Genomic DNA, 230,686 nt, shown 5'->3' with positions numbered 1-230,686 from the left:
GTATCCATCGTGTCGGTTTCACGGCGCGCGTCATGGCCGCATTGCGGGCAGGAGACATGACGCCAGGTGGGGTGCCGGTCCAGCGGGTTGCCGGGCACATCGAAAGTCACGTCGTCCGGCAGCTTGACCGGCAGGTCCTTTTTCGGAACCGGCACCACACCGCAGACTTCGCAATGGATGACCGGGATCGGGCAACCCCAATAACGCTGGCGGGAAATGCCCCAGTCGCGCAGGCGGAAATTGACCTTGCGCTCGGCCTGCGGCGTGTTGCCCAGCGTCTGCGCAGAAAGTTTCTGCGCCATTGCCTCAAAGGCGTCAGCCGTCTTCATGCCGTTCAGGAAGCCGGAATTGATCATTACGCCGTCATCGGTGAAGGCGGTATCATCGATGGTGAAGTTTGCAGCATCGGGGCCCTCAGGGGCGACGACGGCCACGACGGGCAGGTCATATTTACGGGCGAAATCCAGATCGCGCTGGTCACCCGACGGGCAGCCGAAGATCGCGCCTGTGCCATAGTCCATCAGCACGAAATTGGCGACATAGACCGGCAGTTCCCAGCTGGGATCCAGCGGGTGCACGACCTTGACGCCGGTATCGATGCCCTTCTTTTCAGCCGTTTCGAGCGCTGCGAGCGAGGTGCCATGGCGGCGGCATTCGTCGCAGAACTCGGCAATCGCCGGATTGTTCGCGGACAGTTCTCTCGCCAGCGGATGGTCGGCGGCGATTGCCAGGAAGGATGCGCCGAACAGCGTGTCCGGTCGCGTCGTATAGACGGTGATGTCGGAGAAACCTTCCGGCACTGTCCCGGCAACCGTCTGCCAACGCAGTGACAGGCCTTCGGAGCGGCCGATCCAGTTCTTCTGCATCAGGCGCACTTTTTCCGGCCATTGGTCGAGCGTATCCAGCTCGTCCAGCAGGTCCTGGCTGAAATCGGTGATGCGGAAGAACCATTGCGTCAACTCGCGCTGCTCGACCAGCGCGCCGGAGCGCCAGCCGCGACCGTCGATCACCTGCTCATTGGCCAGAACCGTATGGTCGACCGGGTCCCAGTTGACCTTGGACTGCTTGCGATAAACCAGACCCTTTTCCATGAAATCGACGAACAGCGCCTGCTGGCGGTGGTAATATTCCACGTCGCAGGTGGCGAATTCGCGGGTCCAGTCCAGCGACAGGCCCATGGATTTCAGCTGACCGCGCATGGTGGCGATGTTCTGGTAGGTCCAGTCCTTCGGGTGAACCTTGTTCTGCATGGCGGCGTTTTCGGCAGGCATGCCGAAGGCGTCCCAGCCCATCGGGTGCAGGACGTTGAAACCGCGGGCGCGCTTGTAGCGGGCGACCACGTCGCCCATAGCATAGTTGCGAACGTGGCCCATGTGGATGCGTCCCGACGGATAGGGAAACATCTCCAGAACGTAATATTTCTCGCGCGGATCGCTGTTGTCGGTCACGAAAACCTTGTCTTCGTTCCATTTCTGCTGCCAGCGCGGCTCGGCGTCGCGAGGATTGTAACGTTCGATGGCCATTGTTTAGAATTCCGGGTATCGAGGGGAAAAATTTGCGCTGACCTTCACCATGAAACGACCGGGGCGTCAAGTTTGGCGGGGCATTCGGGCGTTCAATCTTGGCCAGCGTGCCTCAAATGGTGCTAAACCCGCTTGGCATCAAGGCAATCGGCGTCTAGTTAGCGTTGCGAATGGTTCAAATGAAGGTCTTGTGATGGAAATCGAAGCACGTCTTGAGGATGTCAGGCAGCGCATTGCCGATGTTGCGGAAAAATCCGGACGCAAGGCGGCGGATGTTGCCCTCGTCGCGGTCTCGAAGACCTTCGACGCGGAGGCGATCCAGCCGGTCATAGATGCGGGCCAGCGCCTGTTCGGCGAGAACCGCGTGCAGGAAGCGCAGGGCAAGTGGCCGGCGCTTAAAGAGGAGACGCCTGATATCGAGTTGCATCTGATTGGCCCGCTACAGTCCAACAAGGCGGCGGATGCCGTGGCGCTGTTTGATGTGGTGCAGAGCGTCGACCGGGAGAAGATCGCCCGCGCGCTTGCCGAGGAATGCGGCAAACAGGGTCGCAGCCTTCGTTTTTATGTGCAGGTCAATACCGGGCTTGAGCCGCAAAAGGCGGGTATCGATCCGCGTGAGACAGTTGCATTCGTCGCCTTTTGTCGGGATGAGCTGAAATTGCAGGTCGAAGGACTGATGTGCATTCCGCCGGCGGATGAAAATCCGGGTCCGCATTTTGCGCTTCTGGCGAAGCTTGCCAAACAATGTGGGCTTGAGAAGCTTTCCATGGGCATGTCGGGCGATTTCGAAACTGCCGTGGAATTCGGCGCAACGAGTGTCCGTGTAGGCTCGGCGATCTTTGGTACGCGATAAGGCTGCAAATAAAAAACCCGGCGCTGAGGCCGGGTTTTCAAACTCTAAAAGACGTTCGATCAGTAGTGATCGTCCTCGTCTTCGTCCTTCTGCGTAGACTTCAGCGAGCTGAGCTTCTTGAAGACCGCATCGGCGTCGATCTGCTCGTCTTCCTCGCGCTGGAAGCTGTAGTCCAGGCCTTCCGTCGCCGTTGCCGGCTGCAGCGTATTGTCGAGTTCTTCCGCGGTCGGAAGCGGACGGCCGCGCGATGCGCGTTCGACCTCGAGGTCGAGATCGATCTGGCTGCAGAGGCCGAGCGTCACCGGGTCCATCGGCGTCAGGTTGGCCGAGTTCCAGTGGGTACGGTCGCGAATCTGCTCGATGGTGGATTTCGTGGTGCCGACGAGACGCGAAATCTGCGCATCCTTCAGTTCCGGGTGGTTGCGAACGAGCCAGAGAATGGCGTTCGGACGGTCCTGACGCTTGGAAACCGGGGTGTAGCGCGGGCCGCGGCGCTTGGATTCCGGTACGCGGACCTTCGGCTCGGAAAGCTTGAGCTTGTGGTTGGGGTTGGCTTCGGCGCGGGCGATCTCGTCGCGGGAGAGCTGTCCGGTTGCAATCGGATCGAGACCCTTGATGCCCTGTGCGGCTTCACCGTCGGCAATCGCCTTGACTTCAAGCGGATGCAGTTTGCAGAACGTGGCGATCTGATCGAACGACAGCGCGGTGTTGTCAACCAGCCATACAGCCGTAGCCTTTGGCATGAGCAATTGTTGAGCCATAGATACAGTCCTTCTGTCCGTCCGCGCCGGTGTCGCGGGCCGTGGGTATCAACCACTAATTTCCGGGATATGGGGGCTCTATAGCCGCATTGCATCAGAATTGCAATTCTTTGCGAAACAAATGACCTTTGTCTAATTGCCGTGCGGATTTGAACTGCTATGAATTCAACACATGCCTGAGGTGGGAGTCTCGGGCCACGTCAGAAGCCATATCGGTTCCAGGAGGAGTTCATGTCTGCCAAAATCTACCCGGTTCTCAAATCGGCGAAGGCCCGCACGCTCATCGACAATGAGCGTTACCAGAAATGGTATCAGGAGAGCGTCGAGGATCCGGAAAAGTTCTGGGACAAGCACGGCCGGCGGATCGACTGGTTCAAGCCCTATACCAAGGTCAAGAACACGTCTTTCAAGGGCAGGGTGCCGATCAAGTGGTTCGAGGACGGCCTGACGAACGTTTCCTATAACTGTATCGACCGGCATCTGAAGACGCATGGCGAGCGCACGGCGATCATCTGGGAAGGCGACAACCCCTATATCGATAAGAAGATCACCTATAACCAGCTCTATGACTATGTCTGCCGTCTGGCGAATGTGCTGAAGAAGCACGGTGTCAAGAAGGGCGACCGCGTCACCATCTATATGCCGATGATACCCGAAGCGGCTTACGCGATGCTCGCCTGCGCCCGCATCGGCGCCATCCATTCCGTCGTGTTCGGCGGGTTCTCGCCGGAAGCGCTGGCGGGCCGCATCGTCGATTGCCAGTCCACCTTCGTCATCACCTGCGATGAGGGCGTGCGCGGCGGCAAGCCGATCCCGCTCAAGGAAAATACCGACAAGGCGATCGATATCGCCGCCAAACAATATGTCATCGTCAACAAGGTTCTGGTGGTGCGCCGCACCGGCGGCAAGACCGGCTGGGCGCCCGGCCGCGATATCTGGTACCATCAGGAAATCGCCACCGTGAAGCCGGATTGCCCGCCGGTGAAGATGCGGGCGGAAGACCCGCTATTCATCCTCTATACGTCCGGCTCCACCGGCAAGCCGAAAGGCGTGTTGCACACAACGGGCGGCTACCTCGTCTATACGTCGATGACGCATGAATATGTCTTCGACTACAAGGACGGTGAGGTTTTCTGGTGTACGGCCGATGTCGGCTGGGTCACCGGCCATTCCTATATCGTCTATGGGCCGCTTGCGAACTGCGCGACGACGCTGATGTTCGAAGGCGTTCCCAATTTCCCGGATCAGGGCCGCTTCTGGGAAGTCATCGACAAGCACAAGGTCAATATCTTTTACACCGCGCCGACGGCGCTCAGATCGCTGATGGGGGCGGGCGACCAGTTCGTCCAGCGCTCCTCGCGCGAGAGCCTGCGGCTTCTCGGCACGGTCGGCGAGCCGATCAATCCGGAAGCATGGGAGTGGTATTACCATGTGGTCGGTGAGGACAAGAGCCCGATCGTCGACACCTGGTGGCAGACGGAAACCGGCGGCATTCTCATCTCGCCGCTGCCGGGCGCGACCGATCTGAAACCCGGTTCGGCCACAAGGCCGTTCTTCGGCGTGCAGCCGCAGCTTGTCGATGCCGAGGGCAATGTGCTGGAAGGACCTGCTGACGGCAATCTCTGCATCATCGATAGCTGGCCGGGCCAGTCGCGCTCCGTCTATGGCGATCATCAGCGCTTTGTCGATACGTATTTCTCGACCTACAAGGGCAAGTACTTCACCGGAGACGGTTGCCGGCGTGACGAGGACGGCTATTACTGGATCACCGGCCGCGTCGATGACGTGCTGAACGTTTCCGGTCACCGCCTTGGCACGGCCGAGGTGGAATCGGCGCTGGTGTCTCATCACCTCGTTTCGGAAGCGGCCGTGGTGGGTTATCCGCATGCCATCAAGGGCCAGGGCATTTATTGTTATGTCACGCTGATGGCGGGCCAGAATGGCGACTATGCGCTGCGCGAAGAGCTGGTGAAGCACGTGCGCAACGAGATCGGACCGGTTGCGACACCTGACAAGATCCAGTTCGCGCCGGGCCTGCCCAAGACCCGCTCCGGCAAGATCATGCGGCGCATCCTGCGCAAGATCGCCGAGGACGATTTTGGTGCGCTGGGGGATACGTCGACGCTCGCCGATCCGGCAGTGGTCGAAGACCTTATCGCCAACCGGCAGAACCGCACCGCGTCCTGATCTTCTGGGAAGGCTACTTCGGCAGCCTTTTTCCATCTGCGATTTTCACAAACAAAAACACCCGGAGGCGGAACCTCCGGGTGTTTTCAATTGTATCCGGTAAGGATTACTGGCCGCGGATCTTCTTCAGGTCCGCCAGAACGGCGTCGACGACGTCTGCGCCGATTTCAGCCTTGTGCTTTTCGTAGACGACCATCGACTTTTCGCGGATACGGGTCTGCTCTTCTGCAGACAGCGTGTTCACTTCGAGGCCGGCAGCCTTGATCTTCTCCAGCGACTTCTGGTTCAGTTCGCGGATGACCTTGCGCTCTTCGTCGCGGCCGACGACTGCGCATTCACGCAGGGCGGCCTGTTCTTCGGGCGTGTAGCTGTCGAAGATCGGCTTGGAGAAGAGGAAGAGGAACGGCGTATAGGCGTGGTTCGTCTCGGTGATGTATTTCTGCACCTCGTAGAACTTCGAGGTGTCGATCGTCACATAGGGGTTTTCCTGCGCGTCGATCGCGTTGGTTTCCAGCGCCGAGAAGACTTCGCCGAAGGCCATCGGCGTTGCATTGGCGCCGAGGTTCTGGAAGGTGTCGAGGAAGATGTTGTTCTGCATCACGCGAACCTTGAGGCCGGAGAAATCTTCCCACTTGTTCACGGCATGCTTGGAGTTCGACAGGTTGCGGAAGCCGTTTTCCCAGTAGGCCAGGTTTACGAGGCCCTGTTCTTCCAGCTTCTTGTTCATCATGTCGCCGAAGGCGCCGTCCATGACGGCATCGGCTTCCTTGGCGTTGGCGAAGAGGAACGGCAGGTCGAAGACGCCGAGCGACGGGATGAGACCGACGAGGGGCGAGGACGACGTTACGACGGCTTCCTGAACGCCGGAGCGCAGGGCCTGGGTTGCCTGAAGGTCGCCGCCGAGAGCGCCGCCCCAGAATGCCGTCAGCTTCAGCTTGCCGCCGGACTTGTCGTCGAGGCAGGCCTGCATGGCCTTGATGCCGTTGCCGACCGGATGATCCTGGTTGATGCCGTTCGAAACGCGGATATTGCGGCTGTTGAATTCGGCCATTGCCGGAGCTGCGGCGCCAACGGCGAATGCGATTGCCGTGGTGGTCAGAAGAAGCTTTCTCATAATATCCTCCCTTGGATTGTGTTCGAGAAGCGGTTGCGGATTAACGAAGATACTGCAGCGGTACGAGGACGATGTCCGGGAAAATCACCAGCAGCGCCAGGACGATGGTTTCGGCAACGAGGAACGGCCAGACGCCGATCGTGACCTTGCCGAGCGGGATGCGGCCGACGCCGCTGACCACGTTGAGAACCACGCCGACCGGAGGGGTAATCAGGCCGATGGCGTTGTTGATGATGAAGAGAACGCCGAAATAGACCGGGTCGATGCCCGCCTGCTTGATGATGGGCATCAGAACAGGCGTGAGGATCAGGATGGTCGGCGTCAGGTCGAGCGCGGTGCCGACGATGAAGACCAGCACCATGATGACGACCATCAGCAGCATCGGACGATCAATCAGCGGCTCGATATAGCTTGCGACTTCGTTCGGAATGTTCGCTGCCGTGATGAGCCATGCGGAGACGAGCGCTGCGCAGACGAGGAACATGATGATCGAGGTGCTCTTGGCGGCGCGCAGAAGCACGTGGAAGAGATCCGCCGGCTTCAGTTCGCGGTAGATCACCATGCCGACGAAAAGCGCGTAAGCGGCGGCCACGACGGCGGCTTCCGTCGGCGTCATGATGCCGGCCTTGATGCCGCCCAGAATGATGACGGGCATGCCGAGCGCCCAGCCGGCACGCGCGGTGGCGACGAGACGTTCCTTGGCGGTGGTTTTCGGCAGCGGCTTGATGTTGTCCTTGCGCACCACGATCAGCCAGGCGACGATCAGCGAAATGCCCATCAGAATGCCGGGAACGATACCTGCAAGGAACAGCTGGGTGATCGAGACGTTGGCGGCGACACCGAAAACGATGAAGGCCATGGACGGCGGAATGACCGGGGCGATGATGCCGCCTGCGGCGATGAGGCCACCGGAACGCGGAATATTGTACCCGGCCTTCGCCATCATCGGGATGAGGATTGCGGCGAGAGCTGCGGTATCAGCTGCTGCCGAGCCGGAGATGCTGGCCATGATGATGGCTGCGACGATGGCAACGATGCCGAGGCCGCCCCTGATATGGCCGACGCAGGCAATGGCGAAATCAATGATGCGGCGCGACAGGCCGCCGGAATTCATCAGTTCGCCAGCCAGAATGAAGAAGGGAATGGCGAGCAGCGTGAAGGTGTCTGCGCCCGAAATCATGTTCTGGGCGATGATCGCGGTGTTGAACATGCCCATGTACCACATGAGCACGACGCCGCAGAACATCAGCGAGAAAGCGACGGGAACGCCAATCGCCATGGCTCCCAGCAGAGAGCCGATAAAAACGAGAAGTGTCATGGTATCAGCGCTCCGAAAGCTGTTCGATCGTCAGGTTCTCGCCCGCGAACTGGGCGATTTCGTCTTCCGTGACGCGACCCGTCAAAAGACGGTACAGGCGTTCCAGCGCGATGATGAACATCAGGCCGCCGGTGAACATGCCGACGCCATAGACCCAGATCATCGACAGCTTGGTAACCGGTGCATGCATGCTGGCATTGATGCCGGACTGCTTCCAGGTGCCCCAGAAGAAGATGGCGGAACAGGCCAGAATGATGATGTTCGACGCGATCATGCAGACGATGCGGGCGCGACGGGAGAGAAACATCACGAGCGTTTCGATGCCCATGTGGCTGTTCTCACGGAAGGTCAGCACGGCGCCGATGAAGGTCAGCCACACGAAGAAATAACGCGACAGTTCTTCCGAGACGTTGATGCCGGAATTCATCGTATAACGCATGACGACGTTGACGAAGACCATGATCGACATGCCGGCGAGCAGCAGGACGAGAATGATTTCGAGAATCCGGTAAAAGAGATTGATGGTCTTTTGCATTTTCCCCTCCCGAAGAAATATCTAGAGCAGCCCTCGTTTCGCCAGGTTGCGCATCAGGGCCGCGGTGCCGAATGTCCATTCCGGGCATTCGTCGGTCGTGGTGACCCAGTTGATCAGCTTACCGAGCTTGGGCGTGGAGATTTCGACACGGTCACCCTTTGAGTGGGTGAAGCCGAGGCCTGGGCCATGGCGATCCTTCACCGGCGCGAACATCGTGCCAAGGAAAAAGACGGCGCCGTCAGGATATTGATGGTTGCGGTTCAAGAGCTGCGAAGCGAGGTTTTCCGGCGTGCGGCTGATCGCCTCCATGGGGCTGACGCCCGTCATGGTGAAACCGTCTTCGCCCTCGACCAGAAGCGATATCTGCGACTTCTTCACATCTTCAATGGTGAAGTTGCCGTCGAACAGGCGGATAAAGGGACCGATTGCGCAGGATGCATTGTTGTCCTTCGCCTTGCTGAGCAGCAGGGCGGAGCGGCCTTCAAAGTCGCGCAGGTTGACGTCGTTGCCAAGCGTCGCGCCGACGATGCGGCCATCGGAGGTGATGGCCAGCACCACTTCCGGCTCCGGGTTGTTCCACTGCGATTTCGGATGAACGCCGATCAGCGCGCCGCAGCCGACGGAAGCCATGGCCTGCGCTTTGGAGAATATCTCCGCATCCGGCCCGATACCCACTTCCAGATATTGCGACCAGAGGCCCATTTCCTGGAGCAGTTTCTTCACTTCGGCAGCTTTTTCGGAACCGGCCTCAAGTCCCTTGAGATTGTCACCGAGAACCGGCGCCAGCCTTCCGCGAATTTCCTGCGCACGCAGCGGATCGCCCTTGGCCTGTTCCTCGATCACGCGTTCCAGCATGCTGTCGGCAAAGGTGACGCCGGCGGCCTTCACGGCCTGAATGTCGTTGGGAGCAAGGAGTTCGCCGGCGGAACCATCCAGAAAAGCTTCCAGTGCGCCGAGTGCGACGAAAGTGCCGGTGTCGGCGAGCCGCTCAACCAGATCCGTCTTTTCCAGAAGTTCGGACATGGTTGGGGAAATCGAAGTGAGGTCATAAAGCACGCCGCCCTTCAGCAGGACGGGGCAGGGGCCGCCTTCGCTTTTCGACCAGACGCGGCCGACGAGCAGCGCGTTTTCGAAATCTTCAGGCAAAATTGCGGTAGCGTCGATGGACCTTGTACCGGTCATATAGTCCTCCCCTTCAGCATCCGACAGGCCGCCTCCTGCGGTCTTATTGTCTGGATGTCTGACAACTTAATCCCATTCTTCTTAGTATGACTTTTGCTACGAGTCTAGCGGCCTCGCCGACAAAATTATCGTGTTTCGCGTCTCAATTCCCGGAAAGTCGTAAACCTGTCGTATAGCTTACCGGCGTGTTCATTTCTGCTCAGAAGATATCCAGTTCGAGATTGACCCGGCTGGCTGCGCCGATCAGGTGCTTGCGCATGGCGTTCTTGGCGGCAGTGGCATCGGCCTTCTCGACGGCTTCGTAGATTGCCACATGTTCGGCGATCGTCACCTCGAGAATTTCACCAAAAACCGCACGCGAAAAAGCAATGTTGATGGCGGAGCTGATGCGTTCCGCGATGAAGCCGAGGAACATCAGGAAATATTCGTTCTCAGTCGCTTCCGCGAGAATGCGATGGAAGTCGAGATCGGCGGCAACGCCTTCCGTCGACCAATCATCGGCGGTTTTCATCTTTTCCAGAGCTGCCGCCAGCCGCGTCAGCTGCTGCGGGCTGCGGTGCAATGCGGCCAGCCCCGCCGCCTCTATTTCCAGCGGCATGCGAAGCTGGAAAAGATCGCGAAAATTTTCCGGATCGTTCAGCCGCGACCGTTCGATGCGGATGGACAGTCTTTGCCGGGGATCTGTGACGAATGCGCCCACGCCCTGCCGGGTTTCGACAAAGCCCTCGTTGCGCAATTGTGCGATCGCTTCGCGGATGACCGAACGGCTGACGCCGAAGGTTTTCGCCAGAACATGTTCGGTCGGAAGCCTGTCACCCGGTCCGAGCTTCGAATCATTGATTTCGCGCGCAATCTCCGCGGCGATCCGGCCGGGCAAATGGTCGTTGCGATGTATCTGATTGAACTCCAGCGTCATGGTTGCTCCCGTTCCACAGAAACGATTGGTTCGTTTTCCCGCGGCAGGCGACTTCCTCCTTCGCCGTCAGCGGGGTTTCAAAGGCGGCGTTTTCGGCCGCCTTTGCCGTTCCTCGATTAGCTATCCGGTTGCAGGGTTATCTGGCAACCGGGATTCATCCGCAAATCAGGGTCGAAGGTGTTTTTCAGGCCGGTGATCATCCGGCGCTGTACGTCGGATAGCCGGCTTTCGAAATCGGAGCGTTTCAGGCGGCCGATGCCGTGCTCGGCGCTGATGCTGCCGACGTAACGGTCGAGGACCTCGTTGACGAGTGTCTTGGACTTGTAGATGAAGGCGTCGCGCTCTTCCGGCGTCGAACCGTTCGGCGGCAGCACGTTGAGGTGGACGTTGCCGTCCCCGACATGGCCGTAGGAAACCGCCAGGCATTCGGGCAGTTTTTCCGCCAGTTCCGCCTCGGCTTCGGCCACGAAAGCCGCGAGTTTCGACAAAGGTACGGAAATGTCGGTACGCATATGCGCACCCCGCAGCGCCTGGCCTTCGTTCATGCCTTCGCGGAACAGCCAGAGCGATTGCGCCTGCGCGCGTGAGGAGGCGATGACGCCGTCCAGCACCAGGCCGTCTTCCATGACGCCCTCGAGGAAGCGTCCCATCAGGTCGGCGGTATCGACCAGCCCCGAGCCGGAAATTTCCATCAGCACATAGGCAGGATAATCGCCGGCGATCGGCATCTTGAGGTCGGGTATGGCTTCGATCGCCAGCGTGAAGGCAACGGGCGGCATGAATTCGAAGGCGGACATCAGGTCGCAGCATTCGCGGCGTGCGCGTCGGTAGAGCTTGATGGCATCGTCAAGCGAATTGAGGCCGAGCAGTGCCGTTTCGACATGTTCGGGATTGGGGTAAAGCTTGACAGCAACGGCGGTAATGATGCCGAGTGTTCCCTCCGCGCCGATGAAAAGTTGCTTCAGATCGATGCCGCGATTGTCCTTGCGCAGCGTCGACAGCCCGTTCCAGATGGTGCCATCGGGCAGGACCACTTCCAGACCCAGCACCAGTTCGCGCGTCATGCCGTAGCGCAGGACATTGATGCCGCCGGCATTGGTGGAGACGTTGCCGCCGATGCGGCAGCTGCCCTGCGCGCCGAGCGACAACGGGAAGAACATGCCCTTGTCCTCAACCGCATCCTTGAACTCCGAGAGAATGCAGCCGGCTTCCACGACGGCGGAAAAATCGTCGCTATCTATGGTGCGGATGGCGTTCATGCGCTCGAGGCTCAATACGACCTGATGCATGGGAGCATCGGGAATGCCACCGAGTACCAGTCCGGTATTGCCGCCCTGGGGGATGATGGCGAGGCCGAGTTCTGCGCAGGCGCGAACGGTGTCGGAGACTTCCTTGGTCGACCGGGGGCGGATGACGGCCACGGCCGAGCTGGTGACATCGCCGTGCCAGTCGCGGCAATAGCGCAGCATGTCTTCCTGCGATGTCAGCAGCAAAGCCTCGCCGAGCCTGTTCTTCAACGAGAACCGCAATTCCTCGATATCGGTTTCGCTCACGATCGTCATTCCACCCTCTCCGTCCAATCCGCCCTAAATTTCCGGACAGGGCTGTTTCGCCCTTGCTTTTGCCGGTTTGTGAAAAAATACTATTTTCAATCCGATCATATAAGGTTATCAGACAACCTTACAAGCTAATTTATCGGTCGACTGGCCGATGGTGTTTTTTCGGTCTCGGGAGAATGGCCGGGACAAAGAGGAGGAAGACATGCATATCGCAATCATCGGCGCCGCAGGCATGGTTGGCCGCAAGCTGACGCAGCGTCTCGTCAAGGATGGATCGCTTGGCGGCAAGCCAATCGACAAGTTCACGCTCATCGACGTGTTCCAGCCTGAAGCGCCCGCCGGTTTTCCCGGTAAGGTCGATGCGCGTGCCGCCGATCTCTCCGCGCCGGGTGAGGCCGAAAAGCTGGTGGAAGCCCGCCCCGATGCCATTTTTCACCTCGCCGCCATCGTCTCCGGCGAAGCCGAGCTCGATTTCGACAAGGGTTACCGCATCAACCTCGACGGCACGCGTTATCTCTTCGACGCCATCCGCATTGCCAATGGTAAGGACGGCTACAAGCCGCGCGTGGTCTTCACGTCGTCTATCGCCGTCTTCGGTGCGCCGCTCCCCTATCCGATCCCGGATGAATTCCACACCACGCCTTTGACCAGCTATGGCACGCAGAAGGCGATCTGCGAATTGCTGCTGTCCGATTACAGCCGACGCGGTTTCTTTGACGGCATCGGCATTCGCCTGCCGACCATCTGCATTCGTCCCGGCAAGCCGAATGCGGCCGCCTCCGGCTTCTTCTCCAATATTCTGCGCGAGCCGCTGGTCGGGCAGGAAGCGGTTCTGCCGGTTCCGGAAAGCATTCGTCACTGGCATGCCTCGCCGCGTTCCGCCGTCGGTTTCCTTATCCATGGCGCAACGATCGACGTCGAAAAGGTCGGCCCGCGCCGCAACCTGTCGATGCCCGGCCTCAGCGCCACCGTCGGCGAACAGATCGAGGCGTTACGCAAGGTCGCGGGCGAAAAGGCCGTTGCCCTCATTCGCCGCGAGCCGAACGAGATGATCATGCGCATGTGCGAAGGCTGGGCGCCGGGTTTCGAAGCCAAGCGCGCCCGCGAACTGGGCTTTACGGCTGAAAGCTCGTTCGAAGAGATCATTCAGGTTCATATCGAGGACGAGCTGGGAGGTTCGCTGAAATGAGTGTCCACCGGGAGGAGAAGAAGCAGTCTGTCGCCTTTATCGGCACTGGCCTGATGGGCGGGCCGATGGCCCGGCGTCTGCTGGGCGCCGGCTTTTCGGTCACGGTCTGGAACCGCAGCGTCGATAAGGCCGAGGCGCTGGTTGCCGATGGCGCGGTTGTCGCGGCATCGCCGGCGGAAGCCGCCAAGGGCGCCGATATCGTCATCACCATGCTGAGCGACGGAAAGGCGGTAGGCGAGGTGCTGTTTGCGGCCGGCGTCGCCGAAGCGCTGAAAAAGGGGGCGGTCGTCATCGACAGCAGCTCAATTGCGCCGCCGATTGCGCGGGAACATTCCTCCCGGCTTGAGGCGCTGGGCATTCATCATGTCGACGCGCCGGTTTCCGGCGGTGTGCCGGGCGCGACTGCCGGTACGCTTGCGATCATGGCGGGTGGCGATGAGGCGCTGATCGCGGGTCTTGCGGATGTTTTCGCACCGATGGGCCGCCTCACCTACGTCGGTCGCTCGGGGGCCGGCCAGCTCTGCAAGCTTGCCAATCAGCAGATCGTCGCCATCACCATCGGCGCGGTTGCCGAGGCGATGATGTTGGTGGAGGCGGGTGGCGCATCCCGCGAAGGGTTCCGCAACGCCATTCGCGGCGGTTTTGCCGAAAGCCGAATCCTGGAACTGCATGGCGAGCGCATGGTGAAGCGCAATTTCGTGCCGGGCGGTCCCTCCAAGTTCCAGCTCAAGGATCTGAATGGCGTGCTGGCGACGGCGAAGGATCTGTCTCTCAACCTGCCGCTTACCCAGCAGGTGACGCGGGAGTTCGACGACTTCGTTGGTGACGGCGGTGCCGATATCGATCATAGCGGCATCCTGCTCTACCTCGAAAAACTCAATAATCGGGAACAGGGCTGAGGCAGGCTTATGAGCGACGAGAAGACACCGATGCGCCGCCTGCGGTCGCAGGACTGGTTCGACAATCCCGACCATCTCGACATGACGGCGCTCTATCTCGAGCGCTTCATGAATTACGGTGTGGCGCCGGAAGAGCTTCGTTCCGGCAAGCCGGTCATCGGCATCGCCCAGAGCGGCAGCGACCTGACGCCCTGCAACCGCGTCCATGTGGAACTGGTCAAGCGGGTGCGGGACGGCATCCGCGATGCGGGCGGCATTCCCATCGAGTTTCCGACCCATCCGATGTTCGAAAACTGCAAGCGCCCGACGGCGGCGCTCGACCGTAATCTTGCCTATCTCAGCCTCGTGGAAGTGCTTTACGGTTATCCGCTCGACGGCGTCGTTCTGACCACGGGTTGCGACAAGACCACGCCCTCGGCACTGATGGCGGCAAGCACGGTCGATATTCCGGCCATCGTGCTTTCCGGCGGGCCGATGCTCGACGGTTACCATGATGGTGATCTGGTCGGTTCCGGCACGGTCATCTGGCGCATGCGCCGCAAATATGGTGCGGGCGAAATCACCCGCGAGGAATTCTTGCAGGCGGCGCTGGAATCTGCGCCTTCCGTCGGCCATTGCAACACTATGGGCACCGCGTCCACCATGAATGCCATGGCGGAGGCGCTCGGTATGTCGCTCACCGGCTGCGGTGCGATCCCGGCCGCTTACCGCGAGCGCGGCCAGATGGCCTATCGCACCGGCCGCCGCGCCGTCGAACTGGTTGTCGAGAACATCAAGCCTTCCGACATCATGACACGCGAGGCGTTTTTGAACGCGATCCGCGTCAATTCGGCAATCGGCGGCTCCACCAATGCCCAGCCGCATCTGGCGGCGATGGCGAAACATGCGGGCGTTGAGCTTCGCGAGGAGGACTGGCAGGTCCACGGTTACGACATTCCGCTCATCGCCAATGTCCAGCCGGCCGGCAAATGGCTGGGTGAGAAATATCACCGCGCCGGCGGCACGCCCGCCATCATGTGGGAGCTTCTCAAGGCGGGTAAGCTCGACGGAAACTGTCCGACTGTAACCGGCAAGACCATGGCGGAAAACCTGGAAGGCCGGGAATCCACCGACCGTGACGTGATCCTGCCTTATGACAAGCCGCTGAAGGAACGGGCCGGTTTCCTCGTTCTCAAGGGTAATCTGTTCGATTTCGCCATCATGAAGACGAGCGTGATTTCGGCGGAATTCCGCCAGCGTTATCTGAGCGAGCCGGGCCGCGAGGGCATTTTCGAAGGCAAATGCGTGGTGTTCGATGGTTCGGAGGACTATCACGCCCGCATCAACGATCCGTCCCTCGATATTGATGAGCGCACCATTCTTGTCATTCGCGGTGCGGGGCCGCTCGGCTGGCCGGGTTCGGCTGAGGTCGTCAACATGCAGCCGCCGGATGCGCTGTTGAAAAAGGGCATTACCAGCCTGCCGACGATTGGTGACGGCCGGCAGTCGGGAACGGCGGACAGCCCGTCCATCCTCAACGCCTCGCCGGAAAGTGCCGCAGGCGGTGGGCTGGCATGGCTCCGCACGGGCGATGTCATCCGCATCGATTTCAATGAGGGCGAGTGCAATGCGCTGGTGCCGGATGACGAGCTTGCCGCCCGCAAGGCTGACGGCATTCCCGCTGTTCCCGCGGATGCGACGCCATGGCAGCGCATCTACCGCCAGTCGGTGACCCAGCTTTCCGATGGCGCGGTTCTGGAAGGGGCCGCGGATTTCCGCCGGATCGCCGAGAAGATGCCCCGGCACAATCATTGATCACGTAGGACAAAAATCCCCGGCCATGTCCGGGGATTTTTCTTTTCCGGGCGGTTTCGCAATTGGTTGCGACCTCTTAATGTACCCGCAAATCCGCATCACAGGGGCAGGACATGACAGATATTTCGATGATAGAAGCCGCGCGTGGGCGCATCGGCAACCATGCGGTTCGCACACCGCTTCTTTCATCGCCTTTTCTGGACGAAATTGCCGGGCGAAAGCTGTTCGTGAAGGCTGAATGCCTGCAAAGAACGGGTTCCTTCAAGTTTCGCGGCGGCTGGTCGGCCGTCTCCGGCCTTCCGGCGGAGGTGCGCGCCAAGGGCGTGATCGCCTTTTCCTCCGGCAACCATGCGCAGGGCGTGGCGCTTGCCGCCCGGCTGCACAATGTCCCTGCCGTCATCATCATGCCGTCGGATGCGCCGAAGATCAAAATCGACAATACCCGGGCCTTTGGCGCGGAGGTGGTGCTTTATGACCGTGCTAACGAAGATCGCGATGCGATCGGAGATCGCATTTCGCGCGAGCGTGGGCTGACGTTGATCAGGCCCTATGACGAACCCCTGGTCATTGCCGGGCAGGGAACGGTGGGGCTGGAGATTGCCGAACAAGGTGCGGAGCTGGGCATCGGCGCGGCCGAGGTTCTGGTGCCCTGCGGTGGTGGCGGCCTCACCTCCGGCATCTCCCTGGCACTCGCAGCAAAAGCGCCGAACTACAAGGTCAGGACGTCGGAACCGGAGCGCTTCGACGATGTGGCGCGCTCCCTTGCTGCGGGTAAGATCGAGCGTAACGCCACGACCTCGGGCTCGATCTGCGACGCGATCGTCACGCCGCAGCCCGGCAACATTACTTTCCCCATCATGGCCGGGCTCTGCGGAAAAGGCATTGCCGTGACCGAGGAGGAAGCGCTGCGGGCTATGGTTCTCGCCTTCAACCGGCTGAAGATCGTGGTCGAACCCGGTGGCGCGGTGGCGCTGGCGGCGGCGCTGTTTCATGGCAACGAACTGGAAAGCGAAACGGTGATCGCAGTCGCTTCCGGCGGCAATGTCGATCCGGAGATCATGGCCGCCGCGCTGTCCCGTTTCGGCTGAGATCAGGCCTCGAGCCGTGCCGCGACCTCATCGGCAATCGCCAGCGAGGCGGTGAGGCCGGGGCTTTCTATGCCGAAAAGATTGACGAGGCCGGCAACGCCGTGTGTTTCCGGCCCATCGATGCGGAAGTCCATGGCCGGTTCGTCCGGGCCGGAAATCTTCGGCCGGATACCGGAATAAGTCGGGATCAGCGCGTCATCGGGAAGGCCCGGCCAATAGCGCCGTATCGCATCGCCAAAACCCTCCATGCGTCGGGGATCGACGGCATAGTCGATGGTGTCCACCCACTCCACATCCGGTCCGAAACGGGCCTGGCCGGCGAGATCGAGGGTGAGATGCACCCCGAGGCCATGGGTGTGCGGCGCGGGGTAGATCAGCCGTGAAAAGGGCGACTTGCCGGCCAGAGAAAAATAACTGCCCTTGGCGAAACGCGCCTGCGGGATCCCATCCTCCGGCAATCCTTCGATCTTTCTCGCCACCATGGGTGCTACAAGCCCGGCGGCGTTGATGAGCAGCCGGCATGTCAGGCTGGTGGGCTCCGCTCCCCCGACATGAACGCGGAAACCATTGCCCATCGCCTCCGCCTTTTCGAAGGGTGCTTTCAGGGCAAGGGCCGCGCCATGATCCTGCGCGTCTCCAAGCAGCGCCAGCATATAGCCGTGGCTATCGATGATACCGGTCGAGGGCGATATCAGGGCTGCGACGCAGGCGAGCGCGGGTTCGAGCAGGCGCGCCTGTCGCGCATCGATCAGCTCAAGGTCGTTGCAACTGTTAGCTCTGCCTTTTTCGCGCAGGGTGGCGAGCATGGCGACCTCTTCATCGCTCGTGGCGACGATGAGCTTGCCGCAGCGGCGATGTGAAACGCCGTGGCTTTGACAGAAGGCATAGAGCCGCTCCTTGCCCTCCACGCAAAGTAGGGCCTTGAGGCTTCCGGCCGGATAATAGAGCCCTGCGTGGATGACTTCGCTGTTGCGGGAGGAGGTGGCAGAGCCGAATTCCTTCCCGCTTTCGAGGATGATGACGGAGAGACCACGCATCGCCAGTTCACGCGCTGTCGCGAGCCCTATCACCCCGGCTCCGATGATGATGGCGTCGATATCCGTCATGGTCTTTTCCGTGCCCGCCACTGGTTTTGAACGGAAATGCCCTCCACCGCGTTGATCCTGCGCAATGGGTAGATTGATGCTTGCCGGTGGGCAAGTTGCAATCGGTATTTTTCCCGATGCGCCACTCTTATGGAATTTTATCTCTACTGAAACAGTGGGGAATAAAGCTATTCTATAAGTGAAATAAGCAATGCCCGCTTTGAAGGGCCGAGCAGGAAGGGAGTGTACAATGTCTTATTCCAAGGCAGGAAAAGTAAAAGACTTTGTCTCGCAGCCCCAGTCGCCGCGCAACTGGAAAGATTCGGTTCATGCGGCTCTTGTCGGCGTCTGTGTGGCTTTTGTCGCCGCCGTCATCTTCGGTCTCGTTCCCTGATCCTCCCGATTTTCTCATCAGGTAATTTGAGAACAAAAGGCCGGTCGCTCCTCCGACCGGCCTTTTTCATGCCCATTCACGCCTTCAGGTAATCTTCCGCCAGATCGACCCAGAATGCGGTTCCGATTGGCAGGATATCGTCGTTGAAATCGAATTTCGGATGGTGCAGCGGCGGGTCGTTATCGGTGCGCGCGGTGCCGAGGAAGAAATAACAGCCGGGCCGTTTCTCCAGCATATAGGCGAAGTCTTCCGCACCCATCGATGGGCGCTGCATCTCGGCCACCTTTTCAGGTCCGGCAAAACGCCGGGCGAGATTGGCGACATAATCCGTTTCCGCCTTGTGGTTGACGGTTGCATTGTAACCGCGCTCGTAATCGATGGTGACGCTCATGCCGTAGCTGGCCGCCTGGCCTTCGGCTATTGCCCGGATGCGCTTTTCCAGCTCGTCGCGCACGCCCGGATCGAAGGAGCGGATGGTCAGCAGCATTTCCGCCGTTTCGGGAATGACGTTGCTGGCAGCACCGGCATGGAACGCGCCAACCGTGACGACCGCCGACAATTGCGGATGGATGTTGCGGGACACCACCGTTTGCAGCGCCATGATGATGCTTGCGCCGGCAACGATGGGGTCGGCCGCATCCTGCGGTTCGGCGCCGTGGCCGCCATATCCGTTGACCGTGATCTTGCACTCGTCGACGGCGGCAAGGATCGGCCCGTCGCGCAGCACGAATTGCCCGAAGGGCACACCGGGATCGTTATGCAGGGCAAAAACAGCATCGCAGGGAAAACGTTCGAACAGCCCGTCCTCGATCATGATGCGGGCGCCGCCGAAATTCTCTTCCGCCGGCTGGAAGATAAGATGCAGGATTCCGTCGAAATTTTTGCGCTCCGCAATGATCTTCGCCGCACCAAGCAGCATGGCGGTGTGGCCGTCATGGCCGCAGGCATGCATCACGCCCTGATTGGCGCTCGCATAGTCCGCCCCCGTCTCTTCGTGGATCGGCAGGGCGTCGATATCGGCGCGAATTCCGAGCGTGCGGGTGCTGTCGCCATTGCGAAGTGTGGCGACGACCCCGGTTCCGGCCAGCCCCCGCGTGACCTCATAGCCCATTGCCGCCAACTGTTCGGCGATAAAATCCGATGTCTTGAACTCCGAAAGGCCGATTTCGGGGTTGCGGTGCAGATGGCGGCGAATGGCCACCACATCCGGCATATGGTTGGCAAAGGATGCGAGGTTTGCGGTCTGTCTGGTCATTTTTAAAGTCCCGGGTTCGGCCGTTTTTTCCGGCGCCTTTTGCAAATGACATAGCAGCATATGCAGCCATGCGTAAGGGGCGTAGCCTGCCCGGAAATGCCCCGAAATTCAGCGCTTGCATCGTGCCGCGACAGGTGGCATGGAACTATTGACGTCCTGAGGCATTAGCTTCTTTCGGATGTAGCGCGGGCTTCTCGGTTCGTGTTGCCCTTCAGGTTGTCAACGGGGGATTATCGGACGTTGCGCGAACAATTTTCGCCATCGGGGAGGGTGCGTAATCCGGTCGGAACGGCATTGCCGGGCCGAACGACGCCATTTTCTTCCCCTCATCGAAAACGCCCTGTGCGCGCCGATCTCCAGCTTCGCAGATATTCCGGAATAATGACGCTGCAGCATGACGCGCCTGCGAATATTCCGCACTTGACGATCCGTTCCATGCAGCGTCCGGTCCGGTTCACCGAAGGTTCAGGATAAGTCATAAATATAGCGTGGCCCGATTTTCGTGCGTGTTCCCGCCACGGACGAAATGCCGGTCAAGTCGAACAAGTTTCCATAAAGTTCAGAATACGAGCCCGATGTCATTTCATATTACCCCGACCGCTGCCGCCCGTGATTCCGAGACGAAGCAGATCGATCACAACGATTCGATCCGCGCGTCCTATATGACGGTGGAGGAACTGCATGATGCGGGCGCCGCGCTTTCGCGCGATGGCGCCGACAGTCTTCCCGGCTTCATGGAGTTCGATTTCTTCGAGCGTCATCGTGAGAACGAGAAGGAAATCCTCAGGGTCTATCGCACCACGGCCGTCGATGCGGAAAATGGCGCGACGATAACGCCCGCGGCGGAATGGCTGCTCGACAACCACTACGTCATCGAAGAGGCGATCCAGGAAGTCCGTCGCGATTTTCCGCGCAAGTTCTATCGCCAGCTGCCGACGATGACGGTGGGCGGCGTAACGATCCCGCGGGTCATGGCGCTCGGCTGGCTTTATGTCGCCCATACCCACAGCACGGTTTCGCGCGAAAACATGACGGCGCTGGTGGATGGCTACCAGACGTCGAAGACGCTGCAGATCGGCGAATTGTGGGCTTTGCCGTCGATCATCCGTTTTGTCCTCATCGAAAATCTCCGCCGTATCTCCATCCGTGTGGAGCGTTCGCGCCGCATGCGCCAGAAGGCAAATGAGGTCGTCGATGAAATCATCCGTCTGAACGATGCGGAAGCCTCGGCAGCGCTTCTCAAGCAGGTCGATTCGCTGGTCGACGACCCAACTTTTGCGACGCAGTTCCTTTATCGTCTGAGGAACGGTTCGCAGACCTCCGGTTTTGCCGTTGCCTGGCTCGAAGAGCGTCTTCACGCTGCCGGCACCGATGCCGAAAACGTCATGATGTCGGAGCATAACCGCCTGGCATCCGGCAATGTGACGATGGGCAACATCGTCAAGAGCCTGCGCGAGATTGACGATACTGAATGGTCGGTGTGGTTCGAGGAAGTCAGCCATATCGACAAGGTTCTGCGCGAAGAGACCGACTACGAGGTTCTCGATTTCGGTTCGCGCAACACCTATCGCAATACGATCGAACTTCTGGCGCGCCGTTCTCCCAAGACCGAAGTCGAGGTTGCGCGCGCCGCTGTCGAAATGGCGCGTTCGGAGACGCCGGCCGGTGCGGATGAAACCCATCGCGTCAATGTCGGCTCCGTGCTTGTCGGCCAGCGCCGCTTCGAGCTTGAAAAGGCTTTGGGTTACCGGCCGCTGGTGTCGCAGCGTATCGTGCGCTCGATGCGCAAGTTCAACTGGCTGGCAATCGCCGCGCCGGTGCTGCTGATCACTGCGCTCGCCATGCTCGCTGTCGGCTGGTTCCTGGCGCAGGCCGGCATGCCCTGGTATGTCGTGACCGCCTTCCTGCTGATGTTTGCATTGCCGGCCTCCGAAGGCGCGACCGGCCTCTTCAACACCCTCGTCACCTTCTTCGTGAAACCGTTCCGGCTGGTCGGATACGAGTTCAAGAACGGCATTCCGCAGGATGCCCGCACATTGGTCGCCGTGCCCTGCATGTTGACCAGCCGCGACAGCGTCGACGAAATGATGCGCAATATCGAGGTGCATTATCTCGCCAATCCGCATGGCGAGATTTACTTCTCGCTGGTGAGCGACTGGCGCGATGCGCAGTATGAACAGTCTGACGACGACCTCGAGATTCTCGATTATGCCAAGCGCGAGCTTGCGGCGCTGAACAGCCGTTATGCCTTTGACGGCAAGACGCGCTTTTACCTGCTGCACCGCCGCCGCATCTACAATTCGGCCGAAGGCTGCTGGATGGGCTGGGAGCGCAAGCGCGGCAAGCTGCATGAGCTGAACATGCTGCTGCGCGGCGACAAGGACACGACCTTCCTCGGCGGTGCGAACGTCGTGCCGGAGGGCGTGAAATACGTCATGACGCTGGATGCCGATACGCGCCTGATGCGCGATGCGGTGACCAAGCTCGTGGGCAAGATGCACCACCCGATCAACCGTCCGGTGATCGATCCGGTATCCGGACGGGTTGTCGAAGGCTACGGCCTGCTGCAGCCGCGCGTAACACCTTCGCTGACGACCGGCAAGGATGCCTCCGTCTTCCAGCGGGTCTTCTCGATCAACCGCGGTATCGATCCTTACGTCTTTACCGTTTCCGACGTCTATCAGGACCTGACCTCCGAAGGCACATTCACCGGCAAGGGTCTTTACGATGTGGATGCCTTCGAGGCGGCGCTGAAGGGACGTATCGAAGAAAACTCCATCCTCAGCCACGATCTTCTCGAAGGCTCCTTTGCGCGTTGCGCGCTGGTGACTGATGTGGAACTGGTGGAAGACTTCCCGACCCGCTATGAAGTGGAAGTGTCGCGCCAGCATCGCTGGGCGCGTGGCGACTGGCAGCTTCTGCCCTTTATCCTTGATCGTGCCCGTGGCGTTACCGCCATCGGTCGCTGGAAGATGGTCGACAATCTGCGCCGCTCGCTGACGCCGATCGCCTGGTTCTTCGCCTCGATCCTCGGCTGGTATTTCATGGATCCGCTCGGTGCGCTGATCTGGCAGATCCTGCTGATCTTCTCGCTCTTCGTCGCGCCCACGCTTTCCCTGCTGTCCGGCCTCGTGCCGCGCTCCACCGATATCGTGCCGCAGGCGCATTTCCATACCATCTGGTCGGAAATCCGCGCCACCAATGCACAGGTTGCGCTGCGCATCGTCTTCATCGCCGATGCCGCCTGCATGATGACGGATGCGATTGCCCGTTCGCTCTACCGCCTGCTCGTCAGCCACAAGCTGATGCTGGAATGGCGTACCGCCGCCAGCATGCAATCGAGCGCGCAGGGCAGCATCGTCGATTATTATCGCCAGATGTGGCATGCGCCCGTGGTGGCGATGCTCGGCCTGCTGTTTGCGGCGCTGCCGGGCGATAACGCCTTCCTGATCGGCATTCCCTTCACGCTGCTTTGGGTTCTGTCGCCTGCCGTTGCCTGGTATGTCAGCCAGTCGGCTGAAACCGAAGACCGGCTGTTCGTTTCGGAACACGTTTCCTTCGAGCTTCGCAAGATTGCGCGCCGCACCTGGCGTTATTACGAGGCCTTTGTCACGCCGCAGGAAAACCACCTGCCGCCGGACAATTTCCAGGAAACGCCGGAGCCGATCGTCGCCTCGCGTACTTCGCCCACCAATATCGGCGTCTATCTGCTGTCCATCATTTCGGCACGCCAGTTCGGCTGGATCAGCTTTGCCGATACGTTGGAGCGGATCGAGAATACGATCCAGACCGTCGAGAAGATGGAGAAACATCGCGGCCATCTCTACAACTGGTATCACACTGACACCTTGCAGACGCTTGGACCGCGCTATGTTTCGGCCGTGGACAGCGGCAATCTCGCCGGTCACCTGATTGCGGTTTCGTCCGCCTGCCGCGATTGGGCGGAAGCCCCTTCCGCCCATCTTCAGGGCAATCTCGACGGTATCGGCGACGTTGCCGGTATCCTGCGCGAAACGCTGAAGGCGCTGCCCGACAACCGCAAGAACCTGCGCCCGCTGCATCGCCGTCTTGAAGAGCGCATCATCGGCTTCTCGAACGCGCTCGCCTCCGTCAAGCGCGAGCATGAATTTGCGTCGATCCGCGTCATCAATCTGGCGGTGCTCGCACGCGACATCCAGAAACTTGCTACCAATGTCGACCACGAAGTGAAATCGGCGCAGAGCGCGGAAGTGACGCGCTGGGCGCAATTGCTGGTGGAATGCTGCGAGTCGCATATTTCCGACAGCGCCATCGACCTCACCAATATGGAGCCGCTGCGCCAGCGCCTTGCCTCGCTGCGCGACCGTAGCCGCAACCTTGCCTTCTCGATGGACTTCACGTTCCTCTACCGCAAGGATCGCCGTCTTCTGTCGATTGGCTATCGCGTCGAAAGCAAGGAGCTGGATGAGGCCTGCTACGACCTTCTGGCTTCCGAATGCCGTCTGACCAGCCTGTTTGCCATTGCCAAGGGCGATCTGCCGACCGAGCACTGGTATCGTCTCGGCCGTCAGGTCGTGCCGATCGGTGCGCAGGGCGCGTTGGTGTCGTGGTCGGGTTCGATGTTCGAATATCTGATGCCGCCGCTTGTCATGCAGGAGCGTCAGGGTGGCATTCTCAACCAGACCAACAATCTGATCGTCAAGGAACAGATGAACCATGGCCGTCGTCTCGGCACGCCATGGGGCATTTCCGAAGCGGCGTTCAACGCCCGCGATCACAACATGAATTACCAGTACACCAACTTCGGTGTGCCGACCCTTGGCCTCAAGCGTGGCCTTGGCCAGAATGCGGTGATCGCGCCCTACGCGTCTATTCTCGCCAGCCAGTACGATCCTGATGGCGCGCTTGAGAACCTCGACAAGCTGCGCAAGCTTGGCGCTCTCGGCCAGTACGGTTTCCATGACGCGGTGGATTTCACGCCGACACGGGTGCCGGATGGCAAAGTCTGCGCAGTGGTCTACAACTATTATGCCCACCATCACGGTATGTCGATTGCGGCTGTCGCCAACGTCGCCTTTGATGGCGTGCTGCGCGAACTGTTCCACTCCGATCCGGTGATCGAGGCGGCTGAGCTGCTGCTGCAGGAAAAGGCACCGCGCGAAGTTCCGGTCATGAGCGCCAAATACGAGCCGGAAACACCCGGCAAGGAACAGGCAGACCTGTTGCGTGCAGAAGTGCGCTCCATCGCCGATCCGGCGGTGCGCGACCGCGAAGTGGTGTTCCTCTCGAACGGCCATTATTCGACGATGCTCACCTCCACGGGTGCAGGCTATTCGAAGTGGAACGGTCAGGCGATTTCCCGCTGGAAGGCCGATCCGACAGAGGATCGCTGGGGCACCTTCATCTTCCTGCGCGACACCACCAATGGACAATGGTGGAGTGCGACGGCGGAGCCGCGCGTCATCGAAGGTGAAAAGACCAAGACGATCTTCACCGACGACAAGGCCGAGTTCCACAAGACAACAGGCGATCTGCAGAGCGTCGTTGAATGCATCGTCGCCACCGAGCATGATGCCGAAGGCCGCCGTATCACGCTGCTGAACGTCGGTTCCGAGGATCGCTATATTGAAGTGACCTCCTATATGGAGCCGGTCATCGCGTCTGAAGATGATGACAATGCCCACCCGCTGTTCTCGCGCATGTTCGTGCAGACGGAAATTGGCCGGCGTGGCGATGTTATCCGTGCCTGGCGCAACCGTCGCAGCCCGAACGAACCCGGCACCGTCATCGCGCACCTTGCCGCTGACAATGCCGGCCCGTCGCGCCCGACGGAATTCGAGACGGATCGCGCCAAGTTCATTGGTCGCGGTCGATCGCTGCGCGAAGCCGCTGCCTTTGATATGGGAGCGACGCTTTCCAGCACGGATGGTTTCACGCTCGATCCTATCCTGTCGCTGCGCCGCACGGTGCGCGTGCCGGCGGGCAAGAAGGTGAGCGTGATCTTCTGGACGATTGCCGCGCCGAGCCGCGAGGAAGTCGATAAGGCAATAGACCGTTATCGTCATCCGGACGCCTTCGCGCATGAACTGGTGCATGCCTGGACGCGTACGCAGGTGCAGATGCGCCATGTGGGCGTTACCTCGCAGCAGGCGGCCGCCTTCCAGCATCTCGGCCGTTATCTGACCTATCCGGACATGCATCTGCGTGCGGATTCGGAAACGCTGAAAACGGGCCTTGCCTCGCAGCGCGCCTTGTGGCCGCTTGCGATTTCGGGTGATTTCCCGATCTTCAGCCTGCGCATCAACGACGATATGGACATGGATATCGCCCGTGAGGCGCTGAGCGCCCATGAATATCTGCGTTCACGCGGTGTGATCTTCGATCTCGTCATCGTCAACGAACGGGCTGCCTCCTATGCGCAGGACATGCAGCATGCGCTCGATCATATTTCCGAGGCGCAGCGCCGCATCAATCCTGCCGATGGCGGTCGTCCGCACGTCTTCTCGGTGCGCCGCGACCTGATGGATGAAGAGACCTGGAGCGCGCTTCTCGCCGCTTCCCGCGTCGTTCTCCACGTGCGCAATGGCAAGATCGTCGATCAGATCAACCGCGCTGTATCGCTGTTTGCCGCCCATCGTGGTCCAGACGGTACGAGTGACGCTGCGCAGGCCCGTTTGCCTGTGCCGACCTTCCCCATCGCGGAGCCGGTCGAGGATGCGGGCGATCTCGATTTCTGGAACGGTTTTGGCGGCTTCGCCAAGGGCGGCCAGGAATATGTCGTGCGCCTCAATGGCGGGCAGTCGACGCCGCATCCGTGGATCAACGTTGTCTCGAATGAGAGTTTCGGTTTCCACATTTCGGCCGAAGGCGCCGGTTTCAGCTGGAGCCGCAACTCGCGCGACTATCAGCTGACGCCATGGAGCAACGATCCGGTCATCAACCGGCCGGGTGAGGCTTTCTATGTCGCCGATGTGGAGACAGGAAAGCTCTATACGCCGTGTGCCGCGCTGTCGCGTGATCCCGAAGCCATGTTTGAAACCCGTCATGGCCTCGGATATTCCGTGCTGACCGGTGTAGCGGATACGCTCGAAGTCGAGCTGACGCAGACCGTGGACCGTGAAAAACCGGTCAAGCTCTCGCAGGTCATCGTTCGCAACAAGGGTTCGAAAAGCCGCCGGCTGAAGGTTTATGCCTATGTGGAATGGGTGCTCGGCAATAACGGCCAGAAATCCGCGCCGTTCATTCTGAGCAGGCACGATGCCGGTAACAATGCGATCTTCGCGTCGAACCCCTACAGCATCGACTATAGCGCCCGCACCGCTTTCCTGACGCTCGACAGCGAGGCGAGCGGCTTCACCACCAGCCGTCGGGAATTCATCGGCCGCTTCGGGTCGGCGCAGGCGCCGCAGGGCATCGTGTCCGGGGCCGCACTCAGCGGCAGCACGGAGGTCGACGGCGATCCCTGTGCTGCGCTGATGCAGGAAATCCACCTGAAGCCCGGTGAAGAACGGCACATGACCTTCATTCTCGGCGATGCCGACAATGCGGAAGAGGCCGAAGCGCTGGTGAAGGACGTTCGCAAGGCGGACTTCCAGACGGTGCTGGATGAGAGCAAGGCGTTCTGGACGGGCTTTACCGGTCAGTTGCAGGTTTCCACGCCCGATTCCGGCTTCAACCACATGGTCAACAACTGGCTGCCCTATCAGGCGCTGGCATGCCGCATTCTGGCGCGTACCGCCTTCTACCAGTCGAGCGGCGCCTTCGGTTTCCGCGACCAGCTTCAGGATACGCTGGCCTTCCTGCTCTACCAGCCGGATCTCGCCCGCAAGCAGATTCTGCGCGCGGCCGGTCGTCAGTTCCCGGAAGGCGATGTGCAGCACTGGTGGCTGCCGCTGACGGGCGCCGGTGTTCGCACCACCATTTCGGACGATGTGGTCTGGCTCGCTTATGCGATCAACCAATATGTCTCGGCCACGGGTGATGTCGCCATCCTCGATGAAAGCATCCCCTTCCTGAAGGGCGCGGCGTTGATGCCCGGCCAGCATGACGCCTTCTTCCAGCCGGAAACCAGCGACAGATCCGCCACGCTTTACGAGCATGCGGCGCTGGCGCTCGATCTTGCCATTCATCGCACCGGCGAAAATGGTCTGCCGCTGATCCTCGGCGGCGACTGGAACGACGGCATGAACCGTGTCGGTATCGGCGGCAAGGGCACCAGCGTCTGGCTCGGCTGGTTCCTGTCCGGAGCGTTGCGCGATTTCATCGAGATTGCGGAAAAGCGTGGCGATACCGACCGTGTCGGCAAATGGGCGGCGCACCGGGAAAAGCTGCGCAATGCGCTGGAAACAGCGGGTTGGGATGGCAGCTATTACCGGCGTGGTTATTTCGACGACGGCACGCCGCTCGGTTCCGCCGAAAGCGAGGAATGCCGGATCGATTCGCTCGGCCAGAGCTGGAGCGTTCTCTCCGGCGAAGGTGAGGAAGGCCGTTCGCGGCAGGCAATGGATGCCGTCATGGAGCATCTGGTCGATGAAAAGACCGGCATTATCCGACTGTTCACGCCGCCCTTCTCGCGTGCGCCGCATGACCCGGGTTACATCAAGGGATATCCGCCGGGTGTACGCGAAAACGGCGGACAATATACCCATGCGGCGACCTGGGTGGTTCTCGCCCTTGCGAAGCAGGGTAGGGCGCAGGAGGCATGGAACTGCTTCAAGCTGCTCAACCCCGTCAATCATGCGCTCGATGCGGCAGCGTCGGAAACCTATCGGGTCGAACCCTATGTGGTGACTGCGGATGTCTACGGTGAAGGCGCTTATGCGGGCCGTGGCGGCTGGAGCTGGTACACGGGTTCCGCCGGCTGGCTCTACCGCGCCGCCGTCGAGGGTATTCTCGGCATCACCCGCACCGACGGCAAGCTGCATATTTCGCCGTCGCTGCCGGAGGACTGGAGCGGCTTCTCGGTGAAGATCACGCTAGACGGTAAGGCCAGGGATATCGTCGTAAGCCGCAAGGCCGACACGGCGGAAGTCTCCGTTTCCGTCGATGGTAAGGCCCTGTCGGCAGATGACCGGGTGATCCCCTTCGACTGAGACGATCAGGTCTCCCTTCGCTCTTAAACTCAGGCTCCCGTGGTAACGCGGGGGCCTGAATTTTTATGAGACTACCCTGGCCTCCGACTCAGTCTATGGGTCGGATCATGGCACGGAAGCCCGGGCCTCCTTCGCAGCATCGGCTGGAAGGTCCTGCCGCACCGAGATAGGGTCATATTGGCGAAGGTTGTGATGGCGCGGTGCCGGATCGTCCGGTGCGGACTGTCTCGTCAATCTTTTCGAGAAAAGCAGTAGTCGCGAATAGTCGGTCGATCGGAAGGGAGTTATCTTGCAATTCAGCGCATCTTTCACAGAGCTTGCATTGTTGGCGTTGCTCGCCATTCTTTCACTGGCGTTGTCCTGCTGGTTGGCGCGCTACCCCCGGAAAACGAGTGTCGGAATAATGCTTGGCGTATTGCTTGGAGTTTTCCTGACCAATCTCGCAGCAGGTATTGTCGCCTTTCTGGGAAATCTCCTCCCCTTCGGGCAGATCGATTTCTGGCTGGCGAGTTCCTTGACCGGAATTCTCCGATAGGTGACCTGTGATCTGGCGGGCCGTCGGGAAGCGCACAAAGAAAAAGGGCGGACAACACGCTGTCCGCCCTGTCTTCATTCCGTCAGCCAAGCCTTCAGGAGGCAATGGCCTTGGGCCGTGGCTGCTGGTTTTCGTCTTCCGTCAGCAGGCCGCTGGTGCGCAGCAGCGAGGTAAAGCGTCCGCCGCGCTGGCTCAGCTCATCGAAGGTGCCCTTTTCGATGATCCGGCCCTGATCAAGGAAGAGGACAAGATCGGCATCGCGGACCGTGGAAAGGCGGTGGGCGATGATGAAGGTCGTACGGTTCTTTCTCAGTGCGTCGACAGCGGCCTTCACCCGGGCTTCCGTTTCCACGTCCAGCGCACTGGTCGCTTCGTCGAGAACCAGAATGGGAGCGTTCTTCAGGATGGCGCGTGCAATGGCGATGCGCTGACGCTCGCCGCCGGACAGGCGGTTGCCGCGTTCACCCACCTGGGTCAGGTAGCCGTTGATGCGACTATCGATGAAATCCGTCGCCGCTGCGGCTGCCGCTGCTTCCACCACTTCCGCATCGGTGGCCGATTCACGGCCGAGGCGGATGTTTTCGCGAATGGAGCGGTTCAGCAGGCCGGCATCCTGAAACACGGTGGCGATGGAGTTGCGGAGCGAATTTTTCGTCACCGTCGAAATATCGGTCCCATCGATCAGGATCTGGCCGGAATCGGGATCGTAGACCCGCTGCAGGAGATTGATGAGCGTGGTCTTGCCGGCCCCTGTCGGTCCGACGATCGCGACTGTCTCGCCGGCCCTGGCCGTGAACGAAACGTCGTGAACGCCCTGCTTGGTGTTGGCGAAACCGAAATTGATGTTGCGGAACTCCACCGTGCCGGAGACATTCGACAATTCGCGCGCATCGCCCGGTTCTTCCCGTTCCTTGACGGAATCTTCCAGCACGAAGAAATCCTCGAGCTTGGCGCGGGCTTCGAAAATCTGCGTCACGAATTGGCGCATCTGGTCCAGACGGCCGATCAGGAGATTGGCGAAACCGATGAAGGCGATGACATCGCCAACGCGCAACTCGCCGTTCTTCACCAGCACGGTACCGATGACGAGGATGATCATCATCGATACGGTGGAGGCCGTGCGGTTAAGAGCACTGGCGAAGGCCCACCAGTCGAGCACCGGATATTGCGCGCTCAGCAGTTTTTCGGTGAAAGATTTCAGCGCTTTCGTTTCGGCCTCGATGCGGTTGTAGCTGTGCAGCACCGACACGTTGCTGATGGAATCGCTGACATGGGCAAAAACGCTGTGATAGTGTTCTTCAACCGAAGCCTGACCGTCCTTGGTGCGGCCCATCACCCACTTGCCGATGAACCAGTAGACGATGCCGAGGCCGATCAGCACGAAGCTGAGGCGCAGGTCCATGGACATGGCGGTCGGCACAAGCAGCACCAGTGCGACGAAGGTGGCCAGATGCGTGCGCATGAATTCGAGCCAGAGGCCGAACAGCGTTTCGCTGGCGCGCAGCAGCGTGTGCAGGGCATTGGATGTGCCGCGCTGATGGTGCCAGGAAAGCGGCATCGAGATGATGCGCCCGAAGGCTTCCGTCAGCAGCGAAGCGCGCCGGCCATGGGCCAGACGGTCTGCCTCGCGGGCGACGGCCACATAAGCGACGGTGTTAAAGACACCGAAACCCGCCCAAAGAATGAGAATCGGCGTGACGTTGGTGCCGGAAGAGATGGCGTCGATGATCCGGCCGAACAGCACCGGTTCGGCGATGGTGATCGCTGCAAGAATGACGTTGGCGATGACGACCACCGTCACCCGCCATTTATGTACGGTCAGATAGCGCAGAGCGCGTGTGTAAACCTGAAACAAGGTCAAATTTTCAATCCAGTCCGAGCGTCTTTTTCGAGCGGTTGTTTGTTCGGCCTCAAGGCAAGTTATTTTAGCAAGGTTGCATGAGACGGCGAAATTTGTGTAATTATCGCTCTTTCTGTCTGAATGGCGGCTTAACAGATTGACCGCGCGTGCGAACCGAAAAAAACCAAACCCGATGTTTCCCCGGGCCTGCCGTCACAAGATTTCGCATCTTCGTTTCAGGGATTGCTAACGACGATATGTTCAATCTCAACCGACCGGCGCCCGAGTAACATGACGTCATCGCGGGACCACGTCCTTCGTGTCATTCCCTTCAAGCCAAGCTCCGGACCACGTGTCTTTATGCATGATATTCTTCACTTCATCTCTGCGTGTTACCAGGCGGGAAGCGCCGACCGCGTTCGTTCCGAATTTGCAACGCTCATTCGCGAATACGGTTTCGAATATTTTCTCGTCAGCAGGCGGATGACCGGGGAGCTCGCCTCCACCGGACACATCCTTGCGCAACATCTGCCCGAAGGCTGGCTGGAGGTCTACAGGGCCAAGAAATACAATCTCGTCGATCCTGTCCGCAAGGTGATCGGCATGGTGCACAAGCCGTTTCAGTGGAAGGAAGCGCTGGAGGGCCTGCCGCGTGCGATGCATCGCAAAAGGGCGAGCGTCTTTTTCCACGATGCCCGCCGGTACGGTCTGCAGGGCGGTTATGCCTTTCCCGTTCACGGCCGTGCGGGCTTCATCGGTGCGGTCTTCATTGGCGGCCAGGATCGGCAATTGCCCTCTTTGCAGGTGGAACTGCTCGATGCGGCCACGCGTGCCGTGTTCTGGCGCCTGCTCGATCTTTCCGGGCAGGCCCATGGCTTCAGCAATGCCCCTGACGTTTCCGCTCTCGAGCTTACGAGGCGAGAAATGGAGGTGCTGACGCTGATGGCGGACGGTATGACTTCCACCGAAATTGGACGCCAACTATCGATCTCCAACCACACGGTGGACTGGTATATCAACGGAATTCAGCGCCGTTTCAGCGCCAAGAACCGGCAGCATACCGTAGCACTTGCTTTTCGTCATGGTTTGCTGAGCTAGCGCAAACAGGACAATTCTCGCCGGAATTGCCCTTTCCAAGACCGGGTTTTGCTGCTTAATTCCGCAGTGCAGCAGAAATTTTGTTTTGGCGTGTGGGGAGACCGTCTTGAAAATATCGAAAATACTTGTTGCCAACCGATCCGAAATTGCGATCCGTGTTTTCCGGGCAGCGAACGAGCTTGGGATTAAAACCGTTGCGATTTGGGCGGAAGAGGACAAGCTGTCTTTGCACCGCTTCAAGGCGGACGAATCCTATCAGGTCGGCAGGGGGCCGCATCTCGCCAAGGATATGGGGCCGATCGAGAGCTATCTTTCGATCGAGGAGGTCATTCGCGTAGCCAAGCTCTCCGGAGCGGACGCGATCCATCCCGGTTACGGCCTTCTGTCTGAAAGCCCTGAATTCGTGGAGGCCTGCAATAAGGCTGGCATCACCTTCATCGGGCCGACGGCGGATACGATGCGCCAGCTCGGCAACAAGGTGGCTGCGCGCAATCTGGCGATCTCGGTCAACGTCCCCGTTGTTCCCGCTACCGATCCGCTGCCGGACGATATCGCCGAGGTGGAGCGCATGGCCGAGGAAATCGGCTATCCCGTCATGCTGAAAGCCTCCTGGGGCGGCGGCGGACGCGGCATGCGCGCCATCCGCAGACGAGAAGATCTGGCCCGTGAGGTGACGGAGGCCAAGCGCGAGGCGAAGGCCGCCTTCGGCAAGGATGAGGTCTATCTCGAAAAGCTGGTCGAGCGTGCTCGCCACGTCGAAAGCCAGATTCTCGGCGATACGCATGGCAATGTCGTGCATCTGTTCGAGCGTGATTGTTCGATCCAGCGCCGCAATCAAAAGGTGGTCGAGCGTGCGCCCGCGCCCTATCTCACCGAAGCGCAGCGCCAGGAACTTGCGGCCTACTCCCTGAAGATCGCCGCCGCCACCAGCTATATCGGCGCAGGCACGGTCGAATATCTGATGGATGCCGACACCGGCAAATTCTACTTCATCGAGGTCAATCCGCGCATCCAGGTGGAGCATACCGTCACCGAAGTCGTGACTGGTATCGATATCGTCAAGGCGCAGATCCATATTCTCGAAGGGGCTGCGATCGGCACCGCGGAATCCGGCGTGCCGCGCCAGGAGGATATCCGTCTCAACGGCCACGCGCTGCAGTGCCGTATCACGACGGAAGACCCGGAACATAATTTCATTCCGGATTACGGTCGTATCACCGCCTATCGTTCCGCCTCTGGCTTCGGAATCCGTCTGGATGGCGGTACTTCCTATACCGGCGCTGTCATCACCCGCTATTACGATCCGCTGCTCGTCAAGGTAACGGCCTGGGCGCCGCAACCGGATGAGGCGATCAACCGCATGGACCGCGCGCTGCGCGAATTCCGTATCCGCGGCGTGGCAACGAACCTCACCTTCCTCGAAGCCATCATCGGTCACGACAGTTTCCGCAACAATACCTATACGACCCGCTTCATCGATTCGACGCCGGAACTGTTTGCGCAGGTCAAGCGTCAGGACCGCGCCACCAAGCTTCTGACCTATCTTGCCGACGTGACCGTCAACGGCCACCCGGAAACCAAGGGTCGCGCCAGGCCGTCCGAAAAGGCGGCAAAGCCCGTCGTGCCTTATATCGATGCGCCGACGCCCGATGGCACCAAGCAGTTGCTGGACAAGCTTGGTCCGAAGGGCTTTGCGGACTGGATGCGCAATGAAAAACGCGTTCTGGTTACCGACACGACCATGCGCGACGGGCACCAGTCGCTGCTGGCCACCCGCGTTCGCACCCATGATATTGCCCGCGTCGCCAACGTTTACGCCAAGGCGCTGCCGCAGCTTCTCTCGCTGGAATGCTGGGGCGGGGCGACCTTCGACGTTTCCATGCGCTTCCTGACGGAGGACCCGTGGGAGCGTCTTGCCCTGATCCGTGAAGGCGCGCCGAACCTGCTGCTGCAGATGCTTCTGCGCGGCGCGAACGGCGTGGGATACAAGAATTATCCGGACAATGTCGTCAAATATTTCGTCCGCCAGGCCGCAAGGGGCGGGGTCGATCTTTTCCGCGTCTTCGACTGCCTGAACTGGGTGGAGAATATGCGTGTCTCGATGGATGCGATTGCCGAGGAGAACAAGCTCTGCGAGGCGACCATCTGCTATACCGGCGATCTGTTGAATTCGGCGCGTCCGAAATACGATCTCAAATATTATACCAACCTTGCCGCCGAGCTTGAAAAGGCCGGCGCTCATATCATCGCCGTGAAGGACATGGCGGGTCTGTTGAAACCGGCCGCCGCCAGGGTTCTGTTCAAGGCGCTGCGTGAGGCGACCGGCCTGCCGATCCACTTCCACACCCACGATACCTCGGGCATTTCCGCCGCGACTGTTCTTGCGGCCGTGGATGCCGGCGTCGACGCCGTCGATGCCGCAATGGATGCCTTCTCCGGCAATACGTCGCAGCCATGCCTTGGCTCGATTGTGGAGGCGTTGGCGGGGTCGGAACGCGATACGGGTCTCGATACCGAATGGATCCGCCGCATTTCCTTCTACTGGGAGGCTGTGCGCAACCAGTATGCCGCCTTCGAGAGCGATCTCAAGGGACCGGCCTCGGAAGTTTATCTGCACGAAATGCCGGGCGGCCAGTTCACCAACCTCAAGGAACAGGCGCGTTCGCTGGGTCTCGAAAGCCGCTGGCACGAGGTGGCGCAGGCCTATGCCGACGCCAACCGGATGTTCGGCGATATCGTCAAGGTGACGCCGTCCTCCAAGGTCGTCGGCGACATGGCGCTGATGATGGTCAGCCAGGATCTGACGGTGGCCGACGTTGAAAACCCCGATCGTGAAGTGTCTTTCCCGGAATCGGTGGTGTCGATGCTGAAGGGCGATCTTGGACAGTCGCCAGGCGGCTGGCCGGCAGCCCTGCAGAAAAAGGCGCTGAAGGGCGAAGCGCCCTATACGGTTCGTCCGGGTTCGCTGCTGGAAGATGCAGATCTCGATGCCGAACGGAAGGTGATCGAGACCAAGCTGGAGCGCAAGGTCGACGATTTCGAGTTCGCGTCCTATCTGATGTATCCGAAGGTTTTCACGGATTTCGCGCTGACAGCCGAGACCTATGGCCCGGTTTCGGTGCTGCCCACCCATGCCTATTTCTACGGCATGGAGGATGGCGAGGAACTGTTTGCCGATATCGAACGCGGCAAAACGCTTGTCATCGTCAATCAAGCCTCGTCCGGCACGGATGACAAGGGCATGGTGACGGTGTTCTTCGAGATCAACGGCCAGCCGCGCCGCATCAAGGTGCCGGATCGTGCCCATGGCGCTTCCGGCTCCGCCGTGCGCCGCAAGGCCGAACCCGGCAATACCGTCCATATCGGCGCGCCGATGCCGGGCGTGATCAGCCGCGTCTTCGTCAATCAGGGCCAGGAGGTCAAGGCCGGCGACGTGCTGCTCTCCATCGAGGCGATGAAGATGGAAACCGCGCTTCACGCCGAACGCGACGGCAAGATCGCAGAAGTTCTGGTGCGCCCCGGCGACCAGATCGATGCGAAGGATCTGTTGGTCGCTTACGGGGAATAAAGCCCTATCCGATCATTGATGAGTGTCAGACGCCCGCCTCTCCCGGCGGGCGTTTTTTGTTGCGCAGCCGTAAAAACTCGAATATGCATGTTCGTGCACGTTTATTCCGGTTTATGCATGAGTTCCGATGAGCGATCATTTTGTCAGCGAGCGGCAGGCGCTCATCCTTGCGCAGTTGCGGCAAAGCGGCCGGGTACTGGCGCAGGATCTTGCGCAGAATTTCGGCGTTTCCGAAGACACCGTGCGCCGCGACCTGCGTGAGATGGCAGCCCGGGGAGAATGCCTGCGGGTTTATGGCGGGGCGTTGCTTTCCGACAGCAAAACGGTGCCGCTGAAGACGCGCATTGCCGAGGATGCTGACCGCAAGGCACTGCTGGCGCGCGCCGTTGTTCCGCTTCTCGAGCCGGGCATGGTCGTCTTCATCGATGCGGGCTCCACCAATCTCGCCATTGCAAGGGCGCTTCCCGCCGGGCTCAACCTGACGGTGGTGACGAATACGCCCGCCATTGCCGCCGAACTGACAGGGCGGGCCGATATCGATCTGGTGCTGATCGGCGGCAAGGTCGATCCGGCCGTAGGTGCTGCGATTGACGCCATGGCGCTTCGGCAGCTCGAACTGATGCGGCCCGATCTCTGCATTCTCGGTGTCTGCGGCGTTGCGGCCGAGACGGGTCTGTCAGCGGATGTTTTCGAGGATGCGGTGTTCAAGCGGCTCGCCTGCAGCGCCAGCCAGCGGATTGTCGCCGCCATCACCACGGAAAAGCTCGGCCACAGGGCAGCTTTCCATGTGCATGATTTTTCTCCACCTCTTTCCCTCGTGCTGGAACAGGATGCCGACCGCGCATTCGTCGAGGCGCTGTCGGCAAAGGGCGTACAGGTTTATTGCGGCGATGATGACGTCGCTCAGTTTTCTCATGGTCAAGTCTGAAGGATATTGCCGATGAATGGCCCCACGACATTTTCGCGGACAGGCATACGCTCGTCCTATCTGACTCGGCACAGGCTGGGCGTTTCCCTGCTGTTTTTGATGAACGGTTTCATGATGGGATCATGGGCGCCCAAGATTCCGGAATTTGCGGCGCGCCTGTCCCTCAGTGAGAGCGCGCTCGGCCTGATCATTCTGGTCTTCGGCATCGGCTCGCTGGTTTTCATGCCGATTGCCGGTTCGCAGATCGCCCGTTTCGGCTCGCGTACGGTGAGCCTTGTCACGGCGGCGATCTTTTTGCCGACTCTGCTTTTCATTTCCTGGGCAGGCACGGTGTGGGCCGGGGTGATTGCGGTGTTCTTGTTCGGCGGGCTGACGGGGGCCATGGATGTCGCCATGAACGCCAATGCGGTAGCGGTGGAACGGGATATGCGCCGCGCCATCATGTCGTCGTGCCACGCCTTCTGGAGCCTTGGCGGCCTGATCGGCGCCGGTCTTGGCGGTTATCTCATCACGGCCATCGGCGTGCAGGGACATGCCATTGCGCTAACCGTCATCGCACTCGTGCTGCTGGTCATCGCGTGGCCGCGCGTCCTTGCGGATCGTCCGCATCCGGAGGAGGAACGCCCGAAAGGCGGCCTGCCGCTGACGCCGCTGCCATGGATTATCGGCCTGATGGCGTTGTTCTCGATGATTCCGGAAGGCGCTATCCTCGACTGGGGCGCGCTTTATCTGCGCAATGAACTCGGTGCTTCGGTATCGCAGTCCGGTTTCGCCTTCGCGGCCTTCTCCCTGACCATGGCGGCCATGCGTTTTGCCGGCGATCTGGTGCGTGACCGCTTCGGCGCCGTGACGACCCTGCGCTTCTGTTCGGCCATGTCGATCATCGGTCTCCTGATTGCCGGTCTTGCGGGAAATTCCACTATTGCGATCATCGGCTTCGCGATTGCCGGCATCGGCATTTCCAACATGGTGCCGATTGCCTTTTCCGCCGCCGGCAACATGCCGGGACTGGCGCCCGGCATTGGTCTCTCGGTGGTCACCACCATGGGTTATTCCGGTATTCTGGTGGCGCCATCGGCCATCGGCTTTATTGCCGAACATACCGGCCTTGCCAGCGTCTTCCTGTTCCTGCCGCTGCTGCATGTGGTGGTCCTGCTGCTTTCGCGGCTCGCCCGCCATGCGGATGGCGCGGGCAAGGAATAGGCGTCTCGAATTTTGCCATGATTGCGGTAAAGTAGAAGCTCTCATGCGTTGGGTGTTGACAAGCAGGCTTGCCTGTTTCACCTCAATTGCCAGACCTTGCCGCAAGCTCCAGAGACCGCCATGACGTCACATGCCGATTACGATCCCAAGCCCCGCCGCGCATCCGTCGCCGTAGACGTGGGCGGTGTCATCGTCGGTGGCGGCGCGCCCGTCGTTGTGCAATCGATGACCAACACCGATACGGCGGATATCGACGCCACCGTGCAACAGGTGGCGGCGTTGTTCCGGGCCGGTTCGGAAATCGTGCGCATCACCGTCGACCGCGACGAGAGTGCGGCCGCCGTGCCGAAAATCCGCGAGCGGTTGCTGCGGCTTGGGCTTGATGTGCCGCTTGTCGGTGATTTCCATTATATCGGCCACAAGCTTCTGGCCGATCATCCGGCCTGCGCCGAAGCGCTGGCGAAATACCGCATCAATCCGGGCAATGTCGGTTTCAAGGACAAGAAGGACAAGCAGTTCGGCGAGATCGTGGAAATGGCGATCCGCTACGACAAACCGGTGCGAATCGGCGTCAACTGGGGGTCGCTCGATCAGGAACTTCTGACGACGCTGATGGACAAGAACAAGGAGCAGGGTTTCCCTCTCTCCGCCCGGCAGGTCACGCGTGAGGCCATCGTTCAGTCGGCGCTGATTTCCGCCGAGCTTGCCGAAGAGATCGGTCTGCCGCGCAACCGCATCATCCTTTCGGCCAAGGTCAGCCAGGTGCAGGACCTGATCGCCGTTTATTCCATGCTGTCGGAACGCTCCGATCACGCCCTGCATCTCGGCCTCACCGAAGCGGGCATGGGCTCCAAGGGCATCGTCGCCTCGTCCGCCGCCATGGGTTATGTGCTGCAGCATGGCATCGGCGATACGATCCGTGTCTCGCTGACGCCGGAGCCGAATGGCGACCGCACCCGCGAAGTGCAGGTAGCGCAGGAATTGCTGCAGGTCATGGGTTTCCGCCAGTTCATTCCGGTCGTTGCGGCATGTCCCGGCTGCGGGCGCACCACGTCCACCGTTTTTCAGGAGCTGGCCCAGAACATCCAAAGCGACATTCGCAAGAACATGCCGGTCTGGCGGGAAAAATATCCCGGCGTCGAGGCGCTGAATGTCGCCGTCATGGGCTGCATCGTAAACGGTCCCGGCGAAAGCAAACATGCCGATATCGGCATTTCGCTGCCCGGCACCGGCGAAAGCCCCGCCGCGCCCGTTTTCATCGACGGTGAAAAGGCGCTGACCCTGCGTGGTCCCAATATCGCCGCCGATTTTGAAGCGCTTGTGATCGACTACATCGAAAAGCGTTTTGGCCGGAAAGATGCGGCGGAGTAAAGAGTACCGTGAAAAGGCCGGAATTCCACTGTCATACCTCCTGAACCTCTCGGAGCATCAAAACACATGATCAAAAAAATCGCGATCGTTGCCCTTTGCGGGACCTATCTTTCCGCCTGCACCACCACCGATCCCTATACGGGTGAGCAGAAGATGTCGAACACGGCGGGCGGCGCCGGCATCGGCGCCGTGGTCGGTGCTCTGGGTGGTCTGGCTGTCGGCGGTTCGCCGACCGGTCGCCGTAATGCCGCGCTTATCGGCGCGGGCATCGGCGCGCTCGCCGGCGGCGCCATCGGCAATTACATGGATGGCCAGGAAGCCGAGCTTCGCGCCCAGCTTCAGGGAACCGGCGTTTCGGTTACCCGCCGTGGCGACAGCATCGTTCTCAACATGCCGTCGAACATCACCTTCGCGACGGACCAGGATCAGGTCATCCCGCCATTCTATCAAACGCTTGATTCCGTTGGCATCGTGCTGAACAAGTTTAACCGCACGCTGATCGACATCAACGGTCACACCGATTCCACCGGTAGCCCGGGTTACAATCAGGGTCTTTCGGAGCGTCGTGCCGCATCGGTCGCCAATTATCTCGGCGCGCGCGGCGTCGACCAGCGCCGTATTTCGACGCTTGGTTTCGGCGCATCGCAGCCGATCGCATCGAATGCAACGCCGGATGGCCGCGCTCAGAACCGTCGCGTCGAAGTGCTGATTTCGCCGCTCAAGGGCTGATTGGGTGATGAAAAGCTGAGTGGAAGCCGCTCAGCTTTTTCGTTCAGCGATGAATCTGGCGGCCGCGACGAGAATCGCGGCCTTTTCGCCATAAGGGGCCAGCAGTTCGCTGGCTTCAGCCACTTGCTCCCGCAGCTGGCTGCGCGCCCAGTCCTCGCCGCGCAGCGCCACAAGCGTTCCCTTGCCGCGCGCGGCGTCCTTGCCGGTTGCCTTGCCCATGGTGGCGGCATCGGCCGTCAAATCCAGAAGGTCGTCGGCAAGCTGGAAGGCGAGGCCGATCTTTTCGCCGAAGAGACGCAGCCTTTGCCTTTCGGAAACATCGCTGCCAGCGATGATTGCGCCCGCTTCGCAGGCAAAACGCAGCAGGGCACCGGTTTTCATAGCCTGCAATGTAATGACGCCGGCTTCATCAGGTGCTTTCTTTTCCGCAGCGAGATCGAGGGCCTGGCCGCCGGCCATGCCGCCGATGCCCGCGGCGCGGGCAAGCGAAAGTACGAGCGCGGCCTTGCGCTCGGCTGCGAGCGGATTTTCGTCCGATGCGATGATATCGAAGGCAAGCGTCAGCAGGCTGTCGCCGGCGAGAATAGCGGTCGCCTCATCGAATTTTCGATGCACGGTCGGCTGGCCGCGGCGCAGGTCGTCATCGTCCATGGCCGGCAGATCGTCATGCACAAGCGAATAACAATGGAGGCATTCCAGTGCCGCGCCGACATAAAGGGCGGCTTCGGCATTCCCGCCCGCTAGGGCGGCACTTTCGATGACGAGGAAGGGCCGCAGGCGTTTACCGCCGTTCAACACGCCATGGCGCATGGCGTCGAGCAGGTTTTGCGGGCGCGTGATCTCATCCGCGCGGGCTTCGCCGGAAAGCAGGCGGCCAAGCAGGGCTTCGGTTTTAGCCGCGTTTTCGCGCAGCTTGGTTTCGAAATTTGTCATCGCAGCGTCCATGCCGCGCTCTTTGGCATGCCGCGCGAATGCAGGCAAACCTTTTCGTGATTCCAGCGGTGCAACTATTTGAGCGGACTCGCCTTGAAGGCGGCAATGGACTATGAAAGGCTTCAATTGGTGCGGGGCTTTGACGAATATTGAGCAGTACGCCTGAAAGCGACGCAGATTACGCCGTACTGGCGGAAGACCGGAGCAGTCCGAAGGTGGATTTTCGCACGTTGGCAAAGCGTATCGTCATAACCTTGCTGGCTTTGCTGATCCTGCCCTATCTGCTGATTCCGGTTTATGCGCTGCCGTTTATCCGGCCGGTCTCGACGCTGATGCTCGCCGATCTGGTGACCCTGCAGGGATATGACCGGCGCTGGGTGCCGCTTGAGGATATTTCGCCGCGCCTCGTGCAATCCGTGATGATGTCCGAGGACGGGCAATTCTGTTTCCATGGCGGCGTGGACTGGAACCAGATGCAGTCCGTGGTCAGCAATGCGCTCGACGGGGCTGCGACGCGTGGCGCCAGCACCATTCCGATGCAGACGGCAAAGAACCTGTTTTTATGGAACGGCCGCTCGTTTTTGCGCAAAGGGCTGGAACTGCCGCTGGCGATTGCCGCCGATTTCGTCTGGTCCAAAAAACGGATGATGGAGATTTATCTCAACGTTGCCGAATGGGGACCGGGCATTTATGGAATCGAGGCTGCCGCCCAGCACCATTTCAAGGTGCCGGCCGCAAAACTCAGCTCCCGTCAGGCGGCGCTGCTGGCTGTGTCCTTACCCAATCCAATCGACCGCGTCGCCAGCAAGCCGGGACGCGGGCTGCAACGGCTTGCCGGCCTCATCGAACGGCGCGCCCGCGCTTCCGGCGGCTATGTCGGCTGCGTGCTGGATTGATCCCGGCGCGCCGCGTCAGCCTTTCTTGAAAATATAGTCTGTCTCCTGACGCAGGGTTTCACCCGGCCGCAGGATGGCGTGCGGGAAATCTGCGTGGTTGACGGCGTCCGGCCAAATCTGCGTTTCCAGGCAGAAACCGGCAAAGGGGCCATAGTGACGGCCATCGAGGCCGGGAACCGGGACATCCAGTTTGAAGGCCGAATAAAACTGCACACCGGGTTCGGTGGTGTGAACCTCAAGGGCGATATCGGAGGCCGGCGAATAGGCGCGGGCGACCTTGCGTTTTGCGCGGCGCTCGGGCGACAGGCAGAAATTATGGTCGTAGAGAACCTGCTCGCCATTCTCCTTGCGCCGCATCGGTGTAGGGTGGCGCAGGTCGAAGACGGTACCTTCGACGGAGCGGATTTCGCCCGTCGGTATCTGCTTGTCGTTGGTGGGCAGGTAAAAATCAGCCGCGATGTTGATCTCATGCCCAAGCGCGGTGTCTGCGCCATCGAGATTGAAATAGGAATGCTGGCAGACATTGGCGATGGTCGGCTTGTCGGTCATCGTTTCATAGACCACCGCAAGCACGCCGCCGTCGAGGATGGTATAGGTGGCCGTGACCGTGCAATTGCCAGGATAACCGGCGCGGCCATCGGGATCGATGATCTGCAGAACCGCATGGCTTTCGCCATGTTCCATCAGCATCCAGTTGCGCTTGCCCATGCCGTCGCTGCCGCCATGCAGATGGGTTACGCCTTTTTCATTGAGCTCCAGCTGGTAGTCATGCCCGTCGATGGAGAATTTGCCGTCGCCGATGCGGTTGGCATTGCGGCCGGGGGTGGCGCCGAAATAGGAGGAATATTTGTAGTCCTCGAACTTGTCGAAGCCGAGAACGAGCGGTGGCTGGTGGCCTTCAAGGCGCAGATCCTGAATGACGGCGCCCCAGGTGATGACCTTGGCCGTCAGCCCGCCTTTCGAGATGGTGACGCGTTCGACTTTTTCGCCGGTCGCCGTGAAACCGAAATTCTCCCGAGCCGCCGCGTCGCTCATCGTCATTCTCCCTGATGTTGCGAATTGCCGGGCGGACGTTGCGTCATTTCCCGGCAATTCGCAATCCGCAATTTACGCGGCGAGTTTGCCAATGGATTCGAGATCATAAGGTGTCGTCTGGTATATCTCGTTGATCCAGTTGCCGAAAAACAGATGGGCATGGCTGCGCCAGCGGTTGAGCGGGGCAAGCTCCGGGTCGTTGTGCGGAAAATAATCATGCGGCAGCTTGATGGGCACGCCGGCATTCGCGTCACGGAAATACTCGTCCGAAAGCGATGTCGAATCATATTCGACATGGTTGAACATATAGAGCCTGTTGCCCTCTTTCTCATGCACCAGACAAACGCCCATTTCCTCGGATTCCATCAGGATTTCGAGTTTCGGATGTTTTTCGATATCGGCGCGGCGTACTTCCGTCCAGCGCGAGACGGGAACCTGGAAATCATCCGAAAAGCCGTTCAGATAGATCGATGAGGGGCAGAGATTGCGGTGACGATAGACCCCGAAAGCCTTTTCCTTCAACTCGTGCTTCGGCACGCCATGGAAATGATAGATGGCGGCCATCGCGCCCCAGCAGACATTCAGCGTCGAATGGACATTGGTCTGCGTCCATTCGAAAATCTTCTGCATTTCGTTCCAGTAGGTCACGTCTTCATAGGCCAGTGTCTCCACGGGCGCGCCGGTAATAATGAAACCGTCAAACTTGCGGTGGCGCACTTCTTCCCACGTCTCGTAGAAGGACAGAAGATGTTCTTCCGGCGTGTTCTTGGCGCGATGGCCGCCGATCCGCACCAGCGACAGCTCTACCTGCAGCGGCGATGCGCCGACGAGGCGCGCCATCTGGATTTCCGTCTTGATCTTGTTCGGCATGAGGTTGAGAAGCCCGATCTGGAGCGGGCGGATATCCTGCCGGATGGCCGCCGTTTCGGTCATGACCCGCACGCCCTCATGAACGAGGGTCTCAAAAGCGGGAAGCGTATCGGGAATCTTGATCGGCATGTCGAACTCTCTTTTCCGGATCACGTAAAGAACGTTGCGAAAACAAAAAAACCGGCAGCGAAATCGCGACCGGTCCCAGGAAATTGCCTTTTTCCTCGACCCTTTAGCGACTTCTTTAAAGTGGCTGCAAGCCGGTCGGCAAATCACCACTGAGGCGTTTCATAATCCCGAAGCCGGCGAAAATCAATATAGGCCGATTTCATCGGGTTTCCGCTTTCCATTTTTGGCCGAGGTGCGATAAGGCAGGGCATGGATAAAGAGCGCTTCACCATTCTGCTTGGCGGCGATGTCACGGTGACCGATCGTCTGAAAGAGGCGGTCGCGGATAGCCGTGTGATTGCGGCCGACGGCGGCATGCGCCATGCCGGGCCGCTTGGCCTTGCGCCGGAGTTGTGGGTCGGGGATTTCGATTCCGCCAGCAAAGACTTGCTGGAGGCCTGGCCCGATGTGGCGCGGCAGCCATACCCGGCCGCAAAGGCGGTGACGGATGGCGAGATCGCGGTATCGGAAGCTCTCTCCCGTGGCGCGCATTCGCTGGTGCTTGTCGGTGCGCTTGGAGGCGCGAGAAGCGATCATGCGCTACAGCATCTCCTTTACGCGGTGGCGCTCGCCGAACATGGTATCGACGTTACGCTGACCTCCGGTGAAGAAGAGGCGCGGCCGCTGCTTGCCGGTTCGCTGGATATCGATTTGCCGCCTGCTTCGCTGTTTTCGGTTGCCGGATTTACCGCCCTTGAGGGGCTCGATATCGGCAATGTGCGTTATCCGCTCACGGATTTCGCGCTTGCTTTCGGTTCGTCCCGCACTATTTCCAATGTCGCGAATGGCGGCCCCGTGCATTTCTCGCTGAAAAGCGGAAAAGCCATCGTGCTCGCCCGCCCCTATGATCTGACCGGAGCCTGACGCCTTGGCACCCCCAATTTTGAAACTCGATGACATCAAGCTGACCTTCGGCGTGACCCCGCTGCTCGATGGCGCCAATCTACAGGTGGAACCGGGCGACCGCATCTGCCTCGTCGGGCGCAACGGTTCCGGCAAGTCCACCCTGATGAAGATCGCCGCGGGTTTGGTCGAGGCGCAGTCGGGCGAGGTTTTCCGGCATCCGGCCGCCACCATCCGTTATCTGGAACAGGCCCCGGATTTTGCCGGTTACGACACGGTTCAGGCCTATGCCGAAGCGGGGCTTGGACCGGGTGACGATCCCTATCGCGTCACCTATCTTCTTGAGCATCTTGGTCTCACCGGGCAGGAACATCCGGCGAGCCTTTCCGGCGGTGAAGCGCGACGTGCGGCCCTTGCCCGCGTCATGGCGCCGGAACCCGATATCCTGATGCTGGACGAACCGACCAACCATCTCGATCTGCCCACCATCGAATGGCTTGAAAGCGAGCTGCAGCAGACGCGCAGCGCGCTAGTGCTGATTTCGCATGACCGGCGTTTTCTCGAAAAGGTCTCGACCTCGACCGTCTGGCTGGATCGTGGCCAGTCCCGTCGTCTCAATCGCGGTTTTGCCCATTTCGAGGAATGGCGCGACAAGGTGCTGGAAGAGGAGGAGCTGGAACAGCACAAGCTCGGCAAGGCCATCGAGCGTGAAGAACACTGGATGCGCTATGGCGTGACCGCAAGGCGCAAGCGCAACATGCGCCGTGTCGGCGAGCTTCAGGCCATGCGTGCGGAATATCGCGGCCATAAGGGACCTCAGGGCACGGTGCAGGCGACCGTTACCGAAGGACGTGAATCCGGCAAGCTGGTCATCGAGGCCGAGGCCATCACCAAGGCTTACGGCGAGCGCGTGATCGTCGCGCCGTTTTCGCTGCGCGTCCATCGCGGTGATTGCATCGGTTTCGTCGGCCCGAATGGCGCCGGTAAAACCACGCTTCTGAAGATGCTCACCGGCCAGCTGGAGCCCGATAGCGGCACGGTGAAGCTCGGCACCAATCTGGAGATCGCGACGCTCGACCAGAAACGCGAGGATCTCAATCCCAACGATACGCTCGCGCATTATCTGACCGATGGCCGTGGTGAAAATCTGCTGGTCAACGGCGAATTGAAGCATGTGACGGGTTATATGAAGGATTTCCTGTTCCAGCCGGAACAGGCCCGCACGCCGATCCGCAACCTTTCCGGCGGCGAGCGCGCGCGCCTTATTCTGGCGCGCATTCTGGCGCGGCCGACCAATCTTCTGATCCTCGACGAGCCGACCAACGATCTGGATATCGAAACGCTCGATCTGCTGCAGGAAATCGTTGCGGGCTTTTCCGGCACCGTTATCCTCGTGAGCCACGATCGCGATTTCCTCGACCGCACCGTCACCTCCACCATCGCGCCCGTCAATCCGGATGAGCCGGACGGACGATGGATCGAATATGCCGGTGGCTATTCGGACATGATGGCGCAGCGCAAGGGTGCGGCGGAAGAAAAACGCAAGGCTGAGAAACAGGAAAAGGCGAAGGCCGCGCCTGCGGCATCTGCATCGCAGGATCCTTCAAAGGCCAAGGGCAAGCTTTCCTTCAAGCAGAAATTCGCGCTCGAAAATCTCCCGAAGGAGATGGAAAAGGCGCAAGGCGAAATCGCAAAACGCGAGCAGCGCATGGCCGATCCGGAACTTTTCACAAAGGACCCGGCGGCCTTCAACACGCTGGCGCAGGAAATGTCGAAGCTGCGCGACAGGCTGGAGGCCATGGAAGAAGAATGGCTGGAACTGGAGATGCTGCGCGAGGAACTGGAGGGCTGAAGGCAACCAGTTCCCCGCTTGACCGATCCTCCTTCAGCCTTTGACAGAAAAGCAGAATTGCCGTTCTATGCCGGCGTTCGTTTGGAGGAGTTGTGAAAATGCGCATGATTTTCGTCAATCTGCCGGTCAAGAATATCGAGACATCAAGAAGCTTCTTCACGGCTCTCGGTTTCAGCTTCAACCCGGAATATTCGGATGACCGCACGCTCTGCATGATCGTGGAAGAGAATATCTTCGTGATGCTTCTCCAGGAGGGACGTTTCCGCGATTTCATCAACGGCGACATTGCCGATGCGACGCGAACCACCGAGGTTCTGACCTGTCTTTCCGCCGGAAGCAGGGAGGAAATCGACCGGATGATCGCGACGGCGCTTGCCTCCGGCGGCAGCGGCTGGAAGCCCGTTCAGGACCATGGCTTCATGTATGCCGGCAGCTTTCAGGATCCCGACGGGCATGTCTGGGAACTGGTGCATATGACGGAACAGGGCTGACCTTGGCCATCTTGCCAATCGGGGACGGCGGGACTACACCATCATCTTGATCTAACGGGGTGTCTTTTGCGCTTTAGTGCAAAAGGCTGAGAGGCTTGCCAACCCGAAGAACCTGATCCGGTTCATACCGGCGGAGGGATTAGACGGCTTTAACGCAGGCGGCTATTTCCCTATCGTTTTTTTGAGGAGATACCCGTGCGCCGTCGTCTTTTCCTGAATTCCCTCATTGCCGCCTCGCTGTTTCTGCCCGGTCTTGCCGTCGCACAGGATAAACAGGAACTGACCGTCTACACCTATGAGAGCTTCGTTTCCGAATGGGGTCCCGGACCCAAGGTGAAGGAGGCCTTCGAGAAGGTTTGTAATTGCACGGTCAATTTCGTCGGCGTGGCCGATGGCGTGGCGCTGCTCAATCGTCTGAAGCTTGAAGGGGCGGGGTCCAAGGCGGATGTCGTGCTTGGCCTCGACACCAATCTTGTCGCGGAAGCAAAACAGACTGGTCTGTTCGATGTCAGCGGCATCGATGCATCGGCGGCGAAGGTGCCGGGCGGCTACACGGACGATGTTTTCATTCCGTATGATTACGGTCATTTCGCTGTCATCTATGATACGCAGACGGTGAAAAGCCCGCCCACGAGCCTGAAAGACCTCGTGGAAGGCGACCCCTCGCAGAAAATCGTCATTCAGGATCCGCGCACCTCCACGCCGGGGCTTGGCCTGCTGCTATGGGTGAAATCGGTTTACGGCGATAAGGCCCCGGAGGCCTGGGAAAAGCTCAGGAAGCGCATTCTCACCGTTACGCCGGGCTGGTCGGAATCCTATGGCCTCTTCACCAAGGGTGAGGTGCCGATGGTGCTCTCCTACACCACCTCGCCCGCCTATCACATGGTCGCTGAAAAAACGGATCGCTATCAGGCCGCCGCCTTTTCCGAAGGGCATTACATCCAGATCGAGGTTTCCGGTCTCCTCAAAAGCGCGCCGCACAAGGATCTGGCAAAGCAGTTCCTCGCTTTCACGCTGACATCCGGTTTTCAGGATGCCATTCCGGAAAATAACTGGATGATGCCGGTTGCGGCGACCTCGAAGCCCTTGCCGGAGGCGTTTTCAAAACTCGTCGTGCCGCAGAAGACTTTCCTGATGAATCCGCAAGAGGTGGCGAAGAACCGCAAGGCATGGATCGATGAATGGCTTGCCGCCATGAGCATGAATTGAGGAAGAGGCACACCCGCGCATGATGCTGCGTCGCGATTACCGGCGGTCGATCATTTTCGGAACGGCGGCTTTTGCCGCCGTTTTCCTGTTCATGGCGCTCGCGGTTGCGGCTCTCCTGTCTTTTGATGCCGGTGCGTCCGCTGCCGGCATCATGGATGCCTATACGCTGCGCATCCTGCGTTTCACGCTTTATCAGGCAACGCTTTCCACCCTTCTTTCCATTGTTCTCGGCCTGCCGGTGGCGCTGGCGCTTTGTCGTCGGCGCGAGTTTCCGGGAAGGATCTGGATCATCAGGCTGATGGCGGTGCCGATGGGTCTGCCGGTGATCGTCGGCGCCTTCGGTATCATCACCATCTGGGGCAGGCAGGGCGTTTTGAATTCGGCCCTCGTTTTTGCCGGGGCGAATGAGCCTTTCAGCATTTACGGCCTGTCCGGCATTCTTATTGCCCATGTGTTTTTCAATCTGCCGCTTTCGGTGCGGCTGATGCTGGCCGGGCTGGAGCGCATTCCGGGCGAATATTGGCGCATGGCGGCCAGCCTCGGCATGGGGCCGGTTTCGATTTTCCGTTTTATCGAATGGCCGGCGGTCGCGCGTCTCGTTCCCGGCATTGCCGGGCTTGTCTTCATGCTGTGCGCCACCAGTTTCACGCTCGTTCTTCTGTTGGGCGGCGGGCCGGCGGCAACGACGCTGGAGGTGGCGATCTATCAGGCGTTGCGGTTCGATTTCGATCCGCAGCGGGCGATTGCGCTTTCGGTTTTGCAGATTGGCCTCACCGCAATCCTGCTCGGCCTTCTTGCCTTTTTGCCGTCGCCCGAAGCGGAAATTCCCTCGCTTGGTCGTTCCCTTCACCGTTTCGACGGAAAGGGCATCGGTGCCCGCCTCTGGGATGGCGCGGCAATCGTGTTCGCTGTTCTGCTGATCGGCCTGCCGCTTGTCGCCATCGCCGTCTCGGGTTTGAGGGCCGATCTGCCGCGTCTTCTGTCCGCGCCTATTTTCCTGCGCGCGGCGGCGACCAGTCTTGCAATCGCTGCACTCTCCGCAGCCCTTGTCGTGCTTTGCTGCATGGCGATCATCGGCGCACGCCAGGCGATAGGCTCCAGACGGCAGGCGGGGCAACCCCTGCGCTTCCTCTCCGCCATGCTGGGGGCAGGGTCTTCGCTGGTGCTTTTGGTGCCGCCTGTCGTATTGGGAAGCGGGTGGTTCCTGTTATTGCGGGTTTTCGGCGATGTCAGCTTCTATGCGCCCGTCCTCGTGGCGCTTATCAACATGCTCATGGCTTTGCCGCTTGCCATGCGCGTGCTGGAGCCGGCTTGCACCAGTCATTTTTTGCGCACCGGCCGGCTTTCCGCCAGTCTCGGGCTTCAGGGCCTGACGCGGCTGCGGTTCGCCGATCTTCCGGTTCTGTGGCGGCCGCTGGCCATGGCGTTTTCCTTCGCCATGGCCCTGTCTCTCGGCGATTTAGGCGCGGTTGCCCTGTTCGGATCGGAAAGTTTCATCACCCTGCCATGGCTGGTTTACAGCAATATGGGCAGCTATCGTACCGATGACGCCGCCGGTTATGCCTTCCTTCTCGGTGTCGTCTGCCTGCTGCTTGCCGCAGGCGGTGTTGCACGGCAATCCCAATCAGCAAGGGCGAGCATATGACAGGCGATGATTTTGCCGTTGAACTGGACAAGGTCAGGCTGCGGCTTGGAACACAGGATTTCGACCTCGATTGCACATTCCCAAAGAGCCGGATAACCGCCGTCGTCGGCGCGTCCGGTTCGGGCAAGTCGACGCTTCTCAACCTCGTCGCCGGTTTCGAGGCGCCGGATTCCGGCCGCGTGATGATCGGCGGGCAGGACATGACGGCGCTCGATCCTTCGGAACGACCGGTCTCATCGATCTTTCAGGATAATAATCTGTTTGCGCATCTCGATATCTTCACCAATGTCGCTCTCGGTGTCAGCCCCGGGCTGAAATTGCGGCTGGAAGACCGGGAACGGATTGAAATGGCGCTTGCACGTGTCGGTCTGGCGGGTTTCAACAAACGTTTACCGGGCACGCTTTCCGGCGGAGAAAGGCAGAGGGCGGCGCTGGCGCGTGCGCTGGTCAGGAAAAAACCGGTCATGCTGCTCGACGAGCCTTTTGCCGCACTCGATCCGGGACTGCGGGCGGGCATGACCTCCCTGCTTCTCGACTTGCATGGAGAAACAAAAAACACGGTGATTATTGTTACCCACCATCCCGAAGACATAAAGAAGCTGGCGCAGCAGGTGGTTTTTCTTGATCGCGGCCGGGTTGTCTATACCGGCCCGACCGCAGATTTCTTCGCCACACAAAATGTGAAGGCGGTGGACAGTTTTCTGAACGGGTGATCGCCTTATTTTCGACGTGTGCCGCTGGCAATCGCTTTAGATGACTTCAATGGCGCTAATTTGCACTTGCCAGTTTCAAGTTGTTGCCCGAGAAAAGATGGGAATTATTGCGTTCTTCAGGAATAATCCGGACTTGATGGATCGTTTTTACCGTTTCGGCATTCATCGCCCGTTGGGGCGAATCTGTTATTCTGGTCTGCAATTAACGGATGATCAGGAACGTTAGGGGCAGGCATAGAGAATGAGAAATAGCATGACTGCACAGTGGAGGCTCTTCTCCCGTTCAGGCCTTCGCCGTTCGGGCAGGATGGCTGCAGCCTGTTGTGTGCTGACCGCGTCTGCGGTGTTCCTGTCGTCGTGCCAGTCTCTCTTCAGCCCGGCCTACCAGTCCACGCTGCGCCCGTCGGATAATCCGCAGACCGTGGAAGAGGTGCAGAAGAATGATCCCCGCGCCCAGATGGGCGCGCGCGAGCATCCGCGCATCGTGGCGAGTTATGGCGGTGAATATCGTGACGCCAAGACGGAGCGGCTTGTTGCGCGCATTGCCGGTGCGCTGACGGCCGTTTCAGAAAACCCGCAACAGTCTTACCGCATCACCATCCTCAACTCGCCGGCCATCAACGCCTTTGCGCTGCCGGGCGGATATCTTTACGTGACGCGCGGGCTTCTGGCGCTTGCCAACGATGCTTCTGAAGTGGCCGCCGTGCTTTCGCATGAGATGGGCCACGTCACCGCCAACCATGGCATCGAACGCCAGCGCCGCGAAGAGGCGGAGGTGATTGCCAGCCGCGTGGTTGCCGAGGTGCTGTCGAGCGATCTTGCCGGCAAGCAGGCGCTTGCGCGCGGCAAGCTGCGGCTCGCGGCCTTTTCGCGCCAGCAGGAATTGCAGGCGGATGTGATCGGCGTGCGGATGCTGGGTGAGGCCGGTTACGACCCCTTTGCCTCGCCGCGTTTTCTGGATTCCATGGCGGCCTATGCGCGGTTCTCTTCGGCTGACCCCGAAAACGACCAGAGCCTCGACTTCCTTTCCAGCCACCCCAACACGCCGCAGCGCATCGAGCTTGCGCGCCGTCATGCCCGCGCCTTCGGTCAGGACGGTCAGGTCGGGGATCGTGGTCGCGACTGGTTTCTGGATGGCATAGACGGCCTGCTTTATGGCGATAGCCCGCAGGAAGGTTATGTCCGCGGCCAGACATTCCTGCACGGAACGCTCGGCATTCGTTTTGATGTGCCGGAAGGTTTCGTCATCGACAACAAGGTCGAGGCCGTTCTGGCGACGGGACCGGGCGATATGGCCATCCGTTTCGACGGCGTCGCCGATCCGAAACAGACAAGCCTTGCCAATTACCTGACCAGCGGCTGGGTTGCCGGCCTGTTGCCGGAAACCGTCAAGGAAACCCAGATCAATGGTCTGGAGGCTGCGACAGCCCGGGCAAGTGCGGATAAATGGGACTTCGACGTGACCGTCATTCGTGTCGGCCAGCAGATATTCCGTTTCCTGACCGCCGTGCCGAAGGGCAATACGCAGCTCGATTCCATCGCCAATACATTGCGCACCAGCTTCCGCAAGATGACGCCGCAGGAAATCGCCTCGCTGAAGCCGCTCAGGGTGCGGGTGGTGACGGTGAAGCCCGGTGAAACCGTGGCGACAATGGCGGCGCGGATGATGGGAACCGACCGGAAGCTCGACATGTTCCGCATGATCAACGCAATGAGCGCCACGGCCACCATTCAGCCGGGTCAGCGGGTGAAGATCATTTCGGAATGAGCTGACGGCCTCTCATTCACCGGTTACCTGAGACAGGTAGGCGTGAACGAGCGCAATCATTTCCCGTCTGACTTTGGATGACTGCAACTCTCCGCGGCGGGCGGCATTGTGAATGATGCCGTCAATGGCATCGGATACGGTCAGCGCCGCGGTTCTGCTTTCGCCCTTTGTGCCGGCTGTCATATGTGCCGCGATCGCTGCAGCATAAAGGCCGAGATATTCCTGTTCGAAAACGTTGTTGGGATCGTTCGTCCCTTCGTGGCTGGGTGCATCGTCCAGAAGGACCTTGTGAAGACCGGGATGGATGCTGTGGACCCCGATCATGCCGGTTACGAGCTCTTCCACGAATGTCGCAAGCGATTGCCGCTTTTGCGAGACGCTCTTCATGACGGAGAGACAGTCTTCGAGGTGACGATGGCGCACCGCTTCCACGATTGAAATCTTGTCCGGGAAATATTGATAGAGCGAGCCGATGCTGACGCCGGCCGTTTCGGCGACCCTGTTCGTGGTAAAACCCGCCCAGCCATGATCGCTCAAAATGCGAGCCGCCGCGTGAATGACGGCATCGACCGTGGCGCGGGAACGCTCCTGACGAGGCTCCTTGCGCATCTCGGTCTTCCGCTTTGCAATGCGAGTAGACAAGATACCCTCTATGGCGAAAATATAAACATAGTGCTCACATTTTTCAGATGTAAAGGATATTGTGATGAGGGATCTGCTCAGGAGCCTGCTCGGCTATCACCAATGGGCGAACAGGGACTTGTTCGAGAAGCTGAAACACCTCGATCCCGTCCAAAATGCATCCGAACGGCACACGGCAATCCGGCTGATCAATCACTATTACGTCGTCGCGAGGATTTTTTCGGGTCACCTCACCGGAACGGCACATGGCTTTCTCTCGGATAATACCGAGGCAGCGCCGCAGCTGGATGATCTTGCGAAGGATGTCGCCACGCTCGATGGCTGGTATCTCGATTATATCGAGAAAACATCGCCGGCATCGCTTGGCGAATTTGTCGCCTTCACCTTCACGGATGGGGACAAGGGTTACATGTCCCGCGCTGAGATGATTTCACATATGGTCCTGCATGCGGGCATTCACAGAGGCGAGGTAGCGCGTATCTTGAGCCAGCTCTCCATCACGCCGCCCTGGGATACTTTCGCCGTGTTTCTGCACGGCACGCAGCCGCAGCGGCGTTTGCAGGGGCTATAATAAAAAGCCACCCCCCCCCTGTGGGTACGGGTGGCTTTCCTGAAACGATGGCCTCAGGAGCTTATTGCCACTCACGTACGTCGACGAAATGACCAGCAATCGCCGCCGCCGCCGCCATGGCGGGGGAGACGAGGTGGGTGCGGCTCTTATAGCCCTGGCGGCCCTCGAAATTGCGGTTCGAGGTGGAAGCGCAGCGTTCGCCGGGTTTCAGGCGGTCGTCATTCATGGCAAGGCACATGGAGCAGCCTGGCTCGCGCCATTCGAAACCGGCTTCGAGGAAAATCTTGTCCAGACCTTCCTTTTCCGCCTGTTCCTTCACGAGACCGGAGCCGGGGACGATCATGGCCGAAACGGTGGGAGCGACTTTGCGGCCGTCAACGATCTTCGCCGCCGCGCGCAAATCCTCGATGCGGCCATTGGTGCAGGAGCCGATGAAGACGCGGTCGATGGCGATATCGGTGATGCGGGTACCGGGCTTCAGGCCCATGTAGTCAAGCGCACGCCACTTGGAGGCGCGCTTGTTTTCTTCCTCGATATCATCGGGATTGGGAACAATGCCTTCAACGGAGGTCACGTCTTCCGGAGACGAACCCCAGGAGACGATGGGCGGCAGGTTGGCCGCATCCAGCACCACGACCTTGTCATAATGGGCGCCTTCGTCGGATTTCAGCGTTTTCCAATAGGAGATGGCCTGTTCCAGCGTTTCGCCCTTCGGCGAGCGCGGCTTGTCCTTGATGTAATCGAAGGTGGTTTCGTCAGGTGCGATAAGACCCGCACGGGCGCCGCCCTCAATGGTCATGTTGCAGACCGTCATGCGGCCTTCCATGGAGAGCGAACGGATCGCCTCGCCGGCAAATTCGATCACGTGGCCGGTGCCGCCAGCCGTGCCGATCTCGCCGATAATGGCGAGGATGATATCCTTGGCGGTAACGCCATCGGGGATTTTGCCGTCGACGCGCACCAGCATGTTCTTGGCTTTCTTCTGGATCAACGTCTGGGTCGCCAGAACGTGCTCCACTTCCGAGGTGCCGATGCCATGCGCCAGTGCGCCAAAGGCGCCGTGGGTCGAGGTGTGGCTGTCACCGCACACGATCGTCATGCCCGGCAGGGTGAAACCCTGTTCAGGGCCAACGATGTGAACGATGCCCTGGCGCTTGTCGCGCTCGGAATAATACTCGACGCCGAAATCCTTGGCGTTCTGCGCGAGCGCTTCCACCTGGATGCGGCTTTCCTCGTTCTTGATGCCTTCCAGCCGGTCGGCCGTGGTCGGAACGTTATGGTCGACGACGGCCAGCGTGCGGGCAGGCGAGTGCACTGGCCGGCCGGCCATGCGCAGGCCTTCGAAGGCCTGCGGGCTCGTCACCTCATGGACGAGGTGACGGTCGATGTAGAGAAGACAGGTTCCGTCCGGGTCACGATTGACGACGTGGTCGTCCCAGATCTTGTCATATAAGGTGCGGGGTGCGCTCATGGCTCTATGCCTTGTCATGGAAAAGGGTAATCAGGGTTCAGAAAGGCGTGGACAGCGGTGCTGTCAGGCGAGCCTAAGTCGGCTGGTGAGCGCCCCGGAAACGCGCGCAAAGAACCGTGCCGGCAGACGCTTGTGGTCCTGCAGCACATAAACATTCTGCGCGAGACATCCGAATTTAGATCCCATGGCAGCCTTCATAGCAGATCGCCGGTTTTACGGCAATATGAATGCGTACAGCACGGAATGCGGCGGCTCGGCATTTTCTATATGCGCTGCATCACGACTGAAGGCCCGCAACGGGCCTGTCCTGCTGGGGTTCTCCAATGGTCATGATGCAATGCAACTTGCGTATTTTGCGATGCACATATAGATGGGTTCCCTTATCATTTGCGTTTCGACGAGAAATCGAAGGGAGGGAAAAGCATATGGTATCCGAAAAAGCCCTTATCTCGAAGATCACCTGGCGGCTGATGCCGTTTCTTGGCCTTCTCTATCTCATCGCCTATATCGACCGCCAGAATGTCAGCTATGCCAAGCTGCAGATGGTGGATGCGCTGAGCCTCAGCGAATATGCCTACGGTCTTGGCGCTTCGCTGTTCTTCATTGGTTACTTCATCTTCGAAGTGCCGAGCAACCTGTTCCTCAACCGTTTCGGCGCCAGCAAATGGTTTGCCCGCATTCTGGTTTCCTGGGGCGCCGTCACCATCGCGCTTGCCTACACGCAGAACGCCACGATGTTTTATATCCTGCGCTTCCTGCTCGGGCTTTGCGAAGCGGGTTTCTTCCCCGGCGTGCTCTTCCTGATGACGCTCTGGTTCCCGCGGGATTATCGCGGCCGCATGATCGGCCTGTTCATGATTTTCAGCGCGCTTGCCAATGCCATCGGCGCGCCGCTCGGCGGCATGCTGCTCGATCTGGATGGTTTCCTCGGTTATGCGGGATGGGAGTGGGTATTCCTCGCCACGGGTATCCCGGCCGTCATCGCCGGCATCGTCACCTTCTTTTATCTCGACGACACTCCGGAAAAGGCGAAGTTTCTGACGCAGGATGAGAAAAACTGGCTGAAGAACCGGCTGGCCGAAGAAAACAAGGGCATGGAAGAGCATGCGGAGGACGGCTTCAAGGCGCTGGTCAATCCGCGCGTGCTGTTCATGGCGCTCTGCTATGTCGGCTTTCCGCTGGCGGCCTATGGTCTCAGCTACTGGCTTCCGACCATCGTGAAGAGCTTCGGCGTTTCCAACACCGCCAATGGCTTCATTAACATCATCCCCTGGGTGATCGTGGCCATCGCGCTGTTCGTTGTGCCCCTGGCCGCCGACAAGGCAAAGAACAAGACGCCCTATATCGTCGGTCCTGCCTTCATCGGCGCCTTTTGCCTGTTGATGTCGGCATTGCTGAGCGATCCGGTCTTGCAGTTCGCCTTCCTTTGCATCGCCGCCGCAGGCATCTTTGCCGGCCAGCCGGTGTTCTGGAGCCTGCCCGGCCGCTTCCTCAAGGGAGCAGGTGCGGCCGCCGGCATCGCCGCGATCAATTCCGTCGGCAATCTGGGTGGTTTCGTGGCGCAGAACGTGGTGCCCTGGATCAAGGATCAGACCGGCAGCACCATTGCGCCGATGTTCTTCCTTGCTTTCTGCCTGGCGCTTGCCGGGGTGCTGGTCATCATCGCAACCCGCAGAATGGGCAATCAGGTTAAGGCTGCCTGATTTTGGAAAATAGCGACGGCTGCCATAAGCGCCGGCGGTCGCATATGTAAAAAATTCGTGGCCCGGATGTTTCCGGGCCACGATCATTTTAAGCGACAAATAATGAAATTCTCTTCGAGAGAATTACGCGGTGAACCAGTCGCTACCGGTCAGGTGAACACCGGCGACAACGATCTTTTCGCCCTTGTGCTCGCCAGTGACGTTGTAGGTGAGGACGGTGTCGCTATCGATCGTCGAAACCGCCCAGTTATCGATTACCGTGCCGACCAGCTTGAGCTTGTCCACGGCGGCGTTGAAGCCTTCAATGCTGTCGGTGGCGATGCTCTTGGCCATGTCGCCGAGATTGAAGACAAAGGTATCGGCGCCACCACTTGCCTTTATGTGGTCGATGCCCTTGCCGCCGGTGACGAGCGATGAAGCGAGGTTCACACCGCTCAGGTCGATAGAGTCGTTACCCGCGCCGGCGTCGATCTTGACGGAGGTGAAGCTGCCGTCGGTGACGCCAGCGCCACCGTTCACGACGTTGGTACCGGCAGCAACGCCGCCGTCGAACGCCGTGCCCGCCTTGACCACGATGGTGTCGTTGCCGGCGCCAGTGTCGATGTTGAAGGCGTTTACCCAAGCCTTGTCGTTCGATACGACCGAGACCGAGACCGTGTCGTTGCCCGCGCCGGTCGAGATGTTGCCACGCTTGGCATTGAGAACTTCCACGGTGGACGAACCGGTGCCGCCGAGATGAACATCGACCTGAACGAAATCCTTGAAGATAAGGTTTTCAGAAGTGTCGGACTGGGCGAGAGCGTTCTTTACGGAATTCCATGCCGACGATACGTCAAATTTGAAGCCGTTCGAGCTGGGGTCATAGCCAACATCGACCGTGCCGCCCGCGCCGGTGCCGGGAACCGATACCGCGCCGACATTGACCACGCCGGAGTCGAGCGAAGAACCGTTTTTGACCTGTGCTGTGGATTCGGTGAGGAGCTTGTAAGCTTCCTGATCGACCAGGTTGGTGAGCGAAGATACCGAAGCAGCGCCACCATTACCAAAAGTTACTTTTAACGCCATTTTACACTCCCATAAATTTTTGAGAAATCGATGAATTGAAATTAAATTTATAATAAATATTGCGGGTGATATTTAATACGTAAAAAATGATAATACAATATAAGAAATTGTTTTTTTGAATAAAGTGCGTCTTTAACGTGTTGTGAAAATTCCTTTCGAAAAATTATGCAATGGAAACTGTTTATTCCTGTACGAAGGTCTTTTTGAGCCTGTCCTGGAATGGTTTCACAAAATAAGAAAGAACACTCCTTTCGCTGGTTTGTATGAATACTTCGGCCGGCATGCCGGGATATAATTTCCCGCCGGGCAGATGACCCATTCCGGCCTTGTCGGGTTTGATGCGCAGCGCGTAATAAGATGTGCCAGTTCGGGAATCTGTCTGCAGATCGGGGGCGACGACAGCAACTTGCGCGCTCAAATCCGGCGTCGTGCTTTGATTGAATGCCGTGAAACGAATGGTAACCGGCTGCCCGACGTAAATCTGATCGATGTCTCGTGGGGTTATATTGGCCTCGATGGCAAGCTCATCCTGCTCCGGCACCACCAGCATCAGCACTTCACCCGGTTGAATGACGCCGTTTATATTGTGCACCGAGAGCTGGTAGATGCGACCGGCAATCGGCGAGCGGATGTCGAGGCGATCCAGTTGATCGCGCGTTGCCGCCAGCCGCTCTTCATATTCCGCGACGGTTGCTTCGATCGATGTCAAGTCTTTCGTGACTTCCGATTTGCGGTCTTCATCGAGCTGGAGCAATTGCAGGTCCAGTTCGCTAAGCTTGCCCACCGTCTGTGCCCGGGCGGCAATATATTGACCCTGCTGACCTTCGAGATTGGAGAGCTGGCGCTTGAGGAGATTGAGGCGCTGAAGCGTGACAAGCCCTTTTTTGAAGAGCTCGTCCGTTTTGGAAACATCTTCCTTTACAATCGCAAGCTCATTGTCCGTTGCCTCCACCTGCACCTCGAGGCCGCGTGCCTCGTCGGCAAGCTGATCCTTGCGTGTTCCCAGCTGCTTTTTCATGCCGATCAAGGCGTTGCGACGGCTGTCGAAAAGGTTCTGTTCGCTGTCGATAAAGGTCTTGGCCGCTTTCGAACTTGTCAGTGCCGCCAGATCTTCCTCCACGGTGAAATACGGCGCCTCAGCAATTTCCGCACGCAGACGAGCCCGACGCGAATAAAGCTGCGCAAGCGTATTTTCGACGATGGAGAGGTTCGCCTGCACGACGGTGGCGCTTAGCCGCAACAGGACCTGACCGGCCTCGACCCTGTCGCCTTCGGCAACATTGATCTCGCTGACGATGCCGCCGGAAAGATGCTGGATTTTCTTGGAGTTGCCTTCAACGACAACCCGGCCCGTGGCCACCACCGCGCCGGCAAGCTTTGCAAAAGCCGCCCAGCCGCCCAATCCGACCAGAAGGCCAAGGGCGAGAACGACCACTGCGGTCGAGTGCTTGAGAATGGACGCATTCGTCATAGCGGGTTTTTCCGCCTCAACCATTTTCGCTCACCCGGTTTTCAATCTTGCGCGGTTCTTCCTCCTCAGGCACCTGGCGGATATTCTGCCGCAGGATTTGCGCGAGCACCTCCTCCTTGGTGCCAAAGCGCAGCATCCGGCCGTTGCTCATCACCATCACCAGATTGACGCTTTCGATGGCGCTGGGGCGATGGGCAATGACGACGACAATGCCGCCGCGCGCCCTGATGTCGCCAATGGCATTGCGCAGGGCCGCTTCGCCTTCGCTGTCCAGATTGGAGTTCGGCTCATCGAGAAGGACGAAGAAGGGTTCGCCAAACAGTGCACGGGCAAGGCCGATGCGCTGTTTCTGCCCGCCCGATAAAGCCTCGCCACGGTCGCCAATATAGGTATCGTAACCGTTGGGCAGGTTGAGGATCAGCTCATGCACCTGCGCGGCCTTGGCTGCGGCGACAACCGCTTCCGCTGTCGCATCGCGGTCGAAGCGTGCGATATTCTGCGCCACGGTCCCCGGCATCAGCTCCACCTGCTGGGGCATGTAGCCGATGGATTTGCCGAGAAACTCGAAATCCCACTGATTGAGCGCGGCCCCGTCGAAACGGACGGAACCGCGTTCATAAGGCCAGATGCCGGTCATCAAGCGTGCCAGCGTGGATTTGCCCGAGGCGCTTGGGCCGATGATGCCGAGACCGTCGCCTGCGTTCAGCGTGAAGGAAATATCGGCGACCGTATCGCGTGCGCCGTTTGGTGGCCCACCGGTTACCCGGTCAACCGCGACGGTAAATTGCGGGCGGGGCAGGGAGAGCGGCGGCGAGGGTTCGGGCACCAGTTCCAGAAACTCGTTGACGCGTTTCCAGCCCTGCCTTGCGGTCATGAAGCTGCGCCAGTTTGCAATCGCATGTTCGACAGGGCCGAGCGCCTTTGCCGAGAGGATCGAGCCTGCGATGATGCTGCCCGCCGATGCATTGCCGTCGATGACAAGCACGGCGCCGATGGCCATGACGCCGGATTGCAGCAGCAGCCGGAATGTTCGCGACATGGCGCCGAGCATGCCGGCCGTATCGGATGTCGACAGGGTGACGGTGCGGTATCTGGAATGTAGTTCGTCCCACATGGACGTCACCGCCCCCATCATGCCCATGGTCTTGATGGATTCGATGTTGCGCTGGCTGCTGCCGACGAGGACGTTTCTTTGGCCTCGCGCGGTATAAGCCTGCTTTGTCGCCCGTTCTGTCAGCCAGTTCGTAAGAAGCGTCAGCACGATGAGAACTACGGCTCCGCCGAGCACAGCGAACCCGATCCACGGATGCAGGGCAAAACAGATCAGCAGATAGATGGGCAGCCAGGGAATGTCGAAAAAGGCGGCCGGGCCTGGTCCTGAGAGGAACTGACGGATCTGATCGAGATCGCCGACGATCTGCAGCCCATCGGTCTTTCCCGAGGCAAGGAGCGGGGCGCTGATCGACGCCCTGAAAAGCTTCTGATTGAGCGCGTCGTCCATATTGTCCGAAATGCGCGCCAATATACGGCCTCGCAGCGCGTCGAACCCCATAAGGAACGCGTAGAGAACGATCAGGAGAACGACCAGTGCCACAAGGGATGGAATGCTCTTGCTTGGCAAAATGCGGTCGTAAACTTCCAGCATGAAAAGCGAGCCGGAAAGATTAAGAATGTTCATCAACGCGCTGGCGAGACCAACGGCGAAAAAAGCGGACTTATTTTTTGTTAAAAAAGAATTAAATAAAAACATAATAACACCTGAAACGGCAAGAAAATCGCACAATAAATGCAATTAGGCAATGCTGTTCGAGGATGGGCTAAAACATTCGAGCTAGAAATCAGCTAGGCATTTGTTGCCGCTCGAAATCTGCCGCATCTTTCCGCAAAGGAAATGACTGAGAGAGCTTGGGTATTTTCTGGCCAGCCAATGCTCGTCAATCGCGGCTTTCAAGCCGCATGCATGCCTTGCTACGTGATGTCGACGCAACAAAAAAGGCGGCCCGAAGACCGCCTTTTGATCAATCCATCGAAATGGAAATCTTATTCCGCTGCGGTTTCAGCAGCCTTTGCTGCTTCTTCCGCTGCCTTGGCTTCTGCGGCTTCGGCTGCTGCCTTCTCGGCGGCGAGAGCCTGTGCTGCTGCTACCTTTTCGGCTTCCAGACGTGCCTTTTCGTCGGCAAGCGCCTGACGCTCGGACTCGTTCAGCTTGCGGGCGCGCGTACCGGTGTTCTCAACGATACGGGCAGCCTTGCCGCGACGGTCGCGCAGGTAGTAGAGCTTTGCGCGGCGAACCTTACCGCGGCGAACGACTTCAACGCCTTCGACCAGCGGGGAGTAGATCGGGAATACGCGCTCGACGCCTTCGCCGTAGGAAATCTTGCGAACGGTGAAGCTTTCGGAAAGACCGCCGCCGGAACGGGCGATGCAAACGCCTTCGTAAGCCTGAACGCGGGTACGGTTACCTTCGGTAACGCGCACGTTGACGCGCAGGGTGTCGCCCGGGGAAAACTCGGGCAGGGTGCGCTTTGCTTCGATCTTGGCGGCCTGTTCGGCTTCCAGCTGCTGAATGATGTTGGTCATGTTAACCTCTGATTTCTTCTGAAACAGCCAGAGCGCTCAACGGTTCGTCTGTCGGTCAATGCCTTCAGACCATGCCTTTCGGCAGGAGCGGGTTCGCCATTCTTTGCTTTCGGTTGGGATATTTCCCATTTCCACGCGGGCACATACACGAGGATGCGCCGTTTGTCATCCCTTTCATGACAATATTTTATCAATTACGCGCCGCGTTCCGGCAGTTGCGAAGCGGCGCGCTGGCGGATATGGCATGGGAACCTTGGGAGGGGCCATGTCAATTTTCATCGTTCTCATGCTGTTTACGACCGGCTTTCTGTCGGGTGTCGTCAATGCGATTGCCGGTGGCGGCACCTTCCTGACCTTCGGGGCGATGACGCTGGCCGGCCTGCCACCCATCGTCGCCAACGCCACGTCAGCCATCGTGCAGTTTCCGGGCTACATCACCTCCGTGATCGCCTATGGGCCGGAAATTCGCGCCCATTGGCGCGAGGCGATCCTTCTGTCGGGCGTTTCAGTCGTCGGCGGGCTGGCCGGATCGCTTCTGCTTTTGTCGCTCGACAATCCTTCCTTCCGCCAGCTCGTGCCATGGCTGCTTCTTGCTGCCACCGCCGTTTTCGCTGCCGGCCCGTGGCTGCGGCCGAAGGCGAGCGCCGAACGTTCGCCCGGCAATCTGCCGAGCCTCGTCTTTCAGGGTCTCGCTTCCGTCTATGGCGGGTTTTTCGGTGCCGGCATGGGCATCATGATGCTGGCCATCCTCGGAATAACCTCGGGCGGCAGCTATCATCATCTGAACGCGCTGAAGAACCTCTTGTCAGTCGTGATCGCCGTCATCGCAATCACGATCTTCGTCAGCGGTGGCGTCGTTTCCTGGTGGGCGGCGCTCATCATGTTCCCTGCGGCCGCACTTGGCGGCTATGTGGGCGTGCACACGGCACGGCGGGTGCCGCAATGGATCATCCGCTGGCTGGTGATTGCGGTCGGGCTGGTGCTGACCGCCTATTACTTCGTTTCGGCCTGAGCCTTTACCAGAAGGTCCGGGCGTCTTTCCTGCGTCAGCTTCAGCGCCTGTTCATGACGCCACCTGTCGATGACAGCGTGGTTGCCGGAGGTGAGAACGGCTGGGATATCACGGCCTTCCCAGACCTGCGGGCGGGTATAGTGCGGATGTTCCAGCAGTCCGCCCTCGAAGCTCTCATGCACACCGGAAAGATCGTTGCCCATGACGCCCGGCAGGATGCGGACGACGGCATCAAGAAGCGTCAGCGCCGCCGGCTCACCGCCGGAGAGGATGTAATCGCCGATCGACACTTCCTCCAGCCCGCGCGCCTCTATCACCCGCTGGTCGACGCCTTCGAAACGGCCGCAGACGATGATCGCGCCTTCTCCGGCCGCCAGTTCACGCACACGGTTTTGCGACAGCGGTTTGCCACGTGGGCTCATAAGGAGGCGGGGCCGTGTATCGCCATCTGAAACATGGTCGATGGCCGCCGCCAGAACGTCGGGCTTTAGCACCATGCCGGCGCCGCCGCCTGCCGGTGTGTCATCGACGCTTCTGTGTCTGTCAGTAGCAAATTCGCGGATCTGTACGGCGTCCAGCGACCATTGCCCCCGCTCCAGCGCCTTGCCCGCCAGCGAATATCCGAGATGCCCGGGAAACATTTCCGGGTAGAGCGTCAGAACGGTAGCCTTGAAGGTCATTGTTTATTTCTTGCCGAAAGGCGATACGCCGGTTTCGTCCTTGTCGTCGGGATTGTCGATCAAGCCGGCGGCCATCGGATCGATGAGAATACGACCGGCTTCGAGATCGATTTCCAGCACGGCTGCTTCCGAAAAGGGAATGAGGGCAGGGCGACGGCCCGCGCCCTTCAGCTCCAGAAGATCACCCGCGCCGAAATCATAGACGGCGCTGACGGCGCCATAACTTTTGCCTTCCGCATCGACGGCTTCCAGCCCTTCGAGATCGGCATAATAAAACTCGTCATCGTCAAGCTCGTCGTCGGGCAGATTGTCGCGCTCGATGAACAGCTCCAGCCCATTCAGGCTTTCCGCCGCATTTCGGTCGTTGATGCCCCTGAAACGAACGACGACGACGTTCTTGCCCTCGCGCACTTCCAGAATTTCGAAAACGCGGCCATCGGCAGTGACGAGATTGCCATAGTCGCCAAGCGCCATCGGATCGGCCGTATAGGTGCTGACACGGACTTCGCCGCGCAGGCCCTGCGCGCCGCCGATCTTTGCCATGAGTACCGGGTTTTCCAGCTTTGCCATCGGGCCGTCCGTCTTCTGGTGTTGGTTGCGTCAGCTTTAAGGTTTGTTGACGCCAAAATAAACAAAAAACGGGCGGCATGGAAAACCACACCGCCCGTTCTTCAAAAGTTTCCGTGCAGATTATTCTGCAGCAGAGGCTTCCGCAGCAGCAGCGGCTGCATCTTCAGCCTTCTGCTTCTTTTCAGCAACGCGCTCCAGGGCGCGCTTGCCCGGCTTTGCCTTTTCCGGGTTGCTGCGAGCGGCGCGCTCGGCAAGGCCGGCTTCTGCGAGGAAGCGCAGAACGCGGTCGGTCGGCTGTGCGCCCTTGGCGATCCATTCCTTGATGAGGTCAGCCTTCAGCTCAACGCGCTGCGGGTTGTCCTTGCCGAGCATCGGGTTCCAGGAACCGACCTTCTCGAGGAAACGGCCGTCGCGGGGCGAACGGGCGTCAGCAACGACGATCTGGTAATACGGGCGCTTCTTGGAACCACCGCGTGCGAGACGAATTTTCAGTGCCATGTCATTTACTCCTTAGGATGGCTTGTCCGCCGTTCAGGCGGTCTTTTCGTTACCGCCATGTTCGGCGGCGATTGCTTCATGATGCCGGATGACTTCCTTGATGATGAAGTTCAGGAACTTCTCGGCGAAATCCGGGTCCAGATTGGCATCCTTCGCCAGACGGCGAAGGCGTTCGATCTGGTATTCCTCGCGCGCCGGGTCGGCCGGCGGCAAATTGTACTTTGCCTTCAGCACGCCCACCGCCTTGGTACAGCGGAAACGTTCGGCAAGAATGTGAACCAGTGCGGCATCGATATTGTCGATCGACTGGCGGTATTCGGAAAGCTGGGCTTTCACCTCTGCATTGTTCACTGGTGCCCCCCTCACTTCTTTTTCGGAAAGCCGGGCAGGCCCGGCATGCCGCCAAGACCGGGCAGCTTGGCGCCACCCAGACCCGGCAATCCGCCCGGCAGACCGCCAAGACCGGGCATTGCGCCCGGCTTGCCGAGACCGGCTGCTTCCGCCTGCTTCTGGAGCGCCTCGAGCTGCTTCGGATCGATGTTCGACAGGTCCGGCATACCGCCGCCAAGGCCACCGAGGCCCATCTTGCCGGCAAGGCCGCCCATCATCTGCTTCATGATGCCGCCTTTGCCCTTGCCGCCCATGGCCTTCATCATGTCGGCCATGCCGCGATGCATCTTCAGAAGCTTGTTGATTTCAGCAGCATCCGTGCCGGAACCGGCGGCGATGCGCTTCTTGCGGCTATGCTTCAGAATATCGGGATTGGCGCGTTCGGCCTTGGTCATCGAAGAGATGATGGCGATCTGGCGGTCGAACATCTTGTCGTTCAGACCAGCCGAAGCCATCTTGTCCTTCATGCCGGCCATGCCGGGCATCAGCCCCATGATACCGCCCATGCCGCCCATCTTCTTCATCTGGGCAAGCTGGTCGGAGAGATCGTTGAGGTCGAACTTGCCCTTGGCCATCTTCTCGGCCATGGCGCGGGCTTTTTCCGCATCGATGTTTTCGGCGGCCTTTTCGACCAGCGAGACGATGTCGCCCATGCCGAGAATACGGTCGGCGATACGGCGCGGATGAAACTCGTCGAGTTCGTTCATCCGCTCGCCGATACCGATCAGCTTGATCGGCTTGCCGGTGACGGCACGCATGGAGAGAGCCGCACCGCCGCGTCCATCGCCATCCATACGGGTCAGCACGAGGCCGGTGATGCCGACGCGCTCATCGAAATTGCGCGCCAGATTGACGGCGTCCTGACCGGTCAGCGAATCCGCGACCAGCAGGATTTCGTGCGGGTTGGACTTCTTCTTGATGTCGGCCATTTCCAGCATCAAGGGTTCGTCGATATGGGTACGGCCGGCGGTATCGAGAATGACGACGTCATGGCCGCCAAGCTTTGCCGCCTGCACCGCGCGTGCGGCGATATCGGTTGGCGACTGGCCGGCGATGATCGGCAGCGTGTCGATGCTCGTCTGGACACCGAGCTGGCGAAGCTGTTCCTGCGCGGCCGGACGACGCGTGTCGAGAGATGCCATCAGCACCTTCTTCTTCTCGCGGTCGGTCAGGCGCTTGGCAATCTTGCCGGTGGTGGTGGTCTTGCCCGAACCCTGCAGACCCACCATCATGATGACGACGGGGGCGGGGGCGTTGAGATCGATGGAGACGCCTTCGGTACCGAGCATCTCGACAAGCTCGTCATGCACGATCTTGACGACCATCTGGCCGGGCTTGATCGACTTCAGGACGGCTGCGCCGACAGCCTTTTCACGCACCCTGTCGGTGAAGGAACGCACGACTTCCAGCGCCACGTCCGCTTCCAGAAGCGCGCGGCGAACCTCGCGCAGGGCGGCGGCAACATCGGCTTCCGTCAGCGCGCCACGGCCGGTCAGTCCATTCAGAATGGAACCAAGGCGGTCCTGGAGGTTTTCAAACATCGTTTCTTCCTTCTTCGTTCCGGGGTTTCCGAAACGTCGGTGCTTTCGCTGGCAAAAACAAGACGCAAAGCCAAAAAGCACCCGAGGGCGCATCGCGCTGTCGGGTGTTGACCTCCGGGATCTCTTTATACCTTTGCGGGTCCCGGTCGGCGGCTTGGAGTCGTGAAACTGCCAGCTGATGGGCGGGATAAACAGGAAAGTGCGGGAAAAGTCAAGGCGGCGCGGGTTTATAGCCGAAAAGGCCCGCATTTCATCTTTGCGTGATTGGCCGCAGGCGGCCATTGGCGGCGCTTGAACAGGCCCCTTTCGCTCCCTATACCTTCGTCATGAAACGTCGAAACTTCTTTCGTTTTTCCGCGCTTGGCCTGCTCGCTCTGGCGGGTGGGGGTCTTTATGCCCGTCGTTCGAACGCGAGCGCCTATTATAGCGGCCCGATCTCCGATCATTTCGACGGGGTGCGCTTCTTCAATCCCGGCGGTTCGCCGCCCGGCAATTTCATGGGCCTTATGAAATGGCGCTTCAATGGCGAGCGCGCCACATGGCCGGAAAGCTATCCGAGCCCCTTTCCCTTCGCAAAACCGGAAGCCCGGATCGAAGGCAGGGACATGCGCGTCACTTTCGTCGGCCATGCCTCCTTCCTTATCCAGACGGCGGGGCTGAATATTCTCATCGATCCGGTGTGGTCGCAGCGCACCAGCCCGTTCAGCTTCGCCGGTCCCAAGCGGGTCAATGCGCCCGGCATCCGTTTCGAGGACCTGCCGCCCATCGACCTGGTGCTGGTGACGCACAATCACTACGACCATCTGGATATGGAGACGCTGAAGCGCCTGCATGTGGCGCACAAGCCGCTTTTCATCACACCGCTCGGCAATGACGCCATCATCCGCACCGGGGTAGAGGCGGCGCGTATCAGGGTGGGTGACTGGGGCGATGTGGTGGAGACGGGTTCGGTGAAGATTCATTTCGAACCGTGCCATCATTGGTCGGCCCGTGGTCTTAACGACCGGCGCATGGCTCTGTGGGCTGCCTTCGTCATCGAAACGCCGGGCGGTAAAATCTACCATATCGGCGATACCGGTTTCCACGAGGGTCTCAATTATCACGCCGCGCGCAAGAAGCACGGCGATTTCCGCCTCGCCAACCTGCCCTTCGGCGCTTACGAGCCGCGCTGGTTCATGAAGGGCCAGCACCAGAACCCGGCGGAAGCCGTGGAGGGCATGAAGCTTTGCGGTGCGGCGCATGTTTGCGGGCACCATTGGGGTACGGTACAGTTGACGGATGAGGCCGTGGATGCGCCGCTTGCGGCCCTGAAGGTCGCATTGATAGAGCAGGGGGTGGATGAGAGCCGTTTTCGGCCGATGCGCCCCGGTGAGGTTTTCGACGTGCCTTCCGCCTGATCACTGCCGCGTTTGCGCCGCAACAGTCTGGTAATTTGCCGTCCTTTCCGCCATATAGGGCGAAAGTGCGGGGAAATTCCCTACGCAATCCGATTTCAGACAGTTTTCAGGTTCAGGGCAATGGCGGACACGGTCGAATTTGCGAAGATGAACGGGCTTGGCAACAAGATCCTCGTTATCGACATGCGCGGCCGTAAGGATATGGTCACGCCGGAAGCGGCGATTGCGCTGAACGCCGATGCTGCCACACAGTTCGACCAGATCATGGCCATCCACGATCCGCGTGTCGGTGGCACGGATGCCTTTATCGATATCCTCAATTGCGATGGCACGAAGGCGCAGGCCTGCGGCAATGGCACACGCTGCGTGGTACAGGCGCTGTCTTCCGAAACCGGCAAGACCAGTTTCACCTTCCAGACGGTGGCGGGCATTCTGAATGCCGTCGAACATGAAGACGGCATGATTTCCGTCGATATGGGCCTGCCGCGTTTCCGCTGGAGCGATATTCCGCTTTCGGAAGAATTCCATGATACCAGCCGCATCGAATTGCAGATCGGGCCGATCGATGCGCCGATCCTGCATTCGCCCGCCGTGATGTCCATGGGCAACCCGCATGCGATTTTCTGGGTGGACCGCGATCCGATGGAGTTCGATCTTGAACGTTTCGGACCTCTGCTCGAAAATCACCCGATGTTTCCGGAAAAGGCCAATATCACGCTGGCGCAGGTGATTTCCGACAGCGCGCTGCGCACCCGCACATGGGAGCGTGGGGCCGGCCTGACACTCGCCTGCGGTTCCGCCGCCTGCGCCTCGGCCGTTTCCGCTGCCCGCACCGGCCGCACCGGCAGGACAGTCACCATCGATGTCGCCTCCAGCCCCATTCGCGTGCCGCTGACCATCGACTGGCGCGAGGACAATCATGTCATCATGACCGGCCCGGCCGAATGGGAATGGTCGGGTTCCGTCGATCCCGTCACTGGCGCCTGGGCGCGCGATGCGGTCGAGCGGGGGGCTGTATGAGTGGCGTCGAGGTCATAACCTTCGGCTGTCGTCTCAACACTTATGAATCGGAAGTGATGCGGGCGGAGGCTGAAAAGGCCGGGCTCAACAATGCCGTGCTGGTCAATACCTGCGCCGTGACGGGTGAGGCGGTACGTCAGGCGCGCCAGGCCATCCGTCGGGCGCGGCGCGACAATCCGCATGCCCGTATCATCGTCACCGGCTGCGCCGCGCAGACGGAAAAACAGACCTTTGCCGAGATGCCCGAGGTGGATGCGGTGCTGGGCAATGAGGAGAAGCTGAAAAGCGCCTCCTATCGCGCGCTGCCGGATTTCGGCGTCTCGGCGGAAGAAAAGCTGCGCGTCAACGATATCATGAGCATCAAGGCGACCGCGCCGCAGATGGTGAAGCACATAGACGGGCATGTGCGCGCCTTCATTCAGGTGCAGAACGGCTGCGATCATCGCTGCACCTTCTGCATCATTCCTTATGGGCGCGGCAATTCCCGCTCCGTGCCGATGGGTGCCGTGGTGGATCAGGCACGCAGGCTGACGGAAAGCGGCTATTGCGAGATCGTACTGACGGGGGTGGACGCCACGAGCTATGGCGCGGACCTGCCGGGGGAACCTTCCCTCGGTTACCTCGCCAAAACATTGCTTAAACAGGTGCCGGACATCTTGCGGCTGCGGCTTTCCTCCATCGACAGTATCGAGGCCGACCGCCATCTGATGGATCTGATTGCCGATGAGCCGCGTTTCATGCCGCATCTGCACCTGTCCCTCCAGCATGGCGACGACATGATCCTGAAACGCATGAAACGCCGCCATTCCCGCGCCGACGCCATTCGTTTCTGTCACGAGGTGCGGTCGCTGCGGCCGGATATCGCCTTCGGGGCGGATATGATCGCCGGTTTTCCGACCGAGACGGAAGACATGTTCGAAAACGCCGCGACGCTTGCGGAAGAATGCGGCATTTCCAGCCTGCATGTCTTTCCCTACAGCCCGCGTGCTGGCACGCCGGCGGCACGCATGCCGCAGCTCGACCGGGCCCTGGTGAAGGAGCGGGCGGCGAGGCTTCGGGAGCGCGGCGAGGTGCTGAAGCTGGCGCATCTGCAAAATATGGTCGGCTCGGCGCAGACGATCCTCGTTGAAAACAACGGTTTTGCGCATACCGACAATTTCACGCTGGTGGAGGCACCGCATCTTGCCCCGCGCACTCTTGCGCAGGTTGCGATTACCGGCCACAACGGCAAACATCTGAACATGAAGCTTCTGGCGGCGGACGCGGCCTGAGGCGGCACAAGAGAAAAGACACGGGAACGACCATGGCCCTCGGCTTCATCAAAAAAGTCTTTTCGTTCGGCAAGGACAAGGCCGAAACGGATGACCGGCCGCAAGAGGACGCCGCGCCTGAGCGCGGCAATGAAAACGCTTCCTTCGAAGCGGCGCTGAGCGACGCCGAAGTGCATGGCCCTGTCGACAAGGACCCGGTTTCCGAACTGGAGATGGAGACGGCCGGCGGGCCGGCCCCGGACGAGTCGACAGACACGGTCCTTTCCGCCGATGACGAGGAAGAGGACGCACCGCTTCTGCCCGGTGCCGAGCTTTCCGGCGATATGGGCGTGGTGCCGCTGTCGTTGCTACAGGCGGAAGCAGCCGCCGAAGAGCAGGCCGAATCTGCCGCCGAAGCAGCGGATGTCGTGCTGGATGCGAATGCGATGGATGCGCTGCTTGACGAGGCCGAAGCCGCGACTGCCGCCGAGCCCTCCGCTACACCGCCAGCTCTACCAAAGGGTTTTTCGTCCGCCAGTGAGCGGCAGGAGCCTGCCCCTGTCGCACCGCAGGTAAAACTGACATGGTTTCAGCGCCTGCGGGCAGGACTTGCCCGCACGTCGTCGCAGCTGACCACACAGATTTCGGCGCTTTTCACCAAGCGCAAGCTGGATGAGGATACGCTCGACGAGCTGGAGGATCTTCTTATCCAGTCGGATCTCGGCGTCGAGACCGCCATGCGCATCACCGGCGCCCTGTCTTCCGAGCGTTACGGCAAGGATGTGAGCGGCGAGGATGTGGCGCGCATCATGGCGGGCGAGATCACCAAGGTCCTGAAGCCTGTGGCCAAACCGTTGGAACTCGATCTTTCGCACAAGCCGCATGTCATTCTCGTCGTCGGTGTGAACGGTACGGGCAAGACGACGACCATCGGCAAGCTTGCCGCCAAGCTTTCCGGCTCGGGCCTCAAGGTCATGCTGGCGGCGGGCGATACGTTCCGCGCGGCGGCCATCGAGCAGCTCAAGATATGGGCGGATCGTACCGGTTCGCAATTCATCGGCACCAAGCTTGGCGCGGATGCGGCCGGGCTTGCCTATGACGCTTATGAGCAGGCGCGGGCGCAGAAAAGCGATGTGCTCATCATCGATACGGCCGGCCGTCTGCAAAACAAGACGGAGCTGATGGCGGAGCTGGAAAAGATCGTGCGCGTGCTCGGCAAGCTCGATCCGGATGCGCCGCACACCGTGCTGCAGACGCTGGATGCGACGACCGGCCAGAACGCCATGAACCAGGTGGAAATATTCCGCAATGTCGCGGGTGTTTCGGGCCTGATTATGACAAAATTGGATGGCACGGCGCGGGGCGGTATCCTCGTCGCCATCGCTGCCAAACACAAGCTGCCGGTTTATTTCATCGGTGTGGGTGAAGGTGTGGACGATCTGGAGCCCTTCGAGGCGGAAGATTTCGCCAAGGCCATTGCGGGAGTTTGAGTATGGATATTGAAAGCAATTCCAAGGAAAGCGAAAAGATGGTGGCGGAAATCAGCCCGCTCCTGAAATTCGTGCTCGAGCTTGGCCCGCTCATGGTGTTCTTCTTCGCCAATTCCCGCGGCGAATGGCTGGCCTCCACTTTCCCTGTTCTGACGGAGTTCGGCGGGCCGATCTTCATCGCCACCGGTCTGTTCATGATCGCAACGGCTCTGGCGCTTTCGGTTTCATGGGTGCTGACGCGCAAATTGCCGATCATGCCGCTGATATCGGGCATCGTGGTGTTCGTGTTCGGTGCGCTGACGCTTTGGCTGCAGAACGACACCTTCATCAAGATGAAGCCTACCATCGTCAACACGCTGTTCGGTGTCATTCTGCTCGGCGGCCTGTTCTTCGGGCAATCGCTGCTCGGTTATGTCTTTAATTCCGCCTTCAGGCTGACGGATGAGGGCTGGCGCAAGCTGACGCTGCGCTGGGGCGTATTCTTCCTGTTTCTTGCGGTGCTGAACGAGGTGGTGTGGCGCATGTTCACCACCGACACCTGGGTTGCCTTCAAGGTGTGGGGCACGATGCCGATCACCATCATCTTCACCATGGCGCAGATGCCGCTCGTCATGCGCCATTCGCTGGAACCGCTCAACAAGGACGAAAAATGACAGTTGCAGAGATGTCGGCTTCCCGTTCGCGCTCGCTCAAATGGTTCGGCGTGGCCGCCGGGCTGCTTCTCCTGCAGATCGTCATCCTTTATGCCATGGGCCGCATTCCAATCTGCGAATGCGGTTACGTGAAGCTGTTCGAGCCGGGCGTGAACACGCCGGGCAATTCCCAGCATCTGGCAGACTGGTATACCCCCTCGCATATCATTCACGGCTTCCTGTTCTACTGGTTCGCCTGGCTGCTCTTCCGCAACAGGCCGCTTTCCATGCGGCTTTCGCTCGCGGTTCTGGTGGAAGCGGCATGGGAAATTCTTGAGAACTCGCCTATTATCATTGATCGTTACCGTACGGCGACCATGGCGCTGGGTTACACTGGCGACAGCATACTGAACTCAGCGATGGATACCGTCTTCATGGTGCTGGGTTTCCTGTTCGCCGCCCGTGTGCCGGTGTGGCTGACGGTGGTGATCGCCATCTTCTTCGAAATCTTCACCGGCTGGCTGATCCGTGACAACCTGACGCTGAACGTGGTGATGCTGCTCTGGCCCGTGGACGCGATCAAGGAATGGCAGAACGCGCTCCCGCAAATGTGAACGGGTTTTCCGGTGCCGCCCGCCGAAAGGCACGGAAGCCGCGCAATATATGCAGGTTTTCTTAATGGCATTGCGGTAGTGTCAGGCAAAGGCCCGTCTCTCCCTCCGGCAGAACCCATTGCAAGACAACTTCGCCTATCTTCTCCCCTTCATCATGCTGACATTCGGCGTGGTGTTCCTGTTCCTGCAAAGGATCGGCCACGCTTCCGCCCGCTATTGGGGTATAGGATATCTTTCGGCGGCCTTCGGTTTTGCGACACCTCTGGTGCTTGGCGGCCTGCCCTTCGAAATACAGGCGATTGTTTCGAACCTGTTGTTCTTCTCCGCCTTCTTCCTCTATGGCCACGCTCTGCTCGTCCATTTCGAGCGGTCGCTTTATATCACGGCCCGGCTATCGATCGGGGTTGCCGCGGTTTTGCTGGTCTCTTTCCATGTTTTCGTCACACCTGATCTGAAACGCGAGCTCGTCATTGGCGATCTCGTCTGTGCCCTTTTGCTCGCGATCCCGGTCTGGATCGTGCGGAAGCGCCCCGTCGCGCTTGCCGACAGGCTGATGGTGGGAATTGCCTGTCTTGTGGTGCTGGAGACGCTGGTACGCATCGGCATGCTGCTCGTGATGACGCCGGGCGGCTCAATGATCGAACTCAGCGAATTCTTCGAATCCGACTATGCTTTCTACATGCAGCTTGCGGCGAGCATCTTCGGCTTCCTGCTGGCGCTCTCCGTGCTTGCGAGCCAGATTTCCGTCACCGTCGAACGGCATCTGCATGCGGCAGAGCATGATCCGCTGACGGACGTGCTGAACCGTCGTGGGTTCGACCGCCGAGTTCCCGATTTTCGCAACGATACGCCCGAGGGTGCGGTCATTGCCTGCGACATAGATCACTTCAAGCGTATCAACGATGTTTACGGTCATGCGGCCGGAGATATTGTTCTCATCGGCCTTTCCGATCTGCTCAGGCGAAATGCACCCGAGGATGCGCTGGTGGCCCGTTTCGGCGGCGAGGAATTCGTGGTTTTCCTGCCCGGCCAGACAGCCGCCGCAGCCGGCCAGCTTGCCAATGGTATGCGGACAGGCCTTTCGTCGCTCGATTGGCGCAACCGGGGCGTAACCAGCCAGATCACCGCAAGCTTCGGTGTTTCGGCCGTCGCGAGGGGAGATCATTCCATTCATGACGCCATCAAGCGGGCCGATGACAGTCTCTATGCCGCAAAACGCGGCGGTCGCGATCAGGTGGTGCTGGAAGGCATGCGTCTGCCGGCTGAAGGCCCTTCGCTGCGGGTCATTACCAAGGGGTGACGCCTTGCGGAGCGGGTTATTTACCGGCTGCTGCCGCAATGGCTGGCAGCAGGTCGCGCTCGACACTGCGGGCATCGAAGGGGCCGACCTTTTTATAAAGGATCGTGCCATCCGCGCCGACCAGATAACTTTCGGGAATGCCGTAGACGCCCCAGTCTATCGCGGCCTTGCCGTTCGGATCGACCCCTATCGCAGCAAAGGGATTGCCGAGCTCGCCGAGGAAGCGCAGCGCATTGTCCTGTTTGTCCTTGTAGTTGATGCCGACGACGGTGATGCGGCTGTCTTTTGCCAGTTCCTGAAGCAGCGGATGCTCCTGCCGGCAGGGAATGCACCAGGAGGCGAAGACGTTCACCAGAGTCAGCTTGCCCTTGATGGCGGCATCGGTCAGCGCCGGCAGGTTGGAGCCTTCCAGCGGCGGTAGCGACAGGATGGGCGCCCTGGTGCCGATCAGCGCCGAGGGAATGGCGCTGATATCCAGCCCGTTCACATCCTGATCGTAAAGCATCTTGCCGGCGACAAGGGCGAAACCGCCGAACAGCAGAAGCGGCAGAAGCGCCAGCGCATAGCGTGCACGGCCTGTCGTTTTGGCCTTGGTGTCGCGGTCAGCCTGCGTCATTGCGCGTCACCTGCGGAACCGGCTCTCGCCCTGCGGCGTACGCCGGATGCCTCGAGTTCCTTCAATTCCCGTTTGCGTGCCTGACCGTCCACGACGACCCAGGCGATGAGACAGAGAACGACAAGGCCGGTCGCCGCATAGGACATGCCGATATAAAAGGCGTGCGTCATCCCCTCAGCCCTCCCGGTTCGCCATGCGCGCCGCGAGACGCCGCTGCGCGGCCACGCGCCGACGCCAGATTTCGTTGCGCATGGCGGCGATGTGCAGGGTGAAGAACAGCAGCGTGAAGCCCACGGCCATGATGAGCAGCGGCCAGAGGAATTCCGCATCGATGGCGGAGCCGCCCATGCGGATGACGCTTGCCGGCTGGTGCAGCGTGTTCCACCACTCGACCGAAAATTTGATGATGGGGATATTCACGAAACCGACGAGGATCAGCACGGCGCTGACGCGGGCGGCTCTGGATGGGTCGTCCATGGCGCGGTTGAGCGCGATCAGCCCCAGATACATCAGGAAAAGCACGAAGACGGAGGTCAGCCGTGCATCCCACACCCACCAGGTTCCCCACATGGGCTTGCCCCAGAGCGAGCCGGTGACGAGCGCAATCAGCGTGAAGGCCGCGCCGATGGGGGCGGCGGCCTTGTGGCTGACATCCGCCAGCGGATGACGCCAGACGAGGGTGCCGATTGCGGAGACCGCCATGACCGAATAACACATCATGGCGAGCCAGGCTGAGGGCACATGCACATACATGATGCGCACCGTGTAACCCTGCTGGTAATCGCCTTCGGTGGTGAAGGACAGATAAAGACCGGCGGCCAGCACCAGCGCCGTCAAGGCAGCGAGCCAGGGCAGAATGCGTGCCGCCAGCGCCAGAAACCGGGTGGGATTGGCGAGATCACTGAATTTGGTGATGGTGAAAGTCTGCTCGTTCATGCCGTTTGTGTAACCCGAGAATGGCCGCCCCGCAATTGATCCCTGTCAATCGGGGATCGTCTGGCTTGGTTTCATCAATCCATAACATTGCGCAGCGCCAAAGCGGCGAAGAAAGGGCCGGTCACGGCTGAAAATAACGTGATCGCGCTCAAAATGAGAAATGGCGGCATGAAGGGCGCCGGGTCCTGCACCGCCGCATAGGAGGCGCTGACGCCGAAGATCAGCACGGGAATGGCGAGCGGCAGGACGAGGATGGAAACCAGAAGCCCTCCGCGCGGCAAAGCAACGGCAACCGCCGCCCCCACCGCGCCGATGAAGGTGATGGCGGGTGAGCCGACGAGAAGGGTAAGCATCACTGCGCCGATAGCCACTTCGTCCATGTTCATGAAGAGGCCAAGCAAAGGGGAGGCAAGCACCAGCGGCAGACCGGTCGTGACCCAGTGTGCCAGGCATTTCACGAACACGGTCAGCACCAGCGGGGTTTCCTGCATCAGGATCAGATCAAGGGAGCCGTCATCCCGCTCGGCCTGAAACAGCCGGTCGAGGCCGAGAAGGGCGGAGAGCAACGCGCCGATCCAGACGATGGCCGGGCCGATGCGGGCGAGCAGGTTGAGATCGGGGCCGACGCCGAAGGGGATGACGGCAACCACTGTCATGAAGAACAGAACGCCGATCAGCGCGCCGCCGCCGGCGCGGATGGAGAGTTTGATGTCACGGAGGAAGAGGGCGGTCATTGGGGTTGCTCCGCGTCTGGGGCGTTACCCCCCTCTGCCCTGTCGGGCATCTCCCCCTCAGGGGGGGAGATCGGCAAGAGGCTCTTCCGCTGCTTTATTCTCAGGCGTAGAGATGGGCGAGACCTTGCCGCAGATCGATCTCCCCCCTTGAGGGGGAGATGCCCGGCAGGGCAGAGGGGGGTATGCCCCACGCACATCGCCCTCATGCCCAAGCCTCCACACCCGCAAACCCCGTCATCCGCAATTCCCGCGCGCTCTCCAGCCCCAAAGGCTGATGGGTCGCGGCCAGAACGATGCCGCCTTTTCCAAGGTGGTTTTTCACGAGATCGGTAAACATCCCGTCCGCAGCCTTGTCGAGCGCCGCCGTCGGCTCATCGAGAATCCATACCGGTCGCCATGCAATCAAAAGTTTCGCCATGGCAAAGCGCCGCTGCTGGCCGGCGGAAAGATAACCGAAGGGCAGGTGGGTAATGCCGGCGAGGCCGACGATTTCCGCAGCCTCATCGATCGCCACGCCCGCACCGCCGGAAAAATCGCCGAGGAAGTCCTTCCAGAACCGAAGATTCTCCGAAACGGTCAGTTCCGTTTTCATCGCATTGCGATGGCCGAGATAGTGGCAGGCCTCCGAAGGGCGCATGTCGGCTTCGATTTCTTTGCCGGCTATCTTTACTCGGCCCTGTTCCGGGCGCAGCAGGCCGGCCACCGTGCGCAGCAGGGTGGATTTTCCTGAACCGTTGCGGCCGGTCAGCACAAGAGCCTCACCGTCGCTTAACTTGAAGGAAATATTCATGAATATGAAATCTTCGCCGCGCCGCACGCCAAGATTTTCCGCCGTGAGATTCATGCTGCGGTTCCGGTTCACTTTCTCGCCTCGACTATAAAAAAATCGATTAGCTTGGTTGAATGGTCTGGTACGTTTCTCCGAAATTATCTATATGGGTGTCAACACGCCAGCGGCCGGCGTGAACATCATCTTGCGCCGGACTTGACGATTGCGAGGAGCAATTTTCACGTGCGGACAGCGGAAATGGTCGTACCCGCATCCTGATGTGCATGAGTGCATAGGTGTCCGCACGCACGTGTTGGCTATCAGAGTAAGCGGGGTTTTTATCCATGCCCAAATCACTCGACAGTTTCCAATGTCGTTCCGTCCTTACCGTTGACGGTAAGGAATACATCTATTTCAGCCTTCCCAAGGCTGAAGCCAATGGCCTGAAGGGCGTTTCCAAGCTGCCCTATTCCATGAAGGTTCTCTTAGAAAACTTGCTGCGTTTCGAGGACGGCCAGTCCGTCACCAAGGAACACATTTTGGCGGTTTCCGAATGGCTGAACAACAAGGGCCTGACCGAAACCGAAATCGCCTACCGCCCCGCCCGCGTTCTGATGCAGGACTTTACCGGCGTTCCCGCCGTTGTCGACCTTGCCGCCATGCGTGACGGTATCAAGGCACTTGGCGGCGATCCGGAAAAGATCAACCCGCTGGTTCCCGTCGATCTCGTCATCGACCACTCGGTCATCGTCGACGAATTCGGCACGCCGAGCGCCTTTGCCCGCAACGTCGAGCTGGAATATGAGCGCAACGGCGAACGTTACCGCTTCCTGAAGTGGGGCCAGCAGGCGTTCGAGAATTTCCGTGTGGTTCCGCCCGGCACCGGCATCTGTCACCAGGTCAACCTCGAATATCTCGGCCAGACCGTCTGGACGAAGGAAGAGGATGGCGAGACGATTGCTTATCCGGATACCTGCGTCGGCACCGATTCGCACACGACCATGATCAACGGTCTCGGCGTTCTCGGCTGGGGCGTTGGCGGTATCGAGGCTGAAGCGGCCATGCTCGGCCAGCCGGTCTCCATGCTTCTGCCCGAGGTTATCGGCTTCAAGCTGACCGGCAAGGTGAAGGAAGGCGTGACCGCCACCGACCTCGTGCTGACCGTGGTGCAGATGCTGCGCAAGAAGGGCGTTGTCTCCAAATTCGTCGAATTCTTCGGCCCCGGCCTCGATTCGATGTCTCTGGCCGACCGCGCCACCATCGGCAATATGGGTCCCGAATATGGCGCGACCTGCGGCTTCTTCCCGGTCGATAGCGAGACCATCAATTACCTGACCATGTCCGGTCGTGCGAAGGATCGCATCGCGCTCGTCGAAGCCTATTCGAAGGCGCAGGACATGTGGCGCACTGGCGATGGTTCCGATCTCGTCTTCACCGATACGCTGGAACTCGACCTCGGCGACGTCGTGCCGTCGATGGCGGGCCCGAAGCGCCCGGAAGGCCGCCTGCCGCTCGAAACCATCGCGCCGAATTTCGCGACGGCTCTTGAAAACGACTATAAGAAGCCCGGCCAGCTTTCGAGCCGTTATGCGGTCGAAGGTGAGGCTTTCGATCTCGGTCACGGCGATGTGGCGATTGCTGCCATCACCTCCTGCACCAATACTTCCAACCCCTCGGTTCTCATCGCTGCCGGCCTTCTCGCCCGTAACGCCGTCGCCAGGGGTTTGAAGTCCAAGCCGTGGGTCAAGACGTCGCTTGCGCCCGGATCGCAGGTCGTTGCCGAATATCTCGACAAGTCCGGTCTGCAGAAGGATCTCGACGCGATCGGCTTCAACCTCGTCGGCTTCGGCTGCACGACCTGCATCGGTAACTCCGGTCCGCTGCCGCCGGCGATCTCCAAGACGATCAACGACAAGGGCCTGATCACCGCCGGTGTTCTCTCCGGCAACCGTAACTTCGAGGGTCGTATTTCGCCGGATGTTCAGGCGAACTATCTGGCCTCGCCGCCGCTCGTCGTGGCCTATGCCCTTGCCGGCACGGTCCAGAAGGATCTGACGAAGGAGCCGATCGGCGACGACCAGAACGGCAATCCGGTCTATCTCAAGGATATCTGGCCGACCTCCAAGGAAATCCAGGAATTCATCCTGAAATACGTCACCCGCGAGCTTTATGAAACGAAGTATGCCGACGTGTTCAAGGGCGATGCGAACTGGCAGGCCGTTCAGGTTCCTCCGGGCCAGACCTATGCCTGGGACGACCAGTCGACCTATGTTCAGAACCCGCCCTATTTCGTCGGCATGGGCAAAAAGGGCTCGGGCCTCAAGAACATCAAGGGCGCGCGCGTCCTCGGTCTCTTCGGCGACAAGATCACCACCGACCATATTTCTCCGGCCGGTTCGATCAAGGCTGCTTCGCCTGCCGGCGCCTATCTGACGGAACATGGCGTCGCCGTGGCCGACTTTAACCAGTACGGCACGCGTCGCGGCAACCATGAAGTGATGATGCGCGGTACCTTCGCCAATATCCGTATCCGCAACCACATGCTCGGCCCGAACGGCAAGGAAGGTGGCTACACCATCCACTATCCGTCCAAGGAAGAGATGTCGATTTATGACGCGGCCATGAAATACAAGGCGGAAGGCGTCCCGCTCGTCATCTTCGCCGGTGTAGAATACGGTAACGGCTCGTCCCGCGACTGGGCGGCGAAGGGCACCAACCTGCTCGGCGTCAAGGCCGTCATCGCGCAGTCTTTCGAACGTATCCACCGTTCGAACCTCGTCGGCATGGGCGTCGTTCCCTTTGTCTTCGAGGAAGGCACGACTTGGGCGAGCCTCGACCTCAAGGGTGATGAAATCGTCGAGATCGATGGGCTCGAAGGTGAAATCAGGCCGCGTGAAAAGAAGATCGCCAAGATCACCTATAGCGACGGCTCGGTGAAGGAAGTTCCGCTTCTTTGCCGCATCGATACGCTGGATGAAGTGATCTACATGAACAACGGCGGCATTTTGCAGACCGTTCTTCGCGATCTGGCCGCATAAAGCTTCAACAATCGAAGACGCCGGGAGAAATCCCGGCGTCTTTGCGTTTCATCGTCTCTTTTTTTGTGATTGTCGCTCACCCCTTCGTGACTTTCTATTGAAGGGCAATAGACGTTATTTTCCGGTTTGCATCCCGGCAGGATTGATTGCATCAATTCGTCTGGATCTCTTCCGGACAAAGGTTTTTGTAATGCCGCTGAAATTCCCCCTGTCGATATGTCTTCTCGGCACGTTCCTCGTCACCTCCGCGCAGGCGCAGGAGGCCGTGAAGGGCGTCGTCGAATTGTTCACGTCGCAGGGATGCTCATCCTGTCCGCCGGCCGATGAAGCCCTGCGCAAGATGATCCAGAAGGGCGACGTCGTCGGTCTTTCCTACCATGTCGATTACTGGAACTATCTCGGCTGGACGGATTCGCTCGCCTCGAAGGAAAATACCGACCGGCAATATGGTTATATGCGCGCGCTCGGCCGCAACGGGGTCTATACGCCGCAGGCCATTCTGAACGGCCGCGACCACGTCAAGGGTGCCGATGTCCGTGGCATCTATGACAGGCTGGATGCGTTCAAGCGCGAGGGCAAGGGGCTGAATGTGCCGGTCTCGTCGAAATTTGCCGGTGACGAGGTGGAGATCGATATTGGCGCCGGCAGCGGCAAGGCCGATGTCGTCGTCGCTTATTTCACGCGCGAACAGACCGTGGATGTTCAGAAGGGCGAAAACCAGGGGAAAAAAATGTCCTACTGGCACAGCGTCTATGATGTGCAGACAGTCGGCATGTGGGATGGTTCGCCGATGACGGTGAAGCTTCCGGCGAGCGTGGTGGCCAAGGTGAAAAAGGGCGGCTGCGCCGTGCTTTTGCAGACGGCCAATGCCGGCGGCGATCCCGCGGCAATCGTCGGCGCAAGTATCCTGCTTGGAAATGAAAACCCCTGATCGCCTGTCAGGCGATGGAAGATCCGGTCCGGGCATTGGGGGCTGGGGGTAAAGGGTCAATGCACCGGACCGGGTCATCTTGGTGCCTAGGCATCAATTGACAATAGGACTATTCCACCCAATTCGGGCCATGGTTTGACCGAAATACGGCAGCCCATGTGAAAATGGCTGCCTAAATGGTTACCATTTTTAACCCCTGCTTTTGCCGTTGGCAGCGCTCGTCACAGAATCGGGGGGCGCAATTCTGCGCTGCCGTCTTCCGGTTCCGCTGCGCATCGAAGGCTTGTCAAACCTTTCCCGGAATTCCCTGTCCTGTGCGCCATGCCGGTGCAAAGACTTGCAATTTCGCCCTCTCAGGCTCACACTGCGTGGATGATTTGGGTGGAATCGGAGGTATTGGATGACCGATCAACCGGATGTGCAGCAGGTGCAGACCGCTTCACGTGACAATTCCACCGTTATCGATCTCCGCGAATATAAAAAGAACAAGGACCCTTTGCCGGTCACCTTTCACCGCCGCGAGCTGGATGCGATCCTGCGCATCTATGGCCGCATGGTGGGAGAGGGCGAATGGCGTGACTACGCCATCGATCACCTGAAGGAAAAGGCGGTGTTTTCCGTCTTCAAGCGTTCAGGTGAAATGCCGCTTTTCAGGATCGAGAAAAACCCCAAGCTGGCGGCCAAACAGGGCGCCTACTGCGTGGTGAATACGGATGGCCGCATTCTGAAACGTGGGCATGAGTTGCCGCAGGTTCTGAAGGTCTTCGACAAGGTTTTGAAGCTCATCGAGTGAACGCCAGCGGGAGTGCGCCACCGCCCTGGATAGGGCAGTTCGGCCGCCACGAATGAAAAACATCTGTAAATAAAAAGGCGGCCGAAGGGCCGCCTTTCGCATGTCTGTCAGTAGAGCTCTTAACCTTAGTCGTCGCGGTTTCCGAGGAACTGCAGGAGGAAGGTGAAGAGGTTGATGAAGTCGAGATAGAGCGTCAGCGCGCCCATGATGGCCTTGCGGCCAGCCACGGCAACATCGTCGCCGTCAAAGTACATTTCCTTGATCTTCTGGGTGTCGTAGGCGGTCAGGCCTGCGAAGATCAGCACGCCGATCGCGGAAATCGCAAACTGTAGTGCGGAAGATGCAAGGAAGATATTGACGATGGAAGCGATGATCAGGCCGAACAGACCCATGATCAGGAACGAACCGAGACCGGAAAGGTTCTTCTTCGTCGTATAACCGTAAAGCGAGAGCGCGCCGAACGAAGCGGCGGTCACGAAGAACGTCTGCACGATGCTCTGGCCGGTGAAGACCAGGAAGATCGCCGACAGCGAGACGCCCATCAGCGCCGCATAGACCCAGAAGGTTGTCTGGGCGGCGGAAACGCTCATGTTCTGGATACGGAAGCTAAGGAAGAAAACCAGTGCGAGCGGAGCCAGCATGACGACCCAGCGCAGCGGCGACGCATAGAGCAGCTGGGCGAAAGCCGGGTTGGAAGCGGCAAGCGTATAGGTGCCGAACGCTGCAACGCCGGTGATGACCAGAGCCAGCGCCATCAGGTTATAAACCTTGAGCATATAGGCGCGAAGACCTTCATCGATCATCGCACCAGTCTGAGCACGGTTCTGCGCCATGCGGTTCTGGTAGTTATTGAAGTCAGCCATTGTTTCCTCTTTTGAGCTCCGTGATTGCTACGGTGTCGGGATACCTCCCGGGCGCCGCTGCGGAGCTTCAGCAAGCCTGATCAAGAATATGATGGCAGAACGTGTTCTATACAAGGCCTTTTCCCGTCGAAAAGACACCATATGCGCGAAAAGCGCTCACGTTTTGGCGATCATTACAAAGAATTAATCGTTAAAGTTAAGCGGCGCACAACCGACGATCATTCACCTGCCTGCCGGAGAACCGGAGCCGCTTTCTGCCCGAGAATCCGCCATGTGCCCATGAGGCCGATGCCCACCGTCATGACGAGCGCGACGACGAGCGTTCCGATGGCCACATCCGGCAGGAAGCTGGAGGGCAGCTTCATGATGCGGGCGATCACGAACCATGCGGAGACGCCGCCGGCGAAAAGTGCGAAGACGGCGGTGGCGAGGCCGAGCATCATATATTCGTAGGAGAAGGCGCGGATGAGCAGATTTCGCGTGCCGCCCAGCGTTTTAAGGATAACCGCGTCATGGGTACGGGCGCGGTTTCCGGCGGCAAGAGCGCCGGCGAGGACCAGGACGGAGGCGATGAGGGCGACGGCTGCGGCGGCGCGAATGGCGGTGGCAAGCTGGCCGGCAAGCCGGTTGACGACGTCGAGCGCATCCTTCACGCGCACGCTGGTGATCGTCGGATAGGCGTTGGTGACGGCGCGCAGGATACGGCCTTCATCGGCGGCGGAAGCGGAAGGGTCGGCGAGTGTCGCCAGCCATGCGTGCGGCGCGCCGCGAAAGGTGTTTGGCGAAAACACCATGACGAAATTGATCGACAGGGATTCCCATTCGACATTGCGCAGATTGGCGATCCTTGCCGTTATGCTACGGCCGAGCACGTTCACGGTCACCGTGTCGCCAATCTTGAGACCCAGTTCCCCTGCTTCCTCGGCCGCGAAGGAGACCAGCGGCTCGCCGCTATAGTCCGGTCCCCACCAGCTTCCTTCTGTGAGAGTCGCGTTTTCGGGGATATCCTGCGAATAGGTGATGCCCCGGTCGCCACGCAGAACCCAGCGTCCAGCCGGAGGTACCTCCATCTTCGTGACATCCTCGCCGTTGAGCGCCAGAATGCGGCCGCGCAGCATCGGCACTTCGGTCAGCGCGCCTTCCGGTGCTTCCCGCTTCAGAAGATCGCGGAAGCCCTGAACTTCGCTGCCCTGAATATCCACGAAGAAGAAATTCGGTGCCTTTTCCGGCAGGCTGTCCGTCAGTTCGCGACGCAGATTGCCGTCAATCAGGGTGAGCGTTACGAGGAGGGTCAGCCCGAGGCCAAGCGAAAGAACGACCGAGGGGGTGAGTGCGCCCGGCCGGTGAATATTGCCGATCGCCAGCCTGAGCGCAGCCGAATGAACGCGCGGGCTGCGCTTGGCGATGGCCTTTACGCCCGCAGCCACCAGTCGCAGCACCACGAAGGCAAAAGCGATGGCCGCCAGGAAGATCGAGGCGATGAAGCGGTCTTCCGCCGAAAAGATGGCGAGGGCGGCAAGCGCCGCCAGCAGCAGGCCGGTTGCGGCCAGATAGGGCCAGGATGGCCAGCTTCCTTCTTCGAAACCCTGCTCGCGGAAAAGCGCGGTTGCCGGAACCTCACGCGCCTGGCCAAGGGGAACGATGGCGAAGGCGAACGTTGTCAGGAGGCCGAACAGGGCGGCAAGGCCGAGAGCGCCGGGATAGAATGCAAGCTCCTCCGGCACGGGCAGCACGCCCTCCAGAAACCGCATGGCGATGAGGGGCGCGACGGCGCCGACGACAAGGCCGATGACGATGCCGACGGTGGCAATGAAGGCGATCTGGAAAAGATAGGTCATGGTGACCACCGAAGCCGGTGCCCCCAGGCATTTCAGCGAGGCGATGGTGGTGCGCTTGGAATCCAGAAACGCGCGAACGGCATTGGCAACGCCGACACCGCCGACGATGAGGGCGGTGAGGCCCACCAGCGTCAGGAATTGCGAGAAGCGATTGACGTTTTCGGTGAGCGATGGGGCCGCCCGGTCACTGGTGCGGATGGACCAGCCGGCATCGGGAAAGGCCTTGTTGGCCGCATCGGTCATCGTTGACCGTGACGACGGATCGTTCAGCCTGATCTTGTAGGCGTGCTCGACCAGACTGCCGTTCTGAACGAGACCCGAGGCGAAAAGGGCGTCGCGGCTGAGCATAAGCCTTGGCGCGAAACCGAAACCGTCGGAGAGAGCATCCGGCTCGTCGACCACGGTGCCGGTCAGTTTCAGCTTCACATTGCCGAGCAGGATTTCATCGCCGACCTTGATGCCGAGCCGTTCCAGCAGAAGCGGCGCGGCGATGGCGCCATAGGTGTCGCCGTTCCCGGCCAGAAGCTCATTCAGCGGTCGGTTCGGCTCGGCAACGAAGGTGCCATAGAGCGGGTAGGCGCCGTCGATGGCCTTCACTTCCGTCAGGGTCTGTTCGGACCCGTCGCCAAGGCGCGCCATGGAGCGCAGACCGGTAGACACCGCAACGGTGCCTAAACCATCAAGGTAGGCCCGCTCTTCCTGCGTCGCTTCCCTGTTGCGCAGTTCGAAACGCACGTCGCCCGCCAATATGGACTGACCTTCAGTGGCGATGGCGCTGGTGACCGCGCGCGAGACGGAATTGACGGCGGCGATGGCGCCGGTTCCAAGCGCGATGCAGGCGAGGAAAATGTAAAAGCCGCGTAACCCGCCGCGAATTTCGCGTCGCGCGAGCCTTGCGGCGTTTCTGATATTGGCAAGAGACGGGATAATGGATCCGGTCATGCCGACACCGCCCGCGCCATATGGGAGGTGGCGCTGTCGCCCTCTATCTCGCCGGAGCGCACCTTGATCTGGCGTGAGCACCGGGCGGCAAGCGATGGATCATGGGTGACAAGGATCATCGTCATGCCGCGTTCGGCCTGTTTGGCAAAGAGAAGATCGGCGATCTGCCTGCCGGTATCGGTATCGAGATTGCCGGTCGGTTCGTCAGCAATCAGCACGGCCGGTGAGGGGGCAAGCGCGCGGGCGATGGCGACACGCTGCTGCTCGCCGCCGGAGAGCTGGCCGGGATAATGATTGAGGCGTTCGCCGAGACCGACGGCGACGAGCTCGCGTCTGGCGATCTCGAAGGGGTTCGGGGTGTTTGCCAGTTCGAGCGGAACCGCAACGTTTTCCAGCGCCGTCATGTTGGCGATCAGATGGAAGGACTGGAAAACAATGCCGATATTCCGGCCGCGGAAATCCGCCAGCGCGTCCTCGCCGAGCTTGTGCAGTTCCGTATCCGCGATGATGATTTCACCGCTATCGAGCCTCTCGAGACCGGCAAGCACCATAAGAAGCGTCGATTTTCCCGATCCGGAGGGGCCGACGATACCAACCGCCTCGCTCTCTCCGATTGAAAGATCGATGTTCTTGAGAACGTGAACGGAGGCGGCGGCATTGCCGAGCGTGAGGTCGGCTTTCTTCAGCTCTATGATGCTTTTCGTCACAATTCTCGTTCCTATATAGGGTGATGAAAACGGTCTGGCAGTCGATGCGGTCGGTATTTCAGACAATGGGAACCAAGTTAGGAAAGCCGTGATGAGATTTAAAGCTGCCCTGTTTCACTTCATCGTCATTTTTGCCGCCGCCTTTTCCGCAACTGTTGTCATGGCTCAGGAGCGGACATTGCAGCTGGTCGGACTCGGCGACAGCCTCATGGCCGGCTATCAGCTTCCCCCCAACGACAGCTACACCGCACAGCTTGAGGCTGCATTAAAGGGCAAGGGCGTCAATGTCGCCATCGCCAATGCCGGTGTGTCCGGCGATACCTCTTCCGGCGGTCTGGCGCGGGCGGAATGGTCGGTTCCCGATGGCACGGATGGGGTCATCCTGGAACTCGGCGCCAATGACGCTCTGCGCGGAATTCCCCCCGAACAGACCGAAAAGAACCTCGACACCATCATTTCCGGTTTTCAGAAGCGCAACATAGCCGTGTTGCTGGTCGGCATTATGGCGCCGCCGAATATGGGCGATGATTATGCCAGGCGCTTCAATCCGATCTTTCCAAAGCTCGCAGGAAAATACAACCTGCCGCTTTATCCCTTCTTTCTGGATGGCGTGGTGACGGACGATGAGCTGAAGCTGGATGACAAGATGCACCCCAATACGAAAGGTGTGGCAATGATGGTGGAGAAATCTTTGCCGGCTGTTGAAAGCTTCATCAAGACAATCGGTGCGCAAAAAAAATAAGCACTTGCGCCCGTCTGCATTGCGTGATTCGCTATGCTTGTTCTGCCAAGAGATTCGGGGAGCTCGCCATGCCGAGACTGTTTACCGCCCTCGAAATTCCGCGCAATGCGGCTATGAGCCTCTCATTGTTGCGCGGTGGTCTGCCGGGAGCCCGGTGGATCGATGTGGAGAATTATCACATAACCCTGCGTTTTATCGGTGACATCGACGGGCGGACCGCCGATGAGGTCGTGGACAGGCTGGATCGGATCGAAAGACCGGAATTCCAGCTCAGTCTCACCGGTATGGGGTCCTTCGGTTCCAAGAAGCCGCATTCCATCTGGGCCGGGGTTTCTCCCTCGCCGGAAATGCATGCGCTTCAGGCGGAAATCGAGCGGATCTGCCAAAGGATCGGTCTCCCACCCGATCCGCGCAAGTTCATGCCGCATGTCACACTGGCGCGGTTGCGCTCCTCCCGCGTGGACGATGTGGTGCAGTATCTTTCCGGACGCGGCAACTTCCGCACCTCGCCCTTCACGGTCGGCCGTTTCGTGCTGATGTCGTCGAAGGAATCGGTGGGCGGCGGACCCTATATCGTTGAAGAGGCGTTTCCGCTTCACGAGGCGCGGTCCAGCTCCATCTTTTCGAGCAATGATCTGCATCCTGCAAAGAGCATGTTGTAGACCTTGAGGAACCCGTCCTCGGCCCCGTAATAGGGATCGGGGACGTTCTCGCGACGGCCAGTGGCATAGTCCATGAAGAGATGAATCTTGTGCCGCTGTCTTTCCGGGCTCGATTGCAGCAGGTTCGCCAGATTGTTTTCGTCCATGGCGAGTATCAGGTCGAAGGTCTCGAAATCCGCAGGGGTGACCTGCCTCGCCCGCTGCCGGGAAATATCGACGCCATGCCGTTGCGCCATGGCGATGGATCGCGGATCGGGTGCGTCACCCGCGTGCCAGCCGCCGGTGCCGGCGGAATCGATGGTAAGCCGATCAGACATGGTCGCGCCGTCGGCAAGGTGTCGCAAAACCCCTTCGGCCAGCGGTGAACGGCAGATATTGCCCATGCAGACAAAAAGAATAGCTGTATGTTTCATGGAATATGCGTCGATCCGGTCGTTGAAGCGTTAATGGGTCTCAAGCGGAGGCAAGTTCATGAAATATCCCAGACTCGAGCCGGACGCCATCCGGCAGGCCCTGTCGAAACTCGAGGGCTGGTCCCTGCGCGAGGACGGGGCGGCGATCGTCCGTTCCTTCAAGTTCTCCAGCTTTGCGGAAGCCTTCGGTTTCATGGCCGAATCCGCACTTGTCGCGGAAAGGCTCAATCACCATCCCGAATGGTCCAATGTCTATTCGCGGGTCAAGGTCTGCCTTACCACCCATGATTCGCAGGGTGTGACGGAGCGGGATTTTATTCTGGCCGAGGCCATGCAGAAGGCGGCTGCGGGCCGAAGCAATTGAACGGCGGACCTTAAATCCCATATAATAGCCGTGACCGGAGGACCGTCGATCATGGATGATGTGAAAATCGGTGAAATTCTTCTGCCGGGTGAAACCGACAGGCAGCAGGAGCGTGAGACTGTGGTGCGGGCGAAATTCTGGCCCAAGCTGAAGCGCGTGATGTCGAAGGTGCCTTTCGCACGCGATGCGGCGGCTGCCTATTATTGCGCGATCGACCGCGATACGCCGCTGCGCGCCAAGGGTATCATTCTGGCGGCGCTCGCCTATTTCATCATGCCGATGGATGCCGTGCCGGATGTGCTGGCCGTTATCGGATTCACCGATGATATTGCCGTCATCACGGCAGCGCTCGCCATGATCCGCGCCCATATCAAGATGGAGCATTACGAGGCGGCTGACGCCATGCTGAAACGGCAGCAGGAAGCCGGGTAACGCCTCTGTGATCTGCCTGTTCGGGTGAGCCCGACGGGCGACAAATTCTTGCCTGAATTTATGTGTCATACACACGGAGGAAGGGTGTTTCGCGCCCTTCTCCTCAGGGCGTCGGGAGTCGCCAATCTGTAACACCGCAAGACGTTTCCGGCATTTTATGCGTGTTGTTGACGGTTTGGTAACCGCTTCCCGACCACAATGAGAAAAGACGATCCGCACCTGAACGTGGCCGATCCAGAAACTGGGCTCGCCGATGCTTCGGGCCAATGGAAGACAATAACCCGGCAGGAAATTCTATGTTTGTAAGAAGTGTAGCAACCGCAGCGGCCATTTTGCTGACCAGCGTCGGCGTAGCATCTGCACAGTCGCCCACGCGCATCCAGCAGTTCAATGCATGGGGTGCCTATTCGTACAAATCGGGCAACAGCACCGTCTGCTACGTTCTTTCCATTCCGACCGCCAAGGAACCGGCAAGCGTCGATCACGGCGATATCTTCTTCATCGTGTCGCAGCGTCCCGGCCAGAACATTTCCTATGAGCCGCAGGCCATGGTGGGTTATCCGCTGAAGCAGGGTTCCAAGGTTAATGTGACGATCGACAACAAGAACTTCGTCATGTTCACCAAGGACAAGGCTGCCTGGGTTGAAAACGCTGCCGAGGAGCCCGCTCTCGTGGCTGCCATGAAGGGCGGCAAGTCGATGACGGTCAAGGCGGTTTCCGGCCGTGGCACCGCGACATCCTATTCCTATTCGCTCTCGGGTATTTCGGCTGCTCTCAAGCAGATCGAGAGCTGCAAGTAATCCTGACGCTTTACCGCGTTTGATAATGGCCGGTCATCGACCGGCCATTTGCGTTTTTGCTTGTTTGGTGCTAAAGGCGCGGCAACATTGACAGGCGGATGCGCGAAAAGTGCTCCGCCTTTGATTTTCTCGACATGCAGACGATTTTCCGCCTATCCGAAAGGCTGGTCGTGCGATGCATGGAATGATGGGATAGCGTAATGTCCGTAATGCAAGCCCCTGCCGGCCTGGCAGTCAAAACTCCGTTGATCGCCAATAGCGATCTGATGTCCGGCAAGCCGTCGCTGATCGGCATGACCCGTGAGGAAATGGGTGAGGCGCTTTCGGAAATCGGCGTGCCGCAGAAGCAGGTGAAGATGCGCGTCAGCCAGTTGTGGAACTGGCTTTATGTGCGCGGCGTCTCCGATTTCGACAATATGACCAATGTCGCCAAGGAGCTTCGCGAGAAGCTGAAGGCGGCCTTCACCATCGCCCGCCCGGAAATCGTCGAGGAGCAGATCTCCAATGACGGCACCCGCAAATGGCTGATGCGTTTTCCGCCGCGCGGTGCGGGACGTCCGGTCGAAATCGAGACGGTCTATATTCCCGAAGAGGGTCGCGGCACGCTGTGCATTTCGAGCCAGGTGGGCTGTTCGCTGACCTGTTCCTTCTGTCACACCGGCACCCAGCGCCTCGTGCGCAACCTGACGGCTGAGGAAATTCTCTCCCAGCTTCTGCTGGCCCGTGATCGGCTCGGCGATTTTCCCGATGGTTCGACGCCGGTTGGCGCTTATGTGCCAAGCGAAGGCCGCAAGGTCTCCAACATCGTGATGATGGGCATGGGCGAGCCGCTCTATAATTTCGAGCATGTGAAGACCGCGCTTCTGATTGCCACCGATGGCGATGGCCTGTCGCTCTCCAAGCGTCGCGTCACGCTCTCCACGTCGGGCGTTGTGCCGGAAATCTTCCGCACCGGCGATGAGATCGGCGTCATGCTGGCGATTTCGCTGCACGCGGTGCGCGATGAGCTGCGCGACATGCTGGTGCCGATCAACAAGAAATATCCGCTGAAGGAGCTGATCGAAGCCTGCCGCAAATATCCGGGCCTTTCCAATGCCCGCCGCATCACCTTCGAATATGTGATGCTGAAGGATGTCAATGACAGTCTGGAAGACGCCAAGATGCTGGTGCAGCTTCTGAAGGGCGTTCCGGCCAAGATCAACCTCATTCCGTTCAACCCATGGCCGGGTACGAACTATCAGTGCTCGGACTGGGCGCAGATCGAGAAGTTCGCCGATTTCATCAATCAGGCCGGTTATGCCTCGCCGATCCGCACGCCGCGCGGCCGCGATATTCTCGCCGCCTGCGGCCAGCTGAAGTCGGAATCGGAGCGCATGCGCAAGACCGAAAGGCTGGCTTTCGAGGCGATGATGATCGCCAACCACGGCGCGGATGACTGAATAAGCCGCAATTGCCGCCTGAAAGCTTGTTTTGCAGCGGTTCTCCGATTGATTTCGGGCTGTCTTGTTCCTAAGAAGACGAAAACAGGGAACCAACAGGAGGATATCCATGCGCGCATTCATTCTGGCTCTCGCTGCCGCGAGCGCCCTCGTTCTGCCGGCCAAGGCTGAAAACGTCACCGTCGCCGTCACCGCCATCGTCGAACATCCGGCGCTCGATGCCGCCCGTGATGGCGTCAAGGCGGCTCTTGCCGAAGCCGGTTACAAGGAAGGCGAGAACCTCAAGTTCCTGTACGAGTCCGCGCAGGGCAATCCCGGCACCGCGGCGCAGATCGCGCGCCAGTTCGTGGGCGATGCGCCGAACGTCATCGTGCCGATCTCCACGCCGTCCGCGCAGGCCGTCGTTGCCGCCACGCGCGACATTCCGGTCGTCTTCACGGCGGTTTCCGATCCGGTCGGCGCACAGCTCGTCAAGGACATGCAAAAGCCCGGCCGCAACGTGACCGGCCTTTCCGACATGCTGCCGGTTGGCGAACATCTGGCGCTCATCAAGGAAATCTCCCCGAACGCCAAGTCCATCGGTTTCATCTACAATTCGGCCGAGGCCAACTCCGTTTCGACGCTGGCCCTCTTGAAGGCCGAAGCCGAGAAGGCGGGTCTGAAGGTTGTTGAATCCGTCGCCACCAAGTCCGCAGAAGTGCAGGGCGCAACCCGCGCACTGGTCGGCAAGGCCGATGTGATCTACGTTCCGACCGACAACACCATCGTTTCCGCTTTCGAAGCGGCTGCCGGCGTTGCTTCCGAAGCCAAAATCCCGCTTTACGCCGCCGATACGGATTCCGTCGCCCGCGGTGCGGTTGCTGCCCTCGGCTTCAACTATTTCGACGTTGGCAAGCAGACCGGCGCCGTCGTCGTCCGTATTCTCAAGGGTGAAAAGCCGGGCGATATACCGGCAACCGTTGCTGTCGGCACTGATCTGGTGATCAACAAGAAGGCCGCCGAAAAAGCTGGTGTCACCTTCCCGGAAAGCATCACCAAGCGCGCCACCAAGGTCATCGACTGAACCGAAACCAGACTGAATAACGGGCGGCGGCAAATTCGCCGCCCGTTTTACGTGGCACGAGATGGTGCCCGTCTCCGCCTGATGGCGGCAATAACAAGGACATTACCGTGAGCCAAATCGCCTTCTGGGGTGCCGTGGAGCTGGGACTGGTCTTCGCTTTCGTGGCGATCGGCGTTTATCTCGCTTTCCGGGTGCTTGATTTTCCTGACCTGACCGTGGACGGTTCGTTTCCGCTCGGCGCCGCCGTGGCTGCCGTGCTGATCATCGCCGGTCTGAATGCCTGGGTTGCGACGGCGATTGCGATGGTGGCCGGTGCCGCCGCCGGCATCGTGACCGCGACGCTCAACGTTCGTTTCAAAATCCTCAACCTGCTTGCATCGATCCTGACGATGATCGCGCTGTTTTCCGTCAATCTGCGCGTGATGGGAAAGCCGAATGTGGCGCTGCTCAATCAGGATACGATGATATCGCCGTTTTACGGCCTCGGCCTGTCGGAATATCTGGTGCGGCCGCTGTTCGTCGGCGCGCTGGTGGTGATCGCGGTCATCCTCGTCTGGCGTTTCCTTGAAAGCGATGCGGGCCTTGCCATGCGCGCGACGGGCGCCAATGCCCGGATGGCGCGGGCGCAGGGCGTGAAGACCGGCAACCAGATCTATCTCGGCATGGCGCTTTCGAATGCGCTGGTCGCCCTTGGCGGGGCGCTGTTTGCGCAGACCAATGGTTTTGCGGATGTGACCTCCGGTGTCGGCACCATCGTCGTCGGCCTTGCGGCCGTCATCATCGGCGAAACACTGTTCGGTGCACGCGGCATCCTGATCGCGCTGATCGGCTGTGTCTTCGGCTCCATCGCCTATCGTCTCGCCATCCAGCTCGCTTTGTCGAGCGATGTGCTGGGCCTCAAGGCGTCCGATCTCAATTTTGTAACGGCGGTATTGGTGGCCATCGCATTGATCCTGCCCCGACTGCGCCGCGGGGGAGCAACATCGTGATTTCGCTTTCCGATATCCAGGTCGTCTTCGGGCGCGGCACGCCGCTGCAGAAGCAGGCGCTCTCCAAGATCGATCTTACCATCGACGATGGCTCCTTCGTCACCGTCATCGGTTCCAATGGTGCAGGCAAATCGACGCTGCTCGGCGTATTGGCGGGCGATGTCCTGCCGACCGCCGGAAAGGTGATGATCGGCGGCGCCGATGTTACCCGCAAGCCGACCGCAAGCCGGGCTGGGCGGGTGGCGCGCGTGTTTCAGGACCCGCTGGCGGGCAGCTGCGGCGCGCTCACCATCGAGGAAAATCTGGCGCTGGCGGCGTCGCGCGGCGAGCGTCGCGGCCTTTTGCCGGCGCTTGGACGCGGCCGTCGGGATTTCTTCAAGGAACGCATCGCTTCGCTCAATCTCGGACTGGAAAATCGTCTGAAGGACCGCATGGACCTTCTGTCCGGCGGTCAGAGGCAGGCGGTCTCGCTCGTCATGGCGACGCTGTCCGGCTCGGACGTGCTGCTGCTCGATGAACATACGGCTGCTCTCGATCCCGGCATGGCCGAATTCGTGATGGAGCTGACCCGCAAGGTCGTGTCGGAGCGCAAGCTGACGACGCTGATGGTCACCCATTCCATGCGTCAGGCGCTGGATTATGGCACCCGCACGATCATGCTGCATGCCGGTGAGATCGTGCTCGACGTCTCCGGCGATAGCCGCAAGGATCTCGAGGTCGAGGACCTGATCGACATGTTCCGCAAGATACGCGGCCAGAAGCTCGATGACGATGAGTTGTTGATCGGTTGATTGTAAAAAAGGCGCCGCAAGGCGCCTTTTTTGTTTGCCGTCAGCGCGCCTGCGTGAAGAAAATCTTGACGGCGAAAAGCGAAAAGACGCCGGCGATCGTATAATCCAGTCCGCGCAGAATTTTCCGGTTGCGTTGCAGCCAGGCTGAAAGAACATCTGCGGCGATCACGATGCCGATGCCGATCGGCAGTGCGACGATGATCGACCAGATGCCGAGGAAGATCAGCTTGCCGGTCACGTGCGGGTCGGATGCGCTGACGAATTGCGGCAGGAAGGTCATGAAAAAGATGATGATCTTCGGGTTCAGCAGGTTGACCCAGATGCCGTTCAACAGTGCCGATTTCAGGGAGGACTGCGCTTTTTCGCCGGTGCTTTTCACCATCACGAAATCCGAGCCCTTGCGGATCGCCTGAATGGCGAGCCAGACCAGATAGGCAGCCCCGCCGGTCTTCAGGATCATGAAAGCGGTCGGCGAAGCGACGATGAGGGCGGCGACGCCGAAGGCGACGAGCATCGTGTGCACGGTAATGCCGATATTGGTTCCCAGAAGCGTCATGAAACCCGCCGTCCGGCCCTCGCGCAGCGAGCGGCTGATCCAAAGCGTCATGTCAGGCCCCGGCGTCACCGCCAGAAGCAGAATGGCGATGGTGAAGGCTATCAATGTTGGCAGGCCTGGAACGAAATCCATCGCGGCACCCGTAAAATCTGGAGATTGCCGTGCTTAACGCGATTTCGCGCTTCTGCCAATGTTTTTGAGCGTCAATGCATCGACGCGAAAAGCCGCCGCAACGGTTACATCGCGGCGGCCCGGAACATTCAGTTTTTCAGGAAGCTGGTGAAGGCGGCGGAATATTCCGTGTGCCAGCGCGACAGCGGCGGGCGGTTCTGGACGATGTCATAGGCCGCCCAGAGAATGCGCTTTTCGTCCGTCGGGCGGTCCACCTCGCCATCCGGGCAGAGAATGTAGAAATCACCCCGGCCGATGCTTTCGACCATGAAGTCGACGGTCTGCTCGCCGGTCCATGCGCCTTCCGGCTTTTCCGTCCTGCCATGGGCGGTGAGGCCGGTGAAAACGTAACCGGGGATCAAAAGATGGGCGGAAACCGAGCCGTTCGGAATATTGCGCAATTCGTGCTGAAGCGCTTCCGTGAAGGTTTTGACGCCGGACTTCGAGACGTTATAGGCGGGATCGCCGGGAGGCGTGGTGATGCCCTGTTTCGAGCCGGTATTGATAATGAGCGCCGGCTCGCCATGGGCGATCATGCCCTGGCCGAAAACGCGGCTGCCGTTCACGACGCCCATCAGATTGACGTTGATGATTTTTTCCCAATTGGCCTGCGGGCCGAAAATGGCGCTGCCGGGCTGGATGCCGGCATTGTTCATCAGAACGTGAACGCGTCCGAAACGCTGGATCACGGCGCGCTCCAGCGCCTCCAGCTCATCGAGTTTGGATATGTCGGTCGGGATGGCGACGATCTGCGCTTCGCCGTCCTTGGCGACGGCCAGAATATCCGCATGGGCTGCGGCAAGCCTGTCGCCGTCGAGATCGACGAGCACGACACTCATGCCGAAACCGGCGAATTTGCGGGCGGCGGCAAGTCCGATGCCGGATGCCGCACCGGTGATGACAGCGACATTATCTTCCTTGAATGCGGGGTGGATGGTCGTCATAGGTTTCTCCTTCGCGTCGTTTCGGCTGTTTCCAGCGGTTTGCAACGTTGCCTGAACCTGAGTGGCTTCATTCACGGTCTTCAAGTCGATCGCGCCGCTTATGATAAAGCGCGAATTTTCATAATGCATGTGACAATTGCTTCGTTCCCATCGATGCGCCCGATCATCGCCCGCTGTCGTACCCGCCCATCAATTGTTTTGTCGCTTATCTCACGGAAAAGCGCTTCACACATTTCGGGTTGCACTGTAAAAGTGCCGAAATCCCAAGGAAATGGCGGTGTCCCAATGCCGTCATCATGCAGATGGACATCACTATGGCACTTCCGAAAGACGTTAAGAAAGTCGTTCTCGCCTATTCCGGCGGCCTCGACACCTCGATCATCCTGAAATGGCTTCAGACGGAACTCGGCGCGGAGGTCGTGACCTTCACGGCCGATCTCGGCCAGGGCGAAGAGCTTGAGCCGGCGCGCAAGAAGGCCGAGATGCTGGGCATCAAGGAAATCTTCATCGAGGACGTCCGCGAAGAGTTCGTGCGTGATTTCGTATTCCCGATGTTCCGCGCCAACGCCGTTTATGAAGGTGTCTATCTGCTCGGCACCTCCATTGCCCGTCCGCTGATTTCCAAGCACCTGATCGAAATCGCCAAGAAGACCGGCGCCGACGCCATTGCCCATGGCGCCACCGGCAAGGGCAACGACCAGGTCCGTTTCGAGCTTTCGGCCTATGCGCTGAACCCGGATATCAAGATCATCGCTCCCTGGCGCGACTGGACGTTCAAGAGCCGTACCGACCTCCTGAACTTTGCCGAACAGCACCAGATTCCGGTTGCCAAGGACAAGAAGGGCGAGGCGCCTTTCTCGGTCGACGCCAACCTGCTGCACTCCTCCTCCGAGGGCAAGGTTCTGGAAGACCCGGCACAGGAAGCGCCGGAATATGTGCATATGCGCACCATTTCCCCGGAAGCCGCGCCCGACAAGGCAACCGTCATCAAGGTCGGTTTCCGCAAGGGCGATGCCTGCTCCATCAACGGCGTCGAAATGTCGCCGGCGACGCTTCTTGCGACGCTGAACAACTATGGCCGCGAAAACGGCATCGGCCGTCTCGATCTGGTCGAGAACCGCTTCGTCGGCATGAAGTCGCGCGGCGTTTACGAGACGCCCGGCGGCACCATCCTGCTTGCCGCACATCGCGCCATCGAATCCATCACGCTCGACCGGGGTGCAGCCCACCTCAAGGACGAGCTGATGCCGCGTTACGCCGAGCTCATCTATTACGGCTTCTGGTTCTCGCCAGAGCGTGAAATGCTGCAGGCCCTGATCGACAAAAGCCAGGAGCATGTGGAAGGCGAAGTGACGCTGAAGCTCTACAAGGGCAATGTCATGGTAACCGGCCGCGAGAGCGCCAAGTCGCTCTATTCGGACGCTCTGGTGACCTTCGAGGACGACCACGGCGCTTATGACCAGAAGGATGCGGCAGGCTTCATCAAGCTCAACGCGCTGCGTCTGCGCACGCTCGCAAAGCGCAATATCAGCAAGTAATTCTGCTCGAATGGAAATAATGAAACCCGCCGGCGGCGACGCCGGCGGGTTTTTTCATGTCTCTCGTCTGGAGACGATGCGGAAGCCAATGTAGCTGGCGATTGCGGTGAATTCCATCACGGGGATGATGATGCCAAAGCCGGTCAAAGGCGAACCGATAAGCGAGGCTGCGGCACCGCCTGCAAAACCCGATCCCATCTGAATGAAGCCCATCATCGCCGATGCCGAGCCGGCAATATGCGGAAATGGTGCGAGGGCCGCCGTCACCATGGATGGCGTCAGCAAGGCGATGCCGACCGTTGCCACCGCCACAGGTCCCATGATCGAAAGAAAGGATGGCGGTATCAGGAACACCGACAGCAGGATAAGGAGACCGCCTGTTCCCGAAAAACAGAGGCCGAGGACGACCGAACGGCGGTCACCCAGCCTCGGTGCGATATAACGCAGGGCGATGGAGCCGAAGAAATAAGCGCCGGTCTGCATCAGCATGCCGATGCCGAAGACGGTGGGCGTCATACCGACCTTGTTGATGAGGATGAAGGTCAGCATGGTCGCCTGCGCATAAAGCGCGCCGATGGAACCGCCGAGCACCAGTGCGGCGAGAAGAAAACGCGGCTCGGTGAGCAATGTCCCATAGGCCGACAGGAGGCGACGCGGGCGGATCAGGTTCCTGTCGGGGATCGTCGTCTCGCGCAGGAAGACCACGACGGAGAAGATGGCGATGGCCCCGAGGCCGGCCATGAGGAAAAATACCGATTGCCACCCGAAAGCCGCAAGCGAAAGCCCGCCTATGGTCGGGCCCATGGCGGGGCCAACGGCCAGCATGATGCCAATGAGGTTCATGATGCTGGAGGCTTCGGCACCCGTGAATTGATCGCGCACGATGGCGCGCGCCACCGTCATGCCGACGGAGGCACCAATGCCCTGAACAAGCCGGGCGAAGAGCAGCACTTCAATTGTTGGGGCGAAGATTGCCAGCAGCCCGCCACCCAGAAAGATGGAGAGGAAGAGGAGGCTCGCCTTTCGCCGCCCGAAGGCGTCGGATGCCGGGCCGGCCAGCAGTTGCGCGATGGCGAAACCGGCGAAATAAAGCGAAAGGCTGAGTTTGACTGCGGATTCCGTAGTGGAGAAAACCCGCGTCAGTTCCGGCATGGCCGGTGTGTAGATGGCCATGGAAATCGGCGCCAGCGCCGTCAGTAACGCACCGAGCATGGCGGTGCGCTTTCTGGACATGATCGTTTCCAGCGACATTGCGATCAGCAGCTCTGGCCCGGCTGTTCCGGCTGGAGATTGTTGCGAAGCGTCTGCAGGAAGCTGCGGAAAAGCGCGACCTCCTCTTCGTTCAGGCCCTGCGTGGCGTGACGGACAAGTTCATCGATTTCCTGGCGCACGGCTTCCAGCATGTCGGTGGAGTTTTTTGTCAGCACGATGCGCTTGGAGCGCCTGTCCTGCGGGTCCTGCTGGCGTTCGATGAGATCGAGAGATTGCAGCTTGTCGAGATAGGCGCAGATCGTCATGGGCTCGATGCCGAGCCGGGCGGCGATATCCGACTGTTTGCTGCCATCAACGACGGCAACCGTCAGCAATGCGCGGGCTTCGCCGGGCGTCAGGCCCAGCCCGGCTTCAGAAATTCGGCGCTCAAACGCACTGTTCAGCAGGCGTGCGCCGCTGTTCAGCAAAAATGCCAATGAGTCTTTTTCGCGTTTAGTGCCCATGCTTCGCCTTTTCGTAAGTCAGCCTTACTAAAATCCCGGCGATAATCAATGGCGCATAAATCATATTGTTGAAAATCGAGTAAAGTATGTGTCAGTTCGATTGCGTTACGGTCGGCAACATAATCGACGATTGTTACGCCAAAGCAAAGAAGATCGGACATCCGGCGTTTTATTTCATCCGCCATGCCGGTCCATATCTTCGGTCAAGTCCCTTACATGGGTCACCTGCGATAGGTATCCGGCGTATGTGCCGGGCAGTCGGGGCAAAAGCAAAAATCAGGTCGTGGCCAATCTTCCTTGCACCAAAGTCCGGCATTGAATTGCCGCTGGAGGCGTGCCCATATGGGCTTAAACCGGAATTGTACAAGGAAGATGAAATGCCATCCAAGACCGCGCTTTATCCCGCACTCGTTGACTGGAACGGCCACAATGGTCTGCCGAAATTCGATGCGGTCAGGGATGAGGATTTCGCTCCGGCCTTCGATGCCGCCCTTCTGTCCCACGAACAGGAAATCGATGCGATTGCCGGCAATGCTGAGACCCCGAGCTTCGAAAACACCGTGACCGCGCTCGAAATCGCCGGAGACGATCTTTCGCGCATTTCGGCGCTGTTCTGGAACAGGGCGGGCGCCAACACCAATGGTGTGATCCAGGCGCTGGAGCGGGAGATCGCACCGAAACTGTCGCGGCACTATTCGAAGATCGGCATGAACGAGGCGCTGTTCAAGCGCATCGATAGATTGTGGGAAAACCGCGAGGCGCTTGGGCTGACGGGCGAGGAGAGCCGTGTTCTTGAGCGGCACTGGAAGGGTTTCGTGCGCTCCGGCGCCAAGCTGCCGAAGGACCGGCAGGAACGGCTGGCGGCGATCAATGAGGAGCTTGCCGGTCTTGGCGCGAGATTCGGGCAGAATGTGCTGGCGGATGAAAAGAACTGGAAGCTTCTGCTTTCCACGGAAGAGGAACTTGCCGGCATTCCCGGCTTCCTGCGCGACGCGATGGCGGGTGCGGCCCGTGAGCATGGCGAGGACGGCAAATTTGCCGTCACCCTTTCCCGCTCCATCATCGAGCCTTTCCTGACCTTTTCCGAACGCCGCGATCTGCGCGAACAGGCCTTCAGGGCATGGGTGGCGCGCGGCGAGAATGGCGGCGAGACAGACAATCGCGATATCGTCCACCGCACGCTCGAACTGCGCGAGGAAAAGTCAAAGCTTCTCGGTTACGCGAATTTCGCCGCCTACAAGCTTGATGACACGATGGCGAAGACGCCCGATGCCGTGAACGGCCTTCTGGGGCAGGTCTGGGAAAAGGCCGTGCGCCGTGCGGGCGAGGAAGAGGCCGAACTGGCCGCCATCATCGCCGAGGAGGGCAGGAATCACGAAGTGCTGCCCTGGGACTGGCGGCATTATGCCGAAAAGCTGCGGGCACGGAAATTCAGCTTCTCCGAGGCGGAGTTGAAACCTTATCTGCAGCTCGAAAAGATCATCGAGGCCTGCTTCGATGTGGCCGGGCGGTTGTTCGGGATTCGAGCGGTCGAAGTCAAAGGCGTCGCCGCCTATCATCCGGATGTGCGGGTTTTCGAAATCCTCGATGAAAAGGGCGATCTGAAGGCCATGTTCCTCGGCGATTATTTTGCCCGTCCCTCCAAGCGCTCCGGCGCGTGGATGAGCTCCTTCCAGTCGCAGCACAAGCTGTCCTTGAAGAACGGCACGGTCGGAGAAATCCCGATCATCTACAATGTCTGTAATTTCGCCAAACCGGCTGAAGGCAAACCGGCGCTGCTTTCGCTCGACGATGCACGTACGCTGTTTCACGAATTCGGCCACGCGCTGCATGGCATGCTGTCGAATGTCACTTACCCTTCCGTTTCCGGAACGGGCGTCTCGCGCGATTTCGTCGAATTGCCGTCGCAGCTTTACGAACATTGGCTGACGGTGCCGGAAATTCTGGAAAAATATGCCCTGCATTATGACACAGGCGCGCCGATGCCGAAGGCGCTGCTGGACAAGGTTCTGGCCGCCCAGACCTTCAATGCCGGTTTCAGCACCGTGGAATTCACCTCTTCGGCGATTGTCGACATGGCGTTCCACACGCGGGAAAACGTGAGCGATCCGATGGTCGTGCAGGGTGAGGTGCTCTCCACCTTGAACATGCCGAAGTCTATCGTCATGCGGCATGCGACCCCGCATTTCCAGCACGTGTTTTCGGGCGACGGATATTCAGCCGGCTATTATTCCTACATGTGGTCGGAAGTGCTGGATGCTGATGCCTTTTCGGCCTTCGAGGAAACCGGCAATCCTTTCGATGGCGAGATGGCGCGCAAGTTGAAAGACAATATCTATTCCGTCGGCGGTTCCATCGATCCGGAAGAGGCATATCTTGCTTTTCGCGGCAAGATGCCAAGCCCGGACGCCATGCTTTTGAAGCGTGGTCTGGTATAAGGGTTCGGTATAAAAGACTGTCATATTTCTGAGCTAGAACCTGAGCGCAGGGGGCTTATGACAAGGCCCCCCCTTTCGCATTTGCAAAAAAAAGGTTATGAGCGCGCCAAACTAAATTGGCGTTTCTCATCAATATAGCGCCCAACCTCAGAGATTTTGAACAATGGCACTTCGCAACATCGCGATCATCGCGCACGTTGACCATGGAAAAACGACGCTCGTGGACGAGCTTCTGAAGCAGTCCGGCTCGTTCCGCGACAACCAGCGTGTCGCCGAGCGCGTGATGGATAGCAACGATCTCGAAAAGGAACGTGGCATCACCATTCTCGCCAAGGCGACCTCGGTGGAGTGGAAGGGTGTCCGCATCAACATCGTCGACACCCCCGGCCACGCCGACTTCGGCGGTGAAGTCGAGCGTATCCTGTCGATGGTGGATGGCGCGATCGTTCTGGTCGACTCCTCGGAAGGCCCGATGCCGCAGACCAAGTTCGTGGTCAGCAAGGCGCTGAAGGTCGGTCTTCGCCCGATCGTCGCGATCAACAAGATCGACCGCCCGGATGGCCGCCACGAAGAAGTTATCAATGAAGTCTTCGATCTGTTCGCGAACCTCGACGCCACCGACGAGCAGCTCGACTTCCCGATCCTCTACGGTTCCGGCCGTGACGGCTGGATGAACGTCAACCCGGAAGGTCCGAAGGATCAGGGTCTTGCGCCGCTGCTCGATCTGGTTCTCGAACATGTTCCGGAGCCCAAGGTTGAAGAAGGTCCGTTCCGACTAATCGGCACCATCCTTGAAGCCAACAACTTCCTCGGCCGTATCATCACCGGCCGCATCGCTTCCGGCTCCATCAAGCCTAACCAAGCCGTGAAGGTTCTCGGCCAGGACGGCAAGGTTATTGAAAACGGCCGCATCTCCAAGATCCTCGCATTCCGCGGTATCGAGCGCACGTCGATCGAAGAGGCCCATGCAGGCGACATCGTCGCCATTGCAGGCCTTTCCAAGGGTACTGTTGCCGACACCTTCTGTGACCCCTCCGTCACCGAGGCGATGACCGCCCAGCCGATCGACCCGCCGACCGTTACCATGTCGTTCATCGTCAACGACAGCCCGCTGGCTGGCACCGAAGGCGACAAGGTCACGAGCCGCGTTATCCGTGACCGCCTGTTCAAGGAAGCCGAAGGTAACGTTGCGCTGAAGATCGAAGAAGCCGAAGGCAAGGATTCGTTCTTCGTTTCCGGCCGTGGCGAATTGCAGCTGGCGGTTCTGATCGAGACCATGCGTCGCGAAGGCTTCGAGCTTGCCGTTTCGCGTCCGCGCGTCGTGATGCACAAGGATGAGAACGGCACCCTGCTGGAGCCGATCGAAGAAGTCGTGATCGACGTTGATGAAGAACATTCCGGCGTCGTCGTCCAGAAGATGTCCGAGCGCAAGGCTGAAATGGCCGAGCTTCGTCCTTCCGGCGGTAACCGCGTTCGTCTGAAGTTCTATGCGCCGACCCGCGGCCTGATCGGCTACCAGTCGGAGCTTTTGACCGACACGCGCGGCACGGCGATCATGAACCGTCTGTTCCACGACTATCAGCCCTTCAAGGGCCAGATTGCCGGCCGCGTGAACGGCGTTCTCCTGTCGAACGGTTCGGGTGAAGCTGTTGCTTACGCCATGTTCAACCTGGAAGATCGCGGCCCGATGATCATCGAGCCGGGTGAGAAGGTTTATGCCGGCATGATCATCGGTATTCACTCTCGCGATAACGATCTCGAAGTGAACGTGCTGAAGGGCAAGCAGCTGACCAACATCCGCGCTGCCGGCAAGGATGAGGCCGTGAAGCTGACGCCGCCGATCCGCATGACGCTCGATCGCGCTCTTTCCTGGATTCAGGACGATGAGCTGATGGAAGTGACACCGAAGTCCATCCGTCTGCGCAAGATGTTCCTGGACGCCAACGATCGCAAGCGTTTTGAAAAGGCCAAGCTCGCTGTCTGATTGCGGCTTGTCGTTACGAATTTGAAAGAACCCGGCCTTGAGCCGGGTTTTTTTATGCGTTCGTTTTTATGTGTGCATGAGTCGAAAGGCGCTTGTGCCAAAGGTTAAGGATGCGTTAATTTTTACCGGTCGTCCACATGAATAGGCTGTGGGTAAGCTTGCCGGCGTTAACCTTTATGACTGGTAAGTTTCCGTGGCCGGGGCCAGAATCGCGTTATGAAAACGTTATCCATCGATGTTCGCCGTGCTGAACCGCATGATGCGCGCGCCATCTCCGAGGCGCACCGTCTGTCGTGGCAACAGGCCTATGCCGGGCTTATCCCGCATCGGCCGTTGACGCAGATGCTCGAGCGTCGCGGGGAAATCTGGTGGAAAAAGGCGACCAAAGGCTCCGCAACCATGCTGGTGGTGGAGGTGGCCGGTGTGGTTGCCGGATATGCGACACTGGGCCTCAGCCGGGCACGCGGGCTGCCGCAGGACGGCGAGATTTACGAACTTTATCTCCGGCCGGAATATCAGGGCATCGGGCTTGGCTCGCTGCTGTTTACGGAAGCGCGCAGACTGCTGACCTCGCTTGGCTGCAACGGCATCGTTGTCTGGTGCCTTGAAGACAGCGATGTGGCCAACCGCTTTTTCCGCTCTCACGGTGGTCGCGATATTGCCGAAGGCATGGAAGATTTCGACGGCAAGTCGCTTCGCAAGGTCGGTTTCGTCTGGAACTGACAAACAATGCCGGGTGATTTGGCCTTGGGTTCATTCTCGCGGCCGGCCATGCGCAAATGCGATAGCCTCAAATCCTGCATTCTGCCTTATCCGCCCAAAGCCATGTTGCAATGCGGCGACTTTCCCAGTATCGAAAACCAAATCCAACCCGTCGAATGAGGGAAGCGAATGCGTATCGATGCAATTTCCGTAGGCAAGAATCCGCCGGATGACGTGAATGTCATCGTTGAAGTGCCTGTCGGTGGACACCCGATCAAGTACGAGATGGACAAGGATGCCGGTGCGCTGATCGTTGATCGCTTCCTCTACACGCCGATGACCTATCCGGGTAACTATGGTTTCGTACCGCACACCCTGTCCGACGATGGCGACCCGATCGACGTTCTCATCTGCAACACCCGCCCGCTGGTTCCGGGCTGCGTCATCAATGTTCGCCCCATTGGCGTAATGATCATGGAGGATGACGGCGGCAAGGATGAGAAGATCCTCGCCGTGCCGGTTCCGAAGCTGACGCGCCGTTACGACAAGGTCCACAACTACACCGACCTGCCGGAAATCACGCTGAAGCAGATCGAGCACTTCTTCGAGCACTACAAGGACCTGGAGCCCGGCAAATGGGTGAAGATGGGCGGCTGGCAGGATGTCGACGTCGCCAAGAAACTGATCGTCGAAGCCATCGAGCGCTATAAGGCGCAGGGCTGATCTAAAGCATGTCTCCCAAAAGCGTGCAGCGGTTTTGGGATAAAGACATGCTTAAAAACAAAGATCTAAAGCGTGTCGCATGAATCAGATTAAACGCGATGCGCTTTAGTTTTCGAGCTTTTTGAATAGCTCTTCGAAATTCTCCGGGTCGGTGTCGATCCGGAGGATTTTTTTACGCGCCGTTTCGCCCGAAATGAAGCTGATGGAGGATTTCGGCAGGCCGAGTTTTTTCGCCAGCAAAACAATCAGGGCCTTGTTGGCCTTGCCGCCTTCCGGCACGGCGCTGACGCGGGCCTTCAGATGCGCGTTTGCCTCCGCATCCTTTTCCACGCCGTCGATGGCGTCCCGCCCGCCATTGGGTGTGAGACGGACGGTCAGGCGGACATGGTCACTGTGCTTCTGCCAGCAGCCGCTCAAGCGACCATCGGGTAAAGCGTGTTCCACATGAAGGAGCGGATGAAGAAGATGATCAAGAGCACGATGATCGGCGAAATGTCGATGCCGCCGAGATTGGGCAGAATGCGGCGGATGGGGCGCAGAACCGGTTCCGTGACATTGAACAGAAAGCTGCCGATGGCGTTCACGAACTGGTTGCGGGAATTGATGACGTTGAAGGCGTAAAGCCAGGAAAAAATAGCGCTGGCGATCAGCACCCACGTATAGAGGTTCAAGGCCAGATCGATGGTCTGAAACAGGGCAAGCATCAATATCTCCGTATCTTGGTTGCAAGACATTTAGACATTGAACCGTGAACCGGCAAGTGTCGCGCCGGATCGTAATGATCTTTGGTCTGATCGGCCGACGGTCATCACAATCTGGTTCATGGCTTTGCAGCGGGATTTTAGACGAAACCGCTCACACTTTTCGTCATCCCGCTGGTGAGGGCTGGCGATTCCTGTGATATCGCTCTATTGCAAAGCTCTCATATTGTCTCGCGAGCACCCAGCCGATGTCCCTCCCTTCCGCCGAAAACCGTTTCGGTGCATTCCGGCATAGTTCCTATCGCCGCTTTTTCAGCGCCCGGTTTTTTTCCGCCTTCGCCATCCAGATCGTCAGCGTCTCGGTCGGCTGGCAGATGTATGAGGTGACCGGCAACGCTTTTTATCTCGGTCTGATCGGTCTTTTCCAGTTTCTGCCGTCGCTGCTTCTGATCCTCGTCACCGGAACGGTCGCCGACCGGCACAATCGTCGGCGCATCATGGCCATATGCCTGCTCATTGCCGCGCTGTGCGCTGTCGCTCTTCTGGGTCTTACGCTGACGCACAGCTTTTCCCCCTGGCCGGTCTTTGCCATTCTTGTCGTCTTCGGCATAGAGCGCGCCTTCATGGGACCGGCAGTCCAGTCGCTGGCGCCCAATCTCGTGCCGGTGGAGGATTTGCCGAACGCCATCGCATGGAATTCCTCTTCGTGGCAGATGGCGTCCATTCTCGGTCCCGTCGCCGGCGGCCTGCTTTATGGCCTCGGTGCTTCCGTCGCCTATAGTGTGGCATTCGTGCTCTTCATCGTATCGGCGACGCTTGCGGTGACGATCCGCAAGCCGGAACAACGCGGCCCGGCAAAAGCCATCAGCCTCGAAACCATGCTTGCCGGGTTCAAATTCATCGCGCAGGAAAAAATCGTTCTCGGTGCGATCTCGCTCGATCTTTTCGCGGTGCTGCTGGGCGGCGCGGTTGCGCTGATGCCTATTTTTGCCAAGGAAGTGCTGACGCTCGGGCCATGGGGTCTCGGGCTTCTGCGGGCAGCGCCCGGTATTGGGGCCATCACCGTTGCGGTCATTCTGGCCTTCAGGCCCATTCGTCACCACGCCGGCCTGCTGATGTTTACCGGCGTCGGCCTCTTCGGCATCTCCACGGTGGTTTTCGGGCTTTCGCAAACCGCATGGGTGTCCATCGCTGCGCTGGTGGTCATGGGCGCATCGGACATGGTGTCGGTTTATGTGCGCGAGACCCTGATCGCGCTGTGGACGCCGGATGAGGTGCGCGGGCGTGTGAATGCCGTGAACATGGTGTTCGTCGGCGCATCGAACGAGCTGGGCGAATTCCGCGCCGGCACCATGGCGCATGTCGTCGGGGCCGTGCCGGCCGTTGTCATCGGCGGGGCGGGCACGCTTGCTGTGGCGGTTATCTGGGCGCTCGGTTTCTCCAAGCTGCGCAAGATCGATAATCTGGACGCGCCGCACTGATGGCGATGGGTCTTAGATCGTTTTGGCTTTTCTTCGAATCGCAAAAACGATCTAACTTTTGTTTTTACGCATTTTCCGGACGTAAAACCGCTGCGCACTTTTACTGGAAATGCTCTAGCGCTGCGCCTTGCCCTCAAAAACCAGATCGAGGAAATTGCCGAGCCATGCCCTGAGCGGCGTGTCGAACAGCATGCGGCCTTCCAGATGCTGGCTGCCCACCTGCGCATTGGGCATGCCGAAGCGCTGCGCGCCGCGCACCACCCAGCTATGCATCATGGCGCGGGTCAGTTCGGCGTGAAACTGCAGGCCCCAGGCGTTTTTTCCGTAGCGGTAGGCCTGATTGGGATAGGTTTCGCCCGAGGCCAGAAGTTCGGCTCCGCGCGGCAGCTCGAACCCTTCCTTGTGAAAATGATAGACCATCTTCGGCCAATGCGGCATCAGAAGCCGCCCATGTTCGGTGGCATGAAGCGGATACCAGCCGATCTCCACCTTGCCCTCCCTGTCGGCCTCCACCTTGCCGCCGAGATGTTTGGACAGCATCTGTGCGCCGAGACAGATGCCGAGAAAGGGTTTGTTTTCTTTCAGCGGCACCTTCAGCCAATCGATTTCGGCTTTGACGTAGTCATGAGAATCGTTGGCGCTCATCGGGCCGCCGAAGATGATGGCGCCCGCGTGTTTCTCCAGCGTTTGCGGCAGGTCGTCGCCGAGTGCAGGGCGCCTTATATCCAGACGATAGCCTTTTTCCACCAGCATCTGGCCGACGCGGCCGGGCGTGGAACGTTCCTGATGCAGGACGATGAGCAGCGATGGTTGTTTTCTCTGTTGCCTGGAAGGGTCAAACAGCATCGTCTTCGTTTTCGCTTTCTTCAGCGGGCCCGGACCTCGTGGCGGCCTGCTGACGTTGCAGAACCCTGTCGCGCACGGATACACCAAGCAGGTCGGCGACTCGCCAGATCACATGGTCTTCCATTTCGCTTCGTTCGCCGTCAGCGTAAACAATATCCCATAATATGCCAATAAGCTCCACGCGCTGATCTTCATCGAGATGGCGGCGTATATCGGTGGTGAAACGGTAATAATCGACGGCTTCCTTGCCGGCCTCTTGGCCGGCAGCGAGAAGCGCGTCCAGCTTTCCGGCATCGAGATGATAATAATCCTGCAGGATTTCGCGCAGGCGGTCACGCTCGCTTTTCGAGACGGTGCCATCCGCTTCCATGACCTGGAAACAGAGGGCGGCCACCGCCACCCTCAGATCGTCCGGACTGAAATCATCCCCATGCGGGCCGACGAGGTTCTGAATAAACGACTGTATTTGCTGGAACATCGATATCCTGTTCGTCAGAAGAGTTTGAGCCGGGTCTTGGGTTCGGCTTCCGCGCCGGGTTTCTTGACGCCCGGATCATCTGGCGCGCCGCCGAAAAACGGCACGGCTTCCGCCTTTTCATCCGTGGCATCGGTTTCCACTGGCGCTTCGATTGTGACCGGCTTTTTCTCCTGCGGGACCGATACGGCCGGCTTGACCTCGATCGGTGCGGCCGGGGCTGGTTTCGGTTCGGCGCGTGTTTCCGGCGCGGCTTCGACAATGATCGTTTTCGCGACCGGTTCGGCCCGTGCGGGCGCTGCGGCAATCGCGTTTTCGATTGTCAGGTCTTCGACGGGCGCTTCGAGCTGGCCGAAAGGCGCTTTCCATTCGAAAGCATCGAGACGGCCAGTGACCGGCGAGACGGGCAGCCATTTTTCCGAAACGACGCCGTCGGCCACCCAGGCGGGATCGCGCGGCGCGCGCAGCGCCTGCGCCATCCAATAGCGCACACGGCCCTGATCGCCGGTTTCGGCTTCCTCGATATCTGCCATCAAGAGGAAGATGCTCTCGCGCGGTTCGATCCGGGCGGCGGCCTCGGCTTTAGCCCGCGCCTTGGCGAATTCCTTGGCGTCGAGCGCCGCCTGCGCCACCGCGAACAGGGATTCGATGTTGTTTGGCTTCAGGCTTTCCAGCCGCTCGGCCCGTTTCAGCCGGTCGATGGCGGTATCGCCGCTGCGTGCCCGGACATAAAGTTCGGCGATCTGCGGGTGCGGATCGTTCTTCCAGACGGGTTCCAGAACCGTGGCCGCCTTGCGCAGATTGTCTTCCCGGAGATAGGATTTCGCCGCGATCAGCGCTGCCGGAACCAGGCTCTTGGCAAGCTTGAGAGCGTGCTTGGCGTCCTCGCGCGCGCCGACCGGATCGCTTTCCAGCTTTTCGCCGGCCTTGGCAGTAAGAAGCACGGCTTTCAGACGTTCCGCCTCACCGCGTTCGATAACGCCGGCCGCCTTCTGCTGGTCGAGCAGGCGGATGGCATCGTCCCACTGTCCATTGCGGCAGCGGTTTTCCAGCGTCGCCTGCGCGGCCCAGGGCAGGTAGGGGGCCTTTTCCGCAGCATCCTCGGCATATTGCTGGGCGGCTTCATAGGCGCCCTGACGGCGGGCCTCGATATAAAGGCCGCGAAGGCCAAGTTCGCGGGTCTCGGGATCGCGGGCCATGGCTTCGAATTTGCGCCGCGCCTCGTCATACTTGCCTTCGATGAGATCCGCCTGCGCATCGAGCAGGTGGATCAGCGGCTCCTGATCGGCGCTGAGTAACCCCTGCGTACGGGCCGTCATCTTGCGGGCGAGGATGGCATTGCCGGCCCCGGCGGCGATGAGCCCGGTGGAAAGCGCTTGATAACCCCGGTCGCGCTTGCGGGCGCGGAAATAACGACGGGCGGCATTGGGCGAGGTCCAGATGGCATTGACGATCCACCAGACCAGCATGACGGCGGCGACCAGCGCCGCGATGATGGAGGCGGCGACCATCAGGCTCATTTCGATCAGCTGGCCCTGCCAGACGATGGAAAGCACACCCGGCCTGTCGGCCAGCCAGGAGAAACCGAAGCCGAGAGCCAGAACGATAACGGCGAAAGTCAGAATTCTGGTCATGCCCTTACCCCTGCCTGTCGGTGCTGGTGATGGCGCGGTTCAAGGTGCCGCCGACCAGATTTTCGACCTCGATGCGCGCATCCAGCGATTTCTTGTAATCGGCGGATGCCCCCTTGGCGGCATCGGGAAGACCGTTCCACTCAAGTGCTGCGCCCTGCAGGTCGCCGTTGCGCAGCTTGTTTTCCATGCGCGCGATCATGGCGTCCGGGGTCTCGCCCTCGATATTTCCGACCGGGCGCACCTTTACCAACGAAAAGGCGCTTTCGGTCAGGCGTTCCATGATGCCCTGATTGGGGTCAGGCTGGTTGATGGCGGAAAGCATCGCATTGGCGACGTCAGGAAATTTCTGCATCAGTTCCGAACGTGACGGCACCCCGGTTGCGGCGAAGGATTGCAGCGATGCTATGGCCGGATCGTCGGGCGTTACCTTGGAGAGCGTGTCGAGTTCCGTCAGGAACGGCCCACCACGATCGATCGCGGCCTTCAGGGCGGCGGAAGCGATGGCGCGGGCGACTTCGATATCGTCGCGAGGCTCGTTGATCTTGGCTTCCGCATCCGCAAGACGGCGTGTCAGTTCCGCCGTCGCCGATGCCTGCGCGGATCGCTCCGACTGGAGGGTGGATTCCAGCGCGGCGATTTTTTCCGACAGCCCATCCACCTGCGGAGCCTCACCCTTTGCGCCTTCGAGGGTTGCGATGCGCTGTTCCAGCGCTGAGGTGTCGGCGGCCGGCGCATTGGCAAGCTGCTGACGCAAGCTGCCGAGATCGGTTTTCAGTGCGGCGATTTCCTCGCTTCCCGTCGTGCCTGCATTGAAGGAGGGCAGGATGCCGGCATATTGCATGCTGCCTGCGGCGGCGAGCGCCACAAGGCCGCCGACGATACCTGCCGCGATCAGGCCGGAGGTCGCGGCCTGTTTGCGTTCCGCCTGCTGCGGTGTGGAGGGCTTTGCCGGCCCTGAGGCGGAGGTCGCCGTCGTTGGTTTTGCGGCGGTGGCGCCGCTGGATGCGCTGGAGGACGCTGTGGAGCCGAAGGCCGGCTTCGCAGCCGTTGCTGCAGCCGCAGCGGCGCTCGTGCCAATGGTGCCCGTCGACGGTTTTGTATCGGCTTTGGGCGGAACAGGGGCCGGCGAGACGGGCTCTTTCTGCCTGTCTGCGGGCTGGTTGTCTGCGGCGCTCTCAGCCTTCGGTGCCGTGGCTACGGATTCCGCTTTGCCGACATTGGGTTCGGGCTCGATAGGGGTTTTCTTGGGCTGGTCCCAGATGGGGGCGGGGTTGCCCGTTGCGGCTGCTTCGGGCTTTGTGTCCGAAACTCCGGGCTCTGCGGTGGCCTCAGGTGTTTTGTCGCCGGGCTTTTCGTCCGTCTTGGCAGCGTCCACGTCGACGGAAATTGCTTTCACGTCTTTCGCGTCCAGGTCGATGGTGACCGGTTCGGCTTTGGACTTGGAGTGGCGTGGCGGCTTTCCCGATACCATGACAACCTCATTTCTGCCTGCAGTAATCTAAACCTAGTCAGTGACGGCGGCAAAGGAAAGAGGCGAGCTCGAATTAGGTTCCAGGGTTATGGCGTAGAAGTTCGAACATCGCGGCCTCGCTCGGTTCTTCGGCGGCCTTGGCGTTTGCGCGGAAGATTTCCGGAACGAGAGAAAACACGTTGCGGCTGATGCAGATGATTTGTGTCGTTGCCAGCGCCGCCACGTATTTTTCCGTCGATACATGATAAAAAAAGGCCCGCGCCGCTTCCGATGAATAGAGCAGGACCGCATCGGCAGCGCTTTCGACAAGCGCCGTCTCTAGCATCGTCTCCGAAATGTCGGAGGGCAGCATCTCGTAACAGTCCAGCGTTCTGAAGGGAATGCCGGCGGCGGCAAGGCCTTCCTCGAAGACGGGGCCACGGGGCCTGCCGGCGAGATAAAGCAGGGGCTCTTCTTCGGAAAACAGAGTCTGGTGCTCAGTCACCAGCGCGGTCAGGCTCACGGCGTCGCCGGAGGCGGTGAAAATCTGTTCGAAGCCGGTTTTTTCCGCCGCTTCCGCCGTTGCTCCGCCGACGGCAAAAAGCGGTTTTGACAGATAGGGCGCCAGCCCGTCCCGTGATGTTTCCAGCGCCCGCAGTGCCTCGGCGCTGGTCACCGCGATGGCCGCCAGCGGGGCGGATAGCGCGGAGACGGCGCGTTCGCCATGATGGGCGGGATAAAACAGCGGAAGAAGCACCGGCGCATGGCCAAGCGCTTCAAGCTTTGCGGCCGTCCTTTCGCCCGAACGCTGCGGTCGGGTGACGACGATCCGCATCGTCTCAGCTCCAGCCTTCGAAGAAATTGCTGCCCGCCTTGGCGCGCACGTCTTCGCCGGCCTGCCGGCCGAGCTTTTCCGCATCGCGGCGGTTGCCGGAGATTTCGATGCCGTGGCTCGTCTGGCCATCGGGAGTGAGGATCATTCCGGAAAAATGCAATTCCTCACTATGGCAGGTGGCGTAGCCGGCAATCGGCGTGCGACAGGAGCCATCGAGTGCTGCCAGAAAGGCGCGCTCGCAGGTGACGGCATCATGAGTAGGCCTGTCGTTTATGGGTGCGAGCAGTTCGTCCATGCGCGTATCGCCGATGCGGCTTTCCACGCCGATAGCCCCTTGGGCCGGAGCAGGAGGGAATTCCTTCGGGTCGAGAATTTCCGTCGGCACATTGTCCTTACCAAGTCTCTTCAGGCCGGCAAAGGCGAGAAGCGTCGCATCCGCCTGGCCTTCTTCCAGCTTGCGCAGGCGGGTATCGACCTGACCGCGAAAAATGATGACGCTCAGATCCGGCCGCAGGCGGCGGATCAGCGCCTGGCGGCGCAGGGATGCGGAGCCGACCACGGCGCCCTGCGGCAGCTCCAGCAGCTTCGGTGCGGTGCGGCCGATGAAGGCGTCGCGTATGTCTTCGCGCGGCAGGAAAGCGGACAGATAGAGGCCTTCGGGCAAAACGGTCGGCATGTCCTTGGAGGAGTGCACGGCCATATCGAGTTCGCCGGACAGAAGCTGGCTTTCCAGCTCCTCGGTAAACAGGCCCTTGCCGCCGATTTCCGACAGAGCGCGGTCGGTTATCCGGTCGCCCTTGGTGGACAGCACGACGATTTCGAACATTTCTTCCGGCAGGCCATGCGCCGCCATCAGCCGGTTGCGCGTCTCGTAAGCCTGCGCGAGCGCCAGCGGGCTGCCGCGCGTGCCGATTCGGAAAGGTTTTGTTTGCATCCGCGTCTATCCATTGTTACCGGAGTTGTCTTAGACCAACTCAGCGCATGATCGCAATGAACGAACAGATTTGATGACCCCCTTTCTTCGTATCCTCGGCATAGAGACAAGCTGCGACGAAACCGCCGCATCCATTGTGGTTCGGCATGCGGACGGCCATGGCGAGATCGTCTCCGATGTCGTTTTGTCGCAGCTTGAGGAACACAGCGCCTATGGCGGCGTGGTGCCGGAAATTGCAGCGCGCGCCCATGTCGAGGCGCTGGATACGCTGGTGGAAGAAGCACTGGAGCAGGCGGGCGTGACCCTTGCCGATGTCGACGCCATCGCCGCCACCTCCGGCCCCGGCCTCATCGGCGGCCTGCTGGTGGGTTTGATGACGGGCAAGGCCATCGCCAAGGCGGCCGGCAAGCCGCTTTACGCCATCAACCATCTGGAAGGCCACGCGCTGACGGCGCGCCTCACCGATGGCCTGTCTTTTCCCTATCTGATGCTGCTCGTCTCCGGCGGCCATACCCAGCTGGTGCTGGTGCGTGGCGTGGGCGATTATGAGCGTTGGGGCACCACCATCGATGACGCGCTGGGGGAGGCCTTCGACAAGACCGCGAAACTTCTGGGCCTGCCCTATCCCGGCGGGCCTGCGGTCGAGAAGGCGGCGGCGAAGGGTGATCCGAACCGCTTTCCGCTTCCGCGTCCCATGGTTGGCGAAGCGCGGCTCGATTTTTCCTTCTCCGGACTGAAGACGGCGGTGAGGCAGGCGGCTACCGCCATCGCGCCGCTTTCCGAGCAGGATATTGCCGATATCTGCGCCTCGTTCCAGAAAGCGGTGTCGCGCACGCTCAAGGATCGGATCGGCCGAGGCCTTGCCCGTTTCAGGCAGGAATTTCCGCATACAGAAACCGAGCCTGCTCTGGTCGTCGCCGGCGGCGTCGCCGCCAATCAGGAAATCCGCCAGACGCTGCAATCGCTTTGCGATACCCATGGCTTCCGCTTCGTCGCGCCGCCGCACCGGCTCTGCACGGATAATGCCGCGATGATCGCCTGGGCGGGGCTGGAGCGCATGGCGGACGGCCGGGACCCCGATCCGCTCGAAATCCCGCCGCGCTCGCGCTGGCCGCTGGATGGCAGTGCGGAGACTTTGATCGGTTTCGGTAAAAGGGGAGCCAAGGCCTGATGCAGCGGGAGAAAATCGTCGTCATCGGCGCCGGCGCCTTCGGAACAGCGCTCGCCGTCGTCATCGCTTTGGAAAACCGGCATGACGTGACCCTGCTCGGCCGCGATCCGTCCCTGATGGCCGACCTTAGGAGCGACCGCGTGCACGAGGCGGCACTGCCGGGCGTCGATCTGCCGGATGCGCTTGAATTTTCCGCCGAGCCCGATGTTCTGGCCGGCGCCGGCATCGTCCTCTTCGCCATGCCCTCGCAGCCTCATGCCGATGCGGCGCGTCATTACGGCCCTTATCTGGCTAATGACTCAATCATTGTCACCTGCGCCAAGGGTATCGACCGCAGCTCCGGCCGGCTGCTGACGGAACTTCTGGAAGCGGAACTGCCGCATCATCCGATTGCGGTTCTGTCCGGTCCGGGCTTTGCGGCCGACATAGCGCGGGGCCTGCCAACGGCCATGGCGATTGCGGCGGAAGACGCGGCGATAGCCGAGCGGCTTGCGACCACGATTTCCGGCAAGACCTTCCGGCTTTATGCCTCGACCGACCGTATCGGCGTGCAGCTTGGCGGGGCGCTGAAGAATGTTCTTGCCATTGCCGCCGGCATCGTCGAAGGCGCGGGTCTTGGCGATTCCGCCCGGGCGGCGTTGATTTCACGCGGTCTTGCCGAAATGTCGCGCCTCATCGTTGCGATGGGTGGGAAGGCAGACACGGTGCGCGGCCTCTCGGGCCTTGGCGATCTGGTGCTGACCGCCACCAGCCACCAGTCGCGAAACCTACGTTTCGGTATCGCGCTTGGCCGGGGTGAGGGCAAGGATATGTCCGGTGGGCTGGTGGAGGGCGCTTTCGCGGCAGCCGTCGCCGCCCGGCTCGGGGAAAGTCACGCTGTCGACATGCCGGTTACCGAAGCGGTGGCCGCTATCATTGACGGCAATCTGGATGTGGCGAGCGCCATGCAACAATTGATGACACGGCCCATCACCACCGAATGAGGGCGGGTCTTCGCTACAAACCGCTGACGCGTTTGGAAGACATGTTTTAACGAGGAGAAGAAAATGCTGTTTGCCTTTATCTGCAAGGATAAGCCCGGCCATCTGAATGTGCGCATGGAAACGCGCCCGGCGCATCTGGAGCACCTGAACAAGCTGAACGCCGAGGGCACCCTGAAGATCGCCGGTCCGTTTCTGGATGCTGAAGGCAAGCCGAATGGCAGCCTCGTGATCGTTGACGCCGCCGATATCGACGCCGCGAAGGCTCTCGCCGATGCCGATCCCTACGCCAAGGCCGGCCTGTTCGAAAGCGTTGACGTGAAGCCCTATAATTGGGTCTTCAACAATCCGGGAGCATGACCGGACATGGCGAATTACTGGCTTTACAAGTCCGAGCCGTTCAAATGGTCCTGGGAAATGCAGAAGGCCAAGGGCGAGGCGGGCGAAGAATGGACTGGCGTGCGCAATTATCAGGCGCGCAACAACATGCGGGCCATGAAGATCGGAGACAAGGGTTTCTTCTACCACTCCAATGAGGGGCTGGATGTCGTCGGCATCGTCGAAGTCTGCGCGTTGTCGCATCCGGACTCGACCGCCGAAGGCGATCTGAAATGGGATTGCGTGGATATCCGCGCCGTGTGCGACATGCCGCAGCCTGTTTCGCTGAAGGATGTGAAAGCCAATCCGAAGCTGGCGAAGATGTCGCTTGTCACTTCCATGCGGCTCTCCGTGCAGCCCGTGACGGAAGAGGAATATCTCGAGGTCTGCCGCATGGGCGGTCTCGCCAATCCACCGAAGTCACCGGACTGATGCTTCGGTGAGGACCGACCCCGAACGCTTCATTCTCGACAATACCGCCATCATGCATCCGCCGCATGTGCCGGAGTTGCGTCTTCATCTCGCCACCGAAGCCCATGAGCTGTGGCTGAAGACGGAGGAGGAGCTGGAAGCGATCGGCCTGCCGCCGCCCTTCTGGGCCTTCGCCTGGGCCGGCGGGCAGGGGCTTGCCCGCTACGTTCTCGATCATCCCGACAGCGTTTCCGGCAGGCGTGTGCTGGATTTCGCCAGCGGCTCCGGTCTGGTCGCCATCGCTGCGGCAAAGGCGGGCGCGGATACTGTTCTGGCGGCCGATATCGATCCGTGGACAGAGACGGCCATTCAGCTGAACGCGGCTCTCAATAACGTGGACATTGCTTTCACCGGGCTTGATCTGGTTGGGAAACCGGTTGAGGCGGATGTTCTGCTGGCCGGCGACGTGTTTTACGACCGCGCCTTTGCCGAACTTCTCGTGCCGTGGTTTCTGGAACTGACGGAAAAAGGCGTGAGCGTTCTCGTCGGCGATCCCGGACGCGCTTATTTGCCCAAAGAGCGGCTCCGCGCGGAGGCGACCTATCAGGTGCCTGTGACGCGGGCCCTGGAGGACAGCGAAGTGAAGAAGACCACGGTGTGGCGTTTCATCTGATCAGCGCATCGCGCATTTGCAGTAAAACCGCTCCATGCTTTTGCCGAAAATGCTTCAGGGCCGGATAATGCAGACGCCATGCTCGTAGGCGCAGGCGTCGCCAGCGGTTTCAGCACGGACATCGATGATTTTCGCTTTTGGCGCAAGTTGTGAGCCCGTCGCGACCGTTGCGCCTTTTCGTGAAAGCCCACCGCCAATTGCGAAATAATTGCCGTTGCCGCGAACGCGCAGCGCCGATATCGCACCGACATAAGTGCCGCCGGGGAGGGTGGATGGCAGCCCGTCCGTGGAGAAGCTTACCTGCGATTGACGGTGTTGATAGTTGTGCTGATAATCACGGCGGCCATAAGAATTCTCTGCCGCCGCTGGAGGCACCACGGTGAAAATGACGCCTGCGACCATCATGGTCAAAGCGGCGATTCGGCGCTGTAACATGAGCCTCATTCTCCGGATTTTCCTGGTTAACCAAAGGTAAATTACACTATTCATGAATTACGTAAAGGTAAATATTTTAGGGGCGTAAATCTTGGAAACGCTCGATTTTTTATTTTGACGCAAAAAAATTCCAAAAAAAATTCGTGAACCAATCGATTAAATTGGAATCGGCCATGAAATATGCTTGTGGTGATGCTCCCATGTGATTAAACGTCGCGGTTGGTGCAATGCACATTCTTTCGTCATGTGCTGTTGCTTGGGGGCGTCCTGTCTGATGGGCGCACGGGAAAACGCCGCGAGGTTCTGATGGCGAATGCGACTAATAACCGGCCTCTGTCGCCGCATCTTCAAATTTACAAGCCGATTCCGACGATGGTTGCTTCCATCGTGCACCGCATCACAGGCGGCGCGCTTTATTTCGGAACGCTTCTGGTTGCCTGGTGGCTGATCGCCATCGCCTCGGGTCCGGCCTATTACGACTGGGTCAACTGGGCGATGGGTACGATCGTCGGCAGGCTCATCCTGATCGGATATACCTGGGCTCTGGTTCATCATATGCTTGGCGGCCTTCGCCATTTCATGTGGGATCTGGGCTACGGTTTCGAGAAGCACTTTACCACCAAGCTGGCAAAGGCCTCGTGGGTGGTGTCGATCTGTCTGACCGCGCTGATCTGGGTCATTGCCCTGATCGTGCGCTGAGGAGATTTTTCATGGATATGCGTACACCTCTCGGAAAGGTTCGCGGCCTCGGCTCCGCCAAGGAAGGCACCGACCATTTCTGGCGTCAGCGCGTGACTGCGGTCGCCAACGTTCCTCTGCTCCTCTTCTTCGTGGTCTTTCTGATCAAATACGCCGGCGCGCCCTATCCGGAAGTCGTTGCCGCGCTGTCTAACCCGCTCGTTGCGGTCATCATGGCTCTGGTGCTGGTTTCCGGCCTCATTCACATGAAGCTCGGCATGCAGGTCATCATCGAAGACTACGTTCACGCCGAGGTTTCGAAGCTCGTTCTTCTGATGCTCAATATGTTTTTCGCGATTTTGATTGGCGGCCTTTCCATCTTCGCCATTCTGAAAATCGCATTCGCAGGATAAGTCCGCCATGGCATCGATCAGTTCACCTTCCCAGAATGGCAAGGCCTACACCTATGTCGATCACTCCTATGACGTGATCGTGGTGGGCGCCGGCGGCGCGGGTCTGCGCGCAACGCTCGGCATGGCGGAACAGGGCTTCCGCACGGCCTGCATCACCAAGGTTTTCCCGACGCGCTCCCACACGGTTGCGGCGCAGGGCGGCATCGCCGCATCGCTCACCAACATGACGCCCGACTGTTGGCAGTGGCACCTTTACGACACCGTAAAGGGTTCCGACTGGCTGGGTGACGTCGACGCGATGCAATATCTCGCCATGGAGGCGCCAAAAGCGGTCTATGAGCTGGAGCATTACGGCGTGCCTTTCTCGCGCAACGAAGAAGGCAAGATCTACCAGCGTCCGTTCGGCGGTCACATGCAGAATTACGGCGAAGGCCCGCCGGTGCAGCGCACCTGCGCCGCCGCCGACCGTACCGGCCACGCCATTCTGCACACGCTTTATGGCCAGTCGCTGCGTAACAATGCGGAATTCTTCATCGAATATTTCGCGCTCGACCTCATCATGTCTCCGGATGGCCGCTGCACCGGCGTCGTCGCCTGGAACCTCGATGACGGCACAATCCATCGCTTTGCCGCCAAGATGGTGGTGCTGGCGACCGGCGGTTATGGCCGCGCCTACTTCTCGGCGACCTCGGCCCATACCTGCACCGGCGACGGCGGCGGCATGATCGCCCGCGCTGGCCTGCCGCTTCAGGACATGGAATTCGTTCAGTTCCACCCGACCGGTATTTACGGCGCAGGCTGCCTGATTACCGAAGGCGCGCGCGGCGAAGGCGGTTATCTCGTCAACTCCGAAGGCGAGCGCTTCATGGAGCGTTATGCGCCTTCCGCCAAGGACCTTGCGTCGCGTGACGTTGTCTCGCGCTGCATGACGATGGAAATCCGTGAAGGCCGCGGCGTCGGCAAGAACAAGGACCACATCTTCCTGCATCTCGATCACCTCGATCCGGCGATCCTGCATGAGCGTCTTCCGGGCATTTCCGAAAGCGCGAAGATTTTTGCCGGTGTCGATGTGACCCGCGAGCCGATCCCGGTCCTGCCGACGGTTCACTACAATATGGGCGGCATTCCGACCAACTATTGGGGTGAAGTGCTGAATGCCGATGCCAACAACCCGGAGCGCATCGCGCCCGGCCTGATGGCTGTTGGCGAAGCCGGCTGCGCCTCGGTGCACGGCGCGAACCGCCTTGGTTCCAACTCGCTGATCGACCTCGTGGTCTTCGGTCGTGCAGCCGCGATCCGCGCCGCTCAGGTCATCAATCGTGACGAGGCTGTTCCCGCTCTCGATACGGCTGCCTGCGACAGGATCATGGAGCGCTTCGACAGCTTGCGTTACGCCAATGGCTCGACGCCGACGGCTGTGCTGCGCGACAAGATGCAGCGCGCCATGCAGGACGATGCGGCCGTGTTCCGCACGCAGGAATCGCTGGAAAGCGGTTGCCAGCGTCTTTCCGCCATCTGGAAGGAACTGCCTGACGTCAAGGTCACGGACCGTTCGATGGTCTGGAACTCCGATCTGGTCGAGACGCTTGAGCTGCACAACCTCATGGCCAACGCGATCACCACGGTCTATGGCGCGGAAGCGCGCAAGGAAAGCCGCGGTTCGCACGCCCGCGAGGATTTCGTCGACGGTCCGTTCGCCGGTCGCGACGACGTGAACTGGCGCAAGCACACGCTTGCCTGGGTCAGCCCGGAAGGCGACGTCAAGCTCGACTACCGCCCGGTTCACACCGACCTCATCGCCGACGGCATCGATCCGAAAAAGATCGAGCCGAAGGCGCGCGTCTACTGATTTGAGGAACTGGATATGGTTGAACTCGCTCTCCCCAAGAATTCCCAGATCAGCGAAGGCAAGGTCTGGCCGAAGCCGGACGGCGCCAAGAATGTGCGCGAATACCGCATCTATCGCTGGAACCCGGATGACGGCCAGAACCCGCGCATCGACACTTTCTATATCGACGTCGATGATTGCGGACCGATGGTTCTGGATGCGCTTCTCTACATCAAGAACAATATCGACCCGACGCTGACGCTGCGCCGCTCCTGCCGCGAAGGCATTTGCGGTTCCTGCGCCATGAACATCGATGGCACCAACACGCTCGCCTGCACCAAGGGCATGGAAGAGATCAACGGCACGGTGAAGGTTTATCCGCTGCCGCACATGCCTGTCGTGAAGGACCTCGTTCCCGATCTTTCGAATTTCTATGCCCAGCATCGCTCCATCGAGCCCTGGCTGAAGACGGTTTCGCCGACGCCCGCCAAGGAGTGGAAGCAGAGCCATGAGGACCGCCTGAAGCTCGACGGTCTTTATGAGTGCATTCTCTGCGCCTGCTGCTCCACCTCCTGTCCCAGCTACTGGTGGAATGGCGACCGTTACCTCGGTCCCGCCGTTCTGCTGCAGGCCTATCGCTGGCTGATCGACAGCCGCGATGAGGCAACGGGCGAGCGTCTCGACAATCTCGAGGACCCGTTCCGTCTCTATCGCTGCCACACCATCATGAACTGCGCGCAGGCCTGCCCGAAGGGCTTGAACCCGGCCAAGGCGATCGCGGAAATCAAGAAGATGATGGTCGAGCGCCGCGTTTAAAGGCGATTCGCTGACGACAAAAATCTAGCGGGCCGCGGTCTCGACCGCGGCCCTTTTTACAACCCGGCGTGGGAAAATTCGGTAAAAATCGACCGAAATGGTAATTATCCCGGCCATCGCTTGCGCAAGATAAGGCTTTGGTAATAATTCAGCCTTCTTGTTTGATCATGATCTTTCCGGAAGCGAGAGAATCGGGAGCTTGATATGCAATTCAGATATGTGGTGACGGGCCTTGCGGTTGTGATGACTCTCGCCGGTTGCCAACGTACCTCCTACGATTACAACAACAACGGCAGCAACAATCCCGGTTATACGCCGCCTTTGCAGGCGCAGCCGGTCCCCTCCGTGCAGTCCGGCGCCCTGCCGCCGCCCGGTGGCGCCACGGGCGGCCAGTTCCCGTCGGCACCTCCCTCGGCGGCCCCCGGTGGAACCAATGTCGCTTCTGCCGCTCCGCCGGCGGCCGCACTTGACGTTACCAAGGAATCCATGGTCGGCAATTGGCGCGTTTCCAATGGCGGCGCCAATTGCGACATGTTCCTGACGCTCACCAATCTCGGCAGCGGCTCGCGTGGCGGCACGCGCGGTTGCGCGGGCGAGCTGACGGCGATGGGGTCCTGGGAAGTGTCCGGCAAGATGGTTCTCTTCAAGAACCGTTCGGGTGACACGATTGGCCGCGTCTACAAGAGCGCCGATGCGCGCTTCGATGGCACCACCAATAGCGGCCAGCCGCTCAGCCTCAGCCGATGAGTCTATCCGGTGCAGCCGGAACGCTCTTTTCGCTCTAAGCCTGTCCATTCGTCGCGGGTGCCTTTGTGCGCCCGCGTCCGAGGCGTTTATCCATGAAGCCCTTGCCCGATTACAATCATAGTGTCGTTGAACAGCTCAACGCATTGACGGCAGCTGGCACCTTGCAGGCCGATGCTGCCCAGCTTGGCGTGGCGGCGCATCTGGACCGTATCCTTGCCGATCTGAAGGCACGCAAGCCCGCCAAGAAGAAGAGCGCGCTCGGCTGGATGTTTGCGCGTAAGTCCGGGCCTGCCGCCTTCGTCAAGGGGCTGTATGTGTATGGCAGTGTCGGCCGCGGCAAGACGATGCTGATGGACATGTTCTATGAGATGGCGCCGGTTTCCTCCAAACGGCGCTGCCATTTTCATGAATTCATGGCGGATGTGCATAATCGTGTGCATGCGCATCGGCAGAAGCTGAAGAATGGCGAAACCAAACAGGCCGATCCGATTCCGCCCGTTGCGGCCCAGCTCCTGGCGGAGGCTGAGCTTTTATGCTTCGACGAATTTACGGTCACGGATATTGCCGATGCGATGATTCTTGCGCGGCTGTTCAGCGAGCTGTTCGCCAATGGCTGCACATTGGTGACGACCTCCAACGTCGTGCCGGACAATCTTTACAAGGATGGTCTCAATCGCGGCCTGTTCCTGCCCTTCGTCGATCTCCTGAAGAAGCATGTGGAGGTGGTGACGCTGGACAGCCCCACCGACTACCGAATGGAGAAGCTGGAAAGCCTGCCCGTCTATGTCACGCCGCTCGACGGTTCGGCGGATCAGGCGATGGACATGGCCTGGCGGCACATGATTGCCGGTCACCTCGTTGCACCGACCGAGATACCCATGAAGGGCCGTTCCATTCTGGTGCCGCGCGCCAGCGGCCGCGTTGCCCGTTTTTCCTTTTCCGATCTTTGCGAAAAGCCGCTTGGGGCTTCTGACTTCCTTGCCATCGCCAATCGTTTCGACACGGTCTTCATCGATCATATCCCGTTCTTGAACGCGGACAAGCGCAACGAGACCAAGCGTTTCATCATCCTCATCGATGCGCTTTATGACCACAGCGTCCGGCTTTTTGCCTCCGCTGCCGCCATGCCGGAAGAGCTGCTCGGCAAGCGCAAGGGGACCGAAGGTTTCGAGTTCGATCGCACCGCCTCGCGCCTGTTTGAAATGCGCAGTGCGGATTATCTGGCGCTGCACCACGAAAAACGCCAGAAAGTTTGACACTTTCGTGACGTATTTTCTTACGTTTACGTAAGAAAATAATTATCTAAACGATTGAAAATATTCACCGGAAAAGAATCTGTTGCCAATTTTAGCCAATGGGGCTAATCGGAGTGCGACAATTTGGCTGCCGGTTTGGCGCGGTGAAATTGAATTGAAGCTCAAGAGGAAGCATTCGATGGCTCGCAAAAAAATTGCACTTATTGGTTCTGGCATGATCGGCGGCACGCTGGCGCATCTCGCCAGCCTGAAGGAACTGGGCGATATCGTCCTCTTCGATATTGCCGACGGCATCCCGCAGGGCAAGGGTCTGGATATTGCCCAGTCCGGCCCGGTTGAAGGCTTCAATGCAAAGCTCACCGGCGCTTCCGATTACGCCGCCATCGAAGGCGCAGACGTCTGCATCGTCACCGCTGGCGTTGCCCGCAAGCCGGGCATGAGCCGCGACGATCTTCTCGGCATCAACCTCAAGGTCATGGAACAGGTCGGCGCCGGCATCAAGAAATATGCCCCGAACGCTTTTGTGATCTGCATCACCAACCCGCTCGACGCCATGGTCTGGGCGCTGCAGAAGTTCTCCGGCCTGCCGAAGAACAAGGTCGTCGGCATGGCCGGCGTTCTCGACAGCGCCCGTTTCCGCCTGTTCCTCGCCGAAGAATTCAACGTTTCGGTTGAAGACGTCACCGCCTTCGTTCTTGGCGGCCACGGCGACACCATGGTGCCGCTCGCTCGCTACTCCACGGTTGCCGGCGTTCCGCTGACCGATCTCGTCAAGATGGGCTGGCTGACCGCCGAGCGCCTTGAGCAGATCATCCAGCGCACCCGTGACGGCGGTGCGGAAATCGTCGGCCTGCTGAAGACCGGTTCGGCCTATTATGCGCCGGCTGCTTCGGCAATCGAAATGGCTGAATCCTACCTCAAGGACAAGAAGCGCGTTCTGCCCGCCGCTGCCCACCTCTCGGGCCAGTATGGCGTCGACGACATGTATGTCGGCGTGCCGACCATCATCGGTGCCGGTGGTATCGAGCGCATCATCGAGATCGAACTGAACAAGGAAGAAGAAGCCGCCTTCCAGAAATCCGTCGGCGCTGTCGCTGGTCTTTGCGAAGCCTGCGTCAACATCGCTCCGTCGCTGAAGTAATAGCCTAGCGGCTCCAAACAGGGATTATTCCATGAATATTCACGAATATCAGGCCAAGGCTCTTCTGAAGGGCTACGGCGCGCCGGTTGCTGAAGGCGTCGCCATTCTCAAGGTCGAAGAAGCCGAAGCTGCCGCCAAGCAGCTTCCCGGCCCGCTTTACGTCGTCAAGAGCCAGATCCATGCTGGCGGCCGCGGCAAGGGCAAGTTCAAGGAACTCGGCCCGGACGCCAAGGGCGGCGTTCGTCTGGCGAAGTCCATCGACGAAGTCGTTTCCCACGCCAAGGACATGCTCGGCAACACGCTGGTAACGGCGCAGACCGGTGAAGCCGGCAAGCAGGTCAACCGTCTCTACATCGAAGACGGTGCCGACATTGCCCGCGAACTTTACTGCTCGCTGCTGGTTGATCGTTCCGTCGGCCAGGTTGCTTTCGTGGTTTCCACGGAAGGCGGCATGGACATCGAAGCTGTCGCCCACGACACGCCCGAGAAAATCCACACCATCGCCATCAACCCGGAAAAGGGTGTAAGCGACGCTGACGTTGCCGCGATCTCCAAGGCTCTCGAGCTTGAGGGTGCTGCAGCCGAAGACGCCAAGGCGCTGTTCCCGATCCTCTACAAGGCCTTCAACGAGAAGGACATGGCTCTCCTTGAGGTTAACCCGCTGATCGTCATGGAAAATGGCCATCTGCGCGTTCTCGATGCCAAGATGTCCTTCGACGGCAACGCGCTGTTCCGCCATGACGACGTCAAGGCGCTGCGCGACGAGACCGAAGAAGACGCCAAGGAAATCGAAGCCTCCAAGTGGGACCTCGCTTACGTGGCGCTCGACGGCAACATCGGCTGCATGGTCAATGGTGCAGGTCTTGCCATGGCGACGATGGACATCATCAAGCTTTACGGCAAAGAGCCGGCTAACTTCTGCGACGTCGGCGGTGGCGCCGGCAAGGAGAAGGTTGCGGCAGCCTTCAAGATCATCACGGCCGACCCGAAGGTCGAGGGTATCCTCGTCAACATCTTCGGCGGCATCATGAAGTGCGACGTCATCGCCGAAGGCGTGATTGCCGCGGTGAAGGAAGTCGGTTTGCAGGTTCCGCTCGTTGTTCGCCTCGAAGGCACCAACGTCGAACTTGGCAAGAAGCTTCTCAACGAATCTGGCCTTGCGATTACGGCTGCTGACGATCTGGACGACGCAGCCAAGAAGATCGTCGCGGCGATCAACGGCTAATTGAGGGACCGGAAATAATGTCTATTCTTGTTAATAAAGACACGAAGATCCTTGTTCAGGGTCTGACCGGCAAGACCGGCACCTTCCACACCGAACAGGCGCTTGCCTATTACGGCACGCAGATGGTTGGTGGTATTCACCCGAAGAAGGGCGGCGAAACGTGGACCGGCTCCAAGGGCGAGAGCCTGCCGATCTTCGCAACGGTTGCCGAAGCCAAGGAAAAGACCGGTGCAGACGCATCCGTGATCTACGTTCCGCCGGCAGGTGCAGCAGACGCCATCATCGAAGCCATCGACGCGGAAATTCCGTTCATCACCTGCATCACCGAAGGTATCCCGGTCATGGACATGGTTCGCGTCAAGGCTCGCCTCGACCGCTCCAAGTCGCGCCTGCTCGGCCCGAACTGCCCGGGTATCCTGACGCCGGAAGAATGCAAGATCGGCATCATGCCGGGCTCCATCTTCCGCAAGGGTTCGGTCGGTATCGTTTCGCGTTCGGGCACGCTCACCTATGAAGCCGTGTTCCAGACATCCAACGAAGGCCTCGGCCAGACGACGGCTGTCGGCATCGGCGGCGACCCGGTCAAGGGCACCGAGTTCATCGACGTGCTGGAAATGTTCCTCGCCGACGAAGCCACGCAGTCGATCATCATGATCGGCGAAATCGGCGGCTCGGCTGAAGAAGATGCGGCGCAGTTCCTGATCGACGAAGCCAAGAAGGGCCGCAAGAAGCCGATGGCCGGCTTCATCGCGGGCCGTACGGCTCCGAAGGGCCGCACCATGGGCCACGCCGGCGCTGTCGTTTCCGGCGGCAAGGGTGACGCAGAGTCCAAGATCGCAGCCATGGAAGCGGCCGGCATCAAGGTGTCGCCTTCCCCGGCGCGCCTCGGCAAGACGCTGGTTGAAGTCCTCAAGGGCTGAGACCACATGACATCGGTAACGGGCGGCGTGGCTTCAATGCCACGCTGCCCGATGCCGCAAGGAACGACAGACAGAACGGCATACCGCCCCGGCGGCAGACAGCAATAATCAAAGCGGCAGGCCGGCGAACGGCCCTAACGGCATCGAGGAGGCGGACGGACAAGTCCGCAAGAACACAATGGCAAGGCAAGAAGCGAACGAGCAGTTTCAGATCACGTCGTTTCTGGACGGCGCGAATGCAGCCTATATCGAGCAGCTCTATGCCCGGTACGAAGAGGACCCCTCTTCCGTGTCGCCGGAGTGGCAGAGCTTCTTCAAGGCACTGTCCGATAACCCGGAAGATGTGAAGAAGGCGGCCAAGGGCGCCTCCTGGAAGCGCGCCAACTGGCCGATCCCGGCGAATGGCGAACTGGTTTCCGCACTTGATGGCAACTGGGCCACGGTCGAAAAGGCCATCGAGAAAAAGGTTCAGGCGAAGGCTGAGGCCAAGAGCGCCGATACCGGCAAGCCGGTCAGCGAAGCCGAAGTGCTGCAGGCGACCCGTGACAGCGTTCGCGCCATCATGATGATCCGCGCCTACCGCATGCGCGGTCACCTGCATGCCAAGCTCGATCCGCTCGGCATCGCGGTCGCGGTTGAGGATTACAACGAGCTTTCGCCGAAGTCCTACGGCTTCGAAGAAAGCGATTACGACCGCAAGATTTTCATCGATAACGTGCTCGGCCTCGAATATGCGACCGTGCGTGAAATGATCGATATTCTGGAGCGCACCTACTGCTCCACCATCGGTGTTGAATTCATGCACATGTCCAGCCCGGAAGAAAAAGGCTGGATTCAGGAGCGCATCGAAGGTCCGGACAAGGGCGTCGCCTTCACGGCTGAAGGCAAGAAGGCCATTCTGTCCAAGCTGGTCGAAGCCGAAGGTTACGAGCAGTTCCTCGACGTGCGTTTCAAGGGCACCAAGCGTTTCGGCCTCGATGGCGGTGAATCGCTGATCCCGGCGCTCGAGCAGATCATCAAGCGCGGCGGGCAGGAAGGCCTGGAAGAAGTCGTTCTCGGCATGGCCCACCGTGGCCGCTTGAACGTTCTGACCAACGTCATGGGCAAGCCGCACCGCGCCGTGTTCCACGAGTTCAAGGGCGGTTCGTTCAAGCCTGACGATGTCGAGGGTTCCGGCGACGTGAAGTACCACCTCGGTGCGTCCTCCGACCGCGAATTCGACGGCAACAAGGTTCACCTGTCGCTGACGGCCAACCCGTCGCACCTTGAAATCGTCAACCCCGTTGTCATGGGCAAGGCCCGCGCCAAGCAGGACCAGCTGGCCAAGGTGTGGGACGGCGACATCATTCCGCTTTCCGAACGCGCCAAGGTGCTGCCGCTGCTGCTGCACGGCGATGCCGCTTTCGCGGGTCAGGGCGTGGTTGCCGAAATTCTCGGCCTTTCCGGTCTGCGCGGTCACCGCGTTGCCGGCACCATGCACTTCATCATCAACAACCAGATCGGCTTCACGACGAACCCGGCCTTCTCGCGTTCGTCGCCCTATCCGTCCGACGTCGCCAAGATGATCGAAGCGCCGATCTTCCACGTCAACGGCGACGATCCGGAAGCAGTTACCTATGCGGCCAAGGTTGCGACCGAATACCGCATGAAGTTCCACAAGCCTGTCGTCATCGACATGTTCTGCTACCGCCGCTTCGGCCATAACGAAGGCGACGAGCCGGCGTTCACGCAGCCGAAGATGTACAAGGTTATCCGTGGTCACAAGACAGTCGCGCGTATTTATGCCGACCGCCTGATCGCGGAAGGCCTGATGAACGAAGGCGAATTCGAGAAGATGAAGGCCGACTGGCGCGCCCATCTCGAGCAGGAATTCGAGGCAGGCCAGTCCTACAAGCCGAACAAGGCCGACTGGCTGGACGGTCAGTGGTCGGGTCTGCGCGCCGCCGACAATGCCGATGAGCAGCGTCGCGGCAAGACCGGCGTGCCGATGAAGCAGCTCAAGGAAATTGGCAAGAAGCTGTCGACCATTCCGGAAGGTTTCAGCGCCCACCGCACGATCCAACGCTTCATGGAAAACCGCTCGCAGATGGTCGAGACGGGTGAAGGCATCGACTGGGCAATGGCGGAAGCGCTTGCGTTCGGTTCGCTCGTTGCCGACGGCCACAAGATTCGTCTTTCCGGTCAGGATTGCGAACGCGGCACCTTCTCGCAGCGTCACTCGGTCCTTTACGATCAGGAGACCGAAGAGCGTTATATTCCGCTCGCCAACCTTTCGCCGACGCAGGCCCGTTACGAAGTCATCAACTCGATGCTTTCGGAAGAAGCCGTTCTCGGCTTCGAATATGGCTACTCGCTGGCCCGTCCGAATGCGCTGACCCTTTGGGAAGCCCAGTTCGGCGACTTCGCCAACGGCGCGCAGGTGGTGTTCGACCAGTTCATCTCTTCGGGTGAACGCAAGTGGCTGCGCATGTCCGGTCTCGTCTGCCTTCTGCCGCATGGTTATGAAGGTCAGGGCCCGGAACATTCGTCCGCCCGTCTGGAGCGCTGGCTGCAGATGTGCGCCGAAGACAACATGCAGGTTGCCAACTGCACGACGCCGGCCAACTACTTCCACATCCTGCGCCGCCAGGTGAAGCGCGACTTCCGCAAGCCGCTGATCCTGATGACGCCGAAGTCGCTGCTGCGTCACAAGCGCGCCACCTCTTCGCTGGCCGAGCTTGCAGGCGAGTCCTCCTTCCACCGTCTCCTGTGGGACGATGCTGAAGTCATCAAGGACGGCCCGATCAAGCTGCAGAAGGATTCGAAGATTCGCCGCGTCGTCATGTGCACGGGCAAGGTCTATTACGATCTGCTTGAGGAACGCGAAAAGCGCGGTATCGACGATATCTATCTGCTGCGTATCGAACAGCTTTACCCGTTCCCGGCCAAGGCGCTCATCAACGAGCTGTCGCGCTTCCGCAATGCGGAAATGGTCTGGTGCCAGGAAGAGCCGAAGAACATGGGTGCGTGGTCGTTCATCGATCCTTACCTGGAATGGGTTCTGGCGCATATCGACGCCAAGTACCAGAAGGTCCGTTACACGGGCCGTCCGGCTGCCGCCTCTCCGGCGACCGGCCTGATGTCCAAGCACCTGGCGCAGCTTGCTGCGTTTCTGGAAGACGCGCTGGGAGAGTGAAAACTCTCCCGCATCGCCCCGCAAAAAAGACACCTGAATAACGGAACTAGATCATGGCCACTGAAATCCGCGTACCAACCCTCGGCGAATCCGTCAGCGAAGCGACCGTCGGCACCTGGTTCAAGAAGGTCGGCGACACCGTCAAGGCCGACGAACCGCTCGTTGAACTGGAAACCGACAAGGTTACCGTCGAAGTCCCGGCGCCTGCGTCCGGCGTTCTCACCGAAATCGTTGCGCAGAACGGCGAAACTGTCGGTCTCGACGCGCTTCTCGGCCAGATCGCCGAAGGTGCTGCCGGCGCTGCAACCTCTGCACCGGCTGCCGAACCGGCAAAGCCTGCTGCAGCTGCCGCACCGGCGCCTGCCGCCGTTGCCGCACCGGCAACCGGCTCCATGCCGCCCGCACCTGCCGCCGGCAAGCTGCTTGCTGAAAACAACCTGTCCGCCGATCAGGTCGACGGTTCGGGCAAGCGCGGTCAGGTTCTGAAGGGTGACGTTCTCGCCGCTGTCGCCAAGGGCGTTTCGGCACCGGCCGCCGCACCGGCTCCGGCTGCTGCCCCCCGCCCGGTTTCCGCGGAGCAGGATGCCGTTCGCGAAGAGCGCGTCAAGATGACCCGCCTGCGCCAGACGATCGCCCGTCGCCTGAAGGACGCACAGAACACCGCCGCCATGCTCACCACCTATAACGAGGTGGACATGAGCGCGGTCATGGACCTGCGCAACCGTTACAAGGACGTGTTCGAGAAGAAGCACGGCGTCAAGCTCGGCTTCATGGGCTTCTTCACCAAGGCCGTGACCCACGCGCTGAAGGAACTGCCCGCCGTCAACGCTGAAATCGACGGCACGGACATCATCTACAAGAACTATTGTCACGTCGGCATGGCTGTCGGCACCGACAAGGGTCTCGTTGTTCCCGTCATCCGTGATGCCGACCAGCTCTCCATCGCCGGTGTCGAAAAGGAACTCGGCCGCCTCGCCAAGGCAGCGCGTGACGGTTCGCTCGGGATGGCCGACATGCAGGGTGGCACCTTCACCATCACCAATGGTGGTGTCTACGGTTCGCTGATGTCTTCGCCGATCCTCAACGCGCCGCAGTCGGGCATTCTCGGCATGCACAAGATTCAGGAACGCCCGGTCGCCATCGGCGGTCAGGTCGTCATCCGTCCGATGATGTATCTTGCGCTCTCCTACGATCACCGTATCGTTGACGGCAAGGAAGCCGTGACCTTCCTCGTTCGCGTCAAGGAAAGCCTGGAAGATCCGGAACGTCTGGTTCTTGATCTCTAAGACTGAAACAGGGGAGAAGAGGGATGGAAAACCTGGCCGGCGGGAATGGACCTTTCGTGTTCCTGCTGGCGCTCAGCGTCATTCTTCTTCTCCTGCATATCTGCCTTCAGGCCATGTCCGCCACGCGGGAACTCGGCCTTGCGTGGAATGCGGGCGCGCGCGATATGCGGCAGGACCTCAAAGGGGTGTTTGCTGGACGTGCGCAGCGCGCCTCGGATAATTTTCGCGAGACCTATCCGGCTTTCGTCGGTCTCACTCTCGCTCTTGCGATCGCCGGTGACGCTTCCGGCTGGGGGCTGACGGGCGGCTGGATATGGACCATGGCGCGCATCGTCTACATCCCGCTTTATCTGGCAGGCGTGCCCTATGTGCGGTCGATCGCGTGGGTCGTGTCCCTTGGCGGTCTGGTCCTCATGCTTGTCGCGCTGATCTGAGGTCGAGCCTATGCATCAATATCTCATCGAACTTGCATCCCTGATGGCGATCTTCTCCTTTGCGATCGTCTCGCCCGGCGCGGATCTCGCGATGGTGATGCGTCAGGCTATGGTGCACGGTCGCAAACAGGCCATCATCACCAGCTTCGGGGTGGGGACGTCTTTGATGTTCCACGTCACCTATACGATCCTTGGACTTGGTCTCATCATCTCCCAGTCGATCTATCTCTTCAACATCGTCAAATGGCTGGGCGTCGCCTATCTGATCTATATCGGCATCAAGGCGCTGCGCGCCGGCAAGACCGAATTGCCCGCCGCTGAAGGTGAAGGAGTTCAGGCGAAAAGCAGCCAGACGGCGCTTAAGGCTTTCACGCTCGGTTTTGCCGCCAATGCACTCAACCCCAAGCCGGTGTTTTTCTTCCTGTCGATCTTTTCGACGGTGGTTCATGCTCACACGCCGGTCGCCATCAAGTTCGGATACGGCTTCGTCATGGCGAGCTGCCTTATCCTGTGGTTCGTCGGCGTCAGCCTGTTCATGACGACGCCGCGCATGCGGGCCGCATTTCAGCGCGCCAGCCAATGGATCGACCGCACCAGCGGCGTGGTCTTCATTGCACTCGGTATAAAACTCGCAACGGAAAAAGCGGCCTGAATTTCAGGTCAAACGCAAGCAGGGCAATGATTGGTATCTTGCCCGACATCAATCAGGAAAACGAACATGGCATATGATGTAGTTGTAATCGGCACGGGCCCCGGCGGTTATGTTTGCGCGGTCAAGGCGGCACAGCTGGGCCTCAAGGTCGCTGTCATCGAAAAGCGCGCGACCTATGGCGGCACCTGCCTCAATGTCGGCTGCATCCCGTCCAAGGCGCTGCTGCACGCGTCCGAAACCTTTGCCCATGTTGCCCATGGTGTCGATACGCTTGGCATCGAAGTCGCCGCGCCGAAGCTGAACCTTGAAAAGATGATGGGTCACAAGGACGGCGTGGTGAAGGCCAATGTGGACGGCGTGTCCTTCCTGTTCAAGAAGAACAAGATCGATGCCTTCCAGGGCACCGGCAAGGTGGTTTCCGCCGGCAAGGTTTCCGTCACCAACGACAAGGGTGAGACGCAGGAGATCGAAGCGAAGAACATCGTCATCGCCACGGGTTCTGATGTTGCCGGCATTCCGGGCGTTCAGGTCGATATCGATGAAAGCGTCATCGTCTCCTCCACCGGTGCGATCGCTCTTTCCAAGGTTCCGGAAAAGCTGATCGTCGTCGGCGGCGGCGTCATCGGCCTCGAGCTCGGTTCGGTCTGGTCGCGCATCGGCGCCAAGGTTACCGTCGTTGAATATCTCGACAATATTCTCGGCGGCATGGATGGCGAAGTTTCCAAGCAGGCCCAGCGCCTGCTCGCCAAGCAGGGTCTCGATTTCAAGCTCGGCGCGAAGGTGACGGCCGTTGAAAAGACCGCTGCCGGTGCAAAGGTGGTGTTCGAGCCGGTCAAGGGCGGCGCTGCCGAGACGCTGGAAGCAAACGTCGTGCTGATCTCCACCGGCCGCAAGCCCTACACCGAAGGTCTCGGCCTTGCGGAAGCCGGTGTCGTGCTGGACAGCCGCGGCCGCGTCGAAATCGACGGTCACTACAAGACCAATGTCGATGGCATCTATGCGATCGGCGACGTGGTGAAGGGCCCGATGCTGGCGCACAAGGCGGAAGACGAGGGCGTTGCTCTCGCGGAAATCCTCGCCGGCCAGCGCGGCCATGTGAATTACGACGTCATTCCGGCCGTGGTCTATACGCAGCCTGAAATCGCTTCCGTCGGCAAGACCGAGGAAGAGCTGAAGGCCGCTGGCGTCGCCTACAAGGTCGGCAAGTTCCCCTTCACCGCCAATGGCCGCGCCCGCGCCATGCAGGTGACGGATGGTTTCGTGAAGATCCTTGCCGACAAGGAAACCGACCGGGTTCTCGGCGGCCACATCGTCGGCTTCGGCGCTGGCGAAATGATCCACGAAATCACCGTACTGATGGAATTCGGCGGTTCTTCGGAAGATTTGGGCCGCACCTGCCATGCGCATCCCACCATGTCGGAAGCCGTGAAGGAAGCAGCGCTGGCGACCTTCTTCAAGCCGATCCACATGTAATCGGTGTTGGAGCCCGCTGCTCCAATATTAAATTTCAGTCATCTGCCAAACCCCGGCTTGCCATGCAGGCCGGGGTTTTCCATACTCGCGCCACAGCCTGTCTAACCTTTTGATAAAAGGCAATAAAATGGCGTTTCCAAGTCAAGTTTCCTTCACCGTTCCGCAGCGCATCATTCATTGGGCGATGGCGCTTCTGATCTTCTTCAACCTGTTGTTTCCCGATGGGATGGAACATGCCTACCGACTGATGCGGCGGGGCGAAACACTGACACCGGAACAGGTATCTTCGGCCAATATTCACGCCTATGTCGGCTTCACCATTCTGTTGCTCGCGGTGCTGCGCCTCTGTCTACGCTTCTTCCAGGGCGTGCCGCCGCATCCCGCCGAAGAACCGAGGCCGTTTCAGATTGCGGCGAAGGTGGCGCATTTCACCTTTTATGCCCTGTTCCTCGTCCTGCCCCTGTCCGGTATTGCCGCTTATTACTTCGGCGCTCAGCCGGCGGGACAGTTGCATTCCGGTCCCTTCAAGGCGCTGATGTGGGTGTTGATCGCCGGTCACGTCGCCGCCGTTCTGGTTCACCAGTTCTACTGGCGCACCAATGTCCTGAAGCGCATGACGCACGGCTAAGCGGCGGTTTGTCGCGTTTCCGGTTCCTCGGAAAAAGAGGAAGGTGACCCTTGCCGCATCGTGCGGCCGGGGTTCAGGAATGCAGGATATCGAAGACATATTGCCGGACGCAGACTGGCGGGATCGCTATCAGGGAGAGATGGTGACGACGGAGCCGTCCTCACTCGATGTCAGCAGGCTCCTTCTCGATCATCCTCCGGCATGGATCCGCAGCCTCATGGCGCTTCGAAACCGCGTCGTGGCGCTTTTCGGTTTAAGAACGGTCGAAATGGTGGCTGGCACATCGGCAGGCGGTTTTCCCATCCTTTCCTCCACGCCCCAGCGGACTGTGCTGGGTTTCGATGACCGCCATCTCGATTTCCGGATCGTCGTCGATCTCGAAGAGAAGGGGAGCCGCCAGATGGTGAGTATCACCACCATCGTCAGGCGCAAGAACCTGTTCGGGCGGCTTTATCTTCTTGTCGTCGGACCGTTTCACCGCCGCATCGTGCCGGCGACGATGCGGCCGTTCTGCGCCAATGTCCGTCCAGTCAGCATCGGGAGTGAGCGGGTCAATCGACCCGCGTGAGGGTAAAGCCTTCCGCGCGCAGCAGTTCGACAAGGCCTTCCTCGCCCGGCAGATGCAGTGCGCCGACGGCCATGAAGACATTGCCCCTGGTAAGCTCGGGGGCTGCCCGTTCCGCCATGACGTGGTTGCGGTCGGTGATGATGCGCTGTTCGAAGGCGGCATAGCCCTGTTCGCTTTCGGCCGCCGCCTTCTTGGTGTCCAGGCTTTTCAGCATGGGCATGGTCATGCCGATATCGCCGGCGACGTAAAGATCGGTCATGGTTGTCATGATGTCATCCATGCGGTCGCCCAGTTCGAGCGTTTCGATCAGCGCCTGAAGATGAAATTCCATCGGCAGCTCGGACATGGCCGTCAGCTGCTCCACCATGGTCTCCAGCCCGACAAGGTGTTTTCCGTCCGCGATGGCATCTTCGGCCAGCTTCTTGTCGAGAAAGGAGAGGCCGGTGGCCTTGCGGGCGAACTCACAGGCGGGAAGGGCGACGAAGCTCGAAAGCATCCACGGCTTCATGCGCGAAACCGCGTTCAGTGGAATGCCGCGCTCCTTGAGACCCTTTTCCAGACGCGCGACATTTTCCGGCGACAGGATGTCGGTGATCGATTTGCCATCCAGAAACATGGTGAGTTCGGGCTTGCTCAGCAGCGAGGCCGCGACCTTCTTGTCGTCGACGATTTCGTCCGATTCCACGATTACCGTCGCGGCTTTTTCGAAGGCGGGGCTGGCGGCGGCAGGCATTTCCAGAACACGCGGATCGGTCACATGCATGGTGCCGAGAAGATAGGACGTGGGCGTGCCGGCCTTTTCGATGCGCCAGAAATTGCCCTTGCCGTTCGGGATCGCGGCCGCTTCCTGCTCGATCTTTGCGAAGGCCGGTGGATCGGTCTTGCGCATTTCCACGAGAATGTCGCTGCCGGTGCAGGTGATCTGCTGCTGCGCAGCTTCCGCTTTCCCCAGCGAAAGCAAGGTCATGAGCAGGATTGCGACGGCGGTGACATGCAGGGCGGCAAGCAGCCACAGCAGGGCGTCGCCGGTCTTGCCCATCAGGGTGGCGGTGAGGTTTTGCGGTTTTATCAGGCTGTGCATCGGTCCAATCCGGTTGTCGTTCGCTTATAGAACGGCGGCTTGGATGTCTGGTTAATGATTATGGTTAACCATTTCCTGCTTCATGCGCGCGGATGGGCGTTGTCGTAGATTTCCAGCAGTCTCGCGGTGTCGACCCCGGTATAGACCTGTGTGGTGGAGAGGCTGGCATGGCCGAGCAGTTCCTGAATGGTGCGCAGGTCGCCGCCGCCGGCGAGAAGATGCGTGGCGAAGGAGTGGCGCAGCGCGTGCGGCGTGGCGTTTTCCGGCAGGCCGAAAGCGCCGCGCAGTTTCTGCATTTCCCTCTGGATGATGGCGGGCTGCAGCTTGCCGCCGCGAGCGCCGAGGAACATGGGTTCATCCGCCGACAGGGCATAGGGGCAAAGCTTCCTGTAGGTATCGACGGCTTCCGTCACCACCGCCAGCAGGGGCACAATCCGCGTCTTGTTGCCTTTGCCGGTAATGCGCAGGCTGCGGGCGCCGGGTGGGAAATCGGCGGGGGTAAGACCGAGCGCCTCGGAAATGCGAAGGCCACAGCCATAAAGCAGCGAAAGGACTGCGGCATTGCGCGCGGCGATCCATGGTTCGTCGTTCAGTTGCGCTTCGCTCGTGGTGATTTTCAGCGCCTGCCGGTCGGTCAGCGGTTTCGGTAGCGATTTCGGCTGTTTGGGCGCGCGCATGGCGGTGGCGCCGGCTGCGTTGACGAGACCCTTTTTCTGCAGGTGGTGCAGCAGGGAGCGCAGGCCGGCCAGATGTCGCCCGAGCGACCGCGGGCCTGCACCTTCCTTGCGCCGATTGGCCAGAAAGGCGCGAAGATCGACCGGACGCAGATCGGCAATATCGGTGATGGAGGCCGGTTTGCCGATGTAACCGGTCAGGAATGTCAGAAACTGCCGGGTATCGCGCTCATAAGCCTCGACAGTATTGTCCGAAAGCCGGCGTTCGCCGGCGAGGGCGGCGAGCCAGGACTGGCGCTCGTCAAGAAGATCGGCTTGGGCGAATGTCAGGATTTCGGTCACGGGGCGCTCCATTCCATGCGTCGAAACTATGCGCTTATGGTCAGCATTTGGTTAAGAGGTGGACTTTGCAAGGCGCGCCCACTACATCCGGGCGGTTTCCTTTTTCCTGTCTCCGGGGCATGGTCGCCACATCATGGCAAAAGATTCGTCCGATCTGTTTGGGGCTCTGTTCGACCCGCCGCCGCCCACGCGCACGGTGCCCGTTCTCGTGCCCATGCCGGCGCCCGGGCCCTACAGCTATTCGGTGCCCGAGGATATGGTGGTGGAGACGGGTTCCGTCGTGCAGGTGCCGCTTGGCCCCCGGCAGGTCTTTGGCGTGGTGTGGGACGATGCCGGAGAAAAGAGCGTCGATCCGAAGAAGCTGCGGCCCATCACCAAAAGTTTCGAGTGCCCGCCGCTGAAGGCGGAAATGCGCCGCTTCGTCGACTGGGTCGCCGCCTATACGCTGTCTCCGCCCGGCCTCGTGGCCCGCATGGCGCTCAGAGCACCTGCCGCCTTCGATCCCGAGCCGATGATCGAGGGGCTGCGGCTGACCGAAGGCCGGCCGGAGCGCCTTACCCCCGCCCGCGAGCGGGTGATGGAACTGGCGGCAGAGGGGCATGGCTGGACGAAGAGCGGGCTTGCCCATGCCGCCGGCGTTTCAACCAGCGTGATCGATGGGCTTGTCAAGCAGGGCGTGTTCGAGACGGTGTTTCTGCCGGCGCCGCCTGTCGTGGCCGAACCCGATCCTGACTATGTCGAGCCGCGTCTGGAAGGCCCGCAGAAACAGGCCGCTTCGGAAATACTCGAGGATGTTCGCAAGGGCGGCTTTCATGTCTCGCTGATCGACGGCGTCACAGGTTCTGGCAAAACCGAGGTCTATTTCGAGGCGGTGGCGGAGACGCTCCGTCAGGGCAGGCAGGTTCTCATCCTGCTGCCCGAAATTGCACTGACCGCGGCCTTCCTTGAACGTTTTCAGGATCGTTTCGGTGCGAAACCGGCGGAATGGCATTCGGACCTGTCACCGCGCATGCGTGAAAAAGTCTGGCGGCAGGCGGTGACGGGCGAAGTGAAGGTGGTGGCCGGCGCGCGTTCGGCACTTTTCCTGCCCTTCGACAATCTCGGTCTTATCATCGTCGATGAGGAGCACGATCCCGCCTACAAGCAGGAAGACCGCGTCTTTTATAATGCCCGTGACATGGCCGTCGTCAGGGCGCGGATAGCAGAATTTCCTGTCGTGCTGGTGTCTGCCACACCCTCCGTGGAAAGCCAGGTCAATGGCAGTTCGGGGCGTTACAACACCATTCATCTGCACACGCGTTTCGGCGATGCGGCGATGCCGGATCTGCATCTTGTCGATATGCGCCGTCATCCGCCGGAACGGGGAGGGTTTCTTTCCCCGGTTCTGCTGCGCGGCATCGGCAAGACCATCGAGAAGGGCGAGCAGGCGCTTCTTTTCCTCAATCGCCGCGGTTATGCGCCGCTGACGCTCTGCCGGGTCTGCGGCCACCGTTTCCAGTGCCCGCAATGTTCCAGCTGGCTGGTGGAGCACCGGTTCCGCAATCAATTGCAGTGCCACCAGTGCGGCCACAACGAGCCGACGCCTGACCATTGCCCGGAATGCGGCACCTTCGATCATCTGGTGGCCTGCGGGCCGGGTGTCGAGCGCATCGCCGAGGAGGTGGAGAAACATTTCCCGGAAGCCCGCACCATCGTGCTCTCCTCCGATCTCATGGGTGTCAAGCGCCTGCGGCTGGAGCTGGAGGCGATCGTCAAGGGTGAGGCGGATATCGTCATCGGCACGCAGCTCGTTGCCAAGGGACATAATTTTCCGCTGATGACGCTTGTCGGCATCGTCGATGCCGATCTGGGGCTTGCCAATGGCGATCCGCGTGCGGCGGAGCGAACGTTTCAGCTGCTGTCGCAGGTGACGGGGCGCGCCGGGCGCACGGGGTTGAAGAGCCATGGCCTGTTGCAGACCTATCAGCCGCAGCACCCCGTCATGCAGGCCATCGTTTCGGGCGATGCATCGGCCTTCTACGAAAGGGAAATCGTGGAGCGGGAAAAAGCCGTTCTGCCGCCCTTCGGACGGCTTGCCTCGATCATCGTTTCCGCCGATACGCGCGGGGAAGCGGAAACCCATGCCCGGGGCTTGAGGGCCGCAGCCCCACAGGTTACCGGCATCATGCTGCTCGGCCCGGCGGAAGCGCCGCTCGCGCTCATCCGCGGCCGCCACCGTTTCCGCCTCCTGGTACACGGGCGGCGCAATTCCGACATGCAGTCTTTTCTCCGCACGCTTCTGGCCAATGGCCCGAAAGAGCGCGGCAGCGTGCATGTGCAGCTCGATATCGATCCGCAAAGTTTCCTTTGAACTTTGCCGCCGGGGCGTTTTCCCGCTGTCATGACCGTGTCATAACGCAGCAGGCAGTCAAAATGATTTGGGGAACGAGATGGAGTTTTATTTTCCCGCCGAGTTCGGCGAGCAGCTGGCCTTCGGAGCGGCGGTGGTTTCGGCGGTGATGGGCCTTTTTTTCATGTTTGCGCCGGGTATTACGCTGCGTGCCTTCGGTCTGCAGCCGGCGGGTGAGCGCAGGGATGGTTATGCACTCGTGCGTTCGTCGCTTGCCGGGTTCTATCTCGGTCTCGGCGCCGCCGCCCTGCTTCTCGCGCAGCCCATGGTCTATCTCGCCTTCGGTGCGGCTTTCGGCCTCAGCGTGTTCGGCGGTATTCTCTCCATACTCTCCGATGGAGGCGCAACCATGCGGAATTTCTTACTTCTGGTTGTACACTTCCTGCTCGCTGCACTGTCGTTGAGCTACGTGTTCGGGCTGGTCTGAGGCGGGCTTTTTGCCTTTTGTGACGCACAGATGCCGCATCCTGGGCGAAATCGGAAAATTTAAACGCATTCCCCCTTGCCCAAACGGCGCTTTCCGCTATTACGCGTGTTGCGAGTCCCGGCGTCCTATGCTAGACGGACCGCGAAATTGGGAAAAGGCAGGGGGGAATTCCGGTCTTTTTCGGGGAAATTGAAACGATTTCAAGAATTTGATGCGGTGGAGCCCCATCGCTGATGGTCTTGGACGATTAGCAGGGAAAAAGTGCCCGTGGCAGACACCTCCCATGGAACATCCGGTGTAGCGGAAAGGTATGCGTCGTCGCTTTTCGAGCTCGCTTTGGAAGCGGGTACGGTCGAAGCGGTTCAGGCCGAACTGGACAAGTTTGGCGCACTTCTCGACGAAAGCGACGATTTGAAGCGTCTGGTTACGAGCCCGGTGTTTTCCGCCGAGGATCAGTTCAAGGCAATCACCGCGATCTGCGAAAAGGCCGGCATTGCCGGTCTCGCACTCAATTTCCTCAAGGTTGTTGCGAATAACCGCCGTCTCTTTGCCGTTCCCGGCATGATCCGCGCCTACCGCACCATTGCCGCCGCCCACCGCGGCGAAATCACCGCCGAGGTTACCTCGGCACATGCGCTCGACGAGGCGCAGGAAACTGAACTGAAGGCGGCGCTGAAGAGCGTTACCGGCAAGGATGTGGCGGTTTCCGTTACCGTCGATCCGTCGATCCTCGGAGGCCTGATCGTCAAGGTCGGCTCCCGCCAGATCGATACGTCTCTTCGCACCAAACTTTCCACCCTTAAGCTTGCACTGAAAGAGGTTGGCTGATGGATATCCGCGCCGCGGAAATTTCCGCAATTCTGAAAGATCAAATCAAAAATTTCGGCAACGAGGCGGAAGTCTCGGAAGTCGGTCAGGTGCTTTCCGTCGGTGACGGTATCGCCCGCGTCTATGGCCTCGACAATGTTCAGGCCGGCGAAATGGTCGAGTTTCCGGGCGGCATCCGTGGCATGGCGCTCAACCTCGAAGCCGACAACGTCGGTGTGGTTATCTTCGGTTCGGACCGTGACATCAAGGAAGGCGACACCGTAAAGCGGACTGGCGCTATCGTTGACGTTCCGGTCGGTCCGGAACTGCTCGGCCGCGTCGTTGACGCGCTCGGCAACCCGATCGACGGCAAGGGCCCGATCAATGCCGCCAAGCGTTCGCGCGTTGACGTCAAGGCTCCCGGCATCATTCCGCGCAAGTCGGTTCATGAGCCGATGTCGACCGGCCTCAAGGCTATCGACGCTCTCATCCCGGTTGGCCGTGGCCAGCGCGAGCTCGTCATCGGCGACCGTCAGACCGGCAAGACCGCGATCATTCTCGACACGATCCTGAACCAGAAGGCCATTCACGACAATGGCCCGGATGGCGACAAGCTTTATTGCGTCTACGTCGCTATCGGTCAGAAGCGTTCGACCGTCGCCCAGTTCGTCAAGGTTCTGGAAGAGCGCGGCGCGCTGCAGTACTCGATCATCGTTGCTGCGACCGCTTCCGATCCGGCTCCGATGCAGTACCTTGCTCCGTTTGCCGGTTGCGCCATGGGCGAATACTTCCGTGACAACGGCAAGCACGCTCTCATCGGCTACGACGACCTTTCCAAGCAGGCCGTTGCCTATCGTCAGATGTCGCTTCTGCTGCGTCGTCCTCCGGGCCGCGAAGCTTATCCGGGCGACGTTTTCTACCTTCACTCCCGTCTTCTCGAGCGCGCTGCAAAGCTCTCCGACGAAATGGGCGCAGGTTCGCTGACGGCTCTGCCGGTCATCGAAACCCAGGGTAACGACGTTTCGGCCTTCATTCCGACCAACGTGATCTCGATCACCGACGGCCAGATCTTCCTTGAAACCGACCTGTTCTACCAGGGTATCCGCCCGGCTGTTAACGTCGGTCTGTCGGTTTCGCGCGTTGGTTCCGCCGCCCAGATCAAGGCGATGAAGCAGGTTGCCGGTTCGATCAAGGGTGAACTCGCCCAGTATCGTGAAATGGCCGCTTTTGCCCAGTTCGGTTCGGACCTCGACGCCTCCACGCAGCGCCTGCTCAACCGCGGCGCCCGCCTGACCGAGCTTCTGAAGCAGCCGCAGTTCTCTCCGCTCAAGACGGAAGAACAGGTTGCGGTGATCTTCGCTGGTGTCAACGGCTACCTCGACAAGGTTCCGGTCGCGCAGGTCGGCAAGTTCGAGCAGGGTTTCCTCTCCTACCTCCGCTCGGAAGGCAAGGCGATCCTCGACACCATCCGCACGGAAAAGGCTATCAGCGACGATACCAAGGGCAAGCTCAAGGGCGCTCTTGATAGCTTCGCCAAGTCTTTCTCTTAAATCAGGGCTCTTTTACTCGGACGGATAACGGATGCCTTCACTAAAGGATCTGAAAAACCGCATTGCCTCCGTAAAGGCGACGCAGAAGATTACCAAGGCGATGAAAATGGTCGCCGCGGCGAAGCTTCGGCGCGCCCAGGAAGCTGCGGAGGCCGCCCGGCCTTATTCTCAGCGTATGAGCGCCGTTCTCGCCAACATCGCCTCGGCGGTCGAGGCTGACGTTGCTCCGGCGCTGATGACCGGCACCGGCAAGGACGACGTGCATCTGCTCGTCGTCTGCACGGCTGAACGTGGCCTTTGCGGCGGTTTCAACTCGCAGATTTCCCGTTTTGCCCGCGATCATGCCCGCAAGCTGATTTCGGAAGGCAAGACGGTCAAGATCATCACGGTTGGCAAGAAGGGTTACGACAGCCTTCGCCGCGAATTCGCAGCCAACATCATCGAGCGCGTCGAACTGCGCGACGTGAAGAAGGTCGGTTTTGAAAATGCCGACCAGATCGCCAAGAAGGTGATCTCGCTCTTCAACGCCGGCGAGTTCGATGTCTGCACGCTGATCTACTCGGAATTCAAGTCCGTCATCAGCCAGATCCCGACCGGCCTGCAGCTCATTCCAGCCGCAACGCCAGTTGTGGAAGAGGATGCCGCGACGCAGAACGCCGTCTACGAATATGAGCCGGATGCGGCTTCTATTCTGGAAGACCTTATTCCGCGCAACATTTCGGTTCAGGTTTTCCGGGCTCTGCTCGAAAACGTTGCCGGTGAAATGGGCGCCAAGATGAGCGCGATGGACAATGCAACGCGCAATGCCGGTGAGATGATCAACAAGCTGACGCTTTCCTACAACCGTCAGCGTCAGGCTCAGATCACCAAGGAACTCATTGAAATCATTTCGGGCGCGGAAGCGCTCTGAGGTAAGGAAAGAGGGTAAGGATAATGGCTAAGGCAGCTACCCCCAAGAAAACCGCAGCGGTGAACGGCGCGGGCAAGGTTACCCAGGTTATCGGCGCTGTTGTCGACGTGGCGTTCGAAGGCGAACTGCCTCCGATCCTGAACGCGCTCGAAACCGAGAACAACGGCAACCGCCTCGTTCTGGAAGTCGCGCAGCATCTCGGCGAAAACGTCGTTCGCACGATCGCCATGGACTCGACTGAAGGTCTGGTTCGCGGTCAGGCCGTCGTCAACACGGGTGCGCCGATCGAAGTTCCGGTCGGTCCGGAAACGCTCGGCCGCATCATGAACGTCATCGGCGAGCCGGTTGACGAAGCCGGTCCGATCACCACGGCCAAGAAGCGCGCCATCCACCAGGACGCGCCGTCTTACGTCGAGCAGTCGACGGAAGCACAGATCCTCGTCACCGGCATCAAGGTCGTCGACCTTCTGGCTCCTTACGCCAAGGGTGGTAAGATCGGCCTGTTCGGCGGCGCCGGCGTTGGCAAGACCGTTCTCATCATGGAACTCATCAACAACGTCGCCAAGGCGCACGGCGGTTACTCGGTATTCGCCGGTGTTGGTGAGCGTACCCGTGAAGGTAACGACCTCTATCACGAAATGATCGAGTCGAACGTCAACAAGCTCGGCGGCGGCGAAGGCTCCAAGGCTGCGCTCGTTTACGGCCAGATGAACGAACCGCCGGGCGCCCGCGCCCGCGTTGCTCTGACCGGTCTGACGATCGCTGAAAACTTCCGTGACGAAGGCCAGGACGTTCTGTTCTTCGTGGACAACATCTTCCGCTTCACACAGGCTGGTTCGGAAGTATCGGCTCTGCTCGGCCGTATTCCTTCGGCCGTGGGCTACCAGCCGACGCTCGCAACCGACATGGGCCAGATGCAGGAACGCATCACCACCACGACCAAGGGTTCGATCACCTCGGTTCAGGCCATTTACGTTCCCGCCGACGACTTGACCGACCCGGCTCCTGCCACCTCGTTCGCGCACCTTGACGCAACGACGGTTCTGTCGCGTTCGATCGCTGAAAAGGGTATCTACCCGGCTGTTGACCCGCTCGACTCCACCTCGCGTATGCTTGACCCGATGATCGTCGGCGAAGAGCACTATGAAGTTGCCCGTAAGGTTCAGTCGACCCTGCAGCGCTACAAGGCTCTCCAGGACATCATCGCCATCCTCGGCATGGACGAACTGTCGGAAGAAGACAAGCTGACGGTTGCCCGCGCCCGTAAGATCGAGCGCTTCCTGTCGCAGCCGTTCTTCGTTGCTGAAGTCTTCACCGGTTCGCCGGGCAAGCTCGTCGCTCTCGAAGACACGATCAAGGGCTTCAAGGGCCTGGTCAACGGTGAATACGACAATCTGCCGGAAGCTGCTTTCTACATGGTCGGTTCGATGGAAGAAGCCATCGAAAAGGCAAAGAAGCTGGCTGGCGAAGCCGCCTGATAATGAATTGGCGGGCGCGTGGTTCAACTGCGCGCCTTGCCGGCAACGGTGGCGAAACCGGAATGGTGATGCCGGCGTTGTAGAAATGAAGTCCGTGACGCCCGCGTAATTGAAAAGAAGTGAATAGCCATGGCTGACAGTTTCAAATTCGATCTCGTTTCCCCGGAGCGTCTGCTCGTTTCCGAAACGGTTACGGAAGTCGTCATCCCGGCTACGCTGGGTGAAATGACCGTTCTGGCCAATCACGCTCCGACGATGACGACGATCAAGCCGGGTCTGGTGACTGTGAAGTTCGCCTCCGGTGAGACGCACAAATACGTCGTTTTCGGCGGTTTTGCCGATATTCTGCCGACCGGCTGCACGCTTCTCGCCGAATCCGCCGTTTCGGCCGATGACATGTCCCCCGACACGCTGCAGAAGCGTATCGATGCGGCCAAGGCCGAAATCGAAGAGGGCAATCATCACCACGAACATCTGACCAAGCTTGAAAAGCATCTTTACGAACTGACGAACCTGCATGAGGTTCTCGTCGCCGCTTGAAAGCACCGGGCGGGTTCGAAAGAATGACTGCCCACAAAAAACCTAAAGCAGAAAGCGGCCGTTTCGGTCGCTTTTTTGTTTTGGGTTGTTGCCTCACCATATCAGACGAAGCATGGCATGCTCTCGCATGGAAACCCGTCACCTGGCCTGATCTGAGCTTCCGAATGGCGTTGGCGGGATTACATCAATGATGGACGTGCGGAAAATGGGTAAGGCAGGGAGCGCCTTCAACGGGTGCACCCGGGAAACCGTTCCGATTTTCAAGGCTTTCGGTTAGATGTGATACCGGGAAGAAATGCTGCTTTGGGGTCATGAGCGAGACGAAGCAGATTTTTGTCGTGGAGGAGTGATCGGCGTGTCGGCAAAGGCAAGTTACCGAAGGGTCGCAAGAACCGCTTTGCGCGAAGGGGCCATAGTGGAGGGCGAGAGGGCGGTGCCGGAGGAGGTGCCTGTTGCCTTTTCCTATGGCGGCAGCACCCATGCCGTGATGATGGCGAGCCCAGCTGATCTTGTCGATTTCGCAGTCGGTTTCAGTCTTACGGAAGGCATCATATCCACAAGGGCGGAAATCCATTCCATAGAGGTAATCGAGGCCGGGCAGGGCTTCGATGTTCAGGTGGATTTGCAGGATGCCAATGCGGATGCGCTGCGGGCAAGACGGCGGCATATGGCAGGCCCCGTCGGCTGCGGTCTTTGTGGAATCGAGTCCATAGAACAGGCGGTCCGCGTGGTACCGGAGTTGAGCGGCGTGGAAGTCTCCGTTGACGGAGATGACATCGTTGCTGCGGTCAAAGCGCTGAATGAAGCGCAAAGCCTCAATCGCGAAACGCGGGCAGTTCACGGCGCGGGTTTCTACAATCCTCAAAAAGGGCTGCTTGCTGTCCGCGAAGATGTCGGCCGCCACAATGCGCTCGACAAGCTCGCAGGTGCGGTCGTCAATGCAGACCTATCGCCCGGTACGGGCATTGTGGTTGTCACCAGCCGACTGTCGGTGGAAATGGTCCAGAAGACGGCCATCCTTGGCAGCCCCATTCTGGCGGCAATTTCAGCACCCACTGCGCTTGCCATCGAAACGGCCGAGAGTTCGGGTGTCACACTTGTGGCGCTGGTGCGGGGTGAAGATTTTGAAATCTTCACCCGGGCGGATCGTATCATTCTATAACATTGAGGCCGCCATTTCCCGGCGGCCCTTGGCTTCAGAGCGAGCCTAGAATTCCGCCCATTCGGCTGCTGCGTTTCCGTGAGACCTTGGCGCGGCGGCATATCGCGGTTGCGGCGTCGGGAGGCGGGTGACGACGGCCGGTTTTTTGTCGGCCGGACGAGCGGGCGATGCCTCATGCGATATTCTGAACTGCCGCAGCAACTCATGCAGATTTTCCGCCTCCGTCGCGAGGCCGTGGCTGGCGGCGGTGGTTTCCTCCACCATGGCGGCGTTTTTCTGGGTGGCCTGATCCATGACGTTGACGGCCTGATTGATTTCCCTGAGACCATTCGCCTGTTCGCGCGAGGCTTCAACGATCGCCGAGACATTGCTGTCGATCTCGCTCATCTGCGACTGGATATCCCGGAGCGCGCCGCCGGTTCTGCCCACCAGATCCACACCGTTGGCGACCTGCTCGCGGGAGGTGTTGATGAGGGATTTGATTTCCTTGGCCGCAACGGCGGATCGTTGTGCGAGTTCGCGGACCTCCTGCGCCACGACGGCGAAACCCTTGCCCGCTTCGCCGGCCCGGGCGGCTTCGACACCCGCATTCAGGGCCAGAAGATTGGTCTGGAAGGCGATGTCGTCAATGACGCCGATGATGTTGGTAATTTCACCCGAGGAACGCGAAATCGCATCCATGGCGGAAATTGCCTGCTGGACGATATCGCCGGAATGTTCGGCATGTTCTCTCGTTCGCAACACCAGCTTTCCGGCCTCGCCGGCGCGCTGGCTGGCATCGGTAACGGTGGTGGTGATTTCCTCCAGCGCGGCTGCGGTCTCTTCCAGTGAGGCGGCCTGCTGTTCGGTTCGCTGCGAAAGCTGATCGGCGGCGATGCGGATTTCGCCGGAGCCCGAGGCGATTGTCGAGGCATTGTGGGCGATGGTCTGCATGGTGGCCTGCAGCCTGGCGACGACTTCGTTGAAGTCCGCGCGCAGCTTTTCCATGCTGGGCACGAAGCTGTTGTCTAGGCGCTGCACAAGATCACCTTCGGCCAGCGCCCGCAGGGCATCGGCAAGCACACTGATGGCGCTCATGCGCGGCGTGACATCGGTGGCGAATTTCACCACTTTGACCACCTTGCCTGCTTCGTCCAGCACCGGATTATAGGCAGCCTGGATCCATATTTCCTTGCCGTTCTTTCCATAGCGGACAAATTCATCCGAGATGAATTCCCCTGCCGCCAGTCGCGGCCAGAAATTGCCATAGGCGGGCGAGGCGGCATAGGCCGGATCGCAGAACATGCGATGATGCCTGCCCTCGATTTCCTTGAGGTCGTAATTCACCGTGGCGCAGAAATTCGGATTGGCGGTGATGATGGTGCCATCCGGGAAAAACTCGATGGTGGCCTGCGAACGGGAGAGCGCCTCCAGCTTGCCCGCATCGTCCACGGCCCTGATTTTCTTGGCGGTGATGTCGGTGGCGATCTTCACGACCTTATAGGGTTTGCCGGAACGGAAAACCGGGTTGTAAGAGGCCTCGATCCAGATAACCGAGCCGTCCTTGCGGATACGGCGATATTCCTTGGCCTGGAACTCGCCGCGCGCGAGAGACTCCCAGAATTCCTGATAGGCCCGCGACCCGGCAAGCTCGCTGTCGCAGAAGATACGATGGTGCTTGCCGACGATCTCGGTGAGATCATAACCCAGCGCCGTGCAGAAATTTTTATTCGCGGTGAGGATATTACCCTTGAGATCGAATTCTATGACCGCCTGCGATCTCGATATCGCATCGAGCATATTTCTGTTATCTGCGCTTTTCCCTAACCCCAGCATTATACGTCCCCCAAAAACGGCCCACGGCGCGGCGAGCCCGCACAGGATGTGCGGTCCGCGTCGTATCATGTTGAACAACGAACAGGTTTGCCGCCGAAGGCAGCAATGCAGGCACTTCCGTCTCTCCGCCTCGGTCAGGTATCAGGCCAGCGTGATATTCGTGCCGGCGCGATACTGTTCCACGGCCTTTAATATTAGATATCTATAATATTAAAATGTTCTTATTTAATAAGACGAGGTAAAGAGGAAAAACAAAACCGCCGGGCGAGTGCTCCGGCGGTCTGGATCGATCGATAGTCTTCGTGTGGCGTGGCCTGACAAAAAGGCCTGATTAGGCCGCGAGATCTTCGGCTTCGGTTCCCTTGAACATTTTCGCAAGGTTCAGGAAGCAGATCATGCCATGTTCGTTGGCGATGATGCCTTCCGAATAGGACTTGTCGAAGGAGGCCGAGATTTCAGGAACCGGCTGAACCTGGTTTGCCGGGATTGTCAGAATGTCGGAAACGCGGTCGACGAGCATGCCGATGACCATGTTGTGCACTTCCGCCACTACGATGGCGCTTCTCTCATTGGCGACGGTGCTCTTCATGCCGAGCTTGTGAGCCAGATCGATGATCGGAATGACGGAGCCGCGCAGGTTCATGACGCCGATGACGTCTTTCGGCGCGTGGGGAATGGGCGTCGAAGGCGCCCAGCCGCGAATTTCGCGGATGGTCGTCGTCTTCACGCAGAATTCCTGATCATGCAGGCGGAACGCGATGATTTCGAGCGTCTCACCGCCAAAATTGGTAGAGTTAATCATTGCCATCAGAATTCTTCCCAATGCTCGCTGTGGAGGCCGGCGCAAGTGCACCGACACTTGCATATGCGGATTTGGCGTTCTGCCTGGTGCCTGAACAGCCGGAAACAATATTTTCCGTCTTCAATGGATGATTTGTATCATCAGATGGTTTCGCAAACCTAAATGCGAAGCGGCGCTGAAGTGTTTTCGCTTTTCTTCGAAACGCGAAAATACTCTCTTCGATTTTTACGCATTGTCCGGACGTAAAAACCGCCACGCACCTTTATTGGAAATTCTAATATTCTTTCTCGTAAAATATGCCGGCTGCGCCTTCGCCATCGCCGCCCGCTTCCCCGCGTAGCTTCACACCCCGCCCGACATCGAGGTTGATGATGGCTTTTGCGCCGGATTCGCCGCTTTGCTGCAGCTCGAGATAGGTTCTCTCGTTCAGATATTTACCGGCGGAAACGCGGGCCTGCCCTTCGGAATCGGTCGAAATATCGAGATCGTCGACGCCGAGATTGCTTCTGAGCTTGTCGAACAGCGAGGTGGAACGCCCGCCGGCCAACTGGGCGGCGGCATCGGCGAGCCTCGCGATTTGCAGAGCCGAGAGTTTCGACATGGACTGGCCGAAGATCAGCTGCGCCATCACCTCATCCTGCGGCAGGGCGGGTGCCGAGGAGAAAGCAAAGGTCGGATCGTTGGCGTTGCCGGAAACGGCCACGGTGATAGTCGTCGAACCGACCGTCGAGTCGGCCTTCATATCGAGGACCGGAACGAGTCCGCCGCCGAAACTGATATTGCCGGTGGTGAAATCGAGGCGGCGAGTGAGGATTTCGAGCCGGCCACGGCGCATTTCAAAGCCGCCGGAAATGACGGGAACGGCTGCCGTGCCACGGATCGTCAGATTGCCCGTGAGTTCCGCATCGATGCCGCGCCCGCGCACGAAGATGCCGCTCGGTGCGTTCACCTGCAGATCGAGATTGATGGTGGACGAGCTGCCGCTGCCGCCCTGATCAGCCCCGAGCGCCTTGGCCTGCGCGCGCACCTTCGGCGGGGCGTTCTTGTGCTTGACATCGATTTCCGTCAGCGAGGCCGGAAGCTTTTCCGGAATGGTGATGGCGCTTCTGTCCAGCGTCAGGTTGCCGCCCAGCACGGGGGAATTCAGCAGCGGGCCTTTCAGCGTCAGCGTGCCGCTTACCACCGTCGTCACCAGCGTGCCGTCATTATAACCGGCGCGGTTGAGGGTAATCGATATATCGGCGGGGAAACCCGAACCACCGGCTATGCCGACACTGCCGGTTCCCGAGATCGTTCCGCCGCCGGCCAGCTTGCCCGTCAGTCGCGAAATGACGGCACGGTCGCGGTCGAAGGTGATGGTTGCGCCCAGATCGTTGATGGTCAGGTTCCGGCGCACATCGGTCAGGCGCGTACCATCGGTGGTGATGCTGCCGGTAACGACTGGTGCGGAAGCGCTGCCGGAAATCTTCACGTCGATGGCGGCGGTACCGTCCACATCGAGGCCCTGGGCTGCGGTTTGCGCCGCGACGGCGGAGAAGGGCAGCCTGCCGGAAAACGCCATGGAAAGCGGACGATTGCCGGCGATGCCGAGCGAGCCGCCGCCGGAAAGCGACATGCCGCCCTGTCCGGATACATTGGTGTCGATCTGCAAGGTGCCGCCGGCAAAACGGCCATTCGCCTTGATGCCGAGCGCGGCAAGGCCCGCCGCACGTGTCTGCGCGACCTCGGCATTGGTCCAGTTCAGATTGTAATCGACCGCAGGGTTCGATGCTGCACCCTTGGCGCTCACCGTGCCGGAGATGCTGCCTGCCGCATCCAGTCCGGTGGCGAAGGCATTTGCGAGACTGGCGGGCAGCGAACGAATATCGGCATTGATGTCGAGCGTCGATCCGGCGCTGCCGTTGACCTCGACGCGTCCTTCACCCGTGATAATGGTCAGATCGGAGATGCGGGCCGTGCCGTTCTGGATGGCGATGGTGCTCGGTTTTTCAAGGCGAACCGCAATGCCCTTGGGGGCGGCGGAAAAGGCGTCGACGCGCACGGTCATCGGCGATCCGCCGGTCTCAGCGCTGCCCTTTACCACCAGAGGCGCATTGTCGTAACGGCCATTGACGTCGAACTGCGTCGTCGTGCCGGAATGGCCGATGGTGGCATTCAGGCCCGATATCGCGGCGGCGCCGGCATTGACGCTATCGGCGCTGACCTTGCCATTGATGGCGAGAGCCTGAAGATCATCGATGGAAATATCGGCGGCGAGTTTGGAGATCGTTGTCGTGCCGTGGCGGATGCTGCCGCCATTGGCCTTGATCGTCGCGGCAATCCGGCCATTGGCGTTGCTCAGGGCGATATCGCCGGCAATATCGCCATCCGCCTGCTGCGCGGCGAGGGCGGCGAGCAGGGCAAGGTCGGGGAAATTGAAGGAGAGATTGCCCGATGGCAGGAATTGCTGCGAGAATTGCAGCTGCCCGTTCAAGATATTCCGGCCTACGGCCACGTGCAGCTCGGGGATGGCCGTGCCGTTTTCCGTCTGCACCACATCGGCATTGGCGTCGATCTTCTGCCGGTCAAGACTGCCGCTGGCGGTGAGCTTTGCCTGAGGCGCGGCGGGATCGGCCTTGCCCGTTGCATTGACCTTCAGCGATTCGAGTGTTCGTCCGGCAAGGATCGCGCTTTCGGAACTCAGGGTGATGTTGAAATCCGGTGCTGTTAGCGCGCCGCTGGCCTCGATTGCAAAATCGGCGACGCCCTTCGCCTGTGGTGTCAGTTTTTCAAGAGCGGGAAATTTACCCGTCAGGCTGGCGCTCAATGCATCGTTTTCGAGGCCGACATTACCGGTTGCTTCGATCGTTCCCGACTTGATGACGAGGTTTTCAACGCTGGTGCGTCCGCCGATGGTCACGTCGATATCGCCCTGGAGGGCAATGGTGGTGTCGAACTTTTCCGCGAGGGCCGGTGGAAGGGTGGCGGGCAGCGCGAAGAGCTGCACGCTGGAGGTCAGGCGATTGTCGGCGAGATTGAAACTGCCGTTCAAAGTTCCGCCGACACTGGCGCTTTCCAGCGTCGCGCCGTCGAAGCCGATGGTGGATGAAGTGAGGCTGAGCGGCGCCTTGATGGTGAGGGGCGCCCGCACCAGCCGGTCGATATCGGCACTGACGAAGGAGGATTGCGCCACGGACAGGACTGTCGCGATCGTGCCGCTGCGATTGGCGATGTTGAGATCGGCGCTCTCGGCTGTCAGCTTGACGTCATCGAGCCTGCCTTGCGGCAGGGAAAGGCTGCGTAACGATACGGTCGTGTTGAGATGCGCAGCGTCTGCGCCACCCTTGAGGGAAAGATCGAGGCCGTTGATGAGGGCCTGAATCTCGCCATTCTCCAGCGGCCAGCGAAAATCCACGGGGCCGGCGGTGCCGATGAGATTGGCGGCGAGATCGTTCTGACCGTTCGGATCGACCGTGCCTGACGCCGTCAACAGCAGGGTGCCGGTCTCCAGCGTGCTGCTGCCGATTTCGATACGGCCCTGCGGCGAAAGCGTGGCGTTTGCGTCGAGCTTTGTCTCGCCAGCAAAAAGCTGGCGGAAGGCTGGAGGCAGAAGCAGATCGGGCTGACCGCCGCCTGCAATTTCGATACGGCGGGTGCCATCATCTGCAAGGAGGTGGCGGCCGGTGACGTTGACGACAGGATTGCCGGCGACATTGCCGCGCAGCGTGCCCGTCCAGTTGGAAAGCGGGCCTTCGCCGTTGAGGTCTATCGCCACCGCAGGTGTTCCCGGAAGCGAAAGCAGCGTGGCGAGAAGACCGCCCTCAGGCTCCTTCATCTCCGCTTTCAGCTTCAGGACATTCTCATTTGGAAGGAAGGCGATGTCGGCATTGACCTCCGCATCCGGCGCATTGAGCCGATGGGCGGTGAGCGATAGCCGCATATCGTCCTGGGCAGCCGTCAGGTTGCCTTCCGCGTTGAGGTCGAAGGGACGGCCGAGAAGCGATTGGCCAAGGCTGATATCGGGAAAGCTGAACTTGTCGACGGCGATTTCGATCGGCAGCGAGGAATTGCCGGAGCTCTTGGTCGATGTCTGCTCCGGGGCAAGCGGTTTGCGCTCGACATCGATCGATCCGGCCGAGACCCGGTCGGCATGGAAGGTGCCGGCAAGCAGCGAGAGCGGCGACCAGTCGACGGCGATCTGGTTCACGCGGGCATAGGGTCCCTGCCGGTCTGAAAGCGTGACATTGTCGAGCCGCAGGCGGCCGGTCAAAAGGCCGCTCGGGGGCGAAATCTCGATTACCTGATCGGGCGTGGAAACGAGCGATGAAATCTGCTTTGCGGCAATTCTTGCGCCCATCGGGGTAAAACCGACGAACAGAACCGCAAGCAACACCAGCACCACGCCGCACAAAGCAGCGTAGCCCAGCCATTTCAGCAATCGAATCAACGTTTTCATAAAGGGTAATCTACACTCTGTTGCAAGGGTGTTCGACTGCGGCGTTTAAAAAGACTGACCGATGCCAGCATAAATGCCGAAACTGTTGCCGCCATCGTATTTGTCGAGCGGCATGGCGACATCGAGACGCAGAGGTCCGAAGGGCGTCGCGTAACGCAGGCCGATACCGGCGCCAGCCCGGATATCGGAAAAATCGGGCGCCACGTCTTCCGAAACCACGCCCGCATCGATGAAGGGGACGATGCCGATCGTATCGGTGACCTTGATGCGGGCCTCAACGGAACCGACGACATAGGAGCGGCCGCCCGTCGCGTCGCCGGCGGCATTATAGGGCGATATTTCCTGATAGCTGTAGCCGCGGACCGATCCGCCGCCGCCGGCATAAAAGCGCCTGGTGGTGGGTATGTCCTGCAGATCGCTGCCGCCGACCAGCACGCCGCCGGAAAGCTTTCCGGCCATGATCAGCCGGTCCTCGGCGCCAAGCCCCTTGTAACCCGAAATGGAGCCTTCGAAAGAGGAAAAGAAGGTGCCGTTCAGTGCTTCATAGCTGGGCTTGGCGGCCAGCGAGGCGCGAAAGCCTTCGGTCGGGTTCAGCTTGTCGTCGCGTGTATCACGAACGAATTCCAGCGGGATGGAGGTGGTGAGATATTCGTTCTTGCCGAATGCGTCTTCCGTATCGGCCCATTGCACCTCGAGGCCGGCTGCGGCTGTATCGGTATCGTTGAGCTCGTAGGCGAAACCGGCGGTGCCCGTCACTGTCTTGGCGTCATATGTATCGGGGTGTTCGGTCTTGGCAATCAGGCTGGTCTTGAAGGTGGTGCGCGGATTGAACATGCCGGGCTTGGTGAAAGTGATGCCCGCCGAATAATCCATGCCTTCGACGCTCGATGCCTCTGCGATGCGCGAAACCGAACCTTCGATCCGCAGCGATTCCGCCTGTCCGAACAGGTTGCGGTGGCCCCAATAACCCTGCAGGCCGATGCCTTCCGTGGTGGAATATTGCGCGCCGACGCCGAAATAGCGGTGCTTGCCTTCCGAGACCTCGATGGTAAGCGGAATGGTGCCGTCGCGCGCCAGCGTTCCCGCTTCCTTGATGGTCAGGCTGGAAAAGACGCCGAGCTGCCGCAGCCGGTCGGCGGCCTTGCGCAGTTTTTCCGGCGAATAGGGCTCGCCACCATTGAGGCGCGAATAACGGCGGATGAAATCGCCATCGACGGTTTTTTCACCCGTGACGGTGACCGTGCCGAGGGGCGCCACGGGACCGCCTTCGGCCGCCATGGTAATGTCCACCGTGTTTGTCGCGTGGTTGGCGACGGCCTCGCGTTTTGTCAGCTTCGCAAGCGGACGGCCTTCGGCCTTCAGATCATCGATCAGCTTGTTGCCGGCGCGGATGATGGCGAGAGAACCGGCGTCGCCGCCGGTCGTCAGGCCATATTCCTCAAGGTTGCGGCCGGTGACATCACCTTCAAGCCTGACATTGCCGAGTTTGAAGACCGGGCCGGGCGTAACCGTGATGACCACGGGAACCGGAGCGGAATGATCGAACACCGGATTGGGCGGCAGGCTATCCACATCCTTGCCGGCGACGGTGACCTTGACGATGCCGCCATAACGGGCGTTTTCATAAAGCGCCGCGATCAGCCTGTCCCGGTCGTCTCTCGCCTTTATCAGAAGGCCGAGATCGCCGGAGGCGGGCTTATCCTTGTCAGCCAGGAGAAGCGAGCTGTTTTCCAGGCTGTCTTTCAGGGACTTATCGGCGTCCGCGGCATCGAGCGTGACGGCGTATTTAACGGGGTTGATAACCTCGACCTCCGGTTCTTCCGAACCCCAGAGGCGCATGCCGAAAAGTTTGAAGGCAAAGGCGTCACGGGTAAACGCCGGATACAGGGCGAACGTCACGGCAACCGCAAGTGCGGTGCCAGCTTTCCGATACGCAATACCTGTCTTCGGGTTAGTTCGTGTTCTTCGCATAAGCTGCTTTATGGTTGAGCCTTTATTGTCGCCCTAACCCGTTTCCTGTCCGTTAACATTGCAATTTAATCATAAATAAACGGCTTTGAGGACCCTCCGCCCTGTCTTTTGCCCGCCATAACGCAAAAAGCCCCGGGTGACCGGGGCTTCTGTGCAACGGTATCTCGCTAAGCGATTAGCGGCAACGTGCCGTGTAACGCTGACCGTACTGGTCGCGATAATAGCAATAGCCCGGCTCGGAAGCATTGCCGATCAAAGCACCGCCAACGCCGCCAATGGCTGCGCCTACAGCTGCGCCACGAACGTTACCCGTGACAGCGCCACCGATAACGGCACCAGAAACGGCACCGATCGAAGCTCCCTTTTCGGTCTGCGTGCAGCTTGCGAGCGACAGGCCGACCAGCGCAAATATGATTGCCTTTTTCATGAAACTCTCTCCAACGTTACAATGAGCTCTTGTGGCTCGGTAGGCGTCCCATATTTATCTGCGGCGACTGCTACCTCCGACCGCCACAGATAACTAACAATTCGATGTCGTTTAGGGAAGCCTCCTCTGTCGGCATTCCTCCGAGCGTAAATCGATTGCGTCCCAAACAACGGCGCGGCGTAAAAAAGGTTCCAAAAATCCGGGTTTTTTGATGTGAATCAATTTTGTACTTTTCATCAGCTTCTATAAACGGTTTATTGGAATGGTTCAAAACAACGGCGAATTGACGCAGACGCGGTTAATGTGACCCGCAAGGGTTGACGGTCCCGGTGTCGAGGCAGAAAACGATCTGGTCAATTCTGGAGCATGGCATGGACTTCGAGGCATTTTTCACGACGGAACTGCAAAGCCTGCATTCTGAGGGACGCTATCGCGTTTTTGCGGATATCGAGCGCCAGCAGGGCAATTTCCCCCGTGCGACACGGTATAACGCCAATGGCGAGCCCAAGGATGTAACCGTCTGGTGCTCCAACGACTATCTCGGCATGGGCCAGAACCCGAAAGTCATCGAAGCCATGAAAGCCGCCATCGATCACTGTGGCGCGGGTGCGGGAGGCACCCGGAATATTTCTGGCACCAACCACTATCACGTCCTTCTCGAGCGCGAACTTGCTGACCTCCACGGCAAGGAATCGGCGCTGATTTTCACCTCGGGTTATGTCTCCAACTGGGCCACCCTCGGCACGCTCGGTCAGAAAATTCCAGGGCTCATCATTTTCTCGGATGCACTCAACCATGCATCGATGATCGAAGGCATCCGTTACGGCCGCTGCGAGCGGGTGATCTGGAAGCACAACGATCTCGAAGACCTCGAAGCCAAACTGAAGGCGGCGGATCCGAATGCGCCGAAGCTGATTGCCTTCGAATCCGTCTATTCGATGGATGGCGATATCGCGCCGATCAAGGAAATCTGCGATCTGGCCGACCGTTATGGCGCCATGACCTATCTCGACGAAGTTCATGCCGTCGGCATGTACGGACCGCGCGGCGGCGGCATTGCCGAGCGCGAAGGCCTGATGGATCGCCTGACGATCATCGAGGGAACGCTCGGCAAGGCCTTCGGCGTCATGGGCGGTTACATTACCGGTTCCACGGCGGTCTGCGACTTCATCCGCTCCTTCGCTTCCGGCTTCATCTTCACGACGGCCCTGCCGCCGTCGCTCGCCGCCGGCGCGATTGCATCGATCCAGCATCTGAAGGCAAGCCCCTTCGAGCGCGCCCGCCATCAGGACCGGGTGCGCAAGCTTCGCGGCCTTCTGGATGCGCGCGGTATTCCGCACATGGACAACCCAAGCCACATCGTGCCGGTCATGGTGGGCGACGCCGCCAAGTGCAAATGGATTTCGGATATCCTGCTCGACAATCACGGCGTCTATGTGCAGCCGATCAACTATCCGACCGTGCCGCGCAAGACCGAGCGCCTGCGCATTACGCCGACACCGCTGCACAGCGATGCCGATATCGAGCATCTGGTCGGCGCGCTGCACCAGCTCTGGTCGCATTGTGCGCTGGCGCGTGCGGTGGCGTGAGGTTCGATTGAATTCGAGGGTGAAGAGAAGCGAGCGCGGAGAGTGAGATGCAGAGGTCAATCCAGTATCCCGAACCGGAGGACTTCATCACCGCAATCGCCAAGCCGTTCGACAGCGAAGCCGTCACGAAGGTCGTAGCGCCTTTTGGTCTGACCTGGTCAAAAGCCGTCAAACTCGACAGGAATCTGGCGATATTCGATCTCAGCGCGCCGGCATTCGGCGTGGACTTCCATTTCAAAGACCAGGCTCTCGTGGACGAAAACGACGGCCATTCCGTTGGGGAAGGCCCCAACCTGCTGACCAGTTGCGCTTGCTGGGGTTACGAGGACAGTATCGAAACCTATGGCGGGCCTTTGTGGAAAGGCCTTCGTTTCTCGGACACCAAGGCCGATGCAATTGCCAAACTGGGCGAGCCGGACCGGGTCGGACGATATGATATTCACCGCTGGATCTTTGCGGATTTCGAACTGTCGATCCACTGGAACAATCCAGACAAAATCCGCGTCATATCCTATTGGATGAAATCGGCACAGGCCGCCGGCAGGTTGGCGTATCCGGGTGATGGCCAACCCTTTGAGGCTGCGCCTCCACGGCGTACCGTTTAAGCCGCTTTGCCTATGTCAGAGACTATTTTCATTGCATGATCTCGGGCTTCCCTGTCCGCCGCGAAGACATCTTCAATCGTGGCGGCGGAGCGGCCGTCATGCATGCGGTCCATGACCGTTTCGACGATCTCGGCCATATCGAGAAAACCGATATTGCCCGCAACGAAAGCGTGAAAAGCGGTCTCTTCGGCGGCATTCAGGGCAGCGCCCTGCAAACCGCCGCGCTCCAGCGCCGTGCGGGCCAGCCGGATCGCCGGGAAACGGGCTTCATCCGGCGCTTCGAAATCGAGCCGCGCCAGTTTTGCGAAATCCAGCCGCTCGACACTCAGATTGCCGCGTTGCGGATAGGTGAGGGCATAGGAAATAGCGGTGCGCATGTCGGGAGAGCCGAGCTGGGCGATATAGGAGCCGTCGGTGTAACCCACCATCGAATGGATGATCGACTGCGGGTGGACGATCACCTCCACCTGATCGGGCCTCAGATCGAAGAGATATTTCGCCTCGATCATTTCCAGCCCCTTGTTGAACATGGAGGCGCTGCCGATGGAGACCTTCAGTCCCATCGACCAGTTGGGATGGGCGCGGGCGATATCCGCCGTGACATTGGCCATCTCCTCGCGCGACCAGGTGCGGAACGGACCGCCGGATGCGGTCAGCACGATGCGTTCCACGGCCTGCTTGTGTTCGCCCGTCAGGCATTGGAAGATTGCGCTGTGCTCGCTGTCGACCGGGATCAGCCTGCCGCCGCCCCGTTTGACCGTGCGCAGAAAAACATCGCCAGCCGAAACCAGGCATTCCTTGTTGGCGAGCGCTATGTCTGCGCCACGCCGTGCGGCTGTAAGAGTAGGTGCAAGGCCGGGGGTTCCGGCAATCGCCGCCATCACCCAGCCGGCATCCGTCGACGCGGCCTCTTCGAGGCCCGATTTGCCCGCCGCAACCGCGATGCCGGTGCCGGCAAGGGCCGATTTCAGCGCTTCGTATTTGTTGTCCTCGGCGGTAACCGCCAGCCGCGCGCCGAACTCCCGCGCCTGCTCCGCCAGAAGCGCGATGTTGCCCGCGCCGGTTAAAGCCGTGATCTCGAACGCGTCGTGGCCACCCAGCTGACGGACGACATCCAGCGTATTGGTGCCGATCGAACCGGTCGAACCCAATATTGTCAGCTTGCGTGGCATTTCACTGGCATTCGTCATTTTCAGTCCGTCGGTCGTTTCCGGTTCGCACCCCTTGGTGCACGTGGTTTTTCCCGAAACCGCTAAGCACTTTCGGGCAACATTCCTTAGCCTCTACCCGCGAAAATCAGCCATAACAAGGACAAAGCCGGGGCTATTGTTTTTGCGGAAGGCAAAGCCATATGCAAGAAAAACAATGAGAGGATATCGATGCGACGTTTTCTGGTTTCCAGCGGGTGGATTTTTGCGGCAAGCCTTGTGCTGGTCCTTGTCTTCATTCCTTTTGATCCGCGTCTTTCCGAAAGCGCGCAGGCGTTGCCAGGGGGCGTGGTCTCCTTCAATCGTGCCATTACCGATTTCGGAACCTTCCGCTGGATGCTCTATTCTACCGGCCTTCTGGCGATATTGGCCTATGTCGCCGCACGGGTTTTAAAGGCGCAGACCTATAATGGACGGCTGAGGACGGCATGGCGGCTTCTCACCTATTTCTTCCTGACGATCGGAACGGCGAGCATTCTCGTCCATACGCTGAAATTCCTGGTAGGACGGGCACGGCCGGAGCTTCTGCTGGAAATGGGCGCCTATAGCCTCACCCCATTTACCGGCGACAATCTCTATGAAAGTTTCCCCTCAGGCCATTCGACCGCCGCCGGGGCGTTTTTCGGCGCTTTCGCCATGTTGATGCCGCGCTTCCGCTGGGCGTTTCTCCTGCTTGCCCTTGTCATCGGCGTTTCGCGTGTCATCGTCGGCGCACATTATCCAAGCGATGTCGCCGCCGGGCTGTTGCTCGGCATGTGGACGGCCATGGCCTTCGCCTTTATCTTTGCCCGGTCCGAAATGCTGTTCCGGTTCGATGCGCAGGGCTGGCCGCAGCCGAAGAATGCAAACCTCCCGGCGGCGGATACACGATAGAGACTTTCAGCGGGATATTGGGGGAAGGTGATGGAAGAAGCGACAAACGCTCCGGAAAATGACGGCAAGTCCGTTCAGCATATCCGTACATCCGTCGCCGTGGCCGGTGGCGGGCCGGCAGGCATGATGCTTGGCCTGTTGCTCGCGCGCAGCGGTATCGATGTCGTCGTCGTCGAGAAACACGGGGATTTTCTCCGGGATTTTCGCGGCGACACCATCCACCCTTCGACGCTTGAATTGATGGAGCAACTCGGTTTTGTCGATGAGTTTCTGAGCCTGCCGCATACGCGCGCGCCAAGGCTGAATGCGGTCATCGGCGGCGAGCGCGTCACGATAGCGGATTTTTCCCGCCTGCCGGTCCGCCACCGCTTCATCGCCTTTATGCCGCAATGGGATTTTCTCAATTTCATCGTCGGCAAGGCGGGGCAATACGAAAATTTCCGATTGCTGATGAATGCGCCGGTGACCGGCCTGATCGAGCGCGGCGGGCATGTCGGCGGTCTCACGGTCAGCACACCGGAAGGCATCATCGAGATCGAGGCCGATCTGGTGGTGGGGGCGGATGGGCGCAACTCCACCGTCCGCGAGGCGGCGGGGCTGGAAGTGCAGCGCTTCGGCATTCCGACCGAGGTGCTGTGGATGCGTCTTTCGAAACAGCCCGACGATCCGACGGAAACCATGGGGCATGCCGGCTCGCGGCAGGGTTTCGTCATGATCAACCGGGGCGATTACTGGCAATGCGGTTATGTGGTGCGAAAGGGATTTTTCGCCGACATAAAGCTACAGGGAATTGAAGCTTTCAGGGACAGGGTTGCGGAAATCTGCCCTTTCCCACGCGAAAGGCTCGATGAGCTCAAGAGCTGGGACGATGTGCATCTCCTCACCGTCCGTATCGACCGGCTGAAGCGCTGGTGGAAACCCGGCCTTATCTGCATCGGTGATGCGGCCCATGCCATGTCTCCCGTCGGCGGTGTCGGCATTAATCTTGCCATTCAGGATGCGGTTGCGGCGGCCAATATACTGGTGCCGGTGCTCGTGTCCGGCCGGGCCATTGCCGATGACGATCTCGCCGCAATTGAAAAGCGGCGATCCTTCCCGACCAAGGCCACGCAATTTCTGCAGCGGATGATGCGCATCGGCGGCAAGAAGGGACGCGCCGATGCGGAAAAACCGAAAGGACCGCCAGCTTTTGTGCTGGCCATCATGCGGTTTCCGCTTCTTTCCCATTTGACCGGCCGGCTGGTGGGGCTGGGTTTCCGCCGGGAAAAGATAGAGACGGTGTGACGCCGCTCAGGCAGTGCCGGCGGCTTCTTTCTCATATTTCAGCCCGATAACGGCGGATCCGATCAACCCCGGCTCGATGCGGCAGATGGCTGGTACGACCAGAGGGCGGTCGAAGCGCCTCAGAATGCGGCTCCTTACCACCTCGTCCAAAGCGGCGAGAAGCGCTTTCGAATTCGAAAGTCCGCCGCCGACCGGCACGATGGTTGCGCCGGTAACGTTGATCACCATTGCCAGAGGCGAGGCGAGAATATCGATAAGGACATCGATGGTTCTTGCGGCCTTCGCATCGCCCGCTTGCCAGGCCGAAATAATATCCTCGCTGGTCATTGCCTGCTGGTGAAGATGCGAATGCAGCTTTTCCATGCCACGGGCGCTGCCGATTGCGTCAATGCAGCCGGTAAGGCCGCATCCGCATTCGAAACGCGGTAGCGAAACCGGCGGATTTCCGGCCAATGTCGCAGCCACCGGTCCATGTCCCCATTCGCCGGCGAAACCGCCGTCGCTGTTGATGAGCTTGCCGTCGATCACCAGCCCACCGCCGACACCCGTTCCGAGGATGACACCGAAGACCACGCGATGACCCCGTCCGGAACCGATTTCCGATTCGGCGATCACGAAGCAATCCGCATCGTTCGATACGATGACGGGAAGGTTCAGCGCCTTTTCCAGCTCGTCCTTCAAGACCCTGCCATGGATGCTCTGAATATTGGCGACAGTGGCTTTGCCGGTGTCGGGATCGATGACGCCGGCAATCGACAGCGACACGCAGGCGGGTGTGCCGCCGCTACTGTCGATGACGGATTTCAGGCCGGCGGCGAAGTCTTCGAAACTGGTCTTGGGCGTCGGGATACGCGGCACGGGCCGAATATCGTCGGGAGCGTAGGCAATCGCGCCCTTGATGGTCGTTCCGCCTATATCGAAACAAACGATCATGATTCAGGCTCCGGAATGGGTGGCATCGTGGATTTTTTCTGCGCCGATCCATGTCGAATGCATCTGAAGGTCGGGTGTCAGCATGACGAAATCCGCATCGAAGCCGGGCAGAAGCTTACCTTTGCCAGAAGCGCGGATTGCCTCGGCGGGATAGGCGGAGGCCATTCTCAACGCTTCTTCCAGCGGTGTGTCCAGCTTTTCATGCATGAAGCGGATGCAGGAGAGCATATCGATATCCGCCCCCGCCAGCGTGCCGTCGGCCAGCGTCAGCCTGCCGCCGTTGCGATAGACGCGCCTGCCGTTCAGTTCGAAACCGTCATCATCCGTGCCGATGGTGGACATGGCGTCGGTGACGAGGAAAATGCGGCCGGGATTATTCTTGGCGCGAAGCGCAATGCCGATCGCTGCAGGATCGACATGGAAGCCGTCGGCGATCAGCCCGCAATCCAGCTTGCCGTTCGAAAGTGCCGCGCCCACCAGTCCCGGTTCGCGATGGCCGAGCGGGCTCATGGCGTTGAAAAGATGTGTCACCATGGATGCGCCGGCCTCGGCATAGGCTGTCGCGACGCCAAGGCCCACATCGGTATGGCCGAGGCTGACGACGATGCCGGCCTTGCGCAGCGCTGTGACCTGCGCCTCGGTTACGTTTTCCGGGGCGATGGTTGTCAGCACGAAGGGAAGCTTCGCCTTGCAGCCCGTCAGAACCGCAAGATCGGCCGTTTCCATCTTTCGGATCAGCGCCGGATCATGGGTGCCCTTGCGTGCGACGGAAAGATGCGGCCCTTCGAAATGCAGGCCGAGAAAGCCGGGCACCCCTGCCTTGTGGGCGGCGATGCCGGCTTCGGCGGCTTCGGCCGTGATATCCGGCCGGTCGGTGATGAGAGTGACCATCAGCGCGGTGGTGCCGAATTGCGCATGTGCCGAGCAGATGCGGGCAATGCCTTCCGCATTCGGCTCGTTGTTGAACATCACGCCGCCGCCGCCATTGACCTGAAGGTCGATGAAGCCTGGCGCAATGAGCAGTCCTTCCGCATCGATGATTTCGGCGTTTGCGGGCACGGATACGCGGTCGACGATGTTGGCAACACGGCCGTCACCGGTCACGAGCGCCTTGCCATCGTGCCACGCGGCGCCATCGAAAATGCGGGCGCCGACAAATGCCTTGCTGCTGCTCATTGGGTTTCCGTCACCTTCTTCAATGCCACGGGCGCATCCGGGTTGAAGCCGCGGGCGCGCGACAATTGCTCGATGAAGCCGTAAAACGGCGCGATCAGCAACAGGGCGTCGGTCAGCGGGTGATTGGTTTCCACAAACGGCAGGGACTTGGCCGGGCTGCCTTTTGTGGAGGTGACGAAAACACTTGCGCCCTTGCCGGCGAGACCGGCCGCGATATCGGTCACGGAGGTTTCGGCGCGGTCACGCGCGGCAAAGGCGATGACAGGAAATTTCGGTGCGACCAGCGAAACGGGGCCGTGCATGACTTCCGCCGATGAATAGGCCTCCGCGTGGAGTTCGCAGGTTTCCTTGCATTTCAGCGCGGCTTCCGCGGCAATGGCCAGCGCCGGACCGCGGCCCAGCATATAGAGCGATTCCTCGCCCTTGACCGCTTCGCCGATCTGGCTCCAGTCGAGTGCGATGGCCTTGGCGAAATTCTGCGGCAGGGCGCTGACGGCTTTGGCGAGCAGGCTGTCTTCCGTCCATTCGGCAAGGATTGCGAGGCCGGCGACGATGGAGTTGACGAAAGATTTGGTTGCGGCCACCGCTTTTTCAGGGCCCGCCTGGATATTGATGGCGTGATTGGCAGCATCGCCGAGCGGTGAGGGCAGGGTGTTGACCAGCGAGAAGGTAAGCGCGCCGCCCTTGCGGGCGCTTTCCGCCAGAGCGACGATGTCAGGGCTTTTGCCCGATTGCGAGACGGCGAAGGCCGCCGCGCGGTCCAGCCGCAGCTTCGTCTGGTAGATCGAGGCGAGCGAAGGGCCGAGCGAAGCGACCGGAAGCCCGGTCTGCAATTCGATCGCATATTTCAGAAAATGCGCGGCGTGGTCGGAGGAGCCGCGGGCAATGGTGACGATAACGGCCGGGTCACGGGCCTTCAGTCTGCCTCCGGCTTCGTGGAAGTCGGCATTGGCATTGTCCAGCAGGCGGGCGACTGCATCGGGAATCTCATCGATTTCCTGGCGCATCAGGGTTGTCATCGTTTCGTGTCCTTGATCAAGAGATTTGTCACTCGGGCCCCATCGTCAGTTCGGCGACGAGGTCATAGGCGTCGCTGCGGTACAGCGCGCGGGATATTTCCATGAGGCGCCCGCTTTCCAGATAGGCCATTCGCTGAACGGAAAGCGCTGCCGAACCCGGCGGAACCCCAAGCAGCAATGTTTCCTCATCGGTGAGGTTACGGGCGGAGATGCGCTGAATGGCGCGCACCGGGCGAATGCCGTTTTTCTCGAGCTCTAGATAAAGCGAGTTTTCCACCAGTTGCGGGTCAGGCAGAATATCGCCCGGCAGGCTGGTGACTTCGAGTGCGATTGGCTGGTCATTGGCAAGACGCAGGCGCGTGAGCCGCGCCACCATGGCCGATTGGGAAAGGCCGAGCGCCATCATCTCGTCGCCGGTCGGGTGGAACAGGCCTCTGTCCAGCCAGCGGGTGCTCGCCGTCATTCCGCGTCGGCGCATGTCCTCGGTAAACGAGGTAAGTTTGGTCAGGGGCTGCTGCATGCGGGTGATGGGCTTGACGACGAAAGTACCCGAACCGTGCCGGCGAACGAGAAGGCCGTCGCGAACGAGATCGTCCACTGCCTTGCGCACCGTGACGCGGCTGACGCAGGCGCTTTCGGCGATATCCCGCTCCGGCGGCAAGGCGTCGCCGTGCTTCAGGCGGCCGCCATTGATGGCGTCTTCAATCGTCTGGCGCAGTTTCAGGTAAAGCGGGCCGCCGCCTGATTGCAGGTCGTCCAGATTAAGCGCTGCCCCGTTCATCCATAACCTCTGTCACGATCCATGTGGTCGGCGATATGGCCGGCTCTGGCTATACCATATGCCGCGCAATCAGCAATACCAAAATAGAACCATTGCTAGATTTGTATGATTAATCGGTGGTTTTTTCGATGTTTTGCCGAATAATAAGGCTATGTGCCGGATATTTTCGCATTAACCAAAAAAATTTTCTCGATAACGGAATTGCTCTGGACGATTGGCATTTTTTTGGTATTGTTTTTTGCGTCGGTGGTCGGCGGCGATCCGTTTCGCATCCGTTGCGCCGGAAAAATCGGTTTCCGACTCGCGGCAGCGTTTGCGAAATCGAATTTAGCTTGACCGTTGTGAAAATTAATTTCATCGTGGCAGGAAATTATCGCAGATAACTGGATAACCAGCACAGAAATGGTTGCTTCTGCGAAAATGAATTACGAATGAACAGGGAACAAAGTTCATGAAGGTGGGAATTATCGGACTCGGATTCCGTCTCGGTTATCTGGGCTACGTTTTTCATGAGATCGACAAGGATTTCGAGATCGTCGGTTATGTCGATCCGGCGCCGGCGGGCCTGCCGGACCTGCAGGAAAAGGGCATTTCGGCCGGTAAGGCTTACGATAGTCCCGAGGCGCTGATCGCAAACGAAAAATTCGATCTCTTGATGATCGGCTCACCGAACCACATGCATCTGGAGCATATCCGTATCGGGCTTGAGGCCGGCTGCACCATCTTCTCGGAAAAACCCATCGTCGTCAGCATCGAGGAAAGCCTTGAGCTCGCCAGGCTGCTCAACAGGCACGGGCATGAGCGGCTGCTCGTTGGTCTGGTTTTGCGTTATTCCCCGCTCTACCGCGATCTGCGCGCCGCGCAGGCCGAAGGCAAGCTGGGCGATGTCGTTTCCATCGAGGCCTCGGAGCATATCCCGCCCTATCACGGCGCATTCTTCATGCGCGACTGGCGGCGTTACGAGAATTATTCCGGCTCCTTCATGCTGGAAAAATGCTGCCACGACCTCGATCTCTATAATGGCGTGGTCGGTGCGCGGCCGCGTTTCGTATCGAGCTTCGGCGGGCGAAAGAGCTTCACGCCGGCAAATGCGCCGCAGCATGACGGCATCAACGACATGGAGGTTTACCATCGCAAGCCGAGCGGCTGGATGGGCTCCGACAAGGTCTTCGACAGCGACGGCGACATCATCGATTACCAGACGGCGATCGTCGAATATGAGAACGGCGCATCGCTCGCCTTCCATACCAATCTCAACGTTCCCGACGATTTCCGCCGTTTCTGCGTCATCGGCGCCAAGGGCATGGCCGAAGGCGATTTCGTTCGCGGCTTCCTGAACGTGCACAATGCCCGGACCAATGAAAAGACCGTCGCCAAGACCTATTCGGCGGCGACCACGCTCTCGCAGCATTACGGGGCGGACGAGCAGATGGCCGAGGATGTCATCGCCCATATCGTCAAGGGTACGCCGCTGCCTGTTTCCGCGCTCGATGCGATCGAGGCCGGTATTCTGGCGCTTGCCATGGATGAAGCGCGCCATGGCCGTAAAGTGATCGATCTCAAGCCGGTGTGGGAGGAATACGATCTGGCGCTGCACGGACAGCCGAAATCCCCCGCTGTGAAATCGGCTTGAGGGGGCGGCGCGATGGATGCGAAACGCAGCGCGGTCGTCTTTGCCTGGCTTCTTCTTCTGCCGGCGCTCTTATACATCACGGTTATCGTTGCTTATCCGCTCGTCGATACCTTCATCCTGTCCTTTACCGATGCGTCGCTTAGAAAAACGACGAATTGGGTCGGTTTCATCAATTACGAGAAGATTTTCAACGCGACTTTTGCCGATGTCATCACGCGGACCTTTATCTGGACGTTCTTTTCCGTCTCGATAAAGATGATCATCGGCACATTCGGTGCGGTTTTGCTGAATTCAGCCGTGCCCGGCCGGGCGCTGTTTCGTATCCTGACCATGCCGCCATGGATCGTGCCGATGGCTATCGGCATCTTCATGTGGGGCTGGATGTATAACGGCCAGTTCGGCATGATTTCCGGCGTGCTCCAGAACCTCGGCCTGGTGGATGGTCCGGTTGCGTTCCTCGCCTATGGCAGAACGGCCTTCTGGGCAACGATCGTCACCGACGTCTGGATCGGCGTGCCGATGGTGACGCTTTATCTGCTGGCGGCCATCCAGGCCATTCCGCAGGATCTCTACGAGGCCGCGTGGACAGACGGGGCAAGCCGCTTCTACCGCTTCCGCCGCATCACGCTGCCGCTGATGCTGCCGGCCATGATTACCATGTCGATGATCTCGCTGATTTCGACTTTCAATTCCTTCGATATCATCTGGATCCTGACGCAGGGCGGCCCGACCGGCCAGACCACCACCATGATCATCGACACGTACAAGACGGCGATCGGCTCCTACAAATACGGTGAAGGTGCTGCACGCGCCGTGCTGATCTGCATCTTCCTGTCGATCTTCACCTATTTCTACTTCCGCATCACCAGCCGCATCTCGCAGGAGGCCAGCCGATGAGCGACAAGAATGCGATGATCAACCGCTACAGGTGGTATGAAATGGTCGGGATCTATTGCGGCATCGCCGTGTTCCTGACCTTCGTGCTGGCGCCCTTCGTGGAAGGTTTTCTGGTTTCGCTGAAGCCGCTCAGCCTGCTTTTCTCCTCGCCCTACAAGTTCTGGCCGGAAAACGGTTCCTTCGAGGCCTACCGGACCATGTGGGTCAGCGTTCCGGGCTTTGCCCGCTACGTTTTCAACTCCTTCTTCATCTCCACCATTTCGACCATCATCGTCCTCATCCTGGTGGTGCCGGCCTCCTATGCTTTCGCCCGTTTCGAGTTTCGTGGGCGTGGGCAGTTGCTTGGCGCATTTCTGGCGATCAACATGTTTTCGGGCGCGGTGCTTCTGATTCCGCTTTACCGGCTGATGCGCAACATGGGTGTGCTGAACACATATCTGGCGATGATCATTCCCGGTGCGGCCTTCCTGATCCCCACCGCCATCTGGCTGTTGCGCACCTATATGCTGCGTATCCCGCGGGAACTGGAAGAGGCGGCCTATGTGGACGGTGCGAGCTATTTCTACACCTTCCGCCGGGTGATCCTGCCGCTGGCGATGCCGGGCATCGCAGTGGTCTCCATCACCACCTTCATCGGCGCCTATGCCCAGCAGTTCATCTTCGCGCTCACCTTCAATTCCAAGACCGAATATATGCCGCTGCCCATCGGCCTCTTCGCCTATTTCGGTCGCCAGGAAGTCATCTGGAATGAGTTGATGGCGGCCAGCTTCGTCGGCATTGCGCCGGCCATGGTCGTGATCTTCTTCATGCAACGATATCTCGTCAGCGGTCTTACCGCCGGCGCGGTGAAATAATCAACAACCGGAACGACCACCAAAACGGGAGACTACCTATGGCACTGAAACATTACGGATTGGCGCTTTGCGCTTTCGCATTTGCCGGTTCCACTGCCCTTACGACGGTGACGGCGCACGCCGCCGACAAGGAGATCAGCTGGATCTATTGCGGCGACAAGATGGACCCCATCCATGAGAAATACATCAAGGAATGGGAAGGCAAGAACGAGGGCTGGAAGGTCGTGCCCGAGGTCGTCGGCTGGGCCCAGTGCCAGGACAAGGCGACCACGCTCGCCGCTGCCGGCACCCCGGTCGCCATGGCCTATGTCGGTTCGCGCACGCTGAAGCAGTTCGCGCAGAACGATCTCATCGTTCCGGTGCCGATGACCGAAGACGAAAAGAAAAGCTATTACCCCAATATCGTCGACACCGTGACCTTCGAGGACACGCAATGGGGCGTGCCGGTCGCATTCTCGACCAAGGCGCTTTACTGGAACAAGGACCTGTTCAAGCAGGCCGGTCTCGATCCGGAAACGCCGCCGAAGACCTGGGCCGAAGAGATCGCTTTCGCCAAGCAGATCAAGGAAAAGACCGGCATCGCCGGCTACGGCCTGCCCGCCAAGACCTTCGACAACACCATGCACCAGTTCATGCACTGGGTTTACACCAACAACGGCAAGGTGATCGACGGCGACAAGATTACCGTCGACAGCCCGCAGGTTGTTGCAGCGCTGAAGGCCTATAAGGACATCACGCCCTATTCCGTCGAAGGCCCGACGGCCTATGAGCAGAACGAAATCCGCGCCATCTTCCTCGATGGCAAGGTCGGCATGATCCAGGCCGGTTCGGGCGCCGCCACGCGCCTGCAGGAAACCAAGATCAACTGGGGCATCGCCACGCTGCCGCTCGGCCCGGAAGCAAAGGGTCCCGGCACGCTGCTCATCACCGACAGCCTGGCGATCTTCAAGGGAACCGGCGTGGAAGAAAAGGCGACTGAATTCGCCAAATTCATCACCTCGCCCGGCCCGCAGGGCGAATACGAACTGCAGGGCGGCGCGGGCCTCACCCCGCTGCGTCCGTCGCCGAAGGTCGATGAATTCATCGCCAAGGATCCCTTCTGGAAGCCGCTGATCGACGGTATCGCCTATGGCGGTCCCGAGCCGCTCTTCACGGACTACAAGGGTTTCCAGGACACGATGATCGAGATGGTGCAGTCTGTCGTCACTGGCAAGGCAACCCCGGAAGATGCCGCGAAGAAAGCGGCTTCGGCTCTCGAGCAGTATAAATAATCTGTCATGAGCACGGATGCGGGCGCTGGCCGTCCGCATCCGGCAAGTTTCGCCGTGGGAATGCCTTGCGTCTTCCGGGATGCTCTTTCCCCTGTTTTCAACGGTTCCGATCCGGTGTGGCTTTGCCCCTGTTTCGGAACATCTCTGAACGTGGCCAGATGTCGGCCGCTGACGGGAGAGGCAAGTCTTGGGTCAGCTTTATCTCAACAACGTCCGCAAGAACTATGGACATTTCGAAGTCATCAAGGGCGTTCAGCTCGACATCAGGGATGGCGAGTTCGTCGTTTTTGTCGGCCCCTCGGGATGCGGCAAATCCACATTGCTGCGCATGATCGCCGGTCTTGAGGATATTTCCGCCGGTGACGTCGTCATCAATGGCGTGAAGGTCAACGACTTGCCGCCGGTCAAACGCGGCATCGCCATGGTGTTCCAGTCCTATGCGCTCTACCCGCACATGACGGTTTTTGAAAACATCGCTTTTCCGCTGCGCGTCGAGAAGATGGAGGAGGACAAGATCAAGCAGAAGGTCGAGGGCGTCGCCAAGATTCTCCAGCTCGATCAGCGTCTGCAGCAGCGCCCCGGCATGTTGTCCGGCGGCCAGCGCCAGCGCGTGGCGATCGGACGCGCCATCGTTCGTGAGCCGAAGATATTCCTGTTCGATGAGCCGCTTTCCAACCTCGATGCAGCACTTCGCGCCGATATGCGCATCGAGCTTACCAATCTTCACCGGACGCTGAAGGCGACGATGATCTATGTCACCCACGATCAGGTGGAAGCCATGACCATGGCCGACCGTATCGTGGTGCTGAATGCCGGCGAAATCGCCCAGGTCGGCGCGCCGCTCGAACTTTATCACAAGCCGGCGAACCTCTTCGTGGCCGGATTCATCGGCAACCCGAAAATGAATTTCCTGAAGGTCGCCTGCAAATCCGTCAGCGCCGAGGGTGTGACGGTGGAGTATGAGGGACAGACGATCACCGTGCCGGTGGAGCCCCGCGCCGGTCTTGAAGGCACGCAGCTGACGCTCGGCATCCGCCCGGAACATACCGGCCTCGAAACGGCCGACCTCAATGTCACGGTCGCGCCCAGCGTGATCGAGCGGCTCGGGGTCAATACCATTGCCTATGGTGTTGCGCCGACGGGTGAGAATTATTGCGCGCTGCTTTCCGGCTCCGCACCTGTGGTCGTGGATGAGCCCATCGTCACCGGTATCATGGCGTCGGATTGCCATTTGTTTGATGAGAGCGGCATCGCGCTGGAGCGGCGCGTCGATCTTTCAGTCCTCAAGCTGATCCAATAAGGCGCAGGAGCCGGGCCATGTTATCTGTTTTTCCATGCCCGGCTGTTCCTGACGCGATCCGTCTCCGGCATTTTTCCGCCCCTTCCAGACGAAAAAACAACGCCGGGCTTTCGGCCCGGCGTGCAAAGCTTTTCCAGATGTCCGCTGGATCACGGCATGGGGTTGGGCATGTAGCCAGTGAAACCGCTGATCTTCCAGCGTCCCTGATGCAGCCGGCAATAATAGAGCGTCTGCCATTTCATGACGTCGAAGCTGCCATCGGCCTTGCGAAGCCCGCCGTCGAACTTCTTGCGCACCAGCGCGGTCTCACCTTCCACTTCGATTTCTTCCAGCGTGGTGGTTGCAAAAATCGCATCGCGCGGGTCCTCTGCGAATTGCTGGGTTTGAAAATCCTGCGCCTGCCGCAGCCACTCGTCGCGATAGGCGCTGAGCGAAGGGAAGGACAGGCGCCAATTGTCCGGGTTCGCATCCCGGTTGGCGTTGATGCCGAGAAAGCCGTCCTCGACGAAATCATCCGCGACCTTCGACCAGTCGGCGGCCAGAAAAGCATCGATGTCCCGCGTTACCAGCATCTCCCAGATGGAATGGCGGGCGATGTCTGTTTCGGGAAAGGGGTTTTTGAAGGGATCACGCATGGTTTGGGTCCATTATTGAAATTATTTTCAAGATTTGGAGATTTCTCTGGTGTTGATTGTTGGCATATGCTCATCTCTCAATCAACAGAGAAAATAATTTTCAAATCAAAGGTGTGCGTGGTGTCGTCAGCAAGACGAAACATCCTCGATTCATGGATCTATGCGGTTGACGGGCGCGCTTTCTTAGGGTGCATCGGAAACGGGGCCAAGCCTTAAGTTTTGGCGGAACGGAGACCGGTGAACATGGATATTTTCGCAAGAATACAGGAAGACAGGGGACAATTCTCGCAGTCGGAGCGGCGGATTGCCGATATTCTGGTTTCGGACTTCGAATTCGCCGTCAATGCCTCGATCATCGAGCTTGCGGCCCGCGCCGAAGTGTCTCCACCGACCGTGACGCGGTTCTGCCGCAGGCTGGGGTGCCAGAGCTTTTCGGATTTCAAGGTCAGCCTCGCCAAGACCGCCTATGTGGGTATCCGATACCTCACCTCCGAACCCTCCAGCACCGGCCCTTCGGATGTTGCGGAAGAGGTGCTCGCCAAGGCGCAGGAAGCGCTTTTCCTGCTGCACAGGACGCTTGATCCCGCCCTTGCAGATGAAGCGGCGATCAGGATCGCCAATAGCGGCATGATCTATGCCTTCGGCGCAGGCGGCAATTCCTCGATGATCGCTTCGGAAATTCAGAACCGGCTGTTCCGCCTGGGTTTGCGCGTTTCGACCAGCGCCGATCACAGCATGCAGCTGATGATGACGGCTGCGGCGCGCAAGGAAGACGTCATCATCGGTTCGTCCTTTTCCGGCCGCAACATGGAACTGGTGAAATGTTTCAGGCTGGCGCGGGAAATGGGGGTCACCACCATTGCGCTCACCCAGAGCGACACGCCAGTCGCTGCGGCCGCCGACATGGTGGTGGCTGTCAATGTGCCCGAGGGAAACAATATCTTCCGCCCCACCTCATCGCGCTACGCTTATCTGGCCGCCGTCGATGTTCTGGCGACGCTTGCTGCCTATCATCAACGGCAACGATCGATGGTGACGTTGCGTCACATCAAGCAGCAGCTCGTGGAACATCGTGACCCGGATGACAAGCAATTGCTCGGTGATTGAGGCGGGCTGACGAAAAACACAGGCTGGTTTGCCTGAGACCCGCTTTATGGCGGGTTGGAAAGCTTCAAGGGAGTTGCAGGAGATGAAGGACAGGAAAGACCAGCTCGCCGTCGTTACCGGCGCGGCAGGTGATATTGGCCGGGCAATTGCCACGGCGCTCGCTGAAAGCCATGCAAAGGTCGTGTTGGTCGATATCGATCCCGGCGCCCTTTCGAGCGCGCTATCCATGCTTTCCGGTCCCCGCTTCGTCGCGAAAACCTGCGATGTCACCGATCCGCAGGACCTTGCAAGGCTGGCCGCCGAGGTTGCGGAACTGGGCGATGTTGTAACCCTCGTCAACAATGCGGGCGCCGCAAGGGCGGTCAGCCTGCATGACACGACCGCCGATATATGGCGCAAAGACAATGCCCTCAATCTGGAAGCGCCGTTTCTCTGCTTCAGGGCCTTCGAGGAGGCGCTGAAGCGAACCCAGGGGTCGGTGGTCAATATCACGTCCGTCAACGGCATGGCGGTGTTCGGCCACCCAGCCTATAGCGCCGCAAAGGCCGGGTTGATCCATCTGACCAAGCTGATCGCCGTGGAATACGGCAAATTCGGCATCCGTTCCAACGCCGTTGCGCCGGGCACCGTGCGCACCCAGGCATGGGAGGCGCGGGCCGCCGCCAATCCTCAGGTCTTCGAAGAGGCGAAGCACTGGTATCCGCTGCAACGCATCGTGAGGCCCGAAGATGTGGCCAACGCCGTCGCCTTTCTGGCCGGCCCACAGGCGGAGGCGATCAGCGGCGTGTGCCTGCCGGTCGATTGCGGACTGACGGCGGGGCAGGCGCCGCTGGCCCGGACCTTCTCGCAATCCGAACATTACTGACCGAAGCCCTTCTGAGGGCTCAATGCGCAATAAGGGGAGCATCATGGCGCTCGCACATTATCGTCTCGAAAATTCCTGGCATCCGCTCAAAGATTCCGCCTCGGGCGGTTTTACCTTTACTCTGGTCAATCTTTCGCGCGAGCCGCTGAAGGATTTTCGCATCGTCTACACGTCGTTGACGCGGACGGTAGACAAGCCCGTTTGCGACAATGCCGTTTATCTGCGCCGCAACGCCAATTTCCATGAGTTTGCACCGCCGGCGGGCTTCGTGCTCGAGCCGGGGAAATCCTGGCGCTTCATCGTCGATGGCCTGCTGCGGCCGGCCCGACATCGCACGGATGGCGCAAAATCCGCCTATGTCAGCCTTGCCGACGGCACGCATCGCGCCGTCGATGTCGGTGACCTGATGCTGGATGGGCGTCACAGCGAACCGGCACCGGTGCTGCTTCCCGAAGGAAAGCTCGATCTGCCCTTTTCCATTCAGCCCTGGCCCGCTGAAATCGATGCCGAACCGGGCGAGGGTTTTCCCGTCGCGCTCTTCCCGGCGCAAGATGCGGGTGCAGAAGAAGTGCTTGCGGTGGAAACCGTGCTTTCGCTGTTCCGTCGGCTCTTTGCTGTCGGGCACGTGCCCTTCAGCCTTGCACCGGTTCATGAGGGAAAACCGCTTCGTTTCAAGCGGCATAGCGGGCTGGAAGCGGAAGGTTATCGCCTCACTTTTTCAAAAGAAGCGGTGGTCGTGGAATATTCGGCCGCTGCCGGTCTGCAATATGGCCTGACGGTTCTGGCGCAGTTGCTGCATGGCGCGCGCATCGATCCTCAATTCCGCTTTCCGGCCTCCGGCACCATCAGCGATGCGCCGCGTTATAGCTGGCGTGGCTGCCATCTCGATGTCTCGCGGCAATTCTATCCGACAGGCGATGTCCTGCGGCTTATCGATATTCTCGCATGGCTGCGCATGAACCGCTTCCATTGGCACCTGACGGATGACGAGGCATGGCGGCTCGAAATCAAGGCCTATCCGCTGCTGACCACCGTTGGCGCCACGCGCGGCCCGGATGCGCCGCTTCTGCCGCAGCTCGGTAACGGGGCTGAGCCGGTGTCTGGCTATTACACGCAGGATGACGTGCGCATGGTCGTTGCGCATGCGGCGGCATTGAACGTCGAAATCATGCCGGAAGTCGATATTCCCGGCCACAGCACGGCGGCTCTCGTGGCCTATCCGGAGCTGACGGACGGGCAGGAAGCGCCGGACAGCTACCGCTCTGTGCAGGGATATCCGAACAATGCGCTCAACCCGGCCATCGAGCTGACCTATGAATTTCTCGGCAGGATATTCGACGAGATGGTGGAGCTGTTCCCGTCGCGGCTGATCCATATCGGCGGCGATGAGGTTGCGGATGGGTCGTGGCTGGCCTCGCCGCTTGCCAAGGCGCTGATGGAAAAGAAAGGGCTCGACGGCACCTTTGGCATCCAGTCCTATTTCATGAAGCGCATTCAGGGGATGCTGCATGAGCGCGGCCGCCAGCTTGCCGGCTGGGACGAGGTTTCCCATGGCGGCGGCGTCGATCCGGCCGGAACGTTGCTGATGGCGTGGCAGAAGCCGGAAGTCGGGCTCGAGCTTGCAAAGCAGGGTTACGATGTGGTGATGACACCGGGCCAGGCCTATTATCTCGACATGGTGCAGGATGAAGCATGGCAGGAGCCGGGCGCAAGCTGGGCCGGCACCGTTCCGCCTTCGCATACTTATGCCTATGAGGCTGTCGGCGAATTTCCCGAGGAGTTGAAGGAGCGGATGAAGGGCGTTCAGGCTTGCATCTGGTCCGAACATTTCCTCAATCGCGCCTATTTCAACCATCTGGTTTTCCCCCGTCTGCCGGCGATTGCCGAGGCGGCATGGACGCCAAAGGCGCAAAAGGACTGGCTGCGTTTTGCGGCCATCGTCCCCTTGAGCCCGGTCTATTGAGGGGAAGCCGACATGCGTATTGCTGTTGGTGGAATTCATACCGAATGCAGCACCTATTCGCCGGTGCTGATGGGCGAGCACGATTTTCGCGTCTTTCGCGGCGCGGAACTGCTGGAGGCTGAGTATTTCGATTTCCTCGGCGAGGGCGGGGCGGACGTGTTGCCGCTTCTGCATGCGCGGGCAGTGCCGGGCGGACCGGTTTCGCGCGTGGCCTATGAGGCGTTCAAGGCGGAGTTTCTCGAACGCCTTAAGGCCTGCCTGCCGCTGGACGGGCTTTATCTCGCCATGCATGGCGCGATGAATGTCGAAGGCATGGACGACGCGGAGGGCGACTGGATTTCAAGCGCCCGCGCCGTCGTCGGGCCGGATGTCGTGGTCTCTGCGAGCTATGATCTGCATGGCAATGTCAGCCAGACGATCATCGATCAGCTTGACATATTCGCCGGCTACCGAACTGCACCGCATATCGATGTGCGCGAGACGATGGTACGGGCGTGGGCGATGCTGCTGAAGGCCCTGAAGACGGGCGAAAAGCCCGGCGTGGCCTGGGCGAAAATTCCCGTTCTGCTGCCGGGTGAAAAGACATCCACGGAAGACGAACCCACCAGAAGCCTTTACGCCGTTCTGCCGGATCACGATGCGCGGCCCGGCATTTGGGATGCGAATTTTATGATCGGCTACGTTTGGGCGGACGAACCCCGGGCGACGGCCTGCGCCGTGGTGACGGGAACGGACAAAGCGGCCGCACAGGCGGTCGCGATAGAAATCGCGCAATCCTATTGGAATACCCGGCAGGATTTTCGTTTCGGCCCCGTGACCGAGCCGCTCGAGGCCATTCTGGATATTGCCGAAAACACGGCAACGCGGCCGATCATCTTGGCCGACTCCGGCGATAACCCGACCGGCGGCGGGGTTGGCGATCGCGCCGACGTTCTGGCTGCGCTGATTGCGCGCAACTGGCAGGGTGCGCTGCTGGGCGGCATCACCGACAGGCCGGCGGTCGAAGCCTGCTTTGCGGCCGGCGAAGGTGCTGCGCTTTCCCTGAAGATCGGCGGCAGTCTCGATCCACAGAGCCCGTCCGTGACCGTCGACGCCCGCGTTGTGAAGCTGGACGATCCAGGTGCTGCGGATCAGCGGCAGGCTGTGGTCGCCATCGGCGGTATCACGGTCATTCTGGCCGCGCGGCGCAGGCCCTATCACATGATTTCCGATTTCACCCGTCTCGGCTTTAATCCAAAGGAGGTGCGGCTACTGGTCGTCAAGTCCGGTTATCTTTCACCGGAGCTTGCGCCTATCGCCAACCCCAACCTCATGGCGCTGACGGAAGGGGTCATCAATCAGGATATCGAAAACCTTCCCAATCGCCGCCGGGACGGCGATTTTTACCCATGGAAGCCGCATTTCGATTATACCCCTCAACCCATCCTTTCGGCCCGCTGGCGATGACAGCGGTTCGGTAGCTTTTACCCAGCGATCTGGCGGTGTCGGATCATCTCAGGCGAATATCCATGCCGTCGGCTCTTTCCATCGTCATCAACAATCCGTCGATCCGCATCGGGGCGCTCGCCATCCTGTTCTTCGGCTTTTCGAATGCGGCGACCGCACCCTATCAGGCGGTCATCGGCATTCGCGAAATCGGTCTGAGCAACAGCGTCTATTCCCTGTTGATGCTGTTTGCCGCCGTTATCAATGTCAGCGCCAGCGTGTTGATGGGCATTGTCGCAGACAGGCTGGGTGAATATCGCAAGCCAATGCTCTATATCGCGCTCTTCGGCGTCAGCGGTTATCTGCTGGTCTATCTGGCCGGCAACGCCACCGCCTTCGTGGCCGCGAAGCTGGTGCTTCTGCCGATTTTCGGAGCGATGAATTCGTTGATCTTCGCCCATGTGCGCGCCGATGCGCGCAACCTTTCGACGGGTGAGATGATCGCGGTGAATTCGATCATGCGGGCAACTATCTCGCTTTCCTGGGTGCTGGTGCCGGGCATTGTCGGTGTTTTTCTGGTGAATTCCGGCAATATGCTGATGGCATTCCTGTTTTCGGGCATCTGCGCGCTTGTCTGCTTTCTGCTCGTCGCCTTCTGCCTGCCGCGGGCCGCCACGCCGGCATCGGCAAATACCGAAGCGCGGTTCGGCCTGCGCGCCTCGCTTGCGGAAATCGGATCGCGGCGGGTGCTGCTCCGGATCATCGCCATCGCGCTCATCTGCTCGATGCTGCATCTCAACGATTCCGTGCGCTCGCTCATCATAACCGGACAGGCCAAGGGCACGGTGGCGGATATCGGTATTGTTGCGGGTATCGTCGCTGCGCTGGAAATCGTCTTCATTCTCCTGTGGGGCTGGATCGAGAAAAAGGTTCCGCAGACGCTGACACTTGCGGCGGGAGCGGGGCTTTATGCCATCTATCTCATTCTGCAGGGGCTCGCTTCAGCGCCGTGGCATATCTACGCCCAAACGGTCATCAGTGCGCTGGGCGCCGCCGCGATCATCAGCATTCCGATTACCTATCTGCAGGAACTGATCGCGGACCGGCCGGGACTCGGAAGCTCGCTGATTGCGGTCAATATCTTCCTCGGCGCTGGTCTGGGTGCGTTGATTTTTGCCGTTGGAACCCTGGTCTCCAGCTATTCGGGAACCTCCATATTGGGGGCGATCGTGGGGCTCGGCGGCGTTTATATGCTTTACGCGCTTGATGGAAAGGGCCGACGCAGGTAACGGCCACTCAAATGAAAGAGGTTACGATGATTCTCGAAATTTGCGTGGACGATGTCGCTGGTCTGGAAGCGGCGGTCAGCGGCGGGGCCGATCGGATCGAGCTCTGCGCGGCGCTTTCGGGCGGCGGTGTGACGCCATCGGCGGGTTTCATGCAGCGCGCGGCGTCGTGTGGGTTGCCGGTGAGCGTCATGATCAGGCCGCGCGCAGGTGATTTCGTCTTCACACGCGACGAAGCGGATGTGATGAAACGCGATATCGACGCGGCGCGTGCCGCCGGCCTTTCCGGCGTGGTGCTCGGCGCATCGCGTGGCGATGGTTCGCTCGATATCGGCTTGCTTGAAGAACTGCGCAGTCACGCCGACGGGCTGGATGTGACGCTGCATCGCGCTTTCGATGTCGTGCCTGACATGGAAGAGGCGCTGGAAGCCGCCATCGCGTTGGGGTTTCCAAGAATTCTCACTTCCGGCGGCGCACGTTCGGCACTTGAGGGGATTGAGGCCCTGGCACACCTATCCGAGATGGCTGCAGGTCGGATCGTCATCATGCCCGGTGCCGGCGTGCGTCCGCAGAGCGTTCAGACATTGCTGGATCGCTTTCCGATCTCGGAAATCCACGCATCCTGTTCCGCCGTTCCATCCTTTGATCCGGACAGCAGGGTGGCGAAGCTCGGTTTCACCGGCGCAGGGCGCAAGGTTACCGATGAGGCGGCGGTTCGGGAGTTGAAGATGATCCTCACCGCTCATCGTAGAGACGGCGCAGCGCTCTAGCGGTTCCGGCCGCGCCATCGAGATCGAGCGTGATCGTGCCGGGAGCCGGCAGGGACAATGCCGTCTTGATGGCATCGGCCATCGATTGCGCCGAAATATCCTCCTCCTCCAGCACATGCGCCAGCCCCAACCGCGCCAGCCGTTCGGCGCGGGCGCTCTGTTCGGTTTCGCCCCCGGCTGCGAAGGGGATCAGAAGCGAGCGGCATTTTGCCTGAAGAATATCGCAGACAGTGTTGTAACCGGCCTGTGAAATCGAAAGCCGTGCGCCGCCGAGCAAACTTGCGAAATCCTTGCGGAAACGGAAGACGGACACATTGCCCGCCGCCCGCGCCGAGATCGCATCGAAATCCGCCTGCGGCATGTTGGGACCGGTCACGAGGCACCAGTTCTTGATGCCATCCAGGAGGGGGGCAGCCTCGAGAGCAGCCCGGACAAGTGCGGCACCGACTGCGCCGCCACCTGCGGAAACCACGATATCGAATTTTTCCGCCGGTTCCGGCGGCGGAAGGGGGGCGACGAGGCCGGTATAGACGATGCGCTGGCTTATTTCCCCTGCAAGGGGAAACGTGTCTTCCAGCGGGGCGAAATCCGGATCGCCATGGACGAGCACCGCATCGAAATGTTTTTTCACCAGCGACACGGTCTCCTCGTCCCGGCCCGGTTTGGTCTTTTCCTGCAAGATGTCGCGCAGCGACGCCATGACGAGCGGGCGCGGTTCGCTGTCTTCTATCTCATCGAGAAGCGGTAACAATTCGAAACGCACCTGCCTGCGACCGAAGGGGAAGGCTTCGATGATAACGATATCGGGTTTGGCGCCGTGATAGGCCCCGATCAGCATGTCGGTTCTAAGCCTCTTGAAGTCGTCGTCCACCGGTTTGCCGGAACTGTCGACCAGGCCGGCAAAACTGCCGTCGCTGACGGCGATGGGCGGCAATTCGACATGGCGGATGCCCTCGCCCGGAAAGCCCGGAACCGGGGTGCCGCCCGTAACCAGCACGACATCGAAACCGTTCGCCTGAAGGGCGTTGGCAATGCGGCTGGCGCGGGCGATATGGCCGATGCCGAGAAGGTGCTGAACGTAGAAGAAGACGCAGGGGCGTTTTTCCGTATCGGTCATGGCGTTTTTTCCCACTCGGTCTCGAACAGGGCCTTCAGCTCGACAATGCTGGTGCGATGGTCAAAGGCGGTGCGCACACGGTTTTCGGCGGCACTGCCAAGACGTTGGCGCAATTGCGGATCGGTGATGGCCGTGCGCAGGGCCTCTGCGAAGGCGGTCGGATTTTCCGGTTCCGTCAGCAGGCCGTTTTCACCGCTGACGAAGAACTCCGGAATGCCAGAAATATTGGTGGAGATGCAGGTCAGCGCCTGGCTCGCGGCCTCGACCAGCACATTTGGCAGGCCGTCGCGGTCGCCATCGCTGGTGATGCGGCAGGCAAGGGCGAAGAGATCCGCTTCCCGGTAGTTCTCCAGCACCTGCTTCTGGTCCATGGCCCCGGTCCAGACGATCCTGTCGGCGACGCCGAGTTCGTCTGCAAGTTTCTTCAGGGAGGTCAGTTCATCGCCGCCGCCGATATGGGTGAAGCGCCAATGGATATCCTGCGGCAGCGAGGCGAGCGCGCGCAGGAGAATATCGATGCCCTTTTTCTTGACCGCCCGGCCGACGCTCAAAATCCTCACCGGATCATCGGCATCTGAACCGTCTCTTGCCGGTCGTGGCGTGTCGAAATGCGGGAAACGGGTGAGGTCGAGGCCGTGATAGCTCAGATGCACATTCTGCCTTGACCCGGAAAGGGTCTGCAGATGCCGAAAGCCGCCGGCTGTGCAGGTCACCGCCCAGCGGGCGCTTTGCAGCTTGGCGGCAAGGTCGCGGTCGCTGGAGGTCCAGATGTCCTTGGCGTGGGCTGAAATCGTCCAGGGCGTGCCGGTGATGAGGTGGGTATAGGCGGCGACGGAGGCGGGCGTGTGGATGAAATGGACATGCAGCCATTCGGCATCCGCCGGCCATTCATGCGCGAGCACCGCAGCTTGCCCGAAACGGCGGAAGCGATTGCGGCTGAGATCATGCGGCAGATCGCTGAAAAACCGGCGGAGCGCCTTGGTGAAGCCTGGCTTCCTGCGGCAGGCCCAAAGCGCCTTCAAAACGCGCAGCGGTTCCTCGTGCAGATACTCTGGCAAATAGGTAACGGGCGCGCGGATTTCATCGTGAACGGGGTGGCGCTTCTTGTCCGTGGGCCGGCGCATGGACATGAGTTCGAGTTTCAGCCCGGCTTTCTCCAGCCCCAGAAGTTCCTGGGCGATGAAAGTCTCGGACAGGCGCGGATAGCCCTTGAGGAGCACCACGATTTTTTTTGTATCGGTCACGTTGCGCGTGTCTCTTTTGAAGCGGTGTTTGTCGGGGAACCGATCACGCGGTCAGCGTGATCGGCGCCTTGTCGCCCTCGGGCGGCAGCCATTCGGCTATCCGGCGCGATATGTTTTCCAGACCGTCCAGCTTCAACCCGCGCGCATTGACGGAAGGCGGTGCGCGGTTCGGTAGCGCTTTCAGAGCAGCCGCCATCTTGGCGGGGTTTTCGGCATCTTCCGGCAGAAGCATGTCGAAAAGACCAAGCTCCGAGGCGCGGCTGGCGCGGATAAGCTGCTCTTCGCGCGGCACCGTGCGCGGCACGACGAGGGCGGGTTTGTCGAAAGACAATATCTCGCAGACGGTGTTGTATCCGCCCATCGAGACGACGGCCTGTGCGCCGGCGACGAGGTCTTCCATGCGGTTGTCGAATTCGATGATCTCGATATGCGGAATATCGGCAACGCTGCTCATGAAGCGCTGGCGTTGATCCGCCGGCATATAGGGGCCGAGCACCACCAGCGCCTTGTGCGTCAGTTCGCTGTCATGGCGATAAGCGTTGATGACGTCGTCGATCAATTCGCTGCCATCGCCGCCGCCGCCGGTGGTGACGAGAAGATAATCGCCTTCCGGCCGATGCGATACGGTCTCGGCCTGCGTCCTGGATCTTTGCAGGAAGCCGACGAAATCCATCTTGTCGCGAACGGTATGCGGAACGTCGAGCCCCGTCAGCGGATCGTGGAAATCGGGTGGGCCATAAATCCAGACGTGGTCATAGAACTGGCCGATCTTGGTCATGACATTGTTGCGCTTCCACTCGGCTTCGAGCAGCTGCGGCGCATCCATGACGTCGCGCAGGCCAATGACGAGCTTGGTGCCCTGTCCCTTGAGATAGGCGAGCGTTTCTTCCACCTCGCCGCGCAGGCCCATGGGCTCCTTGTCGACGATGAAGATATCCGGCTGGAAGCTTTCGGCGGTGTGGTAGATGATGGAGCGGCGCATCTTCAGCGTTTCCTGAAGATCGATATGCCTGTCCATGGACGTATATTCGCCGTTGCGCAGCTTGATGACGCTCGGGATTTTCACGAAATCGACGCGGGCGCGGTAATCGAAAGCGCCGGCAATCGTCGCGCCTGAAATGATGAGGACGTTGAGGCCGCGATAATCCTCCACCAGAGCATGCGCGATGGTGCGACACCGCCGCAGATGCCCAAGCCCGAAGGAATCGTGGCTGTACATGAGGATACGCGCGTCGTTCAAACGGGAGGTCATGGGCCACACCTCTTTTTGCCTTTCACAAAAAAGGCGATGGCGGAAGGGCAGTTTATCAAAGGGTGTTCCATTTTATCTGAAGGGATCCGCAGCATCACGTAGTCCGTCACCGAAGAAATTAAAGGCCAAAATGACGAGAACGACCGGGATCGTCGGGATGAGAAGCCATGGATATAGCGCAATGACGCTGACGCTGCGCGCCTCCGTGAGCAGAATTCCCCAACTTGTGATCGGTGGCCTGAGACCGAGGCCGAGGAAGCTCAGTGCGGTTTCGCCGAGAATCATGCCCGGTATCGTCAGGGTGGCCGATGCGATCAAGTGCGACATGAAGCCGGGAATAAGGTGCCTGCCGATGATGCGCGGCGTGCCGGCACCCATTAATTGTGCAGACAAAACATAGTCTTCTTCGCGAAGCGCCAGAAGTTTCGAGCGCACGGCGCGCGCAAGGCCCGTCCAGTCCAGCATGCCGAGAATGATGGTGATGCCAAGATAGACGAGGATGGGGCTCCAGGTCACCGGCATGATCGCCGCAAGCGCCAGCCAGAGCGGAATGCTCGGGATGGATTGCAGCACCTCGATGATGCGCTGGACAATCAGATCGAATGTGCCGCCGCGATAACCCGCCAGACCCCCGATCACAATACCGAGAACGAAGCTCATGGCGACGCCGAGAAGGCCGATGGTCAGCGAAATGCGCGCGCCATAGATGATGCGGGACAGCACGTCGCGGCCGAGACGATCCGTGCCGAGCAGGAACAATTCACCGCCTTCCGCCGGGCAGACGAGATGGGTTCTGCCCTCGAACATGCCCCAGAAGCGATAGGTGTCGCCCTTGCAGAAGAAGCGCAGCGGCTGGATATCCGTCGGCACATCCCGGTAGACTCGTCTCAGATTGTCCATGTCGAGCGTCATTTCCCGGCCATAAACGAAGGGGCCGACAAATTTTCCGTCATTGAACAGATGAATGGCCTGCGGCGGGGCGTAGATATGCTCGATATTGCGGGTGTGAAGATTATAGGGTGCGAGGAATTCGCAGATCAGGATCGAAAGATAAAGCACCACCAGAAAGGCGCCGGACCACACCGCGATCTTGTGCTGACGGAACTGCCACCACATGAGGCGCAGCTGCGAGGCCTTGCTGAAGGCCGCCATTCCGGATGTGTTGGGTTCGATAAGCGACGGGTCGAAGGGCGCGGTCGAGACGTAATGGGGCAGCGCTTCGCCGGGTTTCGGAATGGATGAAGTCATTTGACGTTACCACCTCCGAAGCGGATTCTCGGGTCGAGTATGGCAAGGGCGATATCCGACACCAGAACGCCGATCACCGTCAGGAATGCGAGGAACATCAGGAACGAGCCGGCCAGATACATGTCCTGGCTCTGCAACGCCCTGATGAGCATGGGACCGGTGGTTTCGAGCGACAGCACGACGGCGGTGATTTCCGCGCCGGAGATGATCGCGGGCAGGATCGAGCCGATATCCGAGATGAAGAAATTCAGCGCCATGCGCAGCGGATATTTGGTGAGCACCTTGAAGGGATGCAGCCCCTTGGCGCGGGCGGTCACCACATATTGTTTCTGCAATTCATCGAGCAGGTTGGCGCGCAGGCGGCGGATCATGCCGGCGGTGCCCGCCGTTCCGATGATGAGGACAGGGATCCAGATATGTTCGAGGATCGACTTGAACTTCGCCCAGCTCATCGCCTGGTTCAGATATTCCCGATCCATCAGATGGCCGATGGAAATGCCGAACCAGATGTTGGCGAAATACATCAGGATCAGCGCCAGCATGAAATTGGGAATGGCGATGCCGAGCAGGCCGAGGAAGGTGAGGCCGTAATCGCCCCAGCTGTATTTATGCGTGGCGGAGTAGATGCCGATCGGAAAGGCGAGCAGCCATGTGACGATGATGGTGACGAAGGAGACGAGAACCGTCAGCCACAGGCGGTCTCCCACCACATCGCTGACCGGCAGCTGATATTCGAAGGAATAACCGAAATCGCCGACCAGCATGCCGGTCGCCCAGCGGAAATAGCGGATCGGTGCCGGCTGGTCGAAACCGTAGCGGACACGCAGCTCCTCGATTTCGGCAAGGTTTGCCGTCTCGCCCATGGCGCGCAGCTCGGCGACATAACTTTCGAAATAATCGCCCGGCGGCAGCTCGATGATGGTGAAGACCAGCATCGAGATCAGGATCAGCGTGGGGATCATGACGAGGATGCGCTTTAAAATATACCGCAGCATATCAGGCGTCTCCGTCATACCAGAAGCTATCCGGCATATAGACGCCGAGATAGGATGTGGGCTCGTAACCGAAAAGCGCCTTGTCCGGCACGTTTCGCATGCGTTTGACGTGAACGACGGGTTGCAGCGCGCCGTTGACGATGCCGATGGAAAACACCTGCTGCGTATAGATACCCAGCATTTCCAGCCAGATGGCTTCGCGCTCCTGTTCGGTGACGCTTCTGCGCCATTTTTTCAGGAGATCGAGCAGATGCGCCGCCTCCGGCAGATCGGGCTCCTTGCCCTCGCGGCCGCCGGAAAGATAATGCACGCCCCAGACCGGCCATTGCAACTGGTCGTCACCGGTGGGCGCGAGGCCGGAAGGCAGCATATCCGGCGTCGGTACACCGTTATCCATGCCCATCCATACCGACATCAGCACTTCGCCGCCCATGGCGCGCTTGCGGAAGACATCTCGCTGGGTGGGACGGACGGAAACGGCAATGCCGATATGTCGCCAGTGATCCGTCACCAGTTCCATCACGTCGGTTTCGAGCGTGCTTTCGCCAGTCGTTTCGACGATGATATAGGCCGGGCGGCCATCCGGCAGGAGCCGAAGGCCGGCATTGTCGCGCTTGTCGAGACCGGCTTCGTCAAGCAGCCTGTTGGCCGCCGCCCGGTCGAAAGCGCTCCAGGCGTCCGCAAATTCCTGCCGGTAAAGCGGGCTTTCCGGCAGAACGGTATCGGCGCTTTCCTTTGCCAGCCCGTAAAAGCAGACCATGTTGATTTCGTGCCGGTTTATCGCGAGCGACAGCGCCCGGCGCACGCGCACATCCTGAAAAGCGCTGCGCCAGATCGGGTCGGCACAATTGAGGTTGGGCAGCAGCGCGATGCGCGAACCCTGAGAGCGCTTGTAGAGGTTCACCTTCAGGGGAAAGCGCTTTTCGGCATCCTTTAGAAAGGTGTAATCGGCGAAATCGAGGCCGAAATATTGCAGATCGCTATCGCCGGACGCTGTCTTGGCCGAGATGATGTCGGACGAAGTGACGTTGAGCAGGAAACGATCGAGATAGGGCAGTTGCAGGCCGTTTTCGTCGACCCGGTGATAATAGGGGTTACGCTCGAAGACGAATTGTTCGGCCGGCGGCGCGGTGGTGTTGCGCCAGGCATCCAGCGTCGGCAGATCGGGATTTTCTGGCCGAACCTGCCGCGACATCTTGATATGCAGCCCGCTCCAGTCATCCGTCTTGTTTTTTTTGATCAGCTTGGCGAGCTTTTCCGCAGTCTGATATTTGACGTGGAACTGTTTCATGTAGGCGGCGGGCAGGAACAGCCGGGCCGGTGAGGCCGCTGCGAGCTTCGCCAGAAAATCCGGGTTGGGACCGTCCCAGATGTAGCGCACGGTCAGCCGGTCGATGACTTCGATAAGCGGCGGCTTGCTGTTGACCAGAAGTTCGATCGGCGGGCCGCCCTTGTGAATTTCCCTGTTGAGGGCGACGTCCTCCCAGAAATAGCGGAAATCCTCGGAGGTGAAGTCGCTGCCGTCGGACCATTTGTGGCCTTCGCGCAGCTTGAAAGTGAAGATGCGTTCTTCCTGAACGTCGTAGCTTTCGAGAATATCCGGATGAAGCTCGAATTTCTCGTCATAACCGACAAGGCGGGCATAGCTGCTGATCGGCATCAGGCGAATGTCGCGCTGGCCGCCAATGAGCATACGCACTGTGCCGCCATGTTTTCCCGGCTCGCGGCCAAGCGCTTTCATGTCGATGACGCGCGGGTTTTTCGGCAGGCGTTCGGCCACGTCGGGCAATTCGCCCTTTTCCCGTTTTTCCTTGAAATAGCTGGGGTCGGTATAGGCGGCCCGCGCATAGGCCGGCAGGAAGACGGAGGCCAAGAGGGCAAGGGTGGTGCGACGCGTGATCAAGGGCGAAGCTCCCGGATATCGGCATTGCCGTTTGCAAGCACGAAATGGCCTTCACCAAGATCGGCAGAGATCATGTCGCCATCACCCTCGTCGCGGAACTGTTTGCCCCAGTCGAATTTGCCCGTCGCGCTGATCTTGCCGATGGTGCGGAAATCGAGCGGGCGGTCGAGATCGGGGAAAGGCACGGCCGCCAGCAGGGATTTCGTATAGGGATGAACCGGAGAGCGCATCAGGATTTCGCGCGGCGCCAACTCCACGATACGACCCTCGCACATCACCGCCACGCGGTCGGCCATATAGTCCACCACCGCCAGATTATGCGAAATGAAGAGATAGGTCAGCCCGAGATCCTGCTGCAAATCCTTCAGCAGATTGAGGATTTGCGCCTGCACGGAGACATCGAGCGCGGAAACGGGTTCGTCGCAGATGAGAAGTTCGGGACCGAGCGCCAATGCCCTGGCGATGCCGATACGCTGCCTCTGTCCGCCCGAGAAACTGTGCGGGTAACGGTTGAGCGCGCTTTCCCCGAGACCGATGGCCCTGACGAGATTGCGTACTTTCTCCGCGCGGTATTTCGCATCGCCCCGTCCGTGGATTTCCAGCGGCTCGCTCAGGATATTGCCCACGGTCATGCGTGGAGACAGCGACGATATCGGGTCCTGAAAGACCATCTGTATCTTCGACCGCAGCTCTTTCAGGTCTCCGTCCCTGGCATTGAGGACATCGATGTCTCCCTCAGGCCGGTGAAAGGTTACCGAGCCTTCATCAGGGCGAACGGCGCGCATGAGGATTTTGCTGACGGTGGTTTTGCCGCTGCCGCTTTCGCCTACCAGCCCAAGGCATTCTCCGCGACGAATTTCAAAACTGACGCTGTTGACCGCCTTGGTGGCGTTGGCGTCGCCTTTGCGGAACCAGCTGGACTTCCGGGTCGTGAACGTCTTGCTGATATTGTCCACGGTCAGAAGCGGGCCGGGGGTCTTGTTCACTGTGGCGTTTTTTTTGCCGACGAGGCTTTCGTGGTCAATGTTGATTTCGCGAAGCGCCTTCAGCCTTTCGCCGGGCTTCATGTCGAAATGCGGCACGGCGGCCATCAGGCCCTTGAGATAGGGGTGGCTCGGCGACTTGAAAATGTCGTCGACCGTGCCGGCCTCCATGATCTCGCCCTGATAGATCACGGCGACCTCGTCGGCGATATTGGCCACCACGCCGAGATCGTGGGTGATGAGCAGCATGCTCATGTTCAGACGGCTCTGGAGGTCGCGCAGTAGCTTGAGGATTTGCGCCTGTATGGTCACATCCAGCGCGGTCGTCGGTTCGTCGGCGATCAGAAGTGCGGGACGACAGATCAGCGCCATGGCGATCATCGCGCGCTGGCGCATGCCGCCCGACAGCTCGAAGGGATACATGTTCACGACCTTCTTGGGTTTGGAAAACCCCACAAGGTCGAGCGTTTCATGCATTTTTTCCGCACGTTCGGCCGGTGACAGGATGCTGTGAATCCTGAGCGCCTCGTCGATCTGGTTGCCGATGGTGTGCAGCGGCGAGAAAGACGTCATCGGCTCCTGAAAGATCAGGCCGATGCGATTTCCGCGTATCGAGCGGATTTCCCGGCCGTCCTTCGGCAATTGCAGCAGATCGATGGGGCCGGCTGCAGCATTTTCCGGATCGGTGAACAGTACACGGCCATTCACGCGCGCCGTTTTGGGATGGATGCCCATGATGGTCTGGCCGATGACGGATTTTCCGGAGCCGGACTCGCCGACAAGAGCAGTGACTTTTCCCGGAAGAATACGAAGGCTCGCGCCCCTGACGGCATCGATGGTGCCGCCCATGAGAGAAAACGAGACCCGCAGATTTTCAATACGGAGCAAATCTGCGCCTGCGCTCATGCCAAAGGGTTCCTTGCCGTCTCTTTATCGTTGCCTTGTGACAATTTGCTCAGGAGGGCTTAAATCCACGTTATCGCAGGGTTTGTTGTCTGTCTATGCCTCTGAAACATCGAATTGTTTAGCGAATTCAAAGCCGGCTTCCGAAACACGACGGCTTGCCTGATGGCTTTTGTTTGGCGATATGTTAACGAGCGTTTCTGGATGAGGATCCATGTCCGACAAGAAATATTATGATGCCCAGCTGGATAAGGCCCGGCAGTTGCAAAATGGCGGTCAGTATGCGGAAGCCAATGCGCTTCTGTTATCGCTGGTTGCAGCAAAGGACGGCCACCTGATGGGTGAAAAAACGGTGCTCGGCCTGCCGCGCCGGCTGCATGCCGCACGGCTGCGCCTCGCCAAGGCCGAGGGCGATATGGTCGCCAAGATCGGTTATCAATATACGCTTGTTCCACCCCCGCAGGTGCTGGAGAAATATGCGCGGTTTTCCACGGAAGAACGTCGCACGATCAGCCTCAAAAGCCGTGAGGATGTGCCAAGGCTCATCCACCAGATATGGATCGGGGAAAAAGCACCGCCGGTCTCGGTTGAGGCATGGGCCGCCCACGCTTCGAACCATGGTTACGATTATCGGCTCTGGCGGGAGGCCGATCTTGAGCGGGAAGGCGTGTTTTCGAACGGCGTCTTCAAAACCATGCTGGACAAGGGCGATTATCCGGGCGCGGTGGATGTGGCCCGTTATATCCTGCTGGAGCGGTTTGGCGGCATCTATCTCGATTGCGACTGGTATCCGGCGCGGGACGATGTGAGTTTCGATACATTCCTGCCTCTGGCGGGGCTGACGGTGTTTGACGAAAAAACGCCACGGGACACGGGGCAGGGCAGCATGCTGCTTGCCAATTCCTTCATCGCTACGCCTGCCGGACATCCGGTTTTCAGCAGGATGCTGGATGCCTTTCCCGGAATTATCGAAGACATGCCGCGCGCGCCCGCCTGGTGGTCGACCGGCCCTTTGATCTTCACCATCATCGCCCGGGCGGGGAGCATCAGCCTCGCGCCGGCGGGGTTCGTTGCCGCGTCCCTTCCCGACCGCGCGCCCTTTGAAACGGTGGAAGCGGTCAGGCGGAAACTTTCCACTGAGGCGAGCGGGTTGCTGATCGCCTGGAAATCATGGTGAGATTTCGTCGACGAGGTCTTTCGAAGAACGCCAGCGGGCGGCGGGATGTTCGGCCGTCACCTCGAAAAGCCGTCTCAGAAAGCGCCAGACATTGTCGTCATGGACGAGATGGTGGGTGAGGATGCCGGTCGTGCCGCCGTTTTCGGCGGTCGTCAGGATGCGGGCGGCGGTCTCCGCGAAGAGCACGTCGTCGTCGCGGCCACCGCGGCTGCCGTGCCAGTCGATCACATCGACATGGGTGTTCAGGCAGGGCGGCAGGGTGCTTTTCTCCGGGCCAAAAACGGATAGGGCGCGATATCCGAGACCCGCCAGTGCCTTCACGATACCGGCATCTATGCGGTTCCACGGCGGCACGAGCATCGGCACCAAACGCCCGCCATGCAGGTCGTGGAGTTTATCCAGTCCGGATTGCAATTCATCGAGAACGACAGCCGGATCGCGATGCGATCCGAGTTCCTGTTTCTTTTCCTTCTCGCCGGCATAATTCGTATGGGACCAGCCATGCACGGCGACCTGGGCAATGTCCGACACATCCAGATAGCGTGCGAGCCTATCGTTTGTCATCTCGGGGATGACCGCGAGCGTGACCGGAGCGGAAAAGCCGCCGCAAAGATCGAGCAACGTGTCGAGCGCAGGCGTCGGCTCCACCGCATCGTCGTCCCGGAGCCAGAGGTCGGCGGATATGCCGCGCCGCCCGCATTCGTCCAGTGCCGCAACGAGTTTTTCCAGACTCATGATCTTCGCGCCTTTGCTTGCAGCAGGATATGGTTCAGTTCTTTTGCGGCGTTTTCCAGAGACCGTTCATTCCTCACGAATTGCCGGGCCGCCCGTGCCAGCTCTTCGCGCTGTCTGTCGTCGCCGAGCAGGGTTTTGATCGCGTCGGCATAGGCGGCTCTATCATTTTCTGGTGTCAGTAATCCTGTGGCACCGGATTTTACCACCTCGGGGACGCCAGCCACTTCTTCGGCCACAACGGGCAGGCCGGCAGCCTGCGCTTCGAGATAGGCAAGCCCATAGGCCTCGCCATGGCCCGGCCAGACATAGAGAGAGGCTTTTGAAAGGAGCATTGCGATCTCGGCCGCGGTTTTTTCCCCGTGCCAGACGAGACGGTGATTGGGAAACGCGCCGAACATGGCCTGTACGGCCGGGCGTTCCGGTCCGTCGCCGACGATATCCAGCGTCCAGTCGAGATCCTGCGGCAACAGGGCGAGCGCTTCGGAAAGGGCGCGGTAGCTGTCGAGCTTGTCACCTGCCCGCATCATGGCGACGGTGATGAGCCTTGCAGGTGTCGGCTGGGGCGTGTTTTTAAGAAAAGCCCCGGCATCGATGAAGGGCGGCAGCATGGCGCAGCGAAGGGTGGGCGAGGCCCGCACAAGCCCTTCACGATCCCGCGCGGTGAAGCAGATATTGATGGCGGCGGCGTTCAATGCGGCCAGCAACCCATCCTGAACCGCCTGCCAGCCCATCCCATTTCGCTTCGGCGAATAGGACGCTTCAGCGCTGACATAGGGGATGTCGAAACGTTTGCTCAGTTCCGGGCCAAGCAAGTCCGGGGCCTTGTAATAGGGGTGGTAACAAAACCAGAGATCCGGCACGCCATCCCGTCGCCAGCGCCGTGTGACGATCTCGATTTCGCGCTCGGCCTCATCGGCGAGCAAGGCCCTTGCCGGGTCATCCGGCTGTTTCAGGAAGCTGCGCAGTTCCGAAGCGACGGAAACATCGTGACCGCCCATCGTCATCGCTTTCATCAACAAGCGGGCCATCAGCCGGTCGCCGGAGGGAACGGGATGGTTAGGAGATTTGAGCGGCGCATAAAAGGCGATCTTCATGGCGATGGTTGTGCGTTGCCGGTGGCTTGGGCGTCAACCGGAATTTGAAAGGGTCGAGCCTTGACAGGTCCGTCATTCTTGCCCAACTGAAAGGCATCTTTTGCACATGCGCGGAGCGTGACACGCTTTGACTTCTCCAGACATTTCCCGGAACCTGCTTTCCAGCATTGAAAACAAAAGCGCCAAAGCGGGGGTGATCGGCCTCGGCTATGTCGGTCTGCCGCTTGCCATGACGATCGCCAGGGGCGGTTTCAAGGTTGTCGGTTTCGATATCGATCCCGGTAAAATTACCGCGATTGAGGCGGGGCGCAGCTATATCGAGGCCGTTTCGAACGAGGTGCTGGCGAGTGTGAGAGAGGATGACGGCTTTGTCGCCACCTCGGATTTCTCCAGGCTGGCCGAATGCGATGTCATTGCCATCTGCGTGCCCACACCCCTTACGAAATATCGCGAGCCGGACCTTTCTTATGTCGAAAAGACCTGCCGCGATATTGCCGCCCATCTGCGCAAGGGACAGCTCGTGGTTCTGGAATCGACCACCTATCCCGGCACGACGGACGGTGTGGTGAAGACCATTCTGGAAAGCACGGGGCTCGTCTCCGGCGTCGATTTCTTCATCGGCTTTTCACCCGAACGGGAAGATCCCGGCAATCGCGATTTCGAGACCTCGACCATTCCCAAGGTTGTCGCCGGCGATGGCGAAGCGGCCGGAAAGCTGATGGCGGCATTTTACGGTTCGGTGGTCAAAAAGATCGTCCCCGTCTCGACAAATGCCACGGCCGAGGCGGTCAAAATCACCGAAAACGTCTTCCGTGCCGTTAATATCGCGCTCGTCAACGAACTCAAGGTCGTCTACGAGGCGATGGGTATCGACATCTGGGAAGTGATCGACGCGGCGAAGACCAAGCCGTTCGGTTTCATGCCGTTTTATCCCGGCCCGGGCCTTGGCGGCCATTGTATACCGATCGACCCTTTCTACCTCACCTGGAAGTCGCGCGAATATGAATTGCCAACGCGGTTCATCGAACTGGCCGGCGAGATCAATACCGGCATGCCGCGTCACGTCATCGGGCGGGTCGCAGAGGCGCTCGATATTCATTCCGGCAAGGCGCTCAGCCGTTCGAAGGTGCTGGTCGTCGGCCTCGCCTATAAAAAGAACGTGCCGGATATTCGCGAAAGTCCATCTCTGAAGCTCATCGAGCTTATTCAGGAGCGTGGCGGCGAAGCGGCCTATTTCGATCCCCATGTGGCCGAAATCCCGAAAACCCGGGAATATGGCCATCTGATGGGCATGAAATCCGTGCCGTGGGACAGGCAGGCGATCGGCGCCTTCGACGCCGTTCTCGTTGCGACCGATCATGACAATGTTGATTATGCCGCTCTAGGCGAATGGGCGCCGCTTGTCATCGACACGCGCAATGTTTTCGCGCGTCGGGATATAGCCGCAAAACACATCATCAAGGCCTGATAAGATGAGCAGACTCGATAGTTTCATTCGCCGGCTGACCGCGCAGCGGGATATCCTCAACCATGTTGCAGCCGATCTCGATCTGCCGGCTGAAGGCGCGCTTATGGAAATCGGCCTTGGCAACGGGCGCACCTTCAATCACCTGCGGGAGCTGTTCCCCAACCGCCGCATCATCGCTTTCGACAGGGCTATGGGTGCGCATGCCTCCTCCGTTCCGGCGCAGGAGGATCTGGTGATCGGTGAGATATCGCAAACCGCTCCGGCGTTCATCGGCACGGAAGCGGCGTTCGTGCATGCCGATATCGGCACGGGCTATCCTGAAAAGGATGCGGTCACCCTCACATGGTTGCCCGATCTTGCGGCGGGCATGCTGGCGAAAGGCGGTCTCGCGGTCAGCGGCCTGCCTCTGGATCATCCCTTGCTGAAGCCGCTGCCGGTGCCGGCGAGCGTGCCGACGGACCGTTATTTTCTCTATCGCAAGATTTGAGATTGGACGCCCCGACAGGTGTGTCGGGGCTATCTCATAAATAGCGCTCGCTCTCTTCTTTCGAGAGCAGGAAGACCTTCATTTGCGAGTTGCGGCCGCGAATGGCGATTTCTTCGCTTCTGAGATCGGCAATCTCCTGTCCCGCCTGAATGATGGCCGGTTCGGAAACAACGATGGCTGCGCCGAATTCCTTGGCCTTGGATTCGAGCCTGCTTGCCACGTTGACGGTATCGCCGATGGCCGTCAGGGTTTTGGCCGCGCCATATCCCATGACGCCGACGATGCTCGGACCGGAATGAATGCCGACGACGACTTCCAGACGGACGGCGAATTGTTTCTCCAGCCCCTCGTTCAGGATTGCGATATCCCGCAATATGGTTGCGGCTGCCTTCATGGCGTTGCGGCAGGCATGCTCCGCGTCCTCGCCAAGTCCGAAAAGCGCCATGGCGCCATCGCCGATGAATTTGTCGAGATGGCCTCCCGCTTGCTCTACGGCCTGGCCGACGATGGTGAAATAGCGGTTCAGAAGGAAGACGACATCATAGGGCAGCTTCGCTTCGGAAAGCGTGGTGAAGTTGCGCAGATCGCAAAAGAGAATGGCGATTTCTTCTTCCCGGCCGGGTCGGGCCGGTTGTGCATCGGCCGGCAGGTCGCTCTGCTGGGGCGGCGAAACGAGAAGGGCGATATCAATATCGCTGGTGGGGCGTAGCTGGCAGCCGAGCCGGACATCGGAATCGGCATGGATGCGCCTCAATGTGGTTTGCTCGATGTCTCCCGGTGGCGGTAGCGGGCCTTTGCTGTTCAGAACCTTGACCCGACAGGTTGAGCAGCGCCCCTTGCCGCCGCAGACGGAGTAATGCGGAATTCCCGCAAGGCGGCTCGCTTCCAGAATGCTGAGCCCGGCCGGCACATGTGCCTGCGCGCCATGTTCATAGCGGATTTCGATCGCCGTCAATCGTTGTCGAAAGCTGCGTACGCCACGCATGGCGAAAACCAGCATTACCGCGCCGACGAACAACGTCTCCGCTGTGCCGGTGATGAAACGGATCTGTGTTTCCATTTCCCGCTGCAGAGGCAGCTCGTCCTTTTGAATCGTATTGTCGGCAAGTCCGGGCGGAAGCGCGTATTTTTCATCGATTTCCGCCAGCCAGCGGCCGGCATCGCTGAAGCCCAGCAGCGCCAGCAGCGGCAGCATCACGGCCACCGTCATGAACAACCCGGCTATCCGCGGATACCAGTCCCGGTAACGCAGCCAGAAATAGAGGCCAATGCATCCGTGGACCCAGATCACGATCAAGGCGAGGCTTTGCCAGGCGCCCTGTATCGGGTTGTTGATCCACAGCCTGCGGATGACGGAATAATAGCCGACATCGATGCCATAAAGCATGTGCGACACGCGGATATTGACGGCGTGGCCGATGATCAGGAACGGGATCGACAGACCGAAGATGACCTGAAGCGCTTCGCGGAGCGGCATGCGCAGCGTTCTGCGCAGATAAAGCGAGCGCAGGACAAGACAGACATGCACCAGAACCGAACCGTAAAAAAGCAGGCTGCTGACGGGATTGAGCCAGATCAGGCTGAACCATTTTCGTGCCCGTTCGGCGGTATCGATGGAGATGAGTGCGAGGGAGTGATTGAAAAGATGGGAAAATACGAAAGCAAATATGATGAGGCCGGATAAAATCCGGGCGCGTCTCAAATTGGTCTCCGAAAAGAAACGGATCATGCAAATCCCATCATGTGGTCATTCAGCGCAGAATCATCATGTAGTATGTGGTGGCACTCTTATTGCAGGCTGTCTCGTGGCAATATCGTGGAGCAATGGATCGGAAACGGTCAATTGTGCGTGTTCGAACACCCGTATGGCAAGGGATGTCGAAATCAGGGTTTCAAAAAAGCGGTCGAACAGGTCGACCTCGCCGGAGCCAGATTGCGTCAGAGTTCGATGATCTGGCCGTCCATGGCCGCGAAGGCCCCACTGAACTGGGCTTTCGCCTGTTTTTCGATATTGTCCAGTTCTTCGTCGCTGCGGCTTGGGGCGTGGTGGATGAAGCCGACATTTTTTGCGCCGGCGCGTTTGGCGAGGCGGATCGCCTGTTGCCAGGATGAATGGCCATAGCCGCGATAAAGGCTCATTTCCTCATCGGTGAACATGGCGTCATAAAGGAAAAGGTCGACGTCCCTGATCAGGTCGAGCACGGTTTCATCGATGCTGCCCGGCTCATGTTCGGTATCGGTGATGATGGCGAGGGACTTTCCTTCCCAGTCCAGCCGATATCCGATGGCGTTGCCGGGATGGTTGAGCATTCCGGTTCTGATCGAAAGGCCGGGATGCACATCGAGAACATCTCCGGGCATGAAGTCCCGCGTGTCGATTTTTGCGCAGCAGATTTCCAGCGGCACGGGGAACCAGGGCGGGCTCATGAAGTCTTTGAGCATTTCCCGGGTGGTCATGGTACCGGCGAGGTGACCCGACCAGATGGCGACATCGTTGGAGCTGTTATAAAAGGGCTTGAAATAGGGGAAGCCGACGATGTGGTCGTAATGACAGTGCGAGAAGAACAGGTTGACGTCGGTAATGCCTTCCGCCCGCAGGGCAAGGCCAGCGGGATGCAAGCCCGAACCCGCATCGAACAAAAGAACGTGATCGCCGCATCTTACCTCGATGCAGATGGTATTTCCGCCGTATTTTCGGAAGTTTTCACCTGAAACAGGAAGCGTTCCCCGCGCACCCCAGATCTTTACCCGAAAATTTCTATTACTTTCCCGACTTGCTGTGTCGGAATCGAACGCCATGACACACCCCAATAACAACGGAATCTTGCACGCTTTCCTCCCATGAAGCCCGTTGTCTCTATAGATTCTTATATCCGCTCGTTTCTGGCGGACGCCTTTACCCCTTATTCAGTCAGCATTTCATTTATATTGCAATAGTACGACATTTATTTTTCCAATATCGCCATTCACGGTAGCAAGGAATTGTCGTTTATGTCCGGGCACCCGCCCGGGCTTTGCTCAGTTCCGCCGTCGTCTGGGTAAGGCGTTCGGCCAGAACGCGCATGACCTTGATCGTGATGTCGGGGAAATCGGACATGAGCTTGAAGAACTGTTCCTTGCCGATGCGCAGGGCTTCCACGTTGGTGGAGGCGCGAACGGTCGCGGTTCTGACGCTATCGCAAAGGATTGCGATTTCGCCGACAATGGCATTGCCGGTCATTTCGGCCACTTTCAGCGTGCCCGAAGGGGAATCGACCAGAACATCGACTTTTCCGGTCAAGACGACATAGGCCGCATCGCCGACATCTCCCTGATGAAACAGCACATCGCCAGCATGATAGGACACCCGGTCCGATGCGAATGCCAGTAGTTTGAGCTTTGACGGTTCCATTTCCGAAAAAAACGGCACCCTTTTCAACATCTGAATTTCGTCTTTAAACAGCATTGACTTACCCTGTTCTTGTTCCACCTCGGTCACCTTCTTGGATTTATGTTGCGACCATGTCCTTGAATGTACCGTTTTCCTCGGCGAGAGTCTCGTAACTTCCGTCGGCGGTGATCAGGCCCTGATGAACAACGATCACCCGCTCGAACATGCGGGAGAGCGTCGCATTCGACAGGACCCATATGATCGACGGGTTATTGTTGTTCTGTTTCAGGAGTGTGATGACCCGCTCGACAATTTCCTCCTGCTGTCGGGGATCGAGGCCGGGAAGAGGGCGGTTGAAGACGTAATAATCGGATTTGCGGATCAGCGCCCGCGCGAGATTGAGCTTCTGGCGCTGGAGCGGGCCAAGCCGCTTGCCGCCGGCGCCGAGGTTGAAGTCCAGACCCACGGCCAGCACGCGCTCATAGACGCCCTGCTTGCGCATGACATCGGCGACGATGCGGGTGATGCGCCGCGAGGCGTCGGTGTAGCGATGGCTGACCTTGCCAAACAGGATATTGTCCAGCAGGCTGGTGGCGCTCATATATTTGGTCGGATCGTAGATTTCGATCAGGTTTTTCAGGCTGTCGGACAGGTTCTCATGGAACATGTGCCGCACTTCGACAATCCGGTTCATGATCTCCGGCGACAGCAGGCCGAAACGCTGGCGAGGCTCGATGTAGAAGAAGCTGAGCCGCAGCATTGCGCGCTTTTCGCTTTCATTGGCCTCATCGAAACTCCGGCTCTGAAGGCGTTGCAGCATTTGCTGATAGACCGGAATGTCGTCGGGCGTCATGAAGGTGAGCTGCTGGAAGAAGGGGTGGTCTCCCGGCAGGTCGGCGAAGATTTCCACGATGTTTTCGGCAATCGTATAACCCATCTCGAACAGGGTTTTCACGAGGCCGGTTTCGCGCATCAGCGAACGGAAATAGTCGCTTTCGATGACGGTTCGGATCGTCTGGGAAGAATCGCGCATGGTGCCGAACAGCAGGTTTTCGCCCACCGTCGCCTCGCTGTTATAGCTCTCCAGTTCAAAGGGCGCGATGAGGCCGCTCAGATTTTCCTTTTCGAGCTCCGCACGCAGCACATGCCGCAGTTCCACGATGCGGGCGGCAAGATGCAGGTCGGTCAAAGGGTCGATCGACGAACGCAGCGCAAACTCCAGAATATCCTGCGACAGTTCCACGCTGTCGAGGACGGCCAGAATGGCCTGGATGAGATTTTCCGGCCTGCCGTCGCCAGCCGGGCTCGAAGCGTAATCGATCCATTCGCTATTGATATCAATCAGCGGATTACCCGCCATCTTGGCTTCGCGGATTTCCCACTTGCGATGTTCCAGCGCCGCCCCCTCATAGTCCCTGTCCGCAAGCGGGGCGTGTTTGAGGCCGTAGAGCAGATTGTCCTTCAGGCTGGCGTGGAAGAAATAACTGTCCGAGGACACATAGGAAATGCGCCGCCCGGTCATCGATTCCGGCAGTTCCAATATGTCGACGTCGTTGATGCTGATCTTGCCGGAGGTCGGCCAGAGCGTGCGGCCGATCGCGTCCGCCAGCGCCTCGGCGCCCGAGCCGCCGACGATGGCGATCACCTCGCCCGGCTCGACCTTCAGCGACGCCTGTTCCAGAAGCCGGCTGCCGCTATCGTCCTCCAGCGTAAGATTGGCGACAACGATCGGAGCGCTGATCGCCGCGACTGCGCCGGGAGACAGTTTCTGCACCTTCTCGTCGATCATGTTCGGCGCATCGAACTGCTCGAAGACCTGCTCGTACTTCACCTGCACGTCCTGACGTGCCTGATCCCAGTCGATCAGTTCCTTCAGCGGTCCGGGCAGTTCCTTATAGGCATTGATGACGGCGACCAGCTGCCCGACATCGAGGCTGCCCTTCAGCGTGAGATAACCGCCGAGCGCATAAAAGAAGAAGGGAGTGAGCTGTGCGAGAAAGTTATTGATGAATTTGACCAGAAACTTCCACTGGTAGAGATCGTAGCGGATCTTGAAGATGTCGCCGAGCCGATGGGAGGCATCCGCGCGCTCGTAGTTGGACGTGTCATAGGCATGGATGGTGCCGATACCGTCAACCATTTCGCCGATGCGTCCGGCAAGCTGGCGGGCGCTCAACTGCCGCTGGCGGCCAAGCTCGATGAGGCGGCGGCGCATTTTGGGAATGATGCCCACCTGAATGGCGGCCATGAAAGCCGCGATCAGGCCGAGCCAGAAATTCTGCACGAGAATGAAGAACAGCGCGGAGAGCGCCTGGCCGCCGAGAAGGGCCGGCTGCACGAAGGCGTCGCCGGTAAATCCGCCGAGGGGCTCCACCTCGTCCTTCACCATGCTGGAGATTTCCGCACCTTTGACCCGCTTGAAATGGGAGGGTGGGAACCGCAGGATCTTGTCGATGAGCTCGAAACGGATGCGCCGCAGAAGCCGCTCGCCAAGGCGGCCCTTGTAGGTATTGATGTAATATTTGAAGAGCCCGTTGATGATGACAAGCGCAAGGAACGTCAGGCTGAGCGCCATCAGCATCGACATGCGGTTGAGCTCGAGCCCGGGAAATAACGTCACGGTGCCCCAATAGGGAATATCGACCGTGAGATGCATGAAAAGCTGCGTCGCATTCGCCCCTTCGAAACCATCCCCCTGAATTGGGCCGTTGACGATCTGCTTGGGCAGATCGAAGGCGAGGAAATAGGGGATCATCGACAGGGCCACGATCAGCAGAATGAAAAGCTGCTGCCGCCTCGTGTGCGACCAGATATAACGCGTAAGGCTTTGTTCCATATAAAACTTCTATGAACTGCCGGGCGTGGCCCGGTGTGTTGGTTTGCGCGGTGTCTAGACGATCCGGTGGCCGGGTGGCGCAACCTCCTCCTGCAAATAGGTATAGGACTCGCTATTTATCAGTATATTCAAGCGGTTTCGAGCAAAATAGCGGCCCCGCCGTGACTTCTCCGTCACCCCGGCGTTTGTTTTTGCAACGTGCGGGCGGCAATGGATATAAATGCGACTATATTTTTAGACTTCTCTAATGTTGTTGTTTTTATTGTAGATCAGGCGGTAAGACGCTTCGATACAATGATCCCGTAATGGTTGAGCCAGACACTGGCGCAATGATGGCAAGGTCGATGGCGATAGATATTTCAGAGCGTACAGGCAGCGATCCGTCTCTTGATGCATTGTCGCTTTCCGGCATTGCCTCGAATGGGGCGGTTGCGCATCCGGTCTCTTTTGATGGGCTAACCGGGATTTTCCATCCGGCGCGCAAGGACGTCAGACAGCGCCATGCCGTTCTTTTCGTCAGCCCATGGGGCATGGAGGAGCTGTGCAGCCGCAAGTTTCAACGGGTACTGGCCGAGCGGCTGGCCGCTTGCGGTGTCGCCAGCCTGCGCTTCGACTATCTGGGCGCGGGTGACGCCTTCGACCCTGATGATGCGGGCCGTGCAGCGGACTGGATTTCCGACGCGCGCGCAGCGCTCAACTGTCTGAAGCGTCTTTCCGGCTGCGCCGAAGTGGTCGTTGTCGCTCAGGGCCTCGGCTGCCTGATTGCTGCACAGGCGTTTGCCGATGTGGCTGATGTTGGTTCCATGGCGCTTCTGGCGCCTGTCGTTTCCGGCCGCGCCTATCTGCGTGAGCTGGCGATGTGGTCCTCCATGATCGACGATGGCCTCGGTCTTCGGCCCGCGCAACGGATGACGGAGGCGGGATCGATTGCCGGCATGGCGATGCCTGCCGGTGTTGCGGATGCGATCAGGAAGGCCAATCTTTCAAATCTGACTGTCGCTCCGGCGCGCACCATTCTGGCGCTCTCCCGGCCGGGCCGCGTAACAGATGCCGATTTCGCCAGGCATCTCGTTGCGATCGGCGGTGCGGTGGAGGAGGCGGAGTTTTCAGGTTACGACGATCTCGTCTCCAGCCCTACGCTCTCGAAAATATCCGACGATGTGGTCAACCGGCTGGTCGACTGGGTGCTCTCCCAGACCCATGCCGAGGGTCCGGTGCCCCCCCAGGAGGATTTCGCAGTCAATGCCCCGCAGCGTGGACGCGGTTTTGTCGAGCAGCCGGTGCAATTTGGAGACGGCGGACGGCTTTTTGGTATTTTTTGCGGGCCGGATGATCGGGAGGTGGTTTCTTCGGTTCTTCTGCTTGGCGCCGCCTATGACCGGCATGCGGGTTGGGGCAGGCTTTCCGTACAGATGGCCCGTACATTGGCGCGCGAGGGGGTGGCATCGCTTCGCTTCGACGCGGCCAATATTGCCGACAGCCCTCCGGTCAAAAACGTGCCCGAACAGGTTCTTTACGATGCCGCGCAGAATGACGACGTGGCTGCCGCACTCGATTTTCTCGGCAAGCGTGGCAAGGGGCCTTTCATTGCGGCGGGCCGGTGCAGCGGCGCTTATCTCGCCTTCAACGGCGCAATCGCCGATGAGCGGATCGGCGCCGTGGTCGCGGTCAATCCGGTCGTCTTCCATTGGCGCAAAGGCCGCTCGGTGGATGAGGCCCTGCACAAACGCCCGCGTTCCTTCGGCGAATACAGCCAGCGCTTTCGACAGGGCGCGACATTCAAGCGTCTCATCAGCGGCGATGTCGATGTGGCAAGTGCGGGGCTGAACATCGTCAAGGCGACGATCAAGAGGCTTTCGACAAAAACGGCGAGGCTGTTCCGCAGGGGCAGCGAGGAAGGGCGTGCCGTCTATGGCGCGTTCGACAAATTGAAAGCGAATGATACCGCCGTTCATCTGCTCTACAGCGACAACGACGATGGTCTGGAGCACTTCCAATATTACTTCGACGCCAATGGCGAAGGACTGGCCGCCTATGAGAACGTGTCGCTGACCATTATTCCCGACGCCGATCACAATCTTTCAACGCCGGAAGCCAGACAAATCTATATCGACGCGGTGAAGCAGCTGGCTCTCGAGCATTTGCGGTAAAAATGCCTGGCCGTCATGCCTTAGAAGGAAAATCTCCGGCTGGAACCCAGTGACACGACCTCTCCGGAAGGAGGGGCTTCGGTCGCCGGGGTCTCCGGCAGGAGGCTGATTTTTCTGGTTTCGCCGGGGCCGAGATGGAACCAGTTTTCCGAGGCGCAATAACCCTGCACCTTGACATGGACGGATTGCGCCAGCCGGTCCGTGCCGATTTCAAGAGACCAGTTGCCGCTCGTTTCACTGATCGTGGCCTGAAGGTTCGCGGCGTGCAGCGCCTTTTTACGGCCGAGAGGGAAATGGAATGCGTCGGCGATGACGTGTCCTGTCGCAACGTCGCGAAGCCGGGCGACCGTTACATCATGGGACGGAGGGCCGAAACGATAGGCATAGGTCGTATCGAAAAAGGCGCCGAACAAATCTGTTGCGGCAATGGTCTGGCTCTGTCGCGGCGAAAGCGTGAGCGGTCGTTTGGCGTGGACGACGGGTTGCACACCTTCGCGCAGGCAGGTCAGTTCCAGCATGGCTTCGAGGCCGCCGCCGGTCTCGTTGACGAGATGGATATCCAGCCCGTTCGTGCCCTCATCGGAAAAAGTAACCTGAATGGGGCGGAACGCCCTTTTCAGGGCATGCCAGACGGATTTGGGCCGGCCAGTGGCATCGATGATACCCCAGCCGGCGCCGGGAACAAGATCCTGCAGGGTCCAGACCAGAGCGCCCTGACAGGAGGAGCCGCTGCGCCGCCATTCGGCGAAAGTCGCCTCCATGACCTCGGCCGTGGCGGCCCGGGACATGTCGAGATAAAGGCCCCCGTCTTCGCGACGCAGAACATCAGGTTCGACGTCGTAGAGCAGGTTCAGATAATGGTCGCGAACATCCTCGAAATCCCAGGATGCTCCGCGATCCCGCGGTGCGCTTGCCTTCCATCGCGGATCGTGCACGGCCACGCCGGTTAGATATCTGTCCAGCGTTTCCTGTTCAGGAATATTGGCGAAGGCGAGGCACTCGGCGGCGAAGCGCAGATCGGCGCGGCGCGCATCTTCCAGCGGGCGGCAATAGGCGCCCACGCCGTAATAATGGCCGACCCCGACGTTGGGAAAGAAGGGCAATGCACCGCCGGAGGGGGAATTGGCGACATAGGCTGTGTCCGGGCGTTTCTCGGCAAGGAGTTCCGGCAGAACCTCCTCGGTAAGCGTTCCCTTCCATATCTGTTCCGGCAGACCGAGCATCGCGCCCTGCTGGTACATTTCACTGCCGCCGCAGAAGGCGGTGAGCGATGGAGAAAGCGCGGTGGCTTCGAGGAACTGCGAGATTTCCGTGACGATATGCTGGCGCAGGCTCTCGTCCTTTGCCGGGTAATCGAAATTGGCGAGCATGGCGTCCTGCCAGACCATGATGCCGAGTTCGTCGCAACGCGCGAAAAATTCCGGCGTCTCATAAGCCATGGTGCCGCCGATGCGGATCATGTTCATGCCGGCTTCTGCGGCTTTTCTAAGCCATGGCTCGTAGTCCGCCTTTGTTCCCGGCAGGCGCACAATATCGGCCGTCGTCCAGACCGCACCACGGCAGAAGACCGGCTGACCGTTCACCTTGAGGCCGAAACCCTTACCGTCTTCGCCATGATCGATTTCGACCCGCCGGAAGCCGGTACGCCCCAGCCTATGTTGTTCGCTGTCCAGTTCCAAAAGCGTGTCGTGCAGCGCAGGTCTGCCATGGGTGTGCGGCCACCATGGTTCGACTTCGGGTATGTGGAGTTCGCCGGAAAACTTGCCGTTCTCATCCCTGGAAAGATCGGCGCTATAACCCGCGCAGCCGAGCCGAGCCGATTTTATGGGCCGTTTGGTTTCCAGCGCGATGGCGAGCGTTCCCGTTCCTGCCTCGTCCAGCGAAGATCGGAGCGTGCAAAGCACCGCTTCCTGTCTGATCAGACTGATGGGTCGCCATGGGCCGGCGGCGTGGATTTCCGGGCACCAGCCGGGCATGTAACCGAGTGCGGTGGTGCGGATCAGCCGCAACCCCTGCGTATTCATCATCTGCGGCCGCCAGCGGGCGCGGGGACCGGTTTTTTCAAGCCTCGGCGCAAGCGCCCGGAAGCAGATGCAAAGCTCGTCCGCGCCCGTGAGTTCGACAGGCACTTCCAGCCTTTCGAACATGCTCTGGCTCGCGCCGATCAGCTCGCCGTTGAAGAAGATTTCGGCAATGGTGGAGAGACCGTCGAAGCGAAGTATGGCGCGTTCGCGCGTATCGGAAATCATCGTCAGCCGATACCAGGCATCCCTGTCATTGAGGGGCGCCGGGGCAAGGCGGTCGAATTTTCCAGCCGCTTCCAGAGCCTGCGCCACGGTGCCGGGAACGGAGACGTGAAGGCTTTCAAGCGATGCGGGAATATCGGACGGCGTCTCGCAGGCATCGGCGGGCGTCAGCGTCAGCGTCCAGCCTTCGCTCAGCAATTCCTCGCTTTCGCCGGGAAGATAAGTCCTCACGCGGCCTCGCTGGCATCAGTGAGTTTAGTCGCAAGCGCTTCCATCACGCCATCCCATGCATCCGCTGCTGGATCGAGCACGGTGGCCAGTGCATCAAATTTGCGGCGGGTGACGGCGCGGGCAAGCTGGAACTGCACGGTCTTGGCAACCTCGGAAATCTTGAGCGCGTGGTCTCTTGCTTCAGAAAAACCGTTCGCGTCCAGCCATTCGAAGTGGCTTGCCGCCAGTTCGAAATTGGCGCCGAGCTGGCGTAGCGTGTTAAAGGCATATTTGTGGAAAAAACCGAAGGGCCGGTCGGCGACCTTTTCCACCTGCGCCGGAAAAACGCCGGCAAAAGCGCGGACCGGGTTGGCGGACGGCCGTCTGGAAAAATGAAACTTCAGGAGCCGTTCGGCCGTCTTGCGAATATGTGCGGGCGAGGGGCTGCTATCCGCGAATTTCGCAAATTCGGTATAGGGCAGGAAAGGCGGGTCGGTCTCGGTCAGATGATGCTGGAACAGGCCGTCAAAATCTTCGCCTGAAAGGTGAAAGAAGCCGGCATTGTGAAAATAGTCGAGTTCGCGCTTCGCGAGGTCGAGCCGGTTGATGGCGATGGTGGTCTTGCCGTGTTCCTTCCGGTAGCCCACCCCATGGGTATCCGGCATATAGAAGCTGTCCATCTCGATCAGGCAGATGCGGCCGCGTGCGAGCTGCGCCTCGATGTGGTTTTCCACGCTGTCGAAGATCGCAAGTTCGGTGGCGCGAACGCCATAAAGCGCCTCGAGGTCTTCCAGCGGCACCTTGAAGAAGGTGAACTGGTCGCCTTCGAAATCCTGCGTGAGCGTGAAACCGAACATGGCTTCCGGCGGCAGATCTTTCGAGGCCAGCACCTCGATCCACAAATCGATGTAGCAATTGGTCTCCGGCCACATTCTCTCGGAGGAGTGGAGCGGATGCTGCACATAGTTTCTGGGATCGAGACCGGGGAAAATCTGCCGCATGAATGATTAGCCCCAGAGCGTTTCCACGACCTTCGCAGGCCATTTCTTCACGTCGAGACCATGATGCGCAAACAGCGCCAGCGCGATGCGCTCAAGGCCGAAACCGACGCAGGCTGTGTGGGCGACATCGCCATTGTCGAGGTTGAGGCCCCATTTCTGGCCGAAGGCATCCTGATGGTAGTTGAAGCTCATGCAGGCCGTCGGGCTGGTCGTGGATGTGACCGGGATCAAGAGTTCGAATTTCAGGTTCTGGTCGCGCTGGTTGTTGGCGAGCATCTTGCCGGCGCGGCCGAAGAAGGGATCGTTGGCGACATCGATGGTGACGTCGAGCCCGACCGCTTTCATCATCTCCACGCCGCGATCCATCCAGGTCTGGCGGAATTCCGTGACGTCGGACTCGGTGCCCATGCAAACATATTCGCGCATGCGGAAAAGCTGCTGGCGGGCCGGGTCCTTGGAGGGTTCATGACGGAAACAATAGGACTGGATGTCATAGAGACCGCCGCCGGCAGGTAGCGCGCCGCGCTTGGCAATCGTCGGATAAAGCGGATAGCAGGCCGCCGGCGTCAGCACGATGTCTGTCGCTTTCTGGTCCTTGGTCCAGTCACCGCCCTCATCCATGGTTTTCAGCAGGCTGACATGGTCGAGCTCACAGCCACAGAAGGAATGGACCGTGCCGGCAAGCTGCGGGAAGCTCTTCATATAACCGCTCTTTTCGAAATAGGCGCGGTTGATGCCGGGCGGAAAGCGGATCGCTTCGGCGCCGTCAGCGCCGCCCGTGCGGTCGATCAGCCGCTCGAATGCGGCGATGACATCCTCGAACTGGCCGCTGCGTCCATAAAGACCGTCTACACCGGTTTCAATCAGCAGGCCTTCTTCGAACAGTCGATCGAGAAACGATGTTTGCATGTCCATGGTCTTATCCCAAGAGGCTGGTGTCCTGCTTGTGAACCAGCAGGAGATTGGCGGAATTGCCGAGAATGCGGTCGTTGGAAATCATCAGACGGGCGGAGTGCGCGTCACGCAGGTGGCGGCCGAGGCTGTAGGGCGTGCCGTTCTTGTAACCCATGATGCCGCAGACCAGCATGGCATGGTCGATGATCTCGAGAATGGTTTCCGAAGAGCAGATCTTCACATTGTTCATGGCGACGGCAAAGGCCATGGACATCAGTTTTTCGGGGTCGCTCTTGGTGTCCTCGTAAGCCTTGATGCCGGCGATGATGTTGGATTTCACGACCTGCAGCTTGGTGGAGACCTCCGCAAGGCGGATCGCGCCGGGAGGAGCGGTGCCGGGCGATTTGCGCGCCGCTGCTCTGACGAAAGACTGGGCGCGCAGCACGGCATCCGAGGCGATGCCGTACCAGACGGCGCTCCACAGGAGATGCGAGCTTGCAAGCATGGATTGTGCGGCGATTTCCGCAAAGGGCTTCGGGAATATCTGCGCCGCCGGCGCCTCGCCACGGAACAGGAAACCATCCGAACAGGTGCCACGCATGCCGAGCGTATCCCATACATGGGTTTTCTCGAGCGTGTACTGGTTTTTCAGAAAGACCGTCATCACCTGATCGGCGGGCGCGGCATCCTTGTGGGCGCGTGAGGTGATGAGGATCGCATCGGCATTGCTGCCATAGGAAATGACGGTGGCGTCCTTCTCCAGCCGGCAGAAATCGCCTTCGACCTCGATTGCACAGATGGAGTTGCGCAGATTGCCGCCAATGCCGCCTTCGGTGGTGGCGGAGCCGAGCAGAAGCTGTTCGCTGGCGATGCGGCTCATGAAGCCGGCATGCCATGCGCTCGTCTCGCCGTGTTCCACCAGGCTGGATGCCTTGATATGGTGCATGGCGAAAATCATCGCGGTTGCCGAACAGGCCTGACCGAGCCGGGCACAGATATCGGCGATTTCCTGTAAGGAAGCGCTTTCGCCGCCCAGCGAAGAGGGGACCTGGATGCCGAGCAGGCGTTCCTGTCGCAGCGCATCAACGGCTTCCTGTGGGAAGCGGCCGGTGACATCCACCTCATCCGCGTGTTTGGCGGCAATTGCCGCGACACGGCCCGCGCGCGCGGACAGCGTTTCATCCTGCGGCGCTACGGTGACGTTCATCAGGCTGCCTCTTTACCATCCAGAATGAGCTTAACGGTGTCTTCAATGGCCCTGATGCTCGCAAAGGACTTGCGGTTCAGCAGATTGTCGGGGAATTCGATATCGAATGCTTCTTCGATGCCGAGCATCAATTGCACGGATGCAAAGGAAGAAAGGCCCGCCGCATAAAGATCGGCTTCATCTGCAATCGTATCGACAGGGGTTGGAAGCTGGCCGAATTTGGCCAGTATTTCACGAATAGTCGCGTTCATTCCGACGTATCTCCCGTAAATTTCACATCAGGATGGTTTGTGCTTATCGTTACGTTGCAAACGATAATATTCGCCTAAACCGTTAGGTTAATTACAACTAACGGCAGCATGCGCCATTCCCGCACCTTTGCCAAGCATGGATCGTCGGCCTTGACAAATGCCGGTCGGTGTTTTTTGCTGTGGCCATTCACCAGGGGTGTCCCGTCAAGGGGCTGAGATTCTGCTTTCATGCGCAGTGACCCGTTGAACCTGATCCAGTTCATACTGGCGTAGGGACGGTGCAAAGACCGAAGGTCGGGCGGGCGCATGACGTCGCGTTCCGGCAATTCGGTATTTTCCATCATTCCGGCTCGAACTGGGTCTCCACTGTCAAACTTTGGAGCCTCAAGATGAATATCGCTGCCAAGAATATCCCGCTTGTCGTCACCACCGGGCCGCATGCCGCCTCTACCAAAATCCACAAAACCGGCATTTTACATCCCCATATCCGCGTGCCGATGCGCGAGATCGCCGTTCATCCGACGGCGGGCGAGCCGCCGGTGACGGTTTACGATTCCTCCGGGCCCTATACCGATCCTTCGCATCCCGTTCTGATTGAAAAGGGTCTGCCGCGTCTGCGTCATGACTGGATCGTGGCCCGCGGCGACGTCGAGGCCTATGACGGCCGGCACGTCAAGCCGGAGGATAACGGCTTTGCCACCGGCGAGCGCCTGACGCCCGAATTTTCCGTGCGCCACCAGCCGCTCAGAGCCACGGCCGGTAAAGCCGTGACCCAGCTTGCCTATGCGCGGGCAGGTATCATCACGCCGGAAATGGAATTCATCGCCATCCGCGAAAATCTCGGGCGCGAGGCGACCAGGGAAAAGCTGGCGCGTGACGGCGAGAGTTTCGGCGCGCATATCCCCGACTACGTCACGGCGGAATTCGTTCGTCAGGAAGTGGCGGCCGGCCGCGCCATCATCCCCGCCAATATCAATCATTCGGAACTTGAGCCGATGATCATCGGTCGCAATTTTCTCGTCAAGATCAATGCCAATATCGGTAATTCCGCCGTCACCTCCTCCATGGCGGAGGAGGTGGAAAAGATGGTCTGGGCGATCCGCTGGGGTGCGGATACCGTCATGGACCTGTCGACGGGCCGCAACATCCACAATATCCGCGAATGGATCATCCGCAATTCGCCGGTACCGATCGGCACGGTGCCGCTTTATCAGGCTCTCGAGAAGGTCAACGGCATTGCCGAAGACCTCAATTGGGAAGTGTTCCGCGATACGCTGATCGAACAGGCGGAGCAGGGTGTGGATTATTTCACCATCCATGCCGGCGTGCGGCTGCATTACATCCCGCTCACCGTCAACCGCGTCACCGGCATTGTTTCGCGCGGCGGCTCGATCATGGCCAAGTGGTGTCTGCATCACCACAAGGAAAGCTTCCTCTATGAGCATTTCGACGAGATTTGCGACATCTGCCGCGCTTACGACGTCTCCTTCTCGCTGGGCGATGGCTTGCGTCCCGGCTCGATTGCCGACGCCAATGACGCCGCACAATTCGCGGAGCTGGAGACGCTCGGTGAGTTGACGCAGATCGCCTGGGCGAAGGACTGCCAGGTGATGATCGAAGGCCCCGGCCATGTGCCGATGCACAAGATCAAGGAAAACATGGACAAGCAGTTGAAGACCTGCGGTGAGGCGCCCTTCTATACGCTCGGGCCGCTCACCACCGATATCGCGCCGGGTTACGACCACATCACCTCCGGCATCGGTGCGGCGATGATCGGCTGGTTCGGCACCGCGATGCTCTGCTACGTCACGCCCAAGGAACATCTCGGCCTGCCGGATCGCAACGACGTGAAGGTCGGCGTCATCACCTACAAGATCGCTGCCCACGCTGCCGATCTTGCCAAGGGCCATCCGGCCGCGCAGGTGCGGGACGATGCGCTGTCGCGCGCGCGGTTCGAGTTCCGCTGGGAGGATCAGTTCAACCTGTCGCTGGACCCGGATACGGCGCGCTCCTTCCATGACGAGACCTTGCCGAAGGAAGCGCACAAGGTCGCGCATTTTTGCTCCATGTGCGGGCCGAAATTCTGCTCGATGCGAATTTCCCACGATATCCGCGCCGAGGCGCAGAAGGAGGGACTGGAGGCCATGGCCGCACGCTTCAAGGAAGGCGGTGAGCTTTACATGCCGCTCACGACGCCTGCGGATGCCGAATAGCATGCGCGTTCTGGTCAAGGGAACGGGGGTCGCCGGTTTGACGGCGGCCTTCGAACTGGCGCGGACCGGCGTTACCGTTGAGGTTTGCGAGCGCAATGCCGAACCCTCTCGCGGCGCATCCTGGTATGCCGGCGGCATGCTGGCCCCCTGGTGCGAGCGTGAAAGCGCTGACGCGGCGGTTCTGACGCTCGGTCAGGCGGCACTCGACTGGTGGGACGAAGCAACCCCCGGCCTTGTCGTCCGTAACGGCACGCTGGTTGTTGCGCCGGCCCGCGACAAGGCGGAGCTTTCGCGTTTCGCATCGCGGACCGACGGCTATCGCTGGGTGGATGAGGGCGAAATCGCCGCGCTGGAGCCAGATCTTGCCGGGCGGTTTCGATCCGGGCTTTATTTCCCGGGCGAGGGTCATCTCGATCCGCGTCTTGCACTGAAATCGCTGCATGAGCGGCTTTGCACCATTGGTGTGCGTTTCCATATGGGTATCCCGTTGAATGAAGAGCCGTTCGACCGGGTGGTGGCTTGCACTGGTTCTGCGGCAATCGGCGGGATTTCCGATCTTCGCGGTGTGCGGGGAGAGATGCTCTATCTCGCCACGCGGGAGGTTTCCCTGTCTCGCCCCGTCCGGCTGCTGCATCCGCGTATTCCGCTTTACATCGTGCCGCGCGAACCCGACCGTTTCATGGTGGGTGCGACGATGATCGAGACGGAAGATGCGGGCGCCATTTCCGCCCGCTCGATGATGGAGTTCCTGAATGCCGCCTATGCCGTGCATCCGGCTTTCGCGGAAGCGGAAATCATCGAGACAGGCACCGGCGTGCGCCCCGCCTATCCCGACAATCTGCCGAAGGTCACGCAGGATGGCCGGACCATTTTCATCAACGGCGCGTACCGGCACGGCTTTCTGCTGTCGCCGGCTATGGCGCGGCAGGCGGCTGAAATCGTCTGCCAAACTCTCTCTCAAAAGGAATGGGATCATGAAACTTCTGGTGAATGGCGACGAGCTTGATCTCGCCGCCGAGACGCTGGCCGGCCTGCTCGCCAGCCTCGAATACGAGGGTGAGTGGCTGGCGACGGCGGTGAATGGCGATCTGGTGCATTCGGAAGAGCGCGCCGATTATAAGCTGAAGGCTTTCGACCGTATCGAAATCCTCTCACCGATGCAGGGAGGCTGAAACCATGCTGACGCTTTATGGCCGCGAGGTCTCGTCCCGTCTCCTGCTCGGCACGGCGCGCTATCCGTCCCCCGCCGTGCTTGCCGATGCCGTGCGGGTGAGCAACACGGATATTCTGACGATTTCACTGCGCCGGGAAACGGCGGGTGGCAAGAAGGGCGGTCAGTTTTTTGAGCTTATCCGCGAGCTGGATCGCCAGATTCTGCCCAATACCGCCGGTTGCCACACGGTCAAGGAAGCGGTGCTGACAGCAAAGATGGCCCGCGATGTGTTTCGCACTAACTGGATCAAGCTGGAGGTCATCGGTCATCACGACACGCTGCAGCCCGATGTCTTCGCTCTTGTCGAGGCGGCGAAAATCCTTTGTGACGATGGTTTCGAGGTCTTTCCCTATACGACTGACGATCTGGTCGTGGCCGAGAAGCTGCTGGAGGCAGGCTGCAGGGTGCTGATGCCCTGGTGCGCGCCAATCGGCAGCGCCATGGGGCCGCTCAATCTGACGGCGCTGAAATCCATGCGGGCGCGTTTCCCGGATGTGCCGCTGATCGTCGATGCCGGTATCGGCCGCCCGTCGCATGCGGTCACGGTGATGGAGCTCGGTTACGATGCCGTTCTGCTCAACACGGCGGTGGCGGGCGCGGGAGACCCGGTCGGCATGGCGGAGGCTTTCGCTCGGGCGATAGAAGCCGGCCATCAGGCATATCTCTGCGGGCCGCTGGAGCCGAGGGATATGGCCGTTCCCTCGACGCCTGTGATCGGAACGGCTGTTTTTTCCTGATCGCGGCTTGTCGTCAACATCAGGCACGTCACGTTTTGCGTTGACAGTGCCTGATGGTGGCGGGATACCGGGAGAAAAGGGAAACGGCATGGCGGCACTCACCAATCTTCTGACGGATATCGGCGGCGTTTCGGTCGGCAATGTCACTGATCTTGCCCTCGGCTCCGGTGTTACGGCGATTGTTTTCGAAAAGCCCGCCATCGCTTCCGGTTCTGTTTTGGGTGGTGCGCCGGGCGGGCGCGATACCGGCCTGCTCGACCCCGCGATGACGGTGGAAACGGTGGATGCCTTCGTGCTGTCGGGCGGTTCTGCCTTCGGGCTGGATGCGGCGGGCGGCGTTCAGGCCGGGCTGCGCGAAATCGGACGCGGCCTGCAGGTGGGTTCCACCCGCGTTCCCATCGTGCCGCAGGCGATCCTGATGGATCTGCTGAATGGCGGCGACAAGGATTGGGGGCTGCATTCGCCCTATCGCGAGATGGGATATGCAGCCTTCAAGGCGGCGCGTGCGGCGCCATTCGCGCTTGGAACGGTCGGGGCTGGAGCGGGTGCGACGACCGCCACCTTCAAGGGCGGGCTCGGTTCGGCAAGCGCCGTCAGTTCCGGCGGGTACAAAGTGGCGGCCATCGTCGCCGTCAATGCGCTCGGCTCGGCAACCGTTGGAACGAGCCGCCATTTCTGGTCCGCGCCGTTTGAAGTGCAGGGTGAATACGGCGATTGCGGTTTTCCCGATCGTTTCGAGCCGGATCATACCGCGCTGCGCCTTAAGGGGATCAATCTCACGGCAACGACCATCGGTGCGGTGGTGACGGATGCCGTGCTGACCAAGGCGCAGGCGCATCGCCTTTCCATCATGGCGCATGACGGGCTGGCGCGCGCCGTTCTGCCCGCCCATTTGCCAAGCGACGGCGACACCATGTTCGCGGCCTCGACCGGTGAAAAGCCGCTTGAGGGCGGCGTTCATTTCGCCGAGCTTTGCCATCTGGCGACCATCGTGATGGCGCGCGCGGTCGCGCGTGGCGTCTATGAGGCGACGGCCTTGCCGGTGGATGGAGCGCAAAAGGCCTATCGCGATCTTCATGGACGGAGCCTTTGAACAATGAGTGAGGCCCACCCGCCACTGAAGCCAGTTCTTCGTATCGACTTTCCGCCCGGAGAACGTCTCGGCCATGGCAAGATCGAATTGATGGAACTGATCGTCGAGACGGGCTCCATCTCTGCCGCCGGGCGGGCGATGGACATGTCCTATCGCCGCGCATGGCTGCTGGTGGATGCGTTGAACCATATGTTCAGGCAACCGGTTATCGAATCGCAACGTGGCGGTAAACAGGGCGGCGGTGCGGCGCTGACCGCTTTTGGCACTGAGGTGCTGGAGCGTTATCGCGGCATGGAAAAACGGATGAACGAGGCCCTGCGCGCGGATATCGACTGGCTGGAGGCCAACCGCAATCCCGATGCGGCCCTCAATAAGGATCGAGAGCCGCCGACTTTATGATCGCGTGCACCGGTTTTCCGGGCTCCAGCTGCAGCCTCTCGCGTGACAGATCGGTGATGCGCGACTGGATGATGTCGCCGCCGCAATCCACCTGAACCGTGACCATGCCGTCTTCGCTGGCAGAAACAGTCGCGACATGGCCCGCGAGAATGTTGAGCGCGCTTAAGCCTTCAGGCTTTACGGTTGCCAGCATCACATCGCGCGCTGGTATGAGCACCCGCGCCGGGCTGCCGGCCGCTCCCCTTTTTGCCGGAACATGCAGCAGCATGGTTTTCAGCCTTACGGCGGCAAGGCCATGTCGCTCATCAAAGCTTTCAATGTGCCCGGAAAGAATGCTGCCCGCTTCGCGTCGTTCGAGATGCGCGCTGAAATCCGGTCTGGAAAGCACGTCGGCCGCTTTTCCCTGCGCTTCCACCTTGCCGTCCTTCATTACCACGATGCGGTCGGCGAGGCGGGCGACCTCCTGAATAGAATGGCTGACATAGACGATCGGTATTTTCGTCTCGTCGCGCAGCCGTTCGAGATAGGGAATGATCTCTGCTTTTCGCTCCTCGTCGAGCGAGGCGAGCGGCTCGTCCATCAGCAGCAGCCTGGGTGATGAGAGGAGCGCGCGGCCGATGGCGACACGCTGTTTTTCGCCGCCGGAAAGCTTGTCCGGCCGGCGCTGCAGGAGATGGCCGATGCCGAGCATGTCGACGATGCGGTCTTCATTCGCGCTCCCGGTTTTGTTCACGGCGAACCATCTGCCGTAATGCAGGTTCTGCGCCACGCTGAGATGCGGGAAGAGCCGCGCTTCCTGAAAAACATAACCGAAGCGGCGTTTATGAGCCGGCAGGAACAGCCGTGTTCCGCTAGCGGCCAGCACTTCTCCATCGAGCAAAACCTGTCCCTCATCCGGCCGCAGCAGGCCCGCTATGATGCGGATCATCGAGGTTTTGCCGGAGCCGGAGCGCCCGAACAGCGCGGTGACGCCGCCTTCGGAGGTGAATGACGCATCGAGTTCGAAAGAACCGAGGCGATGGCGGGTGGCGACCGAAAGCGTCATTCCATGCTCACCCGTTTGCCGACGATGCGGGCCAGAAACTCCGAGACGAGCAAAGCGAGCATGGAAATCACGACGGAGACAATGGTTAGCCGCAAGGCGCCGGCATCGCCGCCTGGAACCTGGGTGAAGGTATAGATGGCGGCGGACAAAGTCTGGGTCTCGCCAGGAATATTGGAGACGAAGGTGATAGTCGCGCCGAATTCGCCCATGGCCTTGGCGAAAGCCAGGATCATGCCGGCGATGATGCCGGGCAGGGTCAGGGGCAGGGTGACGGTGAGGAACACCCAGAACGGGCTTGCGCCCAAGGTTCCCGCGGCCTCTTCCAGCCTGCGATCTACCGCTTCTATGGAGAGGCGGATGGAACGCACCATCAGCGGAAAGGCCATGACGGCGCAGGCGAGCGCCGCCCCGGTCCAGCGGAAGGAAAAGACGATGCCGAACCAGCTATCGAGAAATTGCCCGATGGCGCCCCTGCGGCCGAACAGGACGAGCAGCAGAAAGCCGGTGACGACGGGCGGCAGGATGAGCGGCAGGTGGACGATGCCGTTGAGGAGAGACTTGCCCCAGAAGCGGCCGCGCGCCAGCGCCACGGCGACCAGAATGCCGAAAGGCAGGCTGGCAAGCATGGCGATGGACGACACCCACAGGCTGAGCCTGATCGCCGTCCATTCTTCAGGGCTGAGTGTCCACCAATGCAATGCCATATCCTGCAATCGTCATCTCTCGCGGCCCATACGTGGGGGCCACGACAGGCAGTTTATTTCAAAACGGTAAAGCCTTGCTTTTCGAAGAAGGGCGTTGCCTTGGCCGATTTCAGGAAATCCAGATAGGCTTTTGCTGCCGGAGACTTGGCTTCCGAAAGAATGGCCACCGGGTAGATGATCGGCGGATGGCTGTCTTCCGGGAAGGTGCCGACGATCTTCACACCCGGATCGGCGGCGGCGTCGGTCTGGTAGACGATGCCATAGGGTGCTTCGCCGCGCGAGACGAGCAGCAGGGCCGCACGCACGCTCTCCGCGCCGGCGACCTTCTGTTCGACGGAGGACCAGACCCCGAGCTTTTCCAGAGCGGCCTTGCCGTATTTGCCCGCCGGCACGGAATCGACCGCACCCATGGCCAGACGGCCATCGCCCACCAGAGCGGCAAGATCGAAGCCCTGCTTGATCTCGACCGGCTTTGCCTTGTCTGCGGGAGCGACGAGAACGATGCGGTTGCCGAGAAGATTGGAGCGGCTGTCAGCGTTGATCAGCTTCTTTTCGGCGACATAGTCCATCCATGCGAGATCGGCCGAAACGAAGATATCCGCCGGTGCGCCCTGCTCGATCTGCTTGGCCAGCGCCGAGCTTGCGGCATAAGAAACGGTTGCTTCGTTACCGCTTTCCTTCGCCCATTCGGCGTTGAGGGCATCGAGCGCGTTTTTCATGCTTGCGGCGGCAAACACCGTGACTTTTTCGGCTGCATGGGCCGGAACGGCTGCGAATGAGGCCGCCATCCAGAAGGATGTGGCTGCGGCAATGGTTTTGAAGAAGCTGCGACGCAAAAGTCTCATGGTCTGTTACCCCCGGTTCGAGATATTCTGGTGAATATATCGATAGGCCTATAGGGCAATCATTATATTTTCAAGGATATATCGATGGGATGGGGAAAAGAGGTTGCCGGGGTGTCTGTGTAGAAGGGTGGTTAAGCTCGAAAAGCTCTCCTCGTCATGCTCGGACTTGTCCCGCGCATCTGCAACGTCTGAATTTTATTGAATGTGATTAGACCCTTGGGACAAGCCCGAGGATGACGTCGTTCCCTTGAAGCGGCTCCGTGTCCGATCAAAAACGCTCGCCGGCGAAATGGGCGATCTGTGCGCCTGCCTCATAATAGGCTTCCTTCACCGCCCGGAAAGACTGCGCTTTCGGCTCCGTCAAAGGCAGCGGCAATTCGGCTTCAGCAATCTCTCCGAGAATATGCTGCGCAATGACCTTGCCGAAGGCCGTACCCGGCGCGATACCTCGGCCGTTATAGCCTGCAAAGCCGACGACATTTTCAGCGAATTTGTGAAAGCGGGGCACGGCATTGTCCGTCATGCCGATTTGGCCGTACCATTCACATTCGAATTCCGTATCCCCGAGCTGCGGGAAAAGCCGCTTCAGCGAGCGCTTCGCCCAGGCACGATGAATGGCGGCTCCGGTGCCGCGCAGGGCGCCGACGCTGCCGAAGACCAGCCGGCCGGCTTTGTCCATGCGGAAGGATGAGAGAATCTCCTTCGTATCCCAGCAGCCTTCACGGCCGGGCAGGATGCTCTTTTGCAGATTGTCGCCGAGCGGTCTGGTCGCGAAATTGAAATAGGGCAGGTAGACCTGTTCATCGCGAACGATCTGCCACGGGCCGGTGCTATAGGCTTCGGTGGCCACAACGATCCAGTTGGCGGTTACAGATCCTTGCGGCGTCTTCACCACCCATTTTCCGTTGCTGCGTTCGGTTGCTACCACGGGGCTTTCGGTATGCGGGTGCACGCCCGCTTTCTGGGCGGCTGCGGCAAGGCCTCGAACATAGGCGAGCGGCTGTATCGTACCGGCGCGTGTATCCAGAAGCGCACCGGAATAGCCCGTACTGCCGGTACGTCTCGCTGTCTCCTCGGCATCGAGGATGCGGACTGGTGCGCCTCTCTCTGCCCATTGCTCGCAGCGCTCACGGATTTCGGCGAGCCCTTTTTCTCCGACGGCGCAATGGAGCGTGCCGTTTTTTTCGATCTCGCAGGGAATTGCGTGTTTTTCCACCAGTTCACGCACGAGAAGTGGGGCATTGCCCAGAAGATCGAGCAGGCGTTCGCCGTAAATCTCGCCCAGCACGCCGGGCAGCTCTTTCGGCATGACCCACATGCCGCCATTGATGAGGCCGACATTGCGGCCTGCGCCGCCGAAGCCGATTTGCCTTGCTTCGAGAAGAACGACATCCGCACCGCGTTCGGCAAGATGAAGGGCGGCGGACTGGCCGGTGAAGCCACCTCCGACGACAACGACATCAGCAATTGCTGCGCCCTGCAAGGCGGGCGTTACGGGCGGTTGCGGCGCGGTCTTTTCCCAGAGGCCGTGCGAGCGGGGGTCATCATACATCGTTCCACCATGTTCCGGGCCAGTTCATTTGTTCTTCGTATGAGTGACAAGCCCTTGTTTATAAGACTTTACAAGCGGTCTTGCCTGTTGAATATCAACATATCGTCAAGAGTTCATTCCGTGAGGGAATATGGTCCTGCCGCCACGCCGTTTTCTGCCGTCGCTTTCGCTGTTGGCGGCTTTCGAGGCTGCTTCCCGGACGGGCAGCGTCACCGCTGCGGCGCGGGAACTGGGGCTGACGCAGGGTGCGGTCAGCCGCCAAATCCTGGCGCTCGAAGAGCAGCTTGGCGTGGCGCTGTTCCTGCGCGAGCGGCAGACGATCCGGCTGACAAGGGCGGGGGAGGGCTATGCGCGGGAAATCCGCGAGGCGTTGCGGCGCATATCGACGGCCTCGCTCAATCTGCGCGCCAATCCGGATGGCGGCACGCTCAACCTCGGCGTTCTGCCGAGCTTCGGCACCCGCTGGCTCGTGCCGCGCCTTCCCGATTTCATCGCCAGACACCCCGGTATTTCGGTCAATCTTCTGACGCGGTCGTCGCTGTTCGATTTCCGCACCGATACAGTCGATGCGGCGATCCACTTCGGATTGCCGCATTGGCCGGGCACCGAGCTGGTTTTCCTGATGCATGAAAAGGTCATTCCGGCATGCAGCCCCGCCTTCAAGGCGCGACACGGACTTTCAAAGCCGGACGATCTACTGCATGTCCCGTTGCTGCACATGACGACACGGCCGGATGCCTGGGAGCAATGGTTTCGCAGTCATGACGTCAGTTTCGAGAATGTGCATGGCATGCTTTTCGATCAGTTCACGACGATTGCCGAGGCGGCGAGCGCCGGGGTCGGGGCGTCGCTCATTCCTTCTTTCATGATCGAGGAGGAGTTGCGAAGCGGTCGTCTGGTCGCGGCTGTTGCGGGGGAAGTGGAGAGCGAGGAAGCCTATTACCTCGCCTGCATGCCGGATCGCGCCGGTTATGCGCCGCTCGAGAGTTTTCGGCGGTGGATCGTTTCCGAGGCCGCACCGGTGCGAACGGCAGGACCGGGGGAGTTTTCGGCGTAAACCGGTAAGCGGCCTTGCAAGACGGACGCTGCTCAGCCAATAGTGCGCCATGACGCGTGGCGCGAGCAGCCATGCACCGAAAGTTCAAATACGGGAGATGTCCGTGAAGCCCATTTTCGTTCAGCTTCAATGTGAGCCCGGCAAGACCTATGATGTCGCCGACGCCATCTATAAGACGGAACTGGTTTCCGAGCTTTATTCCACCAGCGGTGAATATGATCTGCTGCTGAAAATCTACCTGCCGCAGGAAGAAGATATCGGCAAGTTCATCAACCAGAACATCGTCAATATTCCGGGAATCGTGCGCTCACTGACGACGCTGACCTTTACCGCGTTTTGATGCAGCCTATCTGAAGATACATGCATGGCGGCGGGGTAAGGCCCGACGAGTGCCATTTTACAGGGGGCCATGCGCCACTTCGATTCTGCTGGAATGTTTTCTGTCTGACGATGGGAAGCGGGTGGGGCGCTTCCGTGCTCTATTCTTCAGAGCGGTTCGGCGATCTACGGCCTGCGCGATGCAGGCAGCCGGATTGTCGTGCAAGACATGCAAGAGAAGAGCGCGCCATCGGGCCGCTGTTCGGGGTCCGATATCTGGCGCGCTCTGATTGTGACGGTTCTGTGAGCGGGCGAAAGTTTTCCCGCATCAGGCGACCGCGGCCAGGTTCCGGTTGCGCACGAGATCGCGGATGGCAATCCGCACGTCGTCGGCGCTATCGAACTTCTGTTCGTCCAGGTCATGAACGTGGAACTTCACCGCGATGAACTTCAACCGGTCATTATCCGGGATGACGATGCCGACTGGTTCGCCAGCGAATTCAATAACTTGCTTCTGCATAGATATACTCCCGCTGTGGCTACTTCACACAGCATGTTGTCGAACTGATTTTCAGGAAATTGAGACCGTTAAGTCACATTCGACAGCAGCGGGAACACGTGGATTTAAATCCAGCGTTCCAGGACTCAAAACCAAGGATTGCGTTGATGTTGATATGTTTTGACATGACACACTCCCTGTATTGGTGTTGGCCCGGAATCAGGAGACTCGTTCTCCAGTTCCACACTGATAATCCAGACCAGCACTAAAATCAATGCTGATTGTTATAGGTAGAATATTTTTCTTTATGATGACAGGAGAGGGGCGGAAATGTGAAATTTTTGTTTTCGTTGGTCGCCGCCGCGAAAAGCCCGCTGTAGCAGGCTTTTTATGTATTTTTTAATCGCCGCCGGTGGCTGGCGGTGGGTAAATATGATCGTTTCCGTTGAAATCGGAAACGGAATAACAGCCATCGCGGGTTTTTTCGGCCGCATTTCTGCCAATTGCCGCTTTGCCGTGGCCGCCGGGAATGTCGAGAACATAGGTCGGCTGGCAAAGGCCGGAGACATGCCCCCGCAAAGCGGAAACGATTCGCTGCCCCTCTTCTATCGTCAGCCGGAAATGGCTGGTGCCGGGCGCAAGATCGGGATGATGCAGATAATATGGCTTGATACGGGTCTCGACAAAGGCGCGCATCAACTCGGCAAGAACTGCCGGGTCATCATTGACGCCTTTCAAAAGGACCGTCTGGCTGACCATGGCGATGCCGGCATCGATCAGGCGCGCCGAAGCCTGCCTTGCGGCTTCGCTGAGTTCACGGGAATGATTCGCGTGCAGGGCCACATAGGTGGTTTTGCCGCTGGCCTTCAGCGCATCGATCAGCGCCGCGTCGATACGCTCGGGATCCACCACCGGCACACGGGTATGGAAGCGAACGATCTTCACATGCGGTATGTCTTTCAGGCGCGTCATCAGGTCGGACAAGCGCCGCGGGGAAAGCACCAGCGGATCGCCACCGGTCAGGATGACCTCCCAGATGGCGGGATTGGCCTTTATATAGCCGAATGCGGCGTCAAGTTCCGCCGGGCTCATCATACCGTTGCCCTGCGGTCCGACCATCTCCCGGCGGAAACAGAAGCGACAATAAACGGGGCAGACATGCACTGCCTTCAAAAGCACCCGGTCGGGATAACGGTGGACGATGCCGTGGACGGGGCTGTGCGCGTCATCGCCAATCGGATCGTCCCGTTCTTCAGGGAGATGAACGAGTTCGGCCGGATCAGGAACGAATTGTCGGGCGATGGGATCCTGTGGGTCGCGGCTGTCGATCAGCCCGGCAATCGATGGCGTTATGGCGAGCGCGTAACGTTGCGTCACCGTGCGCAGCGTCTCGAGCGCTTCGGCTTCGATAAGCCCCGCTTCGAGAAGTGCTTCGGCTGTCTTGATGGTCTCAAGCCCTGTCATCGTCCATATTCCGCGACTGGGGCCCACATGACGAGATCGATACGCGGCGCGCCGGTTGCCAGCATCACCAGCCGGTCGAAACCGAGCGCTATTCCGCTTGCCGGTGGCATGATTGCCAGCGCGGCCAGAAAATCCTCGTCCAGCGGATAGGTTTCGCCGTAAACCCTCTGCTTTTCGGCCATTTCCATTTCGAAACGCCACCTCTGCTCGGCGGCGTCCGTCAATTCGCCGAAGGCATTGGCGAGTTCAACGCCGCAGGCATAAAGTTCGAAACGCTCCGCCACCCGCGCATCCCTGGATGACTTGCGGGCAAGGGCCGCCTCACAGGTCGGATATTCATCGAGAATGGTCGCCCTGCCGAAACCCAGCTCCGGTTCCACCCGCTCCACGATGACGCGGCTGAACATATCCGCCCAGGTATCGTCATCGGCCACGCGGATGCCGGCATCGGTGAGGTTCGCCGCAAGATGGCGAGCGTCGGTTTCGCCGTTTCGGCTGATGGTGGCCAGCAGGTCGACGCCGGCATATCGCTCGAAGGCTTCGGCGACGCTCAACCGCTCCGGCTCGAGGAAGGGATCAACGCTGCGGCTGCGATAGGTGAAATTCTTCGTCTTTGTGGTTTCGGCTGCCAGCGCCAGAAGATTGGCGCTGTCCTTCATCAGGCTCTCATAGGTTTCGCCGACCCGGTACCATTCCAGCATGGTGAATTCCGGATGATGCAGGGGGCCTCGTTCCCGGTTTCGGTAAACATGGGCAAAACAGGTGATGCGTTTTTCGCCGGCGGCGAGCAGCTTCTTGCAGGCGAACTCAGGCGAGGTGTGGAGATAAAGCGGCACGGCGTCGCCGGCCGGCGTCAGGCCCTGTGTGGCGAAAGCATGCAGATGCGCCTCATTACCGGGGGAAATCTGCAATGCAGCAGTGTCGACCTCAAGAAAATCGGCGCTGGCGAAGTAGCCGCGAAAAGCCGACTGGATCGCATTGCGCCCAATGAGAAATGCGCGGCGGTCGGCGTGGACGTCCGGCGTCCACCATGGCGACATTGTCTCGTTGCTTGCGCGCATTCTCTGTTCTTTTCCGTCCTCTCTGCGGCGCCCAATTGCGGATAAACGGCCCGCAAAACGCCTGATCGCGTCATTTAAAGCTATTCCGGGCGGAAAACCGCTAGGCACTCTTCCGCGAATTGCTGTAGAAGGCTGGCAATTCGTGCGGATTTAAGGTAGTTGCGCCCCAGAAAAAAGACAAAACGTCTGTCGGGGCCGGTGCTGCCGCGCAGTCCTTTACGACGCATTTCATCGAGTTACAAGGAAGTCATATGGTCAAGGTTATCGCCTCATCCGTCCGCAAGGGCAATGTTCTCGACGTGGACGGCAAGCTTTACGTCGTTCTTACCGCGCAGAACTTTCACCCCGGCAAGGGCACGCCGGTCACGCAGGTGGACATGCGCCGCATCGTTGACGGCGTGAAGGTCTCCGAGCGCTGGCGCACCACCGAGCAGGTCGAGCGCGCTTTCGTTGAAGACCTGAACTTCCAGTTCCTTTATGAAGATGGCGAAGGCTTCCACTTCATGAACCCGGAGAACTACGACCAGGTCGTGGTCGACACTGAGACGATGGGCGATCAGAAGGCCTATCTGCAGGAAGGCATGACCTGCATTCTTTCCATTCATGAAGGCAATCCGCTGGCTGTCGAACTGCCGCGCCACGTCACGCTGGAAATCACGGAAACCGAACCGGTCGTTAAGGGCCAGACGGCGTCTTCTTCCTACAAGCCGGCTATTCTTTCCAACGGCATCCGCACCATGGTGCCGCCGCATATCGATGCCGGTATCCGCGTGGTCATCGCGACGGAAGACAATTCCTACGTCGAGCGCGCCAAGAACTGAGCCTGACGGCCAGTTAGACAAAAGCACCGGGAGACCGGTGCTTTTTTGTGTCATGAATAACAAAAAAGCCCGCGTCGAGACGCGGGCTTTTTCTTTGCCTTGCGGCGTGTCTTACATGGCCTTTGCCGCGGTCCGGGTCGGGCCCGGCGCCTTCTTCGGAGCCGTGGTCTGGCCAACGGCATAACCGCCGCCAAGCGCCACGTTCAGCGACACATAGTCCTGCGCGGTCTGCTGTACAGCCTGTGCAAGGCTCGCCTGTGCGGTGGAAACCTGGCGCTGCGCGTCGAGAACGTCGAGCAGCGAGGAGGCGCCATCGCGGTAGCTGGCGGTCGAGAGCTGCAACGCTTCCTGGTAGGACGCCACGGTCTTGCGCAATGCATCGGCCGTGCGCTGGTCGCGGGTGACAGCGGCCAGAGCGTTTTCGACTTCTTCCACAGCGGTCAGCACCGTCTGCTTCCAGACGAGATATTCCTCACGCGCCTGCGAATTGGCTAGATCGATATTGGCGCGGATGCTGCCGCCATCGAGGATCGGCAGAACGAGGCTCGGACCGAAGGACCAGCTATTGGCCGTTCCCCTGCCGCCGCCGCTCAGGAAATTGTAGCTTGGCGTGATCGAGCCGCCGAGCTCGATGCTTGGATAGAGCTGCGCTTCCGCGACACCGATTGAGGCAACTGCGGCGGCGAGATTACGTTCGGCGACACGAATGTCCGGACGGTTGCGGATGAGGTCGGCCGGAATGCCCGTGCGCGGAATGCTGCGGGCAACCGGCTGGCGTGCGCCCTTCTGCAATTCCGAAATCAGAGATGACGCCGGCAGGCCGAGCAGCGTGGCAATGCGATGCGCCGCCTTGCGGAAGTTGGTTTCGAGGCCCGGAATGTCGGACAGCGTCGAGTTGACCAGACCTTCGGACTGGACGACATCGAGGCGGGAGGCCGCGCCTGCTTCAAGCTGCAGCTTGGTCAGGTCCAGCGTTTCGCGGCGGGAGCTGAGGTTCTGACGGGCAATCGCCAGGCGCTCCTGATAATAGCGCACGTCGATATAGGCTGCGGCGACCGAGGAAATCAGCGTCAGGCGCTGAACATCGACGGTGGAGTAAGCGGCATCGAGCGATGCATTGGCGCTTTCCGTGGCGCGGCGATAGCGGCCGAAGAGATCGAGCAGCCAGGAGACGCTGAGACTGCCCGACGACACGTTGGTGACGGGAACATCACGGTAGCTGCCCTTGGTCTGGCTGGTCGTGTGGCTGCCGTTTGCCGTCAGGCTCGGCAGACCGCCCGCGCCGGCCGAGATAACCTGGGCTTCCGCCTGATTGATGCGCTCGATCGCCTGCATCACGGTCAGGTTCTGGCTCAGGCCAGTGGAAACGTAACCATTGAGGCGGCTATCGTTAAAGGCTGTCCACCACGCAACGCTGCTGATGTCGCCATTACTGGTTTTTCCGGCTTCCGCAAACTTTCCCGGCAATTGAATTTCCGGCGTCTTGTGGTCGGGCCCGACAACACAGCCTGAGAGCAGCAGCATTGTCAGGGGAAGAGTAGCGCGAATAGACAGCATGTAATTTTCCCAATTCTCTGGTTGGCTTACCGAGCGCGGCTTGCTGACAAATGGGCTGCGCGGTCGATATGCCGTAGAAACGTGCATTTGCCAAATCGGCAACATTTCTAGCAGCGTATTAACGGTTGGCACAGCCCATTTTTGTTTTGTTAACGCCTTGAAAGGCGACGAATGATGACGAAAAAGGACGGAACGAAGAAAATTCCGAGCAGTGTTGCAGAAAGCATACCACCCAGCACCCCGATACCGATTGCATTTTGCGCGGCTGAACCCGCTCCGGTTGCGATGGCGAGAGGCACGACACCCAGGATGAAGGCCAGCGACGTCATGATGATCGGACGCAGGCGCAGCTTGGCCGCTTCCAGCGTCGCTTCCATCAGGCTCAGTCCATGCTCCTGCCTTTCCTTGGCGAATTCGACGATCAGAATCGCGTTTTTCGCCGCAAGGCCGATGGTCGTCAGCAGGCCCACCTTGAAGTAGACGTCGTTCGACTGGCCGAAGAAATGCGCCGCGGTCAATGCGCCGAGGACGCCCACCGGCACGGCCATGATGACCGAGAATGGGATCGACCAGCTTTCATAAAGGGCGGCAAGGCAAAGGAACACGATCAGAACCGACAGCGCATAGAGCATCGGCGCCTGTGAACCCGAAAGCCGCTCCTGATAGGAGATGCCCTGCCATGCCACGGTGTAACCACCCGGCAGGCTTGCCGTCAGCCGCTCCATCTCGTCCATGGCGTCACCGGACGCGACGCCTGCGCCGGCGGTGCCTTCGAGCGAGATGGCGCCCGTGCCGTTGAAGCGGGCGAGAGACGGCGGAGCATTGATCCATTTCACTTCGCTGAAGGAGGAGAAAGGCACCATCTCGCCGCTGGTATTGCGGGCATACCAGAACTTCAGGTCGTCCGGCTGCATGCGGTAGGGCGCATCACCCTGAACATAAACGGGCTTGAGCTCGCCGTTCAGCGTGAAGTCGTTGACATCCCGGCCGGCAAAGATCGTCGACAGCATGAGGTTCACGGAGGAGAGATCGACCCCCATGGCTCCCATCTTTTCCTGATCGAGAATGATCTTCATCTGCGTTTCATTGTCCTGGCTGTCGCTTCTGAGCGAGCTGACCTTCGGATTGCTGGTCGCCAGCGCGATCAGTTCCTTGGACGTGGCGGTCAGTGCCTCGGTGCCGTTGCGGCCGCTATCCACGAGATACATCGAGAAACCGCTCGATGTGCCCATGCCCTGAATTGCCGGCGGAAGAAGCGGGAACACCTGAGCATCGCGGAACCCGAAGAAGGTGCCCATCGCACGCTGCACGATGGCGCCGGCGTGTTGGTCGGGGGCCGTTCTCTCGGCGAAATCCTTGAGCTTGGTGAAGACGATGGCGTTGTTCTGGCCCGAACCGCTGAAGCTGAAGCCGAGAACGCCGAAAACCGATTCGACATTGGCGGCTTCCTTTTCACGGAAGTAGCTTTCGACCTGCTTCACCACCTCGTTGGTGCGCTCGATGTTCGAGCCGGTCGGCGTCTGGATGATCGTCAGCAGCACGCCCTGGTCTTCCTGTGGCAGGAACGAGCTGGGCAGCTTGCTGAAGAACCAGGCGCAGCCGCCGATCACGATCGCGAAAATAATCATCACGCGGAGAGGCCGTTTCAGCAGGTAGCCGATGGAGGAAACATAACCATCCGTCGTCTTGCCGAAGCCGCGGTTGAACCAGGCGCCCGGTCCGCGCTGCTTCTTGTGATGGTCGATCGGCTTCAGCATCGTGGCGCAGAGCGCCGGCGTCAGAACGATGGCGACCACTGCCGAAAGCAGCATGGCCGAAACGATGGTGACCGAGAACTGGCGGTAGATGATGCCCGTCGATCCACCGAAGAAGGCCATCGGAATGAACACGGCGGTCAACACGAGCGCGATGCCGATGATAGCACCGGTGATCTCGCCCATCGACTTTTCGGTCGCCTCGACCGGCGACAAGCCCTCTTCCGACATGATTCGTTCGACGTTTTCGACGACGACGATGGCGTCATCGACGAGAAGGCCGATGGCCAGAACCATGGCGAACATGGTGAGCGTGTTGATGGAATATCCTGTCAGCGCAAGGATACCGAAGGTGCCGAGCAGCACGACGGGGACCGCGATCATCGGAATGAAGGTGGCTCTGAGGTTTTGCAGGAACACCAGAAGCACGACGAAAACGAGGATGATCGCCTCGATCAGCGTATGCACCACTTTCTCGATCGACAATTGCACGAAGGGCGTCGTGTCGTAGGGATATTCGATCGAAACACCCTCGGGCAGCGAACCTTCGACAGCGGAAAGCGCCGACTTTACGCGCGCTGCCGTATCGAGCGCGTTGGCACCCGTGGCAAGATTGACCGCGAAACCGGCCGAAGGACGGCCGTTTGAACGGGAATCGCCGCCATAGGTTTCCTGGCCGATTTCAATGCGCGCCACATCGCTGAGGCGAACGGTAGCACCATCCTTCTCGACTTTCAGGATGACCGATTCGAAATCGGCAACAGTGGTGAGCTGGCTCTGCGCCGTCACCGTTACGTTAAGCTGCTGACCCTTGACGGCGGGCACCGCGCCAAGCGAACCGACCGAAACCTGGGTGTTCTGGCTTTCGATGGCGCTGGTCACGTCGGCCGTGGTCAGCTGGTACTTGTTGAGCTTGAATGGATCCAGCCAGATGCGCATCGCATATTCGGAACCGAAGACGTTGATGCTGCCCACGCCTTCGAGGCGCTTGATCTGGTCTTCGACACGCGAGGAGAACACGTCGCCGAGATCGGCGGAGTTGCGCTTGCCGTCGGTTGAGATCAGCGCGCCAACCATCAGAATACTGGATGTGGATCGGCTGACCTGAAGACCTTGTTGCTGCACGGTGTCAGGCAGTTGCGACTGGACAAGCTGCAGCTTGTTCTGCACCTGAACCTGCGCGATGTCCGGCAGGATGGTATTGCCGAAGGTCAGCGTCACTTCGGCGCTGCCCGTCGAGGACGACGAGGTCATATAGGTGAGGTCGTCGAGGCCGGTCATGCCGTCCTCGATGATGGTCGTCACCGATTTTTCGACTGTTTCGGCGCTGGCGCCGTTATAGGTCGCGCTGACACGCACCGTCGTCGGCGCAATATCGGGATATTGCGAGATGGAGAGCGTCGCGATCGCCAATGCGCCGCCCAGCATGATGACGATGGCGATAACCCATGCAAACACGGGGCGCCGGATGAAGAAATGGGCCATGGCAGTCCTGCCTTACCTTTTACGAGCTTCGACCGAGGGTTTCGTGCTCATGCTTATTTCGAGGGGGCGGCGGCAGGCTGAGCTTGCTGCGGCAGAACGACGATACCGCGATCGTCGATGGTCACTTCAACGGGTGCGACCGTCGCACCGTCGGCGATCCACTGGAAGCCGTCGACGATGAGCTTGTCGCCATCCTTGACGTTTTCCGTCACCAGCCAGGCATTGCCCGACTGCTGGCTGGACGGGAAGGTGCGGGTTTCCACCTTGTTTTCCGCCGTCACGAATTTCGCTGTCAGTTCGCCATTGGCGTTCCGGCTCGCGGCGCGCTGCGGAATGCGGAAGCCTTTTTCCTTGCCGATGGTCAGCGTGGCGCGGACATAGGTGCCGGGAAGCAGAAGATCGTCCGGGTTTTCGAAGAGGGCGCGGATGGAGAAGGTGCCCGTCGTTTCGCTCACGGCCATGTCCGACATGTCGATCTTGCCGTCATGCTTGTATTCCGTGCCGTCTTCCAGCGTCAGGTGAATGCCGGTCTCCTTCGTATCGCCGCCGAGCTGGCCCGACGAGATCGCCTTTTTCAGGCGCAGAAGATTGATGCTGGATTCCATCAGGTCGATATAGATCGGATCGATGCGGCGCAGCGTCGTCAAAGCCGTCGTCTGGTTGGCCGTCACCACGTTGCCGATGCTGAAGGCGGTTGCGCTGGTGATGCCGTCGAAGGGGGCGCGGACCTTGGTGAGATCGAGGTTGATTTCCGCCGTTTCCAGCGCCGCCTTGGTCTGGGCCACATCGGCTTGCGCCTGCAGCAGCGTCACCTTGGCGTTTTCATATTCGATCTGCGTCGCGCCGCTGTTGACCAGGCGTTCGTAACGGGCAAGGTTCGCCTGGGCGCTCGGAATGCTTGCTTCCGCTTTCGCCACGCTTGCCTTGGCCTGTGCTACCTCCGCCAGATAGGTATTGTCCTCGATCTGGTAGAGAACATCGCCCTGCTTGACCTCACTGCCTTCCTTGAAGGGAATTTCACGGATGATGCCGGTGACGCGCGGGCGGATTTCCGCTGTCTGGAACGCGCTGGCGCGGCCGGGCAGAACGGTGGTCAAGGGATACTCGCTGGTCTTCATCAGGATGATGCTGACCGGAGACGGCGGACGCTCGGCGCTCTGGGCGGCGTTCTGGCTGCTCTCGCCGCCATCGCTGCAACCCGCCAGAAGCGCGGTTACACACAGAGAAGCAAATAGGGGTAAAATACGTCGGCTCATTGTTCTTCCCTGCGTATCGATCGCATTCAACTATAAGCGCAATGTCGCTCGGCGGATGCGCGTCCGGAAACAGACACGACAGGCGAAGGCCTTGGAAGGACCCGATTCGCTCATTCTGTCCGGACCGCCACGCGCATAGAAGCGCAGGCTTTTGCGCTTCGCAAGCAATTGCGAGAAGGTGACGTAAATTGGGAATCGTCACTTAGCAAGCGGATTGCGCAATCCCGCGTCGATTAAATCGACGAGTTGATCGCAACGTGTTGCTAAATTGCCGATATCTTCCCGGGCAATGAGGACGGGATGAATCACGCTGGTCAGCGCGTGGAGCACGGTTTCGGCGAGGGGCGAAATCTCGGCCGGCGCGTAGATTCGCGCATCGATACCGTCGCGGATAATGTCGGCGAGCAGATTGGCGATGACCGCTTTATAATAGTCGCCGCACTTCATGTCCTGCTTTGCCGTCATCAGGATCATTTCGAATATGTAAGGATTGTCGTTTAGATCCTGGTGGTGCTGTTCCATCAGGGTGCGGGCGAGATGGCGCAGTCTCGAAAGCGGCGCGTGGCTTTTATCCAGCGGCTGGATGTCCCGTTCGAATGCGCCGATCTGCTCGAAGGCGATCGCATCGACGAGCGCGTTCTTCGAACTGAAATTCTTGAAGACGTTGGCGGGAGACATGCCGAGCGCCGCGGCGATATCGGCAATCGCCACCGCATTGAAACCGCGCTCCCGGAAAAGCTCTTCTGCTTTGGCGAGAATGTCCCGCCGCGTTTCCTCGGCGGAACGGCGAGGCCGGCGCCTGACAGGACGGTCACTCTTCCTGTCGTCCTTTCTCGCCTGTTCGATCGTTTTGCTCACGGTCAGACTCCGGGGAAGAACGGCTCCAGGTTCCGGCGTATTCTTGCAAGCGGCGTCTCGCCGCTATCGTCGGGAACGAAGCTCTGTCCGGTGATGCGCTCGTAAGCATCAATATAGACCTTCGAAGTCTGCAAGACGAGGTCCTGCGGAATTTCGGGAACGTCATCCTTATAAGGGTCGCAGCGTTCGGCGACCCAGGCTCTCACGAAATCCTTGTCGAAGCTTGCCGGCCGTGTTCCGTTGCGGAAGCTTTCCTCATAACTGTCGGCCATCCAGTAGCGGCTGCTATCGGGCGTGTGAATCTCATCCGCCAGGATGATGGTGCCGTTTTCATCCGTCCCGAATTCATATTTCGTGTCGACGAGAATGAGACCCTGCTTTGCGGCGATTTCCTGCCCGCGCTTGAACAGCGCCAGCGCGTAACGGGAAAGCGTGTCCCATTGCTCCTGCGTCAGCAGTCTCTTCTCCACGATCTCGTCCGGCGTCAGCGGTTCGTCATGGCCGCCATCGAAGGCCTTGCTTGTCGGCGTGATCACCGGCTCGGGCAGAATCTGGTTGTCCTTCATCCCGTCGGGCAGGCTCATGCCGTACATCTGCCGCTCACCCTTCTTATAAAGGGTCAGGATCGACGTGCCGGTGGTGCCGGCCAGATAACCGCGAACCACGACCTCGACCGGCAATATGTCCAGTCGCTTGCCGATGACGACATTGGGGTCGGGATAGCTCACGACGTGGTTTGGACAAATATCCTTCGTCTGTTCGAACCAGTAGCGTGCCGTCTGGGTCAATACCTGTCCCTTATAAGGTATACAGGTGAGGATACGGTCAAAGGCGCTCAGGCGATCGGTCGATATGATGATGCGGTTGCCGTCGGGCAGATCGTAGTTTTCCCGCACCTTGCCACGATAATAATTCGGCAGCTCGGAAATGACGGCTTCATCGAGAATGCGCACGGGCTCTCCAATTCTTGGCTTTATCAAAGAGGCGTTAGGCGCCTCAGGTCTTCTGAAACTCTCGTCCGTTCCTATTGCATGTTTCCTGGAACAGGGCCAGTCGCGACATAAAGACCGCTCTTTCCTCTGGTTCTCGTGAAAACCACGAAACTCCC

200 protein-coding genes and 3 riboswitches (1 of these 203 cut by a window edge) are annotated in these 230,686 nt (G+C 59.7%); of the genes, 109 read left to right on the top strand and 91 right to left on the bottom strand.

Annotated features, from left to right (window positions below; translation table 11 throughout):
• A protein-coding gene (gene leuS / locus ACIK7D_RS22190) for a leucine--tRNA ligase (RefSeq protein WP_400157366.1) crosses the window boundary here: on the bottom strand, positions 1-1,523 show its 5' portion. The gene continues 1,108 nt to the left of window position 1, outside the view; 1,523 of the gene's 2,631 nt are visible here — the first part of the coding sequence; it begins with the start codon at positions 1,521-1,523; the stop codon falls past the left edge of the window.
• 193 nt (positions 1,524-1,716) lie between these two features.
• Between leuS and ACIK7D_RS22185 the strand changes: the two genes are divergently transcribed.
• The gene (locus tag ACIK7D_RS22185) at positions 1,717-2,376 is read left to right on the top strand and encodes a YggS family pyridoxal phosphate-dependent enzyme (protein ID WP_400157365.1); all 660 of its coding nucleotides are present in this window, start codon (positions 1,717-1,719) and stop codon (positions 2,374-2,376) included.
• A gap of 59 nt (positions 2,377-2,435) precedes the next feature.
• Here ACIK7D_RS22185 and ACIK7D_RS22180 read toward each other — a convergent pair whose 3' ends face one another.
• On the bottom strand, positions 2,436-3,137 hold the full coding sequence (locus tag ACIK7D_RS22180; protein WP_003520299.1) for a DUF1013 domain-containing protein: 702 nt from the start codon (positions 3,135-3,137) through the stop codon (positions 2,436-2,438).
• Between the two features lie 231 nt (positions 3,138-3,368).
• On the opposite strand from ACIK7D_RS22180, the gene acs reads away from it, so the two are divergent.
• A complete protein-coding gene (gene acs, locus ACIK7D_RS22175) occupies positions 3,369-5,324 on the top strand; it encodes an acetate--CoA ligase (protein ID WP_003520300.1) in 1,956 nt (651 codons plus the stop codon).
• A 106-nt stretch (positions 5,325-5,430) separates the two neighbouring features.
• On the opposite strand, the gene ACIK7D_RS22170 is transcribed toward acs, so the two are convergent.
• The 6 genes from ACIK7D_RS22170 to ACIK7D_RS22145 form a co-directional block, all read right to left on the bottom strand.
• Complete coding sequence (locus tag ACIK7D_RS22170) at positions 5,431-6,438, bottom strand: TRAP transporter substrate-binding protein (RefSeq protein WP_080815532.1); 1,008 nt, start codon at positions 6,436-6,438, stop codon at positions 5,431-5,433.
• A 40-nt stretch (positions 6,439-6,478) separates the two neighbouring features.
• Positions 6,479-7,756, bottom strand: coding sequence for a TRAP transporter large permease (locus tag ACIK7D_RS22165; RefSeq protein ID WP_080815533.1), 1,278 nt, complete (start codon positions 7,754-7,756; stop codon positions 6,479-6,481).
• Positions 7,757-7,760: 4 nt separating this feature from the next.
• Positions 7,761-8,291, bottom strand: coding sequence for a TRAP transporter small permease (locus tag ACIK7D_RS22160; protein ID WP_080815535.1), 531 nt, complete (start codon positions 8,289-8,291; stop codon positions 7,761-7,763).
• A 21-nt stretch (positions 8,292-8,312) separates the two neighbouring features.
• Positions 8,313-9,473 (bottom strand): fumarylacetoacetate hydrolase family protein, encoded by a 1,161-nt coding sequence (locus tag ACIK7D_RS22155; RefSeq protein WP_003520304.1) that lies wholly within the window; start codon positions 9,471-9,473, stop codon positions 8,313-8,315.
• A 199-nt stretch (positions 9,474-9,672) separates the two neighbouring features.
• Positions 9,673-10,389 (bottom strand): FadR/GntR family transcriptional regulator, encoded by a 717-nt coding sequence (locus ACIK7D_RS22150; RefSeq protein WP_003520305.1) that lies wholly within the window; start codon positions 10,387-10,389, stop codon positions 9,673-9,675.
• A 116-nt stretch (positions 10,390-10,505) separates the two neighbouring features.
• Positions 10,506-11,951: an FAD-binding oxidoreductase gene (locus ACIK7D_RS22145; protein ID WP_400157364.1), complete on the bottom strand. Its 1,446-nt coding sequence runs from the start codon at positions 11,949-11,951 to the stop codon at positions 10,506-10,508.
• 199 nt (positions 11,952-12,150) lie between these two features.
• Between ACIK7D_RS22145 and denD the strand changes: the two genes are divergently transcribed.
• The 4 genes from denD (at position 12,151) to ACIK7D_RS22125 (ending at position 16,918) form a co-directional block, all read left to right on the top strand.
• On the top strand, positions 12,151-13,137 hold the full coding sequence (gene denD / locus ACIK7D_RS22140) for a D-erythronate dehydrogenase (RefSeq protein ID WP_127756504.1): 987 nt from the start codon (positions 12,151-12,153) through the stop codon (positions 13,135-13,137).
• The gene (locus ACIK7D_RS22135) at positions 13,134-14,036 is read left to right on the top strand and encodes an NAD(P)-dependent oxidoreductase (RefSeq protein WP_400157363.1); all 903 of its coding nucleotides are present in this window, start codon (positions 13,134-13,136) and stop codon (positions 14,034-14,036) included. The genes denD and ACIK7D_RS22135 overlap by 4 nt, the downstream gene beginning before the upstream one ends.
• Before the next feature lie 9 nt (positions 14,037-14,045).
• Complete coding sequence (locus tag ACIK7D_RS22130) at positions 14,046-15,830, top strand: IlvD/Edd family dehydratase (protein ID WP_400157362.1); 1,785 nt, start codon at positions 14,046-14,048, stop codon at positions 15,828-15,830.
• A gap of 113 nt (positions 15,831-15,943) precedes the next feature.
• Positions 15,944-16,918 carry a threonine/serine dehydratase gene (locus ACIK7D_RS22125; RefSeq protein ID WP_137004094.1) on the top strand — a complete coding sequence of 325 codons (975 nt, stop codon included), beginning with the start codon at positions 15,944-15,946 and terminating at the stop codon, positions 16,916-16,918.
• Positions 16,919-16,920: 2 nt separating this feature from the next.
• Here ACIK7D_RS22125 and ACIK7D_RS22120 read toward each other — a convergent pair whose 3' ends face one another.
• Positions 16,921-18,024, bottom strand: coding sequence for an NAD(P)/FAD-dependent oxidoreductase (locus ACIK7D_RS22120; protein ID WP_400157361.1), 1,104 nt, complete (start codon positions 18,022-18,024; stop codon positions 16,921-16,923).
• 229 nt (positions 18,025-18,253) lie between these two features.
• On the opposite strand from ACIK7D_RS22120, the gene ACIK7D_RS22115 reads away from it, so the two are divergent.
• Positions 18,254-18,397, top strand: a complete 144-nt coding sequence (locus tag ACIK7D_RS22115; RefSeq protein ID WP_003505150.1) for a hypothetical protein — start codon at positions 18,254-18,256, stop codon at positions 18,395-18,397.
• A gap of 76 nt (positions 18,398-18,473) precedes the next feature.
• Here the strand turns inward: ACIK7D_RS22115 and ACIK7D_RS22110 are convergent, their stop codons facing one another.
• A complete protein-coding gene (locus ACIK7D_RS22110; protein ID WP_175422044.1) occupies positions 18,474-19,652 on the bottom strand; it encodes a M20 aminoacylase family protein in 1,179 nt (392 codons plus the stop codon).
• Between the two features lie 575 nt (positions 19,653-20,227).
• Between ACIK7D_RS22110 and ACIK7D_RS22105 the strand changes: the two genes are divergently transcribed.
• Complete coding sequence (locus ACIK7D_RS22105; RefSeq protein WP_400157360.1) at positions 20,228-28,723, top strand: GH36-type glycosyl hydrolase domain-containing protein; 8,496 nt, start codon at positions 20,228-20,230, stop codon at positions 28,721-28,723.
• Between the two features lie 289 nt (positions 28,724-29,012).
• Positions 29,013-29,258: a hypothetical protein gene (locus tag ACIK7D_RS22100; protein ID WP_269314090.1), complete on the top strand. Its 246-nt coding sequence runs from the start codon at positions 29,013-29,015 to the stop codon at positions 29,256-29,258.
• Between the two features lie 94 nt (positions 29,259-29,352).
• Here ACIK7D_RS22100 and ACIK7D_RS22095 read toward each other — a convergent pair whose 3' ends face one another.
• Positions 29,353-31,119, bottom strand: coding sequence for a glucan ABC transporter ATP-binding protein/ permease (locus tag ACIK7D_RS22095; RefSeq protein WP_080815558.1), 1,767 nt, complete (start codon positions 31,117-31,119; stop codon positions 29,353-29,355).
• Positions 31,120-31,458: 339 nt separating this feature from the next.
• Here ACIK7D_RS22095 and ACIK7D_RS22090 point away from each other — a divergent pair, with 339 nt between their 5' ends.
• The 6 genes from ACIK7D_RS22090 to ACIK7D_RS22065 all read left to right on the top strand — a co-directional run bounded on the left by ACIK7D_RS22090 (position 31,459) and on the right by ACIK7D_RS22065 (position 39,995).
• Entirely contained in the window at positions 31,459-32,196 is a 738-nt protein-coding gene (locus ACIK7D_RS22090) for an autoinducer binding domain-containing protein (protein ID WP_400157359.1), read from the top strand.
• A 106-nt stretch (positions 32,197-32,302) separates the two neighbouring features.
• A complete protein-coding gene (pyc, locus tag ACIK7D_RS22085; RefSeq protein ID WP_400157358.1) occupies positions 32,303-35,764 on the top strand; it encodes a pyruvate carboxylase in 3,462 nt (1,153 codons plus the stop codon).
• A gap of 127 nt (positions 35,765-35,891) precedes the next feature.
• Positions 35,892-36,692, top strand: a complete 801-nt coding sequence (locus ACIK7D_RS22080; protein WP_080852988.1) for a DeoR/GlpR family DNA-binding transcription regulator — start codon at positions 35,892-35,894, stop codon at positions 36,690-36,692.
• Between the two features lie 12 nt (positions 36,693-36,704).
• Positions 36,705-37,895 (top strand): MFS transporter, encoded by a 1,191-nt coding sequence (locus ACIK7D_RS22075; RefSeq protein ID WP_400157357.1) that lies wholly within the window; start codon positions 36,705-36,707, stop codon positions 37,893-37,895.
• Positions 37,896-38,015: 120 nt separating this feature from the next.
• On the top strand, positions 38,016-39,266 hold the full coding sequence (ispG, locus tag ACIK7D_RS22070) for a flavodoxin-dependent (E)-4-hydroxy-3-methylbut-2-enyl-diphosphate synthase (RefSeq protein WP_262534177.1): 1,251 nt from the start codon (positions 38,016-38,018) through the stop codon (positions 39,264-39,266).
• A gap of 66 nt (positions 39,267-39,332) precedes the next feature.
• Positions 39,333-39,995: an OmpA family protein gene (locus ACIK7D_RS22065; RefSeq protein WP_080815571.1), complete on the top strand. Its 663-nt coding sequence runs from the start codon at positions 39,333-39,335 to the stop codon at positions 39,993-39,995.
• Between the two features lie 30 nt (positions 39,996-40,025).
• Here ACIK7D_RS22065 and ACIK7D_RS22060 read toward each other — a convergent pair whose 3' ends face one another.
• Positions 40,026-40,940 (bottom strand): polyprenyl synthetase family protein, encoded by a 915-nt coding sequence (locus tag ACIK7D_RS22060; RefSeq protein ID WP_400157356.1) that lies wholly within the window; start codon positions 40,938-40,940, stop codon positions 40,026-40,028.
• 176 nt (positions 40,941-41,116) lie between these two features.
• Here ACIK7D_RS22060 and mtgA point away from each other — a divergent pair, with 176 nt between their 5' ends.
• On the top strand, positions 41,117-41,824 hold the full coding sequence (gene mtgA / locus ACIK7D_RS22055; protein WP_400157423.1) for a monofunctional biosynthetic peptidoglycan transglycosylase: 708 nt from the start codon (positions 41,117-41,119) through the stop codon (positions 41,822-41,824).
• A 15-nt stretch (positions 41,825-41,839) separates the two neighbouring features.
• Here mtgA and ACIK7D_RS22050 read toward each other — a convergent pair whose 3' ends face one another.
• Together ACIK7D_RS22050 and metA are read right to left on the bottom strand one after the other, a co-directional pair.
• Positions 41,840-42,859: an aldose epimerase family protein gene (locus ACIK7D_RS22050; RefSeq protein ID WP_400157355.1), complete on the bottom strand. Its 1,020-nt coding sequence runs from the start codon at positions 42,857-42,859 to the stop codon at positions 41,840-41,842.
• A 72-nt stretch (positions 42,860-42,931) separates the two neighbouring features.
• Positions 42,932-43,858, bottom strand: coding sequence for a homoserine O-succinyltransferase (metA, locus tag ACIK7D_RS22045; RefSeq protein WP_080815578.1), 927 nt, complete (start codon positions 43,856-43,858; stop codon positions 42,932-42,934).
• Between the two features lie 83 nt (positions 43,859-43,941).
• Positions 43,942-44,018, bottom strand: a riboswitch (SAM riboswitch).
• A gap of 89 nt (positions 44,019-44,107) precedes the next feature.
• On the opposite strand from metA, the gene ACIK7D_RS22040 reads away from it, so the two are divergent.
• The 7 genes from ACIK7D_RS22040 (at position 44,108) to ACIK7D_RS22010 (ending at position 52,418) form a co-directional block, all read left to right on the top strand.
• On the top strand, positions 44,108-44,761 hold the full coding sequence (locus ACIK7D_RS22040) for a thiamine diphosphokinase (RefSeq protein WP_080815580.1): 654 nt from the start codon (positions 44,108-44,110) through the stop codon (positions 44,759-44,761).
• Positions 44,762-44,765: 4 nt separating this feature from the next.
• The gene (locus ACIK7D_RS22035) at positions 44,766-46,592 is read left to right on the top strand and encodes an ABC-F family ATP-binding cassette domain-containing protein (protein ID WP_400157354.1); all 1,827 of its coding nucleotides are present in this window, start codon (positions 44,766-44,768) and stop codon (positions 46,590-46,592) included.
• A 98-nt stretch (positions 46,593-46,690) separates the two neighbouring features.
• The gene (locus ACIK7D_RS22030; RefSeq protein WP_400157353.1) at positions 46,691-47,083 is read left to right on the top strand and encodes a VOC family protein; all 393 of its coding nucleotides are present in this window, start codon (positions 46,691-46,693) and stop codon (positions 47,081-47,083) included.
• Between the two features lie 45 nt (positions 47,084-47,128).
• Positions 47,129-47,239, top strand: a riboswitch (TPP riboswitch).
• A gap of 39 nt (positions 47,240-47,278) precedes the next feature.
• Positions 47,279-48,292, top strand: coding sequence for a thiamine ABC transporter substrate binding subunit (gene thiB, locus ACIK7D_RS22025; RefSeq protein ID WP_400157352.1), 1,014 nt, complete (start codon positions 47,279-47,281; stop codon positions 48,290-48,292).
• 19 nt (positions 48,293-48,311) lie between these two features.
• Complete coding sequence (thiP, locus tag ACIK7D_RS22020) at positions 48,312-49,937, top strand: thiamine/thiamine pyrophosphate ABC transporter permease ThiP (protein ID WP_400157351.1); 1,626 nt, start codon at positions 48,312-48,314, stop codon at positions 49,935-49,937.
• Positions 49,934-50,650 carry an ATP-binding cassette domain-containing protein gene (locus ACIK7D_RS22015; RefSeq protein WP_400157350.1) on the top strand — a complete coding sequence of 239 codons (717 nt, stop codon included), beginning with the start codon at positions 49,934-49,936 and terminating at the stop codon, positions 50,648-50,650. Before thiP ends, ACIK7D_RS22015 begins: the two co-directional genes overlap by 4 nt.
• Positions 50,651-50,957: 307 nt before the next feature.
• The gene (locus ACIK7D_RS22010) at positions 50,958-52,418 is read left to right on the top strand and encodes a M48 family metalloprotease (protein ID WP_162936761.1); all 1,461 of its coding nucleotides are present in this window, start codon (positions 50,958-50,960) and stop codon (positions 52,416-52,418) included.
• 12 nt (positions 52,419-52,430) lie between these two features.
• Here the strand turns inward: ACIK7D_RS22010 and ACIK7D_RS22005 are convergent, their stop codons facing one another.
• A complete protein-coding gene (locus ACIK7D_RS22005) occupies positions 52,431-53,027 on the bottom strand; it encodes a TetR/AcrR family transcriptional regulator (RefSeq protein WP_400157349.1) in 597 nt (198 codons plus the stop codon).
• 97 nt (positions 53,028-53,124) lie between these two features.
• Between ACIK7D_RS22005 and ACIK7D_RS22000 the strand changes: the two genes are divergently transcribed.
• Positions 53,125-53,631: a DinB family protein gene (locus ACIK7D_RS22000; protein ID WP_400157348.1), complete on the top strand. Its 507-nt coding sequence runs from the start codon at positions 53,125-53,127 to the stop codon at positions 53,629-53,631.
• 61 nt (positions 53,632-53,692) lie between these two features.
• On the opposite strand, the gene leuC is transcribed toward ACIK7D_RS22000, so the two are convergent.
• Positions 53,693-55,102 (bottom strand): 3-isopropylmalate dehydratase large subunit, encoded by a 1,410-nt coding sequence (leuC, locus tag ACIK7D_RS21995; protein WP_400157347.1) that lies wholly within the window; start codon positions 55,100-55,102, stop codon positions 53,693-53,695.
• 425 nt (positions 55,103-55,527) lie between these two features.
• Between leuC and ACIK7D_RS21990 the strand changes: the two genes are divergently transcribed.
• Positions 55,528-56,805 carry an MFS transporter gene (locus ACIK7D_RS21990; protein WP_080815596.1) on the top strand — a complete coding sequence of 426 codons (1,278 nt, stop codon included), beginning with the start codon at positions 55,528-55,530 and terminating at the stop codon, positions 56,803-56,805.
• Positions 56,806-56,928: 123 nt separating this feature from the next.
• Here the strand turns inward: ACIK7D_RS21990 and ACIK7D_RS21985 are convergent, their stop codons facing one another.
• From ACIK7D_RS21985 to rplS, 4 genes are all read right to left on the bottom strand, one after another.
• Positions 56,929-57,870 carry a rhizobiocin gene (locus ACIK7D_RS21985; RefSeq protein ID WP_127756521.1) on the bottom strand — a complete coding sequence of 314 codons (942 nt, stop codon included), beginning with the start codon at positions 57,868-57,870 and terminating at the stop codon, positions 56,929-56,931.
• Between the two features lie 181 nt (positions 57,871-58,051).
• On the bottom strand, positions 58,052-59,365 hold the full coding sequence (locus ACIK7D_RS21980) for an HlyD family type I secretion periplasmic adaptor subunit (protein ID WP_400157346.1): 1,314 nt from the start codon (positions 59,363-59,365) through the stop codon (positions 58,052-58,054).
• Entirely contained in the window at positions 59,358-61,091 is a 1,734-nt protein-coding gene (locus ACIK7D_RS21975; RefSeq protein ID WP_400157345.1) for a type I secretion system permease/ATPase, read from the bottom strand. Before ACIK7D_RS21975 ends, ACIK7D_RS21980 begins: the two co-directional genes overlap by 8 nt.
• A gap of 290 nt (positions 61,092-61,381) precedes the next feature.
• Positions 61,382-61,921, bottom strand: a complete 540-nt coding sequence (rplS, locus tag ACIK7D_RS21970; RefSeq protein ID WP_003520506.1) for a 50S ribosomal protein L19 — start codon at positions 61,919-61,921, stop codon at positions 61,382-61,384.
• A 265-nt stretch (positions 61,922-62,186) separates the two neighbouring features.
• Here rplS and ACIK7D_RS21965 point away from each other — a divergent pair, with 265 nt between their 5' ends.
• Positions 62,187-62,933 carry a sulfite exporter TauE/SafE family protein gene (locus ACIK7D_RS21965; protein WP_400157344.1) on the top strand — a complete coding sequence of 249 codons (747 nt, stop codon included), beginning with the start codon at positions 62,187-62,189 and terminating at the stop codon, positions 62,931-62,933.
• Here ACIK7D_RS21965 and trmD read toward each other — a convergent pair.
• From trmD to ffh, 5 genes are all read right to left on the bottom strand, one after another.
• Entirely contained in the window at positions 62,915-63,613 is a 699-nt protein-coding gene (gene trmD / locus ACIK7D_RS21960) for a tRNA (guanosine(37)-N1)-methyltransferase TrmD (protein ID WP_080853001.1), read from the bottom strand. The two genes, ACIK7D_RS21965 and trmD, sit on opposite strands and share 19 nt — an antisense overlap.
• Before the next feature lie 3 nt (positions 63,614-63,616).
• Positions 63,617-64,183, bottom strand: a complete 567-nt coding sequence (gene rimM / locus ACIK7D_RS21955) for a ribosome maturation factor RimM (protein WP_080815609.1) — start codon at positions 64,181-64,183, stop codon at positions 63,617-63,619.
• Positions 64,184-64,303: 120 nt separating this feature from the next.
• Positions 64,304-64,681 (bottom strand): 30S ribosomal protein S16, encoded by a 378-nt coding sequence (gene rpsP / locus ACIK7D_RS21950; protein WP_035221728.1) that lies wholly within the window; start codon positions 64,679-64,681, stop codon positions 64,304-64,306.
• A gap of 33 nt (positions 64,682-64,714) precedes the next feature.
• Positions 64,715-65,032: a chorismate mutase gene (locus tag ACIK7D_RS21945; RefSeq protein ID WP_065114319.1), complete on the bottom strand. Its 318-nt coding sequence runs from the start codon at positions 65,030-65,032 to the stop codon at positions 64,715-64,717.
• 11 nt (positions 65,033-65,043) lie between these two features.
• Complete coding sequence (ffh, locus tag ACIK7D_RS21940) at positions 65,044-66,612, bottom strand: signal recognition particle protein (RefSeq protein ID WP_080815611.1); 1,569 nt, start codon at positions 66,610-66,612, stop codon at positions 65,044-65,046.
• Positions 66,613-66,938: 326 nt separating this feature from the next.
• Here ffh and ACIK7D_RS21935 point away from each other — a divergent pair, with 326 nt between their 5' ends.
• From ACIK7D_RS21935 to ACIK7D_RS21905, 7 genes are all read left to right on the top strand, one after another.
• On the top strand, positions 66,939-68,009 hold the full coding sequence (locus ACIK7D_RS21935) for an MBL fold metallo-hydrolase (RefSeq protein WP_127756619.1): 1,071 nt from the start codon (positions 66,939-66,941) through the stop codon (positions 68,007-68,009).
• Between the two features lie 120 nt (positions 68,010-68,129).
• A complete protein-coding gene (gene dapF, locus ACIK7D_RS21930; protein WP_262534145.1) occupies positions 68,130-69,029 on the top strand; it encodes a diaminopimelate epimerase in 900 nt (299 codons plus the stop codon).
• The gene (gene mtaB / locus ACIK7D_RS21925) at positions 69,026-70,300 is read left to right on the top strand and encodes a tRNA (N(6)-L-threonylcarbamoyladenosine(37)-C(2))-methylthiotransferase MtaB (protein ID WP_400157343.1); all 1,275 of its coding nucleotides are present in this window, start codon (positions 69,026-69,028) and stop codon (positions 70,298-70,300) included. Before dapF ends, mtaB begins: the two co-directional genes overlap by 4 nt.
• Before the next feature lie 32 nt (positions 70,301-70,332).
• A complete protein-coding gene (ftsY, locus tag ACIK7D_RS21920; protein WP_400157342.1) occupies positions 70,333-71,769 on the top strand; it encodes a signal recognition particle-docking protein FtsY in 1,437 nt (478 codons plus the stop codon).
• Positions 71,770-71,771: 2 nt separating this feature from the next.
• Complete coding sequence (locus ACIK7D_RS21915; RefSeq protein ID WP_003520517.1) at positions 71,772-72,422, top strand: septation protein A; 651 nt, start codon at positions 71,772-71,774, stop codon at positions 72,420-72,422.
• On the top strand, positions 72,419-73,015 hold the full coding sequence (locus tag ACIK7D_RS21910; protein ID WP_080815616.1) for a DUF2585 domain-containing protein: 597 nt from the start codon (positions 72,419-72,421) through the stop codon (positions 73,013-73,015). Before ACIK7D_RS21915 ends, ACIK7D_RS21910 begins: the two co-directional genes overlap by 4 nt.
• 118 nt (positions 73,016-73,133) lie before the next feature.
• The gene (locus ACIK7D_RS21905) at positions 73,134-74,315 is read left to right on the top strand and encodes a diguanylate cyclase (RefSeq protein WP_400157341.1); all 1,182 of its coding nucleotides are present in this window, start codon (positions 73,134-73,136) and stop codon (positions 74,313-74,315) included.
• Between the two features lie 16 nt (positions 74,316-74,331).
• On the opposite strand, the gene ACIK7D_RS21900 is transcribed toward ACIK7D_RS21905, so the two are convergent.
• The 5 genes from ACIK7D_RS21900 to ccmA form a co-directional block, all read right to left on the bottom strand.
• Positions 74,332-74,931 carry a DsbE family thiol:disulfide interchange protein gene (locus tag ACIK7D_RS21900; protein ID WP_120947541.1) on the bottom strand — a complete coding sequence of 200 codons (600 nt, stop codon included), beginning with the start codon at positions 74,929-74,931 and terminating at the stop codon, positions 74,332-74,334.
• Positions 74,928-75,101, bottom strand: coding sequence for a heme exporter protein CcmD (gene ccmD / locus ACIK7D_RS21895; RefSeq protein WP_060725377.1), 174 nt, complete (start codon positions 75,099-75,101; stop codon positions 74,928-74,930). Before ccmD ends, ACIK7D_RS21900 begins: the two co-directional genes overlap by 4 nt.
• Before the next feature lie 4 nt (positions 75,102-75,105).
• The gene (locus ACIK7D_RS21890; RefSeq protein WP_080815617.1) at positions 75,106-75,867 is read right to left on the bottom strand and encodes a heme ABC transporter permease; all 762 of its coding nucleotides are present in this window, start codon (positions 75,865-75,867) and stop codon (positions 75,106-75,108) included.
• Positions 75,868-75,941: 74 nt separating this feature from the next.
• Positions 75,942-76,601 carry a heme exporter protein CcmB gene (gene ccmB, locus ACIK7D_RS21885; RefSeq protein ID WP_080815619.1) on the bottom strand — a complete coding sequence of 220 codons (660 nt, stop codon included), beginning with the start codon at positions 76,599-76,601 and terminating at the stop codon, positions 75,942-75,944.
• A 202-nt stretch (positions 76,602-76,803) separates the two neighbouring features.
• Entirely contained in the window at positions 76,804-77,445 is a 642-nt protein-coding gene (ccmA, locus tag ACIK7D_RS21880; protein WP_137004069.1) for a heme ABC exporter ATP-binding protein CcmA, read from the bottom strand.
• A gap of 269 nt (positions 77,446-77,714) precedes the next feature.
• Between ccmA and acnA the strand changes: the two genes are divergently transcribed.
• The 3 genes from acnA to ACIK7D_RS21865 all read left to right on the top strand — a co-directional run bounded on the left by acnA (position 77,715) and on the right by ACIK7D_RS21865 (position 82,132).
• A complete protein-coding gene (acnA, locus tag ACIK7D_RS21875; protein ID WP_127756532.1) occupies positions 77,715-80,408 on the top strand; it encodes an aconitate hydratase AcnA in 2,694 nt (897 codons plus the stop codon).
• Between the two features lie 190 nt (positions 80,409-80,598).
• A complete protein-coding gene (locus ACIK7D_RS21870) occupies positions 80,599-81,339 on the top strand; it encodes a thioredoxin family protein (RefSeq protein ID WP_003523168.1) in 741 nt (246 codons plus the stop codon).
• A 400-nt stretch (positions 81,340-81,739) separates the two neighbouring features.
• Complete coding sequence (locus ACIK7D_RS21865) at positions 81,740-82,132, top strand: DUF2794 domain-containing protein (RefSeq protein ID WP_003523170.1); 393 nt, start codon at positions 81,740-81,742, stop codon at positions 82,130-82,132.
• Between the two features lie 125 nt (positions 82,133-82,257).
• Here ACIK7D_RS21865 and ACIK7D_RS21860 read toward each other — a convergent pair whose 3' ends face one another.
• The 3 genes from ACIK7D_RS21860 to ACIK7D_RS21850 all read right to left on the bottom strand — a co-directional run bounded on the left by ACIK7D_RS21860 (position 82,258) and on the right by ACIK7D_RS21850 (position 86,482).
• Positions 82,258-82,995, bottom strand: a complete 738-nt coding sequence (locus tag ACIK7D_RS21860) for a Bax inhibitor-1 family protein (protein ID WP_400157340.1) — start codon at positions 82,993-82,995, stop codon at positions 82,258-82,260.
• 218 nt (positions 82,996-83,213) lie between these two features.
• Positions 83,214-85,775, bottom strand: a complete 2,562-nt coding sequence (locus ACIK7D_RS21855; RefSeq protein ID WP_400157339.1) for an ABC transporter permease — start codon at positions 85,773-85,775, stop codon at positions 83,214-83,216.
• Positions 85,772-86,482: an ABC transporter ATP-binding protein gene (locus ACIK7D_RS21850; protein ID WP_035263238.1), complete on the bottom strand. Its 711-nt coding sequence runs from the start codon at positions 86,480-86,482 to the stop codon at positions 85,772-85,774. Before ACIK7D_RS21850 ends, ACIK7D_RS21855 begins: the two co-directional genes overlap by 4 nt.
• A gap of 91 nt (positions 86,483-86,573) precedes the next feature.
• Between ACIK7D_RS21850 and ACIK7D_RS21845 the strand changes: the two genes are divergently transcribed.
• Both ACIK7D_RS21845 and thpR read left to right on the top strand, forming a co-directional pair.
• Complete coding sequence (locus ACIK7D_RS21845; protein WP_400157338.1) at positions 86,574-87,224, top strand: arylesterase; 651 nt, start codon at positions 86,574-86,576, stop codon at positions 87,222-87,224.
• Between the two features lie 68 nt (positions 87,225-87,292).
• Positions 87,293-87,886 (top strand): RNA 2',3'-cyclic phosphodiesterase, encoded by a 594-nt coding sequence (thpR, locus tag ACIK7D_RS21840; protein WP_003523177.1) that lies wholly within the window; start codon positions 87,293-87,295, stop codon positions 87,884-87,886.
• On the opposite strand, the gene ACIK7D_RS21835 is transcribed toward thpR, so the two are convergent.
• Complete coding sequence (locus ACIK7D_RS21835) at positions 87,820-88,299, bottom strand: low molecular weight protein-tyrosine-phosphatase (RefSeq protein WP_400157337.1); 480 nt, start codon at positions 88,297-88,299, stop codon at positions 87,820-87,822. The two genes, thpR and ACIK7D_RS21835, sit on opposite strands and share 67 nt — an antisense overlap.
• A gap of 58 nt (positions 88,300-88,357) precedes the next feature.
• On the opposite strand from ACIK7D_RS21835, the gene ACIK7D_RS21830 reads away from it, so the two are divergent.
• The 7 genes from ACIK7D_RS21830 to ACIK7D_RS21800 all read left to right on the top strand — a co-directional run bounded on the left by ACIK7D_RS21830 (position 88,358) and on the right by ACIK7D_RS21800 (position 94,177).
• Positions 88,358-88,663, top strand: coding sequence for a 4a-hydroxytetrahydrobiopterin dehydratase (locus ACIK7D_RS21830; RefSeq protein WP_400157336.1), 306 nt, complete (start codon positions 88,358-88,360; stop codon positions 88,661-88,663).
• 51 nt (positions 88,664-88,714) lie between these two features.
• On the top strand, positions 88,715-89,095 hold the full coding sequence (locus ACIK7D_RS21825) for a YkvA family protein (RefSeq protein WP_003523181.1): 381 nt from the start codon (positions 88,715-88,717) through the stop codon (positions 89,093-89,095).
• 296 nt (positions 89,096-89,391) lie between these two features.
• Positions 89,392-89,895, top strand: coding sequence for an invasion associated locus B family protein (locus ACIK7D_RS21820; RefSeq protein ID WP_003523183.1), 504 nt, complete (start codon positions 89,392-89,394; stop codon positions 89,893-89,895).
• Positions 89,896-90,161: 266 nt separating this feature from the next.
• A complete protein-coding gene (gene rlmN, locus ACIK7D_RS21815) occupies positions 90,162-91,334 on the top strand; it encodes a 23S rRNA (adenine(2503)-C(2))-methyltransferase RlmN (RefSeq protein ID WP_142913030.1) in 1,173 nt (390 codons plus the stop codon).
• A gap of 109 nt (positions 91,335-91,443) precedes the next feature.
• Entirely contained in the window at positions 91,444-92,397 is a 954-nt protein-coding gene (locus ACIK7D_RS21810) for an ABC transporter substrate-binding protein (RefSeq protein ID WP_003523186.1), read from the top strand.
• A 107-nt stretch (positions 92,398-92,504) separates the two neighbouring features.
• Positions 92,505-93,386, top strand: coding sequence for an ABC transporter permease (locus ACIK7D_RS21805; RefSeq protein ID WP_174057468.1), 882 nt, complete (start codon positions 92,505-92,507; stop codon positions 93,384-93,386).
• The gene (locus ACIK7D_RS21800) at positions 93,383-94,177 is read left to right on the top strand and encodes an ABC transporter ATP-binding protein (protein WP_065656934.1); all 795 of its coding nucleotides are present in this window, start codon (positions 93,383-93,385) and stop codon (positions 94,175-94,177) included. The genes ACIK7D_RS21805 and ACIK7D_RS21800 overlap by 4 nt, the downstream gene beginning before the upstream one ends.
• 40 nt (positions 94,178-94,217) lie before the next feature.
• Here ACIK7D_RS21800 and ACIK7D_RS21795 read toward each other — a convergent pair whose 3' ends face one another.
• Positions 94,218-94,865: a LysE family translocator gene (locus tag ACIK7D_RS21795; protein ID WP_003523192.1), complete on the bottom strand. Its 648-nt coding sequence runs from the start codon at positions 94,863-94,865 to the stop codon at positions 94,218-94,220.
• 128 nt (positions 94,866-94,993) lie between these two features.
• Positions 94,994-95,848, bottom strand: a complete 855-nt coding sequence (locus ACIK7D_RS21790) for an SDR family NAD(P)-dependent oxidoreductase (protein ID WP_031234585.1) — start codon at positions 95,846-95,848, stop codon at positions 94,994-94,996.
• Between the two features lie 314 nt (positions 95,849-96,162).
• Between ACIK7D_RS21790 and ACIK7D_RS21785 the strand changes: the two genes are divergently transcribed.
• On the top strand, positions 96,163-97,386 hold the full coding sequence (locus tag ACIK7D_RS21785) for an argininosuccinate synthase (protein ID WP_003523477.1): 1,224 nt from the start codon (positions 96,163-96,165) through the stop codon (positions 97,384-97,386).
• A gap of 54 nt (positions 97,387-97,440) precedes the next feature.
• Here ACIK7D_RS21785 and ACIK7D_RS21780 read toward each other — a convergent pair whose 3' ends face one another.
• The 3 genes from ACIK7D_RS21780 to ACIK7D_RS21770 are packed head-to-tail and all read right to left on the bottom strand — an operon-like array spanning position 97,441 to position 99,286.
• The gene (locus ACIK7D_RS21780; RefSeq protein WP_262534110.1) at positions 97,441-98,637 is read right to left on the bottom strand and encodes a multidrug effflux MFS transporter; all 1,197 of its coding nucleotides are present in this window, start codon (positions 98,635-98,637) and stop codon (positions 97,441-97,443) included.
• Positions 98,638-98,642: 5 nt separating this feature from the next.
• Positions 98,643-99,101, bottom strand: coding sequence for a MarR family winged helix-turn-helix transcriptional regulator (locus tag ACIK7D_RS21775; RefSeq protein ID WP_020813564.1), 459 nt, complete (start codon positions 99,099-99,101; stop codon positions 98,643-98,645).
• Positions 99,059-99,286 (bottom strand): hypothetical protein, encoded by a 228-nt coding sequence (locus ACIK7D_RS21770; RefSeq protein WP_262534107.1) that lies wholly within the window; start codon positions 99,284-99,286, stop codon positions 99,059-99,061. The genes ACIK7D_RS21775 and ACIK7D_RS21770 overlap by 43 nt, the downstream gene beginning before the upstream one ends.
• Positions 99,287-99,478: 192 nt before the next feature.
• Here ACIK7D_RS21770 and ACIK7D_RS21765 point away from each other — a divergent pair, with 192 nt between their 5' ends.
• The 4 genes from ACIK7D_RS21765 (at position 99,479) to ppa (ending at position 104,948) form a co-directional block, all read left to right on the top strand.
• Complete coding sequence (locus ACIK7D_RS21765; protein WP_400157335.1) at positions 99,479-101,539, top strand: M3 family metallopeptidase; 2,061 nt, start codon at positions 99,479-99,481, stop codon at positions 101,537-101,539.
• A gap of 163 nt (positions 101,540-101,702) precedes the next feature.
• Positions 101,703-103,523, top strand: coding sequence for a translational GTPase TypA (gene typA, locus ACIK7D_RS21760; protein ID WP_003523483.1), 1,821 nt, complete (start codon positions 101,703-101,705; stop codon positions 103,521-103,523).
• Between the two features lie 216 nt (positions 103,524-103,739).
• Positions 103,740-104,246, top strand: coding sequence for a GNAT family N-acetyltransferase (locus tag ACIK7D_RS21755; protein ID WP_080815633.1), 507 nt, complete (start codon positions 103,740-103,742; stop codon positions 104,244-104,246).
• Positions 104,247-104,414: 168 nt separating this feature from the next.
• Entirely contained in the window at positions 104,415-104,948 is a 534-nt protein-coding gene (gene ppa / locus ACIK7D_RS21750; RefSeq protein WP_003523485.1) for an inorganic diphosphatase, read from the top strand.
• A gap of 105 nt (positions 104,949-105,053) precedes the next feature.
• On the opposite strand, the gene ACIK7D_RS21745 is transcribed toward ppa, so the two are convergent.
• Positions 105,054-105,365: a DUF167 domain-containing protein gene (locus ACIK7D_RS21745; RefSeq protein WP_400157334.1), complete on the bottom strand. Its 312-nt coding sequence runs from the start codon at positions 105,363-105,365 to the stop codon at positions 105,054-105,056.
• Positions 105,362-105,652: a YggT family protein gene (locus tag ACIK7D_RS21740; RefSeq protein ID WP_003523487.1), complete on the bottom strand. Its 291-nt coding sequence runs from the start codon at positions 105,650-105,652 to the stop codon at positions 105,362-105,364. The genes ACIK7D_RS21745 and ACIK7D_RS21740 overlap by 4 nt, the downstream gene beginning before the upstream one ends.
• 245 nt (positions 105,653-105,897) lie before the next feature.
• Here ACIK7D_RS21740 and ACIK7D_RS21735 point away from each other — a divergent pair, with 245 nt between their 5' ends.
• On the top strand, positions 105,898-107,130 hold the full coding sequence (locus tag ACIK7D_RS21735) for an MFS transporter (RefSeq protein WP_400157333.1): 1,233 nt from the start codon (positions 105,898-105,900) through the stop codon (positions 107,128-107,130).
• Between the two features lie 114 nt (positions 107,131-107,244).
• Here the strand turns inward: ACIK7D_RS21735 and ACIK7D_RS21730 are convergent, their stop codons facing one another.
• From ACIK7D_RS21730 to hemC, 6 genes are all read right to left on the bottom strand, one after another.
• Entirely contained in the window at positions 107,245-107,976 is a 732-nt protein-coding gene (locus tag ACIK7D_RS21730) for a glutamine amidotransferase (RefSeq protein WP_003523491.1), read from the bottom strand.
• Positions 107,966-108,454: a TerB family tellurite resistance protein gene (locus ACIK7D_RS21725; RefSeq protein WP_020813557.1), complete on the bottom strand. Its 489-nt coding sequence runs from the start codon at positions 108,452-108,454 to the stop codon at positions 107,966-107,968. The genes ACIK7D_RS21730 and ACIK7D_RS21725 overlap by 11 nt, the downstream gene beginning before the upstream one ends.
• 14 nt (positions 108,455-108,468) lie before the next feature.
• Positions 108,469-110,085 (bottom strand): heme biosynthesis protein HemY, encoded by a 1,617-nt coding sequence (locus ACIK7D_RS21720; RefSeq protein ID WP_400157332.1) that lies wholly within the window; start codon positions 110,083-110,085, stop codon positions 108,469-108,471.
• Between the two features lie 4 nt (positions 110,086-110,089).
• Positions 110,090-111,556 carry a mitofilin family membrane protein gene (locus ACIK7D_RS21715; protein ID WP_400157331.1) on the bottom strand — a complete coding sequence of 489 codons (1,467 nt, stop codon included), beginning with the start codon at positions 111,554-111,556 and terminating at the stop codon, positions 110,090-110,092.
• 73 nt (positions 111,557-111,629) lie between these two features.
• The gene (locus ACIK7D_RS21710) at positions 111,630-112,370 is read right to left on the bottom strand and encodes a uroporphyrinogen-III synthase (RefSeq protein ID WP_400157330.1); all 741 of its coding nucleotides are present in this window, start codon (positions 112,368-112,370) and stop codon (positions 111,630-111,632) included.
• A 4-nt stretch (positions 112,371-112,374) separates the two neighbouring features.
• On the bottom strand, positions 112,375-113,304 hold the full coding sequence (gene hemC / locus ACIK7D_RS21705; RefSeq protein WP_400157329.1) for a hydroxymethylbilane synthase: 930 nt from the start codon (positions 113,302-113,304) through the stop codon (positions 112,375-112,377).
• Between the two features lie 73 nt (positions 113,305-113,377).
• Between hemC and tsaD the strand changes: the two genes are divergently transcribed.
• The 5 genes from tsaD (at position 113,378) to ACIK7D_RS21680 (ending at position 116,917) form a co-directional block, all read left to right on the top strand.
• Positions 113,378-114,475, top strand: a complete 1,098-nt coding sequence (tsaD, locus tag ACIK7D_RS21700; RefSeq protein ID WP_137452652.1) for a tRNA (adenosine(37)-N6)-threonylcarbamoyltransferase complex transferase subunit TsaD — start codon at positions 113,378-113,380, stop codon at positions 114,473-114,475.
• Positions 114,475-115,458 (top strand): NAD(P)H-dependent glycerol-3-phosphate dehydrogenase, encoded by a 984-nt coding sequence (locus tag ACIK7D_RS21695; RefSeq protein ID WP_400157328.1) that lies wholly within the window; start codon positions 114,475-114,477, stop codon positions 115,456-115,458. The genes tsaD and ACIK7D_RS21695 overlap by 1 nt, the downstream gene beginning before the upstream one ends.
• Positions 115,459-115,521: 63 nt before the next feature.
• Positions 115,522-115,815 carry a YciI-like protein gene (locus ACIK7D_RS21690; protein ID WP_003523501.1) on the top strand — a complete coding sequence of 98 codons (294 nt, stop codon included), beginning with the start codon at positions 115,522-115,524 and terminating at the stop codon, positions 115,813-115,815.
• Positions 115,816-115,821: 6 nt separating this feature from the next.
• Complete coding sequence (locus ACIK7D_RS21685; protein ID WP_003523502.1) at positions 115,822-116,265, top strand: EVE domain-containing protein; 444 nt, start codon at positions 115,822-115,824, stop codon at positions 116,263-116,265.
• 7 nt (positions 116,266-116,272) lie between these two features.
• The gene (locus ACIK7D_RS21680; RefSeq protein WP_137004054.1) at positions 116,273-116,917 is read left to right on the top strand and encodes a methyltransferase; all 645 of its coding nucleotides are present in this window, start codon (positions 116,273-116,275) and stop codon (positions 116,915-116,917) included.
• 54 nt (positions 116,918-116,971) lie between these two features.
• On the opposite strand, the gene ACIK7D_RS21675 is transcribed toward ACIK7D_RS21680, so the two are convergent.
• Positions 116,972-117,352, bottom strand: a complete 381-nt coding sequence (locus tag ACIK7D_RS21675; protein WP_175422040.1) for a hypothetical protein — start codon at positions 117,350-117,352, stop codon at positions 116,972-116,974.
• Positions 117,353-117,658: 306 nt separating this feature from the next.
• Here ACIK7D_RS21675 and sdhC point away from each other — a divergent pair, with 306 nt between their 5' ends.
• The 16 genes from sdhC (at position 117,659) to ACIK7D_RS21595 (ending at position 134,592) form a co-directional block, all read left to right on the top strand.
• The gene (gene sdhC / locus ACIK7D_RS21670) at positions 117,659-118,051 is read left to right on the top strand and encodes a succinate dehydrogenase, cytochrome b556 subunit (RefSeq protein ID WP_080815656.1); all 393 of its coding nucleotides are present in this window, start codon (positions 117,659-117,661) and stop codon (positions 118,049-118,051) included.
• Positions 118,052-118,062: 11 nt separating this feature from the next.
• Positions 118,063-118,443 (top strand): succinate dehydrogenase, hydrophobic membrane anchor protein, encoded by a 381-nt coding sequence (gene sdhD, locus ACIK7D_RS21665; RefSeq protein ID WP_020010869.1) that lies wholly within the window; start codon positions 118,063-118,065, stop codon positions 118,441-118,443.
• Positions 118,444-118,450: 7 nt separating this feature from the next.
• A complete protein-coding gene (sdhA, locus tag ACIK7D_RS21660; protein WP_174057456.1) occupies positions 118,451-120,292 on the top strand; it encodes a succinate dehydrogenase flavoprotein subunit in 1,842 nt (613 codons plus the stop codon).
• A 15-nt stretch (positions 120,293-120,307) separates the two neighbouring features.
• Positions 120,308-121,087, top strand: coding sequence for a succinate dehydrogenase iron-sulfur subunit (locus ACIK7D_RS21655; RefSeq protein ID WP_080815660.1), 780 nt, complete (start codon positions 120,308-120,310; stop codon positions 121,085-121,087).
• Positions 121,088-121,291: 204 nt separating this feature from the next.
• Positions 121,292-121,834 carry a protease inhibitor Inh/omp19 family protein gene (locus ACIK7D_RS21650; protein WP_400157327.1) on the top strand — a complete coding sequence of 181 codons (543 nt, stop codon included), beginning with the start codon at positions 121,292-121,294 and terminating at the stop codon, positions 121,832-121,834.
• A gap of 92 nt (positions 121,835-121,926) precedes the next feature.
• Positions 121,927-123,090: a cell division protein ZapE gene (gene zapE / locus ACIK7D_RS21645; protein WP_400157326.1), complete on the top strand. Its 1,164-nt coding sequence runs from the start codon at positions 121,927-121,929 to the stop codon at positions 123,088-123,090.
• A gap of 178 nt (positions 123,091-123,268) precedes the next feature.
• Positions 123,269-124,231, top strand: coding sequence for a malate dehydrogenase (gene mdh / locus ACIK7D_RS21640; RefSeq protein ID WP_003523512.1), 963 nt, complete (start codon positions 123,269-123,271; stop codon positions 124,229-124,231).
• Positions 124,232-124,262: 31 nt separating this feature from the next.
• The gene (gene sucC / locus ACIK7D_RS21635) at positions 124,263-125,456 is read left to right on the top strand and encodes an ADP-forming succinate--CoA ligase subunit beta (protein WP_400157325.1); all 1,194 of its coding nucleotides are present in this window, start codon (positions 124,263-124,265) and stop codon (positions 125,454-125,456) included.
• A gap of 17 nt (positions 125,457-125,473) precedes the next feature.
• Positions 125,474-126,376: a succinate--CoA ligase subunit alpha gene (gene sucD / locus ACIK7D_RS21630; RefSeq protein WP_127756557.1), complete on the top strand. Its 903-nt coding sequence runs from the start codon at positions 125,474-125,476 to the stop codon at positions 126,374-126,376.
• 178 nt (positions 126,377-126,554) lie between these two features.
• Entirely contained in the window at positions 126,555-129,551 is a 2,997-nt protein-coding gene (locus ACIK7D_RS21625) for a 2-oxoglutarate dehydrogenase E1 component (RefSeq protein ID WP_080815669.1), read from the top strand.
• A 53-nt stretch (positions 129,552-129,604) separates the two neighbouring features.
• Positions 129,605-130,837, top strand: a complete 1,233-nt coding sequence (gene odhB / locus ACIK7D_RS21620) for a 2-oxoglutarate dehydrogenase complex dihydrolipoyllysine-residue succinyltransferase (RefSeq protein WP_035263525.1) — start codon at positions 129,605-129,607, stop codon at positions 130,835-130,837.
• A gap of 23 nt (positions 130,838-130,860) precedes the next feature.
• Positions 130,861-131,271, top strand: a complete 411-nt coding sequence (locus tag ACIK7D_RS21615) for an MAPEG family protein (RefSeq protein WP_127756558.1) — start codon at positions 130,861-130,863, stop codon at positions 131,269-131,271.
• 10 nt (positions 131,272-131,281) lie between these two features.
• Positions 131,282-131,923, top strand: coding sequence for a LysE family translocator (locus ACIK7D_RS21610; protein ID WP_120947543.1), 642 nt, complete (start codon positions 131,282-131,284; stop codon positions 131,921-131,923).
• 66 nt (positions 131,924-131,989) lie between these two features.
• Complete coding sequence (gene lpdA / locus ACIK7D_RS21605) at positions 131,990-133,396, top strand: dihydrolipoyl dehydrogenase (protein ID WP_400157324.1); 1,407 nt, start codon at positions 131,990-131,992, stop codon at positions 133,394-133,396.
• A 127-nt stretch (positions 133,397-133,523) separates the two neighbouring features.
• Positions 133,524-134,024, top strand: a complete 501-nt coding sequence (locus tag ACIK7D_RS21600) for a cytochrome b (RefSeq protein WP_137004049.1) — start codon at positions 133,524-133,526, stop codon at positions 134,022-134,024.
• 79 nt (positions 134,025-134,103) lie between these two features.
• On the top strand, positions 134,104-134,592 hold the full coding sequence (locus tag ACIK7D_RS21595; protein ID WP_400157323.1) for a DUF2867 domain-containing protein: 489 nt from the start codon (positions 134,104-134,106) through the stop codon (positions 134,590-134,592).
• Here ACIK7D_RS21595 and ACIK7D_RS21590 read toward each other — a convergent pair.
• Both ACIK7D_RS21590 and ACIK7D_RS21585 read right to left on the bottom strand, forming a co-directional pair.
• Positions 134,576-135,673 carry a TraB/GumN family protein gene (locus ACIK7D_RS21590; protein WP_400157322.1) on the bottom strand — a complete coding sequence of 366 codons (1,098 nt, stop codon included), beginning with the start codon at positions 135,671-135,673 and terminating at the stop codon, positions 134,576-134,578. The genes ACIK7D_RS21595 and ACIK7D_RS21590 overlap by 17 nt on opposite strands.
• 80 nt (positions 135,674-135,753) lie before the next feature.
• Positions 135,754-136,701 carry a tyrosine recombinase XerC gene (locus tag ACIK7D_RS21585; RefSeq protein ID WP_127756562.1) on the bottom strand — a complete coding sequence of 316 codons (948 nt, stop codon included), beginning with the start codon at positions 136,699-136,701 and terminating at the stop codon, positions 135,754-135,756.
• Positions 136,702-136,822: 121 nt separating this feature from the next.
• On the opposite strand from ACIK7D_RS21585, the gene ACIK7D_RS21580 reads away from it, so the two are divergent.
• The 8 genes from ACIK7D_RS21580 (at position 136,823) to fdhD (ending at position 145,952) form a co-directional block, all read left to right on the top strand.
• Positions 136,823-139,039, top strand: a complete 2,217-nt coding sequence (locus ACIK7D_RS21580) for a primosomal protein N' (protein WP_400157321.1) — start codon at positions 136,823-136,825, stop codon at positions 139,037-139,039.
• 79 nt (positions 139,040-139,118) lie between these two features.
• Positions 139,119-139,505: a phage infection protein gene (locus ACIK7D_RS21575; RefSeq protein WP_003523527.1), complete on the top strand. Its 387-nt coding sequence runs from the start codon at positions 139,119-139,121 to the stop codon at positions 139,503-139,505.
• Positions 139,506-139,766: 261 nt separating this feature from the next.
• Positions 139,767-140,333, top strand: coding sequence for a F0F1 ATP synthase subunit delta (locus tag ACIK7D_RS21570; RefSeq protein WP_400157320.1), 567 nt, complete (start codon positions 139,767-139,769; stop codon positions 140,331-140,333).
• Positions 140,333-141,862: a F0F1 ATP synthase subunit alpha gene (gene atpA / locus ACIK7D_RS21565; protein WP_080815683.1), complete on the top strand. Its 1,530-nt coding sequence runs from the start codon at positions 140,333-140,335 to the stop codon at positions 141,860-141,862. Before ACIK7D_RS21570 ends, atpA begins: the two co-directional genes overlap by 1 nt.
• Positions 141,863-141,893: 31 nt before the next feature.
• A complete protein-coding gene (locus ACIK7D_RS21560; RefSeq protein WP_137004043.1) occupies positions 141,894-142,772 on the top strand; it encodes a F0F1 ATP synthase subunit gamma in 879 nt (292 codons plus the stop codon).
• Between the two features lie 23 nt (positions 142,773-142,795).
• Positions 142,796-144,250, top strand: coding sequence for a F0F1 ATP synthase subunit beta (atpD, locus tag ACIK7D_RS21555; protein WP_080815686.1), 1,455 nt, complete (start codon positions 142,796-142,798; stop codon positions 144,248-144,250).
• Positions 144,251-144,379: 129 nt separating this feature from the next.
• Positions 144,380-144,790 (top strand): F0F1 ATP synthase subunit epsilon, encoded by a 411-nt coding sequence (locus ACIK7D_RS21550; RefSeq protein ID WP_003492358.1) that lies wholly within the window; start codon positions 144,380-144,382, stop codon positions 144,788-144,790.
• Between the two features lie 346 nt (positions 144,791-145,136).
• Positions 145,137-145,952, top strand: coding sequence for a formate dehydrogenase accessory sulfurtransferase FdhD (gene fdhD / locus ACIK7D_RS21545; protein ID WP_400157319.1), 816 nt, complete (start codon positions 145,137-145,139; stop codon positions 145,950-145,952).
• A gap of 45 nt (positions 145,953-145,997) precedes the next feature.
• Here fdhD and ACIK7D_RS21540 read toward each other — a convergent pair whose 3' ends face one another.
• The 5 genes from ACIK7D_RS21540 to ACIK7D_RS21520 form a co-directional block, all read right to left on the bottom strand.
• Positions 145,998-147,767 (bottom strand): methyl-accepting chemotaxis protein, encoded by a 1,770-nt coding sequence (locus tag ACIK7D_RS21540; protein WP_400157318.1) that lies wholly within the window; start codon positions 147,765-147,767, stop codon positions 145,998-146,000.
• A gap of 331 nt (positions 147,768-148,098) precedes the next feature.
• A complete protein-coding gene (locus ACIK7D_RS21535; protein ID WP_003504949.1) occupies positions 148,099-148,575 on the bottom strand; it encodes a chemotaxis protein CheW in 477 nt (158 codons plus the stop codon).
• Positions 148,576-148,843: 268 nt separating this feature from the next.
• Complete coding sequence (locus ACIK7D_RS21530; protein ID WP_400157317.1) at positions 148,844-153,004, bottom strand: translocation/assembly module TamB domain-containing protein; 4,161 nt, start codon at positions 153,002-153,004, stop codon at positions 148,844-148,846.
• A gap of 45 nt (positions 153,005-153,049) precedes the next feature.
• Positions 153,050-154,975 (bottom strand): autotransporter assembly complex family protein, encoded by a 1,926-nt coding sequence (locus ACIK7D_RS21525; RefSeq protein WP_137004039.1) that lies wholly within the window; start codon positions 154,973-154,975, stop codon positions 153,050-153,052.
• Between the two features lie 175 nt (positions 154,976-155,150).
• Positions 155,151-155,402 carry a YMGG-like glycine zipper-containing protein gene (locus ACIK7D_RS21520; RefSeq protein ID WP_004443753.1) on the bottom strand — a complete coding sequence of 84 codons (252 nt, stop codon included), beginning with the start codon at positions 155,400-155,402 and terminating at the stop codon, positions 155,151-155,153.
• A 371-nt stretch (positions 155,403-155,773) separates the two neighbouring features.
• Here ACIK7D_RS21520 and hemA point away from each other — a divergent pair, with 371 nt between their 5' ends.
• Together hemA and ACIK7D_RS21510 are read left to right on the top strand one after the other, a co-directional pair.
• A complete protein-coding gene (hemA, locus tag ACIK7D_RS21515; protein WP_137004038.1) occupies positions 155,774-156,991 on the top strand; it encodes a 5-aminolevulinate synthase in 1,218 nt (405 codons plus the stop codon).
• A 47-nt stretch (positions 156,992-157,038) separates the two neighbouring features.
• Complete coding sequence (locus tag ACIK7D_RS21510; protein ID WP_400157316.1) at positions 157,039-157,596, top strand: hypothetical protein; 558 nt, start codon at positions 157,039-157,041, stop codon at positions 157,594-157,596.
• Here the strand turns inward: ACIK7D_RS21510 and dxr are convergent.
• Positions 157,593-158,786, bottom strand: a complete 1,194-nt coding sequence (gene dxr / locus ACIK7D_RS21505) for a 1-deoxy-D-xylulose-5-phosphate reductoisomerase (RefSeq protein ID WP_400157315.1) — start codon at positions 158,784-158,786, stop codon at positions 157,593-157,595. The two genes, ACIK7D_RS21510 and dxr, sit on opposite strands and share 4 nt — an antisense overlap.
• Before the next feature lie 189 nt (positions 158,787-158,975).
• Here dxr and ACIK7D_RS21500 point away from each other — a divergent pair, with 189 nt between their 5' ends.
• Together ACIK7D_RS21500 and ACIK7D_RS21495 are read left to right on the top strand one after the other, a co-directional pair.
• Entirely contained in the window at positions 158,976-159,677 is a 702-nt protein-coding gene (locus ACIK7D_RS21500; RefSeq protein ID WP_400157314.1) for a phosphatase PAP2 family protein, read from the top strand.
• A gap of 30 nt (positions 159,678-159,707) precedes the next feature.
• Entirely contained in the window at positions 159,708-160,961 is a 1,254-nt protein-coding gene (locus tag ACIK7D_RS21495) for an FAD-dependent oxidoreductase (RefSeq protein WP_400157313.1), read from the top strand.
• 6 nt (positions 160,962-160,967) lie between these two features.
• Here ACIK7D_RS21495 and ACIK7D_RS21490 read toward each other — a convergent pair whose 3' ends face one another.
• Genes ACIK7D_RS21490 through ACIK7D_RS21475 form a run of 4 tightly spaced genes read right to left on the bottom strand, consistent with a single transcriptional unit; the run spans position 160,968 to position 164,870 of the window.
• Entirely contained in the window at positions 160,968-161,894 is a 927-nt protein-coding gene (locus tag ACIK7D_RS21490; RefSeq protein ID WP_400157312.1) for an ROK family protein, read from the bottom strand.
• Between the two features lie 3 nt (positions 161,895-161,897).
• Complete coding sequence (gene nagA / locus ACIK7D_RS21485; protein ID WP_400157311.1) at positions 161,898-163,070, bottom strand: N-acetylglucosamine-6-phosphate deacetylase; 1,173 nt, start codon at positions 163,068-163,070, stop codon at positions 161,898-161,900.
• Entirely contained in the window at positions 163,067-164,089 is a 1,023-nt protein-coding gene (locus ACIK7D_RS21480; protein ID WP_137004033.1) for an SIS domain-containing protein, read from the bottom strand. Before ACIK7D_RS21480 ends, nagA begins: the two co-directional genes overlap by 4 nt.
• A 28-nt stretch (positions 164,090-164,117) precedes the next feature.
• A complete protein-coding gene (locus ACIK7D_RS21475; protein ID WP_003521268.1) occupies positions 164,118-164,870 on the bottom strand; it encodes a GntR family transcriptional regulator in 753 nt (250 codons plus the stop codon).
• 153 nt (positions 164,871-165,023) lie between these two features.
• Here ACIK7D_RS21475 and ACIK7D_RS21470 point away from each other — a divergent pair, with 153 nt between their 5' ends.
• From ACIK7D_RS21470 to ACIK7D_RS21445, 6 genes are all read left to right on the top strand, one after another.
• Positions 165,024-165,206, top strand: a complete 183-nt coding sequence (locus ACIK7D_RS21470; RefSeq protein WP_127756576.1) for a hypothetical protein — start codon at positions 165,024-165,026, stop codon at positions 165,204-165,206.
• A gap of 115 nt (positions 165,207-165,321) precedes the next feature.
• Entirely contained in the window at positions 165,322-166,503 is a 1,182-nt protein-coding gene (locus ACIK7D_RS21465; RefSeq protein WP_400157310.1) for a Gfo/Idh/MocA family protein, read from the top strand.
• A 12-nt stretch (positions 166,504-166,515) separates the two neighbouring features.
• Positions 166,516-167,400: a carbohydrate ABC transporter permease gene (locus ACIK7D_RS21460; RefSeq protein ID WP_003521273.1), complete on the top strand. Its 885-nt coding sequence runs from the start codon at positions 166,516-166,518 to the stop codon at positions 167,398-167,400.
• The gene (locus ACIK7D_RS21455) at positions 167,397-168,254 is read left to right on the top strand and encodes a carbohydrate ABC transporter permease (RefSeq protein ID WP_080815714.1); all 858 of its coding nucleotides are present in this window, start codon (positions 167,397-167,399) and stop codon (positions 168,252-168,254) included. Before ACIK7D_RS21460 ends, ACIK7D_RS21455 begins: the two co-directional genes overlap by 4 nt.
• A gap of 38 nt (positions 168,255-168,292) precedes the next feature.
• The gene (locus ACIK7D_RS21450) at positions 168,293-169,525 is read left to right on the top strand and encodes an ABC transporter substrate-binding protein (protein WP_003521275.1); all 1,233 of its coding nucleotides are present in this window, start codon (positions 168,293-168,295) and stop codon (positions 169,523-169,525) included.
• Positions 169,526-169,712: 187 nt separating this feature from the next.
• Positions 169,713-170,825 carry an ABC transporter ATP-binding protein gene (locus tag ACIK7D_RS21445; RefSeq protein WP_400157309.1) on the top strand — a complete coding sequence of 371 codons (1,113 nt, stop codon included), beginning with the start codon at positions 169,713-169,715 and terminating at the stop codon, positions 170,823-170,825.
• Between the two features lie 149 nt (positions 170,826-170,974).
• Here the strand turns inward: ACIK7D_RS21445 and ACIK7D_RS21440 are convergent, their stop codons facing one another.
• Positions 170,975-171,460, bottom strand: coding sequence for a hypothetical protein (locus ACIK7D_RS21440; RefSeq protein WP_174023346.1), 486 nt, complete (start codon positions 171,458-171,460; stop codon positions 170,975-170,977).
• A 243-nt stretch (positions 171,461-171,703) separates the two neighbouring features.
• On the opposite strand from ACIK7D_RS21440, the gene ACIK7D_RS21435 reads away from it, so the two are divergent.
• From ACIK7D_RS21435 to ACIK7D_RS21410, 6 genes are all read left to right on the top strand, one after another.
• The gene (locus ACIK7D_RS21435; RefSeq protein WP_003504906.1) at positions 171,704-172,567 is read left to right on the top strand and encodes a MurR/RpiR family transcriptional regulator; all 864 of its coding nucleotides are present in this window, start codon (positions 171,704-171,706) and stop codon (positions 172,565-172,567) included.
• A gap of 82 nt (positions 172,568-172,649) precedes the next feature.
• Positions 172,650-173,432 carry an SDR family oxidoreductase gene (locus ACIK7D_RS21430; RefSeq protein WP_400157308.1) on the top strand — a complete coding sequence of 261 codons (783 nt, stop codon included), beginning with the start codon at positions 172,650-172,652 and terminating at the stop codon, positions 173,430-173,432.
• A gap of 43 nt (positions 173,433-173,475) precedes the next feature.
• Positions 173,476-175,395 carry a beta-N-acetylhexosaminidase gene (locus tag ACIK7D_RS21425; protein WP_400157307.1) on the top strand — a complete coding sequence of 640 codons (1,920 nt, stop codon included), beginning with the start codon at positions 173,476-173,478 and terminating at the stop codon, positions 175,393-175,395.
• A 12-nt stretch (positions 175,396-175,407) separates the two neighbouring features.
• On the top strand, positions 175,408-176,841 hold the full coding sequence (locus ACIK7D_RS21420; RefSeq protein WP_400157306.1) for a M81 family metallopeptidase: 1,434 nt from the start codon (positions 175,408-175,410) through the stop codon (positions 176,839-176,841).
• A gap of 62 nt (positions 176,842-176,903) precedes the next feature.
• On the top strand, positions 176,904-178,109 hold the full coding sequence (locus ACIK7D_RS21415) for an MFS transporter (RefSeq protein WP_020808536.1): 1,206 nt from the start codon (positions 176,904-176,906) through the stop codon (positions 178,107-178,109).
• 26 nt (positions 178,110-178,135) lie between these two features.
• On the top strand, positions 178,136-178,876 hold the full coding sequence (locus tag ACIK7D_RS21410) for a copper homeostasis protein CutC (protein WP_400157305.1): 741 nt from the start codon (positions 178,136-178,138) through the stop codon (positions 178,874-178,876).
• On the opposite strand, the gene ACIK7D_RS21405 is transcribed toward ACIK7D_RS21410, so the two are convergent.
• From ACIK7D_RS21405 to ACIK7D_RS21375, 7 genes are all read right to left on the bottom strand, one after another.
• Entirely contained in the window at positions 178,842-179,993 is a 1,152-nt protein-coding gene (locus ACIK7D_RS21405; RefSeq protein WP_400157304.1) for a glycosyltransferase family protein, read from the bottom strand. The genes ACIK7D_RS21410 and ACIK7D_RS21405 overlap by 35 nt on opposite strands.
• Positions 179,990-181,237 (bottom strand): glycosyltransferase, encoded by a 1,248-nt coding sequence (locus ACIK7D_RS21400; protein WP_400157303.1) that lies wholly within the window; start codon positions 181,235-181,237, stop codon positions 179,990-179,992. The genes ACIK7D_RS21405 and ACIK7D_RS21400 overlap by 4 nt, the downstream gene beginning before the upstream one ends.
• Before the next feature lie 43 nt (positions 181,238-181,280).
• Positions 181,281-182,489 carry a glycosyltransferase family protein gene (locus tag ACIK7D_RS21395; RefSeq protein ID WP_127756583.1) on the bottom strand — a complete coding sequence of 403 codons (1,209 nt, stop codon included), beginning with the start codon at positions 182,487-182,489 and terminating at the stop codon, positions 181,281-181,283.
• Between the two features lie 72 nt (positions 182,490-182,561).
• Complete coding sequence (locus tag ACIK7D_RS21390; protein ID WP_080815729.1) at positions 182,562-183,737, bottom strand: ABC transporter permease; 1,176 nt, start codon at positions 183,735-183,737, stop codon at positions 182,562-182,564.
• Entirely contained in the window at positions 183,734-184,732 is a 999-nt protein-coding gene (locus tag ACIK7D_RS21385; RefSeq protein WP_059759955.1) for an ABC transporter permease, read from the bottom strand. The genes ACIK7D_RS21390 and ACIK7D_RS21385 overlap by 4 nt, the downstream gene beginning before the upstream one ends.
• Position 184,733: 1 nt before the next feature.
• Positions 184,734-186,635 carry an ABC transporter substrate-binding protein gene (locus ACIK7D_RS21380; RefSeq protein ID WP_400157302.1) on the bottom strand — a complete coding sequence of 634 codons (1,902 nt, stop codon included), beginning with the start codon at positions 186,633-186,635 and terminating at the stop codon, positions 184,734-184,736.
• Positions 186,632-188,524 (bottom strand): ABC transporter ATP-binding protein, encoded by a 1,893-nt coding sequence (locus ACIK7D_RS21375; RefSeq protein ID WP_137452678.1) that lies wholly within the window; start codon positions 188,522-188,524, stop codon positions 186,632-186,634. The genes ACIK7D_RS21380 and ACIK7D_RS21375 overlap by 4 nt, the downstream gene beginning before the upstream one ends.
• A 211-nt stretch (positions 188,525-188,735) precedes the next feature.
• Between ACIK7D_RS21375 and ACIK7D_RS21370 the strand changes: the two genes are divergently transcribed.
• The gene (locus ACIK7D_RS21370; RefSeq protein WP_400157301.1) at positions 188,736-189,698 is read left to right on the top strand and encodes a glycosyltransferase family 32 protein; all 963 of its coding nucleotides are present in this window, start codon (positions 188,736-188,738) and stop codon (positions 189,696-189,698) included.
• Here ACIK7D_RS21370 and ACIK7D_RS21365 read toward each other — a convergent pair.
• The gene (locus tag ACIK7D_RS21365; protein WP_400157300.1) at positions 189,690-190,433 is read right to left on the bottom strand and encodes a polysaccharide deacetylase family protein; all 744 of its coding nucleotides are present in this window, start codon (positions 190,431-190,433) and stop codon (positions 189,690-189,692) included. The two genes, ACIK7D_RS21370 and ACIK7D_RS21365, sit on opposite strands and share 9 nt — an antisense overlap.
• Positions 190,430-191,527, bottom strand: a complete 1,098-nt coding sequence (locus ACIK7D_RS21360) for a glycosyltransferase family 4 protein (RefSeq protein WP_400157299.1) — start codon at positions 191,525-191,527, stop codon at positions 190,430-190,432. The genes ACIK7D_RS21365 and ACIK7D_RS21360 overlap by 4 nt, the downstream gene beginning before the upstream one ends.
• Before the next feature lie 127 nt (positions 191,528-191,654).
• On the opposite strand from ACIK7D_RS21360, the gene ACIK7D_RS21355 reads away from it, so the two are divergent.
• Complete coding sequence (locus ACIK7D_RS21355; RefSeq protein ID WP_400157298.1) at positions 191,655-192,995, top strand: nucleotide sugar dehydrogenase; 1,341 nt, start codon at positions 191,655-191,657, stop codon at positions 192,993-192,995.
• Positions 192,996-192,999: 4 nt separating this feature from the next.
• Positions 193,000-193,482 (top strand): class I SAM-dependent methyltransferase, encoded by a 483-nt coding sequence (locus ACIK7D_RS21350; RefSeq protein ID WP_400157297.1) that lies wholly within the window; start codon positions 193,000-193,002, stop codon positions 193,480-193,482.
• Positions 193,483-193,516: 34 nt separating this feature from the next.
• Here the strand turns inward: ACIK7D_RS21350 and ACIK7D_RS21345 are convergent, their stop codons facing one another.
• The 4 genes from ACIK7D_RS21345 to ACIK7D_RS21330 all read right to left on the bottom strand — a co-directional run bounded on the left by ACIK7D_RS21345 (position 193,517) and on the right by ACIK7D_RS21330 (position 199,688).
• A complete protein-coding gene (locus ACIK7D_RS21345; RefSeq protein WP_080815745.1) occupies positions 193,517-195,211 on the bottom strand; it encodes an adenylate/guanylate cyclase domain-containing protein in 1,695 nt (564 codons plus the stop codon).
• 209 nt (positions 195,212-195,420) lie between these two features.
• The gene (locus ACIK7D_RS21340; protein WP_080815747.1) at positions 195,421-196,281 is read right to left on the bottom strand and encodes an MBL fold metallo-hydrolase; all 861 of its coding nucleotides are present in this window, start codon (positions 196,279-196,281) and stop codon (positions 195,421-195,423) included.
• Positions 196,282-196,471: 190 nt separating this feature from the next.
• Positions 196,472-196,927 (bottom strand): cyclic nucleotide-binding domain-containing protein, encoded by a 456-nt coding sequence (locus ACIK7D_RS21335; RefSeq protein ID WP_003521299.1) that lies wholly within the window; start codon positions 196,925-196,927, stop codon positions 196,472-196,474.
• Between the two features lie 43 nt (positions 196,928-196,970).
• Entirely contained in the window at positions 196,971-199,688 is a 2,718-nt protein-coding gene (locus ACIK7D_RS21330) for an ABC transporter transmembrane domain-containing protein (RefSeq protein WP_400157296.1), read from the bottom strand.
• Positions 199,689-200,032: 344 nt separating this feature from the next.
• On the opposite strand from ACIK7D_RS21330, the gene ACIK7D_RS21325 reads away from it, so the two are divergent.
• Positions 200,033-201,838, top strand: a complete 1,806-nt coding sequence (locus ACIK7D_RS21325) for a serine aminopeptidase domain-containing protein (RefSeq protein WP_400157295.1) — start codon at positions 200,033-200,035, stop codon at positions 201,836-201,838.
• Between the two features lie 20 nt (positions 201,839-201,858).
• On the opposite strand, the gene ACIK7D_RS21320 is transcribed toward ACIK7D_RS21325, so the two are convergent.
• From ACIK7D_RS21320 to ACIK7D_RS21300, 5 genes are read right to left on the bottom strand one after another with little or no spacing between them, the layout of a single operon-like run.
• Positions 201,859-204,315, bottom strand: coding sequence for a glycosyl hydrolase 2 galactose-binding domain-containing protein (locus tag ACIK7D_RS21320; protein WP_400157294.1), 2,457 nt, complete (start codon positions 204,313-204,315; stop codon positions 201,859-201,861).
• Positions 204,312-205,295: a DUF1839 family protein gene (locus ACIK7D_RS21315; RefSeq protein WP_400157293.1), complete on the bottom strand. Its 984-nt coding sequence runs from the start codon at positions 205,293-205,295 to the stop codon at positions 204,312-204,314. Before ACIK7D_RS21315 ends, ACIK7D_RS21320 begins: the two co-directional genes overlap by 4 nt.
• A 6-nt stretch (positions 205,296-205,301) precedes the next feature.
• The gene (locus ACIK7D_RS21310) at positions 205,302-206,210 is read right to left on the bottom strand and encodes an amino acid--[acyl-carrier-protein] ligase (protein ID WP_003504856.1); all 909 of its coding nucleotides are present in this window, start codon (positions 206,208-206,210) and stop codon (positions 205,302-205,304) included.
• 4 nt (positions 206,211-206,214) lie between these two features.
• Positions 206,215-207,396: an acyl-CoA dehydrogenase family protein gene (locus ACIK7D_RS21305; RefSeq protein ID WP_059759982.1), complete on the bottom strand. Its 1,182-nt coding sequence runs from the start codon at positions 207,394-207,396 to the stop codon at positions 206,215-206,217.
• Positions 207,396-207,647, bottom strand: coding sequence for an acyl carrier protein (locus ACIK7D_RS21300; protein WP_003521307.1), 252 nt, complete (start codon positions 207,645-207,647; stop codon positions 207,396-207,398). Before ACIK7D_RS21300 ends, ACIK7D_RS21305 begins: the two co-directional genes overlap by 1 nt.
• 182 nt (positions 207,648-207,829) lie before the next feature.
• Positions 207,830-207,941, top strand: a riboswitch (TPP riboswitch).
• A gap of 95 nt (positions 207,942-208,036) precedes the next feature.
• Between ACIK7D_RS21300 and thiC the strand changes: the two genes are divergently transcribed.
• The 6 genes from thiC to ACIK7D_RS21270 all read left to right on the top strand — a co-directional run bounded on the left by thiC (position 208,037) and on the right by ACIK7D_RS21270 (position 213,302).
• Positions 208,037-209,860, top strand: coding sequence for a phosphomethylpyrimidine synthase ThiC (gene thiC, locus ACIK7D_RS21295; protein WP_400157292.1), 1,824 nt, complete (start codon positions 208,037-208,039; stop codon positions 209,858-209,860).
• 1 nt (position 209,861) lies between these two features.
• The gene (gene thiO / locus ACIK7D_RS21290) at positions 209,862-210,866 is read left to right on the top strand and encodes a glycine oxidase ThiO (protein WP_400157291.1); all 1,005 of its coding nucleotides are present in this window, start codon (positions 209,862-209,864) and stop codon (positions 210,864-210,866) included.
• Positions 210,835-211,032: a sulfur carrier protein ThiS gene (thiS, locus tag ACIK7D_RS21285; RefSeq protein ID WP_003521310.1), complete on the top strand. Its 198-nt coding sequence runs from the start codon at positions 210,835-210,837 to the stop codon at positions 211,030-211,032. Before thiO ends, thiS begins: the two co-directional genes overlap by 32 nt.
• 4 nt (positions 211,033-211,036) lie before the next feature.
• Entirely contained in the window at positions 211,037-211,810 is a 774-nt protein-coding gene (locus tag ACIK7D_RS21280; RefSeq protein ID WP_400157290.1) for a thiazole synthase, read from the top strand.
• Between the two features lie 88 nt (positions 211,811-211,898).
• A complete protein-coding gene (locus tag ACIK7D_RS21275) occupies positions 211,899-212,903 on the top strand; it encodes a P1 family peptidase (protein WP_400157289.1) in 1,005 nt (334 codons plus the stop codon).
• A gap of 3 nt (positions 212,904-212,906) precedes the next feature.
• Complete coding sequence (locus ACIK7D_RS21270; RefSeq protein ID WP_400157288.1) at positions 212,907-213,302, top strand: winged helix-turn-helix domain-containing protein; 396 nt, start codon at positions 212,907-212,909, stop codon at positions 213,300-213,302.
• Here the strand turns inward: ACIK7D_RS21270 and modC are convergent.
• The 4 genes from modC to ACIK7D_RS21250 all read right to left on the bottom strand — a co-directional run bounded on the left by modC (position 213,271) and on the right by ACIK7D_RS21250 (position 217,448).
• Positions 213,271-214,347 (bottom strand): molybdenum ABC transporter ATP-binding protein, encoded by a 1,077-nt coding sequence (gene modC / locus ACIK7D_RS21265; RefSeq protein WP_400157287.1) that lies wholly within the window; start codon positions 214,345-214,347, stop codon positions 213,271-213,273. The genes ACIK7D_RS21270 and modC overlap by 32 nt on opposite strands.
• On the bottom strand, positions 214,344-215,051 hold the full coding sequence (modB, locus tag ACIK7D_RS21260; protein ID WP_400157286.1) for a molybdate ABC transporter permease subunit: 708 nt from the start codon (positions 215,049-215,051) through the stop codon (positions 214,344-214,346). Before modB ends, modC begins: the two co-directional genes overlap by 4 nt.
• A gap of 53 nt (positions 215,052-215,104) precedes the next feature.
• Complete coding sequence (gene modA, locus ACIK7D_RS21255) at positions 215,105-215,896, bottom strand: molybdate ABC transporter substrate-binding protein (RefSeq protein ID WP_080815771.1); 792 nt, start codon at positions 215,894-215,896, stop codon at positions 215,105-215,107.
• Between the two features lie 268 nt (positions 215,897-216,164).
• On the bottom strand, positions 216,165-217,448 hold the full coding sequence (locus ACIK7D_RS21250) for an NAD(P)/FAD-dependent oxidoreductase (protein WP_400157285.1): 1,284 nt from the start codon (positions 217,446-217,448) through the stop codon (positions 216,165-216,167).
• Between the two features lie 130 nt (positions 217,449-217,578).
• Between ACIK7D_RS21250 and ACIK7D_RS21245 the strand changes: the two genes are divergently transcribed.
• Complete coding sequence (locus ACIK7D_RS21245; protein WP_400157284.1) at positions 217,579-218,505, top strand: LysR family transcriptional regulator; 927 nt, start codon at positions 217,579-217,581, stop codon at positions 218,503-218,505.
• A gap of 103 nt (positions 218,506-218,608) precedes the next feature.
• The gene (locus ACIK7D_RS21240) at positions 218,609-218,845 is read left to right on the top strand and encodes an Lrp/AsnC ligand binding domain-containing protein (RefSeq protein WP_003521320.1); all 237 of its coding nucleotides are present in this window, start codon (positions 218,609-218,611) and stop codon (positions 218,843-218,845) included.
• 306 nt (positions 218,846-219,151) lie between these two features.
• On the opposite strand, the gene ACIK7D_RS21235 is transcribed toward ACIK7D_RS21240, so the two are convergent.
• The 3 genes from ACIK7D_RS21235 to epmA form a co-directional block, all read right to left on the bottom strand.
• Positions 219,152-219,343: a hypothetical protein gene (locus ACIK7D_RS21235; RefSeq protein ID WP_003492264.1), complete on the bottom strand. Its 192-nt coding sequence runs from the start codon at positions 219,341-219,343 to the stop codon at positions 219,152-219,154.
• A gap of 378 nt (positions 219,344-219,721) precedes the next feature.
• Positions 219,722-220,786 carry a lysine-2,3-aminomutase-like protein gene (locus ACIK7D_RS21230; RefSeq protein WP_400157283.1) on the bottom strand — a complete coding sequence of 355 codons (1,065 nt, stop codon included), beginning with the start codon at positions 220,784-220,786 and terminating at the stop codon, positions 219,722-219,724.
• A complete protein-coding gene (gene epmA / locus ACIK7D_RS21225; protein WP_400157282.1) occupies positions 220,783-221,847 on the bottom strand; it encodes an EF-P lysine aminoacylase EpmA in 1,065 nt (354 codons plus the stop codon). The genes ACIK7D_RS21230 and epmA overlap by 4 nt, the downstream gene beginning before the upstream one ends.
• Before the next feature lie 251 nt (positions 221,848-222,098).
• On the opposite strand from epmA, the gene efp reads away from it, so the two are divergent.
• Positions 222,099-222,668, top strand: coding sequence for an elongation factor P (efp, locus tag ACIK7D_RS21220; protein WP_003521324.1), 570 nt, complete (start codon positions 222,099-222,101; stop codon positions 222,666-222,668).
• A gap of 111 nt (positions 222,669-222,779) precedes the next feature.
• Here efp and ACIK7D_RS21215 read toward each other — a convergent pair whose 3' ends face one another.
• The 5 genes from ACIK7D_RS21215 to ACIK7D_RS21195 form a co-directional block, all read right to left on the bottom strand.
• Positions 222,780-224,225 carry an efflux transporter outer membrane subunit gene (locus ACIK7D_RS21215; protein WP_080815782.1) on the bottom strand — a complete coding sequence of 482 codons (1,446 nt, stop codon included), beginning with the start codon at positions 224,223-224,225 and terminating at the stop codon, positions 222,780-222,782.
• 149 nt (positions 224,226-224,374) lie between these two features.
• Positions 224,375-227,464, bottom strand: a complete 3,090-nt coding sequence (locus ACIK7D_RS21210; RefSeq protein ID WP_080815784.1) for an efflux RND transporter permease subunit — start codon at positions 227,462-227,464, stop codon at positions 224,375-224,377.
• 53 nt (positions 227,465-227,517) lie between these two features.
• A complete protein-coding gene (locus tag ACIK7D_RS21205; protein WP_080815787.1) occupies positions 227,518-228,720 on the bottom strand; it encodes an efflux RND transporter periplasmic adaptor subunit in 1,203 nt (400 codons plus the stop codon).
• 198 nt (positions 228,721-228,918) lie between these two features.
• Positions 228,919-229,578, bottom strand: coding sequence for a TetR/AcrR family transcriptional regulator (locus ACIK7D_RS21200; protein WP_080815791.1), 660 nt, complete (start codon positions 229,576-229,578; stop codon positions 228,919-228,921).
• A 2-nt stretch (positions 229,579-229,580) separates the two neighbouring features.
• A complete protein-coding gene (locus ACIK7D_RS21195) occupies positions 229,581-230,531 on the bottom strand; it encodes a phosphoribosylaminoimidazolesuccinocarboxamide synthase (protein ID WP_137004001.1) in 951 nt (316 codons plus the stop codon).
• Positions 230,532-230,686: the final 155 nt, after the last annotated feature.

The sequence above is a fragment of the Agrobacterium sp. P15N1-A genome, assembly GCF_044626815.1.
GTDB lineage: Bacteria > Pseudomonadota > Alphaproteobacteria > Rhizobiales > Rhizobiaceae > Agrobacterium > Agrobacterium leguminum.
This window is presented reverse-complemented; position numbering and strand designations above follow the sequence as displayed.

Bases quoted from the DNA above. Each gene is read 5' to 3' on its own strand.
- ACIK7D_RS22185 (WP_400157365.1), top strand. From the start codon at position 1,717: ATGGAAATCGAAGCACGTCTTGAGGATGTCAGGCAGCGCATTGCCGAT.
- ACIK7D_RS22180 (WP_003520299.1), bottom strand. From the start codon at position 3,137: ATGGCTCAACAATTGCTCATGCCAAAGGCTACGGCTGTATGGCTGGTT.
- acs (WP_003520300.1), top strand. From the start codon at position 3,369: ATGTCTGCCAAAATCTACCCGGTTCTCAAATCGGCGAAGGCCCGCACG.
- ACIK7D_RS22170 (WP_080815532.1), bottom strand. From the start codon at position 6,438: ATGAGAAAGCTTCTTCTGACCACCACGGCAATCGCATTCGCCGTTGGC.
- ACIK7D_RS22165 (WP_080815533.1), bottom strand. From the start codon at position 7,756: ATGACACTTCTCGTTTTTATCGGCTCTCTGCTGGGAGCCATGGCGATT.
- ACIK7D_RS22160 (WP_080815535.1), bottom strand. From the start codon at position 8,291: ATGCAAAAGACCATCAATCTCTTTTACCGGATTCTCGAAATCATTCTC.
- ACIK7D_RS22155 (WP_003520304.1), bottom strand. From the start codon at position 9,473: ATGACCGGTACAAGGTCCATCGACGCTACCGCAATTTTGCCTGAAGAT.
- ACIK7D_RS22150 (WP_003520305.1), bottom strand. From the start codon at position 10,389: ATGACGCTGGAGTTCAATCAGATACATCGCAACGACCATTTGCCCGGC.
- ACIK7D_RS22145 (WP_400157364.1), bottom strand. From the start codon at position 11,951: ATGACGATCGTGAGCGAAACCGATATCGAGGAATTGCGGTTCTCGTTG.
- denD (WP_127756504.1), top strand. From the start codon at position 12,151: ATGCATATCGCAATCATCGGCGCCGCAGGCATGGTTGGCCGCAAGCTG.
- ACIK7D_RS22135 (WP_400157363.1), top strand. From the start codon at position 13,134: ATGAGTGTCCACCGGGAGGAGAAGAAGCAGTCTGTCGCCTTTATCGGC.
- ACIK7D_RS22130 (WP_400157362.1), top strand. From the start codon at position 14,046: ATGAGCGACGAGAAGACACCGATGCGCCGCCTGCGGTCGCAGGACTGG.
- ACIK7D_RS22125 (WP_137004094.1), top strand. From the start codon at position 15,944: ATGACAGATATTTCGATGATAGAAGCCGCGCGTGGGCGCATCGGCAAC.
- ACIK7D_RS22120 (WP_400157361.1), bottom strand. From the start codon at position 18,024: ATGACGGATATCGACGCCATCATCATCGGAGCCGGGGTGATAGGGCTC.
- ACIK7D_RS22115 (WP_003505150.1), top strand. From the start codon at position 18,254: ATGTCTTATTCCAAGGCAGGAAAAGTAAAAGACTTTGTCTCGCAGCCC.
- ACIK7D_RS22110 (WP_175422044.1), bottom strand. From the start codon at position 19,652: ATGACCAGACAGACCGCAAACCTCGCATCCTTTGCCAACCATATGCCG.
- ACIK7D_RS22105 (WP_400157360.1), top strand. From the start codon at position 20,228: ATGTCATTTCATATTACCCCGACCGCTGCCGCCCGTGATTCCGAGACG.
- ACIK7D_RS22090 (WP_400157359.1), top strand. From the start codon at position 31,459: ATGCATGATATTCTTCACTTCATCTCTGCGTGTTACCAGGCGGGAAGC.
- ACIK7D_RS22080 (WP_080852988.1), top strand. From the start codon at position 35,892: ATGAGCGATCATTTTGTCAGCGAGCGGCAGGCGCTCATCCTTGCGCAG.
- ACIK7D_RS22075 (WP_400157357.1), top strand. From the start codon at position 36,705: ATGAATGGCCCCACGACATTTTCGCGGACAGGCATACGCTCGTCCTAT.
- ispG (WP_262534177.1), top strand. From the start codon at position 38,016: ATGACGTCACATGCCGATTACGATCCCAAGCCCCGCCGCGCATCCGTC.
- ACIK7D_RS22065 (WP_080815571.1), top strand. From the start codon at position 39,333: ATGATCAAAAAAATCGCGATCGTTGCCCTTTGCGGGACCTATCTTTCC.
- ACIK7D_RS22060 (WP_400157356.1), bottom strand. From the start codon at position 40,940: ATGGACGCTGCGATGACAAATTTCGAAACCAAGCTGCGCGAAAACGCG.
- ACIK7D_RS22050 (WP_400157355.1), bottom strand. From the start codon at position 42,859: ATGAGCGACGCGGCGGCTCGGGAGAATTTCGGTTTCACGGCGACCGGC.
- metA (WP_080815578.1), bottom strand. From the start codon at position 43,858: ATGCCGATCAAGATTCCCGATACGCTTCCCGCTTTTGAGACCCTCGTT.
- ACIK7D_RS22040 (WP_080815580.1), top strand. From the start codon at position 44,108: ATGGATAAAGAGCGCTTCACCATTCTGCTTGGCGGCGATGTCACGGTG.
- ACIK7D_RS22030 (WP_400157353.1), top strand. From the start codon at position 46,691: ATGCGCATGATTTTCGTCAATCTGCCGGTCAAGAATATCGAGACATCA.
- thiP (WP_400157351.1), top strand. From the start codon at position 48,312: ATGATGCTGCGTCGCGATTACCGGCGGTCGATCATTTTCGGAACGGCG.
- ACIK7D_RS22015 (WP_400157350.1), top strand. From the start codon at position 49,934: ATGACAGGCGATGATTTTGCCGTTGAACTGGACAAGGTCAGGCTGCGG.
- ACIK7D_RS22010 (WP_162936761.1), top strand. From the start codon at position 50,958: ATGGCTGCAGCCTGTTGTGTGCTGACCGCGTCTGCGGTGTTCCTGTCG.
- ACIK7D_RS22005 (WP_400157349.1), bottom strand. From the start codon at position 53,027: ATGCGCAAGGAGCCTCGTCAGGAGCGTTCCCGCGCCACGGTCGATGCC.
- ACIK7D_RS22000 (WP_400157348.1), top strand. From the start codon at position 53,125: ATGAGGGATCTGCTCAGGAGCCTGCTCGGCTATCACCAATGGGCGAAC.
- leuC (WP_400157347.1), bottom strand. From the start codon at position 55,102: ATGAGCGCACCCCGCACCTTATATGACAAGATCTGGGACGACCACGTC.
- ACIK7D_RS21990 (WP_080815596.1), top strand. From the start codon at position 55,528: ATGGTATCCGAAAAAGCCCTTATCTCGAAGATCACCTGGCGGCTGATG.
- ACIK7D_RS21985 (WP_127756521.1), bottom strand. From the start codon at position 57,870: ATGGCGTTAAAAGTAACTTTTGGTAATGGTGGCGCTGCTTCGGTATCT.
- ACIK7D_RS21980 (WP_400157346.1), bottom strand. From the start codon at position 59,365: ATGGTTGAGGCGGAAAAACCCGCTATGACGAATGCGTCCATTCTCAAG.
- ACIK7D_RS21975 (WP_400157345.1), bottom strand. From the start codon at position 61,091: ATGTTTTTATTTAATTCTTTTTTAACAAAAAATAAGTCCGCTTTTTTC.
- rplS (WP_003520506.1), bottom strand. From the start codon at position 61,921: ATGACCAACATCATTCAGCAGCTGGAAGCCGAACAGGCCGCCAAGATC.
- ACIK7D_RS21965 (WP_400157344.1), top strand. From the start codon at position 62,187: ATGTCAATTTTCATCGTTCTCATGCTGTTTACGACCGGCTTTCTGTCG.
- trmD (WP_080853001.1), bottom strand. From the start codon at position 63,613: ATGACCTTCAAGGCTACCGTTCTGACGCTCTACCCGGAAATGTTTCCC.
- rimM (WP_080815609.1), bottom strand. From the start codon at position 64,183: ATGGCAAAGCTGGAAAACCCGGTACTCATGGCAAAGATCGGCGGCGCG.
- rpsP (WP_035221728.1), bottom strand. From the start codon at position 64,681: ATGGCACTGAAAATTCGTCTCGCACGCGGTGGTTCCAAGAAGCGCCCG.
- ffh (WP_080815611.1), bottom strand. From the start codon at position 66,612: ATGTTTGAAAACCTCCAGGACCGCCTTGGTTCCATTCTGAATGGACTG.
- ACIK7D_RS21935 (WP_127756619.1), top strand. From the start codon at position 66,939: ATGAAACGTCGAAACTTCTTTCGTTTTTCCGCGCTTGGCCTGCTCGCT.
- dapF (WP_262534145.1), top strand. From the start codon at position 68,130: ATGGCGGACACGGTCGAATTTGCGAAGATGAACGGGCTTGGCAACAAG.
- mtaB (WP_400157343.1), top strand. From the start codon at position 69,026: ATGAGTGGCGTCGAGGTCATAACCTTCGGCTGTCGTCTCAACACTTAT.
- ftsY (WP_400157342.1), top strand. From the start codon at position 70,333: ATGGCCCTCGGCTTCATCAAAAAAGTCTTTTCGTTCGGCAAGGACAAG.
- ACIK7D_RS21915 (WP_003520517.1), top strand. From the start codon at position 71,772: ATGGATATTGAAAGCAATTCCAAGGAAAGCGAAAAGATGGTGGCGGAA.
- ACIK7D_RS21910 (WP_080815616.1), top strand. From the start codon at position 72,419: ATGACAGTTGCAGAGATGTCGGCTTCCCGTTCGCGCTCGCTCAAATGG.
- ACIK7D_RS21900 (WP_120947541.1), bottom strand. From the start codon at position 74,931: ATGACGCAGGCTGACCGCGACACCAAGGCCAAAACGACAGGCCGTGCA.
- ccmD (WP_060725377.1), bottom strand. From the start codon at position 75,101: ATGACGCACGCCTTTTATATCGGCATGTCCTATGCGGCGACCGGCCTT.
- ACIK7D_RS21890 (WP_080815617.1), bottom strand. From the start codon at position 75,867: ATGAACGAGCAGACTTTCACCATCACCAAATTCAGTGATCTCGCCAAT.
- ccmB (WP_080815619.1), bottom strand. From the start codon at position 76,601: ATGACCGCCCTCTTCCTCCGTGACATCAAACTCTCCATCCGCGCCGGC.
- ccmA (WP_137004069.1), bottom strand. From the start codon at position 77,445: ATGAATCTCACGGCGGAAAATCTTGGCGTGCGGCGCGGCGAAGATTTC.
- acnA (WP_127756532.1), top strand. From the start codon at position 77,715: ATGCCCAAATCACTCGACAGTTTCCAATGTCGTTCCGTCCTTACCGTT.
- ACIK7D_RS21870 (WP_003523168.1), top strand. From the start codon at position 80,599: ATGCCGCTGAAATTCCCCCTGTCGATATGTCTTCTCGGCACGTTCCTC.
- ACIK7D_RS21865 (WP_003523170.1), top strand. From the start codon at position 81,740: ATGACCGATCAACCGGATGTGCAGCAGGTGCAGACCGCTTCACGTGAC.
- ACIK7D_RS21860 (WP_400157340.1), bottom strand. From the start codon at position 82,995: ATGGCTGACTTCAATAACTACCAGAACCGCATGGCGCAGAACCGTGCT.
- ACIK7D_RS21855 (WP_400157339.1), bottom strand. From the start codon at position 85,775: ATGACCGGATCCATTATCCCGTCTCTTGCCAATATCAGAAACGCCGCA.
- ACIK7D_RS21845 (WP_400157338.1), top strand. From the start codon at position 86,574: ATGAGATTTAAAGCTGCCCTGTTTCACTTCATCGTCATTTTTGCCGCC.
- thpR (WP_003523177.1), top strand. From the start codon at position 87,293: ATGCCGAGACTGTTTACCGCCCTCGAAATTCCGCGCAATGCGGCTATG.
- ACIK7D_RS21835 (WP_400157337.1), bottom strand. From the start codon at position 88,299: ATGAAACATACAGCTATTCTTTTTGTCTGCATGGGCAATATCTGCCGT.
- ACIK7D_RS21830 (WP_400157336.1), top strand. From the start codon at position 88,358: ATGAAATATCCCAGACTCGAGCCGGACGCCATCCGGCAGGCCCTGTCG.
- ACIK7D_RS21825 (WP_003523181.1), top strand. From the start codon at position 88,715: ATGGATGATGTGAAAATCGGTGAAATTCTTCTGCCGGGTGAAACCGAC.
- ACIK7D_RS21820 (WP_003523183.1), top strand. From the start codon at position 89,392: ATGTTTGTAAGAAGTGTAGCAACCGCAGCGGCCATTTTGCTGACCAGC.
- rlmN (WP_142913030.1), top strand. From the start codon at position 90,162: ATGTCCGGCAAGCCGTCGCTGATCGGCATGACCCGTGAGGAAATGGGT.
- ACIK7D_RS21810 (WP_003523186.1), top strand. From the start codon at position 91,444: ATGCGCGCATTCATTCTGGCTCTCGCTGCCGCGAGCGCCCTCGTTCTG.
- ACIK7D_RS21795 (WP_003523192.1), bottom strand. From the start codon at position 94,865: ATGGATTTCGTTCCAGGCCTGCCAACATTGATAGCCTTCACCATCGCC.
- ACIK7D_RS21790 (WP_031234585.1), bottom strand. From the start codon at position 95,848: ATGACGACCATCCACCCCGCATTCAAGGAAGATAATGTCGCTGTCATC.
- ACIK7D_RS21785 (WP_003523477.1), top strand. From the start codon at position 96,163: ATGGCACTTCCGAAAGACGTTAAGAAAGTCGTTCTCGCCTATTCCGGC.
- ACIK7D_RS21780 (WP_262534110.1), bottom strand. From the start codon at position 98,637: ATGTCGCTGGAAACGATCATGTCCAGAAAGCGCACCGCCATGCTCGGT.
- ACIK7D_RS21775 (WP_020813564.1), bottom strand. From the start codon at position 99,101: ATGGGCACTAAACGCGAAAAAGACTCATTGGCATTTTTGCTGAACAGC.
- ACIK7D_RS21770 (WP_262534107.1), bottom strand. From the start codon at position 99,286: ATGGCGGATGAAATAAAACGCCGGATGTCCGATCTTCTTTGCTTTGGC.
- ACIK7D_RS21765 (WP_400157335.1), top strand. From the start codon at position 99,479: ATGCCATCCAAGACCGCGCTTTATCCCGCACTCGTTGACTGGAACGGC.
- typA (WP_003523483.1), top strand. From the start codon at position 101,703: ATGGCACTTCGCAACATCGCGATCATCGCGCACGTTGACCATGGAAAA.
- ACIK7D_RS21755 (WP_080815633.1), top strand. From the start codon at position 103,740: ATGAAAACGTTATCCATCGATGTTCGCCGTGCTGAACCGCATGATGCG.
- ppa (WP_003523485.1), top strand. From the start codon at position 104,415: ATGCGTATCGATGCAATTTCCGTAGGCAAGAATCCGCCGGATGACGTG.
- ACIK7D_RS21740 (WP_003523487.1), bottom strand. From the start codon at position 105,652: ATGCTTGCCCTGTTTCAGACCATCGATCTGGCCTTGAACCTCTATACG.
- ACIK7D_RS21735 (WP_400157333.1), top strand. From the start codon at position 105,898: ATGTCCCTCCCTTCCGCCGAAAACCGTTTCGGTGCATTCCGGCATAGT.
- ACIK7D_RS21730 (WP_003523491.1), bottom strand. From the start codon at position 107,976: ATGCTGTTTGACCCTTCCAGGCAACAGAGAAAACAACCATCGCTGCTC.
- ACIK7D_RS21725 (WP_020813557.1), bottom strand. From the start codon at position 108,454: ATGTTCCAGCAAATACAGTCGTTTATTCAGAACCTCGTCGGCCCGCAT.
- ACIK7D_RS21720 (WP_400157332.1), bottom strand. From the start codon at position 110,085: ATGACCAGAATTCTGACTTTCGCCGTTATCGTTCTGGCTCTCGGCTTC.
- ACIK7D_RS21715 (WP_400157331.1), bottom strand. From the start codon at position 111,556: ATGGTATCGGGAAAGCCGCCACGCCACTCCAAGTCCAAAGCCGAACCG.
- ACIK7D_RS21710 (WP_400157330.1), bottom strand. From the start codon at position 112,370: ATGCGGATCGTCGTCACCCGACCGCAGCGTTCGGGCGAAAGGACGGCC.
- hemC (WP_400157329.1), bottom strand. From the start codon at position 113,304: ATGCAAACAAAACCTTTCCGAATCGGCACGCGCGGCAGCCCGCTGGCG.
- tsaD (WP_137452652.1), top strand. From the start codon at position 113,378: ATGACCCCCTTTCTTCGTATCCTCGGCATAGAGACAAGCTGCGACGAA.
- ACIK7D_RS21695 (WP_400157328.1), top strand. From the start codon at position 114,475: ATGCAGCGGGAGAAAATCGTCGTCATCGGCGCCGGCGCCTTCGGAACA.
- ACIK7D_RS21690 (WP_003523501.1), top strand. From the start codon at position 115,522: ATGCTGTTTGCCTTTATCTGCAAGGATAAGCCCGGCCATCTGAATGTG.
- ACIK7D_RS21685 (WP_003523502.1), top strand. From the start codon at position 115,822: ATGGCGAATTACTGGCTTTACAAGTCCGAGCCGTTCAAATGGTCCTGG.
- ACIK7D_RS21675 (WP_175422040.1), bottom strand. From the start codon at position 117,352: ATGTTACAGCGCCGAATCGCCGCTTTGACCATGATGGTCGCAGGCGTC.
- sdhC (WP_080815656.1), top strand. From the start codon at position 117,659: ATGGCGAATGCGACTAATAACCGGCCTCTGTCGCCGCATCTTCAAATT.
- sdhD (WP_020010869.1), top strand. From the start codon at position 118,063: ATGGATATGCGTACACCTCTCGGAAAGGTTCGCGGCCTCGGCTCCGCC.
- sdhA (WP_174057456.1), top strand. From the start codon at position 118,451: ATGGCATCGATCAGTTCACCTTCCCAGAATGGCAAGGCCTACACCTAT.
- ACIK7D_RS21655 (WP_080815660.1), top strand. From the start codon at position 120,308: ATGGTTGAACTCGCTCTCCCCAAGAATTCCCAGATCAGCGAAGGCAAG.
- ACIK7D_RS21650 (WP_400157327.1), top strand. From the start codon at position 121,292: ATGCAATTCAGATATGTGGTGACGGGCCTTGCGGTTGTGATGACTCTC.
- zapE (WP_400157326.1), top strand. From the start codon at position 121,927: ATGAAGCCCTTGCCCGATTACAATCATAGTGTCGTTGAACAGCTCAAC.
- mdh (WP_003523512.1), top strand. From the start codon at position 123,269: ATGGCTCGCAAAAAAATTGCACTTATTGGTTCTGGCATGATCGGCGGC.
- sucC (WP_400157325.1), top strand. From the start codon at position 124,263: ATGAATATTCACGAATATCAGGCCAAGGCTCTTCTGAAGGGCTACGGC.
- sucD (WP_127756557.1), top strand. From the start codon at position 125,474: ATGTCTATTCTTGTTAATAAAGACACGAAGATCCTTGTTCAGGGTCTG.
- ACIK7D_RS21625 (WP_080815669.1), top strand. From the start codon at position 126,555: ATGGCAAGGCAAGAAGCGAACGAGCAGTTTCAGATCACGTCGTTTCTG.
- odhB (WP_035263525.1), top strand. From the start codon at position 129,605: ATGGCCACTGAAATCCGCGTACCAACCCTCGGCGAATCCGTCAGCGAA.
- ACIK7D_RS21615 (WP_127756558.1), top strand. From the start codon at position 130,861: ATGGAAAACCTGGCCGGCGGGAATGGACCTTTCGTGTTCCTGCTGGCG.
- ACIK7D_RS21610 (WP_120947543.1), top strand. From the start codon at position 131,282: ATGCATCAATATCTCATCGAACTTGCATCCCTGATGGCGATCTTCTCC.
- lpdA (WP_400157324.1), top strand. From the start codon at position 131,990: ATGGCATATGATGTAGTTGTAATCGGCACGGGCCCCGGCGGTTATGTT.
- ACIK7D_RS21600 (WP_137004049.1), top strand. From the start codon at position 133,524: ATGGCGTTTCCAAGTCAAGTTTCCTTCACCGTTCCGCAGCGCATCATT.
- ACIK7D_RS21595 (WP_400157323.1), top strand. From the start codon at position 134,104: ATGCAGGATATCGAAGACATATTGCCGGACGCAGACTGGCGGGATCGC.
- ACIK7D_RS21590 (WP_400157322.1), bottom strand. From the start codon at position 135,673: ATGCACAGCCTGATAAAACCGCAAAACCTCACCGCCACCCTGATGGGC.
- ACIK7D_RS21585 (WP_127756562.1), bottom strand. From the start codon at position 136,701: ATGGAGCGCCCCGTGACCGAAATCCTGACATTCGCCCAAGCCGATCTT.
- ACIK7D_RS21580 (WP_400157321.1), top strand. From the start codon at position 136,823: ATGGCAAAAGATTCGTCCGATCTGTTTGGGGCTCTGTTCGACCCGCCG.
- ACIK7D_RS21575 (WP_003523527.1), top strand. From the start codon at position 139,119: ATGGAGTTTTATTTTCCCGCCGAGTTCGGCGAGCAGCTGGCCTTCGGA.
- atpA (WP_080815683.1), top strand. From the start codon at position 140,333: ATGGATATCCGCGCCGCGGAAATTTCCGCAATTCTGAAAGATCAAATC.
- ACIK7D_RS21560 (WP_137004043.1), top strand. From the start codon at position 141,894: ATGCCTTCACTAAAGGATCTGAAAAACCGCATTGCCTCCGTAAAGGCG.
- atpD (WP_080815686.1), top strand. From the start codon at position 142,796: ATGGCTAAGGCAGCTACCCCCAAGAAAACCGCAGCGGTGAACGGCGCG.
- ACIK7D_RS21550 (WP_003492358.1), top strand. From the start codon at position 144,380: ATGGCTGACAGTTTCAAATTCGATCTCGTTTCCCCGGAGCGTCTGCTC.
- ACIK7D_RS21540 (WP_400157318.1), bottom strand. From the start codon at position 147,767: ATGCTGGGGTTAGGGAAAAGCGCAGATAACAGAAATATGCTCGATGCG.
- ACIK7D_RS21535 (WP_003504949.1), bottom strand. From the start codon at position 148,575: ATGGCAATGATTAACTCTACCAATTTTGGCGGTGAGACGCTCGAAATC.
- ACIK7D_RS21530 (WP_400157317.1), bottom strand. From the start codon at position 153,004: ATGAAAACGTTGATTCGATTGCTGAAATGGCTGGGCTACGCTGCTTTG.
- ACIK7D_RS21525 (WP_137004039.1), bottom strand. From the start codon at position 154,975: ATGCGAAGAACACGAACTAACCCGAAGACAGGTATTGCGTATCGGAAA.
- ACIK7D_RS21520 (WP_004443753.1), bottom strand. From the start codon at position 155,402: ATGAAAAAGGCAATCATATTTGCGCTGGTCGGCCTGTCGCTCGCAAGC.
- hemA (WP_137004038.1), top strand. From the start codon at position 155,774: ATGGACTTCGAGGCATTTTTCACGACGGAACTGCAAAGCCTGCATTCT.
- ACIK7D_RS21510 (WP_400157316.1), top strand. From the start codon at position 157,039: ATGCAGAGGTCAATCCAGTATCCCGAACCGGAGGACTTCATCACCGCA.
- dxr (WP_400157315.1), bottom strand. From the start codon at position 158,786: ATGACGAATGCCAGTGAAATGCCACGCAAGCTGACAATATTGGGTTCG.
- ACIK7D_RS21500 (WP_400157314.1), top strand. From the start codon at position 158,976: ATGCGACGTTTTCTGGTTTCCAGCGGGTGGATTTTTGCGGCAAGCCTT.
- ACIK7D_RS21495 (WP_400157313.1), top strand. From the start codon at position 159,708: ATGGAAGAAGCGACAAACGCTCCGGAAAATGACGGCAAGTCCGTTCAG.
- ACIK7D_RS21490 (WP_400157312.1), bottom strand. From the start codon at position 161,894: ATGATCGTTTGTTTCGATATAGGCGGAACGACCATCAAGGGCGCGATT.
- nagA (WP_400157311.1), bottom strand. From the start codon at position 163,070: ATGAGCAGCAGCAAGGCATTTGTCGGCGCCCGCATTTTCGATGGCGCC.
- ACIK7D_RS21480 (WP_137004033.1), bottom strand. From the start codon at position 164,089: ATGACAACCCTGATGCGCCAGGAAATCGATGAGATTCCCGATGCAGTC.
- ACIK7D_RS21475 (WP_003521268.1), bottom strand. From the start codon at position 164,870: ATGAACGGGGCAGCGCTTAATCTGGACGACCTGCAATCAGGCGGCGGC.
- ACIK7D_RS21465 (WP_400157310.1), top strand. From the start codon at position 165,322: ATGAAGGTGGGAATTATCGGACTCGGATTCCGTCTCGGTTATCTGGGC.
- ACIK7D_RS21460 (WP_003521273.1), top strand. From the start codon at position 166,516: ATGGATGCGAAACGCAGCGCGGTCGTCTTTGCCTGGCTTCTTCTTCTG.
- ACIK7D_RS21455 (WP_080815714.1), top strand. From the start codon at position 167,397: ATGAGCGACAAGAATGCGATGATCAACCGCTACAGGTGGTATGAAATG.
- ACIK7D_RS21450 (WP_003521275.1), top strand. From the start codon at position 168,293: ATGGCACTGAAACATTACGGATTGGCGCTTTGCGCTTTCGCATTTGCC.
- ACIK7D_RS21440 (WP_174023346.1), bottom strand. From the start codon at position 171,460: ATGCGTGATCCCTTCAAAAACCCCTTTCCCGAAACAGACATCGCCCGC.
- ACIK7D_RS21435 (WP_003504906.1), top strand. From the start codon at position 171,704: ATGGATATTTTCGCAAGAATACAGGAAGACAGGGGACAATTCTCGCAG.
- ACIK7D_RS21430 (WP_400157308.1), top strand. From the start codon at position 172,650: ATGAAGGACAGGAAAGACCAGCTCGCCGTCGTTACCGGCGCGGCAGGT.
- ACIK7D_RS21425 (WP_400157307.1), top strand. From the start codon at position 173,476: ATGGCGCTCGCACATTATCGTCTCGAAAATTCCTGGCATCCGCTCAAA.
- ACIK7D_RS21420 (WP_400157306.1), top strand. From the start codon at position 175,408: ATGCGTATTGCTGTTGGTGGAATTCATACCGAATGCAGCACCTATTCG.
- ACIK7D_RS21415 (WP_020808536.1), top strand. From the start codon at position 176,904: ATGCCGTCGGCTCTTTCCATCGTCATCAACAATCCGTCGATCCGCATC.
- ACIK7D_RS21410 (WP_400157305.1), top strand. From the start codon at position 178,136: ATGATTCTCGAAATTTGCGTGGACGATGTCGCTGGTCTGGAAGCGGCG.
- ACIK7D_RS21405 (WP_400157304.1), bottom strand. From the start codon at position 179,993: ATGACCGATACGGAAAAACGCCCCTGCGTCTTCTTCTACGTTCAGCAC.
- ACIK7D_RS21395 (WP_127756583.1), bottom strand. From the start codon at position 182,489: ATGACCTCCCGTTTGAACGACGCGCGTATCCTCATGTACAGCCACGAT.
- ACIK7D_RS21390 (WP_080815729.1), bottom strand. From the start codon at position 183,737: ATGACTTCATCCATTCCGAAACCCGGCGAAGCGCTGCCCCATTACGTC.
- ACIK7D_RS21385 (WP_059759955.1), bottom strand. From the start codon at position 184,732: ATGCTGCGGTATATTTTAAAGCGCATCCTCGTCATGATCCCCACGCTG.
- ACIK7D_RS21375 (WP_137452678.1), bottom strand. From the start codon at position 188,524: ATGAGCGCAGGCGCAGATTTGCTCCGTATTGAAAATCTGCGGGTCTCG.
- ACIK7D_RS21370 (WP_400157301.1), top strand. From the start codon at position 188,736: ATGTCCGACAAGAAATATTATGATGCCCAGCTGGATAAGGCCCGGCAG.
- ACIK7D_RS21365 (WP_400157300.1), bottom strand. From the start codon at position 190,433: ATGAGTCTGGAAAAACTCGTTGCGGCACTGGACGAATGCGGGCGGCGC.
- ACIK7D_RS21360 (WP_400157299.1), bottom strand. From the start codon at position 191,527: ATGAAGATCGCCTTTTATGCGCCGCTCAAATCTCCTAACCATCCCGTT.
- ACIK7D_RS21350 (WP_400157297.1), top strand. From the start codon at position 193,000: ATGAGCAGACTCGATAGTTTCATTCGCCGGCTGACCGCGCAGCGGGAT.
- ACIK7D_RS21345 (WP_080815745.1), bottom strand. From the start codon at position 195,211: ATGATCCGTTTCTTTTCGGAGACCAATTTGAGACGCGCCCGGATTTTA.
- ACIK7D_RS21340 (WP_080815747.1), bottom strand. From the start codon at position 196,281: ATGGCGTTCGATTCCGACACAGCAAGTCGGGAAAGTAATAGAAATTTT.
- ACIK7D_RS21335 (WP_003521299.1), bottom strand. From the start codon at position 196,927: ATGCTGTTTAAAGACGAAATTCAGATGTTGAAAAGGGTGCCGTTTTTT.
- ACIK7D_RS21330 (WP_400157296.1), bottom strand. From the start codon at position 199,688: ATGGAACAAAGCCTTACGCGTTATATCTGGTCGCACACGAGGCGGCAG.
- ACIK7D_RS21325 (WP_400157295.1), top strand. From the start codon at position 200,033: ATGGCGATAGATATTTCAGAGCGTACAGGCAGCGATCCGTCTCTTGAT.
- ACIK7D_RS21315 (WP_400157293.1), bottom strand. From the start codon at position 205,295: ATGCGGCAGATTTTCCCCGGTCTCGATCCCAGAAACTATGTGCAGCAT.
- ACIK7D_RS21310 (WP_003504856.1), bottom strand. From the start codon at position 206,210: ATGGACATGCAAACATCGTTTCTCGATCGACTGTTCGAAGAAGGCCTG.
- ACIK7D_RS21305 (WP_059759982.1), bottom strand. From the start codon at position 207,396: ATGAACGTCACCGTAGCGCCGCAGGATGAAACGCTGTCCGCGCGCGCG.
- ACIK7D_RS21300 (WP_003521307.1), bottom strand. From the start codon at position 207,647: ATGAACGCGACTATTCGTGAAATACTGGCCAAATTCGGCCAGCTTCCA.
- thiC (WP_400157292.1), top strand. From the start codon at position 208,037: ATGAATATCGCTGCCAAGAATATCCCGCTTGTCGTCACCACCGGGCCG.
- thiO (WP_400157291.1), top strand. From the start codon at position 209,862: ATGCGCGTTCTGGTCAAGGGAACGGGGGTCGCCGGTTTGACGGCGGCC.
- thiS (WP_003521310.1), top strand. From the start codon at position 210,835: ATGAAACTTCTGGTGAATGGCGACGAGCTTGATCTCGCCGCCGAGACG.
- ACIK7D_RS21280 (WP_400157290.1), top strand. From the start codon at position 211,037: ATGCTGACGCTTTATGGCCGCGAGGTCTCGTCCCGTCTCCTGCTCGGC.
- ACIK7D_RS21275 (WP_400157289.1), top strand. From the start codon at position 211,899: ATGGCGGCACTCACCAATCTTCTGACGGATATCGGCGGCGTTTCGGTC.
- ACIK7D_RS21270 (WP_400157288.1), top strand. From the start codon at position 212,907: ATGAGTGAGGCCCACCCGCCACTGAAGCCAGTTCTTCGTATCGACTTT.
- modC (WP_400157287.1), bottom strand. From the start codon at position 214,347: ATGACGCTTTCGGTCGCCACCCGCCATCGCCTCGGTTCTTTCGAACTC.
- modB (WP_400157286.1), bottom strand. From the start codon at position 215,051: ATGGCATTGCATTGGTGGACACTCAGCCCTGAAGAATGGACGGCGATC.
- modA (WP_080815771.1), bottom strand. From the start codon at position 215,896: ATGAGACTTTTGCGTCGCAGCTTCTTCAAAACCATTGCCGCAGCCACA.
- ACIK7D_RS21250 (WP_400157285.1), bottom strand. From the start codon at position 217,448: ATGTATGATGACCCCCGCTCGCACGGCCTCTGGGAAAAGACCGCGCCG.
- ACIK7D_RS21245 (WP_400157284.1), top strand. From the start codon at position 217,579: ATGGTCCTGCCGCCACGCCGTTTTCTGCCGTCGCTTTCGCTGTTGGCG.
- ACIK7D_RS21235 (WP_003492264.1), bottom strand. From the start codon at position 219,343: ATGCAGAAGCAAGTTATTGAATTCGCTGGCGAACCAGTCGGCATCGTC.
- ACIK7D_RS21230 (WP_400157283.1), bottom strand. From the start codon at position 220,786: ATGACAGGGCTTGAGACCATCAAGACAGCCGAAGCACTTCTCGAAGCG.
- epmA (WP_400157282.1), bottom strand. From the start codon at position 221,847: ATGCGCGCAAGCAACGAGACAATGTCGCCATGGTGGACGCCGGACGTC.
- efp (WP_003521324.1), top strand. From the start codon at position 222,099: ATGGTCAAGGTTATCGCCTCATCCGTCCGCAAGGGCAATGTTCTCGAC.
- ACIK7D_RS21215 (WP_080815782.1), bottom strand. From the start codon at position 224,225: ATGCTGTCTATTCGCGCTACTCTTCCCCTGACAATGCTGCTGCTCTCA.
- ACIK7D_RS21210 (WP_080815784.1), bottom strand. From the start codon at position 227,464: ATGGCCCATTTCTTCATCCGGCGCCCCGTGTTTGCATGGGTTATCGCC.
- ACIK7D_RS21205 (WP_080815787.1), bottom strand. From the start codon at position 228,720: ATGAGCCGACGTATTTTACCCCTATTTGCTTCTCTGTGTGTAACCGCG.